Source organism: Janthinobacterium sp. GW822-FHT07H10 (assembly GCF_058798675.1).
This window is the reverse complement of record NZ_JBXAKS010000009.1, coordinates 1-224,369: the sequence shown is the minus strand read 5'-3', so window position 1 is coordinate 224,369 and position 224,369 is coordinate 1. Positions and strand designations below refer to the sequence as shown.

At 63.5% G+C, this 224,369-nt stretch carries 217 protein-coding genes and 1 riboswitch (1 of these 218 running past the window's edge); of the genes, 84 read left to right on the top strand and 133 right to left on the bottom strand.

Annotated elements, in window-relative coordinates; translation table 11 throughout:
• Window positions 1-953: the 3' portion of a thiamine pyrophosphate-binding protein gene (locus AC1RDJ_RS20560; RefSeq protein ID WP_493028527.1), read on the top strand. It extends 751 nt beyond the left edge of the window; only the last 953 of its 1,704 coding nucleotides appear in the window; the start codon falls outside the window, past its left edge; its stop codon occupies window positions 951-953.
• Between the two features lie 67 nt (window positions 954-1,020).
• On the opposite strand, the gene AC1RDJ_RS20555 is transcribed toward AC1RDJ_RS20560, so the two are convergent.
• The 9 genes from AC1RDJ_RS20555 to AC1RDJ_RS20515 all read right to left on the bottom strand — a co-directional run bounded on the left by AC1RDJ_RS20555 (window position 1,021) and on the right by AC1RDJ_RS20515 (window position 10,206).
• A complete protein-coding gene (locus AC1RDJ_RS20555; RefSeq protein ID WP_289889486.1) occupies window positions 1,021-1,575 on the bottom strand; it encodes a hypothetical protein in 555 nt (184 codons plus the stop codon).
• A gap of 151 nt (window positions 1,576-1,726) precedes the next feature.
• On the bottom strand, window positions 1,727-2,791 hold the full coding sequence (locus AC1RDJ_RS20550; RefSeq protein ID WP_071325295.1) for a porin: 1,065 nt from the start codon (window positions 2,789-2,791) through the stop codon (window positions 1,727-1,729).
• A 976-nt stretch (window positions 2,792-3,767) separates the two neighbouring features.
• Window positions 3,768-4,211, bottom strand: a complete 444-nt coding sequence (locus AC1RDJ_RS20545) for a nuclear transport factor 2 family protein (protein WP_071325296.1) — start codon at window positions 4,209-4,211, stop codon at window positions 3,768-3,770.
• Window positions 4,212-4,225: 14 nt separating this feature from the next.
• A complete protein-coding gene (locus AC1RDJ_RS20540; RefSeq protein WP_493028526.1) occupies window positions 4,226-4,993 on the bottom strand; it encodes an SDR family NAD(P)-dependent oxidoreductase in 768 nt (255 codons plus the stop codon).
• 55 nt (window positions 4,994-5,048) lie between these two features.
• Window positions 5,049-6,335: an MFS transporter gene (locus tag AC1RDJ_RS20535; protein WP_493028525.1), complete on the bottom strand. Its 1,287-nt coding sequence runs from the start codon at window positions 6,333-6,335 to the stop codon at window positions 5,049-5,051.
• Window positions 6,332-6,880 carry a chalcone isomerase family protein gene (locus AC1RDJ_RS20530; RefSeq protein ID WP_493028524.1) on the bottom strand — a complete coding sequence of 183 codons (549 nt, stop codon included), beginning with the start codon at window positions 6,878-6,880 and terminating at the stop codon, window positions 6,332-6,334. Before AC1RDJ_RS20530 ends, AC1RDJ_RS20535 begins: the two co-directional genes overlap by 4 nt.
• 2 nt (window positions 6,881-6,882) lie before the next feature.
• Window positions 6,883-8,112 carry a class I SAM-dependent methyltransferase gene (locus AC1RDJ_RS20525; RefSeq protein ID WP_493028523.1) on the bottom strand — a complete coding sequence of 410 codons (1,230 nt, stop codon included), beginning with the start codon at window positions 8,110-8,112 and terminating at the stop codon, window positions 6,883-6,885.
• Window positions 8,109-8,906 (bottom strand): DUF1365 domain-containing protein, encoded by a 798-nt coding sequence (locus AC1RDJ_RS20520; protein WP_232250972.1) that lies wholly within the window; start codon window positions 8,904-8,906, stop codon window positions 8,109-8,111. Before AC1RDJ_RS20520 ends, AC1RDJ_RS20525 begins: the two co-directional genes overlap by 4 nt.
• Window positions 8,896-10,206 carry an NAD(P)/FAD-dependent oxidoreductase gene (locus tag AC1RDJ_RS20515; protein ID WP_493028522.1) on the bottom strand — a complete coding sequence of 437 codons (1,311 nt, stop codon included), beginning with the start codon at window positions 10,204-10,206 and terminating at the stop codon, window positions 8,896-8,898. The genes AC1RDJ_RS20520 and AC1RDJ_RS20515 overlap by 11 nt, the downstream gene beginning before the upstream one ends.
• Before the next feature lie 200 nt (window positions 10,207-10,406).
• Here AC1RDJ_RS20515 and AC1RDJ_RS20510 point away from each other — a divergent pair, with 200 nt between their 5' ends.
• The 5 genes from AC1RDJ_RS20510 to rpoH all read left to right on the top strand — a co-directional run bounded on the left by AC1RDJ_RS20510 (window position 10,407) and on the right by rpoH (window position 15,617).
• Window positions 10,407-11,357, top strand: a complete 951-nt coding sequence (locus AC1RDJ_RS20510) for a MerR family transcriptional regulator (RefSeq protein WP_071325300.1) — start codon at window positions 10,407-10,409, stop codon at window positions 11,355-11,357.
• A gap of 155 nt (window positions 11,358-11,512) precedes the next feature.
• Complete coding sequence (gene ftsY, locus AC1RDJ_RS20505) at window positions 11,513-12,580, top strand: signal recognition particle-docking protein FtsY (protein ID WP_289889479.1); 1,068 nt, start codon at window positions 11,513-11,515, stop codon at window positions 12,578-12,580.
• A gap of 8 nt (window positions 12,581-12,588) precedes the next feature.
• Window positions 12,589-13,344, top strand: coding sequence for a cell division ATP-binding protein FtsE (locus AC1RDJ_RS20500; RefSeq protein WP_493028521.1), 756 nt, complete (start codon window positions 12,589-12,591; stop codon window positions 13,342-13,344).
• Window positions 13,341-14,261: a permease-like cell division protein FtsX gene (gene ftsX / locus AC1RDJ_RS20495; RefSeq protein WP_071325303.1), complete on the top strand. Its 921-nt coding sequence runs from the start codon at window positions 13,341-13,343 to the stop codon at window positions 14,259-14,261. The genes AC1RDJ_RS20500 and ftsX overlap by 4 nt, the downstream gene beginning before the upstream one ends.
• Before the next feature lie 462 nt (window positions 14,262-14,723).
• On the top strand, window positions 14,724-15,617 hold the full coding sequence (gene rpoH, locus AC1RDJ_RS20490) for an RNA polymerase sigma factor RpoH (RefSeq protein WP_071325304.1): 894 nt from the start codon (window positions 14,724-14,726) through the stop codon (window positions 15,615-15,617).
• 90 nt (window positions 15,618-15,707) lie between these two features.
• On the opposite strand, the gene AC1RDJ_RS20485 is transcribed toward rpoH, so the two are convergent.
• On the bottom strand, window positions 15,708-15,974 hold the full coding sequence (locus AC1RDJ_RS20485) for a hypothetical protein (protein WP_071325305.1): 267 nt from the start codon (window positions 15,972-15,974) through the stop codon (window positions 15,708-15,710).
• A gap of 178 nt (window positions 15,975-16,152) precedes the next feature.
• Between AC1RDJ_RS20485 and AC1RDJ_RS20480 the strand changes: the two genes are divergently transcribed.
• Entirely contained in the window at window positions 16,153-16,605 is a 453-nt protein-coding gene (locus tag AC1RDJ_RS20480; RefSeq protein WP_493028520.1) for a hypothetical protein, read from the top strand.
• On the opposite strand, the gene AC1RDJ_RS20475 is transcribed toward AC1RDJ_RS20480, so the two are convergent.
• Window positions 16,602-16,955, bottom strand: coding sequence for an antibiotic biosynthesis monooxygenase family protein (locus AC1RDJ_RS20475; RefSeq protein WP_493028519.1), 354 nt, complete (start codon window positions 16,953-16,955; stop codon window positions 16,602-16,604). The two genes, AC1RDJ_RS20480 and AC1RDJ_RS20475, sit on opposite strands and share 4 nt — an antisense overlap.
• Window positions 16,952-18,115, bottom strand: coding sequence for a cytochrome P450 (locus tag AC1RDJ_RS20470; protein ID WP_493028518.1), 1,164 nt, complete (start codon window positions 18,113-18,115; stop codon window positions 16,952-16,954). The genes AC1RDJ_RS20475 and AC1RDJ_RS20470 overlap by 4 nt, the downstream gene beginning before the upstream one ends.
• Window positions 18,116-18,191: 76 nt before the next feature.
• On the opposite strand from AC1RDJ_RS20470, the gene AC1RDJ_RS20465 reads away from it, so the two are divergent.
• The 7 genes from AC1RDJ_RS20465 (at window position 18,192) to AC1RDJ_RS20435 (ending at window position 26,454) form a co-directional block, all read left to right on the top strand.
• Window positions 18,192-18,890 carry an ArsR/SmtB family transcription factor gene (locus AC1RDJ_RS20465; RefSeq protein ID WP_071325309.1) on the top strand — a complete coding sequence of 233 codons (699 nt, stop codon included), beginning with the start codon at window positions 18,192-18,194 and terminating at the stop codon, window positions 18,888-18,890.
• A 229-nt stretch (window positions 18,891-19,119) separates the two neighbouring features.
• A complete protein-coding gene (locus AC1RDJ_RS20460) occupies window positions 19,120-19,965 on the top strand; it encodes a DUF3667 domain-containing protein (protein WP_493028557.1) in 846 nt (281 codons plus the stop codon).
• A 73-nt stretch (window positions 19,966-20,038) separates the two neighbouring features.
• Window positions 20,039-20,770, top strand: a complete 732-nt coding sequence (locus tag AC1RDJ_RS20455; protein ID WP_493028517.1) for an ABC transporter ATP-binding protein — start codon at window positions 20,039-20,041, stop codon at window positions 20,768-20,770.
• Window positions 20,767-23,091, top strand: a complete 2,325-nt coding sequence (locus AC1RDJ_RS20450; protein WP_493028516.1) for a CPBP family intramembrane glutamic endopeptidase — start codon at window positions 20,767-20,769, stop codon at window positions 23,089-23,091. The genes AC1RDJ_RS20455 and AC1RDJ_RS20450 overlap by 4 nt, the downstream gene beginning before the upstream one ends.
• Before the next feature lie 72 nt (window positions 23,092-23,163).
• Window positions 23,164-24,816 (top strand): patatin-like phospholipase family protein, encoded by a 1,653-nt coding sequence (locus tag AC1RDJ_RS20445; RefSeq protein WP_493028515.1) that lies wholly within the window; start codon window positions 23,164-23,166, stop codon window positions 24,814-24,816.
• Window positions 24,817-25,139: 323 nt separating this feature from the next.
• The gene (locus AC1RDJ_RS20440) at window positions 25,140-25,412 is read left to right on the top strand and encodes a hypothetical protein (protein WP_083412009.1); all 273 of its coding nucleotides are present in this window, start codon (window positions 25,140-25,142) and stop codon (window positions 25,410-25,412) included.
• A gap of 49 nt (window positions 25,413-25,461) precedes the next feature.
• The gene (locus AC1RDJ_RS20435; protein WP_493028514.1) at window positions 25,462-26,454 is read left to right on the top strand and encodes a zinc ribbon domain-containing protein; all 993 of its coding nucleotides are present in this window, start codon (window positions 25,462-25,464) and stop codon (window positions 26,452-26,454) included.
• 91 nt (window positions 26,455-26,545) lie between these two features.
• On the opposite strand, the gene AC1RDJ_RS20430 is transcribed toward AC1RDJ_RS20435, so the two are convergent.
• The 5 genes from AC1RDJ_RS20430 to AC1RDJ_RS20410 all read right to left on the bottom strand — a co-directional run bounded on the left by AC1RDJ_RS20430 (window position 26,546) and on the right by AC1RDJ_RS20410 (window position 30,154).
• On the bottom strand, window positions 26,546-26,764 hold the full coding sequence (locus AC1RDJ_RS20430; RefSeq protein WP_010394888.1) for a hypothetical protein: 219 nt from the start codon (window positions 26,762-26,764) through the stop codon (window positions 26,546-26,548).
• Between the two features lie 80 nt (window positions 26,765-26,844).
• Window positions 26,845-27,426 carry a TerD family protein gene (locus AC1RDJ_RS20425; RefSeq protein WP_034784902.1) on the bottom strand — a complete coding sequence of 194 codons (582 nt, stop codon included), beginning with the start codon at window positions 27,424-27,426 and terminating at the stop codon, window positions 26,845-26,847.
• A 34-nt stretch (window positions 27,427-27,460) separates the two neighbouring features.
• Entirely contained in the window at window positions 27,461-28,156 is a 696-nt protein-coding gene (locus AC1RDJ_RS20420; RefSeq protein ID WP_071325317.1) for a TIGR00266 family protein, read from the bottom strand.
• Between the two features lie 191 nt (window positions 28,157-28,347).
• Window positions 28,348-28,923 carry a TerD family protein gene (locus AC1RDJ_RS20415; protein ID WP_071325318.1) on the bottom strand — a complete coding sequence of 192 codons (576 nt, stop codon included), beginning with the start codon at window positions 28,921-28,923 and terminating at the stop codon, window positions 28,348-28,350.
• 151 nt (window positions 28,924-29,074) lie between these two features.
• Window positions 29,075-30,154 (bottom strand): DUF475 domain-containing protein, encoded by a 1,080-nt coding sequence (locus tag AC1RDJ_RS20410; protein WP_071325319.1) that lies wholly within the window; start codon window positions 30,152-30,154, stop codon window positions 29,075-29,077.
• Window positions 30,155-30,269: 115 nt separating this feature from the next.
• Between AC1RDJ_RS20410 and nhaR the strand changes: the two genes are divergently transcribed.
• The 3 genes from nhaR to AC1RDJ_RS20395 all read left to right on the top strand — a co-directional run bounded on the left by nhaR (window position 30,270) and on the right by AC1RDJ_RS20395 (window position 34,099).
• Window positions 30,270-31,184 (top strand): transcriptional activator NhaR, encoded by a 915-nt coding sequence (nhaR, locus tag AC1RDJ_RS20405; RefSeq protein ID WP_071325320.1) that lies wholly within the window; start codon window positions 30,270-30,272, stop codon window positions 31,182-31,184.
• Window positions 31,185-31,306: 122 nt separating this feature from the next.
• Window positions 31,307-32,641 carry an MFS transporter gene (locus AC1RDJ_RS20400; protein ID WP_493028513.1) on the top strand — a complete coding sequence of 445 codons (1,335 nt, stop codon included), beginning with the start codon at window positions 31,307-31,309 and terminating at the stop codon, window positions 32,639-32,641.
• Between the two features lie 117 nt (window positions 32,642-32,758).
• The gene (locus tag AC1RDJ_RS20395) at window positions 32,759-34,099 is read left to right on the top strand and encodes a hemolysin family protein (RefSeq protein WP_071326699.1); all 1,341 of its coding nucleotides are present in this window, start codon (window positions 32,759-32,761) and stop codon (window positions 34,097-34,099) included.
• Here AC1RDJ_RS20395 and AC1RDJ_RS20390 read toward each other — a convergent pair whose 3' ends face one another.
• Genes AC1RDJ_RS20390 through AC1RDJ_RS20365 form a run of 6 tightly spaced genes read right to left on the bottom strand, consistent with a single transcriptional unit; the run spans window position 34,100 to window position 39,215 of the window.
• Window positions 34,100-35,176: an AI-2E family transporter gene (locus AC1RDJ_RS20390; RefSeq protein ID WP_071325322.1), complete on the bottom strand. Its 1,077-nt coding sequence runs from the start codon at window positions 35,174-35,176 to the stop codon at window positions 34,100-34,102. It lies immediately after the preceding gene.
• A 43-nt stretch (window positions 35,177-35,219) separates the two neighbouring features.
• Window positions 35,220-35,813, bottom strand: a complete 594-nt coding sequence (locus tag AC1RDJ_RS20385) for an SCO family protein (protein WP_071325323.1) — start codon at window positions 35,811-35,813, stop codon at window positions 35,220-35,222.
• A complete protein-coding gene (cyoE, locus tag AC1RDJ_RS20380; RefSeq protein ID WP_071325324.1) occupies window positions 35,810-36,709 on the bottom strand; it encodes a heme o synthase in 900 nt (299 codons plus the stop codon). Before cyoE ends, AC1RDJ_RS20385 begins: the two co-directional genes overlap by 4 nt.
• A complete protein-coding gene (locus AC1RDJ_RS20375; RefSeq protein ID WP_493028556.1) occupies window positions 36,710-37,879 on the bottom strand; it encodes a COX15/CtaA family protein in 1,170 nt (389 codons plus the stop codon).
• 18 nt (window positions 37,880-37,897) lie between these two features.
• Window positions 37,898-38,485 (bottom strand): SCO family protein, encoded by a 588-nt coding sequence (locus AC1RDJ_RS20370; protein ID WP_493028512.1) that lies wholly within the window; start codon window positions 38,483-38,485, stop codon window positions 37,898-37,900.
• Window positions 38,486-38,501: 16 nt separating this feature from the next.
• Window positions 38,502-39,215: an SURF1 family protein gene (locus AC1RDJ_RS20365; protein WP_493028511.1), complete on the bottom strand. Its 714-nt coding sequence runs from the start codon at window positions 39,213-39,215 to the stop codon at window positions 38,502-38,504.
• A 78-nt stretch (window positions 39,216-39,293) separates the two neighbouring features.
• On the opposite strand from AC1RDJ_RS20365, the gene AC1RDJ_RS20360 reads away from it, so the two are divergent.
• Window positions 39,294-39,494, top strand: a complete 201-nt coding sequence (locus tag AC1RDJ_RS20360; protein WP_034748996.1) for a twin transmembrane helix small protein — start codon at window positions 39,294-39,296, stop codon at window positions 39,492-39,494.
• Window positions 39,495-39,616: 122 nt separating this feature from the next.
• On the opposite strand, the gene AC1RDJ_RS20355 is transcribed toward AC1RDJ_RS20360, so the two are convergent.
• From AC1RDJ_RS20355 to AC1RDJ_RS20325, 7 genes are all read right to left on the bottom strand, one after another.
• On the bottom strand, window positions 39,617-40,477 hold the full coding sequence (locus tag AC1RDJ_RS20355) for a cytochrome c oxidase subunit 3 (RefSeq protein ID WP_071325327.1): 861 nt from the start codon (window positions 40,475-40,477) through the stop codon (window positions 39,617-39,619).
• Window positions 40,478-40,533: 56 nt separating this feature from the next.
• Window positions 40,534-40,740, bottom strand: coding sequence for a DUF2970 domain-containing protein (locus tag AC1RDJ_RS20350; protein WP_289889464.1), 207 nt, complete (start codon window positions 40,738-40,740; stop codon window positions 40,534-40,536).
• 9 nt (window positions 40,741-40,749) lie between these two features.
• Complete coding sequence (locus AC1RDJ_RS20345; protein WP_083412010.1) at window positions 40,750-41,322, bottom strand: cytochrome c oxidase assembly protein; 573 nt, start codon at window positions 41,320-41,322, stop codon at window positions 40,750-40,752.
• Window position 41,323: 1 nt separating this feature from the next.
• Window positions 41,324-41,440: a cytochrome oxidase small assembly protein gene (locus AC1RDJ_RS20340; RefSeq protein ID WP_232250973.1), complete on the bottom strand. Its 117-nt coding sequence runs from the start codon at window positions 41,438-41,440 to the stop codon at window positions 41,324-41,326.
• 55 nt (window positions 41,441-41,495) lie between these two features.
• The gene (ctaD, locus tag AC1RDJ_RS20335; RefSeq protein WP_071325329.1) at window positions 41,496-43,100 is read right to left on the bottom strand and encodes a cytochrome c oxidase subunit I; all 1,605 of its coding nucleotides are present in this window, start codon (window positions 43,098-43,100) and stop codon (window positions 41,496-41,498) included.
• Window positions 43,101-43,113: 13 nt separating this feature from the next.
• Complete coding sequence (gene coxB / locus AC1RDJ_RS20330) at window positions 43,114-44,322, bottom strand: cytochrome c oxidase subunit II (RefSeq protein ID WP_071325330.1); 1,209 nt, start codon at window positions 44,320-44,322, stop codon at window positions 43,114-43,116.
• Between the two features lie 465 nt (window positions 44,323-44,787).
• Window positions 44,788-45,711, bottom strand: coding sequence for a methyltransferase domain-containing protein (locus tag AC1RDJ_RS20325; protein ID WP_493028510.1), 924 nt, complete (start codon window positions 45,709-45,711; stop codon window positions 44,788-44,790).
• 57 nt (window positions 45,712-45,768) lie between these two features.
• Between AC1RDJ_RS20325 and AC1RDJ_RS20320 the strand changes: the two genes are divergently transcribed.
• Both AC1RDJ_RS20320 and trmL read left to right on the top strand, forming a co-directional pair.
• Complete coding sequence (locus tag AC1RDJ_RS20320) at window positions 45,769-46,518, top strand: ComF family protein (RefSeq protein WP_493028509.1); 750 nt, start codon at window positions 45,769-45,771, stop codon at window positions 46,516-46,518.
• 59 nt (window positions 46,519-46,577) lie between these two features.
• Entirely contained in the window at window positions 46,578-47,048 is a 471-nt protein-coding gene (gene trmL / locus AC1RDJ_RS20315; protein WP_289889460.1) for a tRNA (uridine(34)/cytosine(34)/5-carboxymethylaminomethyluridine(34)-2'-O)-methyltransferase TrmL, read from the top strand.
• A 113-nt stretch (window positions 47,049-47,161) separates the two neighbouring features.
• Here trmL and AC1RDJ_RS20310 read toward each other — a convergent pair whose 3' ends face one another.
• The 8 genes from AC1RDJ_RS20310 to AC1RDJ_RS20275 all read right to left on the bottom strand — a co-directional run bounded on the left by AC1RDJ_RS20310 (window position 47,162) and on the right by AC1RDJ_RS20275 (window position 57,360).
• A complete protein-coding gene (locus AC1RDJ_RS20310) occupies window positions 47,162-47,920 on the bottom strand; it encodes a hypothetical protein (protein ID WP_289889459.1) in 759 nt (252 codons plus the stop codon).
• A gap of 13 nt (window positions 47,921-47,933) precedes the next feature.
• Window positions 47,934-49,232: a hypothetical protein gene (locus tag AC1RDJ_RS20305; RefSeq protein ID WP_493028508.1), complete on the bottom strand. Its 1,299-nt coding sequence runs from the start codon at window positions 49,230-49,232 to the stop codon at window positions 47,934-47,936.
• Between the two features lie 33 nt (window positions 49,233-49,265).
• A complete protein-coding gene (locus AC1RDJ_RS20300) occupies window positions 49,266-52,985 on the bottom strand; it encodes a tubulin-like doman-containing protein (RefSeq protein WP_493028507.1) in 3,720 nt (1,239 codons plus the stop codon).
• A 36-nt stretch (window positions 52,986-53,021) separates the two neighbouring features.
• Window positions 53,022-53,468 carry a hypothetical protein gene (locus tag AC1RDJ_RS20295; RefSeq protein ID WP_493028506.1) on the bottom strand — a complete coding sequence of 149 codons (447 nt, stop codon included), beginning with the start codon at window positions 53,466-53,468 and terminating at the stop codon, window positions 53,022-53,024.
• Between the two features lie 52 nt (window positions 53,469-53,520).
• Window positions 53,521-54,990 carry a hypothetical protein gene (locus AC1RDJ_RS20290; protein ID WP_071325339.1) on the bottom strand — a complete coding sequence of 490 codons (1,470 nt, stop codon included), beginning with the start codon at window positions 54,988-54,990 and terminating at the stop codon, window positions 53,521-53,523.
• The gene (locus AC1RDJ_RS20285) at window positions 54,987-56,474 is read right to left on the bottom strand and encodes a hypothetical protein (RefSeq protein ID WP_493028505.1); all 1,488 of its coding nucleotides are present in this window, start codon (window positions 56,472-56,474) and stop codon (window positions 54,987-54,989) included. Before AC1RDJ_RS20285 ends, AC1RDJ_RS20290 begins: the two co-directional genes overlap by 4 nt.
• A gap of 133 nt (window positions 56,475-56,607) precedes the next feature.
• Window positions 56,608-57,084, bottom strand: coding sequence for a D-glycero-beta-D-manno-heptose 1-phosphate adenylyltransferase (gene rfaE2, locus AC1RDJ_RS20280; protein ID WP_071325341.1), 477 nt, complete (start codon window positions 57,082-57,084; stop codon window positions 56,608-56,610).
• A gap of 33 nt (window positions 57,085-57,117) precedes the next feature.
• On the bottom strand, window positions 57,118-57,360 hold the full coding sequence (locus tag AC1RDJ_RS20275; RefSeq protein ID WP_071325342.1) for a DUF3717 domain-containing protein: 243 nt from the start codon (window positions 57,358-57,360) through the stop codon (window positions 57,118-57,120).
• A 134-nt stretch (window positions 57,361-57,494) separates the two neighbouring features.
• Between AC1RDJ_RS20275 and AC1RDJ_RS20270 the strand changes: the two genes are divergently transcribed.
• The 8 genes from AC1RDJ_RS20270 to AC1RDJ_RS20235 all read left to right on the top strand — a co-directional run bounded on the left by AC1RDJ_RS20270 (window position 57,495) and on the right by AC1RDJ_RS20235 (window position 62,690).
• A complete protein-coding gene (locus AC1RDJ_RS20270) occupies window positions 57,495-58,427 on the top strand; it encodes a hydrogen peroxide-inducible genes activator (RefSeq protein WP_071325343.1) in 933 nt (310 codons plus the stop codon).
• Between the two features lie 93 nt (window positions 58,428-58,520).
• The gene (gene ubiA, locus AC1RDJ_RS20265) at window positions 58,521-59,375 is read left to right on the top strand and encodes a 4-hydroxybenzoate octaprenyltransferase (protein ID WP_071325344.1); all 855 of its coding nucleotides are present in this window, start codon (window positions 58,521-58,523) and stop codon (window positions 59,373-59,375) included.
• A gap of 117 nt (window positions 59,376-59,492) precedes the next feature.
• Entirely contained in the window at window positions 59,493-59,846 is a 354-nt protein-coding gene (locus AC1RDJ_RS20260) for an ElaB/YgaM/YqjD family protein (protein WP_071325345.1), read from the top strand.
• Between the two features lie 79 nt (window positions 59,847-59,925).
• A complete protein-coding gene (locus AC1RDJ_RS20255; RefSeq protein WP_289889453.1) occupies window positions 59,926-60,312 on the top strand; it encodes a phage holin family protein in 387 nt (128 codons plus the stop codon).
• Window positions 60,309-60,659 (top strand): hypothetical protein, encoded by a 351-nt coding sequence (locus tag AC1RDJ_RS20250; protein WP_071325347.1) that lies wholly within the window; start codon window positions 60,309-60,311, stop codon window positions 60,657-60,659. Before AC1RDJ_RS20255 ends, AC1RDJ_RS20250 begins: the two co-directional genes overlap by 4 nt.
• Before the next feature lie 182 nt (window positions 60,660-60,841).
• On the top strand, window positions 60,842-61,315 hold the full coding sequence (locus AC1RDJ_RS20245; RefSeq protein ID WP_232251323.1) for a DUF3455 domain-containing protein: 474 nt from the start codon (window positions 60,842-60,844) through the stop codon (window positions 61,313-61,315).
• A gap of 92 nt (window positions 61,316-61,407) precedes the next feature.
• On the top strand, window positions 61,408-61,974 hold the full coding sequence (locus AC1RDJ_RS20240; RefSeq protein ID WP_071325349.1) for a sigma-70 family RNA polymerase sigma factor: 567 nt from the start codon (window positions 61,408-61,410) through the stop codon (window positions 61,972-61,974).
• Window positions 61,971-62,690 (top strand): anti-sigma factor, encoded by a 720-nt coding sequence (locus AC1RDJ_RS20235; RefSeq protein ID WP_493028504.1) that lies wholly within the window; start codon window positions 61,971-61,973, stop codon window positions 62,688-62,690. Before AC1RDJ_RS20240 ends, AC1RDJ_RS20235 begins: the two co-directional genes overlap by 4 nt.
• 7 nt (window positions 62,691-62,697) lie before the next feature.
• Here AC1RDJ_RS20235 and proC read toward each other — a convergent pair whose 3' ends face one another.
• On the bottom strand, window positions 62,698-63,528 hold the full coding sequence (proC, locus tag AC1RDJ_RS20230; protein WP_071325351.1) for a pyrroline-5-carboxylate reductase: 831 nt from the start codon (window positions 63,526-63,528) through the stop codon (window positions 62,698-62,700).
• A gap of 18 nt (window positions 63,529-63,546) precedes the next feature.
• Window positions 63,547-64,248, bottom strand: a complete 702-nt coding sequence (locus AC1RDJ_RS20225; protein WP_493028503.1) for a YggS family pyridoxal phosphate-dependent enzyme — start codon at window positions 64,246-64,248, stop codon at window positions 63,547-63,549.
• Between the two features lie 70 nt (window positions 64,249-64,318).
• Here AC1RDJ_RS20225 and AC1RDJ_RS20220 point away from each other — a divergent pair, with 70 nt between their 5' ends.
• From AC1RDJ_RS20220 to AC1RDJ_RS20205, 4 genes are all read left to right on the top strand, one after another.
• Complete coding sequence (locus AC1RDJ_RS20220; RefSeq protein ID WP_071325353.1) at window positions 64,319-65,362, top strand: type IV pilus twitching motility protein PilT; 1,044 nt, start codon at window positions 64,319-64,321, stop codon at window positions 65,360-65,362.
• A gap of 3 nt (window positions 65,363-65,365) precedes the next feature.
• Window positions 65,366-66,505: a PilT/PilU family type 4a pilus ATPase gene (locus AC1RDJ_RS20215; protein WP_289889449.1), complete on the top strand. Its 1,140-nt coding sequence runs from the start codon at window positions 65,366-65,368 to the stop codon at window positions 66,503-66,505.
• 1 nt (window position 66,506) lies between these two features.
• Complete coding sequence (locus tag AC1RDJ_RS20210; RefSeq protein WP_289889448.1) at window positions 66,507-66,992, top strand: glutathione peroxidase; 486 nt, start codon at window positions 66,507-66,509, stop codon at window positions 66,990-66,992.
• A 186-nt stretch (window positions 66,993-67,178) separates the two neighbouring features.
• On the top strand, window positions 67,179-69,290 hold the full coding sequence (locus tag AC1RDJ_RS20205) for a putative bifunctional diguanylate cyclase/phosphodiesterase (protein ID WP_071325355.1): 2,112 nt from the start codon (window positions 67,179-67,181) through the stop codon (window positions 69,288-69,290).
• Here the strand turns inward: AC1RDJ_RS20205 and glcF are convergent.
• From glcF to AC1RDJ_RS20190, 3 genes are read right to left on the bottom strand one after another with little or no spacing between them, the layout of a single operon-like run.
• Window positions 69,283-70,512 (bottom strand): glycolate oxidase subunit GlcF, encoded by a 1,230-nt coding sequence (gene glcF / locus AC1RDJ_RS20200; protein ID WP_071325356.1) that lies wholly within the window; start codon window positions 70,510-70,512, stop codon window positions 69,283-69,285. The two genes, AC1RDJ_RS20205 and glcF, sit on opposite strands and share 8 nt — an antisense overlap.
• 6 nt (window positions 70,513-70,518) lie before the next feature.
• A complete protein-coding gene (glcE, locus tag AC1RDJ_RS20195; protein ID WP_493028502.1) occupies window positions 70,519-71,589 on the bottom strand; it encodes a glycolate oxidase subunit GlcE in 1,071 nt (356 codons plus the stop codon).
• A gap of 16 nt (window positions 71,590-71,605) precedes the next feature.
• Window positions 71,606-73,096 carry an FAD-linked oxidase C-terminal domain-containing protein gene (locus tag AC1RDJ_RS20190; protein WP_289889444.1) on the bottom strand — a complete coding sequence of 497 codons (1,491 nt, stop codon included), beginning with the start codon at window positions 73,094-73,096 and terminating at the stop codon, window positions 71,606-71,608.
• Window positions 73,097-73,258: 162 nt separating this feature from the next.
• On the opposite strand from AC1RDJ_RS20190, the gene AC1RDJ_RS20185 reads away from it, so the two are divergent.
• Window positions 73,259-73,813: a cob(I)yrinic acid a,c-diamide adenosyltransferase gene (locus AC1RDJ_RS20185; RefSeq protein ID WP_493028501.1), complete on the top strand. Its 555-nt coding sequence runs from the start codon at window positions 73,259-73,261 to the stop codon at window positions 73,811-73,813.
• 51 nt (window positions 73,814-73,864) lie between these two features.
• Here the strand turns inward: AC1RDJ_RS20185 and AC1RDJ_RS20180 are convergent, their stop codons facing one another.
• From AC1RDJ_RS20180 to AC1RDJ_RS20170, 3 genes are all read right to left on the bottom strand, one after another.
• Window positions 73,865-74,059 (bottom strand): hypothetical protein, encoded by a 195-nt coding sequence (locus AC1RDJ_RS20180; RefSeq protein WP_071325359.1) that lies wholly within the window; start codon window positions 74,057-74,059, stop codon window positions 73,865-73,867.
• Between the two features lie 91 nt (window positions 74,060-74,150).
• Window positions 74,151-74,342 (bottom strand): hypothetical protein, encoded by a 192-nt coding sequence (locus AC1RDJ_RS20175; protein WP_289889442.1) that lies wholly within the window; start codon window positions 74,340-74,342, stop codon window positions 74,151-74,153.
• A gap of 31 nt (window positions 74,343-74,373) precedes the next feature.
• Entirely contained in the window at window positions 74,374-74,751 is a 378-nt protein-coding gene (locus AC1RDJ_RS20170; RefSeq protein ID WP_071325361.1) for a glutaredoxin family protein, read from the bottom strand.
• An 8-nt stretch (window positions 74,752-74,759) separates the two neighbouring features.
• Between AC1RDJ_RS20170 and AC1RDJ_RS20165 the strand changes: the two genes are divergently transcribed.
• Window positions 74,760-75,338 carry a hypothetical protein gene (locus AC1RDJ_RS20165; RefSeq protein ID WP_493028500.1) on the top strand — a complete coding sequence of 193 codons (579 nt, stop codon included), beginning with the start codon at window positions 74,760-74,762 and terminating at the stop codon, window positions 75,336-75,338.
• On the opposite strand, the gene AC1RDJ_RS20160 is transcribed toward AC1RDJ_RS20165, so the two are convergent.
• The 6 genes from AC1RDJ_RS20160 to AC1RDJ_RS20135 all read right to left on the bottom strand — a co-directional run bounded on the left by AC1RDJ_RS20160 (window position 75,304) and on the right by AC1RDJ_RS20135 (window position 84,534).
• Window positions 75,304-76,452, bottom strand: coding sequence for a cytochrome-c peroxidase (locus AC1RDJ_RS20160; RefSeq protein WP_493028499.1), 1,149 nt, complete (start codon window positions 76,450-76,452; stop codon window positions 75,304-75,306). The two genes, AC1RDJ_RS20165 and AC1RDJ_RS20160, sit on opposite strands and share 35 nt — an antisense overlap.
• A gap of 25 nt (window positions 76,453-76,477) precedes the next feature.
• A complete protein-coding gene (locus AC1RDJ_RS20155; protein WP_493028498.1) occupies window positions 76,478-79,024 on the bottom strand; it encodes a TonB-dependent receptor in 2,547 nt (848 codons plus the stop codon).
• 212 nt (window positions 79,025-79,236) lie between these two features.
• The gene (locus AC1RDJ_RS20150; protein WP_493028497.1) at window positions 79,237-81,336 is read right to left on the bottom strand and encodes an FUSC family protein; all 2,100 of its coding nucleotides are present in this window, start codon (window positions 81,334-81,336) and stop codon (window positions 79,237-79,239) included.
• Window positions 81,337-81,499: 163 nt separating this feature from the next.
• The gene (gene dxs / locus AC1RDJ_RS20145) at window positions 81,500-83,368 is read right to left on the bottom strand and encodes a 1-deoxy-D-xylulose-5-phosphate synthase (protein ID WP_493028496.1); all 1,869 of its coding nucleotides are present in this window, start codon (window positions 83,366-83,368) and stop codon (window positions 81,500-81,502) included.
• Window positions 83,369-84,286, bottom strand: a complete 918-nt coding sequence (locus AC1RDJ_RS20140; protein ID WP_071325365.1) for a polyprenyl synthetase family protein — start codon at window positions 84,284-84,286, stop codon at window positions 83,369-83,371.
• Window positions 84,283-84,534, bottom strand: a complete 252-nt coding sequence (locus AC1RDJ_RS20135) for an exodeoxyribonuclease VII small subunit (RefSeq protein WP_071325366.1) — start codon at window positions 84,532-84,534, stop codon at window positions 84,283-84,285. Before AC1RDJ_RS20135 ends, AC1RDJ_RS20140 begins: the two co-directional genes overlap by 4 nt.
• 406 nt (window positions 84,535-84,940) lie before the next feature.
• Between AC1RDJ_RS20135 and AC1RDJ_RS20130 the strand changes: the two genes are divergently transcribed.
• From AC1RDJ_RS20130 to AC1RDJ_RS20120, 3 genes are all read left to right on the top strand, one after another.
• The gene (locus tag AC1RDJ_RS20130) at window positions 84,941-86,041 is read left to right on the top strand and encodes an aromatic ring-hydroxylating oxygenase subunit alpha (RefSeq protein WP_493028495.1); all 1,101 of its coding nucleotides are present in this window, start codon (window positions 84,941-84,943) and stop codon (window positions 86,039-86,041) included.
• A gap of 183 nt (window positions 86,042-86,224) precedes the next feature.
• Window positions 86,225-87,148 (top strand): DMT family transporter, encoded by a 924-nt coding sequence (locus AC1RDJ_RS20125; RefSeq protein WP_071325368.1) that lies wholly within the window; start codon window positions 86,225-86,227, stop codon window positions 87,146-87,148.
• Window positions 87,149-87,161: 13 nt separating this feature from the next.
• On the top strand, window positions 87,162-88,013 hold the full coding sequence (locus AC1RDJ_RS20120) for a sulfurtransferase (RefSeq protein WP_493028494.1): 852 nt from the start codon (window positions 87,162-87,164) through the stop codon (window positions 88,011-88,013).
• Window positions 88,014-88,059: 46 nt separating this feature from the next.
• Here AC1RDJ_RS20120 and AC1RDJ_RS20115 read toward each other — a convergent pair whose 3' ends face one another.
• On the bottom strand, window positions 88,060-89,802 hold the full coding sequence (locus AC1RDJ_RS20115) for an ABC-F family ATP-binding cassette domain-containing protein (RefSeq protein WP_493028493.1): 1,743 nt from the start codon (window positions 89,800-89,802) through the stop codon (window positions 88,060-88,062).
• Window positions 89,803-90,059: 257 nt separating this feature from the next.
• Window positions 90,060-90,818, bottom strand: coding sequence for a ZIP family metal transporter (locus AC1RDJ_RS20110; RefSeq protein ID WP_071325371.1), 759 nt, complete (start codon window positions 90,816-90,818; stop codon window positions 90,060-90,062).
• On the opposite strand from AC1RDJ_RS20110, the gene AC1RDJ_RS20105 reads away from it, so the two are divergent.
• The gene (locus AC1RDJ_RS20105; protein ID WP_198044011.1) at window positions 90,730-90,960 is read left to right on the top strand and encodes a hypothetical protein; all 231 of its coding nucleotides are present in this window, start codon (window positions 90,730-90,732) and stop codon (window positions 90,958-90,960) included. The genes AC1RDJ_RS20110 and AC1RDJ_RS20105 overlap by 89 nt on opposite strands.
• Window positions 90,961-91,179: 219 nt before the next feature.
• Here AC1RDJ_RS20105 and AC1RDJ_RS20100 read toward each other — a convergent pair whose 3' ends face one another.
• Together AC1RDJ_RS20100 and polA are read right to left on the bottom strand one after the other, a co-directional pair.
• A complete protein-coding gene (locus AC1RDJ_RS20100; protein WP_289889432.1) occupies window positions 91,180-92,064 on the bottom strand; it encodes a dienelactone hydrolase family protein in 885 nt (294 codons plus the stop codon).
• A gap of 30 nt (window positions 92,065-92,094) precedes the next feature.
• The gene (gene polA, locus AC1RDJ_RS20095) at window positions 92,095-94,857 is read right to left on the bottom strand and encodes a DNA polymerase I (protein WP_493028492.1); all 2,763 of its coding nucleotides are present in this window, start codon (window positions 94,855-94,857) and stop codon (window positions 92,095-92,097) included.
• Between the two features lie 242 nt (window positions 94,858-95,099).
• Between polA and AC1RDJ_RS20090 the strand changes: the two genes are divergently transcribed.
• From AC1RDJ_RS20090 to AC1RDJ_RS20080, 3 genes are all read left to right on the top strand, one after another.
• Window positions 95,100-95,543, top strand: coding sequence for a hypothetical protein (locus AC1RDJ_RS20090; protein ID WP_232250975.1), 444 nt, complete (start codon window positions 95,100-95,102; stop codon window positions 95,541-95,543).
• A 92-nt stretch (window positions 95,544-95,635) separates the two neighbouring features.
• The gene (locus tag AC1RDJ_RS20085) at window positions 95,636-96,592 is read left to right on the top strand and encodes a homoserine kinase (protein WP_493028491.1); all 957 of its coding nucleotides are present in this window, start codon (window positions 95,636-95,638) and stop codon (window positions 96,590-96,592) included.
• Window positions 96,593-96,594: 2 nt separating this feature from the next.
• Window positions 96,595-97,386, top strand: coding sequence for a BPSS1780 family membrane protein (locus tag AC1RDJ_RS20080; protein ID WP_289889430.1), 792 nt, complete (start codon window positions 96,595-96,597; stop codon window positions 97,384-97,386).
• Between the two features lie 198 nt (window positions 97,387-97,584).
• Here the strand turns inward: AC1RDJ_RS20080 and AC1RDJ_RS20075 are convergent, their stop codons facing one another.
• Complete coding sequence (locus AC1RDJ_RS20075; protein ID WP_493028490.1) at window positions 97,585-99,894, bottom strand: UvrD-helicase domain-containing protein; 2,310 nt, start codon at window positions 99,892-99,894, stop codon at window positions 97,585-97,587.
• A 113-nt stretch (window positions 99,895-100,007) separates the two neighbouring features.
• On the opposite strand from AC1RDJ_RS20075, the gene AC1RDJ_RS20070 reads away from it, so the two are divergent.
• Both AC1RDJ_RS20070 and AC1RDJ_RS20065 read left to right on the top strand, forming a co-directional pair.
• Window positions 100,008-100,283 carry a hypothetical protein gene (locus AC1RDJ_RS20070; RefSeq protein ID WP_071325377.1) on the top strand — a complete coding sequence of 92 codons (276 nt, stop codon included), beginning with the start codon at window positions 100,008-100,010 and terminating at the stop codon, window positions 100,281-100,283.
• A complete protein-coding gene (locus AC1RDJ_RS20065; RefSeq protein ID WP_493028489.1) occupies window positions 100,280-100,801 on the top strand; it encodes a GNAT family N-acetyltransferase in 522 nt (173 codons plus the stop codon). Before AC1RDJ_RS20070 ends, AC1RDJ_RS20065 begins: the two co-directional genes overlap by 4 nt.
• Before the next feature lie 4 nt (window positions 100,802-100,805).
• On the opposite strand, the gene AC1RDJ_RS20060 is transcribed toward AC1RDJ_RS20065, so the two are convergent.
• The 12 genes from AC1RDJ_RS20060 to AC1RDJ_RS20005 form a co-directional block, all read right to left on the bottom strand.
• Window positions 100,806-101,660: a hypothetical protein gene (locus AC1RDJ_RS20060; RefSeq protein WP_493028488.1), complete on the bottom strand. Its 855-nt coding sequence runs from the start codon at window positions 101,658-101,660 to the stop codon at window positions 100,806-100,808.
• A gap of 344 nt (window positions 101,661-102,004) precedes the next feature.
• Window positions 102,005-103,111, bottom strand: coding sequence for an S-(hydroxymethyl)glutathione dehydrogenase/class III alcohol dehydrogenase (locus AC1RDJ_RS20055; protein WP_493028487.1), 1,107 nt, complete (start codon window positions 103,109-103,111; stop codon window positions 102,005-102,007).
• 101 nt (window positions 103,112-103,212) lie between these two features.
• Window positions 103,213-103,845: an ANTAR domain-containing response regulator gene (locus AC1RDJ_RS20050; RefSeq protein WP_071325380.1), complete on the bottom strand. Its 633-nt coding sequence runs from the start codon at window positions 103,843-103,845 to the stop codon at window positions 103,213-103,215.
• 79 nt (window positions 103,846-103,924) lie between these two features.
• Window positions 103,925-104,548: a thiamine phosphate synthase gene (gene thiE, locus AC1RDJ_RS20045; protein WP_289889425.1), complete on the bottom strand. Its 624-nt coding sequence runs from the start codon at window positions 104,546-104,548 to the stop codon at window positions 103,925-103,927.
• A gap of 10 nt (window positions 104,549-104,558) precedes the next feature.
• Entirely contained in the window at window positions 104,559-105,323 is a 765-nt protein-coding gene (locus AC1RDJ_RS20040; protein WP_493028555.1) for a hydroxymethylpyrimidine/phosphomethylpyrimidine kinase, read from the bottom strand.
• Window positions 105,323-106,117, bottom strand: coding sequence for a thiazole synthase (locus AC1RDJ_RS20035; protein ID WP_071325383.1), 795 nt, complete (start codon window positions 106,115-106,117; stop codon window positions 105,323-105,325). Before AC1RDJ_RS20035 ends, AC1RDJ_RS20040 begins: the two co-directional genes overlap by 1 nt.
• 157 nt (window positions 106,118-106,274) lie before the next feature.
• Window positions 106,275-106,478 carry a sulfur carrier protein ThiS gene (gene thiS, locus AC1RDJ_RS20030; protein WP_071325384.1) on the bottom strand — a complete coding sequence of 68 codons (204 nt, stop codon included), beginning with the start codon at window positions 106,476-106,478 and terminating at the stop codon, window positions 106,275-106,277.
• A gap of 19 nt (window positions 106,479-106,497) precedes the next feature.
• Window positions 106,498-108,411: a phosphomethylpyrimidine synthase ThiC gene (gene thiC, locus AC1RDJ_RS20025; protein ID WP_289889423.1), complete on the bottom strand. Its 1,914-nt coding sequence runs from the start codon at window positions 108,409-108,411 to the stop codon at window positions 106,498-106,500.
• 89 nt (window positions 108,412-108,500) lie between these two features.
• Window positions 108,501-108,616, bottom strand: a riboswitch (TPP riboswitch).
• Between the two features lie 108 nt (window positions 108,617-108,724).
• Window positions 108,725-108,994, bottom strand: coding sequence for a hypothetical protein (locus AC1RDJ_RS20020; protein WP_071325386.1), 270 nt, complete (start codon window positions 108,992-108,994; stop codon window positions 108,725-108,727).
• Between the two features lie 54 nt (window positions 108,995-109,048).
• Window positions 109,049-109,855, bottom strand: a complete 807-nt coding sequence (locus AC1RDJ_RS20015; RefSeq protein ID WP_071325387.1) for a response regulator — start codon at window positions 109,853-109,855, stop codon at window positions 109,049-109,051.
• 28 nt (window positions 109,856-109,883) lie between these two features.
• Window positions 109,884-111,788 (bottom strand): hybrid sensor histidine kinase/response regulator, encoded by a 1,905-nt coding sequence (locus tag AC1RDJ_RS20010; RefSeq protein ID WP_493028486.1) that lies wholly within the window; start codon window positions 111,786-111,788, stop codon window positions 109,884-109,886.
• A 45-nt stretch (window positions 111,789-111,833) separates the two neighbouring features.
• Window positions 111,834-112,574, bottom strand: a complete 741-nt coding sequence (locus AC1RDJ_RS20005; protein WP_071325388.1) for a Crp/Fnr family transcriptional regulator — start codon at window positions 112,572-112,574, stop codon at window positions 111,834-111,836.
• Window positions 112,575-112,815: 241 nt separating this feature from the next.
• On the opposite strand from AC1RDJ_RS20005, the gene AC1RDJ_RS20000 reads away from it, so the two are divergent.
• Window positions 112,816-114,900 carry a putative bifunctional diguanylate cyclase/phosphodiesterase gene (locus tag AC1RDJ_RS20000; RefSeq protein ID WP_493028485.1) on the top strand — a complete coding sequence of 695 codons (2,085 nt, stop codon included), beginning with the start codon at window positions 112,816-112,818 and terminating at the stop codon, window positions 114,898-114,900.
• On the opposite strand, the gene AC1RDJ_RS19995 is transcribed toward AC1RDJ_RS20000, so the two are convergent.
• Entirely contained in the window at window positions 114,897-115,961 is a 1,065-nt protein-coding gene (locus tag AC1RDJ_RS19995) for a porin (RefSeq protein WP_493028484.1), read from the bottom strand. The two genes, AC1RDJ_RS20000 and AC1RDJ_RS19995, sit on opposite strands and share 4 nt — an antisense overlap.
• Window positions 115,962-116,450: 489 nt before the next feature.
• Between AC1RDJ_RS19995 and AC1RDJ_RS19990 the strand changes: the two genes are divergently transcribed.
• Together AC1RDJ_RS19990 and AC1RDJ_RS19985 are read left to right on the top strand one after the other, a co-directional pair.
• The gene (locus tag AC1RDJ_RS19990; RefSeq protein WP_493028483.1) at window positions 116,451-119,258 is read left to right on the top strand and encodes a valine--tRNA ligase; all 2,808 of its coding nucleotides are present in this window, start codon (window positions 116,451-116,453) and stop codon (window positions 119,256-119,258) included.
• Between the two features lie 115 nt (window positions 119,259-119,373).
• Window positions 119,374-119,841 carry a DUF2147 domain-containing protein gene (locus AC1RDJ_RS19985; RefSeq protein ID WP_493028482.1) on the top strand — a complete coding sequence of 156 codons (468 nt, stop codon included), beginning with the start codon at window positions 119,374-119,376 and terminating at the stop codon, window positions 119,839-119,841.
• Between the two features lie 70 nt (window positions 119,842-119,911).
• Here AC1RDJ_RS19985 and AC1RDJ_RS19980 read toward each other — a convergent pair whose 3' ends face one another.
• Window positions 119,912-121,249: a hypothetical protein gene (locus AC1RDJ_RS19980; protein ID WP_493028481.1), complete on the bottom strand. Its 1,338-nt coding sequence runs from the start codon at window positions 121,247-121,249 to the stop codon at window positions 119,912-119,914.
• Between the two features lie 712 nt (window positions 121,250-121,961).
• On the opposite strand from AC1RDJ_RS19980, the gene AC1RDJ_RS19975 reads away from it, so the two are divergent.
• Together AC1RDJ_RS19975 and AC1RDJ_RS19970 are read left to right on the top strand one after the other, a co-directional pair.
• Entirely contained in the window at window positions 121,962-123,479 is a 1,518-nt protein-coding gene (locus AC1RDJ_RS19975) for an ice-binding family protein (protein WP_493028480.1), read from the top strand.
• A gap of 13 nt (window positions 123,480-123,492) precedes the next feature.
• Window positions 123,493-124,632: an OmpA family protein gene (locus tag AC1RDJ_RS19970; RefSeq protein ID WP_493028479.1), complete on the top strand. Its 1,140-nt coding sequence runs from the start codon at window positions 123,493-123,495 to the stop codon at window positions 124,630-124,632.
• A gap of 56 nt (window positions 124,633-124,688) precedes the next feature.
• Here the strand turns inward: AC1RDJ_RS19970 and AC1RDJ_RS19965 are convergent, their stop codons facing one another.
• The 11 genes from AC1RDJ_RS19965 to tyrS form a co-directional block, all read right to left on the bottom strand.
• Window positions 124,689-125,156 carry a YaiI/YqxD family protein gene (locus tag AC1RDJ_RS19965; RefSeq protein ID WP_071326709.1) on the bottom strand — a complete coding sequence of 156 codons (468 nt, stop codon included), beginning with the start codon at window positions 125,154-125,156 and terminating at the stop codon, window positions 124,689-124,691.
• Between the two features lie 32 nt (window positions 125,157-125,188).
• Window positions 125,189-126,244 carry a Holliday junction branch migration DNA helicase RuvB gene (gene ruvB, locus AC1RDJ_RS19960; protein WP_101483827.1) on the bottom strand — a complete coding sequence of 352 codons (1,056 nt, stop codon included), beginning with the start codon at window positions 126,242-126,244 and terminating at the stop codon, window positions 125,189-125,191.
• A gap of 6 nt (window positions 126,245-126,250) precedes the next feature.
• Window positions 126,251-126,829 carry a Holliday junction branch migration protein RuvA gene (ruvA, locus tag AC1RDJ_RS19955; RefSeq protein ID WP_070222695.1) on the bottom strand — a complete coding sequence of 193 codons (579 nt, stop codon included), beginning with the start codon at window positions 126,827-126,829 and terminating at the stop codon, window positions 126,251-126,253.
• Between the two features lie 47 nt (window positions 126,830-126,876).
• Window positions 126,877-127,416 (bottom strand): crossover junction endodeoxyribonuclease RuvC, encoded by a 540-nt coding sequence (gene ruvC / locus AC1RDJ_RS19950; protein WP_034784777.1) that lies wholly within the window; start codon window positions 127,414-127,416, stop codon window positions 126,877-126,879.
• A 184-nt stretch (window positions 127,417-127,600) separates the two neighbouring features.
• Window positions 127,601-129,187: a bifunctional phosphoribosylaminoimidazolecarboxamide formyltransferase/IMP cyclohydrolase gene (purH, locus tag AC1RDJ_RS19945; protein ID WP_289889414.1), complete on the bottom strand. Its 1,587-nt coding sequence runs from the start codon at window positions 129,185-129,187 to the stop codon at window positions 127,601-127,603.
• Window positions 129,188-129,282: 95 nt separating this feature from the next.
• Window positions 129,283-129,516, bottom strand: a complete 234-nt coding sequence (locus tag AC1RDJ_RS19940) for a helix-turn-helix domain-containing protein (protein ID WP_008445162.1) — start codon at window positions 129,514-129,516, stop codon at window positions 129,283-129,285.
• Between the two features lie 178 nt (window positions 129,517-129,694).
• A complete protein-coding gene (gene dusB / locus AC1RDJ_RS19935; RefSeq protein ID WP_493028478.1) occupies window positions 129,695-130,735 on the bottom strand; it encodes a tRNA dihydrouridine synthase DusB in 1,041 nt (346 codons plus the stop codon).
• A 150-nt stretch (window positions 130,736-130,885) separates the two neighbouring features.
• Window positions 130,886-131,530: a histidine phosphatase family protein gene (locus tag AC1RDJ_RS19930; protein ID WP_071325396.1), complete on the bottom strand. Its 645-nt coding sequence runs from the start codon at window positions 131,528-131,530 to the stop codon at window positions 130,886-130,888.
• Window positions 131,527-132,168, bottom strand: coding sequence for a YbhB/YbcL family Raf kinase inhibitor-like protein (locus AC1RDJ_RS19925; protein ID WP_071325397.1), 642 nt, complete (start codon window positions 132,166-132,168; stop codon window positions 131,527-131,529). Before AC1RDJ_RS19925 ends, AC1RDJ_RS19930 begins: the two co-directional genes overlap by 4 nt.
• 130 nt (window positions 132,169-132,298) lie before the next feature.
• Complete coding sequence (gene dtd / locus AC1RDJ_RS19920) at window positions 132,299-132,745, bottom strand: D-aminoacyl-tRNA deacylase (protein ID WP_289889411.1); 447 nt, start codon at window positions 132,743-132,745, stop codon at window positions 132,299-132,301.
• Window positions 132,742-134,007: a tyrosine--tRNA ligase gene (tyrS, locus tag AC1RDJ_RS19915; RefSeq protein WP_071325399.1), complete on the bottom strand. Its 1,266-nt coding sequence runs from the start codon at window positions 134,005-134,007 to the stop codon at window positions 132,742-132,744. The genes dtd and tyrS overlap by 4 nt, the downstream gene beginning before the upstream one ends.
• A gap of 154 nt (window positions 134,008-134,161) precedes the next feature.
• Between tyrS and AC1RDJ_RS19910 the strand changes: the two genes are divergently transcribed.
• Both AC1RDJ_RS19910 and AC1RDJ_RS19905 read left to right on the top strand, forming a co-directional pair.
• Window positions 134,162-135,529 carry a M23 family metallopeptidase gene (locus AC1RDJ_RS19910; protein WP_071325400.1) on the top strand — a complete coding sequence of 456 codons (1,368 nt, stop codon included), beginning with the start codon at window positions 134,162-134,164 and terminating at the stop codon, window positions 135,527-135,529.
• A gap of 150 nt (window positions 135,530-135,679) precedes the next feature.
• On the top strand, window positions 135,680-136,774 hold the full coding sequence (locus tag AC1RDJ_RS19905; RefSeq protein ID WP_493028477.1) for an anhydro-N-acetylmuramic acid kinase: 1,095 nt from the start codon (window positions 135,680-135,682) through the stop codon (window positions 136,772-136,774).
• A 142-nt stretch (window positions 136,775-136,916) separates the two neighbouring features.
• Here AC1RDJ_RS19905 and erpA read toward each other — a convergent pair whose 3' ends face one another.
• From erpA to rplM, 5 genes are all read right to left on the bottom strand, one after another.
• Window positions 136,917-137,279 (bottom strand): iron-sulfur cluster insertion protein ErpA, encoded by a 363-nt coding sequence (gene erpA, locus AC1RDJ_RS19900; protein ID WP_029496047.1) that lies wholly within the window; start codon window positions 137,277-137,279, stop codon window positions 136,917-136,919.
• A gap of 98 nt (window positions 137,280-137,377) precedes the next feature.
• Window positions 137,378-137,767 (bottom strand): bactofilin family protein, encoded by a 390-nt coding sequence (locus AC1RDJ_RS19895; protein ID WP_071326711.1) that lies wholly within the window; start codon window positions 137,765-137,767, stop codon window positions 137,378-137,380.
• A 98-nt stretch (window positions 137,768-137,865) separates the two neighbouring features.
• Window positions 137,866-138,903, bottom strand: a complete 1,038-nt coding sequence (argC, locus tag AC1RDJ_RS19890; RefSeq protein WP_493028476.1) for an N-acetyl-gamma-glutamyl-phosphate reductase — start codon at window positions 138,901-138,903, stop codon at window positions 137,866-137,868.
• Window positions 138,904-139,071: 168 nt separating this feature from the next.
• Window positions 139,072-139,464 (bottom strand): 30S ribosomal protein S9, encoded by a 393-nt coding sequence (gene rpsI, locus AC1RDJ_RS19885; protein ID WP_010393285.1) that lies wholly within the window; start codon window positions 139,462-139,464, stop codon window positions 139,072-139,074.
• 9 nt (window positions 139,465-139,473) lie between these two features.
• Window positions 139,474-139,902, bottom strand: coding sequence for a 50S ribosomal protein L13 (gene rplM, locus AC1RDJ_RS19880; RefSeq protein WP_010393282.1), 429 nt, complete (start codon window positions 139,900-139,902; stop codon window positions 139,474-139,476).
• 225 nt (window positions 139,903-140,127) lie between these two features.
• On the opposite strand from rplM, the gene AC1RDJ_RS19875 reads away from it, so the two are divergent.
• Window positions 140,128-140,556 (top strand): OsmC family protein, encoded by a 429-nt coding sequence (locus AC1RDJ_RS19875; RefSeq protein ID WP_071325403.1) that lies wholly within the window; start codon window positions 140,128-140,130, stop codon window positions 140,554-140,556.
• 160 nt (window positions 140,557-140,716) lie between these two features.
• Here the strand turns inward: AC1RDJ_RS19875 and coq7 are convergent, their stop codons facing one another.
• Window positions 140,717-141,361, bottom strand: coding sequence for a 2-polyprenyl-3-methyl-6-methoxy-1,4-benzoquinone monooxygenase (gene coq7, locus AC1RDJ_RS19870; RefSeq protein ID WP_071325404.1), 645 nt, complete (start codon window positions 141,359-141,361; stop codon window positions 140,717-140,719).
• A gap of 87 nt (window positions 141,362-141,448) precedes the next feature.
• Window positions 141,449-141,880, bottom strand: coding sequence for a hypothetical protein (locus AC1RDJ_RS19865; protein ID WP_071325405.1), 432 nt, complete (start codon window positions 141,878-141,880; stop codon window positions 141,449-141,451).
• A 148-nt stretch (window positions 141,881-142,028) separates the two neighbouring features.
• Between AC1RDJ_RS19865 and AC1RDJ_RS19860 the strand changes: the two genes are divergently transcribed.
• The 4 genes from AC1RDJ_RS19860 to AC1RDJ_RS19845 all read left to right on the top strand — a co-directional run bounded on the left by AC1RDJ_RS19860 (window position 142,029) and on the right by AC1RDJ_RS19845 (window position 148,686).
• Window positions 142,029-142,808: an ATP-binding cassette domain-containing protein gene (locus AC1RDJ_RS19860; RefSeq protein ID WP_493028554.1), complete on the top strand. Its 780-nt coding sequence runs from the start codon at window positions 142,029-142,031 to the stop codon at window positions 142,806-142,808.
• Window positions 142,809-142,812: 4 nt separating this feature from the next.
• A complete protein-coding gene (locus AC1RDJ_RS19855) occupies window positions 142,813-144,009 on the top strand; it encodes an ABC transporter permease (RefSeq protein ID WP_071325406.1) in 1,197 nt (398 codons plus the stop codon).
• Between the two features lie 194 nt (window positions 144,010-144,203).
• Window positions 144,204-145,097 carry an ABC transporter ATP-binding protein gene (locus tag AC1RDJ_RS19850; protein ID WP_071325407.1) on the top strand — a complete coding sequence of 298 codons (894 nt, stop codon included), beginning with the start codon at window positions 144,204-144,206 and terminating at the stop codon, window positions 145,095-145,097.
• A 10-nt stretch (window positions 145,098-145,107) separates the two neighbouring features.
• Window positions 145,108-148,686 (top strand): ABC transporter permease/M1 family aminopeptidase, encoded by a 3,579-nt coding sequence (locus tag AC1RDJ_RS19845; RefSeq protein WP_493028475.1) that lies wholly within the window; start codon window positions 145,108-145,110, stop codon window positions 148,684-148,686.
• 59 nt (window positions 148,687-148,745) lie between these two features.
• Here AC1RDJ_RS19845 and AC1RDJ_RS19840 read toward each other — a convergent pair whose 3' ends face one another.
• The 5 genes from AC1RDJ_RS19840 to AC1RDJ_RS19820 all read right to left on the bottom strand — a co-directional run bounded on the left by AC1RDJ_RS19840 (window position 148,746) and on the right by AC1RDJ_RS19820 (window position 153,421).
• Window positions 148,746-149,123 carry a hypothetical protein gene (locus tag AC1RDJ_RS19840; protein WP_156894961.1) on the bottom strand — a complete coding sequence of 126 codons (378 nt, stop codon included), beginning with the start codon at window positions 149,121-149,123 and terminating at the stop codon, window positions 148,746-148,748.
• A gap of 173 nt (window positions 149,124-149,296) precedes the next feature.
• Window positions 149,297-150,760, bottom strand: a complete 1,464-nt coding sequence (locus tag AC1RDJ_RS19835) for a catalase (protein WP_493028474.1) — start codon at window positions 150,758-150,760, stop codon at window positions 149,297-149,299.
• 106 nt (window positions 150,761-150,866) lie between these two features.
• Complete coding sequence (locus AC1RDJ_RS19830) at window positions 150,867-151,523, bottom strand: DsbA family protein (protein ID WP_493028473.1); 657 nt, start codon at window positions 151,521-151,523, stop codon at window positions 150,867-150,869.
• 20 nt (window positions 151,524-151,543) lie between these two features.
• A complete protein-coding gene (locus AC1RDJ_RS19825; protein ID WP_493028472.1) occupies window positions 151,544-152,413 on the bottom strand; it encodes an MBL fold metallo-hydrolase in 870 nt (289 codons plus the stop codon).
• Window positions 152,414-152,500: 87 nt separating this feature from the next.
• Entirely contained in the window at window positions 152,501-153,421 is a 921-nt protein-coding gene (locus AC1RDJ_RS19820; protein WP_493028471.1) for a LysR family transcriptional regulator, read from the bottom strand.
• 96 nt (window positions 153,422-153,517) lie between these two features.
• On the opposite strand from AC1RDJ_RS19820, the gene AC1RDJ_RS19815 reads away from it, so the two are divergent.
• The 5 genes from AC1RDJ_RS19815 (at window position 153,518) to pcaC (ending at window position 158,508) form a co-directional block, all read left to right on the top strand.
• Window positions 153,518-154,195, top strand: coding sequence for a hypothetical protein (locus AC1RDJ_RS19815; RefSeq protein ID WP_493028470.1), 678 nt, complete (start codon window positions 153,518-153,520; stop codon window positions 154,193-154,195).
• 114 nt (window positions 154,196-154,309) lie between these two features.
• The gene (locus AC1RDJ_RS19810; protein ID WP_071326714.1) at window positions 154,310-155,761 is read left to right on the top strand and encodes an alkaline phosphatase; all 1,452 of its coding nucleotides are present in this window, start codon (window positions 154,310-154,312) and stop codon (window positions 155,759-155,761) included.
• Between the two features lie 68 nt (window positions 155,762-155,829).
• Window positions 155,830-157,215 (top strand): alkaline phosphatase, encoded by a 1,386-nt coding sequence (locus AC1RDJ_RS19805; RefSeq protein ID WP_493028553.1) that lies wholly within the window; start codon window positions 155,830-155,832, stop codon window positions 157,213-157,215.
• Window positions 157,216-157,294: 79 nt separating this feature from the next.
• The gene (locus tag AC1RDJ_RS19800) at window positions 157,295-158,026 is read left to right on the top strand and encodes a hypothetical protein (protein ID WP_493028469.1); all 732 of its coding nucleotides are present in this window, start codon (window positions 157,295-157,297) and stop codon (window positions 158,024-158,026) included.
• A gap of 83 nt (window positions 158,027-158,109) precedes the next feature.
• Window positions 158,110-158,508, top strand: a complete 399-nt coding sequence (gene pcaC / locus AC1RDJ_RS19795; protein WP_493028468.1) for a 4-carboxymuconolactone decarboxylase — start codon at window positions 158,110-158,112, stop codon at window positions 158,506-158,508.
• An 80-nt stretch (window positions 158,509-158,588) separates the two neighbouring features.
• Here pcaC and AC1RDJ_RS19790 read toward each other — a convergent pair whose 3' ends face one another.
• From AC1RDJ_RS19790 to dprA, 3 genes are all read right to left on the bottom strand, one after another.
• Window positions 158,589-161,258 carry a DNA topoisomerase III gene (locus AC1RDJ_RS19790; RefSeq protein WP_493028467.1) on the bottom strand — a complete coding sequence of 890 codons (2,670 nt, stop codon included), beginning with the start codon at window positions 161,256-161,258 and terminating at the stop codon, window positions 158,589-158,591.
• Window positions 161,259-161,625: 367 nt separating this feature from the next.
• Window positions 161,626-162,090: a Smg family protein gene (locus tag AC1RDJ_RS19785; protein ID WP_071325416.1), complete on the bottom strand. Its 465-nt coding sequence runs from the start codon at window positions 162,088-162,090 to the stop codon at window positions 161,626-161,628.
• A 94-nt stretch (window positions 162,091-162,184) separates the two neighbouring features.
• Window positions 162,185-163,291, bottom strand: coding sequence for a DNA-processing protein DprA (gene dprA, locus AC1RDJ_RS19780; RefSeq protein ID WP_493028466.1), 1,107 nt, complete (start codon window positions 163,289-163,291; stop codon window positions 162,185-162,187).
• A gap of 336 nt (window positions 163,292-163,627) precedes the next feature.
• Here dprA and def point away from each other — a divergent pair, with 336 nt between their 5' ends.
• Complete coding sequence (def, locus tag AC1RDJ_RS19775; RefSeq protein ID WP_493028465.1) at window positions 163,628-164,170, top strand: peptide deformylase; 543 nt, start codon at window positions 163,628-163,630, stop codon at window positions 164,168-164,170.
• Between the two features lie 228 nt (window positions 164,171-164,398).
• A complete protein-coding gene (fmt, locus tag AC1RDJ_RS19770; protein WP_071325419.1) occupies window positions 164,399-165,355 on the top strand; it encodes a methionyl-tRNA formyltransferase in 957 nt (318 codons plus the stop codon).
• Between the two features lie 70 nt (window positions 165,356-165,425).
• Here the strand turns inward: fmt and AC1RDJ_RS19765 are convergent, their stop codons facing one another.
• Window positions 165,426-167,909 carry an autotransporter outer membrane beta-barrel domain-containing protein gene (locus AC1RDJ_RS19765; RefSeq protein ID WP_493028464.1) on the bottom strand — a complete coding sequence of 828 codons (2,484 nt, stop codon included), beginning with the start codon at window positions 167,907-167,909 and terminating at the stop codon, window positions 165,426-165,428.
• Between the two features lie 231 nt (window positions 167,910-168,140).
• Window positions 168,141-168,317: a hypothetical protein gene (locus tag AC1RDJ_RS19760; protein WP_156894962.1), complete on the bottom strand. Its 177-nt coding sequence runs from the start codon at window positions 168,315-168,317 to the stop codon at window positions 168,141-168,143.
• A gap of 267 nt (window positions 168,318-168,584) precedes the next feature.
• Here AC1RDJ_RS19760 and metH point away from each other — a divergent pair, with 267 nt between their 5' ends.
• Window positions 168,585-172,355: a methionine synthase gene (gene metH / locus AC1RDJ_RS19755; RefSeq protein WP_493028552.1), complete on the top strand. Its 3,771-nt coding sequence runs from the start codon at window positions 168,585-168,587 to the stop codon at window positions 172,353-172,355.
• A gap of 112 nt (window positions 172,356-172,467) precedes the next feature.
• The gene (locus AC1RDJ_RS19750) at window positions 172,468-172,839 is read left to right on the top strand and encodes an SPW repeat protein (RefSeq protein ID WP_071325421.1); all 372 of its coding nucleotides are present in this window, start codon (window positions 172,468-172,470) and stop codon (window positions 172,837-172,839) included.
• 101 nt (window positions 172,840-172,940) lie between these two features.
• Here the strand turns inward: AC1RDJ_RS19750 and AC1RDJ_RS19745 are convergent, their stop codons facing one another.
• The 8 genes from AC1RDJ_RS19745 to rsmB form a co-directional block, all read right to left on the bottom strand.
• A complete protein-coding gene (locus AC1RDJ_RS19745; RefSeq protein WP_071325422.1) occupies window positions 172,941-174,221 on the bottom strand; it encodes an EAL and HDOD domain-containing protein in 1,281 nt (426 codons plus the stop codon).
• 137 nt (window positions 174,222-174,358) lie between these two features.
• Window positions 174,359-175,138 (bottom strand): class II glutamine amidotransferase, encoded by a 780-nt coding sequence (locus AC1RDJ_RS19740; RefSeq protein ID WP_493028463.1) that lies wholly within the window; start codon window positions 175,136-175,138, stop codon window positions 174,359-174,361.
• Window positions 175,139-175,226: 88 nt separating this feature from the next.
• The gene (locus AC1RDJ_RS19735) at window positions 175,227-175,484 is read right to left on the bottom strand and encodes a BTH_I0359 family protein (protein WP_071325424.1); all 258 of its coding nucleotides are present in this window, start codon (window positions 175,482-175,484) and stop codon (window positions 175,227-175,229) included.
• A 142-nt stretch (window positions 175,485-175,626) separates the two neighbouring features.
• Window positions 175,627-176,028: a GTPase gene (locus AC1RDJ_RS19730; RefSeq protein ID WP_289889392.1), complete on the bottom strand. Its 402-nt coding sequence runs from the start codon at window positions 176,026-176,028 to the stop codon at window positions 175,627-175,629.
• Window positions 176,025-176,744, bottom strand: a complete 720-nt coding sequence (locus AC1RDJ_RS19725) for a response regulator (protein ID WP_071325426.1) — start codon at window positions 176,742-176,744, stop codon at window positions 176,025-176,027. The genes AC1RDJ_RS19730 and AC1RDJ_RS19725 overlap by 4 nt, the downstream gene beginning before the upstream one ends.
• Before the next feature lie 97 nt (window positions 176,745-176,841).
• Window positions 176,842-179,139: a sensor histidine kinase gene (locus tag AC1RDJ_RS19720; RefSeq protein WP_071325427.1), complete on the bottom strand. Its 2,298-nt coding sequence runs from the start codon at window positions 179,137-179,139 to the stop codon at window positions 176,842-176,844.
• Complete coding sequence (locus tag AC1RDJ_RS19715; protein WP_232250981.1) at window positions 179,139-179,699, bottom strand: DUF4390 domain-containing protein; 561 nt, start codon at window positions 179,697-179,699, stop codon at window positions 179,139-179,141. Before AC1RDJ_RS19715 ends, AC1RDJ_RS19720 begins: the two co-directional genes overlap by 1 nt.
• A 43-nt stretch (window positions 179,700-179,742) precedes the next feature.
• Window positions 179,743-181,170 carry a 16S rRNA (cytosine(967)-C(5))-methyltransferase RsmB gene (rsmB, locus tag AC1RDJ_RS19710; protein WP_071325429.1) on the bottom strand — a complete coding sequence of 476 codons (1,428 nt, stop codon included), beginning with the start codon at window positions 181,168-181,170 and terminating at the stop codon, window positions 179,743-179,745.
• Window positions 181,171-181,547: 377 nt separating this feature from the next.
• On the opposite strand from rsmB, the gene argS reads away from it, so the two are divergent.
• Genes argS through AC1RDJ_RS19675 form a run of 7 tightly spaced genes read left to right on the top strand, consistent with a single transcriptional unit; the run spans window position 181,548 to window position 187,799 of the window.
• Window positions 181,548-183,257, top strand: coding sequence for an arginine--tRNA ligase (gene argS / locus AC1RDJ_RS19705; RefSeq protein WP_493028462.1), 1,710 nt, complete (start codon window positions 181,548-181,550; stop codon window positions 183,255-183,257).
• Window positions 183,258-183,277: 20 nt separating this feature from the next.
• The gene (locus tag AC1RDJ_RS19700; protein ID WP_071325431.1) at window positions 183,278-183,988 is read left to right on the top strand and encodes an SPOR domain-containing protein; all 711 of its coding nucleotides are present in this window, start codon (window positions 183,278-183,280) and stop codon (window positions 183,986-183,988) included.
• Window positions 183,989-183,997: 9 nt separating this feature from the next.
• Window positions 183,998-184,669, top strand: a complete 672-nt coding sequence (locus tag AC1RDJ_RS19695; protein WP_289889388.1) for a thiol:disulfide interchange protein DsbA/DsbL — start codon at window positions 183,998-184,000, stop codon at window positions 184,667-184,669.
• A gap of 49 nt (window positions 184,670-184,718) precedes the next feature.
• Window positions 184,719-185,513: an SDR family oxidoreductase gene (locus tag AC1RDJ_RS19690; RefSeq protein ID WP_493028551.1), complete on the top strand. Its 795-nt coding sequence runs from the start codon at window positions 184,719-184,721 to the stop codon at window positions 185,511-185,513.
• A gap of 15 nt (window positions 185,514-185,528) precedes the next feature.
• Window positions 185,529-186,329 (top strand): biotin--[acetyl-CoA-carboxylase] ligase, encoded by an 801-nt coding sequence (locus AC1RDJ_RS19685; protein WP_071325434.1) that lies wholly within the window; start codon window positions 185,529-185,531, stop codon window positions 186,327-186,329.
• A gap of 4 nt (window positions 186,330-186,333) precedes the next feature.
• On the top strand, window positions 186,334-187,107 hold the full coding sequence (locus AC1RDJ_RS19680) for a type III pantothenate kinase (protein ID WP_493028461.1): 774 nt from the start codon (window positions 186,334-186,336) through the stop codon (window positions 187,105-187,107).
• Complete coding sequence (locus tag AC1RDJ_RS19675; RefSeq protein ID WP_493028460.1) at window positions 187,101-187,799, top strand: SPOR domain-containing protein; 699 nt, start codon at window positions 187,101-187,103, stop codon at window positions 187,797-187,799. Before AC1RDJ_RS19680 ends, AC1RDJ_RS19675 begins: the two co-directional genes overlap by 7 nt.
• A gap of 115 nt (window positions 187,800-187,914) precedes the next feature.
• Here the strand turns inward: AC1RDJ_RS19675 and AC1RDJ_RS19670 are convergent, their stop codons facing one another.
• The 6 genes from AC1RDJ_RS19670 to AC1RDJ_RS19645 form a co-directional block, all read right to left on the bottom strand.
• On the bottom strand, window positions 187,915-188,952 hold the full coding sequence (locus AC1RDJ_RS19670) for a septal ring lytic transglycosylase RlpA family protein (protein ID WP_071325437.1): 1,038 nt from the start codon (window positions 188,950-188,952) through the stop codon (window positions 187,915-187,917).
• Window positions 188,952-190,067 (bottom strand): rod shape-determining protein RodA, encoded by a 1,116-nt coding sequence (rodA, locus tag AC1RDJ_RS19665; protein WP_071325438.1) that lies wholly within the window; start codon window positions 190,065-190,067, stop codon window positions 188,952-188,954. Before rodA ends, AC1RDJ_RS19670 begins: the two co-directional genes overlap by 1 nt.
• A gap of 67 nt (window positions 190,068-190,134) precedes the next feature.
• Window positions 190,135-192,105, bottom strand: a complete 1,971-nt coding sequence (gene mrdA / locus AC1RDJ_RS19660; RefSeq protein WP_071325439.1) for a penicillin-binding protein 2 — start codon at window positions 192,103-192,105, stop codon at window positions 190,135-190,137.
• A 12-nt stretch (window positions 192,106-192,117) separates the two neighbouring features.
• Entirely contained in the window at window positions 192,118-192,630 is a 513-nt protein-coding gene (mreD, locus tag AC1RDJ_RS19655) for a rod shape-determining protein MreD (protein WP_289889384.1), read from the bottom strand.
• The gene (gene mreC / locus AC1RDJ_RS19650; RefSeq protein WP_493028459.1) at window positions 192,627-193,682 is read right to left on the bottom strand and encodes a rod shape-determining protein MreC; all 1,056 of its coding nucleotides are present in this window, start codon (window positions 193,680-193,682) and stop codon (window positions 192,627-192,629) included. The genes mreD and mreC overlap by 4 nt, the downstream gene beginning before the upstream one ends.
• Window positions 193,683-193,787: 105 nt before the next feature.
• Window positions 193,788-194,831, bottom strand: a complete 1,044-nt coding sequence (locus AC1RDJ_RS19645) for a rod shape-determining protein (protein ID WP_010393186.1) — start codon at window positions 194,829-194,831, stop codon at window positions 193,788-193,790.
• A gap of 350 nt (window positions 194,832-195,181) precedes the next feature.
• On the opposite strand from AC1RDJ_RS19645, the gene gatC reads away from it, so the two are divergent.
• From gatC to AC1RDJ_RS19615, 6 genes are all read left to right on the top strand, one after another.
• Window positions 195,182-195,484 (top strand): Asp-tRNA(Asn)/Glu-tRNA(Gln) amidotransferase subunit GatC, encoded by a 303-nt coding sequence (gatC, locus tag AC1RDJ_RS19640; protein ID WP_071325442.1) that lies wholly within the window; start codon window positions 195,182-195,184, stop codon window positions 195,482-195,484.
• Between the two features lie 178 nt (window positions 195,485-195,662).
• Window positions 195,663-197,147 carry an Asp-tRNA(Asn)/Glu-tRNA(Gln) amidotransferase subunit GatA gene (gatA, locus tag AC1RDJ_RS19635; protein WP_493028458.1) on the top strand — a complete coding sequence of 495 codons (1,485 nt, stop codon included), beginning with the start codon at window positions 195,663-195,665 and terminating at the stop codon, window positions 197,145-197,147.
• Between the two features lie 47 nt (window positions 197,148-197,194).
• Window positions 197,195-198,670, top strand: a complete 1,476-nt coding sequence (gene gatB / locus AC1RDJ_RS19630; RefSeq protein ID WP_493028550.1) for an Asp-tRNA(Asn)/Glu-tRNA(Gln) amidotransferase subunit GatB — start codon at window positions 197,195-197,197, stop codon at window positions 198,668-198,670.
• A 191-nt stretch (window positions 198,671-198,861) separates the two neighbouring features.
• Window positions 198,862-199,245 (top strand): BlaI/MecI/CopY family transcriptional regulator, encoded by a 384-nt coding sequence (locus AC1RDJ_RS19625; RefSeq protein WP_493028456.1) that lies wholly within the window; start codon window positions 198,862-198,864, stop codon window positions 199,243-199,245.
• The gene (locus tag AC1RDJ_RS19620; RefSeq protein WP_493028455.1) at window positions 199,242-200,489 is read left to right on the top strand and encodes a M56 family metallopeptidase; all 1,248 of its coding nucleotides are present in this window, start codon (window positions 199,242-199,244) and stop codon (window positions 200,487-200,489) included. Before AC1RDJ_RS19625 ends, AC1RDJ_RS19620 begins: the two co-directional genes overlap by 4 nt.
• Before the next feature lie 85 nt (window positions 200,490-200,574).
• A complete protein-coding gene (locus AC1RDJ_RS19615) occupies window positions 200,575-201,612 on the top strand; it encodes an oxidoreductase (RefSeq protein ID WP_493028454.1) in 1,038 nt (345 codons plus the stop codon).
• Window positions 201,613-201,618: 6 nt separating this feature from the next.
• Here the strand turns inward: AC1RDJ_RS19615 and AC1RDJ_RS19610 are convergent, their stop codons facing one another.
• The 5 genes from AC1RDJ_RS19610 to AC1RDJ_RS19590 form a co-directional block, all read right to left on the bottom strand.
• Window positions 201,619-201,948, bottom strand: a complete 330-nt coding sequence (locus AC1RDJ_RS19610) for a hypothetical protein (protein ID WP_493028549.1) — start codon at window positions 201,946-201,948, stop codon at window positions 201,619-201,621.
• Window positions 201,948-202,412: a carboxypeptidase regulatory-like domain-containing protein gene (locus AC1RDJ_RS19605; protein ID WP_493028453.1), complete on the bottom strand. Its 465-nt coding sequence runs from the start codon at window positions 202,410-202,412 to the stop codon at window positions 201,948-201,950. Before AC1RDJ_RS19605 ends, AC1RDJ_RS19610 begins: the two co-directional genes overlap by 1 nt.
• Window positions 202,413-202,482: 70 nt before the next feature.
• Window positions 202,483-202,674 (bottom strand): YqaE/Pmp3 family membrane protein, encoded by a 192-nt coding sequence (locus tag AC1RDJ_RS19600; protein WP_010393172.1) that lies wholly within the window; start codon window positions 202,672-202,674, stop codon window positions 202,483-202,485.
• Between the two features lie 94 nt (window positions 202,675-202,768).
• Complete coding sequence (locus tag AC1RDJ_RS19595) at window positions 202,769-203,644, bottom strand: alpha/beta fold hydrolase (RefSeq protein WP_493028452.1); 876 nt, start codon at window positions 203,642-203,644, stop codon at window positions 202,769-202,771.
• Between the two features lie 21 nt (window positions 203,645-203,665).
• Window positions 203,666-204,559: a LysR family transcriptional regulator gene (locus AC1RDJ_RS19590; protein ID WP_493028451.1), complete on the bottom strand. Its 894-nt coding sequence runs from the start codon at window positions 204,557-204,559 to the stop codon at window positions 203,666-203,668.
• Between the two features lie 127 nt (window positions 204,560-204,686).
• On the opposite strand from AC1RDJ_RS19590, the gene AC1RDJ_RS19585 reads away from it, so the two are divergent.
• Both AC1RDJ_RS19585 and AC1RDJ_RS19580 read left to right on the top strand, forming a co-directional pair.
• Complete coding sequence (locus tag AC1RDJ_RS19585) at window positions 204,687-205,430, top strand: sulfite exporter TauE/SafE family protein (protein ID WP_493028450.1); 744 nt, start codon at window positions 204,687-204,689, stop codon at window positions 205,428-205,430.
• The gene (locus AC1RDJ_RS19580) at window positions 205,418-205,672 is read left to right on the top strand and encodes a GNAT family N-acetyltransferase (RefSeq protein WP_071325452.1); all 255 of its coding nucleotides are present in this window, start codon (window positions 205,418-205,420) and stop codon (window positions 205,670-205,672) included. Before AC1RDJ_RS19585 ends, AC1RDJ_RS19580 begins: the two co-directional genes overlap by 13 nt.
• Here the strand turns inward: AC1RDJ_RS19580 and pyrE are convergent.
• A complete protein-coding gene (gene pyrE, locus AC1RDJ_RS19575; protein WP_493028449.1) occupies window positions 205,669-206,331 on the bottom strand; it encodes an orotate phosphoribosyltransferase in 663 nt (220 codons plus the stop codon). The two genes, AC1RDJ_RS19580 and pyrE, sit on opposite strands and share 4 nt — an antisense overlap.
• Window positions 206,332-206,463: 132 nt before the next feature.
• On the opposite strand from pyrE, the gene AC1RDJ_RS19570 reads away from it, so the two are divergent.
• The gene (locus AC1RDJ_RS19570; RefSeq protein WP_034784687.1) at window positions 206,464-207,240 is read left to right on the top strand and encodes an exodeoxyribonuclease III; all 777 of its coding nucleotides are present in this window, start codon (window positions 206,464-206,466) and stop codon (window positions 207,238-207,240) included.
• Here the strand turns inward: AC1RDJ_RS19570 and AC1RDJ_RS19565 are convergent.
• The 14 genes from AC1RDJ_RS19565 to AC1RDJ_RS19500 all read right to left on the bottom strand — a co-directional run bounded on the left by AC1RDJ_RS19565 (window position 207,230) and on the right by AC1RDJ_RS19500 (window position 220,941).
• Complete coding sequence (locus AC1RDJ_RS19565; RefSeq protein WP_493028448.1) at window positions 207,230-207,973, bottom strand: hypothetical protein; 744 nt, start codon at window positions 207,971-207,973, stop codon at window positions 207,230-207,232. The two genes, AC1RDJ_RS19570 and AC1RDJ_RS19565, sit on opposite strands and share 11 nt — an antisense overlap.
• A complete protein-coding gene (locus tag AC1RDJ_RS19560) occupies window positions 207,960-208,904 on the bottom strand; it encodes a pseudouridine synthase (protein WP_493028447.1) in 945 nt (314 codons plus the stop codon). Before AC1RDJ_RS19560 ends, AC1RDJ_RS19565 begins: the two co-directional genes overlap by 14 nt.
• 1 nt (window position 208,905) lies before the next feature.
• Window positions 208,906-209,808 carry a M48 family metallopeptidase gene (locus tag AC1RDJ_RS19555; RefSeq protein ID WP_289889372.1) on the bottom strand — a complete coding sequence of 301 codons (903 nt, stop codon included), beginning with the start codon at window positions 209,806-209,808 and terminating at the stop codon, window positions 208,906-208,908.
• On the bottom strand, window positions 209,789-211,048 hold the full coding sequence (locus tag AC1RDJ_RS19550; protein ID WP_493028446.1) for an AmpG family muropeptide MFS transporter: 1,260 nt from the start codon (window positions 211,046-211,048) through the stop codon (window positions 209,789-209,791). Before AC1RDJ_RS19550 ends, AC1RDJ_RS19555 begins: the two co-directional genes overlap by 20 nt.
• A complete protein-coding gene (gene metW / locus AC1RDJ_RS19545; RefSeq protein ID WP_071325458.1) occupies window positions 211,048-211,659 on the bottom strand; it encodes a methionine biosynthesis protein MetW in 612 nt (203 codons plus the stop codon). The genes AC1RDJ_RS19550 and metW overlap by 1 nt, the downstream gene beginning before the upstream one ends.
• Window positions 211,656-212,858: a homoserine O-succinyltransferase MetX gene (metX, locus tag AC1RDJ_RS19540; RefSeq protein ID WP_289889370.1), complete on the bottom strand. Its 1,203-nt coding sequence runs from the start codon at window positions 212,856-212,858 to the stop codon at window positions 211,656-211,658. Before metX ends, metW begins: the two co-directional genes overlap by 4 nt.
• A gap of 134 nt (window positions 212,859-212,992) precedes the next feature.
• Window positions 212,993-214,735 carry a phosphoenolpyruvate--protein phosphotransferase gene (gene ptsP, locus AC1RDJ_RS19535; protein ID WP_493028445.1) on the bottom strand — a complete coding sequence of 581 codons (1,743 nt, stop codon included), beginning with the start codon at window positions 214,733-214,735 and terminating at the stop codon, window positions 212,993-212,995.
• A 44-nt stretch (window positions 214,736-214,779) separates the two neighbouring features.
• Window positions 214,780-215,049 carry an HPr family phosphocarrier protein gene (locus AC1RDJ_RS19530; protein ID WP_010393142.1) on the bottom strand — a complete coding sequence of 90 codons (270 nt, stop codon included), beginning with the start codon at window positions 215,047-215,049 and terminating at the stop codon, window positions 214,780-214,782.
• 92 nt (window positions 215,050-215,141) lie between these two features.
• Complete coding sequence (locus AC1RDJ_RS19525; protein ID WP_029496035.1) at window positions 215,142-215,546, bottom strand: PTS sugar transporter subunit IIA; 405 nt, start codon at window positions 215,544-215,546, stop codon at window positions 215,142-215,144.
• 15 nt (window positions 215,547-215,561) lie between these two features.
• A complete protein-coding gene (gshB, locus tag AC1RDJ_RS19520; RefSeq protein ID WP_493028444.1) occupies window positions 215,562-216,518 on the bottom strand; it encodes a glutathione synthase in 957 nt (318 codons plus the stop codon).
• A gap of 109 nt (window positions 216,519-216,627) precedes the next feature.
• Entirely contained in the window at window positions 216,628-217,926 is a 1,299-nt protein-coding gene (gshA, locus tag AC1RDJ_RS19515) for a glutamate--cysteine ligase (protein WP_070222828.1), read from the bottom strand.
• A 347-nt stretch (window positions 217,927-218,273) separates the two neighbouring features.
• A complete protein-coding gene (locus AC1RDJ_RS19510) occupies window positions 218,274-219,815 on the bottom strand; it encodes an ammonium transporter (protein ID WP_289889368.1) in 1,542 nt (513 codons plus the stop codon).
• A gap of 11 nt (window positions 219,816-219,826) precedes the next feature.
• On the bottom strand, window positions 219,827-220,165 hold the full coding sequence (locus tag AC1RDJ_RS19505) for a P-II family nitrogen regulator (protein WP_010393464.1): 339 nt from the start codon (window positions 220,163-220,165) through the stop codon (window positions 219,827-219,829).
• 11 nt (window positions 220,166-220,176) lie between these two features.
• Window positions 220,177-220,941, bottom strand: a complete 765-nt coding sequence (locus AC1RDJ_RS19500; RefSeq protein WP_493028443.1) for a TorF family putative porin — start codon at window positions 220,939-220,941, stop codon at window positions 220,177-220,179.
• Between the two features lie 270 nt (window positions 220,942-221,211).
• On the opposite strand from AC1RDJ_RS19500, the gene AC1RDJ_RS19495 reads away from it, so the two are divergent.
• The 4 genes from AC1RDJ_RS19495 (at window position 221,212) to AC1RDJ_RS19480 (ending at window position 224,240) form a co-directional block, all read left to right on the top strand.
• Entirely contained in the window at window positions 221,212-221,460 is a 249-nt protein-coding gene (locus AC1RDJ_RS19495) for an accessory factor UbiK family protein (protein ID WP_035824443.1), read from the top strand.
• A gap of 111 nt (window positions 221,461-221,571) precedes the next feature.
• Complete coding sequence (locus AC1RDJ_RS19490) at window positions 221,572-223,092, top strand: YifB family Mg chelatase-like AAA ATPase (RefSeq protein ID WP_493028442.1); 1,521 nt, start codon at window positions 221,572-221,574, stop codon at window positions 223,090-223,092.
• A 77-nt stretch (window positions 223,093-223,169) separates the two neighbouring features.
• A complete protein-coding gene (locus AC1RDJ_RS19485) occupies window positions 223,170-223,715 on the top strand; it encodes a hypothetical protein (protein WP_071325464.1) in 546 nt (181 codons plus the stop codon).
• 180 nt (window positions 223,716-223,895) lie between these two features.
• Window positions 223,896-224,240, top strand: coding sequence for a DUF1840 domain-containing protein (locus AC1RDJ_RS19480; RefSeq protein ID WP_071325465.1), 345 nt, complete (start codon window positions 223,896-223,898; stop codon window positions 224,238-224,240).
• Window positions 224,241-224,369: the final 129 nt, after the last annotated feature.

The window sequence follows — 224,369 nt, the reverse complement described above, 5'->3', positions numbered from 1 at the left end:
GCGACGTCGGCATCGGCATCAACCCGAAGCTGGCCGCGCGCGTCAGGGACGCCGACCTGGTGATCGCCATCGGTCCGCGCCTCGGCGAAATGACCACCGGCGGCTACACGCTGTTCGATTCGCCCGTGCCGCGCCAGCGCCTGGTGCACATCCACACGGATGCCGAGGAGCTGGGCAGCGTCTACCAGGCCGAGCTGATGATCAACAGCGGCATGCCGCAAGCGTGCGCCATGCTCGCTGCGATGGACGCCGTCGACGCGGCCGCCTGGCAGCATACGCCGGCCGCCGCCAAGGCCGAGCTGGCCGCCTACCAGCAGCAGCCGCCGATCTTCCAGGATGGCCAGGCGCCGCTCGACCTGTGGCAAGTGACGCAGGACATCATGGCGCAAGTGCCCGCCGATACCATCCTGACGAACGGCGCCGGCAATTACGCCTCGTGGGCGCACCGCTTCTACCGCTACGGCGGCATGCGCACCCAGCTGGCGCCGACGAATGGCGCCATGGGCTACGGCGTGCCGTCCGGCGTGGCGGCGAAGATCGTGGATCCGGAACGCACCGTGATCACCTTTGCCGGCGATGGCGAATACATGATGAATGGCCAGGAACTGGCGACGGCCGTGCAATACCAGGCGGGCGTGGTCATCATCGTCTTCAATAACCAGATGTTCGGCACCATCCGCATGCACCAGGAGCGCGACTACCCGGGCCGCGTGTCGGGCACGACCCTGCACAACCCGGATTTCGCGGCGCTGGCGCAAGCGTATGGCGCGCATGGCGAAGTGGTGAATACGACGGAAGAGTTCGCTCCTGCCCTGCAGCGGGCGCTCGCGCATGCCAAGGCGCACAGCCTGCCGGCCTTGATCGAGCTGCGCTACGACGGCAACCTGATCACGCCGAACGCGACGCTGGCCACCATCCGCGCCACGGCGGAAAAGGCGCAAGCGGCGAAGTAAGCAGTCGATTGCAGCAGAAATCACAAAGGCCCGGTCACCACCGGGCCTTTTTCATGGCCTCACACTATCAGGCTGCCGGCGCCAGCGAACTCTCGGGCACGGCTTCCGCTGCCGGCGCCGGTTCGGCAGGCACCTCCGGCATGGGCGGGCATGGCGTGCAATTTTTCAGCGGACGGCCAAAGTCGCGCACGCGGCTCAGCTTCATCGGCATGCGCACGTTGCCGCCGCAATAATCGCCTTCCAGTGTCAGGGTTTGCCCATCCTTCGAGAACTTGCCGACGATGGTGCGCTCTTCGCTGTCCGCGCCGGCGATGGTGAAGTCGAAGGCGCCCGTGGCGGCATCGAGGTTGACGTCACTGGCCACGATGGGCCAGCTCAGGGCCCCTGCCGTGAATTCATAGATGACGGAATCGGCTTCGGCGAAGCGATGCAGGGTGACGCGCTGGCCGCCGATCTCGCCGCTGTCCTTTTGCAGGCACAGGTCCGAATACACGGTCACGCCATAACGCTCCAGCCCGGCCGGCTTCCTTGCCTTGGCCGCGGCGAAGGCGGCGCCAGTGGCGCCGGCCAGCAGCAGTGCGGCCAGCATGGCGGCCAGGCGTGGCGATTTGAATGGGTACATGGCATTCCTCTACTTTAGTAACGGCAACATTATAACTGGCGCCGCACATGCAAAAACGCGCCGCCAGGACTAGCCTGGAGACGCGTTTCTTTGCTGATAGACACCCCCGAAGGGATGCCTGCAGCGGTACTAAGCTTCGCTTGCGCGAATATTAGAACGAGTGACGAACGCCAACGTTGAAGGCTTTGTCGCCCGTACCAACATTGGCGTTGTTGCCAACGGTGTAGCCAGCGAAGTTTTTGTTCTTGATTTTAGCGTACGAAGCGTAGGTGCTGGTGCGCTTCGACAGAGCGTACGAGTAGCCCAGTGCCCATTGATCAGCGTCAGCATTGGCGTTGGTTTTGTCGTTCGTGCGGATGAACGAAGCCATTACGGTGCCAGCTGGGCCAACAGGTACGGTTGCGCCAACCAGGATGTTGTTGCTGTCGGTGCTAGCACCAGCCGAAACGTAGTTGAAGGCATTGACGGCGCCGTTGTTACGGATGCCGCTGTTGTTGCCTTTGTTCACGCCGTAAGCGACGTAAGCTTTTGCAACTGCGAAATCGTAGTTAACAGCAGCCAGGTAGTTACGGCCGCTGCCTTGTTCGATGGTCGCGGTGTCGTTGCTGGTGTTGTTGTAAGCCAGACGTGCGTTCAGAGGACCGTTCGAGTAGCCAGCCGACGCGCCGATTTTGCGGCCGATTTTGTTCGAATCAGCGTTTTCGCCGAAGGTGTAAGCCACGTCAGCGTCAAAGCCGTTGAAGTTTGGCGAGGTGTACAGCACGGTGTTGCTGGTGCGGGTGTTCGCTGGGAACAAGTTCTTAGCGGAACCAGCGTAGCCAGCTGCGAATGGATCAGCAACTTTCGACAGGGTGTTGTACCAAGGGGTGTATTGACGACCCAGGGTCAGCGTACCAGCCGTTTTGCTGCTCAGACCAACGTAAGCTTGACGGTTGAACAGGCTGCCTGCAACGTCTTGTTGACCGTTGTCAACGCCGAAGCCCGATTCCAGAACGAACAGTGCCGACAGGCCGCTGCCCAGATCTTCGGTGCCTTTGAAGCCGATACGCGATGCCGAAGCAATGCCGCTGTCCAGTTTGTTAACGTTGCCGTTAACGCCGCCGCGCTCGCTGACGAAACCAGCGTCAACGGTACCGTAGATTACGACGCTCGATTGAGCTTGGGCTACGCCGGTGGCTGCTGCCAGAACTGCCAGGGTGATCAGAGTTTTTTTCATTGCAATTTCCTTTAATTTTTGAAGCAAAAAGTAATACAGCCTATGCATCTCGAGCTGCGCTCTAACAGAGCGCTTTTTATGAGTGAGGGCAAGGTCTCCACCTGCCACATTGCTGTTCCGGTCAGAGGAACAATTCATATCGGTATCGGCACGCTATTGCACCGATAAGCTAGAAGGCTGCATAACGACCGTATTTTCGTGCGCCGGTTCGGTGCTCAAAGGGCACCGGAAGCGGCACTATAACGACCGTTTCACATTCCATCAAGTTCCAACATGTTACTTCCGGTACCAGGCCAGGGGCTTTTTCAGGCATCCCAACCATCGCCAACCGTACTACGCGACAGAGCCAGTGCCCCTTGCCAATCAATGCATTGGCCTGATTGACCATTCCATCATAGCGCATGCCTTGTCGACACCCGTTGTATTAGTGCAACAGTATCAGGCGCATGATTAAAACATCAACATGCTTTACCCACCATCGGCCGTCCAAGATTTACGCGACAAAGCGCACAATTTGTAAGGTGATAATGGATAAACGGGACGAAGCATACACCGCATCGCCAATGTTTGCTGCCGGATGCCCAAAAACGGGAATTATTACGTCCCATTTTGGTGCGTTGCCGCATTATTCAGGGGCGTAGGGCAGAATTTCGGCGTCGGCGCGCGCATGGAAAAAATAGGCAGAGTGACAATGAAATTACTGACTTTCCGGTAATTTAAATTGCCTACCTAGAAATGTTTTCCATGCTTTCCGGTTCTTTTGCCTGTTGCCCGCGAGGTGACGATATCGGCGTCTCTTGCTTGCCAATTCCGCATCACCTGAAACAATTTCTTACAATGTTGCCTTCTAAATATTTTGATAGTTTTGTGTCAAAAAAACGACACATTGATCGAGATCAAGCCTTTTCGGCGTCCCTCGCAGCGTATTTGCTTTTTCTTTTGAGTAATGTTTGCTTAAAAGCGCCACGCAGCAGCGCTAGCGTCGCCCTGCGCGTTTCAGCATGCGCATGAACCCGCCAAGCAGCGGCAGCTTTTCATACAATTCCTCGGCCACATCCCAATAGTCGCGGTGCTGCACTACCCTGCCCTGCGTATCGAAACGGATATGGGTGGCACCGCGAATACATTGCTCGCCAGCTAAGCGGCGCTTCATGCGGAAACGGAACTCCCAGGTGAGGAACGCTTGCCTGCCCTGTCCCATGCTGTCGAGCACGATAAAACGCGGGGCATCGACTTGCACGAACATGTGCTCGAAGATGGCCAGGATGGCCGCATGCCCCACGACGTCGTTGAACGGATCCTTGAAACAGGCGTCCGGCGCGTACACGGCGCCCAGTTGGGCCAGATTCTCCAGGCTCAGGTGCTCGTAAAACGCCACCAGCCGCGCCAGCGGCCCCTCCACGCTTGCCGTCTGCGTCATGCTCGCTTCTCCTGTCATAAACCGGTCACCTTGCGGATCAGCCAAAAATAAGCGCGGTACGGCAACAGCCGCGCCAGGCGCATGGCATTGCTAAAACGCTTGGGGAAATGGATATGGAACTGGCCCCGCTCGATGCCGTCGAGCATGGCGGCGGCCGCGTCCCGGGCCGTCATCAGCGCGGGCATGGCGAAGTCATTGCCGGCCGTCAGTGGCGTAGCGACGAAACCGGGGTTGATTTGATACACATCAATGCCACGCCCATGCAGGTCCAGGTACAGCGACTCCGTCAAATTGATCAGCGCCGCCTTGCTGGCGCCATACGCTAGCGCTTGCGGCAAGCCGCCATAGCCGGCCACCGAGGCGACGATGCCGATGCCGCCACGGCCCTGGCGCAACAGCCACGGCAAGGCCACGTCCAGGCAATTGAAGACGCCACCGACATTCAGCGCCAGCAGGCTCTGCGCCGCGGCCAGGTCAAAGGTGTCGGCGCGCATGGCCTGATAGCCGCCGGCCACCACCAGTATCAGGTCAATCTGCGGCCAATGCCGCGCCAGCTCCGCCCCAACGGCCCGCAGCTGCACGGGCTGGGTAATGTCGAGCGGCAAGGCCAACGCCAGCGGCTGGCCCGCGCACAGCAGCTCCAGGCTGGCGCGATGGCGGGCCGACAAGGCCACGCTGGCCCCCTGCTCCAGCAGCAAGGTGGCGCAGGCGGCGCCGATGCCGCTGGACGCGCCGATGACCCACACGCGCTTGCCGGCCCAGTTATCTATCTTGCCATTCATGGCGCCGCCTTTGGACAGGATTTGGCACCGCCGGTGCTGGCGGCGCAGAAACAGCTCACGAAACGCATGCGCGATGCTCCATATGCCCACTATCGCTATATATATGTTGCAAGGGCGCACGCCACAACAGCAGCGCCGCCAGCAGCTTCAGGGCGCAGGGCAGCAAGGCATAGGTGGCCGATAGGGCCGGCAAGCCGCCGTCCCGCCCCGGCACATAGCCGAGCCAGGCCAGCAAGGGCAAGACGATGCCGGCCGCCAGCGCCAGGCTCATTTGCACACCCCAGTTCCACCAGCCGAAATATGCCGCCTCCTGCCTGCCGGCATGGCCCGCCACGCCGATCAGCCCCGCCAGCAGGGCCGGCGGCAAGGCCAGGTCGGCGCCCAGCGCCAGGCCGGACAGCAGGCAAATCGCGGCGAAACCCCAGGCGGCGCCCGCGTCGAGGCCATACGCCCAGACAAACACGCTTGCCGCCAGCAGCATGGCGCCGCGCCAGGCGCGCGCCTCGCCATAGCGGCGGGCCAGGGCCACCCACGCGGGCATCGAGGCGGCCGCCGCACAAAAATAAACGATCAGGAACGGTCCGGCGTAATGGCCGAGACGCAAATAATCGCCGGCAAAGAACAGGAACAGGGTGGCGGGAATGGCCGCCGCGACGCCATTGACGAGCAGGATGGCAAAGAGCCAGCGAAACGCGCGCTGGCGCCATGGCGCGCGCCAGGCGCCAGCGGGCAGCGCCGCCGAGTCGCGACGCAGGGCCGGACGCGGCGCGCGCGCCAGCAGCAAGGCGCCGGCCATCAGCAGGCAGGCGGCAAAGGCCAGCGACAGGCCTTCATAGCCAAGCACGGACGTCAGCCCGGCCGCCAGGATCACGCCGACCAGGCCGCAGCCTTCGCGCACGGCCGTGACGCGCGTGCGCTGCGCGCGCGCCTGGCTCAGCGCCGCGCCCCAGCTCTGGTGGGCGATGCTGGCCAGGCCATAGGCGGCATAGACGAGCAGCAAGGCGGCCAGGAACCAGGCCAGGGTGGCCGCTTCCGGCAAGGCGGGCGGATGAAACAGGGCGCCAAAACCCAGCAGCAGCAAGGGCAGCGACACGCCTATGAGCTCGGCATAGCTGTGCCGGCCATGCGCCATCCACGCGCCCAGGGCCGGGTCGATGAAAGCGGCGCCGATGCGCGCGGCCAGCAGCACGGCGCCGATCTGCGCCAGGTCCAGGCTGCTGCGCTGCGCATAAAACGGCGCCACATATATATAGATGGGCAACGCCAGCATGGCCAGCGGCAAGCCGAACAGGCCATAGCTGAACAAGGCGGGCAAGTCCAGCGCGCTGGCCCCGGTGCTCATGGCAGCGGCGCCGCACTCCGCAGCAAGGCCGCGCGCAGCTGCGGCGCCGTGGTCGATGGCGAGAGCCAGATGGCGAAGAAGGCGCGCGCGAAGTCGCCATCGGTCACATCGGCCAGCACCTGGCCATCGAGATAGAAACGCACGCCGGGCGCGATGCCGGCCCGGTAGGCGCCCGCGATGCGCTGGCCTTCCTTAACGTCAGGAAAGATGCGCTGCATGGTGGCCAGCCAGGCCAGCCGCTGCTGTTCCGTGCCCACGCCCAGCTTTTGCATCTGTTCATGGCTGGCCTCGGCGATCTTCTTGCCGTCGAGCGCACGCGCGTAGCGCAATTCCAGCACGAAGGGCGCCGTTTCGGATGCCGCGCCCTGGTAGCCGCGCGGCCCCACCCACAGTTGCGCCCGATAAATACGCATGCCGAACCACGTGTAGTCGCCCTCGCCCGCCAGGCGCGCTTCGGGCACGTCGACGCCGACAAAGTCCGGCGGCGCGGCCCTGGCGCCCAGCATGGTCAATGAGAGCAAAGCGAGGACAAGAAAACGGCGCATGGTCAGTCCTTGATCAGGGTAAATTGCATCACGTCCGTGTTGCGGGCCTCGAAGGCGGCCTCGCAGTACGCCAGGTAAAACTCCCAGGTCAGCAGGAAGCGGCCATCGAAACCCTGCTTGTCCAGCGCCGCGCGCTGCGCCAGGAAGCTGGCGCGCCACTGGCGCAAGGTTTCCGCATAGTCGAGGCCAAAGCTGAAGGCGTCCACCACGCGCAAGCCCTGCGCCTCGGCGGCGCGGCAAAACTCGGCCGGCGAAGGCAGCATGCCGCCCGGAAAAATATACTGCTGGATGAAATCCGTGCTCTTGCTGTAGCGCTCGAACAAGGCGTCGGCGATGACGATGGTCTGGATGCAGGCCCGCCCGCCCCGCTTCAGGTTGCGCGCCACGCAGTCGAAATAGCCGGGCCAGTAGCTTTGCCCCACGGCTTCGAACATCTCGATCGAGGCGATGGCGTCGTACTGCCCATGGCTGTCGCGGTAGTCGCACAGCTGCAGGTCGGCCTGCGCCGCCAGCCCCGCCGCATGCAGGCGCTGGCGCGCATATGCGAGTTGCTCGGTGGATAAGGTCAGCCCCGTCACATGGACGCCATGGTCGCGCGCCGCCGTTTCCGCAAAACCGCCCCAGCCGCAGCCGATTTCCAGTACGCGCTGGCCCGGCTGCAGCCGCAGTTGGCCGGCGATACGCGCGTATTTCGCCGCCTGCGCCTGTTGCAGGCTGGCGCCCTCGCTGAACAGGGCGCTCGAATACGTCATCGACGGGTCCAGCCACAACTGATAAAAGGCATTGCCGATGTCGTAATGGGCATGGATATTCTTCTTGCTGCCCGCGCGCGAATTGCGGTTGAGCACATGCCGGACCTTATACATCAGATTGCCCCACCAATTGCCGTAGATCAGGGACTCGATCTGCGCACGGTTGCGTACCATCAATTCGATCAGGCCCGGCAAGTTGTCCGTGCGCCAGTCGCCGGCGATGAAGGTTTCGGCAAAGCCGATGTCGCCCGAACGCAGGACGGCCGCGCACAGGCGCCAGTTATGCAAGTCCAGCGTGACGGGGTGGCCGCCGTCGCCATACAGCAAGACGCTGCCATCGGGCGTGCGCAGGCGCAAGGCGCCAAATTGCAATTCTTGCAGCAGGCGCAAGATCATGCGCGCGGCGGTGGGCACGCGAACGTGCTCAAGGGGCAGGCTGCTGCGCGCATCGAGGCTGGTCGGCAGGGAATCGGAGCTCATCGGGACACCTTTTCTTGTGGGGGAAGCGGTTTGCTGAAGAAAGGCACGCGGCGCAGCCACAGGCGCAGCGCCTGCCAATGGATGCGCGCCATCACGCCCAAGGTCATCAGTGGATAGCGCAGCAAGGCCCAGGCGATGGCGGCATCGCGCAGCGGCTGCGCCGTGCCGGACAAGCTCGTCTGTAGCAACGGGCCATCGAGGTCGTCGTAATCGACCTTCGCCAGGTGGCGTTCGCCATCCTTGCCGCTGCTGCGCAGGAAACGGAAGCGATACTGGCCTTCCACCTTGCAAAACGGCGAGACGTGGAAAATCTTACTGGCGCGCAACTCGCTGCCATACGCGATCGCTGCGCCCTGCTCCAGCAGATACAGGTGGCGCTCGCCGAAGGTATTGCGCACGTCGCACAGCACGGCGCGCAGCGCGCCATCGGCACGATGGCAAAACCAGAAACTGACGGGATTGAAGACATAGCCGAACACGCGCGGCATGGCTTGCAGCCAGATTTCCCCATCGGCATCGAGCACGCCATGCTGGCGCAGCAAGCCATCTATCCATTCGAGCAGCGGCGTGCTGCCGTCGCCATGGTCGCTGTCGCGGAAGGACAGCGCATTGGCGCGGTTGCGCGCGATCAGGCGGGCGGGGAAATCGTGGGCGCCCATGCTGCGCAAGGGCAGGCGCAGATAAAACATGCCGTAGCTGAACGCATGCGCGCGCGGCCGCAGCCGCGCATGGCGCACCAGCCCCAGGCACAGCTGCGGCTGCGACATGGCCGGCAAGGCGGGATCACGCGGCACGACCGAGCTCCGCCGCCGCCATGCCGTTCAGCGCCTCGGCCACCGCCAGGCCCGACCTCAAGCCGTCCTCATGGAAGCCGTAGCCCGTCCAGGCGCCCGCGAACCACGTATGCTGCGCGCCCTGGAAAGCAGCCAGGCGCGCCTGCGCGGCGATGGCCGCGCCATCGAACACGGGATGGGCATAGGAAAACGCGTCGATGACGCTGGCCGGATCGGGCTCGTCGAGCGGATTGAGCGAGACGATGACGGGCGTAGTGAACGGCAGCGGCTGCAGCTGGTTCAACAGATAGTGCACGCACACTTGCGGCGCCTCGCCAGCGGCCACCGCCCGGCCCTGGTAATTCCAGGCCGACCAGGCCTTGCGGCGCCGCGGCAGGCAGGATGCGTCCGTGTGCAGCACGGCCCGGTTCGGCTGGTAACGCACGGCGGCAAGCACGCCACGTTCATCGTCGCGCAAGTCGGCCAGCAAGGCCAGCGACTGGTCGCTGTGGCAAGCGAGCACGACATGGTCGACATGGTCGATGCCGGCGGCCGTGTGCAATTCGACCATGCGTGCGCCGCCGTGCGGCTGGCGGCGCACGGCCAGCACGGGACACGCGAGGCGCTGCTGCGGGATACCGGCCAGCAATTTCTCCACATACACGCGCGCGCCGCCGCGCACCGTGCGCCACTGGGGCCGGTCGTTGACTTGCAGCAAACCGTGGTTATGGCAAAAACGGATGAAGGTGGCCAGCGGAAAGGCCAGCATCTGGCGCGCCGGGCACGACCAGATGCAGGCGGCCATCGGCAACAGATACCAGTGGCGAAATTCGCTGCCATAACCGTGCAGGTCGAGAAATTCGCCCAGCGACAGGGCCGGCGCCGGCAGCGCGGCCGTGGCCAGCGCGCTGGCTTGCCGGTTGAAACGCACGATGTCGCGCAGCATGCGCAGGAAGGCGGGACGCAGCAGGTTGCCGCGCTGGGCAAACACGGTATCGAGGCTGGCGCCGGCCCATTCCAGCACGCGCGCGCCGGGCGAGGTTCCCAGCGGCATTTTCACGGAAAACGACATGTCGCTGTCGGCCGCTTCCACGCCAAGCTCGTCGAACAGCCGCACGAGCTGCGGATAGGTGGCGTGGTTAAAGACGAGAAAACCCGTGTCGACGCCATGCGTGGCGCCGTCGAGCGTGACGTCGACCGTATGGCTGTGGCCGCCGAAATAGGCGCCCGCCTCATACAGGGTGACATCCTGGCCAGCCTGCGCCAGCCGATAGGCACACGACAGGCCTGCGATTCCCGCACCGACGACGGCGATTTTCATGGTTGCACCCGTATTAGTTTGTCCTGGACAAAACCACCTGGACCGATAATCAGTTAAATATTGAGCTATGTCAACAATGGCTTGCACGCTTCATGAACTTATACGCAAGCCTTTCCCAATCGGATTCAGCTATTTATACGGGGCAAGGGAAGGCGTAGAATGCACACCACGTTCTTTCGGTATGCGAGCAAGCCCCTGGTATGGACACTGACCTGCAAGCACTGCAACCACCTTCCGCCTTCAGCATCAGCGATGTCGAGCGCGATACCGGGCTGGCCAAGGAAACCTTGCGTGTCTGGGAGCGCCGCTACGCCTTTCCCCAGCCGCAACGGGATGCCTTTGGCGAACGCAGCTACCCGGCCGAGCAGGTGCAAAAACTGCGCATGGTGAAGCGCTTGCTGGACTTGGGCTTTCGCCCCGGCAAGATCATGCAGCACAGCACCTTGCAGCTGCAGCAACTGGCCAGTGCCGGTGCGGCGCCTCCCCAGCAGGCGCAACCGCAACTCGAGCACTACCTGGCGCTGTGCCGCAGCCACCAGATGACGGAGCTGGGCGACGCCTTGCGCCAGGCGCTGGCCAGGCTGGGCTTGAAGGCCTTCACCGTCGACATCATCGCGCCGCTGACGGCCATGGTGGGCGAAGCGTGGGCCTGCGGCGAGCTGGCCGTGTACGAAGAGCATCTGTATAGCGAAACCTTGCAAACGGTGATGCGCCACGCGATTTTTTCCCTGCCACAACAGAGCAATCCCAGCCTGCGCACGCCGCGCATCGTCCTCAGCACCCTGCCGCAGGAACGCCATGGCCTGGGGCTGTTGATGGCCGAGGCCCTGTGCGTGGCCGCTGGCGCGCATTGCATGTCGCTGGGCGTGGAAACGCCGCTGACGGACATCGTCGCCGCCGCCCGCGCGCAGCGGGCCGATATCGTCGCCTTGTCGTTTTCCAGCGCCAGCAAGGAACGCCAGACGCGCGACAGCCTGCGCCAGTTGCAGGCCGGCTTGCCGGCCACGGTGGAAGTGTGGGCCGGCGGACGCAGCCCCGCGCTGCACAAGCGCCCGCCGCCCTTTTTGCACGTGCTGGACTTGCGCCAGGTGGAGGAAAGCATCGCCGACTGGCGCCGCCGCCATCAGGCGGATGCCCTGCAAACCCACTGAACACGGGAGAACTGCGGCGATCTCCGTGGAAACGCGCGCAATGTTGCCAATCGAACAGTAAAGCATGAAGCGCCGGGCGCGCTCTGGTAGAATAGCCCGTATCGACAGTGTCCGGCGCCGCCGGGCCCAAGGTCAGCACCCGCCACCACACATCCATGTTTAGTTTCTTCAAGAAAAAACCCGCCGCCCCTGAAGCCCTGCCTGTCAGTGTCGAGCCTGCTACCCCTCCCGCCGCCACTGTCCCGCCGCCTGCCGCCCCTGCCGCTGCGCCCCTGAGCGGCGCGCCGGCCGAGCTCGTGCCCGTGGTCGTGGCTGCCGAACCCGAGAAAAAATCGTGGATGACGCGCCTGAAGGCGGGCCTGTCGAAGACGTCGAATACCCTGTCCGTGCTGTTCGTCGGCGCGAAGATCGACGACGCCCTGTACGAAGAGCTGGAAGCCGCGCTGCTGATGTCCGACGCCGGCATCGACGCCACGGAATTCCTGCTGACGGAACTGAAGAAAAAGGTCAAGGAAGACAAGCTGCTCGACGCCGCCGCCGTCAAGGCCGCGCTGAAAGTGCTGCTGATCGACCTGTTGACACCGCTGGAAAAGCGTTTCGAGCTGGGCCGCCACAAGCCACTCGTGATGATGATTTCCGGCGTGAATGGCGCCGGCAAGACCACCACCATCGGCAAGCTGGCCAAGCACATGCAGTCGAATAACCAGTCCGTGCTGCTGGCCGCGGGCGACACCTTCCGCGCTGCCGCGCGCGAGCAGCTGATGGTGTGGGGCGAGCGCAACAACGTGACCGTGATTTCGCAGGAATCGGGCGACCCGGCCGCCGTGGCCTACGACTCCGTGCAGTCGGCCAAGGCGCGCGGCATCGACGTGGTGATGGTCGACACGGCGGGACGCCTGCCGACGCAGTTGCACCTGATGGAAGAATTGAAGAAAATCAAGCGCGTGATCGGCAAGGGCATGGAAGGCGCGCCGCATGAAACCCTGCTCGTCATCGACGGCAACACGGGCCAGAACGCCTTGACGCAGGTCAAGGCGTTTGATGACGCCCTGCAGCTGAGCGGCCTGGTGATCACCAAGCTCGATGGCACGGCCAAGGGCGGCGTGCTGGCGGCGATTGCCCGCGTGCGCCCCGTGCCCGTGTATTTCATCGGCATCGGTGAGAAAATTGAAGACTTGCAGCCCTTCGTGGCTGCCGAATTTGTCGAAGCGCTGCTCGGATAAGCCCATACATGATTGAATTTCAGCACGTCTCCAAGCAATACTCCCCCGATGCAGTGGCGCTCAGCGACATTTCGCTGAGCATTGCCAAGGGCGAGCTGGTCTTTCTGGCCGGCCCGTCCGGCGCCGGCAAATCCACCCTGCTGAAAATGATCGCCGCCATGGAACGCCCCACTTCCGGCAAGCTGATCGTCAATGGCCAGGACATGGCGAAGATCAAGCCGGCCGGCGTGCCCTTCCTGCGCCGCAACATGGGCCTGATCTTCCAGCAGCAAAAACTGCTCAACGACCGCTCCATCCTGGCCAATGTCATGCTGCCGCTGCTCGTCGTCGGCGCCCACAAGGCTGCCGCAGAGCAACGCGCGCGCGCCGCGCTCGATAAAGTCGGCCTGCTCGACCGCGCCCTCGCGCGTCCGCTGTCGCTGTCGGGCGGCGAGCAGCAGCGCGTCTCCATCGCGCGCGCCATCGTCAACCGGCCGCAAATCATCCTGGCCGACGAACCGACGGCCAACCTGGACCGCGCCAGCGCCAACAAGGTGCTCGACGCGCTGAAAGCGTTCCATTCCGTGGGCGTGACCTGCCTCATTTCCAGCCATGACGAACAGATGCTCGACGCCGCCGCCCGCGTGATCCACCTGAAAAATGGCCAGCTGGTGGCCATCGACAAGGCCACGCAGGCGCCCGTGTTTGCCCCGCCCGACCCCGACTTTTCGCCCACGCCCACGCCCGCGCCGGGCGCCGATGACGGCGAAGGAGAACGCGCATGAGAGGCTGGTTCCGTCAACACCGTTTCGCGCTCGGTTCGGCGCTGATTCACTTGCGCAAGTCGCCGGGCGGCTTTTTATTGAACGTGCTCGTCGTCGCCATCGCCCTGTCGCTGCCGTTCGCCGGCTTGACCATGCTCGACAATGTGCGCCCCATGTCGGAACAGATGTCGGTCGACCCGGAAATCAGCGTCTTCCTGAAAATCGACACGCCGCGCGAGCAAGCCGTGGCCCTGGCGGGCGAAATGCGCAAGATCGTGCGCAACCAGAAGGCCAAGATCGTCTTCATTGCGCGCGAACAGGCGCTCGATTCGCTGAAAAACAAGAGCGGCCTGGCCGACGTGCTGAGCACCCTGGGCGACAATCCCCTGCCCGACAGCTATGTGCTGAAGCTCGACGCGTTCAGCAGCGCCAGCGAAGCGCAGGATGTCGATGCCGTGGCGGAACAGTTGCGCCATCTGCCAGGCGTGGAATCGGCGCAAGTCGATTCGGCCTGGGTCAAGCGCCTGGCGGCCCTGCTGGGCGTGCTGCGCCTGGTGCTGCTGCTGCTGGCCATCACCCTGGGCGTGGCCGTCATCGCCGTGGTCTTCAATACCATCCGCCTGCAAGTGATGCAGCAACGCGATGAAATCAGCATCTCAAAGCTGATCGGCGCGACGGACACCTTCATCCACCGCCCCTTCTATTACACGGGCGCCCTGCTGGGCCTGTGCGCGGGCGCCCTCGCCCTGGGTGCCGTGGCGCTGGCCCTGCAGCCGCTGAATACGGCGATTGCCGAATTTGCCCGCCTGTACGCGTCCGAATTCCAGCTGGTGCCGCTGGCGCCGCTGCCGATGGCCGGCTTGCTGGCCCTCAGTGCCGGCCTCGGCCTGATCGGCGCCTTCCTCTGCGTGCAGCGCCACCTGGCGCGCCTGAACTGACCTGCCCTTCCATGGCGGCGCCCCTGGCGTCGCCATGCGTCTCCCTCTCTTGTTTTTTTGCTATTCGCCCCATACTGTGGTTATCTTGATATTTAGCAAGTATTCTTAAGGCTCGCTTCAGCTTGCGGCCGTAGACTATGCATGTGTCGTAAAGGAGTGAGCGCGCAGCGCCGCACCTTGCCCCGCCAGGCGTACTGGCGTGGTGTTTTAGATAATTCATCAAGTATTAAATCGTCATAGCTTTTAGGCTATCAGAGCGATTAAATGTGCTGATTGGCACTCTCAGGCAGAGAGTGCTAATATAGGGACATACCCAAGCAAGACCGCCATGAGCACCAGATGTAGATGGTGCCGCGACAGGCGAAGTGCAAGACCGAATACGTAAAAACAAGACAAGCAGGGCCATGTCGCGTGACGTGGCCAACTGGAACAAAGCAAGACTACGAGGGAGAAAACATGACTATGATGTCCGCAACGTCCGCATTGGTTCCGACCAAAAATAATGCGCTGGGCCTCGGGTTCACTGGCAATCTGGGCAATATCGACGCCTATATCTCGGCCGTGAACCGCCTGCCCATGTTGACCCACGACGAAGAAATTTCGCTGGCGAAACGCCTGCGCGAAAAAAATGACCTGGCCGCCGCGCAAGAGCTGGTGCTGTCGCACCTGCGCCTGGTGGTCTCGATTGCCCGCGGCTACCTGGGCTATGGCTTGCCGCATGCCGACCTGATTCAGGAAGGCAATATCGGCTTGATGAAAGCCGTGAAACGTTTCGATCCGGACCAGGGCGTGCGCCTGGTGTCGTACGCCATGCACTGGGTGAAAGCCGAGATGCATGAGTACATCCTGAAAAACTGGCGCCTGGTCAAGGTCGCGACGACGAAGGCACAGCGCAAGCTGTTCTTCAACCTGCGCAGCCACAAGACGGGCCTGGACGCGATGACGCCGAAGCAGATCGATGCGCTGGCCAAGCTGCTCGACGTGAAGCGCGAAGAAGTGATCGAGATGGAAACGCGCTTGAGCGGCCGCGACATTGCGCTGGAATCGCCGACCGACGATGAAGACGACAAGTTTTCGCCGATCGCCTACCTGTCGTCGGAGCAAAGCGAGCCGACCAAGGTGCTGGAAGCGGAACAGGTGACGCGTTTGCAATCGGAAGGCCTGGAAACGGCCCTGGGCAAGCTGGACGCCCGTTCGCGCCGCATCATCGAAGCGCGCTGGCTGGCCAACGACGACGGTTCCGGCGCCACCCTGCACGCGCTGGCGGAAGAGTTCGGCGTATCGGCCGAGCGCATCCGCCAGATCGAAGTGGCGGCGCTGAAAAAAATGAAGGGCGCCCTGGCCGCCTACGTCTAATAGCAGGGGAAGGCCGCAGTAAAAAGGCGCCGCAAGGCGCCTTTTAGTTTTGTAGTTTGATGTTTATCAACAGATAAACATTGTCAGCAGTTAAGCTGCAGCCAAACCCTTGACCAGGGTTTCGGCGACCAATTCATTCAGATCCGCGCCGCGTTCCTTTGCCAGGGTCTGCAATTGCAACACCAGATCGCTGTTCAGCTTGACGGCGAACGGCACCAGGCCCAGGGCCTGGTCGCGCTTGCGCTGCTCGCGGCGGTCAACGACCACCGCTTCCTTACCGAATGCACCGGCGCCGGGAACATTCATCTTTCCCATCAGTTTCTTGGCATCGCTTTTGGCCAGGTCGGTTTTTTTCATGGTTGTTTCCTGATTTTCAAAACAGCCATTCTACGCAGTAATCGGTGCGCCGCGTGGCCGACGCATCAATTCACCCGCAGCACGCCAAACGCGCGCCGGGAAAATATCATTTTGTTATTATCATTTTCATCTCTCGCGTGCACGCCATGCCGGGGACGCACTATCTGAAAGGAAAAATATGTCTTACCTTCATCACTCCTGTCGTCGCCTGTTATTCCCCATCTTCATCGCCTGCCTGGCCGTGCTGGCCGGCTGCGGCGCGGCAGGCAGCGCCGGCGACGCGGAAAACACGCCGCGCAGCGTCACCCACGTGCTGTCGCCGGGCGAACAGGTTGCCATCACGGCCACCGATACGCTGAAACTCGAGCGCGTCAACGACAGCCGCTGCCGCAAGGGCGCCGTATGCGTGTGGAAAGGTTACGTCAGCTACAGTTTCAGCCTGATCAACCAGGCTGGCGCGACGGATGTCGTCCTGTCCGATTCCATGCCGGGCGGCGCCAGTTCCGTCACCGTCAACCACCTGACGTTCACCCTGCTCGACGTCGACCCGGCCACGCCGCCGGCCCTGAATGCGGCCGAGCCCACCTACCGGGTCAAGGTCAAGATCACGCAAGGCGCGTTGCCGCGCTAAACGCTGGCGCCATGGCGCCGCTGGCTGTCGGCTGGCGCCTGTTGCCGCTCAAGCATGCCGTAATCGCGCACCACCGTGGCGATGCGCAAGCGGTAATCGTCAAACACGCCATGCCGCCCGGCCGACTGCGCCGCGCGGTGCGCCTCGAGCTGGCGCCACTGCGCCAGCGCCGCCTCGTCGCGGAAAAACGATAGCGACAGCAATTTTCCCGGTTCGCTCAGGCTGCCGAAGCGTTCGATGGAAATGAAGCCATCGACCTTGTCGAGCAAGGGCCGCAGCGCGGCCGCCAGGTCCAGGTATGCCTGGCGGCCTTCGGCACTGGGCCAGACTTCAAAGATCACGGCGATCATGATGCTGCTCCTGCGCTAAAAACAGGGATGCGGGCATTCAGCGACGGCCGGTACGTCCACGCCAGCGGCATGTCTTCCAGCCCATCGGCCCATGCCTGCATGCAAGCGGCGGCGATGGCGTGCGCGATGGACTGGCCCGGACAGGCGTGGCGTCCATGGCCAAAGCCTGGCGTCAGCGCCACCGCTCGCCGCAGCGCGCCAGGCTCCGCCTGCACGCTCGCATCGTGGCAGGCGCTGGCCAGCACGACGATGATCGTCTGGCCGGCGGCCACCCGCACGCCGCCGATGTCCACGTCTTCCGCCGTGTAGCGGCGCGTGTTGTGGATCGCGGGATCGTGCCGGCTGACCTCGCCCAGCATGGCCGGCCACAGCTGCGGTGTGGCGCGCAGTTGCCCGTACAGCCCGGGCTGCGTGCGCAAGGCCACGATGGCATTGCCAAGCAGGCCGGCCGTCGCTTCGCAGGTTTGCGACAGCAAGCCCGCCAGGTTGGCCTGCAGGCCGCCCGTGGCATGCCAGCCCAGCGCTTGCGCCTGTGCCACGATGCTGCCCAGCAAACTGCCGGGCAAGGCATCGGCCTCGCGCAGCAAGCAGCCAAAAGCGTGCAGCAAGGCGCCGGCCGCTTCCTGCGCGCCGGCAAGTTCTTCTGCATTGCTCAGCGGCGACAGACAGGCAACGAAATCGCGCGTCCAGGCGGCCAGCGCCGGCCATTGCGCTGGCGCAAAGCCCAGCACATCGGCCATGGCAAACAGCGGCAGTTCGAACAATGCCTCGTTCAGCTGCGCGGCGCTGGCGGGCACGCGCTCGCCGGCCATCCACAATGTCCGCGCCGGCAGGCGCGCCAGGTCCACCTGGCCCAGCGCGCGCGCCAGCACCTGCTTCGGCACGGCATGCCGCTCGCCGTCGTTCATGCGCACCAGTTCCGCAAAGAGCGCGCCGCACGGCGTGCCCGCCATGTTCAAGGGCACGGCCAGTCCGGGCGGCCGCACGCGGCAAGCCGGATGCTCGAGCACGGCGCACACGCCGGCCGCGCCCGTCGCCAGCCAGCAATCGAGCGACGCCTCGAAACGCAGCGGCGGACCTGCCGCCAGGCGGCGATAGTAGTCATAGGGCGCCGCGTGGGTGACGGCGGCGAGCGGGTGGGCGGGATCGGCGAGGGGCATGCGGCTTCCATTGCAGTGGTGAAAGGAGGCGAGTATGCTGGCTCCTTCACCACAACACTTCGCCGGAGAACGAATCATGGATGACAGCCATCGAGCTCCCACGGCCGACATGGGCCTGGCGCAACTGGCCGGCGCCATCGCCGAGCCGGCCCGCGCGCGCATGCTGTGCAGCCTGCTCGATGGCCATGCGCGCACGGCCACGGAACTGGCCGCGCTGGCCGACGTGGGCGCCTCGACGGCCAGCGCGCATTTGTCGCGCCTGCGCGAGGACGGCTTGCTGAGCATGGTGGCGCAAGGCAAGCACCGCTATTTCCGCCTGGCCAGCGCTGACGTGGGCCAGGCGCTCGAAGCGCTGCTGGTGGTGGCCGGCGTGCCGCGCCAGCCGTTTTCCCCCACCACGCCGGACCGCCTGCGCCACGCGCGCACCTGCTACGACCACATGGCCGGCACGGTGGCCGTCGCCGTGCACGACCAGCTGCATGCGCAAGGCTGGCTGCTGGCCGATGGCGACGATTACCAGCTGTCGGCAGCGGGTGCGGCCGGCATGGCGGCGCTGGGCATCGACGTGCCGCAATTGCAGCGCCAGCGCCGCCGCTTCGCCTGTGCCTGCCTGGACTGGAGCGAACGGCGCGCCCACCTGGGCGGCGCGCTGGGGGCGGCCATCCTGCAGCTGGCCTTGCGCCAGCGCTGGGCCGAACGCGAACTCGACAGCCGCGCCCTGCGCCTCGCGCCCGAAGGCGAGCGTCGCCTGCTGGCCGCATTCGGCGGCCGCTGAACGGCGCCATCAGGCTGCACGCAACAGGGACGCTCCGGCCGACGCCAGGATTTTGTATCTCTGAAGCAACCAAAGAGAAAAAAGATGGCCTTTTATCATTGTTTTCATCCATCATATGCTGCGTACGCGCGCCACAACGCTGCCGCGCCCTTGCGCGAGCCTGGCTGAGCCAGCCGGCTCCGCCAGCATGATTACCTTTCGGATATAGAAAGAGTCCATCTTGAAAACAGTGTCATCCGGTGCCAGCACCTGCCATAACTGCAATACCGACGCGCCAGGCAATTTCTGCAGCGCCTGCGGCCAGACGACCGCCGTGCACATGCCCAGCGCGCGTGAATTCCTGCATGAATTTGTCGCGCACTATGTAGCGCTCGAAGGCAAGCTCTGGCGCACCCTGGCCCTGCTGCTGCTGCGTCCCGGTGCGCTGAGCAATGAATACATCGCGGGACGCCGCGTGCGCTACGTGGAGCCGCTGCGCGTGTACCTGACCTTTAGCATCCTGTTCTTTGCCATCCTCAAGTTCGGCAGCGGCGACTTGCTCCTCACCGTCCACGACGAACAGGTCCGGGTCAGCGCCCACGGCCCCCACCCGGCCACGGCAAACGGGCCTGCGCAAATGCAGCTCAGCATCCTGGGCCAGACACCCACCCTGCCACACCAGTGGCAAGACTTTGTGCAACTGTCCACGGCCGAGAAACAAAAGCTCGTGGCGGACAGCTTTTTCCATTACGCGCCGTACGCCATGTTTTGCCTGATGCCGCTGTTCGCCCTGTTCCTGAAAATCCTCTACCTGGGCAGCGGGCGGCGCTATGGCGAGCATTTCCTGTTCGCCCTGCATACGAATGCCTTCGCCTTCATCACGATGGCGCTGATGACCCTGATTCCCGTCGACCTGATCCGCCTCGCGCTGGGCGTGTGGCTGCTCGCCTATCTGCCGTGGGCCATGTGGCGCGTGTATGGGGGCGGCAAGCTCGCTACCGTCTGCCGCTGGGCGCTCCTGATGGCCGCCTACAGCCTCGCCATGAGCCTGGCGATCGTGGCCTGCATCGCCACCGGCGTCATGCTGCGCCATTAGGAACGCATCCGGGTAGAAGCGGCGTCAAATATCAGGCTATCATCCTGCACCTATCTATTTTTCGGGATGCAGGATGATCGCCTTCGAAGGTTTGGCCAAATGCTACGGCAGTTTCGAGGCCGTCAAGCCGCTCACCCTGCAAGTCGGCAAGGGAGAGGTCTTCGGCTTCCTGGGACCGAACGGGGCTGGCAAGACCACCACCATCCGCATGCTGATGGGCATCCTCGTGCCCAGCGGCGGCCGCGTGCTGATCGATGGTCTCGATTGCCACCGCGACGGCGCCGCCGTCAAGCGCAAGGTCGGCTACCTGCCCGACCATCCCATCTTTTATGACTATTTGCGGGGCCGCGAAATCCTGCAATTCGTGGCCGAAATGCATGGCTACCCGCGCGCCGAAGCGGCCGCCCGCGCGGCGCGGCTGCTGACGGAGTTCGGCCTGGACGAAGCGGCCGAGGACTTTGCCGTCAATTACTCGCTGGGCATGAAAAAGAAACTGGGCCTGGCGTGCGCGCTGGTCCATGATCCGGCCGTGCTGATCCTCGATGAGCCGATCAACGGCCTCGACCCGCGCGCCGCGCGCGACGTGCAGGAACGGCTGCTGCGCGCCGCCGCGGCCGGCACCACCATCTTTGTTTCCACGCATTTGCTGGACATGGCGCAAAGGCTGTGCAGCCGCGTCGCCATCATCCACCGCGGCGCGCTGGCGGCCACGGGCAGCCTCGACGATATCCGCCAGCAGCTGTCCAGCGCTGGCAGCCTGGAAGACATCTTTTTGCAACTCACCGACGAAGCGGACTCCGCGTGACGCCGCTGCCGCCCCCACGCTGGCGCGCCGTCTGGCTGCTGACCCGCTTGCGCCTGCAGCGCCTGCTCAACGTCAGCGGCAAGGGTTTGGCGTGGAAGAAGAGCAGCAAGAGCCGCCCCGCCACGCCGGGCAAGAAGCGGGCACGCTGGCTGCCGGGCGCGCTGCTGCTCCTGCCCATGCTGTTCGCTTTCGCCAGCATCGCGCACCACAGCATACTGAACATGCATTGCCTGCTGGACCAGGTGGCGGCCTGCCAGGCACGCGGCAGCCTGCACACGAGCAAGCACCTGCTCGATCCCGTCATCGCCCAGCTGATGGGACAACCGTTCAGCGCGGCGCTGGTCGGCGGCCTGACCCTGCAGTTGGCGCTGCTGTGGCTGGTCAGCGTGCTGTTGCCGCTGGGTATGGGGGAGTTGTCGAAACCGGACTGCGACCTGGAATGGCTGATCACCCTGCCCGTCGAAAAAAGCACCGTGCTGTGGGCGCGCGTACTCGAACGCACGGTCGTCAATCCGGCCGGCTTGCTGGCCCTGTGGCCCGGCACCACCATGCTCGCCTGGTATTCGGGCCAGGGCTGGTTCGCCCCTGTGTCCGGCCTGCTCGCCAGCCTGCTCCTGCTGGCCCTGGCAGCCATGCTGCGCACCCTGGTCGACACGGGTTTGCGCCTGTCGCTGACGCCATCCCAGCTGGGCAACCTGCAGGCGCTGCTGTCGCTGGCCGGCCTGTTTCCCATGTACATGGGCATGTCCTTCGGCATGGGCATGGGCGGCTTCGCCTATGGCTGGGCAGCAGCCATGCCCGCCTGGAGCGGCTGGACGCCGCCGGGCCTGCTGGTGCGCGTGCTCAATGCCGATGGCGTAGCGGCCGCCTTGCTGCCGGCCTCCCTGCTGCTGGCGCAAGCGGCGCTGTTGATGCTGCTGGGCATGGCCATGCTGCGCCGCCAGCTGCGCCACGGCGTCGTGGGCGCGGGCCAGCGCGAGGGCGTGCGCAAGCGCGCGCCGGCGGCGCGGCCGGCACGCCGGCGCTTCCCACGCCTGGGCACGGTGATCCAGCGGCGCGAGCTGACCCTGCTCGGGCGCGACCGCAATTTCCTCGTGCAAACCTTGCTGATGCCGCTGCTGATCCTCGGCGGCCAGGCCCTGTTCACGGGCCAGGCGCGCGACGTGCAGGCGCTGCTGGCCAGCCCCGCCCTGCTGGCTTCCACCGGCTTTTTCCTCGGTAGTTATGTCCTGATGATGTCGGCCTTCCAGACCCTGAACAAGGAAGGCGGCGCGCTGTGGCTGCTGTACACGTTTCCTGTGCCCGTCGAGCAGGCGCTGCGGCAAAAGGCCCAGCTGTGGGCCGTGCTGGCCCTGCTGTATCCGCTGGCCCTGTTCGGCGCGGCGCTGGCCTGGCTGCCCGCCTGGGAATGGCAGACGATGGGCCTGATGCTGCTGGCGCTGGCCGGCATTCCCTTGTATGCGGCGATCGCCGTGGCGCTGGGCGTGTTTGCCAGCGACCCGCTGGCTACCGAGGCGGCGGCCAAGGTGCGGCCTGCCCATATGTATTTGTATCTGCTGCTGACCAGCCTGTATATCGCCGCGCTGGCCGCCGGCAGCCTGGCGCAGCAGCTGGCGTTCGTCGTGCTCACGGCGGCGCTGGCCGTGGCCCTGTGGCAAAAGGCGCGCGCTGCCATGCCTTACCTGCTCGACCCGGGCGCCTCGCCGCCGGCCACGGTATCGGCGGCCGACGGCCTGATCGCCGCCATGCTGTTTTTTACTCTGCAGACACTGGCCTTGCTCCTGCTCGAAGGTACGGATGCGATGCCGCTGGCGCAGGCCGCCATCGCCTTCAGCGCGGCCGGCACGCTCACGTATGGACTGGCGCGCCTCGTCTACTGGCGCCGCAGGACGACGGGCGTGCCGCGCATCGGATGGGGCCGCCAGCCGTGGCACCGGGGAGGCACAGGCGCCTTGGCCGCCTCCGCCTTCGGTATCGGCTACGCGGCCCTGTTGCCGCCGGCATCGTCGCCATTGATGCATCTCAACGAAAACGGAATCTGGCTGCTGGCCGTGGGCGTGCTGGCCGCAGCGCTGTGCGAGGAATTCATCTTCCGCGGCCTGCTGCAGGGCGGCTTGCGCCGTTCGCTGCCGGCCTGGCAGGCGATCGTCATCGCTGCGGCGCTGTCTGCCATCGTGCATCCGCCCGCCGCCATGCTGCCCGTCTTCGTTCTGGGCCTGTGCGCAGGCCATGCCTACGAGCGCAGCGGCGCGCTGCTGGCGCCCATGCTCACGCACGCGTTGTGCAACGCCGCCATGCTCGGCTACCAGCTGAATAGGTGATCGTTGCCGGGTTTGCTAGAATCGCACACGTTTCCGTCCGTATCCCCAAACCTGACTACGCACAGATCACGCATGAAGCCACGCCTGCTTGCCCTATTCTGCCTCGTTGCGCCGCTGAGCGGCTGCACGGTGCTTGCCCTGCGCCCCAACAGCGGCGTCGAGAACCGCACGTTTACCGTGCAGGAAACCCCGCGCCTGCGCATCGATGCGCCCAAGGCGCGCATCCAGAATCCCCTGCCCAGCGACCATTTCATCGGCATCGCCCTGTCCGGTGGCGGCAGCCGCGCGGCGAACTTCTCGGCCGCCTCGCTGGAGCAGCTGGAACAGTTCGGCCTCGTCAGCGGCGCCTCGGCCATCTCCGGCGTCTCGGGCGGCGCCATCGCAGGCGGCTACTACGCCCTGCATGGCCGGCAGACGGACTGGCCTTTGCTGCGCAGCAAACTGAAAACGGATTTCTTCGGCCAGACCATCCTGAAACCGGCCAACCTGACGACGATGTTGTTGACCAACAAGACCCGTACCTCCTTCCTGTCCGACGTGCTCGATGATGTGCTGTACGACAAGAAAACCTATGAGGACTTGCCGCACGACGGCCCCATCTTCCTGGCCAACGCGACGGACGCCACCGATGGCGGCAAGCGCGTGGTGTTTTCCTATGAATATTTTTACAACACCCTGCACTCGCCGATCAAGGATATCCGCCTGGCCACGGCCGTGGCCACCTCGGCCGCCTTTCCCGGCGTGTTCGACTCCGTCACGTTCGAGCGTTTCCGGCCGAAAAACAGTTTCGTGCCGGAACTCGGTTCCGAATCGCGCGAGTCGCCGTCGTATGTGCATCTGTTCGATGGCGGCGCGGCCGACAACCTGGGCGTGGAAACCCTGTGGGACGTGGCTCTGACCCAGCTGTACGGCAACGACATGGCCTTCGTGCCGCCACGCCTGAACAGCAAGCCCTTCATCCTCATTTCCATCGACGCCAACGCACCCAATTCCAGCGCCGTATTCGAAAAGATGTCGGACGAGCGCCAGCCGCTGGACCGCATCTTCAACAAGAATATCTACGACGCCGTCGACGCCCTGTTTTCGCGCCAGCGCAAGGAAAACCTCGTCAAGATGGGCTTTGGGCAAGCCCGCTTCGATACCATCACGCACGAGAGCTTCGGCGACCTCAGCCAGAAATTCGTGAAAGGCAAGCGCACCTCGGCCTTTGCCATTCCCGTGCTGTGCCGTCCGCACCTGGGCCAGTTCCGCTGCGAAGTCGATGCGGCCGATCCGCTGCCGGGCCAGTTCCGCACGCGGCTCGAAGGCTTTGCCTGGCATATCTCCATCGACCAGATCGCTTCGCTGGCGCTGCGCCTGTCCAGCGGCGATGCGCAAGTCGATCGTGCGCGCAAGGACGAACGCGCCGCCCTCGTCAAGCTGCAGCGCCTGGCCACGCAGACGAAAACCCATCTGAAGCTGACGGGGCCGGAAAATTGCAGCCCGGACGTCTTGCAATCGGCCCTGTACAGCGCGGCGCGCGTGCTGATCCTCGACGACGAGGAATCGCGCTTCGCCCTGTGCGACTACATGCTGGCGAGTCAGCTGATCAATGACGACACCATCTGCAAGCAGCGCTACGTGCACGCCGTGCCCCGCTTCGCCATCGAAAGCGAAGATTTGCAATACCGCAACCTGAGTTCGGATGGCAACTCCGTCAACGTGCCCATCCGCTGCAAGAAATAAGCGGCAATTGCCCGCACCGCACCCAGTGAACCGGCATGCAGCAGGAACGTCCCCTGTTGCAGAGGCTCCTTTCGCCCCGTTGTGAGTATTCGATATATTTCATACAAGTTTCTTTGTTATCATGTTTCCCCTTGGAAATATTTCCTTGCTCATTCAACTGAGCGCCGCTCGTCCGCGCCATCGGCATGGCGCTGCCAGCGTCTCAGTCCACTTTGGCTTGCACTGCAAGGCCAGGAATTCATGACGGGAAAACAATGATCTTTTGCAGTTGCTGTGGAAAACCACTACACGAATCGGCCCCTACCTGTCCGCACTGTGGCGGGGTGCAGCGCCGGCAGGCGCCGGCGCAAGGCGAAGGCCCGGTCTGGATGGCGATCGTGGCGCTGGTGTCGGGAATAATCTGCGTCCTCGCGCTGTTCAGCGATGAGGCCATGGATGAAGAGACGATGTGGGGATTATTTCTCTTTTCGCTGGCCGGCATGGTCTTCGGCGCCGTCAGCATCAAAAAATACATTGCCGGAAAGAAAATGGCAATTGCCGCCGTGGTGCTTTCATCGATTTCGTTTCTGGCATTGATCGGCATGCTGCAGCCGTAGCCTGCCTCCTCCGGTTGTGAACAGCCATTCCACCATCAAAAGGATCAACATGTTTTGTAGTGCATGCGGTACAAAGAGCAATGACGATAACGCGCAATTCTGCACCGGCTGCGGTGTCGCCTTCCTTGCCGGCGCTGTCCAGCCTGCGGCGGCATCGCCCGCCATCGCGGACACCGTGCCAGATGGCATCAAGGGCTGGAGCTGGGGCGCGTTCCTGCTGAACTGGATCTGGGCCGTGGGCAATCGCACCTGGATCGGCCTGCTGGCGCTGATTCCCTATGTCGGCCTCGGCGTGGCCATCTGGCTGGGTATCAAGGGCCGCGAAATGGCCTGGAAAAACGGGCAATGGCAAAGCGTCGACCATTTCAACCGCGTGCAGAAAAAGTGGTCGCAGTGGGGCGTGGGCATCCTGCTTGCCAGCTGCGTCATCGGTCTGCTGATCGGCGTCGGCGCCGCGATGTACGAGAGCCGCAGCCACAGTGCCGGGGACGACCAGCTGAACGCGGAAATGGCGGCCATTCTTGCCGGCACCAACGATAGCCAGGCAAGCAGCATGACGACGGCGGCGCTGCCTGCGGCCCGCACGGAAAGCGGCTCCCTGGACAGCAATGCGGATGCGCTGCCAATGCCACTGGACACCGTGGCCGGCACGCTGTCTAAGGTGGAACTGCAGAATGGCCAGAACGGCGTCGCCCTCAATGAGCAGCTGCTGTTCAGCGGTGACGATGCGCACTGGCAAAAACCCGTACGCGTGTTCAAGCTGCCCGACCAGCGCGAATACATCCTGATGGCCAGCAGCGGCGGCCGTGGCAACAGCTGCGAAACCCTGTTCTACTTCCTGATCGCCGACCGTTCCGGCGTGCGGGCCACGCCGGAATTCGGCACCTGCTCGCCCCAGGGCACGTACACGCAAGACGGCGGCAAGGTCACGCTGACGCTGCCCATGATGGGCGGACACTCGACAATCGTGTTCGACGGCAACACCGTGAGGGAAGACGGCAAGGTGGTGGACCTAGTGGATAGCAACGATCCCTCCCAGTAAGGGAGCAAGCGGCGCAGTGCGCCGCATAAGAAAAAGCCCGCACGATCGCTCGTGCGGGCTTTAGCGCAAGGATACCCGGCGCCCGGTTGACCTAGATCAACCGACTACGCCTGCGCATGTAGCTGCGGCTTAACGCACCCTCCAGTTCCTGCTCCGTTTTATGCTGGTTGACCGTGTACAGGGCCCACAGGGCCGCCGGCACCCAGCCGATCACAGTGCACTGCAAGATCAAGGCGGCGGCGCCGGCCAGCGGGCGCCCCAGCATGAAAAACGTGAGACACGGCAGTAGCAGGGCTATCAGCAATCGCATCACGACATACTCTCCTTCAATAAAGAGCAGCGGACAAGGGCCGGTATCCGGTCCGTCCCCCGCCCGCTGCGTACTGCTCCTTATAGATGCACGGAAATCTGGGGCATCAGGTCGTCAAACGTGCGACCGTTGCCGTTTTCTCCGATGGCGTGCATCTTCCATTCGCCGTTATGGCGGTACAGCTTGGCCATGATCTGTGCCGTGTGGGAACCTTGCACAGACAGGTTGAAACGCGCGACTTCCTGGTTATTGCTGGCATTCAAGATGCGGCAATAGGCGTTTTCCACCTGCGAGAAGTTCTGGCCCGTAAAGCTGTTGACGGTGAAGACCAGGCTTTTCACGTTCGCCGGCACTTTCGACAGATCGACATTGATCTGTTCGTCGTCGCCATCGCCCGCGCCCGTGCGGTTGTCGCCCGTGTGGACGATGCTGCCGTCCTTGCTTTTCAGCTGGCGGAACCAGACGATGTCGGACGTGCTCTTGTTTTCATCGAACATGACGCACGAGGCGTCCAGGTCGACGGCTTCCGTCTTCGAACCGAAACCGAGGAAACCCTTGGTCTTGGCCGCATCCCAGCCCAGGCCCATGGTGATACGGGTCAGGGTGGTACCAGCTTCTTTGTCCAGAGAAATCTTCTGGCCCTTGCTCAAATTGACAGACATACGCATAGCTCCTGTTGGGTTAGTTACTGCTTGATTACGCCGGCTTGCTTTGGGTCCAGGCGAGGAAGGCCGCGCGGTTGCGCGAGCACACGAGGATTTTTCCCGTGCCTGAAAACTTCAATACCATGCCCTCGCCGCTGGTCTGGCTGTTGATCAGGTTACCCAGAAAGCCGCCGCTGCTGCCGGTCGTCATGGAAATCTCGTATTGCAGGCGGTTGTCCCAGCACACGACGTGCGAGTTATCGATCACCACGTCCTTGCCAGGCGTCACTTCCAGTTCCGACATCGCGCCAAAACCGGAGACCGCCAACTGGCCGCTGCCTGCCGTCTCGGTGATGAAAAAGCCACCGCTCTGGGCAAACAGCGCATTGCCAAGGCTTTGCGTACGCACCTTCAATTCCACGCCAGCACTGGCCGCCACGAAGGCGCCGTCGCTGATCATGTATTGTTGGGCGCCCACCTCGAGCACCCGCATCGCGCCGGGCAAGGTGGGCGACAGCAAACAGTCGCCATCGCCGCGCAAAGCCTCGATATGCTGCTGAAAGAACGATTCGCCGTTGGCAAAGGTGCGCATCAGCGCGGCGCCGATGCCGCCAGTCATCTTGCCTTTCAGCTCAAGATTGGTTTCCATCATCACCATCGCGTCGGATTCGCAATAAATCTTCTCGCCCTTGGCAAGCGACACATGCAGGAAGGGATCGACGTCCCCGGTAATATTGAAAACTGGCATATCTATTCCTTCCTCAACGAGATAATGATGGGGCGGCCCACTGAGCGGGCCGCTTTGACTACAAAATCATGGTGCCGCACAAAACCATGGCAAGCGGATGTGATTTGTGGCTGAGAAGCAGCGCTGTAGTTGAGTACAGCGCGCATCGCCGGCCGCAAGGCGCACCGCGCAGCAGGTTTGGTGTGGCGACCTTACACGCCGACGCCGAACGAGGCTGCCAGGGGGCCCAGGCCGCCCTTGTAGCCCTGGCCGATGGCCTTGAATTTCCAATCGGCGCCGTTGCGGTAGATTTCACCGAAGACCATGGCCGTTTCCGCGGAACCGTCTTCCGACAGGTCGAAGCGGGCGATTTCCGTGTTGCCGTTGGCATTGACGCAACGCACATACGCCTTCGATACCATACCAAAGTTTTGCTTGCGCGCTTCGGCATCGTGAATCGTCACGCAGACGGCGATCTTGTCGATCTCGGCTGGCACCGTGGCCAGGTCGACGACGACGGTTTCATCGTCGCCATCGCCGGCGCCCGTGGTGTTGTCGCCCGAGTGGGTGACGGAACCGTCGCTCGATTTCAGGTTGTTGTAGAAAATCATGTCGACGTCGGCGCGTACCTTGCCGTCGGCCTTCAACAGGAAGACGGAACCGTCGATGTCGAACGCGGCGCCGTCGGTGGCGCGGGCATCCCAGCCCAGGCCGATGATCATCTTCGAAATGCCGGGAGCTTCCTTGCTCAGGTTGACGTTGCCGCCTTTTTGCAGACTGATTGCCATGATGTATTTCTCCTATGTGAAATAAAAGTCCAGCGAATAATTGCTCACTACTTGCTAACACCTGGCGCCCCCTCCGGCCCGACTCCCCGGACCAAAGGCGGCGCTTGCTGCATCACGCTGGCAAACGGGTGTGGCGTTTGCCGCGTATTCCTTACACTGCCTTCGCTTCGAGCGCAGGCTGCTTGTCGTCCTCGCCTTCCAGCAAGGCCATGCGGCGCTTGTAGCGGATCGACGACCACAGCGAGGCGAGAATGAAGGCCACCCCGATCAGACCCGTGAAGATCTCGGGAATGTGGAACTTCATGCTGACCAACATGATCACGGCCAGGATACCGATCGCATAGTGCGCGCCGTGCTCCAGATAAACGAATTCGTCGAGCGTGCCCTTGCGCACCAGGAACACCGTCATCGAGCGCACGAACATCGCGCCGATGGCCAGGCCCAGCATGATGATCACGACATCCTTGGTGATGGCGAACGCGCCGATCACGCCGTCAAAGCTGAACGAGGCATCGAGCACTTCCAGGTACAGGAAGCCGCCAATACCGCCGCGCTTGACGATGTCGCCCACGTTGCCGTCGCCGTTATCGCCTTCCAGCAAGCCGCTGACCACATCGACGCCCACGTAGGTCAAGATACCCCACAGGCCGGCCGTCAAGACCACCAGTTTCTGGCCTTCTTCGATCATGCTCAGGCTGGCCATCAGGGTGCCCAGGGCCACCATCACGGAAATCGACGAGATCTTGCCCAGCGCGCCCAGTTTCTCTTCAATACGGCCCAGCCAGTGCGTTTCCTTCTCCGCGTCCAGCAGGAAGTTCAGGAACACCAGCAGCAGGAAGATGCCGCCGAAGGCCGCCACTTCCGCATGGTGATTCGTCAGGTGCATCGAATACTGTTCAGGATTGCTCAGTGCCAGATTCCATACTTCCATCAGCCCCAGGTCGGCCGCTTGCGCCACGATGACCAGCGGGAACACCAGACGCATGCCGAAGACGGCGATGATGATGCCGACGCCCAGGAACAGTCCTTGCCAGAACTTGTCCCAATTCTTCAGCACCGAGGCGTTGACCACCGCGTTGTCGAACGACAGCGAGACTTCCATCACGCCCAGGATCACCGCGATACCGAGCGCCGCCAGCATGGTCTGCACGCCGCCGTGCGTGTAACCCCACCAGGCGGAAATACCCAGGCAGATAAATGTCACTAGAAATGACACTCTGAAATGTTTCATCGATAGTTCCCCTTTATGCAAATTCAATGGAACGTAGTATAGGGACGTATGAACTATTTAAAAATAGAAGATAATGGAAGTATTACTTCGTAAAAACAGAAGATTGGAGGTCGCGATGAAAACTACCGGTTTCAATTACCGCCATTTGTATTTCTTTTGGGTCGTCGCCAAGGAAGGCGGCGTGACGCGCGCGGCTGAACGCCTGGGCCTGGCCGTGCAAACCATCAGCACCCAGCTGGCCCTGCTGGAAAAGGAACTGGGCCGCTCGCTGCTGCAGCCGCAGGGACGGCGCCTGGTGCCGACGGAGGCGGGCCGCCTGGCGCTCGGCTATGCGGACCAGATCTTCCTGCTGGGCGAGCAGATGCAGGATGCGCTGGCCGATGCCGACGTCGACAAGATGCGTTTGACGGTGGGCATTTCCGACTCGCTGCCGAAACTGATGGCCTACCGCATGCTCGACGCCACGCGCAGCCTGGACCAGCCCGTCAAGCTCGTATGCCTGGAAGATGAATTCGAATCCCTGCTGGCCGACCTGGCCCTGCACAAGCTGGACCTGGTCTTGACGGACCGCGCCGTGCCGGCCGGCGCCAGCCTGCGCGTCTCCAGCCACCTGTGGGGCGAAAGCGCGATGAAGCTGTTCGGCGTGCCGGCGCTGGCCGAGCGCTACCGCGACGGCTTCCCGCAGCGCCTGACGGGCGCGCCCTTCCTGCTGCCGGCGCGCAATAACGCCTTGCGCGGCCGCATCGACGAGTGGATGGTGCAGCAGGGCGTGCGCCCCGACGTGGTGGGCGAATTCGAGGATAACGCCATGCTCAACGCGTTCGGCCGCAAGGGCCTGGGCCTGTTCTTCGCCCCGGCCAGCTTGGCGGCCGATATCGAGGAGCAGTTCGGCGCCGTGCTGGTCGGTGACGCCTCGTCCTTGCGCGAGCAGTTCTATGTGATTTCCAACGAACGCAAGATCATGCACCCGGCGCTCGACGTGATCCTGGCCGCCATCCAGGGTCATCCGAAGATTCACAAGGAAACCTGATAAATCCATTCGAAAATAACGTTTGAATAATCAATCAAAAGCGATTGTAATGAGACCTGAGACAGACATGCGCCCGCCGCCCGGCGGCAAGGCGCGATCACCATAAGAACAGGAGCGGCACCATGTCCACGGCAGGCAAGACGATCGATATTCCCGATCTCATCAATAACAACAAGATCGGCTCCTTTCAGATCGGCATGCTGATCCTGTGCGGGCTGTGCGTCATCATGGATGGCTTCGACGTGCAGGCGATGGGCTACGTGGCGCCCGCCATCATCGCCGACTGGCATGTGAGCAAGGCCAACCTCGGTCCCGTGTTTGGCGCCGGCTTGCTGGGCATGCTGGTGGGCTCGCTCGTCTTCAGCATCACGGCCGACAAGTTCGGTCGCCGCCCCGTGCTGATCGGCTCGACCATCTTCTTCTCGCTGTGCATGCTGGTCACGCCGCTGGCCACCACCATCGAGCAATTGCAGCTGATACGCTTCATTACCGGCCTGGGCCTGGGCGCCGTGATGCCGAACGCCATGGCGCTGGCCGGCGAATACAGCCCGCTGCGCAAGAAAGTCACCCTGATGATGCTGGTCTCGTGCGGCTTTACCCTGGGCGCCGTGCTCGGTGGGCTGCTGTCGGCCGCGCTGATTCCCGCGTTTGGCTGGCAATCCGTGTTTTACGTGGGCGGCGTCGTGCCGCTGCTCATCGGCGTGCTGATGTTCTTCCTGCTGCCGGAATCGATGCAATTCCTGGTGCTGAAAAAACGCAAGCTGGATAAAGTCGCCAAGTGGCTCAAGCGCATCGACCCCACCGTCACCATCACGGCCGAGACGCAATACGTCGTGCACGAGAAAGAACACAAGGGCGCGCCCGTGCTGCAATTGTTTACGGGCGGCCGCGCGAAGATGACGATTTTGTTGTGGGTCATCAACTTCATGAACTTGCTGAACCTGTATTTCCTGTCGAACTGGCTGCCGACGATCGCCAGGGAGGCGGGCCTGTCGACGGCCAACGCCGTGCTGGCCGGCACAGCCCTGCAAGTGGGCGGCACCATCGGCACCCTCGTCATGGGCCAGCTGATCGACCGCTCCAGCTTCCGCCGCATCCTGCTGCCGTGCTTTTTGGTCGCCGCCGTCGCCATCGCCCTGATCGGCCGTCCCGACGTCTCGCTAGCCTTCCTGTTCATCACGATCTTCATCGCCGGCTTTTGCGTGGTGGGCGGCCAGCCGGCCGTCAACGCCCTGGCGGCCAGCTACTACCCGACCACCCTGCGCTCGACAGGCATCGGCTGGAGCCTGGGCGTGGGCCGCATCGGCTCCATCATCGGCCCCGTGCTTGGTGGCGAGCTGATACGCCTGAACTGGCCCAACAGCACGATTTTCCTCGTCGTCGCCATCCCCGCCATCGTTTCTGCCATCATGGTCTTTGCCATGCGCGGCGGGCCGCAAACGGCCGCCCAGGGCTGACCAGGGCTGGCAAAGCGCGCCGCGCGCCCGCTTTCACGGCGCGCGCGCGGCAAAATTAGGCTATGGCGCCCTTCGTCGTTTAAGATGACGTTTTTACAGCCCATCTTCAGCGCCCCCATGCACAATGTCTTGCTAGTCCTGCTCGCCCTCTTCCTGGTCGCGCTGAACGGTTTTTTTGTTGCCGCCGAGTTTGGCATCGTCACATTGCGGCGCACGCGCATCCGCGCCATCGCCAAGACACAGGGACTGCGGGGCCGCATCCTGTCCAAGGTGCATGGCCAGCTCGACGCCTACCTGTCCGCCTGCCAGCTCGGCATCACGCTGGCGTCGCTGGGCCTGGGCTGGGTCGGCGAACCGGCGTTTGCCGGCCTGCTGGAACCGCTGTTCGGCGCCATCGGCGTCACGTCGCAAGAGCTGATCCACGGCGTCTCGTTCGTCGTCGCCTTCAGCGTCATTTCCTTCCTGCACATCGTCGTGGGCGAACTGGCGCCGAAATCGATGGCCATCCGCAATCCGGAAGCCGTCGGCCTGTGGAGCGCCATCCCCCTCTACGGTTTCTACTGGACCATGTACCCGGCCATCTACCTGCTCAACGCCAGCGCCAACTGGGTGCTGCGCATGGCCGGCCTGTCCGGCAAGGGCGGCCACGACGCCCACTACTCGTCCGAGGAACTGAAACTGATCCTGCGCACCAGCCAGCCCGGCGAGAAATTCACGCGCGACGAGCGCAACATCCTGGCGCAGTCGCTCGATTTCGAACAGATGACGGTGTCGGACCTGATGCGCCCGATCAATGAAGTGATCGCCCTGCACGCCTCGAGCACGCTGGAAGAAAACCTCGACACGGTGCTGCGCAACCGCTTCAGCCGCTACCCGTATTTCGACGTCAACGAAGACGACGTGCTGGGCGTGGTGCACCTGAAGGATTTGTTCTTCGCGCAGCAGGCGGGCAAGCCCATCACCTCGCTGACGCCGTTTTTGCGCCCCGTCGACATCATTTCCGCGCGCACGCCGGCACTGGAACTGTTCCGCCGCTTCCGCGACGGCGCGCCGCATTTCGCCCTGATCGGCGAAAAGGGCAAGCGCCCGCTGGGTTTCATCACGCTCGACAACCTGCTGGGCGCCATGGTCGGCGAAATCCGCGACGAATTCCGCCGCAATGAAAACGACTGGCTCAAGCAGAGCGACGGCACCCTGATCGGCAAGGCCAGCCTGCCCATCTTTTCGCTCGAACGCATCCTCGGCATCGATATCGAAAACGAGGAACTCGGGCTGGACGACGTGGAATCGGTGGGCGGCTTGATCATGGTCAAGCTGGGCGACATTCCGAAACAGGGCCAGCGCATCACCTTTGTCGACTTCGACATCGTCGTCAAGAAGATGAACGGCCCCCGCATCGTGCTCATCAAGGTGATCCCGAAGCAGGAACGCGATCTCGACGCTGACCTCAGGGACTGATTATTTTTTCAGCGTAATCTTATCTTTGCCCTGCGGCACGGTGGTTTCGCCCACGGTCCACGTCTGCAGCAGGCTATACAGCACCGCCAGCAGGGTCGGCCCGATGAAGATGCCGACGAAGCCGAAAGCCAGCACGCCGCCCAGCACACCGAGCAGCACCAGCAGGAAGGGCAGGCTGCTGCCGCGGCTGATCAGCATGGGTTTGACGACATTGTCCACGCCGCTGATCAGCACGGCGCCCCACACCAGCATGAAGATGCCCCAGCCCGTCTGGCCGTCGTTGAACAGCCAGATGGCGGCGCCGCCCCAGATCAGGGGCGGGCCGACGGGGATCAGCGAAAAGATGAAGGTGGCCACGCCCAGGAGCGCGACGGCCGGCACGCCGGCGATCAAAAAGCCCACCACGGCCACCAGCGCCTGCGCCAGCGCCGTGCCCAGCAAGCCATACATGACGCCGCGCACGGTGCGGCTGACGGTCAGGCCGACGCCGGGCGCGCTGTCGCCGATGATGCGGCCCGCGCCCGTCATCAGGGCGCGGCTCAGCTGCTGGCCGTCGCGGTAGAGGAAGAAGCTGACGAACACGGCCAGGCTGGTCTGCGCCAGGCCCGTGCCCAGCAGGATGCCGCCCGAGGCGAGGAAATGGCGCGCCGGTTCCAGCATGGTCTTGCCCAAATTTAAGAGTTCCTCGCGGTCGGCGAGCAGGCGTTCCACGTAGCCAGCGATGGTTTCGCCCACCACGGGGATGCTGGCCAGCCAGGCCGGTGGATGCAGGCCGCCCGTTTCCAGCGCCGCGCGCAACTGTTCATAGATGCGCGACACATTGTCGGCCAGGTTGTAGGTGACGAGGGCCAGCGGCAGGACGATGACCAGCACCAGCGACAGGGTCATGATGGCGGCCGCCAGGTTGCGCCGGCCTTTCAGGCGTTCGAGCAGCAGCAGGTACAGGGGCCAGCTGGAGATGCCCACGCAGGCGGCAAACAGCATGGCGGCCAGGAAAGGCCGCAAGACGAAGAAGCAGCCGATCAGGAGGAAGATGAAGGCCGCCAGGCGGGCGTAAGGCTCGAAACGTTTGTCCATGTACCGCTAATCCTGAAGATGGCGCCTGAACGGCGCGACCGGATCAGGATAGCAGAAGTTTAAGATCGTGCGCGATGGCGGCAGGCTTCTCGCCGTGGCGCACGAACAGGCGGATCTTGCCTTCGCGGTCGAACACATAAGTGCCGGCCGTGTGGTCGACCGTATAGCTGTCGTCCGTCTCGCCCTCGACCTTGGCGTAATACACCTTGAATTCCTTGGCGACCTTGGCCGTCGCCGCCGCGTCGCCATACAGGCCCACGAAGCGCTTGTCGAAGGCCGGCACATATTCGGCCAGCAAGGCCTGCTTGTCGCGCTCGGGGTCGACGGTGACGAACAGCACTTGCACCTGGTCCGCCTGCGGGCCCATTTCCTGCATCACCTGGGCCATGTCGGCCATGGTGGTGGGACAGACATCCGGGCATTGCGTGTAGCCGAAGAACATCAGCACCAGCTTGCCCTTGTAGTCGGCCAGGGTGCGCGGGTGGCCCGTATGGTCCGTCAAGGCGAACTCGCGCGCATAGCCGAGGCCCGTCACGTCCGTGTTCTTGAATTCCAGCTTGGTCGCGGCCGGTTTGCCGCAGCCGGCCAGGGCGACGGCCAGCGCGGCCGCCAACAACAGGGTCAGGTATTTTTTCATGTGCCGAAGGGAAGGTAGTGGTCGACCAGCAGCGCCACGAACAGCAGCGCCAGGTAAATGATGGAATACGTAAACGCCTTGCGCGCGATCAAGTCCGTGTAGTGGCGGTACATCTTCCACGCGTAATACAGGAAGCCGGCGTTCAGCACGACGGCCGAGGCCAGGTAGATCAGCCCGCTCATGCGCACGGCATACGGCAGCAAGGTGGTGGCGGCCAGCGCGATCGAATACAGCCAGACGTGGAATTGCGTGAATTTCAAGCCGTGCGTGACGGGCAGCATGGGCAGGCCCGAGCGCGCGTAATCGTCGCGGCGGTACATGGCCAGCGCCCAGAAGTGCGGCGGCGTCCAGACAAAGATGATCAGCACCAGCAGCCACGCCTGCATCGGCACGTCGTTGGCGACGGCGGCCCAGCCCAGCGCGGGCGGCATGGCGCCGGACAGGCCGCCGATGACGATATTTTGCGGCGTGGCCGGTTTCAGCACCATGGTGTAGATCAAGGCATAGCCGACAAACGTGACAAAGGTCAGCCACATGGTCAGCGGATTGACGAGGTGGTACAGGATCGCCATGCCGAGGCCGCCGATCACCAACGCGAACACCACCGTCTGTTTTACCGTGATGTCGCCCATGGCCATCGGGCGGCGCGCCGTGCGGGCCATGCGCGCATCGATTTCGCGCTCGGCCAGGCAGTTGACGGCAAAGGCGGCACCGGCCAGCAGCCAGATGCCGATGGTGCCGAACACCACCGCATGCCAGTCAGGCAATTCCTCGCTGGCCAGGAACATGCCGATGACGGCGCAAAACACGGCCAGCTGCGTCACGCGGGGCTTGGTCAGCGCCCAATACTGGGCGATGCGGGGGGATGGTTTACGGCTGATGGTCTGAGTAGTCATTTATGCGATACGGGAAGTACTGGCTGGTGCCGAGGGCACTGTCGCGGAGGCGGAAGCGGAAGTCCGCGCAACATCGAGTTGGAATTTAGCCTTGTAGTTTAACATGGTCAGCAACAACACGAGCAGCGCCGCCCCGCCGTTATGCAGGACGGCAATCGACAATGGCCAGCTCAGGTAAATCGTCGCCAGGCCCGTGGCCGCCTGCAGGAGCAGCACCACGGCGACCCAGCGCGCCGTGCCGCGCAGCGACGGCAGGCGCCAGGCCCGCCACACCGTATAGCCGATGCCGGCCAGCACGATGAAGGCGAAGTTGCGGTGCACCCAGTGGATGGCCGTCAGCGCGGAAAACGGCAGGTAGTGGCCGGCGGCCGTCTTGCCCAGCTCGCGCCACAAATGGAAACCATGCTCGAAATCCATCTCCGGAATGACTTTCCCGCCGCACAGGGGGAAATCCATGCAGGCCAGGGTGGCGTAGTTGGTGCTCACCCAGCCGCCCAGCGCGATCTGCACGGTCAGGAGCACGAGCGATACGATGGCCAGCGCGCGCACGGGGCGCAGCACGGACGCATCCGCATCGGCGCGCAGCAAGGGTTGCACGGCGTAATCCTGGCGTCCGCCCAGCCACGTCAGCATGGCCAGCAAGCCCATGCCCAGCAGCAAATGGATGGTGACGATCACCGGCTGCAGCTTCAGGGTGACGGTCCAGGCGCCGAACGCGCCCTGCAGGCACACAAACAGGAATAGCGCCGTCGGCAGCGCCGGGGCGAATTCCGCGCGCCTGCTCTTCCTCCACTGGCGCCATGCCTGCACCATCATCGCCACGATCAGCACGCCGATGGCCATGGCCAGGTAGCGGTGCGTCATCTCGATCCACGCTTTCACCACCGTCACGGGGCCCGTCGGCATCAGGGTTTCCGCGGCCACGATGTGCTCGTGCGCGAGGAAGGGATTGGCAGAACCATAACAGCCGGGCCAGTCGGGACAGCCGAGGCCGGAATCGGACAGGCGCGTGAAGCCGCCAAACATGATCAGGTCGACCGTCAAAAAGACGGCGATCCACACGAGCTTGCGGTATTTATTCGCGTCCGCGGATACCCAGACCATGGTCAAGGGCAACAGCGCCACCAGCAGACCCGTCAAGCCCAGCTGGGCCAGCGCGGAAAGATGCATCGTCGGCATGGATACCCCTCAACCGATCGCCGAAGCTTTGAGCAGCTTGGCGATGTCTTTCTTGATCTTGTTCGGGTCCGCGTCCTTCGGGAAGCGCATCATCAGGTTGCCCAGCGGGTCGATCAGATACAGGTGATCGCTGCTCTTGCCGCCCGGTTCCACCGGCAGCCACGCTTTCAGCGCGTCGCCATTCACGCGCAGCATGCTGGTGCCGTCGAATTCGCGCATCACCAGCGTGTCGAGCGGCTGCGCATCCGTCACCAGCCAGACGCGCTCGAGGCGCTCGCGTTCCTTGCCCTGCATGAGGCGCAGTTGTTGCATGTCAAACAATTGCTTCTTGCACGCTTCCTGGCAATCGGACGGTCCCGTTTGCAGCATCACCCACTTGCCCTTGAACTGGGCCAGCGGCGCGTCCTTGCCATCGAGTTCCGTCACGTGCAATTGCGCCTCGGGTATCGGGTACAGGCGCGGGTCGATCAGGGCGCCATAGTTGTTGCGGCCCGACGGCTTGATGATGTAGTAGGTGAAATACGAGGCGATGATAGGAAACGCGCACACGGCCACCACGGCCAGCAGTTTCCACCGTCCTTGTGTCTGTTTGCTCATGCTGTCTTGGTTTGTTTCAGGGCTGTTTGTTTGCACGTCGAAATCCTGTAAAGACAAAAAATAAAAAAGCCATCAGTGCCAGGGCGAGCCACTGGAATGCATAGCCGCGGTGCTTGTCGGCGCCCAGGTCGGGCGCCGGCCAGTCGCGCACGGGAAGCTGGCTGGACGCTGGCGCCGCTGTCGGATCAACTGGGTTAACTGTCTGTTCGAGGATCAATGGCTGCAGGGCCAGGCCGCTGGCCTGCGCCAGCTGGCCGATATCGGCATTTTGCACGATGGCATGCGGCGCCAGCGGAGGCGCCGTGCCCAGTTCCATCACATGGCCCGCGTTCAGGCGCGCGATGCCGGTGATGGTGAGCGTGCCCGCAGGCGTGCTGTAATCGGGGATGCGCGTGCGCTCGGCATTGTTGCGCGGCAACCAGCCCTGCGCCACCAGCACGTGCATGGTCGAACCGTCGAGCTGGAATGGCGTGAGCACGTGGAAGCCGGCCTGGCCCTTGTACGGGCGGTTGTCCAGGTACACCGTCCAGGCTGACACGAAGCGGCCCGTGACGGTGATTCTGCGATATTCGATGGCTTGCGCATCGGCCGGCAGCAGCGGCGCGGCGCTCAAGGCCAGGGGCGCGGCCAGGTTGCCCGCTTCCAGCCGGGCGGCGCGGGCGATTTTCTCGTCGGCGCGGCGCTGCTGCCATTGCGCCAGCGATAGCCCCAGCGCCACCAGTAGCAGCATTACAACAAATGGAATCCATCTAAAATGGAAGCGGATACGCATTACAATGAAACCTCCTCAAGCCTGGCGCTACCATCCATGAAAATCCTCGTTGCCATCGCCTTCATCCTGATCCTGGGCAGCCTGGGCTCGGCCCTGTTCTTCTTGATGCGTGACAAGGGCAAGAGCAACCGCACCGTGCAGGCGCTGGCCCTGCGCGTGGGGCTGTCGATCACCCTGTTCCTGCTGATCCTGCTGGCGCACAAGCTCGGCTATATCCAGCCGACGGGCATCCATTAGGCTAGGCATTGCCTGATTGGCAAAATCTTCAAACTATGAAAAAAGCCGTACCCGGGATCTCCCGGTACGGCTTTTTTCATGGTGACGGCGCGCCCCTCAATAGCGCGCGCCCTGCCCCGCCATTATAACCAATACACGACCACGTACAGGCCCAGCCAGACGACGTCGACAAAGTGCCAGTACCAGGCGGCGCCTTCGAAGCCGAAGTGGTGCTCGGGCGTGAAGTGGCCTTTCAGCACGCGGTACAGGATAACGGACAGCATGATGGCACCCAGGGTCACGTGGAAGCCGTGGAAACCCGTCAGCATGAAGAAGGTGGCGCCGTAGATGCCGGACGTCAGCTTCAAGTTCAGTTCGCTGTAGGCATGGATGTATTCGTAGACCTGGAAGCCCATGAAGATGGCGCCCAGCAAGATCGTGGCGAACAGGAACAGGGCCGTCATGCCGCGGTGGCCGGCGCGCAGCGCGTGGTGCGAGATGGTCAGGGTCACGCCCGACAGCAGCAGCAGGGCCGTGTTAATGGTCGGAATCCAGAACGGCGTCATGGTGGTGAATTCCTGCACCGTGCCGGCCGGGCCCGTATTGCCCCAGTGGGCGGCGAAATCGGGCCAGATGAATTTGTGGTCGAGGTCGGCCAGCCAGGGCATCGAGATGCTGCGCGCATAGAACAGGGCGCCGAAGAAGGCGGCGAAGAACATGACTTCCGAGAAGATGAACCAGCTCATGCTCCAGCGGAAGGAGTGGTCGATGCGTTCGCTGTACAGGCCCTGCTCCGACTCGCTGATGGCGTCGCCGAACCAGAAATACAGCACCAGCAGGATGCCGGCCAGGCCCAGGTAATTCACATACGGGCCCCAGGAGACGTCGTTGACCCAGGCCGAGGCGCCGATCATGGTCAGCAGCAGGCTGGCGCCGCCCAGCATGGGCCAGCGCGAAGGCCCCGGCACAAAGTAATAGGGTACGGCGGCGTGGTTGGAACTCATCATCATCTCCTCAAAAACTTGTAGGGTGGTTTTTATACGTTATAGATGTTGCGAAATCATGAGACAGCGAATTTAACGATGGTAAGCAGGACGCCGATCAGGCAAGCCACCACGAGGAAGCCGGCGATGACGATGTGCACGGGATTGAGCTTGACCGAATCCGTATCGAAATCGCTCTTGCGGCGCAAGCCCGTAAACGACCAGACGACGGCCCGCAGCGAATACAGGAACGACGCTTTTTCAGGTTTCGCTGGCTCAGCCATGGCACTCTCCTATTGCACGGCCGGCGTTTGAGCCTGGCTCAGACCGGCAATCTCGAAAAACGTGTACGACAGGGTGATGGTCTTCACCTCTTTCGGCAGGGCCGGATCGAGGAAGAACACCACCGGCATCTGCCGCGCCTCGTGCGGCTTCAAGGTCTGCTGCTTGAAGCAGAAGCACTCGACTTTCTTGAAATGTGGCGTCGCGCTCTGCGGCGCGTAGCTGGGGATGGCTTGCGCATTGACGATGCGGTTCTGCGTGTTGACCACTTCATACATGACCGTCACCAGTTCGCCCGGATGCACCTGCATGCTCGAAACGACGGGGCGGAAGCGCCACGGCCCCTGCGCATTGCCGTCGAACTCGACGGTGATGCTGCGCGTCGTGTCGACCTGCGTATTGTTGTCGTAGGCCACCGTGCCATCTTTTTGCGTCAGCACATTGATGCCCATCACTTCGCAAATCTGCTTGTAGACGGGAATCAGCGCATAGCCAAAGCCGAACATCAGGATGGCAATGACGATCAGCTTGCCCAGCATCTTGCGGTTCAGGCCGCGCGTTTCCTGTTGCACCGGGGTCGTCACGTCAGAACCACAGGCGCTTGGCGAACACGGACAGGAAGAAGAAGGCCGCCAGGCCCCCCAGTATCAGTCCGGTGCGCAGGTTGTTCGGTTTTTTACGCTCAGTTTTCACTTCGGTCATGGCAGGCACTCTATTCAAGGCGGGCCGGAGGACACCCCGGCCCGTGACACTGGCATTACTTCACTGTGGGCGGCGTCTCGAACGTGTGGAATGGCGCCGGGCTCGGCACGGTCCATTCCAGGCCTTCCGCGCCTTCCCATGGTTTCGCCGGGGCAGCCTTACCGCCGCGAATGGTCGGGATCACGACGAACACGAGGAAGTACACTTGCATCAGGCCAAAACCGAAGCCGCCGATCGAAGCGATCATATTAAAATCCGTGAACTGCGCCGGATAATCGGCGTAGCGACGCGGCATGCCGGCCAGGCCCAGGAAGTGCATCGGGAAGAAGGTGACGTTGAACGTGATCAGCGACAGCCAGAAGTGGATCTTGCCGCGCGTCTCGTTGTACATATGGCCCGTCCATTTCGGCGACCAGTAGTAGAAGCCGGCGAACAGGGCGAACAGGGAACCGGCCACCAGCACGTAGTGGAAGTGCGCCACCACATAATAGGTATCCTGCAGCTGGATGTCGATCGGCGTCACGGCCAGGATCAGGCCCGTGAAGCCGCCCATGGTAAACACGAAGATGAAGCCCACCGAGAACAGCATCGGCGTCTCGAACGTCATCGAACCCTTCCACATGGTGGCGATCCAGTTGAACACTTTCACGCCCGTCGGCACGGCGATCAGCATGGTCGCGTACATGAAGAACAGCTGGCTGGTAACCGGCATGCCGGTGGTAAACATGTGATGCGCCCAGACGATGAACGACAGGATGGCGATCGAGGCCGTGGCGTACACCATCGACGCATAGCCGAACAGCGGCTTGCGGGCAAACGCGGGCAGAATCTGCGAGACGATGCCGAAGGCCGGCAAGATCATGATGTAGACCTCGGGGTGGCCGAAGAACCAGAAGATGTGCTGGTACATGACGGGGTCGCCGCCGCCTGCCGCATTAAAGAAGGACGTGCCGAAATGGCGGTCCGTCAGGGTCATGGTAATGGCGCCAGCCAGCACCGGCATGACGGCGATCAACAGATACGCGGTAATCAGCCAGGTCCAGCAGAACATCGGCATTTTCATCAGGGTCATGCCCGGCGCGCGCATGTTGAGGATGGTGACGATGATGTTGATCGAGCCCATGATGGACGAGGCGCCCATCAGGTGCATGGCGAAAATGGCCATGTCCATGCCAGGGCCCATCTGCGTCGACAGCGGCGCATACAGGGTCCAGCCGGCAGCCGTGGCGCCGCCCGGCACGAGGAAGGACGTGGCCAGCAGGATGGCGGCCGGCGGCAGCAGCCAGAACGAGAAGTTGTTCATGCGCGCAAACGCCATGTCGGAAGCACCCACCTGCAGCGGGATCATCCAGTTGGCGTAGCCGACGAAGGCCGGCATGATGGCGCCAAACACCATCACCAGGCCGTGCATGGTGGTCAGCTGGTTGAAGAATTCAGGGTGAAAGAATTGCAAGCCGGGATGAAACAGTTCCGTACGGATCATCAGGGCCAGCACGCCGCCCGACAGCAGCATGATGAACGAGAACCACAGGTACAGGGTCCCGATATCCTTGTGATTGGTGGCAAACAGCCAGCGGCGCAAGCCGGTGGGGTGATCGTGGGCATGGTCGTGATCGTGACCGGCGTGGTCCAAGGTGCTAGTGCTCGTGCTAGTACTCATATGCGGCTCCTAATTACTTGCGTGCAGCCACGATTTCGGCTGGTTGAACGATGTTCTCTTCGGCCTTGTTCGACCAGGAATTGCGCGTGTAAGTGATCACTGCGGCGATTTCCGTGTCGGACAGCTGTTTCCAGGCGGGCATTTCCGCCGGATACTTGCCGCTCTTTTGCCCGTTCAGCAAGACGTGTATCTGTTCCGCCTTCGGACCGTTCACCACGGCCGAGCCGTCGAGCGGCGCGAACGCACCCGGCACGCCCTTGCCCGTCGCCTGATGGCAGACCACGCAGTTGGCCGCATACACTTTCTCGCCCTTGACCTTCAATTCGTCGATGGTCCACACCTTGCTTGGATCATCGGCCAGTGCGGCCATTTCCTTTTGTTTCACATCAACCCAGGCCTTGTAATCGTCAGCCGAGACGACCTTGACGACGATGGGCATGAACGCATGTTCCTTGCCGCACAGCTCGGCGCAATTGCCGCGGAAGGTGCCGATATGGTCGGACTTGAACCAGGTGTCGCGCACGAAGCCGGGAATCGCATCCTGCTTCACGCCAAAGGCGGGCACGGACCAGGCGTGGATGACGTCGTTGGCCGTCAGCACCATGCGGATCTTCTTGTTGACCGGCACCACGACTTCATTGTCGACTTCGATCAGGTAGTTCTCGCCGCGTTTTTCCGTCGGCGGCACGCCCGGCGCGCCCACTTGCGCGCGCGGCGTGGCCAGGTTGGAGAGGAAGGAAATGCCTTCGCCCTCGCCTTTCAGGTAATCGTAGCCCCATTTCCACTGCATGCCGGTAGCCTTGATCGTGATGTCGGCGTTCGACGTATCCTTCATGCCGACCACGGTGCGCGTGGCGGGCAGGGCCATGCCGATGACGATCAGGAAAGGCACGACGGTCCAGGCGATCTCGACGGTGGTGCTTTCGTGGAAGGTGGCCGGCTTGTGGCCCAGGGACTTGCGATGCTTGAAGATGGAGTAAAACATGACGCCGAACACGGCCACGAAGATCACCAGGCAGATGATCATCATCCAGGTGTGCAAATCGTAGATTTCATGGGCGATCTGTGTCGCCGGCGGTTGCAGATTCATTTCGAACGGCACGGGACCACCGGTGCCTGGATAGGTGCCGGCAGCCGGTGCCGCCGTGGCCCATCGCCCGATGCCAAACGCTGTCAGCGACAGCCCGAGCAGCAACGATTGAAGTCGCTTTGCATGTTTCATGTTTTCCCCAACCACCCAAAAATAATGATATTTTAAACGGCTGCGGACTTCTCCGTACTGGACCGCTGCCGCTCCTCCATGAAAGCAACACGGCCAAAACATGGCCCTGCGCCTCAAGCACCAGCGAATTCCATGCTGACTGTCCTGTCAAAAACGACGGCGGACAAGCATGCTGGAATCCTGTTTTTCTTCCCCGCCATTAAATGGCCCTGCGTGGAAGATGGTTACTATACTAATGCAGTAACTTCAATTAAGTCTTGCTTTGTTTTTTTTATTTTGTATGCAGCCCTTGTTTTTTAAGCTTAGCAAGCTGACAAACAATCAACGATTATAATCAAGTAAACTTGAATCCATCAAGCAATAATCGGCATCGTGCGCACCCCTGGCCCCGTCGCCGCGCGCTTTGCAACGGTTGCCGCAACAGCGGCATGCCGATGGCGACCAAGTGTCGGTTTCTTTCGGCTTTTATTTGGGTTTTCTGGGCAGGTCGAAACGGATGATGGCTTCCCCATTGCGCGTCACGCGCGGCGCCGGACGGAAGGCGTGGCCGTAGATCACCTCGAAGCTCAGGCCCAGCTTGCCGTCGGGACGGCGCATCTTTTCCAGCGCGGCCAGCATGCGCTGCCACGCCGCCTTGCCCATCAGGCCGCGCCGGCGCGTCGTCAGCGGGTTGCCACCAAACGCGCGCACGTCGGCCAGCAGCTTTTCCGCCGTGTCGTAGGTGACGGTGATGATCTCCATGTCCAGCACGGGCGTGGAAAAACCTGTCTCGACGAGCATGTCGCCAAAGTCGTGCATGTCGACGAAGGGCAAGGCATGCGGATACAGGTCAGCCTCGGCAAAGGCGTCGCGCACTTCGCGGAAGGTGTCGGGCCCAAAGCACGAAAACATCAGCAAGCCGTCGAGGCGCAACGCGCGGCGCCATTCGGCAAACACGCGGTCGGGCTGGGCATGCCAGTGCAGCGCCAGGTTCGACCACACGAGGTCGACGCTGCCCTGCGCCAGCGGCAAGTCGCCGAGGTCGCCGCACAGCAAGTCCACGCCCGCCTTGGCCGGCAAGAGCTTGCTGAGGAACTGGTTCAGGCTGGCCAGTTTCGACGCCGGCGCGCGCGCCGCCTGCATCATCGCTTGCGCTGCATCGAGACCGATAATCTGCGCGGCGGGATAATCCTTGTGCAACTGCGCCAGATCCGCGCCGGGGCCGCAGCCGGCGTCGAGCACGCGCAAAGGGGCGATCTTCACCAGCTCCAGGCGCTCGTGCATGCGCGTTGATACTTCGCGGCGCAGGAAGTCCGACGGCGCGACGCGCGCCGGACGGGAAAAGAAATCGCGTACTTGCACCGCATCGACGGGCGCACTCATTTTGGGCGGACTGGTGGGAACTGGCATGTTGAATCGGGTGAGGTGAGATAATGTCGGCAGTGTACATGGAACGACGCCATCGCGATGCGGAACGCCGCCAGGCCCAGCCTTGATGCCGCATGGCAGGCGCTCAAGCTGCGGCTGGGCGCCTGCCTGCTGCCGGCGCAGTGCGCGCTGTGCGGCATGGGCTGCGCGGAAGTGCTGTGCCCGCCCTGCCGCGCGCAGTACCTGGGACAGCTGCGGCCGCGCTGCCGCCTATGCGCCAATCCGCTCGATGACGCGGCAAAGCTGTGCGGACGCTGCCTGCGCCAGCGGCCCGCGTATGACGCCACGATCACGGCGTTTGATTATGCGGCGCCCGTCGACCAGTTGCTGCTGCAGCTGAAATTCGGTGCGCGCCTGGCGCTGGCGCCCCTGCTTGCACAATTGCTATATGTAGCCATACAGCAACAGTCTAACTGGGAACGGCCGCAACTGCTGTGTCCCGTGCCGCTCGGCCCTGCCCGCCTGGCCGAGCGGGGTTTCAACCAGGCGCTGGAAATCGCCCGTCCGCTGGCGCGCCTGCTGCAGCTGCCCTTGCAGCCTCGGCTGGCGCTGCGGCTGCGCGAAACACGGGCGCAAAGCGGCGTGGCGCCGCAGGAACGTCAAGCCAACCTGGCCCATGCGTTTGCCATCACGCCGGACTATGTGGCGCTATTGCAAGGATGCCATGTCGGCATCGTCGACGACGTCATGAGCAGCGGCCATACCGTCAACGCGCTGGCGGCCGCCTGCAAGGGCGCAGGGGCAGGGAAAGTCAGCATCCTGGCCGTGGCGCGCACGCCGCCGCGCTGAAGCCGCTGAAGCCGCTGAAGCACCGATTGGATAGTAGATAGGTTAACAAGGAGAGTATTTTGTTTCACGTCGTTTTGGTAGAACCCGAAATCCCGCCCAATACGGGCAACGTCATCCGTTTGTGCGCGAACACGGGCGCGCAGCTGCACCTGGTCGAGCCGCTGGGCTTTCCCCTCGACGATTCCAAGATGAAGCGCGCCGGCCTCGATTACCACGACTACGCCAGCATGAAGGTGCACAAGAACTGGGCAGCGTTCCTGGCCGACACCCAGCCCGACCCGGCCCGCATGTTCGCCATGACGACGCGCGGCTCGCGTCCGTTCGGCGAAGTGGCCTTCCTGCCCGGCGACGTGTTTGTGTTCGGTTCGGAGACGAAAGGCCTGGATCCGGCCCTGCGCGACGGCTTCCCGGCGGAGCAGCGCATCCGCCTGCCCATGCGCCCCGACAACCGCAGCCTGAACCTGTCGAATACGGTGGCCGTCGTCGTCTATGAAGCGTGGCGCCAGCATGGCTACGCCGGCGGCGCGTAGGTCGGATTAGGCCCAAGAGGCCGTAATCCGACAACATAGTTGGCGTTAGTGGTGTTGTCGGCTTACGCGGGGCCTTACCCCGCTCATCCGACCTACGCGTTTGCATACGGCAATCAGCGCAGCGCCAGCTGCGCGTCAACGCCCGTATCCGCATCCAGCATCACCAGCTGCGTGCGCAAGTCGCGCGTGGCGGCCAGCTTGCCGTTGACGTACAGGTTGGTCTTGACGCCATATACGCCTTGCGACACGCCCGCAGGCAAGGTCAGCTCGAACGAGTTCTCGAAGCGCCCGCCCGATTTATTGTTGCTGGCCAACGCTTTCGAACCGGACTTGAACGGCTGGCCCTGCGGATCGAGCACCACCAGCTCTTCGCGCACGTCGTTGACGCTTTGCGCGCTGCCATTGACCAGCTCCACCACGGACGTGACCTTGAACGGCTGGCCGCGCTTGACGGTGGACGCGCTCAGCTGCGGCGTGTACGACACCACTTGCGGTTCGCGCGGCAAGGCGCCACGCGCGCGGATGTAGTCGCGGTCGGCCTGCGCCGCCGTCTTGGTCTGGCGCGAATTGACATTGATCGCCAGGCAACCGGCCGCCGCCAGGCCGCCGCCGATGGCCGCGCCCTTCAGCGCGCCATTCTTGCCGCTGACCAGCGCTCCCAGCAAGGCTCCCACGGCCGCGCCGGCCGCTGCCGTCGCGCCCACGCTGCACGGATCGTCGTCCGTCGCACCCGCCTGCGGCGCCTGCCCGCCTTGCGGATAGGTATTGTCCTGGCGCACGCCATTCGGATTCATCGGCGCCGTGGCGCAGCCGGCCAGCATGGCCGTGATGGTCAGCGCGGCTGCCGCGCGCAGGGTGGTCTGGTTGAACATGCTCGCTCCAAGTCTATTTGATCGTTGTTTCCGTCTGCAGCACCTGGCGTTCGCGCTCGCGGATGCGGCGCGACAGGCTGTCGATGCGCGCATTGGCGGGATCGATGCGGCGCGCGCTGTCCAGGTAAGTCTTGGCCGCATCGAACTTGCCTTCCGCCAGCGAACGCTCGGCGTCGCGCAGAAACGATAGCGCCATCTCGTTGCGCATGGCGGCGCCATTGTCGGCCGGCGCCGCCTCCGCCACGGCTGCTCGTTCGACCGCGCGCGCAGGCACGGGTTCCCGCGGCGCGACACGAGCGGGGGCCGGGACGGGAGCCGTCTCCAGCACCGCCGGCGTTGACACCGGCGCCTCGGATGGCGTCGCCGCAGCCGCGGCAGCCGCTGTCGCAGCGGACAGGGCTTGCAAGTCCCCCTTCAGCTGGGGCAATTCCGGCGCCTCGCGGTCGATCGCTTCCAGCCTGCCGATGCCGTTTTGCGCGGCCACCGCATCCTTGCCGTCGAGCGCCTGGCGCACGCCTACCTGCACCGACGCGGCCGCCGCCTGCTGGCGCGCCAGCTGCTTGCGCAGCTGGTCCACCGTGGATGCGCCCGCGCAATCGGCATCGAGCGCGGCGACGCCTTTGGCGGCGCTTTGCAATTGATGACCGTCAATATGGCGTTCGATGGCGCGCACGCTGCGCTGGCAGCCGCCCGAGGCGGCGCCAGCCTTGCTGATCGCCGCCTGCAAATCGTCCGCCTTGGCGCTGGACTTGCCCGTGCAAACGTTTTTCGCCGTCGCCAGCTTTTGCCGCGCGCCGTCGAGGCTGCCATTCGCCACCAGTTTCAGGCCGCTGTCGATGGCGTCGTTGCAGGCCGATGCGTTCTTGCCGCCCGGCTTGCCATTCATGTAGGCGATGACGGCCGCCAGCACGGCGAGGCCGGCTATCCACTTGAGCCACGCGCGCGATGGCGGTGGCGGCGGTGGCGACGCAGGCGGTACCGGTGGTGTCGGCGCTGTCGGCGCCTTTGGCTTAGGCGGTGGCGCGGCCGGCGCCGGTGCCGGTGCCGGTGCCGGCTGAGCTTCCTTCAACCGCTCGACTTTCGGCACCGATACCGGCACGGGTGGCGGCTTCGGCGCAGGCGCGGCCACCGCAGGCGGTTTCACCGGCGCCGGCGGCGTCACAGGCGTCACTGGCAGCGGTGGCGGCTTGTGGTCGACGGCGGCCGGCAACGGCGCCGACGGCTGCGCGGCGCCAGCCAGCGCCTGCCCGCAGTACGGACAATGGCTGACAGCGCTGAACAGGCCGCCCTTACATTTGATGCAGATATCCAAAACTAATCCTTCATTGCAACGTCATTCCAGCGTTCAGCCCAATGGCGGCGGCATCAGCGGTGGCGGCGCGCTGTGAAACAGGGGGGCCAGCTCGGCGAACTGGGCCAGGTCGACCCAGGCCGGCAAGCCGGCGCGCCACACCTTGGCCGTGGCCGGCTGCACTTGCCCGCCCTGCACGTATTGCACGATCTGCTGGGCCGTGAACGGTCCCTGCTGCTGGCCATTGATCCCCAGGAAATACTGATGCTCGACCAGGGGCGGCGGCATGCCGCCCAGCGGCGGGGGCGCCATGCCGAAGGCGGGGGCCGCCGCGCCAAACGGCGCCGCTGCGGCTGCCGCGCTGCCGGCCGGACGCAGCAATTGCTCCAGGCGCCCCGCTTCCAGCATTTCCGCCTTGATCGCATACTTCAGGCGCGGCTGGCCATCGTCTTCCGGCTCGCGCACTTCCCAGTCGTAGGCGTCGCTGTCGGAGTCGCCGATGACGTTCGCCCACTCCTTCAGGCGGCCCAGCAGGGTCGTCACGGTACGGTCCAGCTCATCGCTGGCCATGCCCTTGCGGCGCGCCGACTCGCGCAGGCGCGCGCCCACCTCGGCGGAAATAGCGCTGCCAAAGCCGATATACGGCAGCTGCGAGCCATCGGCTTGCGCCACCAGCTTGGGCGCATACACGCCCCGCTCGTAGTATTTTGCCAGCGCCGCCATGGCCGCCGTCTGCACGGCATCAAGCGCAGCGAGTTTTTCTTCGATGCGCAACGCGATATTTTTCTCGTACGAGGCGGGCATGCCGTTCTGGCGGATGGCGCGCTCGTTGCCGATGCGGCGCAAGTCGCCCGGTTCGACGGCAAACTGGTACTGGCCCGGCGGCACGACCCGGCCCGTGTGGCGCGTCAGCACGCCCAGCATGATCGCCTGCAGGAATTCGCCGAAGTCTTCGGCCAGGCGCTTCATCTCGTCCGTATTGGGTGCGATCGGATGCGTGAATTGCGTCGGATCGATATGCGTGTGCGTCGGCGCCTTGTCGTTGTCGCCTTCCTTGCGGTAGCTGGTGCGCCAGCCTTCCAGGCCGCGCAGCACCGTCATCGGCACGCCGGCCAGCTCGCAATAGCAGACGGCGCGTCCGCGCAAGCCCGTCTCGACGATTTCCAGCTGGCTCACCGTGATGCCCACCTGGGTCGGCACGCACGATTCGAGTTCGGCGCCGAATTTCGCCTTGAAGGCGGCCGCGTTGGCCACGCCGATCACGCACTTGAACTGGTCCGACACCACCGTGAAGTCGCCCGCCATGTTGGCGTCGATCCACGGCATGGAGCAGGCCAGCAGCTTGCGGAAGCGGTCCAGGCGTTCGGACACATCCATCTGCTCGAGCGCCTCGAACAGCGGGTCCGGCACGCTGGTGGCGCCTTCGGCCAGGCCCGTGCTGGCAATCATGTTTTCAGCCATGCGCGTGACTTTGGCCAGGATCAAGGCGCGCTGCGCCGGTTCGCCCAGCATGGGGAACAGCGCTTTCGAGCCGCCCATGTCCTTGAACGCTTCATCGGCCCACTGGCGCAAGGTGGACGCCGATGGCAACGCCACGTCTTTTTCCGTGACGGGAATGACGATCAGGGTCGCGTGTTCCTTGTCCAGGTCCTTGCGCAGGATGGTATTGGCCGTCTTCAGTTCGGCCAGCATGGCCAGCACGCCTTCGCGGCCCGCCTGCAGCTCGCCCACCAGGCCATTCCATTGCGCGCGGCCCTGTCCATCGACGCCGATGCGGTTGCCCAGCCAGCGCGACAGTTCGCCCAGCAGGATGACGGCTTCGTCGGCCGCCTTGGCGCGCAGGTGGAATTTCAGCGCATTCGCCATTTCCGTGCGCAGATGGTCCATCACCACGCCCGCCTGCTTCTCGCTGTTGCTGAGGAAGCCGAAGGTGCTGCGCGTCTGCTCGAGGTTGTTCAACAGGCGCTCGTATTCGCGCGAACGCACGGCTTCCTTGATCTCGCGGTAGCGCTCGGCATTCGCGCCGATCTGCGCCGTCAAGCCGCTGCCGGGCGCCTCGATGCGGTCCTTGATCTGTTCCACCAGCGACAGCACGTATTCGAGGCCGCCGAATTCCTTGTTGTCCAGGTAGCCATACAGCTGGTCGCGCACGACTTTCTTGATATCGTCGAGCACTTCGCGGCGGCGCTTGCTGATGCGGTCTTCCGTCGTGTCGGCCGTGGAATCCTGGTCGCGCACGGCGTCGCGCTCCAGGTGTTTCATGGCGTCGCGCACCTGGGCCGGCCATTCGCTGCGCTCAAAACCCGTGCGGATATCGTTGATGCGCGTATTGACCCGGTTTTCCACGCCGGCCAGCAGGTGGCCGTGGCGGTCTTCCAGCAATTCCTCGACGGCGCGGTAATCGATGAAGTCGCCGCTGGAGCGCTTCAGTTCGATGCTCTTGTCGGAAAACTCGGGGAAATCGCTGAACGGCGTACCCTTCAGGAACATATTCGCCGCCAGGAAATTGTCGCGCTGCGCATCCGTGGCGCGGTTGGCGCCGGCATCCGTGCCGCCCACGCCAAAGAAGGCTTGCAGCATGGCGCCGGCCCAGCGGTGGGCCCGCTCGTCGCGCGCCGCTTCCTGGCGCGTATCGAGCACGGCCATGCCGAACGAGGAAAAGCGCTTCGAGAAATACAGGCGCATGTCGCCGAAGCGGTCTTGCGGCACGGGCGCGTTGTACAGGGAATTCTTGTGCTGCGCCTGGTTGACGGCGATCGAGCGCTTGGCGCGCGCGAAGTCGGCCGAGGCGAAATCCTCGAACAGCGAATCGGCTACCATGTGGTAGACGTCGCTGACATCCTTGGTGTGCTGCTGCGCCAGGTTGCCCGAATCGATCAGGTAAACCTCGCTGTACGGCTCGCGCGACAGTTCCGGGCGGTCGTACGCATCCCAGCGGCCCACGTAACCCTTGTTGCCCATCATCGCCGATTCCAGTTCCATCAGCGCCGCATAGCCATTGGCCTCGACGCGGTCCTTGTTGGCCTTGGTGTAGCCGGTCGGCAAGAACAGCATCAGTTCGACGTCGGCCGCGCCCACTTCGCTGCGCGCCAGCCAGCGCGCCAGCAAGCCCATGTCGAGGAAGGAACCGGAGCCCGTGCCGCCCGCTACCGAGCCGACGATGACGATGCGGAAACGGTTCGTTTCCATGCGCAAGCCCAGTTCGGCCAGCTGGCGCTCGTGCGACAGGCCCGCCTTCAGCGCCTTGAGCTTGAGGCGGATCTTGTCGCGGATCTTCGCGTACTTGTCGAAGAAGTACAGGCGCGACACGGCGCGGATCTGGCCGGCGCCGCTGCTCATGTCGAAACGCAGTTCGCGGATGCGCTGCGGCGTCAGCGGCAGCCATTCCTTGATATGCGGATATTTCTCCAAGGAATCTTCATCACGGCTGTACTTGTCCATGTCGAACGATTCGACCACCTTGTCGTCATCAGTGAACTTCACCTGGTCGAACTGCAAGTCTTTCGCCTGCGATTCGCCGCTCTCGATCACGGCGCCATTGTCGAGGTCGAAATGGATGAATTGCGCGATGGGAAAGTCCGCCAGCCCCTCGATGCGCGTGCGGTTGCCCGCGCCGCCCCACAGGGTGTTGAGGATGCGCCGGCGCACGCGCATCAGCACCTGCATGCCCGTGCCGCCGATGCCGATGAACAGGGTCGGGCGCAGTTCAATGATCTTGTCCTGCTTGCGCTCGCTGGCGCCGCCGGTGATGGTTTGGTTCAGGTTCTCTGCCATGGTGATTCCTTGGATAAAGCGTGTTACGGCGTTTTCTTAGCGGCGGCTGGAGGTAAATGTGAGCAACAGGGCAACGAGGCCCACGAGTACCAGCGGTCCCATGAACAATGGCGCGAGGAATTTATGCGCGTTCACGGCAGCCAGCACGACACCGGTCGCCAGGCTGGCCAGGAAGATGAACAGCCACCAGCCCGAGGCGTTGGCCTTGTTCGGCGGCACGCGCTTGGCCACCAGGCCATTCGCATAGGCATTCTTGGCGAAGAAAAAGGCGATGAACAGCAGCAATAGCACCAAGCCGCCCACCAGGGTGTCGCGCGACGAGGTGTCGGTGGTGCCGGCCGCATCGAACGCGGGCGCCGGCTCGGTGGTGCCGGCCGTGGCGCTGGCTGCCGCCGGCGCAGCGGTAGCGTCCGCTGCCGGCGGCGCGGAGGCCGGGGCTGGCAAGGTAAAACCTGCGTTGTCTTTTGGAGTGTCTTGAGCCATGGTATGCCTCTGGTGGATTAAAAATGTTTTTATAAGTAGTGATGGATCTGGCTCAAGCCACGCTCAGCGTATGGCCGTCGGCCACGCGCACGACGGCCGGCTTGCCCAGGCCACGCTTGAGCTCCCCAATGTCGCGGCCGTCATCGTCGCGGATCTGCACGCTTTTGAACGGATGCAGCAGCACTTGCCGCTGCACGCCATCGGCCAGCACCTTGTAGCGCGTGGCGCGCGTGCCCAGCAGTCCCAGCGCCAGCAAGCCCAGCACGAGCGCCAGGATGCCGCCGAGGATCACCAGCACGGGCAGCAGCGGATACTGGATGCGCACCAGCAGCGGTATGGTCGCCTGCGACGCGCGCACGCTGTCGGGCGGCGTAAACATGTCCGAGATCGGGTCGCCGGGGAACAGTTCCTGCAAATCCTTGCCAAAACTGGAGGCCAGCGCCAGCCGCTGTTCCGACAGGCCCACCTGCGCCTGCATCGGCAGCATCACCTGCTTGCCCATGGCGGCGATGGCCTGGCCCGACCAGGGCGAGGGAATCTGCGCCATCGGCAGCGCAAACTGCACCTGCACGGACTGGCTGGCGCCCGGCTGCAGCTGGCGGATCCGGTCCGGCGTCACCTGCAGCGGCGCGTTCTGGCCGGCCAGGTTGGCGTGCACCCTGGCGCTGTCGATCACGTACGGGAAAAACATGTTTTGCAGGGACGCCTGCAGCACCACCTGCGGCACCAGCCTGGCCGCATCGACGTCGAGCACGATGGTGCGACCGTCGCGGCCCAGGCTGGCGTGCACATTGTCGCTGTTCTTGACGGCTTGCGGCACGATGCGCACGGCATCCTGGTCGACCGGTTTCAGGCGCGCGGGCGGACGCGTCAGCACTTGCGACAGCCGCCCTTCGGCCAGGATGCGGTTCAGCGCATCGGAAGCCGGCTGGCCATACGCGAGCGCATACACCATCAAGCCCTTGGCGCTGTACAGCTTGCCCTGCACGGGCATGCGCAGCGGAAATACCACCGTCTTGGTGATCGACGGTTCCAGGTGCAGCAGGCGGTAAAAGTCGCGGTTGCGTTCCGCCGTCTGGCTGTCGTTGTTCGGGCTGTTCTTGTTGTTGGTGAAGATCCACACGATGCCGGAGGCGGACTGGAACGGCCCCGTGATGGTCTTCGTCACGGCTTCCTGGAAATCCGTGTCGGCCAGCGCGCCGCCATTGCCCTTGCGCGCCAGGCCCAGGCTGGCCAGCTGGCCCGCCACGCCGGCGCCGCCCTGGCCCTGGCCCAGCAGCGATGGCGACACATGCGCGCCGCTGCTCTGGCTGAAGGCCAGCGTATACACCTTGTCGGACGGACTCGTGGCCGCCTGCGCCACGGCGCCCACCAGGGCCTTCAGCTGCGAATGCTCGTCCGTATAGAACGGTTCCATCCAGCCGGAATTCTGCACCAGGAACGCCTGCTGGATGCCAGCCGCGTGCGCGGCGCCGGCCGACACGGCCAGGGCCGCAAGCACGGTCAATAAGCGCGCCTTCATGCCTGCAAGTTCCAGCCATCGATGCGCGACAGCAGCGGGTGGTAGGCCCACAGCTTGCCTTCGCTGACAAACAGGCGCACGCGCCACGGCTCGCTGACGGCGAACGTGTGGAACACCGTTTCGCGCAACTCGTCGTCCTGCACCAGCTGCGCCGCCAGGCGGTCCGTCGAGCGCAGCACGCTGGACAGGCCGGCGCTGGTCTCGAACTTGACGCCGAAGACGCCATTGCCGGCGCCCGATTCCAGCAGCGGCATGACGGCCTGGTTCTTGCCGCCATCGTCGCCGTGCTCCGGCTCTTCCCACGGCGCCGTCTTCAGCTTGGTGGCGAAGCGGTAATTGAAACTGCCCGAACACAGGCGCGGCGCCAGCGCGTCGGCCCGCTCGGGCTGGCTGCCCAGCTTGACGTAGACATAGGTATGGCGGCTGCGCTCGAAGCACAGCTGCCACAGGCCGCCGTCGCGCGACAGATAGGGGCTGCCGAACTCGAAATGCGGCACCAGTCCCTCGGGCCACGGCGTAAACGAGGCGGCCACGTTGCCGTCCGGCTGCAATTGCAGCCGCAGCTGGCCGTTGGCGCACGGCCACACGGCCATGCGGTTGTAAGCCACGGGCGCACTGACGGCGCCCAGGTCCGCCACGCCATCGAGCAGCACGTCGCTGCCCGGCTTTTGCGCGGCGTCAAGGTTGACGAAGCGGATGCGGCCATCGTCGTCGCGCAGCGGCGCCCACAGGCGGTTCTGGAACCAGATGGGGCCGGCCACGCACGGCGCGCCGCCCACATGCTCGACCACGTAAGTGAGCGAAGGCACGTCGGGACGGATGCAGGCCAGGCCGTGGCTGGTCGGCAAGACCAGCACGCTGTTGAAATCGGGCACGACTTCGGCGCGCCAAGCGCCGTGGGCGATGTCCGATTCGGCCAGCAGGCTGCCATAGTCGGGGTCCAGCGCCAGCCAGCGTTTCGAGGCGGGCAGCCAGGCATGCAGCACGGCCTTGCGCGGGTCGAGCGCCAGCAGCGCGGCGCCGCAGGTGCCGAACTGGGCGGAGAAGAATTCGTACTCGCCGGGCGGCGGCATGGGCAGCGACGCTTCCGCCGGCGCATGGTCGTCGCGCGCGCGCTGGTCGGCCAGTTTCAACGGCACGCTGGCCTGGCGCAAGCCGGCCGCGCCAGGCGGCGGCACGTCGCTGACGGCAGGCGCGCCGAAAGGCGGCACCCAGGGCGGTGCCGCGGCCGTGTCCGGCGGCGCTTGCAGCGCCGCGCCGGTGGCGGGATCGAAGGCGAATTCGGGCGGAAATTGCCGCAGCGCCTCGCCTGCCGCGCCGGGCAGGCGCCGGGCGTGCATCAGCTTGCCGATATCGGCATTGCTCAACAAGGGCGAGACGCTCTGGCCGTCCGCGCTGCGCTGCAAGGTCCACGCGCCATCGGCGGCATCCACCTGCCACACGCCAGAGGGCAGCGGCCAATCCCCAGAAGTTTTAAGGTCCATGTATTTTCTATGACTAGCAATGCGTATCAGACGGTGTAACGTGCTGGGGCGGTCGAAACGAAGTCGCAGCCCTGGCAGTTCTCATAGTAACGTCTTTTTATCTGTATGGAAACATTGACGACGTTTCCCTCCCCTACTGCGCCCGCACTTTCGTCAGCAATTTGGTGGTCGAGCGGTCGTGTTCGAAATCGATGGCCACCGCCTGGCCGCCATACGCGAGCACGGCCCGGCCTTCCGGAATGGCCGCCATGTCGTAGTCGCCGCCCTTGGCATAGATTTCCGGCTGAACTTCCTGCACCACTTCCAGCGCGCTGTCTTCCGAGAACGGCACGACCAGGCTCACCGCTTCCAGCGCGGCCAGCACGGCCATGCGGTCTTCGCAGCTGTTCAGGGGACGGTCGTCGCCCTTGCCCAGGCGTTTCACGGAGGCATCGGTATTCACGGCCACCACCAGCGAAGCGCCCAGCGCGCGCGCCTGCGCCAGGTACGTCACGTGGCCGCGGTGCAGAATATCGAACACGCCATTCGTCACCACCACCGGTTTCGGCAGCGCTTGCGCGCGGGCGCGCAGTTCGTCACGGCTGCATAGTTTGTTTTCAAAATCAGGCATGGCACTCTCTTGTAGGGGTTAATTCTCTTGTCTTCATTCGGCGTGGCTATCGCCATGGATGCCGCCGGCATCGAGGCGCCAGGCCTCGATCAGGGCCAGGGTGGCCGCTTCCAGGCTGTCCGCGGCGATGGCATCTTGCCGGTAATAAATCATGCGCGCGTACACGCCGGCCAGCCGGCTGACGGGCGCCGACAGCGCATATTCGTTGCCGCGCGCCGGCTGCCTGGCACGCCAGTAATTGATCGCCGCTTCCAGCGCCTGTATGCGCACTTCCATCGCCCTCTCCTTGCATCGCCTCGTCCCGCATTATAGGGGGCGATCCGCTACAATACGCCATCGGCGCCACAGTTTGACGTTAGCGCTACCTTTCATTCATTGCAAGTAAGTACTTCCTGTGTTTCAATCACCTTATGACACTGACTGAACTGAAATATATCGTTGCAGTCGCGCGAGCGAAGCACTTCGGCCACGCCGCCGAAGCCTGTTTCGTTGCCCAGCCCACCCTGTCAGTGGCCATCAAGAAACTTGAAGACGAACTGGGCGTGGTGCTGTTCGAACGGGGCGGCGCGGAGATCTCCGTCACGCCCCTGGGCGCACAGATCATCGCGCAAGCCGAGCGCGTGCTGGAACAGACGGCCGCCATCAAGGAACTCGCCAAGCAGAACAAGGACCCGCTGGCCGGCCCGCTGCGCCTGGGCGTGATCTACACGATCGGCCCCTACCTGCTGCCGCCGCTCGTCAAGGCCATGATAGACCAGGTGCCGCAAATGCCCTTGATCTTGCAGGAAAACTTCACGGTTCGCCTGCTGGAACTGTTGCGCCAGGGCGAACTGGACGTGGCCATCATGGCCTTGCCCCTGCCCGAGCACGGCATGGCCATGCAAGATCTGTATGACGAACCGTTCGTCGTGGCCATGCCGCGCCACCATCCGTGGACGGCGCGCGAGCGCATCGCCGCGCAGGACTTGAAGTCGGAAACCATGCTGCTGCTGGGCAACGGCCACTGCTTCCGCGACCAGGTGCTGGAAGTGTGCCCCGAAATGGCGCGCTTTTCCTCGCCCGGCAACGGCATGCAGCGCACCTTCGAGGGTTCCTCGCTGGAAACCATCCGCCACATGGTGGCCAGCGGCATCGGCCTGACCGTCCTGCCGCGCGCCTCCGTCACGAATATGCACGCCACCGACGGCATGCTCGAATACCGGCAGTTCGCGGATCCCGTGCCATCGCGCAGAGTGGTGATGCTCTGGCGCAAGAGTTTCACGCGCAAGGCCGCCATCGACGCCCTGTGCGCGGCCATCGCCAGTTGCGACTTGCCCGGCATTATTCCTCTCTGCGAAGAATAAACGGGATAGCCAGGCAGGCGGGATGGCCAAAATAGTACATTTGCGTACTATTTGCGATAATCGACCTTTCTCTTCAACAAGATCGAGTCTTCCATGAACAAGCTGGCGCTGTATTTCCGCCTGATCCGGCTGGACAAACCTATCGGTACCGTATTGCTGCTGTGGCCTACCCTGTGCGCGCTGTGGCTGGCGCAGCAGGGCATGCCGGACTGGCGGCTGATAGTCATATTCACCCTCGGCACCTTCCTGATGCGCTCGGCAGGCTGCGCCATCAACGACTACGCCGACCAGGATATCGACAAATTCGTCAAGCGCACGGCGGAACGCCCCATCACCAGCGGACGCATCAGCGGCAAGGAAGCGCTGGCCGTGGCCGGCGTGCTCACCGTGCTGGCCTTCTGCCTGATCCTGCCCCTGAACACCCTCACCAAGCAATTGTCCGTGGCCGCCGTCATCATCGCCGCCACCTACCCGTACTTCAAGCGCTTCTTTGCGATTCCGCAAGCCTACCTGGGCATCGCCTTCGGCTTCGGCATTCCCATGGGCTTTGCCGCCATCACCGGCTCCGTGCCCGTCGTCGCCTGGCTGCTGTTGCTCGGCAACGTCTTCTGGGCCGTGGCCTACGACACGGAATATGCGATGGTCGACCGCGACGACGATTTGAAAATCGGCATCAAGACGTCGGCCATCACGTTTGGCCGCTACGACGTCGCCATCGTCATGCTGTGCTATGCCGTGTTCCTGCTGCTGTGGCTGGCGTGCGGCTGGTATCTGGGCTTGCGCACCTGGTTCGTCGCGGGCCTGTGCGTGGCGGCCGGCTGCGCCGTTTACCACTACACCCTGATCCGCGCACGCGAGCGTATGCCGTGTTTTGCGGCATTCCGGCATAATAACTGGCTAGGAGCAGCGGTGTTTGCGGGAGTGGCGCTCGACTTTGCTTTCCGTTAATTTGCTCGCGACAAAAAGCCTTGCGCCCCGGCAACCGTTGAGGCGGCGCAAGGCAGCCTGGCCGCTGCTGCCTACACTGGTATTTCACTGTGCAGTTTCACTTCCATGAGGTAATACATGAGCTCGACACATACCGGCAAATCCAGCAGCGACAGCATCCTCGCCGACGCCGACAAGGCCCGCGATAAACTGGTCGGCGACTTGAAAAACGTCATCAACGAAGCCGAAGGCTGGCTCGATGGCGCCAAGGACCAGACGGGCGAGAATGTCAAAGCCGTCAAGGAAAAGTTCATCGCCACCGTGGAAACGGCCAAGAAAGACTTGCTGAAGCTGGAAGAAGACTTGCTCGAACGCACCAAGAAGGCGGCCAAGGCCACCGACGAGTACGTGCAAGACAATCCGTGGAAAGCCGTGGGTGCGGGCGCCGTCGTCGGCGTGCTGTTCGGCTTGCTATTGTCGTCGCGCCGCTAAGCAACACCTGACTGCGCCAGCGGCTAGGCCGTTGGGCAGCCTCGACGGCATGGCCGTCCCCTGACGCGAAAGGCAGCATATGGCTATCGTGCATCATGTCGCCCAGGTCGCAGCGACCCTCGCCGCCATCGTCCAGACCCGTCTGGCCCTGGCGGCCGTGGAAATGGAAGAAGAGTCGCTGCGCTTCCTGTCCTATCTGGCGCTGGCCATGCTGGCGCTGCTCTGCCTGTTCGTCGGCCTCGTGCTGCTGGTCTTCCTCGTCATCGTGCTGTTCTGGGACACGCACCGCATCGCCGCCATCGCCATCACGGCCGCCGTCTTCATCGTCGCCGCCATCGCCACCCTGCTGGGCGTGCGCGCGAGTTTCCGCAGCAAGCCGAAACTGCTGTCCTTCACCATGAGCGAATTGAACAAGGATCTGGACGAGCTGCAACTGCTGGCCCGCCGGGGATCGGAGCTGCCATGACCACGCATCCCACCAAACTGTCCCACGTGCACACGTCCGCCAGCCTGGCGCAGCGGCGCGATGCCCTGCTGGCCGAATGCGCGCTGCAGCGCCTGGCCCTGGGCGTGGAAACGCGCCAGTTGCTCGAACCGCTGACGGGCGGCAGGCTACGCCACACCCTGGCCACGCGCTTTAAAATCCCGCTGATGCTGGGCGGCGCCGCGCTGGGCCTGCTGCTGGTGCGCCCGCGCCGTTTCGTGCCGCTGCTGCTGGCCGGCGCCTCGCTGCTGAAGCACGCGAATGCGGCCCTGCCCCTGATCCGCACGGTATTGCAGCGTTTCGGCAGGCAGGACGCGCCGCCGCCTTAAAAAATATTTCTTCCTGGCTGCATCCAAATGGCAGGCCCGTGCGTAGTAATGGTATCAACCACCGGGTTGAGACTACACGCTACCAGGAGCCTGCCATGTACACCGCCATCGCCACCCCGCGCCATACCGCCCCCTCGCTCACCGTCCTGTGCGCCGTCCTGTTCGTGGCCGCCTGCGCGCCGATGGGTGCGCGCTATACGCAAGACGCCTTGCCGGCCGCCGTCCAGGTGCCCGATGGCCACCAGGTGGCCATGCAGACCGTGGGCGTGGGCAAGATCGCCTATGAATGCAAGGCGAAAAAGGACATGACGGGCCACGAATGGACGTTCGTCGGACCGGACGCGGCCTTGAACGACCGCAGCGGCATGAAGGTCGGCACGTATGCGGGCCCGCCGGCCACCTGGGCCAACCTCGACGGCTCGAAAGTGACGGCGACGCAAGTGGCCGTGGCGCCGGCCGGCGCCGGCAACATCCCGTATCAACTGGTGAAAGCCAATCCGGCCACGGGCAGCGGCGCCATGCAGGGCGTCAGCTACATCCAGCGCGTGGCCACCAGCGGCGGCGTGGCACCCAGCAGCCCCTGCGGCGCGGAAACCCTGGGCGCCAAGCAATGGGTGCCCTACCAGGCCGACTACATCTTCTGGAAAGCCGCTTAAATGCATGGAGTTAACGGTTGGCAAGCAGGTTTCTGGCCTATACTCGCCATTGAAAACTTGCTAACCGTTAACCCCTGACGATTGCGCCCACCTTGCCAAGCCACGCCGCCCCATACGATTACGATGCCGCCCTGCGCGCCTGCGCCAGGGGCGAGCAGCAGGCATTGCACGGCCTGTACCAGCAGGAAAGCCGCTATCTGCTGGGCGTGGCCCTGCGCATCGTGCGCCAGCGGGCGCTGGCCGAAGACGTGCTGCACGACGCCTTCCTGAATATCTGGCGCCGCGCCGGCAGCTTCGACGCCACGCGCGGCAGCGGCAAGGGCTGGATCTATGTGGTGGTGCGGCACCAGGCGCTGAACGTGGCGCGGGCGCGCGCGCATGAAGTATCGGCCGACGAGGATAGCGTGGAAACCCTGCTGCATGAACGCCAAGGCAACGATGCCGGCGACGCCTCGGACGCCTACGCCTTGCAGGCGAATATGGGCAAGCTGCGCGATTGCCTCGGCCATCTGGACGACGCCAAGCGCGACAGCATCCTGTACGCCTATGTCGATGGCTGTTCCCACAGCGAAATCGCACAGCGCCTGCAGGCGCCGCTGGGCACGGTGAAAGCCTGGGTCAAGCGGGGCCTGGCCGCCTTGCGGGAGTGCATGGGATGACGCGCCACGACGAAGACGAATTGCAGCGGCTGGCCGGCGAATACGTGCTGGGCACGCTGGAACTGGCCGAGCGCAGCGCAGTGGAACAGCGTTTGCCGCGCGACGCCGCCCTGCGCGACGCCATCGCCGCCTGGGAACAGCGTTTGCTGCCATTGACGAGTCTGGCGCCGCCCGTACAGCCATCCGAGCAACTGTGGCCGCGCATCGGCGCCAGCCTGTTTACGCCGCAAGCAGTCAGGCAGGCGGGCGGCTGGCAAGCGTGGTGGAACAGCCTGGCCTTCTGGAGAATACTGGCCGGCGGCGGCTTGCTGGCCACGGCCGCGCTGGCCGTCATGGTGACGCTGCAGCTGCAGGCGCCTGCCGGCCCCGGCTACCTGGTGGTGCTGGTGGCGCCGCAGGACAAGTCGCCGGGCTGGATCGTGCAGGCGGGCAGCCGTGGCGGCAAGAGCCGCGAGCTGAGCCTGATTCCGCTGGGCCCGACGGCCGTGCCGCAGCAAAAAGCCCTGCAATTCTGGACCAAGGGCAAGGACTGGGGCGCGCCCGTCTCGCTGGGCCTGGTGCAGCCGGGACAAAGCCTCAAGTTGACCTTGGACAAGCTGCCGCCGCTGCAGCCCGATCAGCTGTTTGAAATCACGCTGGAGCCGGAAGCGGGCTCGCCGACGGGCCGGCCGACGGGGCCAATCCTGTATATCGGCCGCGCCGTCAAGGTGATGTAAGCCGAACTTACTTGCCCAGCTCGTCACCCATCTCGCGCCCGCGCTGCGCAGCCGCCTTGATGCCCTTGACGATGGCCGCCTTCACGCCGCTCTCTTCCATGCTGGTCAGCGCCGCATACGTCGTGCCGCCCTTTGAGGTGACGCGCTCGCGCAGCAGCGACACGGCTTCGCTGGAATTGGCCGCCAGCTGCGCCGCGCCCGTAAAGGTGGCGATGGCCAGCTGCGTGCCCTGCTCCGGCGTCAGGCCCAGCTCGGCGGCGGCCTGCTGCATCGCTTCGATAAAGTAAAACACATAGGCGGGACCACTGCCGGACACGGCCGTGACGGGGTCGATCTTCGCTTCGTCAGCTAGCCACACGGTCTGGCCGACGGCGCGCAGGATGGCGTCGGCCGTCTTCTTTTGCTCTTCGCTGACGCCGCTGCTGGCCACCATGCCCGTGATGCCCATGCCGATCAGGGCCGGCGTGTTCGGCATGCAGCGCACGATGGCGGCATAACCGCCGAGCCAGCGCGACAGGTCGGCGGCGCGGATGCCGGCCGCGATCGACAGGACCAGCGGCGCCTTGTCCGCATCGAGGAAGGGCAGCAGCTGGGCCGCCACCTCGCGCATGCTTTGCGGCTTGACGGCCAGCACGATCACGTCCATGCCGCGCAGCGCCTCGCCGGCGGCGGTGGCCGTCGTGACGCCGAATTGCGCCTGCAGTTTTTCCAGCGCCGGCGCATGCGGGTCGATCACGTGGATGTTGCCGCCCAGGGTCAGCTTGCCCGCCAGGCCGGCGATCAGGGCCGCCGCCATGTTGCCGCCGCCCACAAAGGCGATGTTCAGTTCTGTCGTCATGGTTGCTCTTTCATTCAATCAGGAATAGTTACGGGAACCGAAGATGGCGCTGCCCACGCGCACGATGCTGGCCCCTTCCAGCACGGCGGCGCGCAAGTCGGCCGACATGCCCATCGACAGGGTATCGAGCGCCAGCCCGTCGGCCTGTAATTGTTCGTACAGCGCGCGCAATTGCGCAAACGCAAGGCGCTGGCGCTTGACATCCGTTTCCGGCTCGGGGATGGCCATCAGGCCCCGCAAACGCAGGCGCGGCAGCTGCGCCACGGCGCGCGCCAGCGCCGGCAGGTCCGCGGGCGAGACGCCGCTCTTGCTGGCTTCGCCGCTGATATTGACTTGCAGGCAGATATTCAGGTCCGGCAAGCCGGCCGGGCGCTGTTCGGACAGGCGCGCGGCGATCTTTTCCCGCTCGACCGTATGCACCCAGTCGAAATGCTCGGCGATGGGGCGCGTCTTGTTGCTCTGGATGGGGCCGATGAAATGCCAGGCCAGGCCGCCTTGCGGCAGCGCAAGGTTGACGGTGGCAATCTTGTCGAGCGCTTCCTGCAGATAGTTTTCGCCAAACGCCGTCTGGCCCGCGCGCGCTGCGGCCAGCACGGCGTCCGCGCCAAAGGTCTTCGAGACGGCCAGCAGGGTCACGTCGGCAGGCGGGCGCTGCGCGTCAAACGCCGCCTGCGCGATAGCGTCGCGCACGGCTTGCAAGTTCTGTTCGATTGTGGACATAATCATTTTCTAGTGGATACGGGGCGAAGCCGCTTCAGGCCGCCCATCAATGCAGGCACAGGGATTATAAATGGACATCTCCGAACTACTCGCTTTCTCCGTCAGCAACAAGGCTTCCGACCTGCACCTGTCTTCCGGCCTGCCGCCGATGATACGGGTGAATGGCGACGTGCGCCGCCTGAACGTGGCGCCGCTCGAGCACAAGGAAGTGCACCGCATGATCTACGACATCATGAACGACAGCCAGCGCAAGGCGTATGAGGAAGCGCTGGAATGCGACTTCTCGTTCGAGATTCCCGGCCTGGCCCGCTTCCGCGTGAATGCCTACAACCAGGAACGCGGCGCCTCGGCCGTGCTGCGCACGATTCCGTCGAAGGTGCTGACCCTGGAAGAACTGAACGCCCCGCGCATCTTCGGCGAACTGGCCATGCGCCCGCGCGGCCTCGTGCTGGTGACGGGTCCGACCGGTTCGGGCAAGTCGACCACCCTGGCGGCCATGGTCAACCACGTCAACGAGCGCCTGAACCACCACATTCTCACCATCGAAGACCCGATCGAGTTCGTGCATGAACCGAAGAAATGCCTGATCAACCAGCGCGAAGTGGGCTCGCACACGCATTCGTTCAGCAACGCGCTGCGCTCGGCCCTGCGCGAAGACCCGGACGTCATCCTCGTGGGCGAGTTGCGCGACCTGGAAACCATCCGCCTGGCGCTGACGGCGGCCGAGACGGGCCACCTCGTGTTCGGCACCCTGCACACCTCGTCGGCGGCGAAATCGATCGACCGCATCATCGACGTCTTCCCCGCCGAGGAAAAGGAAATGGTGCGCGCCATGCTGTCCGAATCGCTGCAAGCCGTCATCTCGCAAAACTTGCTGAAAACCAAGGATGGCGCGGGCCGCGTGGCCGCGCATGAAATCATGCTGGCCACGCCGGCCGTGCGCAACCTGATCCGCGAAGCGAAAGTGGCGCAAATGTATTCGGCCATCCAGACGGGCGCCAACGTGGGCATGCAAACCCTGGACCAGTGCCTCTCCGACCTGGTGCGGCGCGGCACGATCTCGGCGGAAACGGCCCGCTCGGCCGCCAAGGCCCCCGAAAACTTCCCCGGCTAAGCCATGCAGACGACCCACGAACACTACGACGCCATGCACGCGCTGCTGGCGCAGATGCGCGCACGGGGCGGCTCCGACCTGTTCATCACGGCCGGTTTTCCGCCCGCCATCAAGCTCGACGGCAAGCTGACGCCGTTGCCCGGCGCCCCGCTCGATGCGGCCCAGGCTGCCGGCTACGTGCGCGCCGTCATGCACGCGCGCCAGGCGGCGGAGTTCGCGGCCAGCCGCGAAGCCAATTTCGCCATCAGCCCGGACGGCCTCGGGCGCTTCCGCGTGTCCGCCTTCATGCAGATGGGCCAGGCAGGCATGGTCTTGCGCACGATCAATACCGCCATCCCCACGCTGGATGCGCTGGGCCTGCCCGCCATCCTGCAGGACGTGGTGATGAGCAAGCGCGGCCTCGTCATCATGGTGGGCGCCACCGGCTGCGGCAAGTCGACCACGCTGGCCGCCATGGTCGGCCACCGCAACGCCCACAGCCACGGCCACATCATCACCATCGAAGACCCTGTGGAATTCATCCATCCGCACGGCAACTGCATCGTCACCCAGCGCGAAGTGGGCGTCGACACGGACGACTGGGCCACGGCCCTGAAAAACACCCTGCGCCAGGCGCCCGACGTCATCCAGATCGGCGAAATCCGCGACCGCGACACGATGGACCACGCCATCGCGTTTGCCGAGACGGGCCATTTGTGCCTGGCGACCCTGCACGCGAACAACGCCAACCAGGCGCTCGACCGCATCATCAATTTCTTCCCCGAGGAGCGCCGCCAGCAGTTGCTGATGGACCTGTCGCTGAATCTGAAGGGCATGATTTCGCAGCGCCTGATCCCCAACAAGGAGGGCGGCGGACGCCAGGCGGCGCTGGAAATCCTGCTCAATTCACCGCTGATGAGCGACCTGATCTTCAAGGGCCAGGTGCACGAAATCAAGGAATTGATGAAAAAATCGCGCGAACTGGGCATGCAGACCTTCGACCAGGCCCTGTTCGACCTGCACGAGGCGGGACGGATCGGCTACGAAGACGCGCTGCGCAATGCCGATTCCGTCAACGACCTGCGCCTGACGATCAAACTGAACGGCAAGACGGCGCCGGAACCGGCCGCACCCGCGGGCAACCTCAAACTGGGACTCCTCTGACATGACCAGCATCCACGATTTCCAGGCCACGGCGCTGGACGGTACGCCAATTGATCTGGCGCAATACAAGGGCAAGGTGCTGTTGATCGTCAACACGGCCAGCGCCTGCGGCTTCACGCCGCAATACGCGGGACTCGAAGCGCTGTACCGCGAGTTTCAGGATCAGGGCCTGGTCGTGCTGGGTTTTCCCTGCAATCAATTCCGCCAGCAGGAACCGGGCTCGAATGCGGACATCGGCGCCTTTTGCGAAAAGAACTTCGGCGTCACCTTTCCCCTGTTTGCGAAAGTCGACGTGAATGGCCCCCATGCCCATCCCGTCTTTGCGCAATTGAAGCAGGCGGCGCCCGGCATCCTCGGCACGCAGGCGATCAAGTGGAATTTCACGAAGTTTTTGGTGCGCAAGGATGGCAGCGTGTTTCGCCGCTATGCGACGGCCAGCAAGCCGGCCACCCTGGCCGCCGACATACGACAATTGCTACAGGAATAGCACGTATGCACCTTGATTAATGACAACATCCATGCGAAATCAATCAATCCGTATTTATTTCATGACTGATATCAATATTGTGTTTCAAATAGCAATTTTTCGGTGATAATGTTTGCATAATTATTCGCAGATATCGATCAAAAAACGATGCCAGTCTTTGGGAAAATATTATCTTCATGGATGCGGATGGGCTGTTATTCCCGCCTCTTCATCCCTATTTTCTTCCTGATACTTGCCGTTTCCGCCGTCCGCTACCACGCCCTGCTCGACACGGAAACGGCGCTGGCCAATTCGCGCTACCAGAGCGATGCGCGGCAACTCGATCTCTACCTGGCCAATACCGTGCTGCCGCTGGCCGTGCAGGCGAATATGGAGTCGCTGCGCGACAGCGTGCAGCAGGCGCTGCGCGGCGCCCTGCCGCTGAACCGCAACCTCGCCTCCGTGCGCTGGGACAGCGCCTCCACGCATATCGAAGTGCAAGCCGACAGGCAGCTGGCCGATGAACTGGCGGCCGGCGTGCCGCCCTGGTTTGCGCGCCTGGCCGGCATCACGGCCATCAGCAGCCGCCTGACGGTGGCGCTGCCCGGCGGCGGCGATGGCATCGTCGACCTGCATTACACGCCCAGCCTGCCCCTGATGCAAGTGTGGCACAGCGTGCGCCACCAGGCCGTGCTCAGCACCATCAATATCGTCCTCATCTATGTGTTGCTGGCCCTGATCCTGGCCTCGCACCGCAGGCTGCTGGCGCGGCTGGTGCAGGCGACCGACCGCTTTCGCGGCGGCGACTTCGCCGTGCGCATGGCGGCCGGCGCCACGCCCGAGGCGCAAGCCGTGTCGGGCTCGTTCAACAGCATGGCCGGCGATGTCGAGGAACTGTTTTCCTCGCTGAAGACGAGCCAGCGCCAGCTGGGCGAACAATTGAATGAAACCGTGCACATGCAGCAGGCGCTGCAAAAACTGTCATGGCAAAATTACAATGACGTGCTGACGGGATTGCCCAACCGTGCCGCGCTGGCCGCCCGCTTCGAGCAGGAGCTGTTCCTCGCGCGCGAACGCCAGCGCCTGCTGGCCGTGTGCCTGTTCGATCTCGACCACTTCCAGGCCATCAACGACCGCTACGGCGCCGAGGCCGGCGATGAAATCCTCAAGCAGGTGGCGGCCCGCCTGCACGGCTACACGGGCCAGGTGCACTACGCGGCGCGCCTGGGCGGCGATGAATTCGTCCTGCTGCTGTGCGGCCAGGCCAGCATCGCCAGCATCGAGCAGAACATCACGCAGCTGATGGGAGAGCTGAGCCGCCCCTACCTGTGCGACCAGCAGGCGCTGCACATGACGGCCAGCGTCGGCATCGCCGTCTACGCGGGCAAGGACCTGAACACGGAAAGCCTGCTGCGCCACGCCGACCACGCCGTCTACCAGGCCAAGCTGACGGGACGCAACCAGTACCACTTCTTCGACACCAATCTCGATGAAGAGGTGCGCACGCACCACAACCAGCGCACGGAAGTGCGCCAGGCCCTGATCAACGGCGAACTGCGGCTGTACTACCAGCCCAAGGTGAACATGCGCGCCGGCACGGTGGTGGGCATGGAGGCGCTGCTGCGCTGGCAGCATCCGCGCCGCGGCGTGCTGGCGCCGGCGCAGTTCCTGCCGCTGGTGGAGCAGACAGACCTGATCATCGACATCGGCGAATGGGTGCTGCGCCAGGCCCTGTGGCAGATGCAGCGCTGGAGCGCGGCCGGCAAGCACTGGGTGGTCAGCGTGAACATCGCGGCGCGCCACTTCCAGCAGCCCGATTTCGTCTCGCGCCTGAAAACCATCCTCGGCGAGTTTCCCGGCGTGCGCGCCAGCATGCTGGAACTGGAAATCCTCGAATCATCGGCCCTGCACGACATCGAGCACGTGCGCCGCATCATCCGCGCCTGCCAGGCGCTGGGCATCACCTTCGCCCTCGACGATTTCGGCACCGGCTATTCCTCGATGTCGTACCTGAAACGCCTGCCGGCGAATATCGTCAAGATCGACCAGAGCTTCGTGCGCAACATGCTCAACGACCGCGACGACCTGCATCTGGTGCGCGCCGTCATCGGCCTGGCCCGCTCATTCAGCCTGACGGTGATCGCCGAGGGCGTGGAAAGCATCGAACACGGCGCGCGCCTGATCCAGCTGGGCTGCGACCTGGCGCAAGGCTACGGCATCGCCCGCCCCATGCCGGCCGACGCCGTGCTGGAATGGGCGAGCCATTTTGTGCCGGCGCCGCAGTGGAGGATTGCGCAGTTCAGCGAGGCACCTATCTGACGGCTGTCAATGCTGCATCGATCAGCTCGATCCAGTGCCGCACGGGCGTTTCCGTGCCCGACTGCAGATGCGTGAGGCAGCCGATATTCGCCGAGACGATCATCTCCGGCTCGCACGCCGCCAGGTTCGCCAGCTTGTTGTCGCGCAGCTGCTGCGACAGGGCCGGCTGCAGGATCGAATACGTGCCGGCCGAACCGCAGCACAGGTGGCTGTCGGCGCACAGGCGCACGTCGACGCCGACGGCGCGCAACACCTGCTCCACCTTGCCGCGGATCTGCTGGCCGTGCTGCAGGGTGCACGGCGGGTGATACGCCACCCTCTGTGCGATACGGTCTTTCAACAGCGCCACCAGCTCGTCTTCAAACGCCGGCATGATCTCGGACAAATCGCGCGTCAGGGCGGCGATGCGCCGCGCCTTCTCCGCATAGCTGGCGTCATGCGCCAGCAGGTGGCCGTACTCCTTGACGGTGGCGCCGCAGCCCGACGCCGTCATGACGATGGCTTCCGCGCTCTCCACGTAGGGCCACCAGGCGTCGATATTGCGGCGCATGTCGTCCAGCGCCGCCTCCTGGTCGTTCAAATGATGGCGCAGCGCGCCGCAGCATCCGGCCTTCGGCGCGACTATCAGCTGCACGCCCAGCGCGTCGAGCACGCGCGCCGTGGCCGCGTTGATGTTCGGCGACATGGCCGGCTGCACGCAGCCGTCGAGCAGCAGCATGGTGCGCGCATGCTGGCGCACCGGCCATGCCCCGGCTTTCACGCCCGGGCGCAGCTTGTCCTGCAAGCCTTGCGACAGCAGCGGCCGCAGCGCCTGGCCCGCCTTGTACACGGGTGTAAACAGCCAGCGGCGCGGCAGGGCTTCCTTCAGGGCGAAGCGCAGCGCGCGCTCGCGCAAGGGGCGCTGCACGCGCTGCTCGACGACGTGGCGGCCGATGTCGACCAGGCGCCCGTACTGCACCCCGGACGGACAGGTCGATTCGCAGTTGCGGCAGGTCAGGCAGCGGTCCAGGTGCGTCTGCGTCTTGACCGTGACGGGCGCGCCTTCGAGCACCTGCTTGATCAGGTAGATGCGTCCGCGCGGGCCATCGAGTTCATCGCCCAGCAACTGGTAGGTGGGGCAGGTGGCCGTGCAAAAGCCGCAGTGCACGCAGGCGCGCAGGATGGCTTCGGCTTCGTCGCCTGCCGGCGTATTCTTGATGAAATCGGCGAGATTGGTTTGCATGCGCGCTCAATACATTCTGTGCGGGTTGAAGATGCCGGCCGGATCGAAAGCCTGCCGCAGGCGCTGGTGGATGGCATCGATGGCCGGCGCCAGCGGCTGGAACACGCCCACGGCCTTGTCGCCGCCACGGAACAAGGCGGCGTGGCCGCCGGCGGCCGCCACCGCCTGGCGGATGCGCTGCGCGCCGGCGTCATCGGCGTCGGTGTCAAGTTTCAGCCAGCGCTGCGCCCCGCCCCACTCGATCAGCTGGCGCCCTTTCAGGATCACGGCGCTGGCGTGCGGCGGCAGCGACAGGCGCCACAGGCTGCCCGCGCCCGCAAAGAAGTCATGCGTCTGCTCGCGCAGCGCGCTCCAGAAGGCGGCCGCATCCTGCGGCGCCAGCACCTCGCCGCCCAGCGACTGCAGCGCCGCCGAGACGGCCGCCTCGGCGCCGGACAGGCGCACCGTCAGCACGCCGTCATGCCAGCAGCTGGCCGAAATCGGCAGCGGCTTGCCGGCCCACTCATTGAGCAGGCGCAGGGCGGCGATTTCCGCGCACGCGATGCGGAAAGTGGTCTCGCGCAGCGGCAGCGGCAGCACCTTCAGCGACACTTCCAGGATCAGGCCCAGCGTGCCCAGGGACCCCGCCAGCAGGCGCGAGACGTCGTAGCCGGCCACGTTCTTCATCACCTGCCCGCCAAAGGCCAGCCGCTCGCCGTGGCCGTCCAGCAGCACGGCGCCCAGCACGAAGTCGCGCAGCGCGCCCGCGCTGGCGCGGCGCGGACCGGACAAGGCGCAAGCGACAACGCCGCCCACGGTGGCGCCGGGGCCGAAATGCGGCGGCTCGAAAGCCAGCATCTGGTTGCGCGCGGCCAGCGCCGCCTCGATCTCGGCCAGCGGCGTGCCGCAGCGGGCCGTGATCACCAGTTCCGTCGGTTCATAGTCGATGATGCCCGCATACGCGCGCGTATCGAGTACCTCGCCTTCGAGCCGCTGGCCATACCAGTCCTTGGTGCCGCCGCCGCGCAGGCGCAGGGGGCTGCGCGCCGCGCTGGCCGCCAGGATGGTCTGCCTGAATTGTTCCACTATCGCTTGCAAGGAGGTCTCCGGCAGGTTAAAAACGGGGCAGGTTGGCGAACGGCAGGCGCCCCGCCGTCACGTGCATCTTGCCGAATTCCGCGCAGCGGTTCAAGGTGGGAATCGCCTTGTCCGGGTTCAGCAAGGTATGGGGGTCGAAGGCGCGCTTGACGGCAAAGAAGGCATCGAGTTCGGCGCGCGTAAACTGCACGCACATGGAATTGATCTTTTCCATGCCCACGCCGTGCTCGCCCGTGATGGTGCCGCCCACGGCCACGCACAGTGCCAGGATGTCGGCGCCAAACGCCTCGGCGCGCTCGAATTCGGCCGGCACGTTGGCGTCGAACAGGATCAGGGGATGCAGGTTGCCATCGCCCGCATGGAACACGTTCGCGCAGCGCAGGCCGTGCGTCTTTTCCATCTGCGCGATGCCCGTCAGGACCTCCGCCAGTTTTTTTCTCGGGATGGTGCCGTCCATGCAGTAATAATCGGGCGAGATGCGCCCCGCGGCGGGAAACGCGTTCTTGCGGCCGGACCAGAACTTCATGCGCTCGGCTTCCGACTGCGAGACAGCGATCGCGCTGGCGCCCGCCCCTTCCAGCACGGCCGTCATGCGCGCGATTTCCTCTTCCACCTCTTCGTGCGTGCCGTCCGCCTCGCACAGCAGGATGGCCGCCGCGTCGATGTCGTAGCCGGCCTTGACGAACGGTTCGACCATGCGCGAAGAAGTCTGGTCCATCATTTCCAGGCCGGCCGGGATGATGCCGGCGGCGATCACGTTGGCCACCGCGTTGCCGCCCGTGACGACGTCGCCGAACGAGGCCATGATGACCCTGGCCGTGGCCGGTTTCGGTATCAGTTTCACCGTCACTTCCGTGACGATGCCCAGCATGCCTTCGGAGCCGATGAAGACGGCCAGCAGGTCGAGACCCGGCGAATCGAGGCATTCGCCGCCCAGTTCCAGCACGTCGCCAGCGATGGTAACGACGCGCACGCGCAGCACATTGTGCACGGTCAAGCCGTATTTGAGGCAATGCACGCCGCCCGAGTTTTCCGCCACGTTGCCGCCGATGCTGCAGGCGATCTGCGAGGACGGATCGGGCGCGTAGTACAGCGCGTATGGCGCGGCCGCCTCGGAAATGGCCAGGTTGCGCACGCCCGGCTGCACCACGGCCGTGCGCGCATACGCATCGAGGCGCACAATGCGGTTCAGGCGCGCCGTCGACAGCACCACGCCATCGGCGATGGGCAAGGCGCCGCCCGACAGGCCCGTGCCGGCGCCGCGCGGCACGATCGGCACCTGCAATTCGCGGCAGACGCGCAGGATGGCGACGACCTGCTCTTCCGTGTCGGGCAGGGTGACCACCATCGGCAGCTGGCGGTAGGCGGCCAGGCCGTCGCATTCATACGGGCGCGTGTCTTCGGCGTCGGACAGCACGCAGCGGGCCGGCAGCACGGCCAGCAGGGCGGCGACGACGGCTTGCTGGCGCGCGGCGGTCAATCCGGATTCGGGAGCGGCATTGAGCATAAGTGGGGCAACTTAAGTGAGCAAAAGTGCATGGGCGTGCAACGATTGTAAGCACAAAAGCGGCGCGCACCGCATTTTTTGTCGCCATGGCGGGCAAATCGGGGGCAAGGTGTGGCGCAGTGTCGTATGCTGCCCCCATTCTACTTTGACAGGATCAGCATCATGGGCAACCGACTCTCGAAAATCGCCACGCGCACGGGCGACAATGGCAGCACCGGCCTGGGCGACGGCAGCCGCACCAGCAAGGACAATGTCCGTATCCACGCCATGGGCGACGTCGACGAACTCAATTCCAATCTGGGCTTGCTGCTGTGCGAAGCCATGCCCGACGCCTTGCGCGACGAGCTGGTCGCCATCCAGCACGACCTGTTCGACCTGGGCGGCGAAATCTGCATCCCCGGCTACCAGCTGATCAAGGAAGAGCACGTGCTGCGCCTCGACGATTTGCTGGCCAAATACAATGCGGACTTGCCCGCCCTCTCGGAATTCATCCTGCCGGCCGGCTCGCGCGCCGCCTCGCTCGCGCATGTGTGCCGCACCGTGTGCCGCCGCGCCGAGCGCAGCATCGTCGCGCTGGCGAACGTGGAAACCCTGCACGAGCATCCGCGCCAGTACGTGAACCGCCTGTCGGACCTGCTGTTCGTGCTGTCGCGCGTGCTGAACCGCTTTGCCGGCGGCAGCGACGTGCTGTGGCGGCACGACCGCACGCGGGGTTAACGCCGCCAATGCCGGCCCTGCCGGCGTACTGGCAGGGCCGGCAATCTTTATTTAATCTGGCGCGCAGCTTTCATAACAGATCCGATGAATCTTGCTGCAGGCACCTGGTGAGCCCGGATGCTCGGTCATGCACTGCTCCAGGTCATCGTTACACTGCGAATAGCATGCCGGCTCGCCGCTGCCGGCGATTGCATACGAGGCGCTGACGCCCATGGCAAACAAAAAGAAACCCAGCTTTTTAAACATAAGCACTCCTGTTGAATTGACAGACGATGAATGACATCCATGGCGCGCCGTCGCTTACGCGCCATCCATACGCTGGCATTGCATGCGCGCGTCAACCACGCGGCGGACGCAGGCATTCCTTCTGGCAAGCCTGATAATTTTCCATGCAGGCCGGCTGGCCGAATTCCACGCAATCGAGCAGGTTGCGTTCGCAGACAAAGGTGCAGTCAGGGCCACCTGCCTGCACGCTGAAGGACAACGCGGCGCCGGCGGCAAACAGGAAAGCGGCAATCTTTTTGAACATGGTGAGCCTTTCAAATTAACAAGTGGGAACGTCAGATTTTCTTCAGCGCCGCTTGCAAGGCATCCGTATTGAAACCCTGGATCTTGCGGTTGCCGATCAACACCACGGGCACGCCGCCGCCGCCGAGTTCTTCATGGGCTTTTTTCGCTGCCGGCGATTTCTCGATATCGAGATCGACGAAATCGATCTTGTTTTCCTTGAAATACGCGCGCGTCTTGGCGCAATAACCGCACCAGTCCGTGCCATATAACACCACCTTCGCCTGGGCATTCGGGAAATACGCGGCGTAATTGCCTTCCGTGTAATTCGACTTGAGCAGGCCAGGCAATAAGGACAGGCCATAGCCACTGCCCAGGCCGGCTGCCAGGATCAACGCATACAGGGCGACGGTTTTGATTTTTTTCTGCATAGTGGGGAATGGCGAGAGAGGGGCGTATCAAAGGCAAGCCAGCGCGGAACGCCGTTGGCTTGCCACCTTGCGATAAATCAAGTCTGCAATCAGGTACCTGCTTCGCAGACTTTCAGGCACGCCTTGTAACTGCCGCTGCAAAATGGGGATCGGTCGCCATTCATCATCGTGCACTCGCGCAATTCCTCCTCACAGCTGGAGCAGCTGATCTCCGAAGCGAGAGCATACGAAGCACTCAATCCCAGGGTAAAAATAAATGCCGCAATCTTTTTCATTTACTACTCTCCATGTCAGCCATTGCAGCAGGCAATGGCACTACACCAGTGGTAAAAATCAATGACGATTTTCCTTATTTTCTTGCTACAAAATCGAATATAGAGCGCGATTATTTTAGAGTCAACATTTCCTTCTTATATATTTTCATTTTGGAAAATATATTGGGAAAGCCCGTGGAATGTGGAATTTGGAGAGATTGGGAGGCGCCAAACGTCTATACAATATTGGCGCCGCATGCAGGAAAACGGCCGGCTGCGGGCGCAGCCGGCCGGGCGGCTACAGGGCTTCCAGAAAGCTCTTCAGCGCGATGATTTCCTCGGACGTCAGCTGCAAGCGCTGCAGCAGGGGCGACGTGACGGGAAACTTCGGATCGGCCGCCTGCTGCGCATTTTGCGGCACGGGGCGCGACATGCCCGCGTTGTACATGTTCAGCAAACCCACCATTTGCGGGAACAGGCCGTTGTGCATCCACGGCCCCGATTGCGCCACGCCACGCAGGCCCGGCGTGCGGAACTTGCCCACGTCCTCGTGCTTGCCCGTCACCAGGTAGCGCCCCAGGTCTTCATATTTCTTGCGCCCGTAGTACGTCAAGCCCAGGTTATGGAATTGCTGGTCTGTCAGCAAGGCGCCGCTGTGGCACGTCATGCAGCGCGCCTTGGTGCGGAACAGGTGCAAGCCCAGCAACTCGCGGTCGTTCAGGGCCGTGCGCTGGCCTTCCAGGAAGGTGTCGAAGCGCGTGACGGGCGGCAGCACCGTGCGCTGGTAGTCGGCCAGCGCCGTCAGGATGCGCGGCAGGGTCACGCCGGCGCCCTGGCCGAAGGCGGCGTCGAACTGCGCCGGATAGTCATCGAGCGCGGCCAGCTTGGCCGCCAGGGCCGGTACGTCCATGGCCATCTCGTCCGGATGCTGCAAGGGACCCAGCGCCTGCTCTTCCAGGGTATTCGCGCGGCCATCCCAGAACAGCGGCTTGAGCTGCCCCACGCCCAGCAAGCCCGGCGCGTTGCGCTGGCCCAGCCTTCCTTCATGGCCGACGGAGGTGCGCTTGCTGTCGGCAAAGCTGTGGGCGGGACTGTGGCAGCTGATGCAGGCCACCGCGTTCGAGCGCGACAGGCGGGGGTCATTGAACAGCCGCTGTCCCAGCGCCGCCACCTGTGGCGCCACCTGCGCCGGCGGCAGCGCCGAGACGGGCGCCATTTCCTGCGGCGCGACGCCATCGGCCACCTGCGGCCGGGGCCAGTGGGCGATGGGCTGCGCATACCTCTGGCGCAGACAGGCCATGTCCCAGCCCTTGTCCGCCGCGCAGGCAATACTGGCGGGAACGCCATCGCTGGCGCGGCCATCCATGCTCATCATCAGGCCCGCGCCGCCCGCCAGCAAGGCGGCCACGGCGAAGGTGGTTTTTTTCAGGTGGGATGCGATATTCATGCGCCTGCCGTCATGGTCGTTGTCATTAGAAGCGGTAGCCAAGTTCCAGCGTGAACTGGCGGCCTTTTTCGAACACCACCCCGTTGTTGGCATCGAACAGGGGATTGCTGCGGTTGCTGACGTTCTCGATGCCCAGGTTGACGAAGCCTGCGCCCGGCCCCGTCTTCGGCAGCGCGTACTGCACGCGCATGTCCCAGGTGAAGGACTTGCTGGTCGAAACGTCCTGGTAGACCTTCGCCACGTCGCCGTCGAATGGCAGCGCATCTCCCGTGGCGACCATATTCGTTTCCGGCCCCCGCATGCGGAAGAAATGGTCCACCTTCAGGCGGTACGCAGGCATATCGGTCGACAGCAGCAGGCGCGCCGTCCAGGGCCGGTTGTAATTGTTGGCCGGGCGGTCCGCCCAGCGCACGAACTTGCCCTGGTAATAGATGAATTTATCCAGTTCGTTCGTCAGGTCGCTCAGCGAGTCATCGTAAGTGGCATGCGTGCTGGTGGTGCGCGTGCGGTCATAGCCGAACTGCACTTGCGTGGCGCTGCCGCCCCAGCGCAGCGGGCGCATGGTCTCGGCGGACAGGGTCCACACCTTGCTGTCGCTGCGGCCCACGTTATCCCAATAGAAATTGGCGGCCGACACCACGTGATACACCATCTCGTCGCGGCCTTCGCGCAGCACGCGCTTGGCGCTCCATTTCACGCCGCCCCATTGCTTGCTGATGCCCAGCAGTTTTTCATCCGTGTACGGCACCTTCATGTCACCGAGCTTGAGCCAGCTCCAGTTGCTGGCCATGACGGGCGCGGCCCAGTCCTTCAGCAAGCCGCCCGACAAGGTACGCGTTTGCGGCGAGGTCTGCAGTGCCAGGCGTTTCGACTGGGCATAGAAGTTGAAGAAATTGCGGCCATAGTAGCGGTTGGCGCCCAGTTCGACCTGCGTCGTGCCCTTGCCCGCCACATCCCAGAACGCGGACAGGCGCGGCGCGACGGTGGACTTCGGCGACAGGTCGTCCGTATCGTAGCGCATGCCCAGGCGCACGCGCACATCGCCCGCCTTGACGTCATCCTGCAGGAAGGCGCCGCGCGTCTTGTTGCTCAGTTCATAGCCGCCCGCGTAAAAAATGATGCGCGATGCCAGATACTGGCCGCGCACGTTTGAGGCCGCATTCCATGGCGTCGCCAGCGAGCAGTACTGCGTATCGACGCCGCCGCCCAGCATATTGCAAGTGGTGGTGTTGGCCGATGCCGTGTATTGCTCATACGTGGTGTTGCGCTGGTAACGCGAACGCTGCGTGCCCAGTTCCAGGCCGGCCTGGAAAGTATGCGACATGCCCAGCAAGTCGAGCGGCTCCCACTTCAGCTTGCCCTGGTACTGGGCGCTTTCCTGTTCCTGGTCGATGTCGCCGTAGCCGCCTTCATTGCTGGCCCAGCCCGTCGCGCCCGTGCCCGTCTTGACGCCCCAGTTCTTGTCGCTCGAGTAGCGCCACGCCTTCCACACGGTGGCATCGGCGTCGCGCGAACTGTCCATCTTGCTCCAGCTCAAGCGGTGTTCCGCCGTGGCATTGCCCAGCCACCCCACGGGATGCGTCAGGCCCAGGTTGATGCCATTGCCGCCGCTCTTCAGGTGATAGCTGCTGTTCCTGGTGTTGGCGATGAAATAATCGCCCTCGGATGGCGCATGCATGAGGGAAAAATCGGCCAGCACGCCGGGCGTGATGGTCCAGAAGCCGCGCACGAAGGCGTTGTCGCTGCCACGCTTTTGCACCTTGCGGTTGGCATCGCTTGCGCTCTGCAAGCCATTGCCGTAGCCATTCAGGGGAATCTCCGACGTCTTGCGGATGAAGCTGCCGATCAGGCTGAAATTTTCCGTCACCTTGCCCTGCAGCGCGGCGCGGTAGGTCCATTTCTCGAATGCCGGCTGCAAATCGGCCGTGGCCGAATTGGCGGCGCTTTCCCGCTGGCTGTCGCTGAGCTTGTATTGCATCCACGCCGAGCGCGTGCTTTCGACGGACACTTGCCCGGCCAGCTTGCGCGTGGGCGCGCAGGTATTGGCCTTCACCACGCCGCCCTTGAAGCGGCCATATTCGGCGCCGATGTTCGAATCGAGCACCGTCACGTCGCACAGCAGGCTGGTGTCGACGGCAAAGCCCTGGCTGGCCGACGGCGGCGTGGCATTGCTGGCGGGATTGCTGCTGTTCGGGCCGATATCGTTGTTGAGCGACATGCCGTCCATCTGGTACAGATTGTCGTAGAACTTGGCGCCGTTGATGCTGATATCGGCCGGCGCCAGCTCGCCCTGGGTGGCGGACGCTTGCTGCTTGTTATCGAACTGCACGCTGGGATTGATGCGCAGCAAGCTGGTGATATTGCCGTCGATGCCATTCATGGCCTCGATCTGGCGCTTGTCCAGGCGCTGTTCGCCCACGGACTCCCGCTCGGCCTGCAGGCGCACTTCGGGCAGCACTTGCGGTGCGGGTTCGTCGGTGTCGGCTGCGGCGGCGAAGGGAGTGGCGGCGCTGGCGCCAAAGGCCAGGCCGATGGCCAGTACGGACTGGCGCAGGGTAAGAATGGAAGACATGAAAACCTTGCAACTGCGGATGGGAAAGGGGCAGTCTCATGATGCCGTCCTTCACCCGCGCTGCCAGTGTCGCCTTCTCATGCCGCCAATTGCAAATGATAACGATTAGCATTTACTGTTGCAATGCTCGAAAATCAAGACTTCGCCGTTTTTTTGACGTGCGTAAAAATTTCTTGCCATCTTGTTGCATCTACACCACGGCCTCGCCGCCGTCATGCGGCTGGCGCCACCTCGCCGGACTGCAGCTGCGCATGCAGGTGTTCGCGCAATAATCCCCGCAGCAATTGCACCTGCGCCACGGCATCGGCCTGCAAGGCCGTCAAGCCGTGGCCGCCGCAGGGAGCGGGCGCGGGAACGTCCGCCTCGCCGCGCAGCAAGGCATCGATCTCCGCGCTGACGGCGGTGATCCACTGCTGCAACTCGGGCATGGCCGGCTCGGCCTGGGGACTCAGGCTGATGCGCGCCGTGCTGCCCGCCACGCGGCGCAGCAGCGGCAAGGTGCGCAGGGCCGCCAGGCCCACGCCGCTACTGCGGTCCAGGCGGCGCTCGATGCGCAGGCGCTGCAGCACTTGCTCGGCGTTGTTGCTGGCCAGTCCCGCCTCGCGGCGCAGCCTTGCGATCGCGCTATCCCACCGCCCGCCCGCCGCCAGCACGGCCAGCAGGTATTTCAAATTGGCCGACACGGCTTTCGCCAGGCGCTGGTCCAGGTCGTCCGCTTCGCGGTCGGGCCACAGGAAGAACGTGGCCAGCAGGGCCAGCACGCAGCCAAGCACATTGTTGCCCAGGCGGCTCATGGCATACACCATCTCGCTGGCCGGCGCCGCATAGTCGGCCACCAGCACGAAGGCGGGCGTCATGAACAGCACGTGCAGGCTGTAGCTGACGCGGCGCAAGGCCATGGTGGCGACGATCAGGGGAAACACCACCAGCGAGATGGCCAGCGGCGTGTGCACGGCCAGGCCGATCAGCACGGCCAGCACGGCGCCCAGCACGCTGCCCGCCACCCGCTCGATGCCGCGCGGCCAGGTGGTCGACACGGACGGCTGCAGTATCAGCAAGGTCGCCATGGTGGCCCAGTAGCCGAACGGGATGTGCAAGGCTTCGACCAGCAGGAAGCCGGCCGTCGTCGCCAGCGACACGCGCGCCGCGTGGCGCCAGCTCAGCGACTGCGGCGTGGCGTTGACTTTCAGCGTCTGCCACGCCTGCCCCAAGGCCAGGAAAGCCGCTTCGCGCCACGGCAGCTGCCTCGCGCGCGGCATGCCCAGCTCCATGAATTCCACGTTCAGGCGCAGCGGCAGCAAGGCGCCCAGCGCCGCTTCCAGGCGCCGTCCGCAGGCGGCCAGGCGGCGCTGCAAGTCCAGCGGCGGCGTTTCCGGCCGGCGCTGCACGGCCTGCCCCAGGCGGCGCAGCAGCACGGCCATCACTTCCAGGCTGCGCCGCGCGCGCGGGTCCTGGCGCAGCCGCTGCTGCTCGCGCTCGCAGGTATGCGTGACGGCGATCAGGTAGGCGAAGATGCGCTCGGCGTCGCTGAGGGCCAGCAGCAGGTTGTCGTACAGGGCGCTGCGGCCGGCGCGCGATGGCGGCACGGCGGCCAGCGCCACGCGCGCCGCTTCCAGCGCGGCGCGCGCCTGCGAGCGGTAGCTGGCGCCATGCGCGGCAACGTCCGCCTGGGCGGCGTCAGCTTCGAGGAAGCGCGCATTGTCGCGCGCGATGCTGGCCAGGCGCGAATATGCGGCGCGGATGGCGCGCCTGCTGGGGCCGAACGGGTGGATGCGCCAGACCGTAAAACTGAGCACGGTGGCAAACAGGCAGCCGACCATGTAGAGGCCGAGGAAAGGCGCGCTTTGCGTCATCGATTCGAGCGGATGCGTGACCATCACGACACAGGCCGTGGCCGCCAGGATCGCCACCTGCGCCGTGGCCGCACCCCAGATGCGCGCCAGCGCGCCGGCCCAGGAAAACAGCAGCACGGCGATGGCGGCCGTCGCCAGGCCATGGCCGGCCGCCAGCGCCGTCAGGCCGCCGGCCACCGTGGACAGCAGGCCGAAGCCCAGCATCGAGACGAAGCGCATGCGGCGCGTGCCGGCCGCGTCGGCCAGGCAGGTCCAGAAGGCGCCGATGGCGGCCCAGGAAAAATCGGGATGGTCGAACAACAAGCCCAGCAGCAACATGACGCTCGAGGCGCACGCGGCCCGCAGGCCCTCGGACAGATTGGTTTCGTCGATGGCCAGGGTGACCATCCACAGGGGGCGGCGCTGCGCCAGCTTGTCCGTGTAGGCGTGCAAGCCCGTCAGCCAGCGGCCTGCCAGCATGCGCGTACGGCGGTGGAGTTTCCTGAAATGCAAGATCGGCTTTGAAAGGTATCAAAGCGTCATCGTAGCATTCCCGGACGAAAAATGTTGCAGTGCAGCGTAAAATTCCAGCAGGCGAAGAAAAAGCGGCACCGCAGTGCCGCTTCTCTCTTGCTTGCGCGTCTTAGCTGACCATCGCCAGGCGCGGCCCGGCCGCAGGGAAGCGCTGCTCGATCGACGCGGCGATGCCCGCGGCATCCAGGCCCACGCTTTTCAGCAGCTGCACGGGATCGCCATGGTCGATGAAGGTATCGGGCAAGCCCAGCATGAGGATAGGCTTGACGATGCCTTCGGCGGCCAGCGCCTCGGCCACGGCCGAACCGGCGCCGCCCATGATGCAGCCCTCTTCCACCGTCACCAGGTAATCGTGTTCGGCGGCAAGCTGTTTCACCAGCGCCACGTCGAGCGGCTTGACGAAACGCATGTTGGCCACCGTCGCGTCGAGCTTCTCGCCCGCCGCCACGCTCGGCGCCACCATCGAGCCGAAAGCGAGGATGGCGATGCGCTTGCCCGGGCGCTTGATCTCGCCCTTGCCGATCTCGATGCTGGTCAGTTCCGGCACGATGGCCGCGCCGGCGCCGGCGCCGCGCGGATAGCGGATCGCTGCCGGGCCAGGATAGTGGTAACCGGTCGTCAGCATTTGCCGGCATTCGTTTTCGTCGGACGCGGCCATGATGACCATGTTCGGGATGCAGCGCAAAAACGCCATGTCATAGTTGCCCGCATGCGTGGCGCCGTCGGCGCCCACGAGGCCGGCGCGGTCCAGCGCGAACGTCACGTCCAGGTTTTGCAGGGCGACGTCGTGGATCAGCTGATCGTAGGCGCGCTGCAGGAAGGTCGAATAGATGGCGACGACGGGCTTCAAGCCTTCGCAGGCCAGGCCCGCGCCAAAGGTCACGGAATGCTGCTCGGCGATGCCGACATCGAAGTAGCGGTTCGGATATTGCTGTTCGAACCTGACCATGCCCGAGCCTTCGCGCATGGCCGGCGTGATGCCCACCAGGCGCTTGTCGTGCGCGGCCATGTCGCACAGCCAGTTGCCGAACACTTCCGTGTACGTCATCTTGGCCGGCGCCGTGGCCGGCTTGATGCCTTCGGCCGGGTTGAACTTGCCCGTGCCGTGGTACAAGATCGGCTCCGCCTCGGCCAGCTTGTAGCCCTGGCCCTTCTTGGTCACCACGTGCAGGAATTGCGGGCCCTTCAATTGCTTGATATTTTGCAAGGTCGGGATCAGCGAATCGAGGTCGTGGCCGTCGATGGGGCCGATATAGTTGAAACCGAATTCCTCGAACATGGTGGCGGGCACGACCATGCCCTTGGCATGCTCCTCGAAGCGCTTCGCCAGTTCCAGCACGGGGCCGGGCAACACGGACTTGCCGACATTTTTCGCCGCCGCATAGAACTGGCCCGACATCAGTCGCGCCAGGTGGCGGTTCAGGGCGCCCACGGGCGGCGAGATCGACATGTCGTTGTCGTTCAGGATCACCAGCAGGTTGACGTCTTCCTGCACGCCCGCATTGTTCATCGCCTCGAAGGCCATGCCGGCCGTCATCGAACCGTCGCCGATCACGGCGATCGCGTGCAGCGGGTCGCCCTTGATCTTGGCCGCCTGCGCCATGCCCAGCGCGGCCGAGATCGACGTCGACGAGTGGGCCGTGCCAAAGGTGTCGTATTCGCTCTCGTCGCGTTTCGGGAAGCCGGAAATGCCGTCCTTCTGGCGCAAGGTGTGCATGCGGTCGCGGCGGCCCGTGAGGATCTTGTGCGTATAGGTCTGGTGGCCCACGTCCCACACGATGCGGTCGTGCGGCGTGTTGAACACGTAATGCAGGGCGACGGTCAGCTCGACCGTGCCCAGGTTGGACGACAGATGGCCGCCCGTCTTGGAGACGGAATCGAGCAGGAAGCTGCGCAGTTCCTGCGCCAGCGGCACCAGTTGCGAGCGTGCCAGCTTGCGCACTTGCGCCGGTTCATTGATGGTTTCTAACAGTTTCATTTATGCCTTCCGCTGCACGACCAGGTCCGCCAGCTCGCGCAAACGGCGTGCCTTGTCCCCGAATGGCGCCAGCGCCGCATGGGCGTCGCACCGCAATTGTTCTGCCAGGGCCCTGGAAGGTTCCAGTCCCAGGATCGATACGTAGGTGGGCTTGTTGGCCGCCGCATCCTTGCCTGCCGTCTTGCCCAGGGTGGCCGAATCGGCCGTCGCGTCGAGCACGTCGTCGACCACCTGGAAAGCCAGCCCGACGGCGCGCGCATAGGCGTTCAGCGCCGTCATCTCGTCCGCCGCCAGGTCCTTGCCCGCCAGCGCGCCGAGGATCACGGCCGCGCGCAGCAGGGCGCCCGTCTTCAACTGATGCATCTGTTCCAGCTGCGGCAAGGTCAAGGCCAGGCCAACGCTGTCGAGGTCGATCGCCTGGCCGCCGCACATGCCGGCCGAACCTGACGCGTGCGCCAGCAGCTTGATCATGGCCATTTGCCGCGCCGGCGGAATGGCCGCGCCGTCGGCCAGCAGCATGAACGCTTGCGATTGCAGCGCGTCGCCCACCAGCAGGGCCGTCGCCTCGTCGTAGGCGATGTGCACGGTAGGCTTGCCACGACGCAAGGCGTCGTCATCCATGCACGGCATGTCGTCATGCACGAGCGAATACACGTGAATCATTTCCAGCGCACACGCGGCGCGCGCGAGGGTGTCTTGATCGGCGTCGAACAGTTCGCCTGCAGCCATCACCAGCAGCGGGCGCACGCGCTTGCCGCCGCCCAGCAGCGCATAGCGCATGGCCGCGTGCAGCTTGTGCGGCACCACGTCGGCCGCCGGCAGGAACTGCTCGAGCCGGCGCTCCACGCCGGACTGGGTGGCTTGCATCCAGTCGCCGAAGGTGACGCCGATGTTGCCTTGTTGTACGCTGGCCGTCATTGGGCGGCCTCGCCGGCATCCACGAACGGTTTCAGCATGTCGCCTTCGAGCACTTTCACCTGCGCTTCGACGCCGTCGAGCTGGGCCGCGCAATACTTGACCAGTTCCGAGCCGCGCTGATACGCCGCGACCGATGCTTCCAGCGGCAACTGGCCCGCTTCCATTTGCGTTACCAGCTGCGCCAGTTCCGCCATTGCCTCTTCAAACGAGGCCGGCGCTGCGGCAGCGGCAGTTAATTTCTTCGACATAGACTCAGATCTCTTCGTGGCACGAGGGGCTTGTAGGGAGACGCCGGGGACTCCCGGCCAGCATAGAAGCGTTATTTTAGAACAAACCACACTATTAAGTGAAAACTAAAGCGCAATCGGCGTGTTCAAAGGGGAAGACGTTGCCAGCATGTCAGTGGATTTTAGCGCAATCGCCTCCCTCCACCGGAAATTGCACGGTAAATGACAACGTTTCTCATTAAAGTGCCCAATTTGCCGGGAGGTTTGGCAATGCCGAGGCCGATCCGCGCTATAATCGCCGGTTCTGTCCGAAATACCGTTTCAACAAATTTGAATTCAGGTCTTTGCGGATTCTTTCTCTCTGTAGCGGTTGCCCAGGGAATGGCCTGGGGCACTGCTGACCGTTGTACATTTATGGGGGGTTGGGATGTCCGATCTGGCTACTCACGCCAAGCTGGCGCGTTCAAACGCGCAACTTCCGGTCCACGTCTATTTTGACGAAACGCTGTTGCAGCGTGAAATGCAGCAATTGTTCCAAGCCGGCCCGCGCTATGTCGGGCATGCGCTGATGGTGCCGGAAACCGGCGATTTTGCGACCCTGGCGTCTGAGAACGAAGGGCGCATGCTCGTGCGCAACGCCAATGGCATCGAAGTGCTGTCCAACGTGTGCCGCCACCGGCAGGCGCTGATGTTCAACGGCCGCGGCAATGCCAATCATATCGTTTGCCCGCTGCACCGCTGGACCTACGACCTCAAGGGTGAACTGATCGGCGCGCCGCATTTCCCCGAGACGCCGTGCCTGAACCTGTCGAAAACGCCGCTGCAAAGCTGGAATGGCTTGCTGTTCGAGCAAAACGGCTACAACGTGATGGAAAAATTGAAAGATTTGTCCGTCTCGAAAGATCTCGATTTTTCCGGCTATATGTTCGACCATGTGGAAATCCACGAGTGCGACTACAACTGGAAGACCTTCATCGAAGTCTACCTCGAGGATTACCACGTCGAGCCGTTCCACCCTGGCCTGGGCAGCTTCGTCAGCTGCGACGACCTGCGCTGGGAATTCGGCAAGGATTACAGCGTGCAGACGGTGGGCGTGCACCGCGGCCTGCAGCAGGCCGGTTCGCCGACCTACAAGAAGTGGCAGGAGCAGGTGCTGCAATTCCGCGGCGGCGAACCGCCGCCGTATGGCGCCATCTGGCTGACCCTGTATCCGAACATCATGGTCGAATGGTATCCGCACGTGCTGATCGTCTCGACCCTGTGGCCCGATGGTCCGCAAAAGACGCGCAACGTCGTCGAGTTCTATTACCCCGAAGAAATCGTGCTGTTCGAGCGCGAACTCGTCGAGGCGGAACGGGCCGCCTACATGGAAACCTGCGTCGAGGACGATGAAATCGCCCAGCGCATGGATGCGGGCCGCAAGGCCCTGGTGGCGCGCGGCGTAAGCGAAGTGGGTCCTTACCAGTCGCCGATGGAAGACGGCATGCAGCACTTCCACGAGTGGTACCGCAGCAATATCGAACTGTAATCTTAGTAGAGGGGCCGCATAATGCGGCCCTTCTTTCGTTTCACTCTACACTTACAACACCTGACAGAACCGCAGCGAGCGGCAGCGCGGCGTGGCCAAGAAGCGCAGCTGTACTTTGGTACGGCGCGCATCGCAGGCCGCGCCCCGCGACGCGCAGTAGGTTTGCTCAGGTGAAAGGCCACAATGCAATCTCTTTGGATGCTGTTTGCAAGTTTTATGTTCGCCATCATGGGCGTGTGCGTCAAGCTGGCGTCGGAGATGTATTCGACGTCCGAAATCGTCATGTACCGCGGCATCATCGGCATGACCGTCATGGGCTGCACCATCGTGTACCAGGGCGGCAGCTTCAAGACCACGATGCCGGGCCAGCATCTGTGGCGCGGCGTGGTGGGCGTGGTGGCCCTGTGGCTGTGGTTTTATGCGATCGCCATCCTGCCGCTGGCCACGGCCATGACCCTGAACTACATGGCGCCCATCTGGATCGCCGTGATCCTGCTGGCCGGCGGCTGGTGGAAAGGCATGAAACAGGTCGAGTGGCCGCTGGTGGCGGCCATCGCCATGAGCTTTGTCGGCGTGACCCTGCTGCTGCAGCCCGTGTTCGAAACGGACCAGGTGGGCGGCGCCGTCACGGCCCTGATTTCGGGCATGCTGTCGGCCCTCGCCTACCTGCAGGTGCGCAAGCTGGGCCTGCTGGGCGAACCCGAATACCGGGTCGTGTTTTATTTCTCCATCGTCAATTTCCTCGCCGGCGTGATCGGCCATGTGGCCAGCGCCGGCGGCGGCCCCGTCGTCTGGCACGCGCACACGAGCGGCTACGGCATCGGCTTGCTGGCCGCCATCGGCCTGTGCGCCACCATGGCGCAGATGGCCATGACGCGCGCCTACCGCCTGGGCAAGACCCTCGTTGTTGCCAATTTGCAATACACGGGCATCGTCTTTTCCAGCTTCTGGGGCGTGGTGATCTTTGGCGACCTGTTTGACTGGCACGGCTGGCTCGGCATCGGCGTCATCCTGGCCTCGGGCATCGCGGCAACCTATTACAATACCCGCAACACGGCCCGTGGCGCCGCCATCGCGCGCACGGATCCCATCGCCAGCGAAGTGTAAAGGAGCGTTCCTGATGTACACCACCTTGATCCAGGCCAGCGAACTGGCCAGCCACCTCAACGACAGCAACTGGGTCATCCTCGATTGCCGCCACGACTTGCTCAACCCGACTGCCGGCAGCGATGCGTTTGCCGCCGGCCACATCCAGAACGCGCAGTTTGCCGACATCGACACGGCCCTGTCCGGCCCGAAGACGGCGCGCGGCGTGGACTTTACGGGCCGCCACCCCCTGCCCGACCGCAACGCCTTGCTGGCCAGCCTGCGCGGCTGGGGCATCCATGACGACACGCAAGTGGTGGCCTACGACGGCCAGGGCGGCATGTTCGCCGCCCGCCTGTGGTGGCTGCTGCGCTGGGTCGGCCATCCGGCCGTCGCCGTGCTCGACGGCGGCCTGGCCGCATGGCAGGCGCAAGGCTTGCCGCTGGTTACGCCCGTGGCGCCCCGCCCTGCCGGCAAGCTGACGGAAAAAGCCAGCCTCACGCGCACGGTCACCGTGCAGGACGTCATCGCCAACCTGGACACGCAGGCGCTGACCGTCATCGACGCGCGCGCGCCCGACCGTTATCGCGGCGAAAATGAAACCATCGACCCCGTGGGCGGGCACATCCCCGGCGCGAAAAACCGTTTCTTCAAGGATAACCTGCAGGCCGATGGCCGTTTCAAGGGGGCCGAGGTACTGCAACGCGATTTCAGCGCGCTGTTTGATGCGCCGCAAGCGGCCATCATGCAATGTGGCTCGGGCGTGACGGCTTGCCACAACCTGCTGGCGCTGGAAGTGGCGGGACTGACTGGCGCAGCCCTGTATCCCGGTTCGTGGAGCGAATGGTGCGCCGACCCGGCGCGGCCCGTGGCGACCGGCAGTTAAAAAAATGGCGGACCCGGTGGTCCGCCACTTTTTCACCCGTGGATAACTAGGATGTTATCCCCAGCGCCTGGTTCAGCCGTTCCAGCTCCGCCAGCCACGCCTGCTGGCTGGCCGGCTTCTGATGGCGCGGCTTGCGGGCCAGGTCCTCGGCCAGCAATTGCTCGAGTTCGCACAAGCGTTCCAGCTGCACGTCGACATCCGTTTGCGCTGGCGCCAGCGCAGCCGTTTCCACGCGCGGCGCGGCCGCCGGCGCCTGCCCATCCTCCAGGCTCAGGCGCGCATACGCGCTGGCCGCGTCAAGCCACTCTTCCAGTCCGCCATCGGCCACCACCCAGTAGCGGTTGCACGCCGTCTCGATCAGGTCGCGGTCGTGCGACACCAGCAGGCAGCCGCCTTCGAATCCCTGCAAGGCCAGGCCCAGTTCCGCCTTGCCTTGCATGTCCAGGTGGTTGCTGGGCTCGTCCAGCAGCAGCAGGTGATAACTGGCCAGCGACAGGCCCAGGAACAGCAGCCGCGCCCGCTCGCCGCCGCTCAGGGTGGCCACCGTCTGGCCATGGCGCGCATACGGGAAACCGGCCGAGATTAACGCCTGTTTGCGCGCCACCTGGCTGCGCGCAGCTTCGTTTTGCACGGCGAACGGATACAGGGCGTCGGACAAATCCGCATCGTCGGCCAGCTGCCGGAGCGACTGGTCGTAATAGCCGATGTTTGCCGCCTTGTGGTAGCGCAAATCGCTGCGTTCCCGCTGCGCCTGGATCGCCTGCCAGCACAGGCGCAGCAACGACGACTTGCCGCTGCCATTCGCGCCCAGCAAGGCGACCCGGTCGCCCGGTTTCAGCCACAGCTGGCCGACGTGGAACAACACGGGAGAGGCCGGCACGGCGCGCACGTCCAGCCCGTCGAGGGCCAGCAGCTGGTCGGCCGCCAGCGCCTTGCCGCGCAAACTGAGGCGCCAGGGCGCGCCCTCGCTGACGAACGATTGCACCTCCTTCAGCTTGTCGACGCGCCGCTGCATGGTCTTGGCCTTGCGCGCCAGGTCTTCATTGTCGTAGGTGCGGCCCCACAGGGCCAGGCGGGCGCTGCTGGCCGACAGGCGGTCGATTTCCTTCTGTTCGGCCGCATGGCGGGCGGCGGCGGCAATATCCGCCTCGGCCAGCGCCGCCAGCGCAGGGCCGCACGGCAAGTCGAAATCGTAGAGGCGGCTGTCGCGCAGGATCCAGCTGCGCGTGGCCACGTTGTCGAGCAGGCGCTGGTCGTGCGAGACGAGGATGAAGGCGCCGCGCCACCGCAACAGGAATTGCTCCAGCCACAGCAGCGACGGCAAGTCCAGGTGATTGCTCGGCTCGTCGAGCAGCAGCACGTTCGGTTCCTGCAGCAGGGCGCGCCCCAGCAGCAATCGCGTGTGCTGGCCGCCGGACAGCGAGTGCACGGGCACTTGCGCCGTATCAAGGTCGAAACCCAGTTCGGCCAGCAGGCTGTCGACGCGCCAATGCAGTTCAGGCTGATCGAGCACGGGCGCCAGCAAGGCGTCGTACAGGCTCAGGCTGGCCAATGCCGCCGGCAAGTGCTGTTCCACGTGCTGCAAGCGGCAGGCGCGCGCGTAATGGATGCTGCCGGAGCTCGCTTCGCGCGTGCCGCTGAGCAATCCCAGCAAGGTGGATTTGCCGCAGCCATTGTGGCCGATCAGGCCGATGCGGTCGCCCTGGCGCAAGGTAAAGGCGAGTTCGTGGAACAGGAAACCGTCGTGGGTATCCAGCTGTAAGGCGAGTGTAGAGATAAGGGTAGTCATGGCTCTTGTCTTTGTGCGGGATGCAAGCATCCGCGTTAACAGGAGCGCTAACGACAACGGAGTACCAGGAAAGGACTCGTAGAGGAGGGTAACTTTGCTCTGGCCAGGTTATCGCAGCGCGATAGAACGTGGGCAAGAGCGGCTAAATGTGCTTAAAGAACGCACATCCCATAGGACGAGCACAAAAATTTCCATATTTTCCTCCTTTCGCTTTGAATTAGTCAGAAAGGCCATACTACACGCGACGCGCCGGCGCATCAACCGCCGTGCTTGTGCCGCGTCAGGAACAGCACGATGCACACGCCCAGCGCGATCAGCAGCACTTGGGGGATGGTTTCGCGCAAGGTGGCGCGGCGCTGCATCTGCGGCATCAGGTCGCTCAAGGCGATATAGATGAAGCCGGACGAGGCGAACACGAGCACGTAGGGGATCAAATTGCTGGCGCGGTCCAGGGTGAAATAGCCGAGCAGGCCGCCCGCCACGGCCATCATGCTGCACAGCAAGTTAAAGACATAGGCGCGCAGGCGCGAGAAGCCGGCGTTCAGCAGCACGATGAAATCGCCGATTTCCTGCGGAATTTCATGCGCGATGATGGCCAGGCCCGTCACCAGGCCCAGCTTCGGGTCGGCCAGGAAGGCGGCGGCGATCAGGATGCCGTCCGTAAAGTTGTGCATGCCGTCGCCGACGAGGATCATCCAGCCGGCCTTGCCCGCCTCGTGCTTGTCGTGGCCGTGCGCATGGTGGTGGCCGTCGCCCTCGTGGTGGTGCGAATGGCGCAAAATGGCGAATTTTTCCAGCATGAAAAAGGCCAGCAAGCCCGCCAGCAGGGTGGCGAACAGGCTGCGCGGGTCCGCCTGGGACTCGAACGCTTCCGGCAAGGCGTGCAGCAAGGACGTCGACAACATGATGCCGACGGACAAGCTGACCATGCGCTCGACCACCTTGGACAGGAATGCAAACGAAAAGATCGCCGCCGCGGTAATGCTCAACACGCCCGCGATCGTGGTCGCGAGCAAAATGGATAAAAGGACGGGATCGATGATTTTCTTACCTCAAAATGGCGCCGGGTCACTGGCGCCCGCTGTGCTGGCGTCTGGCCTGATGACTATTGCTTATTATTTAATTCTTGTCGCGCTTGGCGGCGGCGTGGCGCGTTGAAGATGCAATTGTACTGCATTGACGCGAACCGGGCATTTTACAGCCCGGTGCGCCTTTCGCGTCAATTTCCGGAAAAATTAACTCTTGCCATGCTTCCGACGCCGGATAACACCGTCGCGAGCGGCGGTGAATCGTGGCCGAAAAGCGGCCCTGCACGAGTAGCCGCCGAGACGGCAAGCATCGCCGCCCGCAAGCGGCAGCGGGATCAGTCAGACGCCCTCATGCCACGCCATGGCTCTTGAACCAGGCCAGGCAGCGCGCATAGCCATCCTTCGCATCGGCCGCCACATAGCTGGGGCGGTAATCGGCGTTGAAGGCGTGGCCCGCATCCGGATACACGACGAATTCCGACTGGTTGCCGCTCTTGGCCAGCGCTTCCTCCATCTTGCCGATGGATTCCTGCGTGATGCCCGTATCCTTGCCGCCGTACAAGCCCAGCACGGGGACCTTCAGGGTGGCGGCGATATCGATGGGATTCGTCGGCTGCAAGGCAGTGGGCTCGCCCACCAGGCGGCCATACCAGGCCACGCCCGCCTTGACGGCCGGATTGTGCGCCGCGTACAGCCACGTGATGCGCCCGCCCCAGCAAAAACCGGTGATGCCCAGGCGGCCCGTGTCGCCGCCATTCTGTTTCGCCCACGCAACAACTGCATCGAGGTCCGCCATCACCTGCGCATCCGGCGTCTTGGCGATGATGCCCTTCATTAACTCCGGGATGCTGCCGACCTTGGTAGGATCGCCCTGGCGCACGAACAGGTCGGGCGCCAGCGCCAGATAGCCCTGCTTGGCGAAGCGGCGCGCCATGTCGGCGATATGCTCATGCACGCCAAAGATTTCGGATATCACAAGCACCACGGGCAAACCCGTCTGTCCTTCCGGCTGCGCCGCATACACGGGCACGGCCTGGCCATCGACCATCACCGTGACGGTGGTCGTCACCAGCCCGGCGGTATCGGTCTTGATGACGTTTTGCGCCGCCACCGGCAGCACGGCCAGGGCAAAGCCCGTTCCCAGCGCCACCTTCAGGAAACCACGCCGGCCATCGGGCCCGGACAAGCTGCTCTGGCCCAGCAAACTTTCACAATCGGTGATCATGTCGCTCATGCGTTTCTCCTGAAGTGTGTGTTTAAGAAATTAATGCGCTTCGTCCCAGTTTTTACCTATGCCCACTTCGGCCGTCAGCGGCACTTTCAGTTCAGCCACGCCGGCCATCAGTTCCGGCAGCTTGCGCTTGACCAGTTCCAGCTCGGCATCCGGCACTTCCAGCACCAGTTCATCGTGCACCTGCATGATCATCTTCGTCTGCAAGCCATCCGTTTCCAGCCAGCCCTGCACGGCGATCATGGCCAGCTTGATCAGGTCGGCAGCCGTACCCTGCATGGGCGCGTTGATCGCCGCCCGTTCCGCGCCCTGGCGACGCGGGCCGTTCGGCGAATTGATTTCTGGCAACCACAAACGGCGGCCGAACACGGTTTCCACGTAGCCGCGCGCCTTCGCCTGCTGGCGCGTGTCTTCCATATACTGTTTCACGCCGGAAAAACGGGCAAAGTAGCGGTCGATATAGCTTTGCGCGGCCGTGCGGTCCACGCCCAGGTTGCCGGCCAGGCCAAACGCGCTCATGCCGTAGATCAAGCCAAAGTTGATGACCTTGGCGTAGCGGCGCTGTTCGCTCTGCACTTCCGCGGCCGGCACGCCGAAGATCTCAGCCGCCGTGGCGCGGTGGATGTCGATGCCATCGGCAAACGCGCGCAGCATGGCTTCATCGCCCGAGATATGCGCCATGATGCGCAATTCGATCTGCGAATAGTCGGCCGAGACGATGTGGCTGCCGGGCGGCGCGATGAACGCTTCGCGGATGCGGCGGCCTTCCGCGCTGCGGATGGGAATATTCTGCAGGTTCGGGTCGTTCGACGCCAGCCGCCCCGTCACGGCCACGGCTTGCGCATAGTTCGTGTGCACCCTGCCCGTCGTGACGTTGATCATCTTCGGCAATTTATCCGTGTAGGTCGACTTCAGCTTGGCCATGCCGCGGTATTCGAGCAGCACTTTCGGCAGCGGATAATCCTCGGCCAGCTTTTGCAGCACTTCCTCGTCCGTCGATGGCGCGCCCGTCGGGGTTTTCTTGACCACCGGCAGCTTCAATTTCTCGAAGAAGATTTCGCCGATCTGCTTGGGCGAGCCCAGGTTGAACGGCTGCTCGGCCAGTTCATACGCCTTCTTTTCCAGCTCGAGGATTTTCACGGCCAGCTCGGCCGACTGGATGTTGAGCAATGCGTCATCGATCAGCACGCCGTTGCGCTCGATCTTTTGCAAGACCACGGCCGTCGGCATCTCGATCTTTTCATAGATGAAGGTCAGCTTGTCATCATTGGCCACATTGCCCCACATGGCATTGTGCAAACGCAAGGTGACGTCGGCATCCTCGGCCGCGTATCTCGCCGCCTGCTCCACTTCCACCTGGTTGAACGTGATCTGCTTGGCGCCCTTGCCGCACACCTCCTCGAACGGGATGGTCGTGTAGTTCAGGTGGCGCAGGGCCAGGCTGTCCATGTCGTGCTTCTTGTGCGATTCGAACACATACGATTCAAGCAGGGTATCGTGGGCGATGCCGCGCAGGGTCACGCCATGGTTGGCGAAGATATGGCTGTCGTATTTCAGGTTCTGCCCCAGCTTGGGCTTGCTGGCATCTTCCAGCCATGGGCGCAGTTTCGCCAGCACGTGTTCGCGCGTCAGCTGCTCGGGCGCGCCAGCGTAATCGTGCGCCAGCGGGATGTAGCAGGCACGGTGTTCGGCGACGGACAGGGAAATGCCGACCATCTGCGCCGTCATCGGTTCGAGCGACGTGGTTTCCGTGTCGACGGCCGTCAGGGGTGCCGCATTGATCAGGGCGAGCCATTGATCCAGCTGGGCATCCGTCAGCACGGTTTCATACTCGGCCGCAGGCGTTGGCGCGGCGTCGGCAAACATGTCGCCCGTCGTGTTGGCGGCAGAGGCGCCGGCGGCAGGCGGCGCGCCGACCGGCGACATCGGCGGCGCTGCCGCGCCCAATTCGCGCAGCAGGGCCTTGAAGCCGTAGCGCTGGAAGAAGGCCAGCAGCGCTTCCTTGTCTTCGTGTTTCGCCGCCAGCGAATCGGCGATCGTCGTCATGTGCTCCGACAGGTCGCAATCGGTCTTGACGGTGATCAAGGCGCGCGCCTGCGGCAGCCATGGCAGGGCCGTGCGCAGGTTTTCGCCCACGGCGCCGCCCACCTTGGCCGCGTTGTCCATGATGCCTTCCAGGCTGTCGTACTGCGTCAGCCATTTGACGGCCGTCTTCGGGCCGCATTTCGATACGCCCGGCACGTTGTCCACGGTATCGCCGATCAGCGACAGATAATCGATGATGCGGTTCGGCGGCACGCCGAACTTGGCCAGCACGGCCGCTTCATCGAGCTTTTCATTGCTCATGGTATTGATCAGGGTCACCTGGCTGTTGACCAGCTGCGCCAGGTCCTTGTCGCCCGTCGACACCACCACGTCCATGCCGGCGGCGGCCGCCTGCACGGCCAGCGTCCCGATGACGTCATCGGCTTCCACGCCGTCGACCATCAGGATGGGCCAGCCCATGGCGCGCACGGCTTCGTGGATCGGTTCGATCTGCAGGCGCAGGTCGTCCGGCATCGAGGCGCGCGTGGCCTTGTACTCGGGATACATGTCATCGCGGAAAGTTTTACCCTTGGCATCGAACACGCAGGCGATATAGGCGGCCGGGTAGTCGGCGCGCAGGCGGCGCAGCATGTTGACCATGCCGTGCATGGCGCCCGTGGGATAACCGTCCGGGCTGCGCAGGTCGGGCAGCGCATGGAAGGCGCGATAGAGGTAACTGGAACCGTCGACTAACAGCAGGGTGTTTTGCATAATGCCAATAAAATAAGGTGAACCGCGCCGGCCGGCAAGATACCGCGGCGGGCGGTGGAATATCGCACAATTATCGCAGAGTTTAGGGCCGCGCCACCGGGCCGCGCACGCCCTATTCTTGCCGTTTTTGCCACCTCGGCGGGCCCGTGCGGGCGCAGCGGCGGCCGTTGCGGCCTATTTCGGCGCAAGTAAACAGCATTGCTTACCAGTTTGTTACAATGCCCTATAGATAAATTGACGGCATGACCACTGCATTTTCTGCAGTCCACCACATGGAAGCGAACCCCATCATGATGCGTACATCGACACTCTGGACATTCCTCGCCCTGCCCCTGCTGGCATGCTCGGCCATTGCCAGCGCCCAGACACCGGCCAAGCCCAGCGACGCGCCACCACAGCTGGAGCGTATCGAGGAAATGGGCGAAGCGCCCATCACCGTAGCGCCAGCAGCAACAAAACAACAGATTACCGAGAAACGCGAAGCGGGCGTGACGTCCGAAGTCAAGGTCACCACGGGCGGCAGCACGTATTACATGAAACCGGCCGCCGGCGCCGACCAGGCCAATGGTGGCGCCTTGCGCGGCCCGCAATGGAAAGTGCTGGAATTCGACCTGGGCAAGAAAAAACAGAAACAACGCGACGAAGAAGCCGCTGACGCGCCGGCGCCTCCCGCACCGGCAAAATAAGCGGCGCGGCCAGCCGACACCATCTTATTGCCCGGCCCCGGCCACACGCGGGGCCGCCGGCTTTTTTACTTTTTTACCTCAGACCTTTTCCCATGGCAGTTTTTACCGCGCTACACCTGGACGATATCGGCCAGTGGATCACGCAATTTCCACTCGGCAAGCCTCTGGCGCTCAAAGGGATCGCTTCCGGCATCGAAAACAGCAATTTCTTCCTCAGCACCGAGCGCGGCGAATATGTGCTGACGATCTTTGAAAACCTGAGTTTCGAGCAATTGCCGTTTTATTTGCAGCTGATGCGCCACCTGGCCGACCGCGGCGTGCTGGTGCCGGCGCCGATCGCCAATGCCGACGGCGCACTGGTGACGGCCCTGCAAGGCAAGCCGGCCGCCATCGTCAGCAAGCTCGACGGTAGCTCGCAGATGGCACCACAGGCCGCGCATTGCGCGGCCGTCGGCGCCATGCTGGCGAAGATGCACGTGGCGGCGCAGGTTTTCCCCCTGCAGCAGCCGAATCTGCGCGGCCTGGACTGGTGGAACGCCACCACGCCGCTGGTCTTGCCGCACCTCGACGATGCCAGGGCGCATTTGCTGCGCGCGGAAATCCACTTCCAGGACGCGTTTGCCGCCTGCGACACGTATAAAGCCATCCCGCGCGGTCCCGTGCATGCCGACTTGTTCCGCAACAACGTCATGTTTGACGGCGAACAACTGACGGGCTTTTTCGACTTTTACTTTGCCGGCTGCGACACCTGGCTGTTCGACGTGGCCGTCACCGTCAACGACTGGTGCGTCGACCTCGACACGGGCGTGCTCGATACGGCGCGCGTGCGCGCCCTGCTCGACGCCTACCAGGCCGTGCGCCCCTTCACGGCCGAGGAACACACGGCTTGGCAACCGATGCTGCGCGCCGCCGCACTGCGCTTCTGGCTGTCGCGCCTGTACGATTATTACCAGCCGCGCGAAGCGGAAATGCTGACCCCGCACGACCCCACGCATTTCGAACGCATTCTGCGCGAACGTATCACCACACCCGCACCGGAACTGTCTTAAACATGGAAAAATTACCTGCAAGTACAGGCTGGCAATGGGTGAAACAGGGCTTTGGCCTGTTTCGCAAGCAACCCGGCGGCCTGTCGATGCTGTTTCTCGGCTATATGTTCTGCATGCTGGCCGTCAGCATCGTCCCCCTGCTCGGCCAGTTGCTGCCCGTCATCCTCGTGCCCGTCTTCTCCGTCGCGTTCGTGCAAGGCTGCCTGAATATCGACCAGGGCAAGCGCGTCTTGCCCAGCCTGCTGATCTCGGGCTTCCGCAAGCCTGCCTTTCCCGTGCTGCTGGGCCTGGGCGTGCTGTACATCCTGACAGCCATCGTTGCCATCGGCGCCTCGACCCTGGTCGACGGCGGCGTGCTGTGGCAGCTGGCCACGGGCCAGCTGAACCCGCAGACGTCGCCTGACGTCATCCGCGAATCGAACGTCGGCATGGCCATCCTGACGACCATCGTCCTGTACGTGCCGGCCGCCATGGCCTTCTGCTTTGCCGCACCGCTGATCTACTGGAAGCAAACGGGCCTGGGCAAGGCGCTGTTCTTCAGCTTTTTCGCCGTCTGGCGCTCGCTGTCGGCCTTCGTCGTGTTCGCCAGCACCTGGTTCGCCATCAGCGTCGTCACCAGCCAGCTGCTGTTCCTGATCGTCGGCCGCACGCCGATGGCCGTGCAGCTGATGATGCCGCTGTCGATGATCCTGACCGTCATCATGCATTGCTCGTTCTACGCTGCCTACCGCCAGATCTTCGGCGTGCCCGTCGACGAGAGCAAGGCGGTATCGCTGGACAAGCCGAACGATTGATCGCCGGCCAGATGCAACAAGGGCAGCCTGCGCAGGCTGCCCTTTTTTATGACCGTTGGCTACCGTAACATCGCACAAAACCCTAGCGAGCGGCAGCGGGTTGTGGCCGAGACGCGAAGCTGTGCGCAGGCACGGGGCCGCCGAGGCAGTGAGCATCGGCGCCTGCAAATCGCGACGCGCAGCAGGTTTGCTTAGGTGTTAACGTCCCAGTCGTTCCAGCTTGGCGATACCGAGGTCGAGCACCTTCATGCCGTGCTGGCCGAAGTTGATCTGCGCGCGCGCATTGCCGCCGCCGCCTTCGATATTGACGATCACGCCTTCGCCGAACTTGGCGTGCGCCACGGATTCGCCGATGCGCCAGCCGCCGCCCGTGGCTTTTTGCGCGATCTTTTGCGCAATCGCATTGTCCGAGCCCAGGCTGGCCACGCGCGGCGCCTCGTCCCACGCCGACTTGCGGTTGCCGAACCAGTTCGCCTGCACCTTCGGCGACAGCCATTTCAGCGATTCCTCCGGCAATTCGTCGAAGAAGCGCGATTTCATGTTGTAGCGCGTCTGGCCGTGCAGCATGCGCGTCTGCGAAAAACTCATGTACAGGCGCTTGCGCGCGCGCGTGATCGCCACGTACATCAGGCGCCGTTCCTCTTCCACGCCGTTGTCTTCCTTCGAGCTGCTTTCGTGCGGGAACAGGCCCTCTTCCAGGCCGGTAATGAACACATTGTCGAATTCCAGGCCCTTGGCCGAATGCACGGTCATCATCTGCAGCGCATCCTGGCCCGCCTGCGCCTGGTTGTCGCCCGCTTCCAGCGACGCGTGCGAGAGGAAGGCGGAGAGCGGCGACATCACGGCCGGCAACGGCGCGTCGGCGTCGAGGATCTCGATGCCATCCTGGTTGACGACGGGCGCGCCCGACTGCGCCTGGGCGGCAGGCCCCAGGTGCGCGGGCGCGCCCTGGCCGAAACCTTCCTCGGAAATGAACTGGCTGGCCGCGCTGACCATCTGTTCCAGATTCTCGATGCGGTCGGCGCCTTCCTTTTCATTCTGATAGTGCTGGAGCAAGGTACTCGCTTCCAGCACCACGCGCACCATTTCCGGCAGCGACAGCTGCTGCGTTTCGAAGCGCACGCCTTCGACCAGCTTGACGAAGCCGGCCAGCACGCTGCCCGCCTTGCCCGCCACGTACGGCACGGCCGCGTACAGCGAGATGCCGTACTGCTCGGAGGCGGCCTGCAATTGCTCGATCGAGCGCATGCCGATGCCGCGCGTGGGGAAGTTGACCACGCGCAAGAAGGCCGAATCGTTGTGCGGATTGTCCATCAATTGCAGGTAAGCAATCGCATGCTTGACCTCGGCGCGCTGGAAGTAGCGCTGGCCGCCATACACATGGTAGGGCATGCCGGCCGAGAACAGCGCATGTTCGATCACGCGCGACTGCGCATTCGAGCGGTACAAAATGGCGATTTCGCTGCGCGAGGCGCCATCGGCGATCAGGCTCTTCGCCTCTTCGATGATCCACTGCGCTTCCTGCAGGTCGGAGCTGGCTTCGTACACGCGCACTTGCTCGCCATGGCCCGCGTCCGTGCGCAAGTTCTTGCCCAGGCGTTTGCTATTGTTCGCGATCAACAAGTTGGCGCTGTCGAGGATATGGCCGTGCGAGCGGTAATTCTGCTCGAGCTTGATCAAGTTCTGCACCTGGAATTCATGCTCGAAGGCGCTCATATTGCCCACGTTGGCGCCGCGGAACGCGTAGATGCTCTGGTCGTCGTCGCCGACGGCAAACAGGGCGCCGCCATCGCGGCTGCCGTGGCCGGCCAGCAATTTGAGCCAGTTGTATTGCAGGTTATTCGTATCCTGGAACTCGTCCACCAGGATGTGGCGGAAGCGCGCCTGGTAGTGCTCGCGCAAGGGCTGGTTGCGGCTCAGCAACTCGTACGTGCGCAGCAGCAATTCCGCAAAATCGACCACGCCTTCGCGCTGGCACTGGTCGTCATACAGCTGGTACAGCTCGACCATCTTGCGCTCGTGCGCGTCATACGCTTCCACATCCGTGGCGCGCAAGCCCTGGTCCTTGGCGTTGTTGATGAAATACATCACCGTCTTCGGCGGGAACTTCTCATCATCAATATTGTTTGCCTTCAACAAGCGCTTGATCACCGACAACTGATCCTGCGAATCGAGGATCTGGAAGGTCTGCGGCAAGGCCGCGTCGCGGTAGTGCGTGCGCAGCAGGCGGTTGCACAGGCCGTGGAAAGTGCCGATCCACATGCCGCGCGTGTTGATTGGCAGCATGGCCGACAGGCGCGTGAGCATTTCCTTGGCGGCCTTGTTGGTAAAGGTCACGGCCAGGATGCCGGGCGGCGATACCTGCTGGGTCTGGATCAGCCACGCGATACGGGTGGTCAGCACGCGGGTCTTGCCCGAACCGGCGCCCGCCAGGATCAGCGCATGCTGGGCCGGCAAGGTGACGGCAGCGTATTGTTCGGGATTGAGGTTGTGAAGAAGATTTTGCATGCCGTGATTATACCGGCATGGCTAAAAATACTGTGCATTTGTCCAGCGGTCGCGCCAGTTTGGGCGTGCGCGCTACAATCGGCGTCATGACATTCACGCGGAAACCGCCCCCCATGACACCTCCCAGCCACATCGACGGCGCCCGCGTACTGGCCTGGGCCTGGTCCGACTTGCCATTCGGCCACGTTAGCGGCGGCACCGGCGCCGCGCCGCTCGCCATTCACGGCCTGGCCCTGTGCCAGTACGAAGGCGAGGCGCGCGTCTACCGCTTCAGCTGTGATGCCCAATGGCAATGCCAGCAAGACCAGCTGTACGACAGCGTGGAAGACGCCAGGGCGCTGCTGCCGGCACAATACCGCGCCGCAACCGCCGTCTGGCACGCGCCATGAGCTACGCCATCCGCGCGGCCAGCGGCGCCGATCTGCCCCTGCTGGCCCAGGTCGAGCGCAGCGCCGCCGCCCTGTTTGCGCAGGCCGGGCCGGAGCTGGCATGGCTGGCGCAGGGAGAACCCTTGCCCTTGAGCACCTTACAAGCGCTGCAGCGCGAGGGTGGCGTGTGGCTCGCCACCGATGGGCACGCTGCGCCGGCCGGCTTCCTGGCCGCCGAACCGCTCGACGGCCAGCTGTTCATCGTGGAATTGTCCGTCGCCCTGCCGCAGCAGCGCCAGGGACTGGGCGCGCGCCTGCTGGCGGCCGCTGCCGCCCAGGCGCAAGCGCTGGGTTGCGCCTTCCTGACCCTGAGCACGTATCGCCACCTGTCCTGGAATGCGCCCTACTATGCGCGCCACGGCTTCAGCGAAACCGATGCCGTGGCGCTGGGCGAAGGCCATGCGCACAAGCTGGCGCGCGAGGCGCAAGACGGACATGATCCGGCGCTGCGCTGCCTGATGCGCAAGCGGCTGGCCTGAGCACTCAGCGCACCAGCTTGGCCTTGCCTTCGCTCAGCGATTGCGCGATGGCCTGCCGCGTGGCCTTGTCCGCCGCCTTGGCCGCCTTCTCTTGCTGGCGGCCCAGTTCGCTCATCTGCTTGCCCAGCGCTTCCATCGGCTTGCTGCGCTGCTCCATCTGGCGCGAAATCACTTCAGCCTGCTGGGCCTCGCTCTCATGGATGGCGGCGATGCGGTCGTTGGCTTCTTCCATTTCATCCTGGGCATCTTCGATCTGCTGCTGCAAGCGTTCCACATCGCGCTCGGCCGTACGGCGCGCCGCATCCGTCGTCGCCGTTGCCTGGCGCCGCGACGCCTCGCCCAGCTTGCGGCCCAGTTCCTGCTGCTGGCGGCCCAGCGCGCGCAGCTGTTCCGACTCGCGCGTGCCGGCCCTGGCCTGCGCCTGTCCGCGGTCGCCCATCTTGCTGCCCAAGTCGCCCATCGCCTTGCCATGCGCTCCCATCTGCCGGCCCAGAACGCTCATCTGCTGGCCCAGTTGCTGCGATGGTTTCCAGGCCTCGTCGATCCGCGCCAGCAGCGTCGGATCTTGCATCACATAACTCTTGCCCTGGTCGCGAAACCACAGGAATTGTCCCTTGATCGACTGTTTCAACTGCTTGATCTGCTGGTTATCCACATCGCTGCCGCTCATGGTGACCCTGTCCTTCTGGCCATCGACCAGTGCATAGCCATCGCCGCTGTCCATGGAAATACTGATCTGCTTGCTTGGCGCAGCAGGCGGGGCCGGCGGCGCGGGCGGCTGCGGCGGCTGCACGGCCAGGGCGCTGCCGCCGAGTAGGATGCCGGCCAGGCTGAGGATCAAACGGTGGGAAGTGGACATGGCTGCCTCATAGGTATGGTTGGAGCGTCCACTCTAGCCATGCCCGGCCGGCGGCTCCAGCGCCGTGCGACAGGCTGCAAAAAGGCGCGCCTGGACGGCAGGCTTGCGCGATGGATGGTAGTCGGCGGGCAAAAAAAAAGGAGGCCAGTGGCCTCCGCAAAGCCGCCGTGGTACGGCGACAGGGACCACGATAGCCGCGTGCCGGCGGCGCTTCCAGCGTCATGCGATGAAGTGCCCGGATGAGGGACTGGACGACCGATAGGCGCGATGGATGGTAAAGCGCGGCGGCAAAAAAAACGGAGGCCGCAGCCTCCGCAAAAACGCCGTGGTACGGCGTATTTATATTAGTACAAGACGACGGAACGGATCGATTCGCCGCTCTTCATCAAGTCGAAACCTTGATTGATATCATCAAGCTTCAGGCGGTGCGTGATCAAATCATCGATATTGAGCTTGCCTTCCATGTACCAGTCGACGATCTTCGGCACGTCCGTGCGGCCGCGCGCGCCGCCGAAAGCGGAACCCTTCCACACGCGCCCCGTCACCAGCTGGAATGGCCGCGTGGAGATTTCCTGGCCGGCGGCCGCCACGCCGATGATGATGGACTGGCCCCAGCCCTTGTGGCAGCACTCGAGCGACTGGCGCATGGTGGTGGTATTGCCGATGCACTCGAAACTGTAGTCGGCGCCGCCGTCCGTCAGCTGCACGATGGTGTCGACGACGTTTTCCACTTCATTGGCGTTGACGAAATGCGTCATGCCGAACTTGCGCGCGATGGCCTGGCGCGCCGGATTGATGTCGACGCCGATAATCTTGTCGGCGCCGACCATCTTCGCCGCCTGGATCACGTTCAGGCCGATGCCGCCCAGGCCGAACACGACCACGTTGGCACCCGCCTCGACCTTGGCCGTGAACAGCACGGCGCCCACGCCCGTCGTCACGCCACAACCGATGTAGCACACCTTGTCGAACGGCGCGTCTTCGCGGATCTTGGCGAGAGCGATTTCCGGCACGACGATGTAGTTGGAAAACGTCGAGGTGCCCATGTAGTGGAACAGCGGCTGGCCGTCGATGGAGAAGCGCGAGGTGGCGTCCGGCATCAGGCCGCGGCCCTGGGTCGAGCGGATGGCCTGGCACAGGTTCGTCTTTTGCGACAGGCAGAACTTGCACTGGCGGCATTCCGGCGTGTACAGGGGGATGACGTGGTCGTCCTTTTTCAGGGTCGTCACGCCCGGTCCCACGTCGACGACGATGCCGGCGCCTTCATGGCCGAGGATGGACGGGAAGATGCCTTCCGGGTCGGCGCCCGACAAGGTGTAGTAATCGGTATGGCAAATGCCGGTGGCCTTGATCTCGACCAGTACTTCGCCCTCGCGCGGGCCGGCCAGGTCGACTTCTTCTATCGTCAGCGGAGCGCCCGCCTTCCATGCAATCGCGGCTTTGGTTTTCATGTGTGTCCTGTCAGTGGTTGAATCAGGCGCGCCAGCGCGCCGTATCGTCACATCATAACAAGGCACGCACCGGCGTGCCACACCGGCGCAAGGGGAAACACTTACTTGGTTTTTGCGCGATTCAAAAAGGCGCCGTGCAAGCCGTTCAGGGTTTCCTCGGCCAGCAGCAGCTGGCTGGCGATTTCATTGATCTTGCGGCGGCTCGAGCGGGCATGGTCGCGCAGCACCTCGAACGCCGTGTTGCGGTCCGTCTGGAACTTGCCCATCAAGAGACCCACGGCCAGACTCGTTTCGCGGCCGGCGGCCAGCGCCGCATTCAGGTTCAGCTCGGTACGACGCAGCTGACGGATCTCGTCGGCGCGCGCCAGGCCCGCTTCGAATGCGGGCATCAGGCGGCCTTCGTCGACGGGTTTGACCACATAGCCGACGGCGCCGTAGGCGGCCGCCTGCTTGCCCGACTCGCTGTCGCCGCTGCCGGACAGGAACATGAACGGCACGGCCGTCTCGCCGTGCAGGCGCTTGGCCAGCTCCAGGCCGGACATGCCCGGCATGTGGATGTCGAGCAAGGCCAGGTCGGGTTCGCGCTGCGCGATCAGCTGCAGCGCCACTTCGGCTGAATTGGCCAGGGCCGTCTCGTAACCGGCATGGCGCAGGACTTCGCCAAGGAATTCCAACAGGAGTTGGTCATCGTCAACGATCAGGATAAGGCGTTTCGCGGCGGCAGGCTGACTCATGGGCAAAGGAACCTCGGTAATGAATGATGCTCTTATTATATGCCGATTATGCGTGAAACCCGCCGCGCAAGACCTCCGCTTAACGCGCAAACAGCAGATTGAATTGCTGCACTGCAATATCCACCTCGTCCGCCTGGTCTCCGTTGCCAAATACGCTGCTGATCGCCGCCACCATGTCGGCGCCGCGCGCGACCAGCGGCGCCGCATTCGCCGGCGTCATGCCGCCGATCACCACGCACGGCAAGCTGATCTCGCGTTTCGTCTGCAGCACGATGTCCAGCGGCGTCGTCACCGGATACTGTTTCACCAGCGAAGGATAGAAGCCGCCAAAGGCCACGTAACTGGCGCCGCCCGCCTGCGCCGCGTACGCCAGCGCCATGTCGCCATAGCAGGAAGCGCCGACGATCTTGTCCGTCCCCAGCCGCGCGCGCACCTGCGCGACGGACGCATCCGTGCCACCCACGTGCACGCCGTCCGCGTCGAGCTCTTCGCACAGCTCGATGAAGTCGTTGATGATGAAGGGCACGCCATACTTGCGGGCCAGCGCCAGCAAGGCGCCCGCCTGCTCGCGCCGTTGCGCCGCATCGGCGCTCTTGTGGCGGTATTGCAGCAGGGCCACGCCGCCCTGCAAGGCTTGCTCGCTTACGTCGAGCAGGCGGTCGGTGTCATCCCAGTTGGGAGTGACGAGATACAGTCCACGCATGATGTTTTCCTTAATCAGTCAGTCGTTGCGGCATGAATTGACCTGGCGCAATGGCATACGCGCCAGCCAGGGCCGCATGGCAATAAGTTTGCGCGCCATCAAGCGCCTGCGCGAGTGGCTGACCCGACGCCAGCCGCGCCGCGATGGCGGACGCCAGGGTGCAGCCGCTGCCGTGGAAGGCGCCGGGCAGGCGTGGCCAGCACCACTCGCGCTCCACGCCAGCGGCATCGCGCCAGCGGTTGATCACCTCGTCACCGGCGCCATGGCCGCCCGTCACCAGCACATGTTCGCAGCCTTGCGCGCGCAAGTTTTCCGCTCCGCCCAGGGCCACCGCCTCCGGCCCGTTCGGTACGATGACAGTAGTCACTGCCAGCAGGGGTGCCAGCGCCAGCACGGCATCGTCCAGGCTGAGCACGTCGCCATGGCCGCTGGCCAGCACGGGGTCGAGCACGACGGGCAGATTCGGCCGGGCCTGCCGCAGTTGCCCGATCAAGTCGGCGATGACGGCCGCGTTTGCCGCGCTGCCGGGAATGCCGATTTTCACGGCGTGGATGGCGATCTTGTCGATCAACGCCTGCGCCTGCCGGCGCAGCAGCTCCGGCGCCACGGCTTGCACGCCAAACACGCGGTCGTTGTCCTGCACGGTCAGCGCCGTGACGACGGGCAAGGCATGCGCGCCCTGCGCCGCGATGGCGAGAATATCGGCAGCGATGCCCGCGCCGCCGGAAGGATCGACGCCGGCAAACACCAGCACCACCGGCAGCGTAGGCACCATCACGCCAGGCGGCCTGCCATCGGCGACGATGGCGAGGCGGCGAATTTGCGCGGCATGCGTCCCGCCAGGAACGCTTCGCGCCCGGCCCGCACGGCCAGCTTCATGGCGCGCGCCATGCGCACGGGGTCGCGCGCGCCCGCGATCGCCGTGTTCATCAACACGCCATCGCAGCCAAGCTCCATGGCGATCGCCGCATCCGACGCCGTGCCCACGCCCGCGTCCACCAGCACGGGCACTTTCGCCTGGTCGATGATCAGGGACAAGTTCCACGGATTCAAGATGCCCATGCCCGAGCCGATCAGGGACGCCAGCGGCATGACGGCCACGCAGCCGATGTCTTCCAGAATCTTCGCCTGGATCGGGTCGTCGCTGCAGTACACCATCACGTCGAAGCCATCCTTGACCAGCGCCTCGGCCGCGATCAGGGTTTCCGGCATGTGCGGGAACAGGGTCTTTTCGTCGCCCAGCACTTCCAGTTTCACCAGATTGCGCCCGCCCAGCAGTTCGCGCGCCAGCTGCAAGGTGTACACGGCATCCTTGGCGTTGTAGCAGCCGGCCGTGTTCGGGAGTATCGTGTACTGCTCGGGCGGCACGAAGTCGAGCAGGCTGGGCGCATTCGGATCTTGCCCGATATTCACGCGGCGGATCGCCACCGTGATGATCTGCGCCTCGGCCGCGTCCGTCGCTTCGCGCGTCTGCGGCAAGTCCTTGTACTTGCCGCTGCCCACCAGCAGGCGCGATTGATACTGTTTTCCTGCGATCGTCAGCAGGTCGTTGTTTGTTGCGGTATGCATATGCTGTTCCTTAAGTTTTTAAACGTCCGAAGAAAACCGTCGCGAGCGGCGATGATTTGTGGCCGAGACGCGCCACCGTGCCAGGGCACGGGCGCGCCGAGCCGGTGAGCATCGCAGGCCGCAAAGCGCGACGCGCAGCAGGTTTGCTTGGACATTTTTAGCCGCCGCCGATGGCGCGGACGATCTCCACCTGGTCCTGGGTTTCCAGGACCCTGTCCCGCCACGCCTTGCGCGGCACCACGCTGCGGTTGACGGCCAGCGCCAGCGCCTGGTTTTCCAGCGACAGCGCGGCGATCAGTTGATCCAGGGTTTGCCCGGGCGGCACCTGGTGCGGCGCGCCGTTGAGCATGATCGGTATCAATGCACTCATCACGCCTCCCTCAGACCTTGCGGTACAGCTCGGCGCCGTTCTTGATGAACTCGATGGCTTTCACTTCCATGCCCTGCTTCAGCGCCTTGTCTTCCGCAATGCCCATGCCGGCCGCGTATTCGCGCACTTCCTGCGTGATCTTCATCGAACAGAAGTGGGGGCCGCACATGGAGCAGAAATGCGCCACCTTGGCCGAATCCTTGGGCAAGGTTTCATCGTGGAATTCGCGCGCCTTGTCCGGGTCCAGGCCGATGTTGAACTGGTCGTCCCAGCGGAATTCGAAACGCGCCTTCGACAGCGCGTTGTCGCGGATCTGCGCGCCCGGATGGCCTTTCGCCAGGTCGGCCGCATGCGCCGCAATCTTGTAGGTGATGATGCCGTCCTTGACGTCCGCCTTGTTCGGCAAGCCCAGGTGCTCCTTCGGCGTCACGTAGCACAGCATGGCCGTGCCGTACCAGCCGATCATGGCCGCGCCGATGCCCGAGGTGATGTGGTCGTAGCCGGGCGCGATATCGGTCGTCAGCGGCCCCAGGGTGTAGAACGGCGCCTCGCCGCACTGCTCCAGCTGCAAGTCCATGTTTTCCTTGATCAATTGCATGGGCACGTGGCCCGGGCCTTCGATCATCACTTGCACGTCGTGCTTCCAGGCGATCTGCGTCAGCTCGCCCAGGGTCTTCAGCTCGCCCAGCTGCGCCTCGTCGTTGGCGTCGTAGATGGAGCCGGGACGCAGGCCGTCGCCCAGCGAGAACGAGACGTCATACGCCTTCATGATCTCGCAAATCTCTTCGAAATGCGTGTACAGGAACGATTCCTGGTGGTGGGCCAGGCACCATTTCGCCATGATGGAGCCGCCGCGCGAAACGATGCCCGTCAAGCGCTTGGCCGTCATCGGCACATAGCGCAGCAGCACGCCGGCGTGGATGGTGAAGTAGTCGACGCCCTGCTCGGCCTGCTCGATCAGGGTGTCGCGGAAAATTTCCCACGTTAAATCTTCTGCCTTGCCATTGACCTTTTCCAGCGCCTGGTAGATGGGCACGGTACCGATGGGCACGGGGCTGTTGCGCACGATCCATTCGCGCGTCTCGTGGATGTGCTTGCCAGTCGACAAGTCCATCACATTGTCGCCGCCCCAGCGGATGGCCCAGGTCATCTTTTCCACTTCCTCGCCGATGGACGACGTGACGGCCGAGTTGCCGATATTTGCGTTAATTTTCACCAGGAAATTGCGACCGATGATCATCGGCTCGACTTCCGGGTGGTTGATGTTGGCGGGAATGATGGCGCGGCCGCGGGCGATTTCCTCGCGCACGAACTCGGGCGTGATTTCGGCAGGGATGCTGGCGCCAAACGACTGGCCCGGGTGCTGGCGGCCCATCATCTCGGCCATCCGCTCGCCCATGGGGCCGGAAGCCTTGAGCTCGCGCAAATACTCTTGCCGGCGCATGTTTTCGCGGATGGCGACGAATTCCATTTCCGGCGTGATGATGCCCTGGCGCGCATAATGCATCTGCGTCACGTTCTTGCCGGCAATGGCGCGGCGCGGCTTGCGGTGCAGGTTGAAGCGCAGCTCGGCCAGTTTCGGGTCGGCCAGGCGGGCGATGCCGTAATCGGAGGTGGGACCGGGCAATTCTTCCGTGTCGGCACGCTCGAGTATCCACGGCAGGCGCGGCGTATCGAGGCCCGAGCGGATGTCGATCTGCACGTCCGGGTCCGTGTACGGGCCGGACGTGTCATACACGTAGATCGGCGGATTCTTTTCACCGCCGAACGACGCTTCCGTGTCGGACTGGCTGATGGCGCGCATGGGCACGCGGATGTCGGGGCGGCTGCCTTCGACATAGATCTTGCACGAATTGGGCAGCGGCGCGATGGCGGCTTCGTCGACCGTGGCGGTGGCGGAAAGGAATTTCGGATTGGCGTTCATTTTGGCTCCTTGGCTAGACTGCAGCTAGACTATTTATAGCCTGGAGCCAGCTAAGGAGGTTCGGCTGCGCGCACGCGGAAAGGCGGGGTGCGTTCATCCTAAAGCTTCCCTTCGCTGGCATTATCCAGATCAGGTTCGGAGGGTATTTCTCACCCGCGCTTGCACCGTGTTTCCACAGCGAAAGGCAGGACCCCTAGCGTTTGCCGCCTTGCGGCAGCGAGCCAATTATACGCGGTTCGCGCCGCGTGGCCAGATGATTTCTTGCAGCTGTCGTCTTTGCGCATCGCTTGCCTTGCAAACGATGCGCGGACGTTTATTTCTTCTTGCCCCAGCGCCAGCTGGTCGGTTCGCCTTTCAGCCAGCACACGCCGACGAGCGCGGCGGCAATGACGACTTCATAGACGATGTACGGCGCCAGCGATTCCTGCGGCGGGAACAGATAGGCGCCGCAGGCGAACAGCGCCAGCGCGCCGAGGAAGACCAGCCAGCCCTGCCAGGTGATGGGCATGCCCCAGCCCCAGCCATAGGTCTTGGCGGGGAACCAGTATTGCGGCGGTGTCGCCGGAGGCAGTTTGTCAGCCATGATGCTTTCCTTGTCGATGTGAATGGCAACAAGTATAAATCAGCCGCCCGCCAATCAGGCAGTGCGCAGGCGCGCCGTGACATCGAGGCCGATGCCGCGGTAGCCGATGAAGCGGCTGCCATTGTCGAACATCGGTTCGCCGCTGACCTGCAGGTATTGCGTGCTGCCGTCCGGGTTGGCGCGGCTGTAGATGAAGTCGAGGAACGGTTCGCGCGCGGCGATCTTGGCGTCGAGCAAGGCACGCTCGGCGGCGTTCCAGCGCTGCGGCTCGTCTTCGCTGCCGATGCCCAGCATCTCGGCCACGGGGCCGGAAAAGCGCGTCAAATTGCCCTGCGCATCCTGTTCCCAGTACCAATCCGACGACAGTTCCGTGAAGCGCTGGAAGCGCGCTTCGCTTTCGCGCAGTTCGGCCGTGCGCGCTTCCACCATCTGTTCCAGCGACTTGCTGTAGTCGCCCAGCTTCTGGTACAGCAGGCGCACTTCCAGCATGTTGTGGATGCGCGTCTTGACTTCCACCAGGTCGAAGGGCTTGCTGACGAAATCCTTGGCGCCGGCCTGCAGCGCGCGCAGCTTGTGGCCAGGCTGGGCCGTGATCACCAGCACGGGCAGGTAACTGCCTGCCTCGATGTCGCGCAAGCCTTCCATCACCTCGAAGCCATCCATTTCCGGCATCTGCAAGTCGAGCAGGATCAAATCGTAGCGGTGCTGCTGGTGCAGCGCGCGCACGGCTTGCGGGTCCATGGTGGACGTGATGCGCGTATAGCCGGCATTGCGCAGCACCTGTTCCAGCAGCATGACGTTGGCCTCCTGGTCATCGACGATGAGGATGCTGGCGTTCAGAATCTCGGTGGCTTGAAGCATGGCGGTATTCCTAAAAATAAATGCTGAATTAGCGTACTGCGTGAGTGTCGTCGGCCAGGCCGTGCGCGGCCGCATGGTGCAGGGCCACGTCGAGCGCATCCATGAATTCGACGACCTTGATCGGCTTGGTCAGGTAGCGGAAGAAGCCCGCTTCCAGGCCTTTTTCGATGTCGCGCGGCACGGCGTTGGCCGACAGCGCCATCACGGGAATGTGGCTGGTCAGCGGATCGTCGTGCAGGATATGCAGCGCGCCATAGCCGCTGATGCCGGGCAGGTTGATATCCATCAAGATCACATCGGGCTGGTAGGTGCGCGCCAGGTCGATGCCCAGGTGCGCATCGATGGCCGTCAGCAGCTTCAGGTCGCTGCGGCGGGCGATCAATTGCTCCACCAGCGCCAGGTTGGCGGGATTGTCTTCCACGTACAGCAAGGTGCGCTGGCTTTCCTGCGGCTCTTGCACCTGCGCCAACGCATCGCCGTCGCCCAGCACCAGTGACGGTGCAGTGCTGGCGGCCAGCTCGAACCAGAAGGTGGTGCCCACGCCGACGGTGCTGTCGACGCCGATGGCGCCGCCCATCAGTTCGACCAGCTGCTTGGTGACGACGAGGCCGATACCCGTGCCCTCTTCCGTGCTGTTTTCCTGCCCCAGGCGGTTGAACGGCTGGAACAGCTGCGCCACCTGGCCCGCATCGAGGCCGGCGCCGCTGTCACGCACGCTGACCCTCACCTTGTCGCCATTCCGGCTGCATTCGACGGTGACGGTGCCGCCGGAATGGTTGTACTTGATGGCGTTCGACAGCAGGTTGACCATCACCTGTTTCACGCGCGTGCGGTCCGCATGCACGTAGAAGGCCTGGCCACAGCGGGGAAACTGCATGCGGATGCCGCGCTTTTCCGCCTGCGGCGCGATCATCGCCTGGCAATCCTGCAGCACGTCGAGCAAGGACATCGCTTCCTGCGACAGGGTGACCTTGCCCGATTCGATCATGGCCAGGTCGAGGATTTCATTGATCAAGCGCAAGAGATACCAGCCGCCCTTGAGGATCTGTTCGATCGAGCGCTGCTGCGGCACCGTGGGCGGCGGCACGTCGGACGCCATCAGCTGCGCAAAGCCCAGCACGGCGTTCAGCGGCGTGCGCAATTCATGGCTCATGCTCGACAGGAATTCCGACTTGGCGCGGTTGGCCTTTTCCGCCACCTGGCGCGCCTTTTTCAGCTCGGCATTGTTGCTCTCGACCAGCGAGCGCGTGTACGCCTGCTGCTCCTGCAGGCGCTGGTCCAGCAGCGCCTGTTCCGCCTCGACCTGCTTGCGCGCCGTGTTGTCCGTGCCGATCAGCAGATAGCCGATGACCTTGCTTTGCGCGTCGCGCAGGGCCGTCACGGAGACGATGGCGGGAAAGCGGCTGCCATCCTTGCGGATATACGTGAGCTCGTAGATATCCTCGATGCCGCGCGTGGCCTTGAACACCAGCGCTTCCACGCCGGGCGTGATGCGCGTATCGAGTTCGGCGCTGAGGGCGGCAGCGCGCGCGACGATTTCTTGTGCATCGGAAATACCGGCCGGCGTCAGCTTGTCGACCACCTCGCCGGCTGCGTAGCCGAGCATGCGTTCGGCGCCCACATTGAAAATCTGGATCACGCCCTGCGCATCGGTGGCGATGCACGAGAAGTTGGCGCTGTTGAAAATCGCATCCTGCAAGGCGCCCGCCTTGAGCAGCTGGCGCGGCAGGCTGGCCGCCACCGTGCGCCGGTACAGCGCCGCCAGCAGCATCAGCAGCAGGAACACCAGCGCGTCGATCACGCACGCCGTCTCGAACGGGGCGCGCCAGGCCAGCACGCCAACGGCCAGCAGCACGATGGCGCTGAACGAAAACGCCAGCGCCATGGGCCAGCGCGATGGGGCGCGGGAGGGGAGTTTATCAACTGTGTGCATGGAATGGCCTGGCTGTAACGACAATGAAAGAGGGGACGGGGGAACTCAATGGCCCTGGCGCTGGCGCACGTCCGACAACAGGCGCGCGAATTCCTTCTTCACCACGCCATAGCATTCGCACACATGGCCTTCGAGGCCGGCGCGGTCCTGCACCGTGATATGCCCGCGCCGATAGCTGATGAAGCCGCGCGCCTGCAGGCGGCCCGCCGCTTCCGTCACGCCTTCGCGGCGCACGCCCAGCATGTTGGCAATCAATTCCTGCGTCATCGTCAGCTCGCGGCCCGGCAGGCGGTCCATGGTCAGCAGCAGCCAGCGGCACAGCTGCTGTTCCACCGTATGGTGGCGGTTGCACACGGCCGTCTGCGACATTTGCGTGATCAGCGCCTGCGTATAGCGCAGCAGCAAACGCATGACGGGGCCGGCGCGGTCGAATTCCTCCATCAGCAGATGCGCCTTCAGGCGATAGCCGACGCCGCCCGTCTGCACGACGGCGCGGCTCGGCGTGGAATTGCCGCCCATGAACAGCGACACGCCCACCATGCCCTCATTGCCGACGCCGGCGATCTCGGATGAGCCGCCGTTTTCCAGCAGGTAATGCAGGGATACGATGGCCGTGGTGGGAAAGTGCACATGCTGCAGCTTGTCGCCCGAATCGTAGATCACGTCGCCCAGCAGCATCGGCACTTGCTCGAGGTGCGGCGCCAGGCGCGCGAAATCGGCGTCGAGCATGGCGGCGAGCAAATGGTTTTGATTCGGGTTGTGCAACTGGGCATGCGGACTCGACATGGGCAGGGTTCCTGGTTTCCAGTCGTCAGCTAGGGGATATGTGAAAGGCGTCCGAACGAGAGCCGCCATGCTGTGCAGCGTAACACAGCGCTTGCACAGTGGCCCGACTATATTTCTTGTTGGCATGGTCGTCCGTTCGCTAGCGTACGGACGCTGAATCGGCCACGGCCCTACAGTCCAGTCCTAACCGGGCGACCTGATCATGGACACGCACCGGCGCGCACAGCCACCGGACACCACCATGCAATCATTCTTCAAGCGCATCTCCATTTCCGTCTCCACCTCGGCCCTGCTCACGCTGGCGGCCGGGCTGTGCCTGACGGCCCTGTGCTATGTCTCGGCGCGCCAGATCGAAGCGGAAAGCGCCAGGCTGCTGTGGCAGCACCACGCCAGCGGTCATGCGCTGAGCGCCGCCCTGCTGCCCGCGCACGGGCTGACGTTCGACGCCAACCGCCGCGGTTCGCTGTATGTGCTGCTGGGCGGACTGCTGTCGAGTTTGCTGGCGGCCGCCTATGTCTACCAGCTGGTGTCGCGCAACAGCGTCATTGCGCGCATCACGGGCGAACGCACGGCGACGCTGCAGTTTGCCAATCTGCGCCTGTCCGAGGACATCGCCGCGCGCATGCACAATGAAAAATCGCTGCGCTTGCGCGAACGCATCATCGAAGTGTCGGCCAATGCCATCATCCTGTGCAGCGCCGACGCGCCCGGCTACCTGATCGAATACGTGAATCCCGCGTTCGAGCGCATCACCGGCTATGCGGCCAGCGAAGTCATCGGGCAGCGCCTGGAAGACTTGCAGGGTCCCGAACACGCGCGGCAGGACATGCATGCAATTACCGCGGCCCTGCGCGAGCGGCGCGAGGGCAAGGCCATCGTGCGCAATTACCGCAGGGATGGCAGCTGCTACTGGAGCGAACTGTTCGTGGCGCCCGTGCGCGACGATGGCGATGGCCCCGTCAACCACTTTGTCGTCGCGCAATACGACATCAGCACCGTCATGCGCTTCGAGCAGCAGCTGGAATTCCAGTCGCGGCACGACGTCCTGACGGGCCTGGCCAACCGCCTGCTGCTGCGCGAGCGGCTGGAGCAGGCGATGGCCGTGGCGCGGCGCAGCAAGCTGCCCCTGTGGGTGGTCTTCATCGACCTCGACCGCTTCAAGTTCGTCAACGACACCCTGGGCCACGACGCGGGCGACAGCGTGCTGAAAAGCGTGGCCGAGCGCCTGCGCGACGCCACGCGCGAAGTCGACACGGTGGCGCGCCTGGGCGGCGACGAATTCGTGCTGCTGCTGCCCCAGCATGGCGATGGCGAACCGGGCGCGGCCATCCTGCAGCGCATCCTCGACGCCGTGGCGCGGCCGCTGCAGCTGGGCGAATATGAATTCTTTCTCAGCTGCTGCATGGGCGTGGCCGTGTATCCCGACGATGGCAACGATGGCGATACCCTGATCAAGCATGCCGACATCGCCATGTACCGCGCCAAGGAACAGGGACGGGGCCACTGGCAATTCTATGCATCGAGCATGAATGCGGGCACGCTGGAGCGGCTGGAACTGGAAAGCGAATTGCGCCACGCCCTGGAGCGCGGGCAGTTCCACCTCGAATACCAGCCGCAGCTGGACCTGGCCAGCGGCGCCGTGACGGGCATGGAAGCGCTGCTGCGCTGGAACCATCCGCAACTGGGACGCATCGCGCCGGCCAGCTTCATCGGCCTGGCCGAGGAAATGGGCTTGATCACGCCCATCGGCGACTGGGTGCTGCGCACGGCGTGCGCGCAGGCGCGTGCCTGGCAGCTGGCCGGCCATGGGCCGCTGCGCCTGGCCGTCAACCTGTCGGCGCGGCAATTCAAGCAAAAGAACCTGCTGCATGCGGTGGCGCAGGCGCTGGCCGAGACGGGACTCGATGCGGCCTACCTGGAACTGGAATTGACGGAAAGCATGGTCATGCATGACGTGGAACAAGCCACGGCCATCATGGGCAACCTGAAGGCGCTGGGCGTGCAACTGTCGATCGACGACTTCGGCACCGGCTATTCCAGCCTCGCCTATCTGCGCCACTTCCCCATCGACGTGCTGAAAATCGACAAATCCTTCGTCAGCGACATCACGCACAGCGACGACGACGCGGCCATCGTGCGCGCCATCATTTCGCTGGCGCACAGCCTGCGCCTGAGCGTGATCGCCGAAGGCGTGGAAACGGCGCAGCAGCTGGCCTTCCTGCGCCAGCACGGCTGCGAGCAGATGCAGGGCTACCTGTTCAGCCGTCCGCTGGCCGCGCCCGCCTTCGAGGCGTTATTGCAACAAGGAAAGAAACTGCCGGCTTAAAACGCGTGGCGCAAGCCGATGTTCAGCGCGCGGTTGCCCGTGCCCACTTCCGTGGCATTGCCCACCATGTAGGCGGCGTCGTTGCGGTTGCGGATATGTGCGTAGGCAACATACAGCTTGCTGCGCTTGGACAAGGCATACGTGGCGCCGATGGCCAGCTGCTGCGCATCGCGGTTGGCGGCATCGCGGTCATCCTTGTGGATGAACGAGGCCAGCAGGGTCGTCGCGCCGAGCGGCACGGCAACGCCGACGATGGCGTCGCGGCTGTCCGTCGACTGGGCCGGTGCCTGCGCCGCGCCATACGGATTCTCGGCAAAGAACATCGTGCTGCCGTCGCCCGTGTTGCGGCCATAGCCGGCAAACGCCGTCGCCCCGCCAAAGTTGTAGTTGCCGGCCAGGATGGTGTTGTTGACGTCGGCCTTGCCGAAGTCGCCGCCACGGCTCTGGCGCGCCAGGCGCAGGGTCAGGGGACCGTTGACATAGCCCAGGGCCAGGCCCAGCGAGCGTTGATCTGCCGCAACACCCGTATGCTCGCCAAAGCCGTACATGACGGTGGCCGTGACGCCGCGCAACTCGGGCGAGGTGTAGCGCACGGTATTGTCGATGCGCGTAGCCGAATAGCCGGCCAGGTTGGTCGAGGCGCCGGCCATGCCGCCCTCGAACGGGTCGGCCACGTCCGTCAACGCCTGGCTTTGCAGGTTGTACTGGCGGCCCACGGTCAGCATGCCCAGGGGGCTGTTCAAGCCGACAAAGGCCTGGCGGCCGAACAACTGTCCCGCCTGGTCAGAGCGGCCCGTGTCGCCCTGCACGCCCGCTTCCAGGGTAAACACGGCTTGCCAGCCGTCGCCCAGCGACTCCGTGCCGCGCAGGCCCAGGCGCGAACCGGCCGAAACGCCACTGGTCAGCTTGCTGATGCCGCGCTCCTGTACCAGGGCCGCATCCATCAAGCCATACATGGTGACCGAAGACGGCTCGACGGACGACTGGGCATGGACGGCGGGCATGGCGCCCAGGGTGGCAATGGTCGAAACGAGGCCGACGCTGATCGAGAGTTTTTTCATGCTGGTTTCCTTATGCAGGCATAACCGGGAAAGCGCGCGGCCATGGCACGGCCACAGCGGCCAGGCGCTGCGGAACATGCCGTATCGAAAGACGACGGGCCAGATAACAACATTCCTGGCTAAGCTGTGGCGGCGCGGCCGGGAAACGATGGCGCGCGGTAGTCCGCCGTGAATGATGCACCGCTGGCGGTGCGCGTGGCTCAGGCGCCCGGCCCGCAGGGGACGCGCTGAAAGTGGCTGGCATCGCTGATGCGCTGGCCGTATGGCGCGGACGAGAGTTGGGTAAAACTGCGTCCGCTGGCGCCGTCCGCGAAGATGAGGCAGGAGGCGCCGAGGCCGACATTATAACATCGTCAGCTGTTTTACCCCCGTTCCCTTGGCCGCCAACGGTCCGCAAAGCCGCCAAAACACTGAAAAATGCCCGCTACCCCGCTGCAGGCGATGCCGCGTCATCTATAATGGTTCCTTTTGCCAATCACACGCCAAATCATGGAATTAGCCAAGTCTTTCGAGCCCGCCGACATTGAACAATTCTGGCGCACCGAGTGGGAACAGCGCGGTTACTTTACCGCCACCCTCGATGCGGGAAAACCTTCCTTCAGCATCCAGTTGCCGCCGCCGAACGTCACCGGCACCCTGCACATGGGCCATGCGTTCAACCAGACCATCATGGATGGCCTGACGCGCTACCACCGCATGCTGGGCCACAACACGGCCTGGATTCCCGGCACCGACCACGCGGGCATCGCCACGCAAATCGTCGTGCAACGCCAGCTGGATGCGCAAAAGATTTCGCGCCATGACCTGGGCCGCGAGAAATTCGTGGAAAAAGTGTGGGAATGGAAAGAAAAATCCGGTTCCATCATCACCGGCCAGATGCGCCGCCTGGGCGCCTCGGCCGACTGGCAGCGCGAATACTTCACGATGGACGAGCCGCGCTCGAAAGTCGTCACCGACGTCTTCGTGCGCCTGTTCGAGCAAGGCCTGATCTACCGCGGCAAGCGCCTCGTCAACTGGGATCCCGTGCTGGGCACGGCGGTTTCCGACCTGGAAGTGGTATCCGAGGAAGAAGACGGCTCCATGTGGTACATCAAGTACCCGCTGGCCGACGGCAGCGGCTTCCTGACGGTGGCGACGACCCGTCCTGAAACCATGCTGGGCGACGTGGCCGTGGCCGTCGATCCGACGGACGAGCGCTACCTGCCGCTGGTGGGCAAGATGCTGAAACTGCCGCTGACCGACCGCGAAATCCCCATCATCGCCGACGAATACGTCGACAAGGAATTCGGCACGGGCTGCGTCAAGATTACCCCCGCGCATGACATGAACGATTACGCCGTCGGCCAGCGCCACAAACTGGCGCAGATCGTCATCCTGACCCTGGACGCAAAGATCACCGACGATGCGCCGGAAGCGTACCGCGGCATGGACCGTTTCGCCGCGCGCAAGCAGATCGTCGCCGACCTCGATGCGCAAGGCTTGCTCGAGCAAGTCAAGCCGCACAAGCTGATGGTGCCGCGCGGCGACCGCACGGGCGTCGTCATCGAGCCGATGCTGACGGACCAGTGGTTCGTCGCCATGAGCAAGCCGGCCCCGGAAGGCACTTTCTTCCCCGGCAAGTCGATCGCCGAGACGGCGCTGGACAAGGTCGCCAGCGGCGAAATCAAGTTCGTGCCGGAAAACTGGAGCACCACCTACAACCAGTGGCTCAACAACATCCAGGACTGGTGCATCTCGCGCCAGCTGTGGTGGGGCCATCAAATCCCCGCCTGGTACGACGACAAGGGCAATATCTTTGTTGCCAAGACGGAAGCTGAGGCGCAAGCCAAGGCCCTGGCCGCCGGCAGCACGGGCCCGCTGAAGCGCGACGACGACGTGCTCGACACGTGGTTCTCGTCGGCGCTGGTGCCGTTCTCGACCATGGGTTGGCCTGAAGAAACACCGGACATGAAGGCGTTCCTGCCGTCGTCCGTGCTGGTCACCGGTTTCGACATCATTTTCTTCTGGGTCGCGCGCATGGTCATGATGACGGCGCACTTCACGGGCAAGGTGCCGTTTGAAACCGTCTACGTGCACGGCCTCGTGCGCGATTCGACGGGCCAGAAGATGTCCAAGTCGAAGGGCAACACCCTGGACCCGATCGACCTGATCGACGGCATCGACCTGGAAGGCTTGATCGTCAAGCGCACCACGGGCCTGATGAACCCGCGCGACGCGGAAAAGATCACCAAGGCGACGCGCAAGGAATTCCCGGAGGGCATTTCCGCCTACGGCACGGACGCCGTGCGCTTCACCATGGCCAGCTATGCTTCGCTGGGCCGCAACATCAATTTCGACCTGGGCCGCTGCGAAGGCTACCGCAACTTCTGCAACAAGATGTGGAATGCCACCCGTTTCGTCATGATGAATACGGAGAACAAGGATTGCACGCCGAATGACGCCGACCTGTCGCAGGCGGACAAGTGGATTATTTCCCTGCTGCAAAAGGCGGAACTGGACGTGGCCAAGGGCTTCGAAGATTTCCGTTTCGACAATATCGCCGCCACCATCTACAAATTCGTCTGGGACGAATATTGCGACTGGTACCTGGAAGTCGCAAAAGTCCAGGTGCAGCAGGGCACGGAAGGCCAGCAGCGCGCCACCCGCCACACCCTGCTGCGCGTGCTGGAAGTGGTGCTGCGCCTGGCCCATCCAATCATCCCCTTCGTCACGGAAGCCCTGTGGCAGACAGTGGCGCCACTGGCCGGCAAGACGCTCAAGCCAGAGGGCGATTCGATCATGATGCAGCCGTATCCGATCGCCAACACCGACAAGATCGACGAATCGGCGGAAGCGTGGATGCAGCAGCTGAAAGCATTGACGGACGCCACGCGCAACCTGCGCGGCGAAATGCAGATCTCGCCTTCCGTGCGCGTGCCGCTGATCGTCGAAGCGGGCAATGCCAGCGAGAAAGAAGCGCTGGCGTCGTACGCGCCGTACATCCAGTCGCTGGGCAAGCTGGCCGAGGTGCAGATCGTCGATGCATTGCCGGACTCGCCAGCGGCCGTCGCCATCGTCGGCACCACCAAGCTGATGCTGAAAGTGGAAATCGACGTGGCTGCCGAACGCGAGCGTCTGGGCAAGGAAATCGCCCGCATCGAAGCGGAAATTGCCAAGGTCAACAGCAAATTGGGCAATGAAAGCTTCGTCGCCCGCGCGCCGGCCGCCATTGTTGCGCAAGAAAACGAGCGCTTGCTCAGTTTTTCGGCCACAATTGAAAAATTGCGCGAACAGTTTGCTAAACTAGCTAGCGCATAAGGCAAGTTTGGCAGGATTGCGCGGCGTCATCCGTGACGCCGCGCAGCACTGATAGTCTTGCCTTGGTATAAAAACTGTTCGTGACCCGATCAAAAAAAACCATTGGAGACTAGCGATGCATAAAATACTCACAGCAAGCGTCAAAGCAAGCGTACTGGTGGCCGCCCTGGCCATCGCCGGCAGCGCCACCGCGCGCGACGGCAACTACACTCCCGTCGGTACGTGGAAAACCATCGACGACGCCAGCGGCAAGCCGAAATCCCTCATCGTCATCACGGAAAGCAACGGCGTCTTGCAAGGCAAGATCGAGAAGCTGTTCCGCGGCCCTGACGAAGATCAAAACCCCAAGTGCGACAAGTGCACGGGCGCCAAGAAAGACCAGCCCATCATCGGCATGGTGATCCTGTCCGGCCTGAAATATGACGGCAAGGAATGGACGGGCGGCGAAATCATGGATCCGGCCAATGGCAAGACCTACAAGAGCAAGGCCGAGCTGACGGAAGGCGGCACCAAGCTGCAAGTGCGCGGCTATGTCGGCGTGCCGATGTTTGGCCGCTCGCAAACGTGGGTGCGCGAAGAATAAGCAGCACACGCCCTGCCCTGATGAAGCCGGCCCTGCGCCGGCTTTTTTATGTCAAGCGCCCGAACACACGTCAGAATCGCAGCACGAAAGCATGCCAGCGCGGCTGTATCAGCGCTGTCGTGACGGGCTTGCCATATGGCGTCCGCGTGGAGGGATATGCCAGATAAGCAACAACAGCCTGGCCAGTGGCATTAATGGCGACACGCGGGTTCAATACCTCCGCCTTATGTGCCACCTTGGTCCAGCCCGCCCAGCCTGTTCCCATGGCAAATTTATTGACCATGATCGATATGGAATAATCATCATTCTTCACCAGTTTCGCGGCGACAGCTTGTCCAGCAGCATTCATCGCCACGGCAATATTCTGGTCAATCAAATACTCAAACGACGCCGCCGGGCTATTGGACATCAAGATTTGCGGGGTGGACCAGTTTTCGCCATACGATGACCGGGACCACATGGTACGCACGGGCGTTACCGGAGTGCCTGGCTCCATCCTGGTCTGCTCCACCCACACTGCCAGTGCGTTTCCTTGGGCATCGTTAAATATCTTGGGTGGAAAGAGAATGGATGCGTTCTTTTCACTCACGCGCGTGATTTTGGCATTCAAGCCGAATCGCCGGTTCACCCGTATCAAGTCCAGATTTTCCGTCGTACAGTCGGCGCTGTCTTGACTGACGACAGACAGCACGCCTTCGGCATAATCGGTGGTCGTGGCCACGATCGGCCGGCTATCGCAAAAACCGCCATAACTGGCAATCGTCCAGGGCGCAAAGGCGATGTTATTCACATCCGCCCAGCGTACGTTCAAGTCCGTCATCCCTTTTTCAGTGCGCGAAAAACTGCTGGTGTAATACAAGCCATAGCCATCTGCATGGGGGGCAAAGAATGTATATGAGCCAGCGAACTGGGGCGTGTCCGGTCCGGGATATGAGCGGTTCACTGGCAACAGGCGTTGCTGGTGCCCGTCAAGCGTCGTCCTGACCACTTCGTAATCACTGGCCAAGCCGCTATAGGTGAACGAGCTGTCTGCCAGCAAACTGATATCCGTACCGGAACCTACGTGGGAATAATTGCCGATATCGCCGGCGCTGGGTTCATACACGACCGGATCCCAGCCCTTTCCTTCGATATACCGCGCGACATTCACGATAAATGCCTTCGGATTGATGGCGTACAGAGGATTTTGATCCGTCCAGCTCAGGATCGCATTGCCGGCAGCATTCATCTGCAATTCGATGCTGCCCGTGCGTCCCGTCAATCCGGCCGCGGCAACAGGCTGGAAACTCCCCCACTGGCCCTGCGGCGAAGATTGCGCCCAGTACGTCAGGTTGTTCTGTACGTCGTATGAATTAGAGTACTGCAACGCCAGCAATGCCTTGCCCTCATCCGAGAGCGTCACTGCCATATTCGCATACGAGATGGGCAAACCTGTCTTATTCAACGGTACCAGGGTGGCGGAACCCAGATCCAGCGTCCCGGGCAAGTGTCCGGCAAGGCCCAGCCCATCCGCAGGTTCGGCGGGAGGGAGCACGACGGGCGGGACGACGGGCGGCGGGCGGCGGGACGACGACCGGGGGATTGACCTGGGTCGGCGGTGGCACCGGCGTAGCGGGACCTCCGCCGCCACCGCCGCCACCGCCGCATGCGGCCAGAGAGACTGGCAGCAACGCTGCACATAAATATAACCCTACCTTGCTTCTCGCCGTCATAGTTGGTCCATTGCAGCCTTGCCAGCTTACTGGCCAGCCTGTTATTCAATTATCAAGAGAAATATAATATATCAAAAAGCAATATTTCACCTATACAAAGAACATGTATTGTTAATAAAAATAAAAAACTGTTCCATGACTCAAATACAGCTGGGGACCGAAGCATTTGTGCATCTCGATGAGCATGCGCGGAAGCAAAGCGTTGTTTTCAAACACAAGTAACCATTTCCAGAAGATATTTCAAATTGCCAGCAAGCTAAGCGCGCCACCGAACATACCTGAAGTTTCCTAAATGAAATAGTGCATGCCTGTGACGCCATCGCCCTGTAGCGAAGGGCGGCATGGCTCCGCAGGATGACCTCATCCGTGGATGCCTGGCAATGACTTGCCCAAGCACAAAGGAAACACATGAACCTCTTCCAACGATATCTGAACCCGCTGCTCATTTCGGCAGGTTTGCTGGCCATGGCCGCCCTGGCCGGTTGCGGCGGCGGCGACCAGGGACGCGCCCCCATCCTCGGCTTGCCGGCCACCACCCTTGCCAGCCTGACCGTCACGCCGGCGACGGCGACGGTGGCCATCGGCGCCGCCCAGCAATTCACGGCCATCGCCACGTACGGCGACGGCTCTTCGCAAGACGTCAGCGCCAAGGCGGCCTGGACGTCCGCCACGCCCACCAGCGCCACCGTCAATGCAGCCACAGGCCTGGGCACCGGCATTGCTGCCGGCAGCAGCAGCATCGGCGCCGCGTTCGGCGGCAAGAGCGCCAGCGCCGTACTGACCGTCACGCCGGCCGCGGTCGTGTCGATCGCCGTCAGGCCGCAAGACCCCATCGTTGCCGTTGCCGCCACGCGCCAGCTGGCCGTCCTTGCCACGTATTCGGATGGCAGCACCGTTGACGTGACCGCCAGCAGCAGCTTCGTTGCCGCCACGCCCGCTGTCGCCAGCGTCGCCAGCGGCGGCCTCGTCACGGGCCTGGCCTTCGGTAGCAGCGTCATGAACGCGAGCTTCAACGGCAAGACGGCCAGCACCAGCGTCACCGTGCCTGCCCACGCCCTGGTCAGCATCGCCGTCACGCCGGCCACCGCCAGCATCGCCGTCGGCGGCGTACAGCAATTTGTTGCCACGGCAACATATTCGGACGGTTCGAACGCCGTCGTCACCGCCGGCGCCACCTGGACATCGGGCACCGTTGCCAACGCAACCGTACTGAACACGGGCGTCGCCACCGGCATCGCCGTCGGCACCAGCAGCATCACCGCCACGGCCGGCGGCCAGTCGGGCAGCGCGCTGTTGACCGTCACGGCCGTCGCCATCCCGCCCGTCCTCAACCCGATCAACCTGGGCCGCGCGGCGCCGTTCGGCGTGCTGGCCGGCACCTCGATCACGAACAATTCGGGCGGCACCACCCTGATCACGGGCGACATCGGCGCGCCGTCGCAAACGGTCGATCCGACCCAGGCGGCAGGTTTCAGCAACTACAAGTCGGGCGCCATCCTGGCCGGCGCCATGACGGACCTGCAGGCGGCGATCACGGACGGCAACAGCCGCAGCTGCGATGTCAGCTTTGCCGGCGGCATCGACCTGGGCGGCCAGACCTTCGGCCCCGGCGTGTATTGCTATGCGGGCGCCATCAGCATCACGGGCACCTTGACCCTGAACGGTCCCGGCGTGTACATCTTCCGCACGGCGCTGACCCTGAACTCGACCGTCAACTCGGTGGTCGCCCTGAACAATGGCGCCACGGCCGACAACGTCAGCTGGCTGCCCGTCGGCCCCACCACCCTGGCCGCCAACAGCGTCTTCAAGGGCAACATCCTGGGCCAGTCGGCCGCCATCACGGTGGGCGACAATACGACACTGCTCAACGGCCGCGTGCTGACGGCAGCCGCCGTTACCCTGCGCAACAACCAGATCACCAAATAAACAGGACAGGACCATGACGATCGCACACACACTGGGCGCCCTGAGCGTGATGGCCGGCTCCCTGCTGGCAGCCCACTCGGCGCAAGCGCAGGACAGCACCTTCATCAACCCGGACTGGGCCAACAGCGCCTGGTACCTCGGCGCTGGCGTGGGCCAGTCGCGCGCCACCATCGACGAGCCGCGCCTGCGCGCCAGCCTCGCCGCCAACGGCGAAAGCGTCATCGCTTTCAACAAGGACGAGCGCGACACCGGCTATAAACTGTTTGTCGGGCGGCAATTGAACCCCTACCTGGCCGTGGAAGCCGGCTACTTTGACCTGGGCAAATTCAATTTCCAGTCCGCCAGCAGCGGCAATGGCGTGCTCAATGGAGAAGCGGCCTTTCGCGGCGTGAACCTGGACTTGCTGGGCCAGTTGCCGCTGTCGCAGCGCCTGTCGCTGCTGGGCCGTGTCGGCATGCACTACACCAGGACGAGTACGGAATTCAGCGGCAACCGCCTGCTGGGATCGACGAACACGCATGCCAGCGAGCGCAAGCTCAATGCCAAGCTGGGCCTGGGCCTCGAATACAAGTTCAGCGAAGCGCTGGCCTTGCGCGGCGAAGTCGAGCGTTATCGCCTGAACGATGCCGTCGGCAACCGCGGCGACGCCGACCTGTACTCCGTCAGCCTCGTGTACAAACTGGGCCGCCCGGCCAGCGCCACGCCCGCCTACCAGCCGGCGCCGGCAGTGGCGCCCGTCGTCACGATGGCGCCGCCGCTGATCGAGGCCAAGCCCGCACCGGCCCCCGTGGCGGAAAAAGTGTCGTTTGCTTCCGAGGCGCTGTTTGATTTCGATCAATCCACGCTCAAGCCGCAAGGCAAGACGGCGCTGGAGCAGTTGCTCGGCCAGTTGACGGGCATGGACCTGGAAGTCATCGTCACGGTCGGCCATACGGATGCCGTCGGTGCCGACGCCTACAACCAGAAACTGTCGCAGCGCCGCGCCGAAGCCGTCAAGGCTTACCTCGTGGCGCACGGTATCGAGACGAACCGCGTCTACACGGAAGGCAAGGGAGAGACGCAGCCCGTGGCCGACAACACGAGCGCCGCCGGACGCGCCAAGAACCGCCGCGTGACGGTGGAAGTGGTGGGCACGCGAAAAGTGCCGCGTTAAGCTAGCCGCACACATAAAAAAACCGGCCTGGCAGCCGGTTTTTTTTCGTCCCCAGATTATTGCGCCGGGGCCGGTTTGCGGTGGTGCTTGCTCAAATGCCGGTCGAGGCTGTTGGCGAATTGCTGCCGGTCCGACTGGCTGAAGGCGGCCGGGCCGCCCGTGTCGACACCGCCGCTGCGCAATTCCTCCATGAAGGCGCGCATCGTCAGTTGCTGGGCGATATTATCTTTCGTATAAAACTCGCCGCGCGGGTTCAGCGCGTAACCGCCCTTGGTGAGCACGTCGGCGGCCAGCGGGATGTCGCCCGTGACGACCAGGTCGCCCGCATTGAGCAGGCGCACGATTTCCTGGTCGGCCACGTCGGCGCCGGATGGCACTTGCACGGTGCGGATGAAACGCGACGGCGGCACGCGCAAGCCCTGGTTCGCCACCAGGGTCACGGGCAATTCCAGGCGGTCGGCCACGCGGTACAGGATTTCCTTGATGACCACGGGACAGGCATCGGCGTCGATCCAGATCTGCATGCCCGTGCTGGAAGATACGCCCTCTTCCACCATCACAGTTCCCACGCTTCGCCGCCAGGCCCCATGCGCGGCGCGCTGACGCCGAAATGCAGGTAGGCGGCCGGCGTGGCGACCCTGCCGCGCGGCGTGCGCTGCAAAAAGCCCTGCTGGATCAGATACGGCTCCAGCACATCTTCGATGGTGTCGGCCGCTTCGCCGATGGCGGCCGCCAGGTTCCCTATGCCGACGGGACCGCCGCCGAACTTGAACAGCACGGCTTCAAGCAGCTTGCGGTCCATCACGTCGAAGCCGACGGAATCGACGTCGAGCATGGCCAGCGCGCGGTCGGCCACCACCTTGGTGATCTCGCCATTGCTTTTGACTTCCGCGAAATCGCGCACGCGGCGCAGCAGGCGGTTGGCGATGCGCGGCGTGCCGCGCGCGCGCTGGGCGATCTCGTGCGCGCCTTCCGGGTCGATCGGGGCTTTCAACAGCGCCGCGCTGCGCGTGACGATCTTCGTCAGCTCGCCCGTGTTGTAGAACTCCAGCCGCGCCACGATGCCGAAGCGGTCGCGCAGCGGATTGGTCAGCATGCCGGCGCGCGTGGTGGCGCCGACCAGGGTAAACGGTTGCAAATCGAGCTTCACGGAACGGGCGGCCGGCCCTTCGCCGATCATGATATCGATTTGATAATCCTCGAGCGCCGGATACAGAATTTCCTCGACGACAGGCGACAGGCGGTGGATTTCATCGATGAACAGGACGTCGTTCGCTTCCAGGTTCGTCAGGATCGCCGCCAGGTCGCCCGGGCGCTCGAGCACGGGGCCCGAGGTCTGGCGCAGGTTGACGCCCATTTCGCGCGCAATGATGTGCGCCAGGGTCGTCTTGCCCAGGCCCGGCGGGCCGAACAGCAAGGTGTGGTCGAGCGCTTCCTTGCGCTGACGCGCGGCCGTGATGAAAATCTCGAGCTGGTCGCGGATCTTTTCCTGTCCCACATACTCATCGAGCTGCTTCGGGCGCAAGGCCCGTTCGATGGCCTCCTCGTTGTGCGAGATGGGCGCCGCGTCGATGATGCGCTGTTCCGTGAAGCTGTCGGTCTGGATGCTCATGCCTGATCAGCCTTTCGACAGCGCTTTCAGCGCCAGTTTGATGCCGTCGGAGACGCCGCTGCCGGCCGGCACGTTTTTCACGGCCGCCAGCGCTTCCTTGTCCGAATAGCCGAGCGCCACCAGGGCGTTGAGGATGTCCGATTGCGCGTCCGGCGCCGCGTGCGCGCCGCCGGCGCCGATATCGGCACCCAGCTTGCCCTTCAGTTCCAGCAATAGCCGTTCGGCCGTTTTCTTGCCAATGCCAGGCACTTTCACGAGACGGCCGGAATCCTGCAAGGTAATGGCTTGGGCCAGGTCGGCAATCGTCATGCCCGAGAGAATCGACAGCGCCATGCGCGCGCCCACGCCCGTGATCTTGATCAACTGGCGGAATACGGCCCGCTCGGCCGCATTGCCGAAGCCAAACAGCAGATGCGCATCTTCGCGGATGGCCTGGTGCGTGAACAGCACGACTTTCTCGCCCACGTGCGGCAGGTTGTAAAACGTGCTCATCGGCACGTCGACTTCATAGCCGACGCCCTGGCAATCGACCAGCAATTGTGGTGGATTCTTTTCAAGCAAAATACCGGAGAGACGGCCTATCATCGCGTGTTCCTAATGTTGTGTATATATATGAGGGCCAAGTTGACAACCTAGCCCACCAGGCGGCCGCGCTTCATGCGCAAGCCCTGCAACTGGGGCGCCAGCGCGCCTATCATGGCCAGCGCATCGATGCTGTTGGCATGGCAAATGGCCACGCCCAGCGCATCGGCCGCATCGGTGCCGGGCAAGCCTGGCAAGGACAGCAGGCGCGACACCATCTCCTGCACCTGCTCCTTGGCCGCCTTGCCATGGCCCGTGACGGCCTGCTTCACCTGCAGCGCCGTATATTCGGCCACCGAGAGGTCGGCATGCACGAGCGCGCAAATGGCCGCGCCGCGCGCCTGGCCCAGCAGCAGGGTCGATTGGGGGTTGACGTTGACAAACACTTTTTCGATGGCCGCGCAGTCGGGCTGGTAAGTGCCGACGATCTCGCTCACGCCCTGCAAGATGACCTTCAGGCGCGGCGGCAATTCCCCTTCGGACCCCGTCTTGACGGTACCCGAAGCGATATAGCGCAACTTGTTGCCGTGTTTTTCAATGACCCCAAAGCCGGTCGTGCGCAGGCCAGGATCGATGCCAAGAATAATCATCGCCAGATTCTATAATGAATACGGCAGGCACCGGTGAATAACCGGTGCCTGCCGCTGAGTACTTTATCGAGTAGGGGTAGGTCGGATTAGCGGGACGCGTCATCCGACATGCGTCGCCAACTGCCCTTGTCGGATGACGCGCAGCCTTCGGCCCCGCCAATCCGACCTACTTTCTCTATCTATATTAGTGACGGAAGTGACGCGTACCCGTGTAGAGCATGACGACGCCGCGCTCGTCGGCCGCATCGATCACTTCCTGGTCGCGCATGGAGCCGCCCGGATGGATGACGCAGGTCGCGCCCGCATCGACGACAACGTCGAGGCCGTCGCGGAACGGGAAGAAGGCGTCCGACGCCACCACGGAACCGGCCAGCGACAGGCCCGCGTTCTGCGCCTTGATCGAGGCGATGCGGGCCGAATCGATACGGCTCATCTGGCCAGCGCCCACGCCCAGGGTCATGTTGCCGCCGCAGAAGACGATGGCGTTCGACTTGACGAATTTCGCCACTTTCCAGGCGAACATCAGGTCGGACAATTGCTGCGGCGTTGGCTGCAGCTTGCTGACCACGCGCAGGTCGCCCATGGCGACGTTCTTCGCATCCGGCGATTGCACCAGCAAGCCGCCGCCCACGCGCTTGAAGTCCATGGCGTTGACGCCATTGCCCAGCGGGATTTCCAGCATGCGCACGTTTTGCTTGCTCGACAGAATCTGTTTCGCTTCGGCCGAGAACGACGGCGCGATCAGCACTTCGACGAACAGCTTGGCGATCTCGCCGGCGGTAGCGCCGTCCAGTTCGGTATTAAACGCGATGATGCCGCCGAATGCCGAGGTCGGGTCCGTCTGCAGGGCGCGCGCGTACGCTTCGGCCGCATTCTTGCCCAGCGCGACGCCGCAGGGGTTCGCGTGCTTGACGATGACGCAGGCGGCGCTTTGCTCGAAACCGCCGAGGCTCTTCACGCATTCCCAGGCCGCATCGGCATCGGCGATGTTGTTGTACGACAATTCCTTGCCTTGCAGCTGGCGGTAGTTGGCCAGCGCGCCGTCGGTGACGGCCAGGTCGCGGTAGAAGGCGGCGCTCTGGTGCGGATTCTCGCCGTAGCGCATGTCTTGCACTTTCTCAAATGCGACATTCAGGATTTGCGGATAGGCGCCGCGCTCGGCGTGCACTTTCGTCGGGCCCAGGCTGGTCAGGTAATTGGTGATGGCGCCATCGTATTGCGCCGTATGCGCAAAGACTTTTTTCGCCAGCATGAATTTGGTGTCGTAACTCACGTCGCCGGCCTTGCCGTCGGCCGCACGCATTTCCGCCAGCACCACGTCGTAGTCGGTGGGGTCGCAGATGACGACCACGTCCTTGTGATTCTTGGCCGCCGAACGCAGCATGGTCGGGCCGCCGATATCGATGTTCTCGATGGCGTCTTCCAGGGTGCAATCGGCCTTGGCCACCGTGCCCTGGAACGGGTACAGGTTGACCACCACCATGTCGATGGTCGGCATGTCGTGCTCGACCAGTTTCGACATGTGCTCAGGGAAATCGCGGCGCGCCAGGATACCGCCATGCACTTTCGGGTGCAGCGTCTTCACACGGCCATCGAGCATCTCCGGGAAACCCGTGTAATCGGCGACTTCCGTCACGGGAACACCGTTGTCCGCCAGCAATTTGGCGGTGCCGCCGGTGGACAGGAGGTTGACGCCGAGCGCGGACAGGGCGCGGGCGAATTCGAGTACGCCGGTCTTGTCGGAAACGGAGAGGAGAGCTTGTTTGATCATGGCTGTGGCTAGGTGGTTAAGTGTTCTTGGCGAATGGCGCAGGCCCGGGCCGGGCTGCGGCGGATTCAAATCTTGGCGTCACTTGCATGCCGGCATTACAGCAAACCGTGCTCCTGCAATTTCTTGCGCAGGGTATTGCGGTTGATGCCCAGCATCTGCGCGGCGTGCGACTGGTTGCCATCGGCGCGTGTCATCACGACTTCCAGGATGGGCTTTTCCACGGTCAGCACGACCATGTCGTAGATATTCGATGCTTGCTGTTCGCCCAGGTCATTGAAGTAATCTTCTAGACTTTTCTGTACGACTTCCTGAATGCTTTCTTTGCTCATTTTTATGCTTCAACCGGCTGAACACCTGACAATCCGCTGCCGCGTCGCTCATGCGGTCCGCGTGCTGCCGTCTTGTCTCGGTGTGTAATTAATATTGCATGACGCTCTGTATAGGCGCTCGCCCTTGTATTGCTTTTAACTTGCTGCTTAACTTATACGTAACTTTCTTGCTATCTGCTCATGCTGCCGTGGCCGCTTCTATCAGGCCACTTTCACTGGATTCGGCGAGGCGGTATTGTAACCGTTCGCCAAATTTCCATTGCGACTCAAAAAATTGATCGACGGCCAGCAACTGCGCTTCCGTCGACTCGAGCAAGTTCATTTGCTGTCGGAACGCTTCGCCGCCTTCCAGGTCTTTCACATACCAGCCGATGTGCTTGCGCGCCGTGCGCACGCCGAGAAATTCGCCATAAAACGCGTAGTGGGCGCGCAAATGCTCATCCATCAGTGCGCGCACTTCATCCACGTACGGCGCCGGCAGCAAGGTGCCGGTGCGCAGGAAATGATCGATTTCACGGCAAATCCACGGCCGGCCCTGCGCCGCGCGGCCGATCATGACGGCATCGGCGCCTGTTTGATCCAGCACAAAACGGGCTTTTTCCGGGCTGGTAATGTCGCCATTGGCCACCACGGGAATGCCCACCGATGCTTTCACGGCAGCAATGGTTTCATATTCAGCATCGCCTTTGTAGCCATCGGCGCGCGTGCGGCCGTGCAAGGTCAGCATCTGGATGCCGGCCTGCTCGGCGATGCGGGCGATGGTCAGGGCGTTCTTGTTGGAACGGTTCCAGCCCGTGCGAAATTTCAGGGTGACGGGCACGTCGACGGCGTTGACGACGGCATGCAAAATCTTCTCGACCAGGCTTTCATCTTGCAGCAGGGCCGAACCGCACCAGCTGTTGCACACCTTCTTCACGGGGCAACCCATGTTGATGTCGATGATCTGCGCGCCCCGGTCCACATTGAACTTGGCGCAGTCGGCCAGGTCTTGCGGATCGGCGCCGGCGATCTGCACGGCTTTCGGCTCCATTTCGCCCTCATGGTCCGTGCGGCGCGAACTTTTTTCCGTCGCCCACAGGCGCGGATTCGACGCCGCCATCTCCGACACGGCATAGCCTGCCCCCAGCTGCTTGCACAACTGGCGGAAAGGCCGATCCGTCACGCCGGCCATGGGAGCGACGAAAACGTTGTTGCGCAGAATGTGAGGGCCGATTTGCACTGAAGAACCTGGAATGGACGGAGGAACCTGCTATTTTAACCGATTCCCTGCCTAATTAATAAGCACTATTTTTTCGCTTCAGTGCGCCAGGGCGTGCATCGCGCTTGTGCAGCACAGCAAAATGGGGCCGTGGCGGCACTGGCCCCGCTCTTAGCCCAGCTCGTCCATTGCGGGCGCGCTCAGGTGTTCGATATTTCCCCAGTGCACTAAATGCAGCTTGCCGTCCGCGTACGAAAAGCGGTTCACACTGGCATTTTTCACCTGGAAGTCACGTGGACTGTCGAGCGTCATGCCAACCGCCTCGCGGTAAGCGCACTCGAGCACGCCGCCGTGCGCCACGATGGCGATCGTCTGGCCGTCATGCTGCTGGGCCCAGCGGGCGATGGCGCCATTCGCGCGCGCATAGAACTGGCGAAAGCTTTCGGCCTGGCGCTCGCCGGACGGCATCACGGCGTCGATCTGGCGCGATTGCCATTGCGCATACTCGTGCGGATAGCGCGCGGCGATGTCCGCATACAGCAAGCCTTCGAAGGCGCCATAGCAGCGCTCGCGCAGCAAGGGGTCTGCCTGCACCGGCAACTGCTGCACGTCGGCCACGGCTTGCGCCGTCTGCTGCGCGCGTTGCAGATCGCTGGCGATGATGGCGGCCAGCGGCTCGTCAGCCAGCGCCTGCCCCAGCGCGGCCGCCTGCGCCAGGCCCGCCTCGTTCAGGGCGATGTCGATATGGCCCTGCAGGCGGCGGTCCGCATTCCAGGCCGTTTCGCCATGGCGTATCAATAAAATGGTTGTGCTCATGTTTTCAAGGTAAGTGCCAGCTCGGGGTTGAGCGAGTAGGCGACGACGAGTTGCGCTTCGTCAAGAATGTGGCCGTAAATGGCAGCGTAGGCTTGCTGCCCCGTAAAACGCTCGGGCAAGTCCAGACGCGGCACGTCGAGCGCATACAGGCGGAAGATATAGTGGTGGATGCGTTCGTCATTCCACGGCGGACACGGGCCATCGTAGCCATAATAGTCGCCTGCCATGGCGGCATCGCCGGCAAACCAGCCCGTGTAGTCGTTGAGACCCTGGCGCAATTGCAGCGGTCCGCCTGCGGCCGTCTTGCCATGGGGCGTGATGCCGCTGGAAAACTCGCCAGCGGCAATGGCCCGCATGGCCAGGGGAATATCGAGCAAGCTCCAGTGGTAAAAGTCGCCGCGCGGCGCGGCCAGCGGCAAGGTCCGGTCGTCGCGGTTGACGAGGCTGGCGTCCTGCGGCGCATCGGGGTCGATGCAGAACAACACCAGCGACTCGGTGCCATTCGGCACCTCGTCCCAGGCCAGGTGGGGATTGCGGTTGCCGGCAAGGCGCACGCGGCTGGCCGGATCGATCTCGGCAAAAGCATATTCGGCCGGCATCAGGCCGCCATCACGAAAGGTCTCGCTCCACAACTTCATCGCTTGCTCCTCTTTATAATTATAATTTCAGCAACAAACCATGGCGAGCGGCAGCCAGTCGGGGCCGAGAAGCGCAACTGTGCCGAAGCACAGGAGCATCGCAGGCCGCACATGGCGACGCGCAGCAGGTTTATTTGGCATTCACTTGCAGCCAGAACGTGACGGGCCCGTCATTCGTCAGCGACACCTGCATGTCGGCGCCGAACTGCCCCGTTTGCACGGTCGCATGGCGGCTGCGCGCCTGTTCCACGAAATGCGTGAACAGGCGCAAGCCGTCCTGCGGCGCGGCGGCCGGCGTGAACGACGGGCGCGTGCCGGACTTGGTGTCGGCCGCCAGCGTGAACTGCGGCACCAGCAGCAAGCCGCCGGCCACGTCCGTCACGCTGCGGTTCATCTTGCCCGCCGCGTCGGCAAAGACGCGGTAACCGAGCAACTTGGCCAGCAAGGCATCCGCTTCCTTCTCCGTATCGCCGCGCTCGGCGCACACGAGCACCATCAGGCCCCCGTCGATGGCGCCGATGGTGGCGCCGGCAACATCGACCTTCGCCTGCGTGACGCGCTGCAGCAGCGCGATCATGCCGTCAAGGTGACGCGCGCAAACTTGCGCTTGCCAACTTGCAACACCAGCACGCCCGCCGCCACTTGCAAGCCCTTGTCGCTGATGACGGTGCCGTCGATGCGCACGCCGCCCTGCTCGATCATGCGCATGGCTTCCGACGTCGACGGGCACAGGCCTGCCTGTTTCAGCAATTGCGGGATGCCCAGCGGCGCGCCGGCCAGCGTCACTTCCGGGATATCGTCGGGAATGCCGCCCTTCGAGCGGTTGACGAAGTCGGCCAGCGCATCTTCCGCCGCCTGCTGCGAGTGGAAGCGGGCGACGATTTCTTGCGCCAGCGCAACCTTGGCGTCGCGCGGATTGCGGCCGCCTTCCACTTCGCTCTTCAGCTGCGCCAGTTCGGCGATCGAGCGCCACGACAGCAGCTCGTAGTAGCGCCACATCATGACGTCGGAAATGCTCATCAGCTTGGCGAACATGGTGTTGCCCGGTTCCGTGATGCCGATGTAATTGTTCTTCGACTTGGACATTTTTTCCACGCCGTCCAAACCTTCCAGCAGCGGCATGGTCAAAATACACTGCTGTTCCTGTCCGTACTGCTTTTGCAGTTCGCGGCCCACGAGCAGGTTGAACTTCTGGTCCGTGCCGCCCAGTTCCAGGTCCGACTTCAGGGCCACCGAATCGTAGCCCTGCATCAGCGGGTACAGGAATTCATGCACGGAAATAGGAATGCCGCCCTGGAAGCGCTTGGTGAAGTCGTCGCGTTCGATCATGCGCGCCACCGTGTAGTGGGAAGCGAGCTGGATGATGCCGCGCGCGCCCAGCGGATCGCACCATTCCGAGTTATAGCGGATTTCGGTCTTGCTGGCGTCCAACACTAAAGATGCTTGCGCGAAATACGTCATCGCGTTAATCTCGATCTGTTCCTTGGTCAGCGGCGGGCGCGTGACGTTGCGGCCCGAAGGGTCGCCGATCATGGAAGTAAAATCGCCGATCAGGAAAATGACTTGATGGCCGAGGTTTTGCAGCTGGCGCATCTTGTTCAGTACCACGGTATGGCCCAGATGCAAGTCGGGTGCAGTCGGGTCCAGGCCCAGTTTGATGCGCAGCGGAACGCCCGTTTTCTCGGAGCGTGCTAATTTTTGCGCAAATTCGCTTTCGATCAAGAGTTCGTCGACGCCACGCTTGGTAATCGCGAGGGCTTCTTGTACTCTGTCCGACAGCGGAAGCGCGGTCTGAGCTGCGTTAGCCTTTGTAGGCGATGCGGTGGTGTTGATTTCCATAAAATTTGACTGTAGATCTCAAAATGGTAGTAGGTTTGCGGAGTTTGCTATAATGCTCGATCCCATCAATCTTGCCGTATGAAAACGAATCAAAATAACAATAACAAAGAGCGCTAGTTCAGGTATCGTTCAAGGGCAAATTTTAACTGATTGCATGAACCCTATACATAAAATCACAGGCTCACGCTTGTACACACAGCTGGCGACGACACGCAAGGCACGCATTATTGGCGTGTCGGCAGTGCTGCTCGCCGTGGTCGCCTTCGGCGCGGCCGGTGTGGCCCCGCTGGCGCCCGACGCGTCCGACCTGCCGGTCAAGTCGATCGCCCAGAACCTGGAAATGCCTGACCTCGCCTCGCAAATTTCCGCGATGGAACAGGTAGACCAGAATTTCACCCACGAAGAAAAAGTCCGCGCCGGCGATACCCTCGCCACCCTGCTGACCCGTCTCGGCGTGGATGATGCGGCGGCCGCCAATTTCATCAAGACCGACAAGATCGCGCGCGGCGTGATGTTGCTGAAATCGGGCAAGCGCGTGCAAGCGCAAACGTCCGAAAACGGCGACCTCAACTGGATGCGCGCCACGCTTGTCGACGGCACCGACAAATCGGTCAAGAACATCCTGATCACCCGCAAGGGCGACAAGTTCGTGGCCACGGAAGTGGCAGCCCAGCTGGAACGCCGCGTTGAAATGCACGCGCGCAAGATTACCTCCACCCTGTTCGCCGCCACCGACTCCAGCCTGGACGGCACCCGCCTGCCAGACTCGATTTCCGCGCAAATCGTGGAAATGTTCTCCACCAATATCGACTTCCGCTCCGACCTGAAACGCGGCGACTCGTTTAATGTTGTCTACGAAACGTTCTGGCAAGATGGCGAATTCGTCCGAGCGGGCCGCATCCTGGCCGGTGAATTCACCAACCGCGGCACGACTTACCAGTCCGTTTGGTTCGAAGACCCAGCCAGCAAGCAAGGCGGCGGTTACTACAGTTTCGACGGCAAGTCCCTCAAAAAAGCCTTCCTGAAATCCCCCCTCGAATTTTCCCGCATCTCGTCCGGCTTCTCCATGCGCGTGCACCCGATTTCCGGCAACTGGAAAGCGCATAAAGGCATCGATTTCGCTGCAGCAACGGGCACGCCTATCCGCGCTTCGGGCGACGGCGTGGTCGATTCCGTCGGCATGCAAAACGGCTACGGCAATGTTGTTGTCCTGAAACACTGGGCCAACTACACGACGGCCTACGCCCACATGAGCCGCTTCGCTTCCGGCCTGAAAAAAGGCCAGAAAGTGAGCCAGGGCGATGTGATCGGCTACGTCGGCACCACCGGCTGGTCGACGGGCGCCCACTTGCACTATGAATTCCGCGTCGGCGGCGTGGCACAAGACCCAAGCAAGCTGAACGTACAAGCACAGGCGCCGCTGACGGCCGCCGAGCTGAGCCGCTTCCGCATGGTGTCGGCCGACATGATGCACCGCTTCACCCTGCTGCGTCCGAACGATACGGCACTGGCGTCGCGCTAAGCGACACTGCCTTCGGGCAATAGACTAAGGCACCGCCCATGCAGATGGCCGGTGCCTTTGTTTTATGTGCGCGTGCTTCCCGTGCGCTTTTGCGTACGGCACAAATGCGGCACAATCCATACCATCACTTACGCACGCGAGGAAACACCCATGCTGTATATCGGTTTAATGTCTGGCACCAGCCTGGATGGCGTCGATGGCGCGCTGGTCGACTTTTCTGACGATGGCGGCGTGCGCAGCCTGGGCGACGCGTATATTGCCTTTCCCGCCAGCCTGCGCGCCGACCTGATGGCGCTGCAAGGCGCGGGGCACGATGAAATCGAACGCGAGGCGCTGGCCGCCAACGCGCTGGTGCGCCATTACGCCGACTGCGTCGCCGTGCTGCTCGATAATGCGGGCATCGGCCCGGACGCCATCGCCGCCATCGGCGCGCATGGCCAGACCATCCGCCACCGCCCCGAACTGGGATTTACGCGCCAGTTGAACAATCCGGCCCTGCTGGCCGAACTGACGGGCATCGACGTCATCGCCGACTTGCGCAGCCGCGACGTGGCGGCCGGCGGCCAAGGCGCGCCGCTGGTGCCCGCCTTTCACCAGGCCGTCTTCAATGCGCCCGGCCACACGCGCGTGGTGGCCAATATCGGCGGCATCGGCAATATCAGCGTGCTGCATGCGGATGGCACGGTGACGGGCTACGATACGGGCCCCGGCAACGCGCTGATGGATGGCTGGGTCTTGCAGCACCTGGGACAGCCCTACGACGCCAACGGCGCCTGGGCCGCCACGGGCAAAGTCTTGCCTGCCCTGCTGGCCGAGCTGCTCAATGAAGCGTATTTTGCCTTGCCGGCGCCGAAAAGCACGGGCCGCGACCTGTTCCACGCCGAGTGGCTCAACAGAAAACTGGCCAGCCACCCCGGCGCCAGCCCCGCCGACGTGCAAGCCACGCTGACCCAGCTGACGGCCGCCAGCCTGGCGCACGCCATCGCGCGCGATGGGGCGCAGGCGGAAACCGTGTATGTGTGCGGCGGCGGCGCGCAGAACGCCAGCCTGATGGCGGCCCTGGCCCGCGCATTGCCGGGCATGGCGGTGGCATCGACGGCAGCGCTGGGCGTGGCGCCCAGCCAGGTCGAGGCGCTGGCATTCGCCTGGCTGGCCTGGCGCTTTACACAGCGCAAGCCGGGCAACTTGCCGGCCGTGACGGGAGCGAAGGGACTGCGGGTGCTCGGCGCGCTGTATCCGCGTTAACAAGGAACAAGCGTTCCAGAAACACAAATAGCGGATCATCGATCCGCTATTTTCTTACTTGCCCAACATTCTTACAAGCGTGCCTGAACAATGTTCAGGGCAAGCCCATGCAATGCCGCCATGGGCACTTTCTCAGGTGTGCTTATACCGAGAACGAGGAACCGCAACCGCAGGTCGACGTCGCAGTCGGATTCTTGATCACGAATTGCGCGCCTTCCAGGTCATCCTTGTAGTCGATTTCCGCGCCGACCAGGTACTGGTAGCTCATGGAATCGATCAACAGCTGGACGCCGTTCTTGACCATGGTGGTGTCATCTTCATTGACGATTTCATCGAAGGTGAAGCCGTACTGGAAGCCGGAACAGCCGCCACCCTGCACGAACACGCGCAATTTCAGGTCGGGATTGCCTTCTTCTTCGATCAGCTGCGCGACTTTTTCGGCGGCGCTATCGGTAAAGATAATAGGCGAAGGGATCACATCTTGCATTTCAGCGACGGCATTCATATCAGGCACTCCTACTAGAAAACATTAAGTCATTATAGACTGTTGGCGCAACTCGCGCTGCCGCTGCCGCTGATGCGGCTGGACGGTGTTGTTCCTGCTCACATTTCCGACACGGCCAGGTGCAGCACGGGGTCGGCGCTGTCGTGGCGACTCAGCTTGCCCTGCACCAATGCGCCGCTGTGCATTTCCAGCACCTTGTAATAGACCTCACCTACAATGCGGGCTTTCGGCTGGATTTCAAGCATTTCGGACACGTACACGGGCCCGTTGATCTCGCCGCTGACGACCAGGCACGAACAGCGCACTTCGCCGTCGATGCGGCCCGCTTCGCCCAGCACCACATACGTGGGTTCGCCCGACTCGCCCGTGACGTTGCCGCGCACATGGCCATCGATGCGCAAGCCGCCGCAAAACAGCAAGTCGCCCTCGATCCGCGTCGAGGCGCCGATCAGGGTGTCGATGGGGTTTTTCGCATTGCGCTCGAACATGAACGTCATCCTATCGGGGTACGCGGCAGTCCAATTTATCACAGGTCCGGCAAAAAGGCGCCGGACCTGCGCAAGCACTGGTGCCTATATGCCCATATTTAAGGCATCACGGCGATATGTTGCAAACCAGCCGTTTCCTTCAAGCCAAACATCAAGTTCATGCATTGCACGGCCTGGCCCGACGCGCCCTTGACCAGGTTATCCTGCACGACGAGCACGATGACGGTGTTGCCGCCTTCGGGACGGTGCAAGGCCAGGCGCAGCATGTTCGAGCCGCGCGTGGAGCGGGTTTCCGGATGCGAGCCGAATGGCATGACGTCGACGAAAGGCTCGTCCTTGTATTGCTCTTCGAACAAGGCTTGCAATTCGTCATTACTGACGTCCTTGCTCAACTGCGCGTACAGGGTCGAATGCATGCCGCGTATCATCGGCACCAGGTGCGGCGTGAAGGTCAGCGCCACTTTCTCGTCCGTGAAGCGCTGCAATTGCGCCGTCGTTTCCGGCAGGTGGCGGTGGCCGGCCACGCCATAGGCCTTGAAACTGTCGCTGCTTTCCGAGAACAGGATGCCGATTTCCGCCTTGCGGCCGGCGCCGGACACGCCCGACTTGCAGTCGGCGATCAAGCCGCCCGCATTGACGAGGCCCGCCTTCAGCAGCGGGTAAAAGCCCAGCTGCATGGTGGTCGGGTAGCAGCCGGGGTTGGCGACCAGCCTGGCCTGCTTGATATCGTCGCGGTTCAGTTCCGGCAAGCCATACACGGCCTGGGCTATCAGCTCGGGCGCCGTGTGGGGAATCTTGTACCACTGCTCGAACTTGGCCTGGTCCTTCAGGCGGAAGTCGGCGGCCAGGTCGATCACTTTCACGCCCGCGGCCAGCAGGGCCGGCGCTTGCGCCATGGCAACACCATGCGGGGTGGCAAAGAAGACCACGTCGCACTGCTCCAGATTGGCTTTATCGGGCGAGGAAAACGCCAGTTTCACGTGGCCGCGCAGGGAAGGATACATGTCGGCAACGGGCAAGCCATCTTCCTTGCGCGAGGTAATCGCCGTCAACTCGACATCTGGATGGGTAGCGAGCAGGCGCAGCAACTCCACGCCCGTGTATCCAGTGCCGCCGACGATGCCAACTTTGATCATGTTCTTTCCTTGTGTATATATTGCATAGAGATGGAGGGGAAACGGTCCCCGCGGGTTTTCCGCGTATTTTACAGCGCAACGCAGAGTCACGCTGAAATGCAAAAAAGCCGCGGGACCGAAGTCCAGCGGCTTTTCGACCAGCACCGGGAAGGTGCTGCAGCGTAAAAATTAACGCTTCGAGAATTGTTTTGCGCGACGTGCTTTGCGCAGACCAACTTTTTTACGCTCGACTTCACGTGCATCGCGGGTCACGAAGCCGGCTTTCGCCAGTTCCGGTTTCAACGCTGCATCGTAGTCGATCAGAGCGCGGGTGATGCCGTGACGAACTGCACCAGCCTGGCCCGACTCACCGCCGCCATGGACGTTGACTTTAATGTCGAAACGCTCGACATTGCCGGTCAGTTCCAGTGGTTGACGGATGACCATCAGACCCGTTTCGCGCGAAAAGTATTCGTTTGCTGGTTTGCCGTTAACAACGATCAAGCCTGTGCCAACTTTGATAAAAACCCGAGCCACTGCACTTTTGCGACGGCCGGTTCCATAATTGTAATTACCGATCATGTCAGTTCCTTAGAGAACAAGTGCTTTAGGTTGCTGAGCAGCGTGCGGATGGGAACCTTCCGCGTACACTTTCAGCTTCTTGATCATTGCGTAGCCGAGTGGGCCTTTAGGCAGCATGCCTTTGACCGCTTTCTCAAGCGCGCGACCTGGAAAACGCTGTTGCATTTTCTGGAAGTTGGTTTCGTAGATGCCGCCTGGATAGCCAGAGTGACGGTAGTAAATTTTCTCAGTAGCTTTGGTACCGGTCACACGCAGTTTGCCTGCGTTGATGACGACGATGAAGTCGCCGGTATCGACGTGAGGAGTAAATTCTGGTTTGTGTTTGCCGCGCAGTCGGAGTGCCACTTCGCTGGCAACACGTCCGAGGACTTTGTCCGTCGCGTCAACCACGAACCAATCGCGCTGGACTTCATGTCCTTTAGCGGAAAATGTTTTCATGTTGACTTCCTAATAGATTACACGCTCAAATGGTGGTTCCGCCGATGTTGCTGTGCGGACTCTGCCTTATTTACTTTTCCTGAGCGAACGGAAAGCCGACAAGTATAAGCGGCTTTGCCTTGCCGCGTCAAGCCGCAATCGAGGCCGGCTGCGGCCCGGCGGGCGGCACATGGACAGGCGTTCCTCTATTACAATACAAAACGCTTACAATTTTCGGAGAGTACGATGGAATGCAAAGTCAGCTGGAATGGCCCGTCGGGCATGAGTTTTCGGGCAGAAACGGGTTCCGGCCACCTGGTGACCATGGATGGCGCGCCCGATGGCGGCGGCCACAACCTGGCGCCGCGCCCCATGGAAATGGTCTTGCTGGGCACGGGCGGCTGCACCGCCTATGACGTGGTGCTGATCCTGAAACGGGGACGCGAGGCCGTCAGCGGCTGCGAAGTGACCCTGAAGGCCGACCGCGCCGAGACCGACCCGAAAGTGTTTACCAAGATCCACTTCCACTTCACCGTGCGTGGCAAGGCCCTGAAACCGACGGCCGTGGAACGGGCCGTGGCCTTGTCGCATGACAAATATTGCTCAGCGTCTATCATGCTGGCGAAAACCGCCGAGATTACGCATTCCTTCGAAATCATCGAAGAAAGCGCCTGACCAAACCTACTGCGCATCGGCATAGGCGGCCTGCGATGCTCACCGTGCCCTGGCACGGTTGCGCTTCTCGACCACCTCTCCCTTCCGCTCGCTACGGTTTTGTCAGGCGTTTCACGGCTCAGGCATGCATAAAAAAGGCGCTCTTCAGAGCGCCTTTGTTTTAAATGTAATACGCGGTTTTTGTCATGACTTTCCCCATGATGCCCATCAGCGCCTTCACGGGCGCCGGGGTGTCGATGGCGCCCAGTCGCTGGGCGGCGGCACCGTGCTCGACCTCGTCGATGGCCATCTGTTTCACGATGGCGCGCGATTTGGCGTCCTGCGGCGGCAATTCTTCCAGGTGGCTGGCCAGGTGCGCCTCCACCTGGCGCTCCGTTTCCACCACGAATCCCAGGCTGCGGCCGTCGCCCATGCGCGCGGCGATGGTACCCAGCGCAAACGATCCCGCATACCACAGGGGATTGAGCAGGCTCAGACGCGAGCCCAGCTCCGTCAGGCGCTGCGCCGTCCAGGCCAGGTGGTCTTCCTCTTCGCGGCCCGCCTCGTCGAACTGGGCGCGGATGGCCGGGCTGTGCGCATAGCGCGCCTGCGAGTTGTACAAGGCTTGCGCGCAGACTTCACCGACATGGTTGACGCGCATCAAACCGGCGCTGTGGCGCTGCTCGGCCGCGCTCAGTTCCGCGTCCGGCGCATGCGCGGCCGGCGAAGGGCGCGAGGCGGACGCCACGCCCGCCATGACGCGCAAGGCCTTGTCGGCGCCGACAATCAAACGATCCAGGGGGTGAAAGTAGCGGTTCGCGGTCATCGTGGCTATGCTCATGAGTAGGAAAACATGAATTATAGGACGATCGCGGCCCGGCATGCCCACGTCGCGCGCAGGGCGAACGGGGCTTTATTGACTTGTGCGCGCTTTTTCCCGCTCGATCCAGTCCACCACGGGACCGACGGCGTCGAGGCCGGACAGGCTTTTCGCCACGCCCAGGTTCAGCGAAATGAGGAAGGAAATGCTGTCGACGGGAATATCGGGGCAATGCTGGCCGAAGGCGGCCAGGAAGCGCTCCGATTGCAGCACGCGCAAGACTTTTTCGCCGCTCATGAATTGCAGCACGCTGGCAATACTGTGCCCGCCACCAATCGAGTGGTAAATGAACCGGTTGTAACGGGCGTCGATCTGCTTGAAATCGAGCGTTTCCTCCGTCATCAGGCCGGCCAGGTAATACAGGCCCAGGCTGACGCGAAAGAAACCGATGGCTTCGGCACTGGTCATGCCGGCGCGCGCCACGGCCAGCACCCTGTCCTGCATCGCCTGATCGATCGTTTGCATTGCACTCTCCCGCGCCGTCTGCCGGCGCCTACCGGGCCAGCTTGCATGAAGATGCTGTTTTTTTCAATAGACCAAACGATATTTCCATCTTGCAAGTTACATTTTTTGCATGCTACTCTCGTTCTTCCCCGTCGAATGGATGAATTACATGATTGAGGTCAAGCACCTGGCAAAACGTTTCCGCCTGCCGCCCCACAAGGGCAAGGCCGTGCACGTCAGCGACCCGCGCGAGCATGACGGCTGGTTCCACGCCGTGCGCGACGTCAGTTTCAGCTGCGGTCCCGGTGAAGTGCTGGGCTTGCTGGGACCGAATGGGGCCGGCAAGACAACCACCCTGCGCCTGTTGTCGACGGCCTTGCAGGCGGACGCGGGCAGCGCCCTCGTCAACGGTGTCGACGTGCTGCAGCAGCCGCTGGTGGCGCGCCAGAGCATCGGCTTCCTGTCCGGCTCGACGGGCCTGTACGGCCGCCTGACGGCGCGCGAGAACGTGGAATACTTCGGCCGCCTGCACGGCATGCCGGCCGACAAGCTGAAACGCCGCTGCGACGAGCTGTTCGCCCTGCTGCAGATGGAGGAGTACGGCAGCAAGCGGGCCGACCAGCTGTCGACGGGCATGAAACAGAAGTGCGCGATCGCCCGCACCGTCGTGCATGAGCCGCAAGTGGTGATCCTCGACGAACCGACGACGGGCCTGGACGTGATGTCGGCGAAGATATTGCTCGACTTCATCGCCAGCTACAAGGCGCTGCGCGTGCCGCTGATCTTTTCCACCCACCACCTGCACGAGGTGGAAAAGCTGTGCGACCGGGTCTGCATCATCAACCGCGGCACCACGGCCTTCAACGGCACGGTCGACGCGCTGCGCCATCTGGGCGGCAGCGCCGACCTGTACGACGCCTTTGTCAGCGTCATCAACCAGGGAGCCTGACGCCATGTGGACCATCTATCTGAAAGAATTGCTGGAACTGACGCGCGACCGCAAGACGCTGATCTTCACGATCCTCATACCCATCTTCGCCATGCCGCTGATCTTTGGCGGCTTTGCCTATGTCTCGAGCAATATGTTCAAGAATGCCAAGACGGCGGAAATGCGCTACGCCCTGTTCGGCAAGGACCATTCGCCGGGCCTGAGCGCGCGTTTCGCCCAGCAGCACAACCTGCGCGAAGTGCCGCTGGCCAGCGAGGCCGAGATACGCCGCGCCATCGGCGACGACAGCATCAAGTTCGCGCTGGTCATTCCGCCGCGCTTTGAAGATACCTTGCTGCAACAGGAGCAGGCGAAGGTCACCTTGCATTACAACAGCGCCAGCACGGTCGATGTGACCCAGCAGCGGGTGCGCGAGATCGTCGACGCCTACAACGCCAGCCTGCGCGCCGACGCCCTGTCGGCGCTCAAGCTCAGTCCGGCCCAGCTGGCCTTCGCCCTCAACCCCATCGTGCTCGAGCGGCAATCGACGGCCGACGAGCGCGAGCAGATGGGCGCCATCATCGGCGGCATGGTGCCCTACCTGCTGCTGATGGTGTGCCTGACGGCGGCCATGTATCCGGCCATCGACCTGGGCGCCGGCGAAAAGGAACGGGGCACGCTGGAAACCCTGCTGCTGGCGCCCGTGCCGCGCAGCGCCATCGTGCTGGCCAAGTTCCTCGTGCTGTTTACCGTCGGCATGACCTCGGCCGTGCTGATGGTGGGCAGCATGGGTGCCCTGCTGGCCATCTTCGGCAGTTCGCTGGAAGGCCACATGGCCATCCTCGTGCATAGCATCGGCTTGCCCGACCTGGCCATGGTGACCCTGATGCTGGTGCCGACGGCTGCCATCTTCGCCTCGCTGCTGCTGTCGATCTCGATCTATGCGAAAAGCTACAAGGAAGCGGCCGGCCTGATCACGCCGCTGATGCTGTTTGTCATCCTGCCCACGGTGGCGGCCATGCTGCCCGGCGTCGAGCTGAACTGGATCTGGGCCATGGTGCCGCTGACGAATGTCTCGCTGGCCATGAAGGAGCTGGTGAAAGGCACCATGGATTACCGCATGTTCGGCGTGATCCTCGCCTCGACCACGGTCATCGCGGGCGCGCTGCTGATGCTGTGCCGTTGGTGGTTTAACCGGGAATCGGTTTTGTTCCGCAACTGACACTCACGCGGCGCGCCCGGAAAGGCCGGATCCGGCACGCCGTCCACCCCTGCCAATTGCACTCTGGGCACGCGAAAATGCCGTGTATCGCATGCAACTGCCCAGTACGTCTTAAATTCAATACAATGCCAGCATAGAGAAGCCCTGGACCGCCTGCCTGGCGCAGGGCCGCAACAGCATGAGTTAGGAGTTGTATGGAATTGCAGATCCGCAAATTGTCGAAAACCTACGCGAATGGCGTGGTGGCGCTGGACAACGTCTCGCTGACGATACCACCGGGCATGTTTGGCTTGCTGGGCCCGAACGGCGCCGGCAAGTCGACCCTGATGCGCACCCTGGCCACCTTGCAGGAATGCGATTCCGGCTCCGTCTTCTTCGGCGACTACGACGTGCTCGACGACAAGGACGAGGTGCGCCGCATGCTGGGCTACCTGCCGCAGGACTTCGGCCTGTACCCGAAAGTGACGGCCTACGAGCTGCTCGACCACTTTGCCACCCTGAAAGGCCTGTCGCAGCGGGCGCGCCGGCGCGAAGTGGTCGACGGCCTGCTGCAGCAAACCAATCTGTTCGACGTGCGCCACCAGCGCCTCGGCAGTTTTTCCGGCGGCATGCGCCAGCGCTTCGGCATCGCGCAAGCCCTGCTGGGCGACCCAAGACTGATCATCGTCGACGAACCGACGGCCGGCCTCGACCCGCAGGAGCGCGTGCGCTTCCACAACCTGCTGTCCGACATCGGCGAAGACAAGACGGTGATCCTGTCGACGCACATCGTGTCCGACGTGGCCGACCTGTGCGCCAACATGGCCATCATCAACAAGGGCCACTTGCTGCTGTGCGGCAAGACGCAGGAATTGATCGACGAGGTCAGCTACAAGATCTGGGCCCGCTTTGTCGACAAGAAGGAGCTGGCCAGCTTCCAGCAGCGCCACGCCGTCATTTCCACGCGCCTGCTGTCGGGCCGCACCCTGATCCACGTCTACAGCGACGAGGACCCGGGCGACGGCTTCGAGGAAGCCATCGGCGACCTGGAAGACCTGTATTTCGCCACCATTGCCGGGCGTCACCGCGTCGCCCCGCAGTGCGACTGAGGGGGCGGCCATGTTTGCCATCGCCCGCTTTGAAGCGCGACAGCGGCTCAAGCTGCTGTCCACCTGGGTGTATTTCGCCATGTTCCTGGCCCTGTCCATGCTGTGGATGGCGGCCGCCGGCGGCGTCTTCAAGGAAGCGAGCGTCAGTTTCGGCGGCAAGTTCCTGATCAACGCGCCGCGCTCGCTGGCATTTACGTGCAGCCTGCTGGGCTGCTTCGGCGCCGTGGTGGTGGCCGCCATGATGGGCCGCTCGGTGCAGCAGGATTTCGAGTACGGCATGCAGCATTTCTTCTTCAGTGCGCCGATCAGGAAATACCAGTATGTTTTCGGCCGCTTTCTCGGCGCCTACCTGGTGCTGGCCGTGGTGTTTTCCAGCATCGTGCTGGGGGCCTGGCTGGGCGCCTGGCTGCCCGGCATCGATCCGGAACGGCTGGGGCCGCAGCGGGCGCTGGCCTACCTGATGCCGTATGCGTTCACCCTGCTGCCCAACCTGTTCATCTTTGGCGCCATCTTCTTCGTCATCGCCGCGCTGACGCGGCGCATGCTGCCCGTGTATATCAGCTCGGTGGTCATGCTGATCGGCTACCTGGTGGCGCCGTCGCTGGCGCGCGACCTCGACTACAAGACCCTGGCCGCCCTGATCGACCCCTTCGGCACGACGGCGCTGATACGCCTGACGGAATACTGGCCGAATGCGGAGCGCAATACGCGCCTGGTGACGCTGGAAGGCGTGTACCTGCTGAACCGCGCCATCTGGTCCGGCTTTGCCCTCGTGGCCTTGCTGCTCGGCTACTGGCGCTTCCACTTCCATGCCTCACCCGACGCGGGCGCCTCGAAGCGCCACGGCGAGGGTGACGCCCCGCTGCGCCTGTCGAGCGCCTCGCTGGCGACGCAGGAAACGCCGGACTTCGCGCAACGCAACCTGGCTGCCCTGCTCGTCAAGCTGAGCTGGCTGAACCTGCGCGAAACCATCAAGAACATTTATTTTGTCGTCATCGTGCTCGCCGGCGTGCTGACCATGTATGCGGGCGCGCTCGACATGGGCTCCATGTATGGCACGAACACCTATCCGGTGACGGAAAAGGTGCTGGAAATGGTCAGCGCCTCGTTCGCCCTGTTCATGCTGGTGATCACCACCTTCTATGCGGGCGAGCTGGTGTGGCGCGAACGCGAAGCGCGCATCCACCTGATGCTCGACGCCCTGCCCGTGCCGAACTGGCTGCCGCTGCTGTCGAAACTGTTTGCGCTGATCGGCCTGCAAGCCTTGCTGAGCCTGGTCATCATGCTGTGCGGCATGTCGATCCAGATCGTCAAGGGCTATTACCGCCTCGATCCCGGCCTGTACGTGGAGTCGCTGTTCCTGTCGCACCTGCCCTACTACGTGCTGATCGCCGTGCTGGCCCTGTTCTTGCAGGTATTGATCAATCACAAGTACCTGGCGTATTTCGCCATGATTTTGTACTACATCGCCAGCGTCAGCGTGGGCTCGCTGGGCCTGGGCGACCCGCTCTTGCTGTACGGCAGCACACCGGACTTCGTGTACTCGGCCATGAACGGCGCCGGCCACTATGTGCTGCGCGAGCGCTGGTACCTGCTGTACTGGAGCGGCGCGGCCGTGATGCTGATGGTGCTGTCGCTGCTGTTCTGGCCCCGCGGCGCGCAGGACAGCTGGCGCATCCGCCTGCGCCTGGCCCGCCATGCGCTGACGCGGCCCGTGCTGGCCAGCTTTGCCGCCGGCCTGCTGCTCTTCGTCGGCGCCGGCGGCGTGCTGTTCTACGTCTTCCACGTGGCCAACGACTACAAGTCCGACTACGCGCGCGATGCGGACCGCGCCAGCTTCGAGCGCCAGTACCGCAAGTTTGCCGCCGCGCCGCAGCCGAAGGTGACCGACGTCAAGCTCGACGTGGCCATCTACCCGGCGCGCCGCACCCTGGTCGTCAAGGGCCGCTACGTGCTGCAAAACAAGACCAGCTTGCCGATCAGCCAGATCCTCGTGCAGCAAGACCCGAGCGCCAGCATGCGCCTGCGCTTCGATGCGCGCGTGCATCCCGGCCTCGATGACGGCCAGCTGGGCTTTTACAGCTACCGCCTGGCCGCGCCGCTGGCGCCGGGCGCCACCCTGGGCCTCGATTTCGACATCAGCTACGCGCCGCGCGGCATCTTCGGCCTGGGCCAGGACACGCCCGTGGTGGCCAACGGCACCTTCTTCACGAATGCCGTGCTGCCGCATATCGGTTACCAGGCGCAGCTGGAGCTGACGGACCCGCGCGACCGCAAGAAACACGGCTTGCCGGCGCGTGAACGGGCCCTGCCGCGCGACGATGCGAAGGGACTGGCCGAGAATTACGTCAGCAACGATGCCGACCGCATCAACTTCGACGCCACCGTCAGCACCGTCGACGGCCAGACGGCCATCGCGCCGGGCATGCTGGACAACGACTGGATCGCCAATGGCCGCCATTACTTCCATTACACGATGGAGCGGCCCATCCTGAATTTCTATTCGATCCAGTCGGCCCGCTATGCCGTCAGGCACGAACGCTGGCAGGATGTGGCCATCGACGTGTTTTACCATCCCGGACATGAGTACAACCTCGACCGCTTCGTGCGCGGCAGCAAGGAAGCGCTCGAGTATTACACGAAGCAGTTCGGCCCCTACCAGCACAAGGTGCTGCGCATCGTCGAGTTCCCCCGCTATGCCACCTTCGCGCAGTCGTTCCCGAACACCATCCCGTATTCGGAAGGACTGGGTTTTATCGCCAAGGTCGACGACAAGAATCCCAAGGACCTCGACTACCCGTTCTACGTCACGGCGCATGAAGTGGCGCACCAGTGGTGGGCGCATCAATTGGTAGGTGGCAACACGCGGGGCGCCACCGTGCTCAGCGAGACGCTGGCCGAGTATTCGGCGCTGATGGTGATGAAGAAAACCGCGGGCCCGGCCAAGATGCGCCGCTTCCTGCGCTATGACCTGAATCAATACCTGTCGGGCCGCAGCAGCGAACGCAAGAAGGAATTGCCGCTGGCCGAGAATGAAAACCAGGCCTACATCCACTACCACAAGGGCAGCCTGGCCATGTATTTGCTGCAGGACATCATCGGCGAAGACAAGGTCAACGGCGTGCTGCGCGACTTGCTCGCCAGCTACGGCCAGAAAGGCCCGCCGTACGCGAGCGTGACGGCCCTGATCGACGGCTTGCGCAAGGTCACGCCGCCCGAGCAGGCTTACCTGATCGACGATCTGTTCGAGAAAATCGTGCTGTTCGACAACCGCGCCCTGTCCGCCACGGCCACCAAACGCAGCGACGGCAAGTATGCCGTCACCGTGAAGGTACAGGCGGGCAAGCTGATTGCCGGTGAGCAGGGAGAAGAACAGGATGCGCCGCTGCACGACCTGATCGAGATCGGCGTCGATGACGCGAATGGCCATCCGCTGCTGCGCGAACGCCAGCGCATGACGGCGCGCGAGGCCAGCTATACGGTGATCGTGAATGGACGGCCGGCCAAGGCCGGCATCGATCCCGACAATAAATTGATCGACCGCAAGCCGGACGACAATATGGTGACGGTCGACCTGGCCGAGCCCTGACGAAAAATGGCCGCCCTGGACCGGCGGCCATTGTCATGTCTCGATACCTCAGGCCACTGTCAGGCCGCGACGGCCCGCGTGGCGATGCTCACGCTGATGCCCATCTCCGTCAGGTGCTGCATGTCGGCCAGGGTCAGGTCGAGCGGCGCATCGAGCGTATCGTCGCCGCGCAGCTCCAGCTGCAGTTCGGCCACGATGCGCGGCATGGTGAACGTGACGCCGCGCGAACGGCATTCGGCCAGGTAGCTGCGTATGCGCGAGGGCAAGACTTGCGACTTGGCCGCCTGCGCGATGATCACTTCGAAACCGGAATCGAGGTAGACGCGGCCGCCCGCCTTGGCCTCGCCCTTGCGCCATTCGCGTTCGGGATCGGAAGGCAAGACTTCGAGGATGGATTTGAGCGTGGGGTCATCCCCATGCACCGACAACTTGGCCATATTCATATTGCAAGACTTTCTAGTCAGGGCGCCGCCGACAGGGGCGCGATCATCAGACCGACAAGTCTACGCATGGACGACAAATATGTCCACATGGCAATATTTAATATCAACTGTTAATTTGTGCTATATCAACAACAGGCGGAACAAACCTGCTCCGCCTGTGTCGTGGATTACAGCGCTACGCCGCGCGCCGCCAGCGCCGCCCGCACGCCGGCGCCATACGCGGCATCGGCCCGGTCGAAATGCCCGAGTTGACGCTGCAGGGTTTCCGCGCGCACCTGGCTCAACGGTCCTGCCAGGTTATCGAACAGGTTCTGTCTGGCCTGGGCCGACATCAGGCGGAACAGATTGCCTGCCTGCGTGTAATCATCTTCCGCGCCGCGGCCATCGTAGCGCGCCGCGCCGCCATCCAGCGCCAGCGCCGGCTCGCCATGGCCCAGGCCTTGCGGCTGCGTGCCTGCCGCCGCCACGTTCGCATAGTTTTGCGCCGCGCCGCCATTGCTGATCGCCATGCTGCCGTCGCGCTGCTGGTTATGGAAGGGGCAGCGGGCCGCATTCACGGGCAAGTGCTGGTGGTTGGTACCGACCCGGTACAGCTGGGCGTCGTGGTAGGCAAACAGCCGGCCTTGCAGCATCTTGTCCGGCGAATACCCCATGCCTGGCACGGCGTTGGCCGGCGAAAACGCCGCTTGCTCGACTTCCGCATGGTAATTGTCGGGATTGCGGTTCAGCTCGAAAATCCCCACGGGCAGCAGCGGGAAGTCCGCATGCGGCCACACCTTCGTCAAGTCGAACGGGTTCCAGCCCGTGCGTTGCTCCCATGCATAAAGTTGCTCCTGCGTCGCCACCTGCAGCTTGACTTCCCACTGCGGGAAATCGCCGCGCGCGATGGCGCCGAACAGGTCGCGCTGGGCATAGTCGGGGTCGTCTCCCGCCAGACGGCCCGCTTCCGCCGCGGACAGGTTACGGATGCCCTGGCGCGTCTTGAAGTGCCATTTCACATACACGCGCTGGCCGTCGGCATTGACCAGGCTATACGTGTGGCTGCCGAAGCCATCCATGTGACGGTAGCCGTCCGGCGTGCCGCGGTCCGAGAACAGCATGGTGACCTGGTGCAAGCTTTCCGGCGCATGGCTCCAGAAGTCGAACATCATCTCGGCCGATTTCAAATTGCTGCGCGGATCGCGCTTTTGCGTGTGGACGAAATCGGGGAACTTGATCGGGTCCTTGATGAAGAACATCGGCGTGTTATTGCCGACCAAATCCCAGTTGCCCTCTTCCGTATAGAAGCGCACGGCGAAACCGCGCGGGTCGCGTTCCGTGTCGGCACTGCCGCGCTCGCCGCCGACCGTGGAAAAGCGGGCGAAGGTGGCCGTCTGCTTGCCCACTTCGGCAAATAATTTCGCCTTGGTGTAGCGCGAGATATCGTGCGTGACGGTAAAGGTGCCGTAGGCGCCCGAGCCTTTCGCGTGCACGACGCGCTCGGGAATGCGCTCGCGGTTGAAATGCTGGAGTTTTTCGATCAGGTGGAAGTCTTGCAGCAGCAAGGGGCCGCGGGGGCCGGCGCTGATGGAATTCTGATTGTCGGCGACGGGAATGCCCGAAGCGGTGCTGAATGGCGACTGTTGGCTCATGACTGCTTTTCCTTCGTTGTTGGCTGATGAAATCAGTGTAACGAGTGCAACAACAAAGGAAAAGCTAATTGATTTTATCGAGTCGATAGGTATTTGCAATGTCAACCTACACAGCGCAGCCGGCGGCGCCGCACGCGCCACCGAGCTGCGCCTGCCACTTCGCCGGCTGGCCCAAAAAGCCCCCGATATCGATCACGGACAGCTTGCCTGCGCCATCGTCGAGCACGAACGTGGGGAAGCCCTGGCCGCCCACCTGCGCCAGCAGGGCGCGGCTGGCGGCGATGTGCCGCTCGGTGGCGGCGCCAGCCTGCCGCGCATACGCGGCGTCGAAGGCGGCGCCATCCAGGCCCAGCTGCTGCGCCAGCACCACCAGCGCGGGCAGGTCGGCGATGCGCAAGCCTTCCACGTAATGGGCGCGCTGCAGGCGGTGCAGCATGTCCAGGCCCTTGCCGGCCAGGTCTTGCGCGGCCAGGATGGCCGTGATCGGCGGCTCGGAATCCATCGTGGCCGTGGTGTCGTTCAACAAGCCGTTCAGGTAGGCGTCGCCAAACGGCTGGCCCGACAGTTGCTCGATGCGCCGGTCATGCGGCAGCACATAGCCGCGCCATTCGGGCGTGATCTGGCGGCGATTGCTGCCCGTCATCATGCCGCCGCCGTGCAACGCCACCGTCAGGCCGGGCACGGCGCGCGCCGCCTCGACCAGCGGCGCGGCGCCATAGCACCAGCCGCACAGGGGATCGAAAATGTAATGCAAGACAGGCATGACGGCCTCCTTGTTGCCGCTTACCATTTCATCTCACCCTTGGCGACCTTGGCGCTGGTTTCCAGCGCGCCATCGAGGCCCAGCGCCGGATAGTGCTGCTTCATCGCTGCGATCAGGGCGTTGGAATTGGCGGCCTTCGCCGTTTCCGCCTCGAACGTCACCAGGTAGTCGCGCGTAAAGCCGATGCTGTCCGGCGTCAGCGGAGAGCCGACCTTGAAGTGGCCGGGCACGACGGTCACTGGCTTCAGTGCGGCGATGCCATCGAGGGTCTTGAGCCAGTCCTGGCGCGATTGCAGGCTTTGCGTATCGGCCGTCCACACGTGCAGCTTACCAAACAGCACCACGCCGCCGACGACGGCCTTGATCGACGGAATCCACACATAGGTGCGCGATGGCGTCGGGCCGGCGATGTCCAGCGACTGGCCTTCCAGCGTGATGCGCTGGCCCTTCAGCGCTTCCGGGATGACGATGGCGTGGGGCGCATTGTCTTTCAGGATCGGGCCCCAGTAGGCGACCTTGGCATCGGCCTTGCGGCGGATTTCCGCCACGGTTTCCGGCGTGGCAACGATTTTTGCCTGCGGGAAGGCAGCCTTGATCACGTCGAGGCCAAAGTAAAAATCAGGGTCGCTGTGGCTGATGTAGACCGTCGTCAGTTTCTTGCCGCTGGCGCGGATCTTTTCCACCAGCTTTTGCGCTTCGGCGCGCGAGAATTGCGCGTCGATCAGCACGGCGTCATGCTTGCCGGCCACCAGCACGGAAGCGACGGGGAAGATGGCCGCTTCGCCCGGGTTGAACACGTCCAGGGTCAATGGGGCGCTGGCGGCGGCCGAGGCGGCGCCGGCGGCAAACACGGTGGCAACAAGAATGCTGGTAATGGATTTGGAGAACATGATGCGCCTTCACAAGAAGTTGGGATGACTGCATCTTACGTTGCTCAATCCGGTAGAAAAACCCGGTATTTCGCAATAGTTTGTTGCCTAAATCGGTGCAATCAACAACTGTTCAGCCACCGCGCGCAGCCACTGCCCCGCCAGCGCGCCATCCCACACGAGCAGCACCTGCTCGCTGCAGTCGACGGCATCGGCCACCTCGACGCCCAGCAAATCGTGTGCGCGCACGGCGAAGTCCGGCAGATAGGCCAGCGCCCGGCCGGACTGCACATAATCGAGCAGCAGCTGCACGTCGTCGCTCCAGTAGCGGATGGTCCGCCCGGCCGTGCCGTGCCAGCCATCGGCGTGGCGGCCCCGCTCCTCGCCGCACAGCAGGGAATGCGTGGGACTGGCGAATACATGGCGCAAGACCTCGTCCAGGCTGCAGGGCACGCAGGCGGCCGCCGCCGGCACGCCGTGCGCCAGCGCATGCGAGCGCCCGGCCGCCAGCCGCATGCGCATGCTGCCCAGCGCCGTGCATTGCCAGCTGGCGGGCCAGTCGCCGCCACGCTGGGCGATGGCTTCCTGCGTCACCAGCGCCGCATGGCAATCGCCGCGCGCCAGGGCCGCCAGCGCCGCATCCTCGAAGGCGGGCTGCAGGCGCAGGCTGGCCTGCGGATAGGCATCCAGCGCCGAGGCCAGCGCCGCCGCATGGCGCCACAGCAGCAGGGCCGGGCCGGCGATGCGGGCATCGATGGCGCCCCGTGCGCCCATCACATCGTGGCGCGCCTGCTCGGCCAGCGCCAGCAAGGGGCGCGCCCGCGCCAGCAGCAGGCGGCCGCTGTCGTTGAGCAGCAATTGCTTGCCGGCCCGGTCGAACAGCGGCGCGCCCACGGCACCCTCCAGGCGGCGCAAGGCTTTCGACACGGCCGATGGCGTCACATGCAGTTCCAGCGCCGCCGCGCCCAGGGTCGGCTGGCGCGCGGCGCTGCAAAACACGCGCAGGTCGGCAAGGCTCATGCTCATCATGATTTCCAGACAGGATACAAAAAGTGAAAAATGGTTGCTGTACCGTTCATGATACCGCCCCTATCATCGTGGCATTCCAACTCATCGATCAAAACCATGCTGCGCGCCCTCTTCCTGTCCCTGTTCCTGTTCGCTGCCAGCCTCGCCCACGCCACGCCCCCGACCTGGGGCGTGCACGGCATGGTGCTGTTTGGCGGCCAGCAAGGGCTGTATGCCTCGCATTTGCCGATGTTCCATGCGCCCCACGACTACCAGGTGGTGCTGCAAGTGCGCCTGGCCGACCCCGCCCTCGATGCCCGGCTGCGCGCGCAGCTCGATGGCCGCACGGCGCTGTGGACGCTGGAACCCGAGCGCTTCGAGCTGGCGCGCCTGCTGCCGGACGCGCCGCAGCCGCTGCGCCAGTTCCGGGCCACGGTGGTGCGCGGACATTTCGAAAAGGATGGACAAGCCGAACCGGGCTACGCCGATGCCGCCATCGTCGTCGAGCGCGTCCTGCTGATGCGCCAGCTCTCACCGGCACCCGCCGTCAGCGCCAGCGCGCGCTACCTGCAGGTGGGCGACGGCACGCAGCGCTTCCTCGTCAAGCGCATCGACAGCCGGCCCGATTTCGAGCATATCGTCGCCTGGACCAGCGCTGCGCAGGCGCCGCATGGCGATATCGTGGCGAGCAAGTCGGGCGTGCAGGAAACCCCGGCGTCCGTCTTGCGCACGCGGCTGGGAAAAACGGCCACCTTGCGCGGCACGCTGTATTTTTCCACCGAGGATGTGCGCTAAAACCACATCACCGGCCGCGGCGTAGCGCCGTGGCGCAAGCTGCTACAGCGTCATGAGGGTGTCACATTGGATTGCTATCTTGCTAGCTCTTTCAAACCTAGCCGGATGAACCACATGACACGCAGAAAAATTTCCGTCGCTGGCTGCAGCGTCGCCATCACCCTGATGCTGGCCGCCTGCGGCAGCGACAGCAAAAAAGAAGACGTTGCGCCAGAAGCGCCGCCGAAAAATGTCATCTTCTTCCTCGGCGATGGCATGGGCCTGACCACGATGACGGCCGCGCGCATCTATTCGGTAGGCGAAGACGGTTCGCTGACCATGGACACCCTGCCGGAAACGGCCTTCGTCAAGACCTTCTCGAACGACGCGCAAGTGACGGACAGCGCGCCGTCGATGGCCGCCTACATGACCGGCGTCAAGATGAACAATGAAGTCATCTCGATGTCGGCCAACACGGTCGCCATCGATCCTGGCACGGACGCCAACGGCAACAAGCTGGTCAACAAATGCGGCAGCGGCAACGGCACGCCCGCCACCACCCTGCTGGAACTGGCCAAGGCCAAGGGCTTCGCCGCCGGCGTCGTCAGCACGGCGCGCGTGACGCACGCCACGCCGGCGGCCACCTATGCGCACATCTGCCACCGCGACCTGGAAAACGATATCGCCGCGGCCCTCGTGCCGGGCGGCACCGGCTACAACGGCGCGCTGGGCACCACCGGCCTGGAAGTGGTCCTGGGCGGCGGCGCACAATTCTTCAAGCCGTTCAAGGACGGCGGCAAGCGCGCCGACGGCCGCGACCTGGTGGCGGAATTGAAAGCGAAGAGCTACACCATCGCCAACACGGGCGCCGACTTCAAGGCTGTCGATGCGACCAAGACGGAGCGCCTGTTCGGCGTGTTCACCTCCAGCCACATGAGCTACGACCTGGACCGCGACGCGGCGAAAGAACCTAGCCTGGCGGAAATGACCACCAAGGCCATGGATGTGCTGGCAAAAAACAAGAAGGGCTACTTCCTGATGGTCGAAGGGGGCCGCATCGACCATGCGCTGCACGAAACGACGGCCAAGAAGGCCCTGCAGGACACGGTCGCCTTTGACAGCGCCATCAAGGCCGCCATCGAAAAAGCCAAGGTCAGCGACCCGACCCTGGCCAATACCCTGATCGTCGTCACGGCCGACCATGACCATACGCTGGTGCTGAACGGCTACGCCAAGCGCACGGGCAAGACGGCCGCCGGCAACCCTGGCGTGCTGGGCGTGGTGAAGAACTACGTGACCGGCGCGGTCGAGAAGGACCTCGATGGCGCACCGTACTCGATCATCGGCTTCGGCAATGGCGAAAACCGCACGCAATCGAGCCGCGCCGCCATGGCCAGCCTCGACGAAACCGTCACCAGCGCCAATGCCTACCACCAGGAAGCGGTCATCCGCACCACGGCCGGCAATGAAACGCACGGCGGCACCGACGTCTTCCTGGGCGCCATCGGCAAGGGTTCGGAAACCTTCCTGGGCACCATCGACAACACCAAAGTATTCGGCCTGGTCAAGACCGCCGGCGGTCTGTAATCCCCAAGAGACAAGAATTGGACAAGCATATGAAACCCGCATTGAAACCCGCCGCACTGAAATCTGCCCTGAAACTCTCCTTGCTGACCACGCTCGTGGCGGCCAGCGTTGCCAGCGCCTACGCCGCCGACGCCAAGAACGTCATCTTCTTCCTCGGCGACGGCATGGGCCCGTCCGTCGTGACGGCCTCGCGCATCTACAAATACGGCGAAGACGGCAGCCTGACGATGGACACGCTGGAGCGCACGGCGCGTATCAAGACGTTCTCGAACGATGCACAAACGACGGACAGCGCGCCGTCAATGGCCGCCTACATGACCGGCGTCAAGATGAACAATGAAGTCATCTCGATGGCGCAGGACACGATCGCCAAAGAGCCCAGCCGCGACGCCAACGGCAACCTGGGCGTGGACAATTGCCCGGCCGGCGGCAAGACCGTGCCGACCATCCTGGAACTGGCGAAAGCCAAGGGCAAGGCCGTGGGCGCCATCACCACCACGGAATTGACGCACGCCACGCCGGCGACGACCTTCTCGCACATCTGCAACCGCAATGCGCAATACGCGATTGCCGCGCAAACGGCGCCGGGCGGCGCCGGCTACAACGCGGCCCTGGGCGACGGCGTCGATGTGCTGATGGGCGGCGGCCGCAACCACTTCACCCCATGGTCGGCCAGCAACAAGTATGGCCGCGCCGATGGCCGCAACCTGTTGACGGAATTTGCCGCCAAGGGCTACACCGTGGCCGCGACGAAAGCGGAAATGGCGGCGGCGCCGAGCGGCAAGAAGTTCATCGGCCTGTACAGCACCCGCAGCCACCTCGAATATGAGCTGGACCGCACCGCCACGCCGCCGCTGGGCGAAGGCGCGACCCAGCCTAGCCTGTCGGAAATGACGCTGAAAGCCATCGACTTGCTGTCGAAAAACACGAACGGCTACTTCCTGATGGTCGAAGGCGGCCGCATCGACCACGCCTTGCACGGCATCAATGCCAAGCGCGCGCTGACCGATACCATCGCTTTCGACGACGCCATCAAGGCCGCCATCGCCAAGATCAAGGAAACCGATCCGACCCTGGCCAACACCTTGATCGTCGTCACGGCCGACCACGACCACACCCTGGCCTTCAACGGCTACGGCAAGCGCGGCAATCCTATCCTCGACATCAACCGCGGCTACAAGGATAACCAGCCAAGCAAGGATGCCGATGGCAATACCTACACCACCCTGGTATTCGGTAACGGCCCGAACCGCCCTGACCTGCGCAGCAACATCGACAGCGCCACGGCCCTGAAAGACAATTACCTGCAAGAAACAGGCGTACGCCTGGCCAGCGAAACCCACGGCGGCGGCGACGTCAAGCTGCTGGCCACGGGCGCCGGCGCGAAGACCTTCAAGGGCACGCTGGACAATACCAAGGTGTTCGACCTGCTGAAGGCGGCACTGGGCTTCTGATGTAGCACCAGCAGCGTAACCCCACCGGGGCGGATGGCAGGATTGCCCTCCGCCCCCTTTGCACAATAAAGGCAACACCATGAAACCGACCCTGATCGCCATCCTCCTCGCCGCCGGCTTCGCCGGCCCGGCCCAGGCCGCCGCCCCCGCCGCGCCTGTCGACCTGGACCTGGGCATCACGTATTACAGCCGCGTGCTGACGCCGGAAGGCGTGACGCGCGAAAGCCGCTACGAAGAGAAGATGCTGCGCCGCCCCGGCCACGTGTGGGTCGAGCGCGTACTGGCGCCGGCCACCGATGCGCATGCGGGACATTCGCATGGCGAAAACAAGAAAGTGGCGCTGAAAACGACGACGGCGGCCACGCAGCATGAACACAAGCACTTCAATCCCGTGCTGATTCCCCGCCACGTGGTGCTGGAAAAGAACACGGTGCGCGTGGAATACATCGACGCGCACGACAAGATCGTCGTCGCCATCCCCAAGGCCGAGTACGAAAACGTCAATTTCGACGGTTCCTGGGAAAACAGCTTTTATCTGCTCGATCCGAAACTGGTCACCGCCATGCCGCTGTCGAAGCAGGCGTCCAACGTGCCGGGCGCGCGCTGGCGCGAAGTGGAAAAGAACGGCGTGTTCCAGCGCATCCTGTGGGACGAGCAAAAGCAGATCCCGCTCGTCATCGAAAGCGGCGACCGCGCGAACACTTTCTATCGCCGCGTCGACGTCAAGCTGCAGCCGACCGTGAGCAAGGCGCAGCCGTGGGCGAACCTGCAGAACTACGCGCAGCGCGAATACTCCGACTATCTCGATTAATCGCGCCACACGGCGCCATGCCGCGCTTGACCACCGTTTGCCCGCTCGCTAGTATCTGAAGCGTACAGCAACGGGAGCGCGGCATGGATGAACAATTCGAGAATGGTTTGCGCATGCGCAAACAGGTGATGGGCGACGCCTTTGTCGAGCGCGCGTTTGCCCAGGTCGACGCCTTCACGGCCCCCTTGCAGGAATTCGTCACGCGCAACGCCTGGGGCACGACCTGGTGCCGCGACGGCCTGGACCTGAAAACGCGCAGCCTGGCCACCATCGCCATGCTGACGGCCCTGGGACGGGTCCAGGAGCTGCGCGGCCACGTGCGCGGCGCCGTCAACAATGGCGCCTCCATGCAGGAGATCCAGGAAGTGCTGCTGCACGCGGCCGTGTATTGCGGCATGCCGCTGGCCATCGACGCCTTCCGCTCGGCGCATGAAGTGCTCCGGGAAATGGGCCTGGTGGAGCCGGCCGCGCCGCCAGCCTGATCGGGGGACACCAGGTCGTGACATAAAAAAAGCCAGGGATCGCTCCCTGGCTTTTTTGCGCTGGCCCATGCCGCCGCGAATTACTCCGCCGCTGCCGCCGCCTTCTTCGCCGGCGCCTTCTTGGCGGCCGGTTTTTTCACGGCCGTCGCCTTCTTCGCTGGGGCTTTCTTCACGGCCGCCGCTTTCTTGACCGCCGTTTTCTTCGCTGGCGCCGCGCCTTCTTCGCCCTCGACCTCGGCGGCTGCCGCCTTGGTCTTCGCGCCCGGCTTGGCCTTGCGCTCTTCAAACTCGAAGCTCACCTTGCCATCCTTGCCGCGCACGAGGAAAGCCTTGAACGGACGGCGCGTGCGCTGCGATACAAAGCCCGGCAACAGGTCGGTCTTGCCATCGTTGAGCAGCTTCGCCATTTGTTCCGGCAAGATTTCCTGCTGCAAGATGATGCGGCCGCTGCGGAAATCACACGTCTTCGGTTTCGCCACGCTGTGCTCGCACACATAGGCCAGGCCCATTTCATACACGCCGGCGTTGCACTTGGGGCACGGTCCCACGGGCGTCTGGCCCGTGAAATCGACGCCTTCGCCATCTTCGCTCTCGTCGTTCTGGCCGAAATCGAATTCCAGCTTGAAGTTCTTGATCTCTTCATCGCGCACGATGCGCAGGATGGCGGCAAACGGACGGCCCATCTTCGAGCGGAAGCCTTGCAGCGGGCCGATGGTGCGGTCCTTCAGCAATTGCTCCACTTCCGCGATTTCGAACTGGCGCGAACCCGGTGTCTTGCTCATCGAGAATTCGCACTTGGTGCAGGCGAAACGGCGGTAGTTTTCCTTCACCACGCCGCTGCAGTTCGGGCATGGCGTTTCCAGGGTGGCGTAGTCGCCAGGAATCGTGTCATTGTCGTATTCCTTGGCGCGCTTGACGATGATCTGCGTCATCTGCGCAATTTCACGCATGAATTCTTCGCGCGAAATCTTGCCTTTTTCCATCTGCGACAGCTTGTATTCCCACTCGCCCGTCAGCTCCGGCGCCGTCAATTCATTGACGCCCAGGCCTTTGAGCAAGGTCATCAGCTGCGATGCCTTCGCCGTCGGAATCAGTTCGCGGCCTTCGCGGATCAGGTAACGCTCCGTCAGCAAGCCCTCGATGGTGGCGGCGCGCGTCGCTGGCGTGCCCAGGCCCTTGCCGGCCATCGCATCGCGCAGCTCGTCGTCGTCGATCAGTTTGCCAGCGCCTTCCATGGCCGACAGCAAGGTCGCCTCCGTGAAGCGCGCGGGCGGTTTCGTCACCAGGCCATTCGCGCTGACGCTTTCCGTCTGCACTTTTTCGCCCTTGGCCACAGGCACCAGGTTGCCGTTGCCATTGCTTTCCTTGTCGGCGTCCGTCGATGCTTCCTTGCCGTAGATGGCCAGCCAGCCCGGATTGGTCATGACCTTGCCTTCAGTCTTGAACTGGTGGCCGGACACTTCCGTGTAGCGCGTGGTGACCTGGAATTCCGCAGGCGGGAAGAACACGGCCATGAAGCGGCGCGTGACCAGGTCGTACAGCTTCTGTTCCGGCTCGGACAAGTTTTTCGGTGCGATCGTCGTCGGGATGATCGCGAAGTGATCCGAGATCTTCGTGTTGTCGAAGATGCGCTTGTTCGGCTTGACCCAGCCCTTGTCGATGATCTGCTTGGCGAACTGGTGATAATTGCTGTTGTCCTTGACCGTTTCCAGCGCCTGCAGCACGGTCGGCATGTAGTCTTCCGGCAGGTGGCGCGAATCGGTACGCGGATATGTCAATACCTTGTGCTTTTCATACAGCGCCTGGGCCAGGCCCAGGGTGTTCTTGGCCGAGAAGCCGAAACGCGAGTTCGCTTCGCGCTGCAGGCTGGTCAGGTCGAACAGGCCAGGCGCCATCGAGGTGGTCGGCTTCGACTCTTCCGTGACGATGCCTTGGCGGCCGCGGCAGGCGGTGGCGATCGAGTCGGCAGCCGTCTTGCTCCACAGGCGCTCGGCGCGCTTCTCGGGATCGTTCTCGTCCTTCTTGAATTTCGTGTCGAGCCAGCGGCCTTCATAGATGCCGGCCGCGCAGACGAATTCGGCGCGCACTTCCCAGAAGTCGCGCGGCACGAATTTTTTAATTTTATCTTCGCGCTCGACGACGATGGACAACGTCGGCGTCTGCACGCGGCCCACGGTGGTCAGGTAAAAGCCGCCTTCTTTCGAATTAAACGCCGTCATGGCGCGCGTGCCATTGATGCCGATCAACCAATCGGCTTCCGAACGGCAGCGGGCCGCATCGGCCAGCGGCAGCATTTCCTCGTCGCTGCGCAGGTGGGCGAAACCGTCGCGGATGGCGCCCGGCGTCATCGACTGCAGCCACAGGCGCTTGACCGGCTGCTTGGCCTTGGCGTTTTGCGCGATCAGGCGGAAAATCAGCTCGCCTTCTCGCCCCGCATCGCATGCGTTGATGAGGGTGGTAACGTCTTTGCGTTTGATCAGCTTGTTTAATACTTTGAGGCGCGCTTCCGTCTTGGCGATCGGGTTCAGCGCGAAATACGGTGGAATCATCGGCAAGTGCGCGAAACTCCATTTGCCGCGCTTCACGTCGAATTCTTCCGGCACGGCGATCTCCAGCAAGTGGCCGACCGCCGACGACAGGACGTATTCATCCGATTCAAAGTACTCATCGTGCTTGGTAAAGCCGCCAAGCGTCTTCGCGATATCGTTCGCGACAGAAGGCTTCTCGGCGATGATGAGGGTTTTTGTCATATTTTTTAGTCTCGAAAAATGCTCTAGGATAGTTTCAGCATGCGCATCATACAGTGCATTGCCAGGCGCCGACGCTTTTGTCTGCGCAAGGCCTTGTGACTTGTGGTCTTGTCAAGCGGCCAATGATAAGCGCCTATTGAAGAATTCGGCAAGTTATCTGCGAGCAAGAATGCGCCAGCGCAAACACATAGGGTCAGCGTGCACGCCGGTGCAGCACATCGTAAAGGAGATGGCGCGGCGGCGGCGCCAGGGTCAGGCAAACAGCTGCAGGAGACGCCGCAAGCCGGCATAGAGTCAGGGCCAGGCGCAGCGGCGCAGGCAGTAGCTGGTTCGGCAAGGCGCTGCAACGCCGCCATGGGCATGGTGATTAGTGCAGCAAGCGCGGGGGGAGGTCTTCATCGTCGACGAACAGGTCGTCGAACATCAGCGCATCCGGTTCCTTGCCCTGGCTCCACAGCAGCATCAGCACGATGACTTTCAGCTTGCCCAGCGAGACGGGCGCCTCGTCGAGCGCCAGTGCCCGTTCGATGACGATTTCGCGCTGCAGCGGCGAGAGCACCTTGGCGCTTTCGAGGAACTGGATGAAGCCGACGGCGGCCGTGCCCAGCACGTCGCTTTCCTGCTGCACGTAAAAGCGCGTGCCTGTCGCGCTGGCCGTCAGGGTTTGCTCGACGCCGGCCATGGCGTTCAAGTCCGTCAGCCAGACGAGCGCCTCGGAAATCTCCACGTCGTCAAAACCGACGGCCGACAGTTTGCGCGCCAGGACTGCCGGCTCGGGGCAGGCATCGGGGCGATAGTAAGTCTCGTAGAGGTACACCAGGATATCGAACATGGCTCTACTCTAGCAGCTAAGTTCGCTGCGACACAAGGGCGCGCACCGACAAAGCGCCCCCGTGCGGCGTGGCCGCCACACAAGTGACAAGCTGTCATTTGCAGCGTTGAAACAGTCCTCCCGGCAAGCGTTCGGCCATGCCCGCCAGCTCCAGCGCCAGCAATTGCCCCATCAGTTCCCCCATGGACAGGCCGCTGCGCGCGGCCAGGCTGTCCGCATCGACGGGATCGTGGCCCAGCGCGGCCAGCAGCGGCGTTGCCGCCGCGTCGGCCTGCGCCGGCACTCCGGGAGAGCCGCCCTGCCACTGCCATTCCTGCAGCACGTCGTCGGCCGACTCGACCAGCTTGGCGCCCTGCTTGATAAGCGCATGGCAACCCTTGGCCAGGGTGGAATGTATGGAGCCGGGCAAGGCAAACACGTCGCGCCCCTGCTCGCCGGCCAGGCGCGCCGTGATCAATGAGCCCGATTGCGCCGCCGCCTCGATCACCAGCACGCCGCGCGCCAGGCCGCTGATCAGCCGGTTGCGGCGCGGAAAATTGCCCGGCATGGCGGGCAAGCCCAGCGCATACTCGCTGACAATGCAGCCGTGTTCGGCAATTCTTTGCGCCAGATCAAGGTTACGTCGCGGATACACGAGATCGGCGCCCGTGCCGATCACGGCCACCGTGGCGCCCGCGCCGCGCAAGCCGCCCTCGTGCGCGTGCGTGTCGATGCCCAGCGCCAGCCCGGAAATGATGGTCAGTCCCGCCGCGCTCAGCGCTTGCGCGAATGCGGCCGCGTTCTGCATGCCTTGCGCGCTGGCATTGCGGCTGCCGACGATGGCCACGCCCGGGCGCGACAGCAGCTCAACGCGGCCGCGCACATATAACAACAGGGGCGGATCGGCAATTTCCAGCAGCAGCGGCGGATACGCGCCATCGGCCAGGGTCAGCACGGCATTGCCTGGCTGTTGCAGCCATTGCAGGGTGAGTGCCAGCTGGCTGTTGGCGAGCGGCTTGGGCGGCTGCACGATGGCGCGCGCCACGCCGGCCGGCACCACCTCGCGCAAGGCCTCGAACGGCGCGGCAAAGATCTCCGGCGGCAAGCCGAAGCGGGCCAGCAAGGCGCGCGCCGCCACCGGCCCCACGCCGGGCAAGTGCTGCAGGCGCAGCCAGCCCGCCAGTTCGCTGGCCTCGTCCGCCGCCGTTGCAATTGTCTGCATGATAACCTCGCTCCATGCTCGCCCGGTGCCCGCTCAGTGCTGTGCCATTCCATGCTAGCGCCATGGCGCGCACGCGATGCCGACGCGCGCAAGGATGCGTGCAATGGCCGTGCAAAACGGCCCGCCATCCACAGCGCCATGGGCGTCTGTGATAAAATTTCCCTTTGCAGCAGACAAATCGACGCACTGGCAAACGCATCTGCCGCGCCGTTGCGCCACACGCACCCAACCGTAGCGTACTCAGACACTCAATAACAATCCGCCATGCCATCGCGCGCATGGCCCAGGCATGAATTATCCGGCGCACCGGCGCCCACCTTAACCAGTCGAATCCGTATGTCCATATTAAATATCCTGCGTTACCCCGATCCTCGCCTGCACACGGTCGCCAAGCCCGTCACCGCCTTTGACGAGCGCCTGCAAACCCTGATCGACGACATGACCGAAACCATGTACGACGCCCCGGGCGTGGGCCTGGCCGCCTCGCAAGTGGACGAGCATATCCAGATGATGGTGATCGACATCACCGAAGAAAAAAACCAGCTGCAAGTGTTCATCAACCCGGAAATCACCTGGGCCAGCGATGAAAAGCAGGTGTACGACGAAGGCTGCCTGTCCGTGCCTGGCGTCTACGATGGCGTCGAGCGCCCGGCCCGCATCAAGGTGCGCGCCCTGGACCGCCACGGCAAGCAGTTTGAACTGGAAGCCGATGGCTTGCTGGCCGTCTGCATCCAGCATGAGATGGATCATCTGCTGGGCAAGGTATTCGTCGAATACCTGTCGCCGCTCAAACGCAACCGCATCAAGACCAAGATGATCAAGGAAATCCGTGGTCTCGAGCGCGAAGCAAGCTTGCGCGCACAGAACCGTCGCTTCTAAGAACACCCGACCAGACCTGCTGCGCGTCGCGACTTGCGGCCTGCGATGCTGCCTCGGCGGCCCCGTGCAAAGCACCGTTCCGCATCTCCGCCACAATTCGCTTCCGCTCGCTACGGTTTTGTAAGGTGTGAAAGGTGCTTTTGCAAGACTGCTGATAAACTGACCGTCTTACCACGCCAGCCTGGCGCCCTCGGGCGCGGGCCTGCGCACCTCACGTCAAGGAACCATATGAAAGTGATCTTCGCAGGCACGCCTGAATTCGCCGCCACGGCACTGAAGGACTTGCACGAAGCGGGCTTTGAAATTCCGCTGGTGCTGACCCAGCCGGACCGCCCTGCCGGACGCGGCATGCAGATGCACGCCTCGGCCGTCAAGCAGTACGCGCAGCAGCATGGCATCGAAGTGCTGCAGCCGCTGTCCCTGCGCATGGACAGCAAGGACCCGCAGCGCGCCGCCGAGGCGAAAGCGGCCCACGAGCGCCTGCTGGCCCTTGACTACGACGTGATGGTGGTGGCCGCCTACGGCCTGATCTTGCCGCGCAGCACGCTCGACATCAAACCCTGCATCAATATCCACGGTTCATTGCTGCCGCGCTGGCGCGGCGCCGCGCCGATCCACCGCGCCATCGAGGCCGGCGACGACGAGACGGGCGTGACCATCATGCAGATGGAAGAAGGCCTCGACACGGGTCCCATGCTGGCCATCGAGCGCACGCCCATCGAGGCGGGCGACTCGACCGCCACCCTGCACGACAAGCTGGCCACCCTGGGCGGCAAGATGATCGTCGACACCCTGCGCAAGATGCAGCAGCAGCCGCTGGAAGCCGTGCCGCAGCCGGAAGCGGGCGTCACCTATGCGGCAAAGATCGCCAAGGACGAGGCGGCGCTGGACTTCAGCCTGCCGGCGCTGGAACTGGGCCTGAAAATCCGCGCCTTCAATCCGTTTCCCGGCGCCTGCGGCCAGGTCGATGGCGTGACCATCAAGATCTGGGCCGCCGACGTGCTGGAAGCGGACAGCAAGGAAGCGCCGGGCCAGGTGCTGGCGGCCGATGCCCAGCATGGCATCATCGTGGCCTGCGGCAATGGTTCTCTGCGCCTGACGCAATTGCAGAAACCGGGCGGCAAGCGCCTGCCGGCCGCCGAATTCATCAAGGGCTTCCCCCTCGAAGGCAAGCGCTTCGTTTAACACGGCGGTGCTACGCACATAAAAAAAGGGCTTGCCGCGGCAAGCCCTTTTTGTTATCCGGCCATGGCGCTTAGCGGCGCATGACCTTCATCAGGCGGCCGCCGACGGACGACGACAGGCTGACCTCGAAGCGGCCACCGGCCGGCAAGGCGCTGACGTCAACGCTGGCGTTGCCACCAGTCAACTCACTGGCGATCACCGTCTTGCGGCCATCGGCGGCCACGTGCAGCACGGCCGCATACGGCTCGGCCTGCGCATTCCAGGCCAGCACCAGCTTGCCGCCACTTTGTGTGACATCAAAGCTCGCATCGTTGGCAGCGGCCTTGCTGCGGCGGGCCGGACGCTCCAGCTTGGCCAAGGCCTTGCCTTTTGACAACACTTCCACATCGCTGATCTCGCCCGGGTTGGCGAAGCTGACGCGGAAATGGCTGATGGCGCTGCCGCCATGATCGGCCAGCGCGACGGCATCGAAGGGCAAGTCGATAGTCTGTCCTGACGCCGTCAGCAGGCGCAGCGTGTACGCCTGGCCGCTGCTGCCGGCAGCGGCGCCGACGCGCGCGGACGAGGCAACGGCCGGGCGCAGCGCCACGCCGGCCGGCGTGATGCGGCCGGAAATGGTCAGGTAGCCATTCTCGGCCACGGACATGCTGGCGGCCAGCACATTGCTGCCCGTGATCTGCCGGCTGCTCTTTTCCAGGAACTGCTGCACGCGTGCATAGCTGTAGTCGGAGAACCAGGCGCCGCTGCAATAGCTCATCACGTCCTTCATCGGCGTGCCCGCGCCATAGGCGGCCTGGCTCAGCTGGCCGAGGCTGCCCGCATAGCTGCTGTTATACAGCGGCTGCGGTCCCAGGTTGCCATTGGCATACGGATAATCGGTCACGGCGTTGGCGGGGCCGCCGCAGGGAACGTGGGAAAGCGAATGGTTGTGGCCCAGTTCATGCACGAGCGTGGTCAGCCATTCAGGCCAGCTATTGCCGAACGGGTCGAGCGCCGCGATGCTGTTGAACTTGGCATCCAGGCCGATGGCCGACGTGAAATCGCTGCCGCCGGTGCGCAAGTTGATGTACGCGAGGCCGGCGGAACGGTTGACGGACATTTTCGGCACGAAACCATAATAGTAGGCGCCGTTGTCTTCCTGGACACGGTTACGTTCCAGTTCTTGCAGGGCATTGCTCCACCAGCTGTCGGCCGTGCTGCTGCCAGGCATGCTCAGCGGCGCGCGCGTGCTGATGCTGATGTTTTCCGCCGCATACGGATACACGCGGGTCAGCGCGGTACGGATGGCCTCGGCGTCAGGCAGCTGCGCCACGCCATCGTCAGTGCTCAGCGGCACCAGCACCAGGCGAATGCGCGCCGCGCTGGCCACGGCCGGTGCCGCCTCCTGGCTCACTTGCGTGCCGTCGTTGCCCACGGCCGTCACGCGCACGCGCACGCCGGGCAGAATCCAGCCCGCCGGCAAGACGCCGCTGAAGTTGCCGTTGAAACTGTAATCGCTTTTTCCTGTCGGCAAGATGGCGGGACCGGTCATGTTGACGCTGCCCAGGTTGCTGCCATTGGCCGCCGTGGCGGTCAGGGTAACGGCAGGGCTGGCGCGGCCAGCCTGGGTGCCCAGCACGGACACGCGCACGGCGGCCGACTTGCCGCGCGTCAGGCGCAAGGCCGTATCGCTGGCGTTCAGGTTGAGTACCTGTGCGAAATCAATGCTGCCCAGGGTAAAGGCCGCCACCGTGCCCGCATTGACGGCAACGCGCGAGGCGGCCGACAACAGCACATTGCCCGTCGCCGTGGCTGGCGCCGACAAGACCAGCTGGCCGGCGCTGGCGCTGACGATGCTCGCCGGCGTGCTGCCCACCGAGGCCGAACTCACCTGGTCGAGGTTGCTACCCTGCACCGTCACCGACATCGTCGAACCGCTGATCACCGTCGAGATCGACGTCACCGTCACACTCGCCAACACCGTGTAGGTATCGTTGCTGATCACGTCGTTGTAAGGGCCGCGCACCGTCAGCAGTCCCGTTACGGCGCCCGCAGGCACGACCACGGTGACGCTGGTGGCGCTCTGGCTTTGCGGGGTCGCCGCCGCGCCGTTGCCAAACTGCACGCCCGTCACGGCGCCCATGCCGCTGCCCGCGATGGTGACGCTGGACCCCACGCCGCCCGTCGCCGGGGCGACGCTGCTGACGGTCAAGGGCACGTACACATTCACGTTATAGCTGGTGGCGGCCGTGCCGCTGGCACTGACCAGGCTCAGCGCACCGGCGACGGGCACGCCCGGCATGACCAGGGTGACGCTGCCATCGCTGGCTGCGCTGGTGGCGACCGTCACGCCGGCCACCTGGAAAGCCGTCACACGGCTGAGATTTGCGCCAGTGACGACGAGGCTGCCGCCAACGGCCACATTCGTTGCCGAAACGGCCGTCACGGCGGGAATGACGGCAGGGTTGCCCGAGCTGGTCGCCACCACCGTGTCGCCGCCGCCACCGCCTCCTCCGCCGCCGCAGGCGGACAGGCCCAACGCGAGAAACAATGCAATCAGCAAATGGTTTTTCATGGCTGGCAACCTAGGGCACGCAGTGCGCCGGCAAGGGAAAGACGGGAGAAATGTGACATATCGGTGACTTTTGGTGAGAATTTAATTTCCGGGAACCAATATTATCGGTCAATTTGATTCTGAAGGACAACTATTAATGCTTTTGATTCAATTGGTTTTGATAATAATTAATGTATCTGCTTGGCAATTTTTATTAGAGGCATTATTGGCGTCATTCTGTGTTGTTCTAAATCAAGATTGTTTCCCCATATACCTATTGCCATTCCATTCATGAAAAATATTTTGATGAGGCGCAAATAATGTGGAAATTTTTCCACAGCATAGAGATGCTGCCTTCTCGCCAACTTTGGCGGAAGAATTAACATTTTCAGTAAGATTTTCAGGAATGTAATTTTTGAGGGCGGACATGCCATGGCCGCCACAGGACAGGCGCAGGGGCACGATGTGTTGCGTAGACGGCCGCAGACTGGGGCTGGGCCGCTTTTGCTCAAAACCAAAGCAGCCTGATGCCGTATAATTTTAGACCCGGTGAAATCCGGCGATTGCCACCTTCTGCCCGCCCTACCCGGCCGGCACTCTCCGCCAGCCGACCCTGCTGGCCGCAACGCCCCGTCACCGCGCCGCCGCCCGTTTGCCTATTGAAAGCATGAAATGAACGATACCGTGATCCCCGCCATGTCCCCGACCGAAGCCACGCTGCGTGCCATCCTGGCGCGCCGGATCATGATCCTCGACGGCGCGATGGGCACGATCATCCAGCAGTACAAGCTCGATGAAACCGCCTACCGCGGCGGTCCCGCAGGCCGTTTCATCGATTTCGCCGCGCCCGCCGACAGCGGTGCGCGCGAACTGTTCGTCAAGGGTAATAACGAGCTGCTGACCCTGACGCAGCCGCAGATCATCCAGGAAATCCATGAGCGCTACCTGGCGGCCGGCGCCGACCTGATCGAAACGAATACCTTTGGCGCCACGACCATCGCCCAGGACGATTACCACATGGCCCACCTGGCCTATGAAATGAACGTGCAGGCCGCCAAACTGGCGCGCGCCGCCTGCGACAAGTACTCCACCCCGGACAAGCCGCGCTTCGTCGCCGGCGCCCTGGGCCCCACGCCGAAGACGGCGTCGATCTCGCCGGATGTCAACGACCCGGCCGCGCGCAACGTCACCTTCGACCAGCTGGTGGCCGCCTACCTGCAGCAGACGCAGGGCCTGGTGGAAGGCGGCGCCGACGTGCTGCTGGTGGAAACCATCTTCGACACCCTGAACTGCAAGGCGGCCCTGTTCGCCATTGACCTGTTCTACGAGCAAAACCCCACTGTCGTGCGCCTGCCCCTGATGATTTCGGGCACCGTCACGGATGCCTCGGGACGCATTTTGTCGGGCCAGACCGTGCCCGCCTTCTGGAATTCCGTGCGCCACGCGAAACCGCTGACCATCGGCCTGAACTGTGCGCTGGGCGCCGCCCTGATGCGTCCGTACGCGGAAGAGCTGGCCAAGATCGCCGACACCTTTGTCTGCATCTACCCGAACGCGGGCTTGCCCAATCCCATGAGCGACACGGGCTTCGACGAGTTGCCGGCCGACACGTCCGCGCTGCTGCGCGAATTCGCCGACGCGGGCTTCCTGAACATGGCGGGCGGCTGCTGCGGCACCACGCCCGAGCACATCGCCGCCATCGGCGAGCTGCTGTCGAAAAACACCCCGCGCACCGTGCCGGCACCGTCGCACGACCTGCGCCTGGCCGGCCTGGAACCGTTCGTCGTCAACGACGAGTCGCTGTTCGTCAACGTGGGCGAGCGCACCAACGTCACGGGCTCGAAGGCGTTCGCGCGCATGATTCTCAACGAGCAATACGACGAAGCCTTGTCCGTGGCCCGCCAGCAGGTGGAAAACGGCGCGCAAGTAATCGACATCAACATGGACGAGGCGATGCTCGATTCGCTGGCGGCCATGACGCGCTTTTTGAACCTGATCGCGTCCGAACCCGATATTTCGCGCGTGCCCATCATGGTCGATTCGTCGAAATGGTCGGTCATCGAAGCGGGCCTGAAATGCGTGCAGGGCAAGGCCATCGTCAATTCCATCTCGATGAAGGAAGGCGAGGAAGAATTCCTGCGCCAGGCCAGACTGTGCCGCCGCTACGGCGCCGCCGTGATCGTCATGGCCTTCGACGAGAAGGGCCAGGCCGACACCTTCGAGCGCAAGATCGAAATTTGCGCGCGCGCCTATCATTTATTGATCGATGCGCTGGACTTCCCGCCGGAAGACATCATCTTCGATCCGAACATCTTTGCCGTCGCCACCGGCATCGAAGAGCACAACAACTACGCCGTCGACTTCATCAACGCCACGCGCTGGATCAAGGAAAACTTGCCGTACGCGAAGATCTCGGGCGGCGTGTCGAACGTGTCATTCAGTTTCCGCGGCAACGATCCGGCCCGCGAAGCCATCCATACCGTCTTCCTGTACCACGCCATCAAGGCCGGCATGACCATGGGCATCGTCAACGCCGGCATGGTGGGCGTGTACGACAACCTGGACCCGGAATTGCGCGAGCGCGTGGAAGACGTGGTGCTGAACCGCCGCGAAGACTCGACCGAGCGCATGATCGAATTTGCCGGCACCCTGAAGGCGGGCGGCAAGGCCGAGGCGCAGACCCTGGCCTGGCGCGAAGGCACGGTACAGCAGCGCCTGTCGCACGCGCTGGTACATGGCATCACGCAATTCATCGTGGAAGACACGGAAGAGGCGCGCCAGGAACTGCTGCACAATGGCGGGCGCCCCATCCACGTGATCGAAGGGCCCCTGATGGCCGGCATGGACGTGGTCGGCGACCTGTTTGGGCAAGGTAAAATGTTCCTGCCGCAAGTGGTGAAATCGGCGCGCGTGATGAAACAGGCCGTGGCCCACCTGATTCCATTTATCGAGGAAGAAAAGCTGCTGGAAGAGCAGCGCACGGGCATCGTCGCCAAGCCGAAGGGCAAGATCATCATGGCAACCGTGAAAGGCGACGTGCATGACATCGGCAAGAACATCGTCACGGTGGTTCTGCAGTGCAACAACTTCGAAGTGGTGAACATGGGCGTGATGGTGCCGTGCTCGGAAATCCTCGCCCGCGCCAAGGTGGAAAACGCGGACATCATTGGCTTGTCCGGCCTGATCACGCCGTCGCTGGAAGAAATGGCGTATGTCGCCAAAGAAATGCAGCGCGACGAACATTTCCGCATGCTCAAGATTCCCCTGCTGATCGGCGGCGCCACGACCAGCCGCGCCCATACGGCCGTGAAAATCGCGCACAACTACGAAGGCCCCGTCATCTATGTGCCGGATGCCTCGCGTTCCGTGTCCGTGGCACAATCGTTGCTGACGCCGGAACAGCGCGACAAGTACGTGGAAGACATCGAGCTCGATTACGCGCGCATCCGCGAGCAGCACGCCAACAAGAAGGCCCTGCCCATATTGCCGCTGGCGCAGGCACGCGCCAACAAGATGCGCGTGCCCTTCGACGGTCCCTGCACGCCGGTGAAACCGAAGTTCATCGGCCGCCGCGTCTTCAAGAACGTCGACCTGGCCGCCCTGGCCAACTATATCGACTGGGGCCCGTTCTTCCAGACCTGGGACCTGGCAGGTCCCTTCCCCGCCATCCTCACCGATGAAGTGGTGGGCGACGCGGCCACCAAGGTGTATGCGGAAGGCCAGGCCTTGCTGAAAAAACTCATCGACGGGCGCTGGCTGACGGCCAATGGCGTCGTATCCTTGCTGCCAGCCAACAGCGTCAATGACGACGATATCGAGGTGTACACGGACGATACGCGCAGTAGCGTGGCGTTCACGTATTACGGCATGCGCCAGCAGAGTGTCAAGCCCGTCGTCGGCGGCGTGCAGCGCCCCAACCAGTGCCTGGCCGATTTTATTGCACCCAAGGAATCGGGCGTGAAGGATTACATCGGCATGTTCGCCGTGACGTCCGGCCTCGGCATCGAGAAATACGAAAAGCGCTTCGAGGATGCGCACGACGATTACTCGTCCATCATGTTGAAATCGCTGGCCGACCGCCTGGCCGAGGCGTTTGCCGAATATCTGCACGAGCGCGTGCGCAAGGATTTGTGGGGCTACGTGCCGGACGAGCAGCTGAGCAACGACGACATGATCGCGGAGAAATACGTGGGCATCCGTCCCGCGCCAGGCTACCCGGCCTGCCCCGAACATACGGTCAAGAAAAAGATGTTCGAGGTCATGCAGGCCGAGGAAGTCGGCATGCAGCTGACGGAATCGTATGCCATGTTCCCCGGCGCGGCTGTCTCCGGCTTCTATTTTGCCCACCCGGAGTCGAAATACTTCGTTGTCGGCAAGATCGGCATGGACCAGGTGGAAGACATGGCCAAGCGCCGTGGCGCCAGCATCGAGGACGTGGAACGCTGGCTGGCACCCAATCTGTCATAATATATGCACAAGGCGCGCGGAACTTATCGCGCGCCGAAGCGCACTAACGCAGTATGCCGGCCGGCATGCTGCATGCCCGCTCCGGCCCGTTCCCAACTGGCAAGGAGGATATATGGCAACCAATTTCAAACTCAAACGCTGGCAGGATCAGGTGATCCTGTTGCTGGGCCTGTGGCTGGTCGTCTCGCCATGGGCGTTTTCCTATCCCGAAGGCTCGCCGCAGATGATCAACGCCTTTGTCTCGGGCCTCGTCATCGCCGTGCTGGCCGCCTTCGACCTGTACAAGACCTATTTCTGGGCCGTCGTCGTCAACCTGCTGGTGGGCGTCTGGGTCGCCGCCTCGCCGTGGATACTACGGCTGGCCGAACAGCGCGTCGTCCTGTGGAACGAGCTGATCGTCGGCATCGCCGTCGTCATCCTCGCCCTGTGGGAACTGCGCACCGATCCGGAGCTGCACAAGCACTGGCCCGGCGCCGCCGCCTAGCGCCGCTACAGGCGCAAAAAAGCCCTGCCACGGCAACGCCGTGCAGGGCTCTCAAAAAATGGCAATCCGGGACGGCAAATTCGGGCAGGCCGTAATCCGACCTACAGCGCGTAGCGGACGACGTTGTCGCTCCATTCGTAAGCGGCCATTTCCAGCTCCACCAGGTCGTCCGGCGACATGGCCAGGTCGCGCAGGGTCGGCACGATCTCGCCTTCCATGTCTTCGATGCGTTCGATGCATTCGGCCAGGCGCAGCAAGTCGCCATAGAAACCTTCGCGCGACAGCAGCGCTTCGGCCACTTCGTCGATCACTTCGATCTGACTCAGGATTTCCGACATCGGCACGCCGAACAGGGTATCCATCAGGGACATGATGCCGACCGTAAAGGCGATATCGGCGGAATGGGCGTGGTTCGGACGCAGTTTATGCGCGAGCAATTCCAGCAGACGGCCACGCGTGGTGGCCAGCATCAGCAGCGGCGTCATGCTATGGCCGCGCTTGCTTGGTTCCGCGTACAGCATGATTTGCAGCCAGCGCTGCAGCTGACGGCGGCCCAGCACGGTGACGGCCTGGCTCAGCGAATCGATGCGCTGGCGCGCGCCCACGGCTGGCGTATTGACTAAACGCAGCAAATTCAGGGCCAGCGACACGTCACGCTTGATGGCGCGTTCGATATCCATGTTGTCGGCGTCCGACGTCACCAGGGTCATCAGTTCCATGACGGCCAGTTGCGACGGCGACAGCTTCTTGCCCGTCATGATGGCCGGCTTGGCAAAGTAATAACCCTGGAAGTAATCGAAGCCCAGGTCCAGGCCCGACTTGAATTCTTCGCGCGTCTCGACCTTTTCCGCCACCAGTTTCTTCTGTTCCTGCTTGAAGCGGGGCGCCAGCGTCGCCAGCACTGCCGGGTCGACAGTGCTCATGTCCATCTTCACATATTGCACCAGTGGCAACAATTCCTGCACTTGCGCCGTGTCGGCCACGACGTTTTCCAGCGCGAAGGTAAAGCCGTGGCCCACCAGCTCGCTGATGCGCGCACGCAGCGCCGGCGTCACCTGCATCGATTCGACGATTTCCAGCACGACTTTTTCGCGCGGCAAGAAAACGAAGATGTCGCTCATGATCACATCGGCATCGACGTTGACGAAACCGAGCGCATCGCCGATGACCTTTTCCATGCCCAGCTGCGAAGCATGGGCGATGACGGTAGCCGTGGCGGACAGATCGCTGGTAATGTTGGCGGGCCCGACCGGAGCGTTGCGGAATAGCAACTCATAGCCAAACAAGGCTTGATTGCGGTCAAGGATAGGTTGTCGCCCCAGATAAAACTCGCGCACGCGCAAGGGTTTCGGGGTGATATCGTTGCTGGAAATATCGATCATTAAATCTTCATCAATCACGTCGAGTGACACTGGCCGCGCCGCGCCCGCATCAAGGTTCACTATTGACAATACTTTAGCTGAATTTCGCCCGCGCTGTGGGTATTTTGGCAGTAATAAAGATTATTGTCGTCAACAAATTAGGCCGTTGCAGGTTCTTGCACCATACCGTCGACAAATAACTTCAACTCACCGGGCGCAAACGCCGTCCATTGCTCGTTGGTTGTCAGCGGCTGGGTGACGATCACGGCCACCCGGTCCTGCGGCGTGGTCACCTGGGAAAAGTCCACGCTCAAGTCTTCATCGGAGAGTTTAGCAGTTGGAAACGGATGTTGTCGCACCAGATAATGCAAACTGGTCGAGCAATGGGCAAACAGGGCTTCGCCGCTGGACAGCATCATGTTGAACGTACCGTGCGCGGCGATGCTCGGCAACAGCTCGGCCAGCGCCGCATGCAGCTGAGGCAGCGCCGGCGGGGCGTCGCCAAAGCGCGCGTGCAGTTCCTGCAGCAGGTAGCAAAAGGCCAGTTCGCTGTCCGTGCAGCCGACAGGACTGTAACTGCCCGTCAGCACGGGATGGAACGCCTTCAAGTCGCCATTGTGGGCAAATACCCAGTAGCGGCCCCACAGCTCGCGCACGAACGGGTGGCAGTTTTCCAGCGCTACCTGACCTTGCGTTGCTTTACGAATATGCGCGATGACATTGCGCGACTTGATGGGATAACGCTTGATCAGTTCGGCCACGGGCGAGGCGATGGCCGCCTGGTGGTCGACGAAATGGCGCACGCCGGCACCCTCGAAAAAGGCGATGCCCCAGCCGTCGTGGTGGGTATCGGTATGGCCGCCGCGCATGGCGAAGCCGGTAAAACTAAAGACAATGTCCGTGGGGACATTGCAATTCATTCCGAGAAGTTGGCACATGGTCTGTTTGCAGCTGGATAACACAGCCACCATACCATGCCGGCTTGCGGATTGGTATGGTGGCGATCGCCATCAAACGACCCCGGCTTTAATGCAGCAGCACGGGCTGGCTCATGAGGGAATCATAGCTGCCCAAAAATTCATCGATCTCTTCCATGCTCGGTTCGCTGGCGATCAATTCCGTGACGTCGCGGCGGAAATTCTGGGCCAGGACGCCGGCGATAAACGTCTCGCGCTTGCCGCCCTTGTCGACGATTTCATAGCCGCCAAAGCGCAGGGCTTCCAGGTCGCGGTCGGCGCCGAATTCCACGACGCTATATTGTTCGCTGTTATAGATGAGGTTCATTTTGCATCCTTCGCTCAAGCAGGAGAAGCTCCTGCGGTGTCAGAACAGAGGTGGGGTTCACATGGCGCCATTTCAAGCGGCCATGCCACCCTGCGGGCTACAGAGTTGTAACGAGATGCAAACTGCGGCTGCGGTACGTCGGTCAGGAAACCAGCAGGTCCGGCTCGAGGGCCAGCAGGACATCGTAGGGACTGGCCGTCAACCAGGTGCGCAATTGCTCGATGTGCGAGGCGTCGGCCAGGCTGATGAACAAGCGCGCGGGCGGATGGCGCAGCAGACGATTCAATGTTACACGCAATACGAGATTGCCGCTGCAGCACAGGCAACCGGGTGCGATACGCAACAGTTGCAAAGGAAATGATGGGGAAGGAGAAACTTGCTCGGCCAGGTCGGCCAGGATGGAGTTGCCGTCGGCCAGCCCTTCCAGGATCACGGCGGCCGGCTGGTCCGGCAGCAGGGCTTGCGCAATGGCAGCTTCGCGCTCACCGGCACGCCCGCCACTGACCAGGGTCAGCGGCGTCGCGTGCCGCGCGGCTGCCGTCACAGGCTTTTCTTGGCCAGCTTGCCCGGTTCGACACCCAGCTGTTTCAGCTTGCGATACAAATGGGTACGCTCGAGGCCCGTTTTCTCGGCCACGCGGGTCATGCTGCCCCCTTCGCGGCCCAGATGGTGTTCGAAATACATGCGCTCGAACGCATCGCGCGCCTCGCGCAGCGGCAAGTCGAACGACAGGTTGTAGCCATGGCCTTCGGCCACCGCCGGCATGGCGATGCCTGGACGCACCATCAACTGCTGCGGCGCGCTGCCGCCAAAGCTGGGCACGGGATGGCTGCTTTCCTCGGCCACGACGGGCGCCACCGGACGCGGCGCCACGCTCGGCGCGCGCACGGTTTCCTGTGCCCGCGTCAAGCCTTGCTGGACGGCCTTGAGCAGCTTTTGCAGGGCAATCGGCTTTTCCAGGAAGTTCAGTGCGCCGATGCGTGTCGCCTCGACGGCCGTATCGATGGTGGCATGGCCCGACATCATGATCACCGGCATGGTCAGCAAGCCATCGCGCTGCCATTCCTTGAGCAAGGTCACGCCATCGGTATCGGGCATCCAGATATCGAGCAATACCAGATCCGGCGCACCGGCCGCCCTTGCCTCGCGTGCCTGCTGCGCATTCTCGGCCAGCTGGATAGCATGTCCTTCGTCGCCCAATATTTCCGAGAGCAACTCACGGATACCCATTTCATCATCCACTACGAGTATGTTTGCCATTCGTGTCTTGCCTTCCTCATTTCGCCGACCGTCGCGCACAAGATGCACGCGCGGACAACTATGATTTTATTAGTGTTTTAAATACTAAACCAGACGCTCACGCCAGGAATTCCTGGGCAGGAGTGTCGGGAGCTAACTTTAACAGCAAAATGACCACCGAAGCGCCATTGCCGTCGACCCGGTTCTCGATATCGATGCGTCCGCCATGTTCATCGATAATTTTCTTCACCATCGCCAGGCCCAGGCCCGTGCCGCGCGCCTTCGACGTGACGTAGGGCTCGAAAGCCCGCGCCAGGATCTTCGGCGCGAAACCAGGACCATTGTCGGTGATTGCCAGCCGCACGGCGATATTCACGCCACCGTCCGCACTGCGATAATGAATTGCTTCCGTCCTTACGTCAATCCGCGGATGCGGCGAGTCCGGCGGCAAGTCCGCCATGGCGTCCTGCGCGTTCTGCAGCAAGTTATGGATAACCTGGCGCAGCTGGGTCGGATCGCCCATCACCATCGGCAGATTCGGCGCCAGCAGCGGGTGGATGATATCGCCGTCATCGCCGCGCAGGTACAGGTTCAGGATCTCTTCGATCAGCTCGTTCAAGCGCAGCGGCACCAGCACGGCAGGCGGCGTGCGCGCATAGTCGCGGAAGTCGTCGACCATGCGCTTCATCGCGTCGACCTGCTTGACGATGGTGGTGGTGGCGCGGCTGAGCAAATCGGCGTCCGGCTGCTCCAGCTTGCCTTCGAGCTTCATCTGCAGGCGTTCGGCCGACAGCTGGATGGGCGTGAGCGGATTCTTGATTTCATGTGCCAGGCGGCGCGCCACCTCGCCCCAGGCGATCGAACGCTGCGCGGAAATGACGTCGGAAATATCATCGAAAACGACGATATAGCCGCTGCCCGATTCCAGCGGCAGGCGCGAACCGCGCGCCAGCAGGGCGATGTCATGCTCATCGGCACTGCTGCCGACGCGGCGCGGAATCTCGATTTGCCGCTGCCAGTGCAGGCGCTGCTGGTTGCGGCCCGATGCCGATTGCGCGCTCTGCGCCGTGAAGGCGCTGATGATGGCCGCGCCGAATTCTTCCATTCCAGCAACATTTGCCAGCGGCTGGCCCACCATGCTGGCGCCCGAATGCTGGAGGATGCGCTCGACCGATTCATTGCAAGTCACCAGTTTGAAATCGCCGTCGAGCACCATCACGCCGGCCGACATGTTCGCCAGCACGGATTCCAGGTGGGCCTTGGCGTTCTGCAGCGCGGCGCGGTTGCTTTCGACGGCCGTGCGCGCATCGAGCAACTGGCGCGTCATGATGTTGAACGACTGCGTCAACGTGCCCAGCTCGTCCTTGGAAGCGACGATGGGGCGCGGCGACAGGTCGCCCTCGGCCACGGCGCGCGTGCCTTCGGCCAGCAGCAGCAAGGGCTGCGCCAGGTTGCCGGCGATCAGGAAGGCGCTGCCGATGGCGCCAAAGATGGCCAGCAGCAAGGTCAAGGTGAGGATTTCCATGTACATCTTGCGCAGGCCCACGCGCGCGACGAAACGCTCCTTGTATTCGCTGTAGGCGGCGCGCAGCATCTCGCCGTTGGTGGCCAGCTTGGGCGGCACCGATTGCAGCAATTGCAGGTAGCGGGGCGACACGGACGGTCCCGGCACGACCACCAGCACGCGCAAGCGCAGGCCGGCGGCCGCGTCGACGCCCGCGGGCGGCCCGGCGCGGATGCCGCCGCCGCCCGATTCCATGCTGTCGTCATGCAATTCCAGCCCGCCTTCGGCGGAGGCATAGCCGGCCGGCAAGGCCGCCTGCGCCAGCATGGCCGGCGTCGGCAAGTCGGCCGCGCTGTGCGGGCCGGCACTGGCCAGCAGGACGCCGTCGCCGCTGACGATCATGACATTTTGCATGCCCTCTTCGCGCAGCAGGCTCGTCAGTACCGCCGGACCGGCCACCGGGTCGCTGCCCAGCTCCTCGACGGCCTTGTGGCCACGGTGGTCGAGTTCGACCAGGGCCGCATCGAGGCCGGCGCGGCCCAGTTCCAGGCCCGACTCGAGCGCCGCTTCAATCTTGACGTTGAACCACGATTCGATCGAATGGGAAACGAATTGCACGGAGACGAGGAAAATCACGAGGCCGGGCAGGATGCCGACGGCGGCGAACAGCATCACCAGGCGCATCATCAGCTTGGAGCCGAACTTGCCGCTCTTGTAGCGGGCATACAGGCGGCCCAGCGAAATGCCGACCAGCGCCAGCAGGGACACGGCCACGGCGGCGTTCAGGCCCAGCAGCCAGGTGTAGTAGCGGTCGAAGAAGCCGGAATTATCGGAAGCCGAGGCCAGCAGGAACAGCAGGATACTGACAATGCCGCCGCCCACCACCAGCAGATAGCGCAATGCTTGACTCACTACTCCGCCGTATACAAGAAGGTTTTTTTATTCGAAGCCAGGCGCCAGTCGCTGTTATTGAAGGCATTGACCTGTATCGGCTTGGGCAGGTAGTCGCGGTCCATGCCCATGCGCAGGGTCACGTTATACGTCTGCCCCACTTTCAGCGCGCCGCGCGGCGCCACCAGCCAGCGGCTGGGCCGGCGGATCAGGAACAGCGCATCGTCCAGGGTGGCAAAGCTTTGCTGCAAGCCCCCGCCCGACACATGGTACTGCCGCGTCAGCACGTTGTACGACAGCCGGCTGGTCTGGCGCGCAACGATGGCCTTTTCATCGAACCAGTACCAGCGGGGCCGCGTCAGTTCGATTTCCGTCGTGAAAAACAGCGGCACACCGTGCTGCACGGCGTCATCGAGGTCGTGATTGAGTTCAAAGGAATAGGTGGCGGCCAGCTTGTAGCCTTCTTCGCTCGACTCGATGTAGGCACGCGTGATCTCGACCATATCGGCGGCCTGCGCGCGCGGCATGGTACACGCCAGCATCAGCAGCAGGGCCAGGAGTCGGAAGAGTCGTGTTGTCACAAGTGTGCCGGTGTAGTCCGTAGGAAAAGATTCGACGTATCGCTCAAGCCGCATTTTTTTGGAACAGCGCATAGAACAAACCGTCATGGTCCTGCTCCGCGCTGCCAGTCGGCAACAGCTGACCAGGAGCTGTCAACCGGGTCGCATTATTGCGCACCGCAAATGCCGCCGCCTGTGCCTCGGACTCTTGCGGCCACAGTGAACAAGTCACGAACAGCAATTTACCATCGGGGCGCAGCATCTGCCACAGGTTGTCCAGAATTTTGGACGAAAGTGTTGCAAGTTGGAACGCATCGCCCTTGCGGCGCAACCAGCGGATGTCCGGATGGCGGCGCACGATGCCCGAGGCCGTGCACGGCACGTCGGCCAGGATGCGGTCGTACTGCTGGCCATCCCACCACGCGCTCGATTGCGCATCCTGCGCCTTCAAGGTCGCGTCCAGGCCCAGGCGCTCGAGGTTTTCCGCGATGCGCGGCAGGCGTTTGGCATCGGCATCGATGGCCGTGACGTGCACATCGGCCAACTCGAGAATGTGGCAAGTCTTGCCGCCAGGCGCCGCGCAGGCGTCCAGCACGCGCATGCCGTCCTGCAAGTCCAGCAGCGGCGCGGCCAATTGCGCGCCGGCATCCTGTACGGAAACGACACCCTGTTCGAAGCCGGGAATCAGGGCCACGCCGATCGGCTTGTCCAGGCGCACGGCAAACGGCCCCACCTGGCGCGCGGCGATGCCAGCGTCCGCCAGCACGGCCAGGTACGCTTCCACCGTGCTCTTGCGGCGATTCACGCGCAAGGTCAGTGGCGGTACGGCATTGCCCGCCGTCAAAATGGCTTGCCAGTCGCGGGGATAGGCCAGGCGCAGCGAATCGATCCACCACTGCGGATAATTCCATTGCGCCAAGGGTTGCTGCAGGGCCGCTTCCAGCAAGGACTTGCGCTCGCGCAAGAAACGGCGCAAGACGGCGTTCACCATGCCCTTGGCATGCGCCAGGTCAGGGTGCGACGTGGCCACCGTGACAGCCTGGTCCACAACGGTAAACTCTTCGTACGGCTGCTCGCCCGGCTCGGCGGACATCAGGGACAGCGCGCAGCACAGCAGCGCGGCTAGCATCGGCGGCTCGGGCGCCTTCGACGTCATCAGGCCGACCAGGGTTTCGCTACGGCCCAGCTGGCGCATGGTACGGTAGGAAATATCCTGGATGGCGCCGCGCGCTTGCGGGCTGGCGTTCGATTGCGCAAACACCTTGGCCAGCGCCTGCGGCAGGGCCGTGCCCGTGCGCACTTGCGCCACGGCATTGGCAGCGCCCAGCAGGCAAAACGCCAGCGAGTCGGCGCGCAAATCGGGTTGGAAGCCAGGCTGCAAGACCGGTTTCAAGTCGGGATGGTAGCTGGGACGCAATTTCGGCGCGGCAGGTGCGGCAAACTGGCCTGGCGCCGGCTTGGTTTTCAATTTCAGCGTGGGGCGCTTGTTCATAAATTATCCGGTGTGGCTGCGCGCGGCTGGCGGCATGGGGCAGATTCGCGGCCGCGCGTCATCAATAAAGGGTCGATTGTAGCGTTTGTGGCGGCCTCTGGACCAAGCGATTGCAGTGATACGGGTAAATTGCGGCAAAAAACTGCATATATACAAGCAGAATGCGCCATGCTGATGTTTTCGTGCACCAGCACGGGCGTGCCTTCCTGATAATATCGTGAAATGCCCCCGCATGGGTGCGCCGCTGGCAAGCGTATTGTTCCCGGCGGCAAACCAGTATAATTAACGCAGTCTGGGCGGCTGTCACCACTTGCCGTCCGTTTTGCTTTTTGATTCATTCTATTCATTCTTAACGCGGTTCCACCGCCATCCTGCTCATGCTCGCCCAACAGAAACAAGAAATCATCGCCCTGTTCCAGGCCGCCCTCGCTCCCGTCCTGGCCGGCACTTCGCTGACGCCATCCGTGGTGCTCGAGCGACCACGCGATGCATCGCATGGCGACGTCGCCTGCAATATCGCCATGCAACTGGCCAAGCAGCTGAAACAGAATCCGCGCGAACTGGCGCAAACCATCGTCACCGCCGTGCTGGCCAATCCGGCCGGCAAAGGCCTGGTCGAAGCGGTGGAAATCGCCGGCCCCGGCTTCATCAACGTGCGTGTGTCCGCCGCCGCGAAACAGGCCGTGGTGAAGACCATCCTCGGCGAAGGCGCCGATTACGGGCGCAGCACGGCAGGCGCCGGCAAGCAGGTCATCCTGGAATTCGTCTCGGCCAATCCGACCGGCCCGCTGCACGTGGGCCATGGCCGCCAGGCGGCCCTGGGCGACGCCCTGTCCTCGCTGTTCGACGCGCAAGGTTTCAAGGTCACGCGCGAGTTCTACTATAACGACGCGGGCGTGCAGATCCAGACCCTGGCCAATTCCGTGCAGGCGCGCGCGCGCGGCTTCAAGCCCGGCGATGCCGAATGGCCCGAGTCGGCCTATAACGGCGACTACATCGCCGATATCGCCGACGATTTCAAGGCCGGCAAGACTGTCTCGGCCAGCGATGGCCAGCCTGCCACGGCCAACGGCAACGTGGACGACATCGATTCGATCCGCCCGTTTGCCGTCACCTACCTGCGCAACGAGCAGGACATCGACTTGCAGGCGTTTGGCGTGAAGTTCGACAATTACTACCTCGAGTCGTCGCTGTACGCCGACGGCAAGGTCAACAGCGCCGTGGAAACGCTGATCAAGGCGGGCCACACCTATGAGCAGGATGGCGCGCTGTGGCTGCGCACCACCGACTTCGGCGACGACAAGGACCGCGTCATGCGCAAGACGGACGGCACCTACACGTATTTCGTGCCGGACGTGGCGTATCACCTGGTGAAATGGCAGCGCGGCTTCGTACAGGCGATCAACATCCAGGGCAGCGACCACCACGGCACCATCGCGCGCGTGCGCGCCGGCCTGCAGGCGGTCGACATGGGCATCCCGCAAGGCTACCCCGACTACGTGCTGCACAAGATGGTCACCGTCATGAAGGACGGCGAGGAAGTGAAGATCTCGAAGCGCGCTGGCTCCTACGTCACCGTGCGCGACCTGATCGAATGGTCGGGCGGCGGCGACATCGCCAAGGGCCGCGACGCCGTGCGCTTCTTCCTGATCTCGCGCAAGGCCGACACGGAATTCGTCTTCGACGTCGACGTGGCACTGAAAACGACCGATGAAAACCCGGTCTATTACGTGCAGTACGCGCACGCGCGCATCTGCCGCATCCTGGAAAACTGGGGCGGCGATGAAAGCACGATCGCCGGTGTTGACTTGTCGCCACTGACGGCGCCGACCGAGGCGACCCTGCTGGCGACCCTGGCCGCCTATCCGGAAACGCTGGCGCGCGCGCAAGCCGAACTGGGCCCGCACCAGGTGGCCTTCTACCTGCGCGACCTGGCGGCCAACCTGCACAGCTTCTACTTTGCCGAAAAAGTGCTGGTCGAGGACGACGCCGTCAAGCTGGCCCGTCTGGCGCTGGTCATCGCCGCGCGCCAGGTGCTGCGCAATGGCCTGGCACTGATTGGCGTATCCGCGCCAAATAAAATGTAATCGCGAAGGTCAAACCGCAAATGAGTCACGCTTCCCGCTTTTCTTCCGCCCGGCGCCAGCAGGGCAATACCCTGGTCGGCATCATCATCGGCCTGGTCATCGGCCTGGGCATCGCCGTGGTGGTCGCCCTGGTGATCACCAAGGGGACCTCGCCATTCACCGACAAGTCGGGCAAGGCCGGCAAATCGGCCGAGCCGACGGCCGGCCAGATCGCCGACCCGAACAAGCCGATGTACGGCAACAAGGAAGCGGCCAAGGAAGCGGCGCGCGATTTTTCCAAGGAACCGCGCGAAATCAGCACGCCAACGCAGCCGGCCGCGCCGGCTCCCGCACCGGCGCCAGCGCAGCAGCCAAAGGCGCCGCCGCCTGACGCGCTGCAAGAACTGATCGGCACCCTGAAGGACAAGCCGGCGCCGAAAGCGCCAGCTGCCGCTCCTGCGCCGCAAGCCAAGGCCGACGTGAAAGCCGAGGCCAAGGCCGATGCGGCAGGCGACAAATGGATTTATTATCTGCAGGCCGGCGCCTTCCATGACATGGCGGACGCCGAAAGCACGCGCGGCAAACTGGCGCTGCTCGGTTTCGAGGCGGCCATCAGCGACCGCAGCACCGACGCCGGCGTGCTGCACCGCGTGCGCATCGGGCCATTCAACCAGCTTGAAGCCATGAACCGCGCACGCACCAAACTGTCCGAAAACGGCATCGATGTCGCCGTCGTCCGCAACCAAAAATAAGGAACCAGCATGCGTTTTCTGAAAAAATTCCTGTTCGCCGCCGCCCTGTGCACCGCCGCCGTGGGCGCATCCGCCTCGCCGGCCGATCCGAAGAATGGCGTCGAGTATGAAACCCTGCCGACGCCGCAGACGACGGACGCGGGCAAGAAGATCGAAGTGACGGAGTTTTTCGCGTATTACTGCCCGCATTGCAATGTGCTCGAACCGCAACTGGCCGCCTGGGTCAAGAAACAGGGCGACAACATCGTCTTCAAGCGCGTGCACGTCTCGCGCGATGACAGCGTGGCGCCGCAACAGCGCCTGTTCTTCACCCTGCAAGCCATGGGCCTGCTCGACAAGCTGCATGTCAAGGTGTTCCAGGCCATGCACGTGGAGCGCAACCGCCTCAACACCGACGACGCCGTGTTCGACTTCGTCGCCAAGCAGGGCGTGGATCGCCAGAAGTTCATCGACACCTATCGCTCGATGGGTATCTCGGCCCGCGTGCGCCATGCGGACGCCATGATGCAGGCGTATAACGTGACGTTCTGGCCCATGATCGCCATCGATGGCCGCTACATCACCTCGCCGTCGCAAGCGGATCAAGGCAGCAAGTCGGCCAGGACCGAAGAGCAGCTGAACGCCCAGGCGTTGACCGTGATGGACGTGCTGGTCGCGAAAGCCAAAGCGGAAAAGAAATAAGCATGGACACCTGCCTGGCGCGCCCGGACACCGCCGCGTGCATCGCCTGATGCACGGCGCGCCTTACAGCGTGTTCATCACGGGCGCGTCGAGCGGGCTGGGCGCCGCCCTGGCGCTGCAGTACGCGCGCCAGGGCGCCACGCTGGGCCTGCTGGCCCGCCGCGGCGACACCCTGCAGCAACTGATCGCCTCCCTGCCCCACCCTGAACGCCACCGCGCGTATGCCGTCGACGTGTGCGACCACGCCGCCCTGAAAAGCGCGGCCGCCGACTTCATCGGCTACGCCGGGCGCATCGACGCCGTCATCGCCAGTGCCGGCGTGTCGTTTGGCACCCTGACCGAACACGCGGAAGACCTCGACGCCTTCGCGCGCCTCATCGCCATCAACGTCACGGCCACCGTCGCCACCTTCGCGCCCTTCATCGCCGCCATGAAAAGCCAGGGCAGCGGGCGCCTGGTCGGCATCGGCAGCGTGGCCGGCATCCGCGGCCTGCCTGGCGCGGAAGCGTACAGCGCCTCGAAGGCGGCCGTCATCAGCTACTGCGAATCGCTGCGCCTGGAATTGAAACCTGCGGGCATCAAGGTCGTCACCATCACGCCCGGCTACATCGACACGCCGATGACGCGCCACAACGCCTACCGCATGCCCTTCCTGATGCCGGCCGAGCGATTCGCCGCACGCGCCGCGCGCGCCATCGCCGACGGCGACAGCTACCGCGTGATCCCGTGGCAGATGGGCGTGGTGGCCAAGCTGCTGCGCGCGCTGCCCAATGCCGTGTATGACCTGGCCTTCGCGAATGCGCCGCACAAGGCGCGCAGCAAGCCATCCGGCGACAGCCTGTAACACCCAGATACCCCCATGACGAAGCATACAGACCTGAACAGCGCGGCCATTGCCGCCCATTGCGCCACCGGCGCCGCCCACGTGGCCATCGAAGTGGTCGATGAAACCGGCTCCACCAACGCCGACCTGCTGGCGCGCTGCGCCACCCTGGCCGGCCCCACGCTGCGCATCGCCGGCCAGCAGACGGCGGGCCGCGGCCGCGCCGGACGGCCGTGGGTGTCGCAGCCGGACGCCAGCCTGATGTTCTCGCTGGCCTGGCGCTTCAAGGGCCCGCTGCACCAGCTGGTGGGCTTGCCGCTGGCCGTCGGCGTGGCGCTGGCCGAGACCATGTCGTCGCTGGGCGTGCCGGTGCAATTGAAGTGGCCGAACGACCTGCTCAAGGATGGCCATAAACTGGCCGGCATCCTCGTCGAGACGCAGCAGGCGCAAGGCAACGATGGCGGCGTGTGGGCCGTGATCGGCTGCGGCATCAACCTGCTGATGCCCGATGCGCTGGAACAGCAGATCGGGCGCAGCGTCTCGGCCGTGCCCTGGCTGGCGCAAATGGAACGCAACACCCTGGTGGCGGCCCTGCTCAGCCGCCTGGCCGGCGTGCTGGCCGAATTCGACGATACCGGTTTTGCGCCGTTTACGGAACGCTGGAACGCGCTGCACGCCTGGCAAGGCCAGCACGTGAAAATCCTCGACAATGGCCAGCTGCTGCAGCAAGGCGTGGCGGCCGGCGTGGACCACCTGGGCCGCCTGCTGCTGCGCACCGATGGCGGCCTGCAGGAAGTCATGTCCGGCGACGTCTCGCTGCGCCTGACCCAGGAGTAAGCACATGCTACTGCTCATCGACGCCGGCAATACGCGCATCAAATGGGCGTTGTCCGCCCCCGCCAGCACGGCGGGAGCCTGGCTGGCCAGCGGCGCCGTGGCGCACGCGCAGCTCGACACCCTGGCCGCCGCCTGGGCCAGCCTGGACATTTCTGGCGTGCTGCTGTCGAACGTGGCGGGGACGGCCATCGGCGCGCGCCTGCGGGCGCAGCTGCCGGCCTTGCCGCCGCCGGCGATCGCCACCTTTGCCTCGCTGCCACGACTGGCCGGACTGAGGAACGACTACCGCGACCCGGCGCAGCTCGGCTGCGACCGCTTTGCCGCCGCCATCGGCGCGCATGCGCTGGCGCCGGGCCAGGCCGTCATCGTCGCCAATTGCGGCACCGCCACCACCATCGACGCCATCACGGCCGACGGTGTCTTCCTGGGCGGGATGATCCTGCCCGGGCTGGGACTGATGGCCAGCTCGCTGGCGCGCAACACGGCGCAACTGCCGCAGATCGCCGGCGACAGCCCCCTGCCGGCCGGTTTCGCCGACAATACGGATGACGCCATCCTCTCCGGCTGCCTGGCGGCGCAGGCGGGCGCCATCGAACGGGCCGTGCGCATGCATGGCGCCAGCGCCTGCCTGCTGTCGGGCGGCGCCGCATCGCGCATCGCGCCGGCCCTGACGCTACCGGTGCCGCTGCAACTGGTGGACAATATCGTCATGATCGGCCTGCAGGCGGCCGTGCGCAGCGGCGAAGAAGCAGGACAACAAGGAACACACGCATGCTGAAATTCGTCTTCTGGCTGCTGGCCGGCGTCAACCTGCTGGTGTTTGCCATCGGCCAGGGTTACCTGGGCAGCTTTCGCAGCGAGACGCGCGAACCGGCGCGCCTGAAGAACCAGCTGCAGGCCGGCAAGCTCACCTTGCTGACGCCGGAACAGGCAACCGCTCCCGCCGCGCCGCCGGCCGCCGAACCGGCCGCCGCGGCGACGCCCGCCGTGCCGGCGCCACCGCTATCGTACGCATGCACGGAAGTGGGCAATTTCCTGCTGGCCGATGGCCGCCGTTTCGAAGCGCAAGTGGCCGCGCTGGACCTGGGCGACCGCCAGTCGCGCCGCAACGTGGCCGGCCAGGATATCTCGAGTTATATGGTGTACATCCCGCCGCAGGGCAGCAAGGAAGGCGCCGAGCGCAAGGCCGGTGAATTGAAGCAGCTGGGCGTGACGAATTATTTCATCATGGGTGACGGCAGCCCGATGCGCTGGGGTATTTCGCTGGGCGTATTCAAGTCGGAAGGCAGCGCGCAGAACCAGCTGGCATCGCTCAACAAACAGGGCGTGCACAGCGCCCGCGTCGCGCCCCGCTACAGCGCCAGCAAGCAGCTGGCCTATCAGTTCCGCGACCTCGACGCGGCCACGCGCGCGCGCCTGGAAAAAATCAAGGCGCAGTTCCCGGACCAGGATCTGCGCAGCTGCAAGTAAGCCGCAACCTGGCGCGCCTGACACAATGCTCAGGCCCAGGCGCTGCGCCGCAGGCGGTACGCATGGATAGCCAGGCGCGGCAACAACACACGAACTTTTTTCACACGCTTTACGTCTAGCGTTGAATCACGATCGGCTTGATGCCGGTCGACTCGGGCAAGCTGGCCGCCGCCCGCGCCGCATCGGCGCGGCTCGAGAATGGACCGCCGTACAGGCGGAACAGATTCCCCGCCTGCACCACGCCCAGGGTGCCCAGGGCCGTGTAGGGCTCCAGGCGCGCGCGGCCCGTTTCCGCATTGTCGGCGCGCGAATACGCGCCCAGCTGCAGATAGAAGCCGCTGGCCAGCGCCGCCGGTGCAGGCGCGGCGACCGTCGCGTCGACGGGCAGCATCTGCGTCGACACTTCCGGCTGCACCACGGCCTGCGTCTCCACCGGCGTGTCGATGGAAATGGCGACCACGGAAGGCACGGGTTTCGGCGCCGCGCGTGCCGCCAGGATGGCGTCGATATCGGCCGGCAGCAGGCGCTCGACCACCACCTGGTGGCTGCCCTTGCCCAGGAAGCCCAGTTTCAGCGCCGCCGTGTACGACACGTCGATCACGCGCGTGGCGTGGAACGGGCCGCGGTCGTTGATGCGCACGATCACCTGTTCGCCGCTCTCGATGCTCGTCACGCGCGCATACGATGGAATCGGCAAGGTCGGGTGGGCCGCCGTCATCTTGTACATATCGTAGATCTCGCCCGACGAGGTGCGCTGGCCATGGAATTTCTTGCCATACCAGGTGCCCGTGCCGCGCTGCGTAAACGGTTCGTTATTCGTGATCGGCGTGTAGGTCTTGCCGAAGACGACGTAAGGACGGTTCGAGCGCGTGGAATACGGCTCGTTGCGCACTTCCGCATCGGGCACGTCGCGCAGGTTCGGCGGTGGGCTGTCGCCCGGACCGTCATCCTTGTAATAGCCGCCGCGCCCGGAACCGGCCGCCGGCAATGCCGGCAAGGTGGGATCCTGGCGCACGGGGGACTTGACCTTGCCGCCGGACGGCATCGGGACGTTGGCCGGCGGCTTTTGCGGCGTCGTGCCGCAGGCGGCCAGGGTCAGCAGGACCGCGAGGCCCAGGCCACGCGCGGCGCAGGTATCGTAAGGCGCGCGCATCAGGTCTGCACCAGCTTGCGATGGCGCTGTATGCTCATCAGGATACCGGTCGCCACGCCCAGGGTCAGCAGCGCGGTGCCGCCATAGCTAAGGAATGGCAAGGGCACGCCAACCACCGGCAGGATGCCGCTGACCATGCCCATGTTTACAAAGGCGTAAGTAAAGAAAATCATCGTTATCGCTCCTGCCAGCAGGCGAGTGAAAAAACTGGGGGCGTTGGCGGCGATCATCATCCCCCGTCCCACCAGCAGCAAATACATCAGCATCAGGATCAGATTGCCGACCAGGCCGAATTCCTCGGAATAGACGGCAAAAATGAAGTCGGTCGTGCGCTCCGGGACAAACTCCAGGTGCGCCTGCGTGCCATGCGTCCAGCCCTTGCCCGTCACGCCGCCGGAGCCGATGGCGATGATGGACTGGATGATGTGGAAACCCTTGCCCAGCGGGTCCTTGGTCGGGTCGATCAGCATCATCACGCGGTCGCGCTGGTAATCATGCAGGTGCGACCAGGCGATCGGCAGGCAGGAGACAAAGGTGATCAGCAGGCCGGCCAGCACCTTCCACGACAGGCCGGCCAGGAAAATCACGGTGAAGCCGGCGGCCACCACCAGCAGCGCCGTGCCCAGGTCGGGCTGGCGCGCGATCAGGTAGACGGGCACCAGCAGCAGCACGGCCGCCACCAGGAACGATTTCCAGCGCAGGGCGCCGGCATTGTGCTGGAAAAACCAGGCCAGCATCAGCGGCGTGGCGATCTTCAGGAATTCGGACGGCTGGATATCGATCACGCCGATATGCAGCCAGCGCCGCGCACCGAGCTTGATGGTGCCGAACAGCGCCACGGCCACCAGCAGCAGCACCGAGATCGTGTAGGCGGGCACGGCGATGCGCATCATCATCTGCGGCGTCACATTGGCCGCCATCCACATGACGAAAAAGCACAGCAGGATGTTGCGCAGGTGGTCTTCGATCTTGCCGGGGATGCCGATGCTGGCAGAATACAGGGTCAGCAGGCTGGTGCTGAGCAGCATCAGGATGATGATCATCAGCGGCGGATCGAACACCGCCAGATAGGGTTTGGCGCGCCGCCACAGCGAGCGCCTCTCGTTAATGGGCATGTGCTTCCTTATTGCCTTGAGGTCTGGCGCGCCGCCATGGCGAGCGCCTCTCGTAATGAGAAACGTTTCATTGTTGTCTGGCAGGCGCCGGGGCGGCCTGCTCGTCAGTGATTTCTTCCAGGGTGCGCACTTCGTCGACGTCTTCCTTCGGCACCTTGGTCCGGTCTTTTTCCTTGTCGCTCGGGCGCTTGCCCAACAGGTAATAGTCGAGCGCCTTGCGCGCGATCGGCGCGGCCACGCCGGCGCCAAAGCCGGCATTTTCCACCACGATGGCAATCGCGATGCGCGGCTTGTCGGCCGGCGCGAAGGCGGTAAACAGGGCGTTGTCGCGCAGGCGCTCGGCCAGCAGCTTGGCATTGTACTTCTCGTTTTTCTTGATGCCCACCACCTGCGCCGTACCCGTCTTGCCGCCCACCGTGTACTGCACGCCGGTGAAGATGCGCGCGGCAGTGCCGCCCTGCTCGCTGGTCACGCCCACCATGGCGCGCTTGATGATGTCGATGTTTTCCTGCTTGAGCGCGATGCGGTAGCTTTCCTTCGGCACCGTCAAGGTGCGCGCCCGCGTATTCGCGTCCTCGATGATTTTCACCAGATGCGGCTTCATCACCACGCCGTTATTGGCCAGGTTGGCCGTCGCGTGGGCGATCTGCAGCGGCGTATAGGAATTGTAGCCGGAGCCGTTACTCACCGAAATCGTGTCGCCGCCCACCCATTTTTTCTGCTGCGGCGTCTTGAAACGGTTGCGCTTCCATTCCGTCGACGGCAGCACGCCCGTCTTCTCATTATTCAGGTCGATGCCCGTCAGCTGGCCGAAGCCGAACGGCTTCATGAAATCGTGGATGGCGTCGATGCCCATGTCGCGCCCCAACTGGTAATAATAGGTGTTGCACGAGACGACGATGGACTTGTGCATGTCGACCGTGCCATGGCCGCCTACCTTGTCGTCGCGGAAGGTGTGGCCGCCCAGGATGAAGAAGCCGGGGTCGGAAATCGACTGGCTCGGCGTGCGCTTGCCCAGCTCCAGCGCGGCCAGCGCCATGAACGGCTTGAAGGTCGAGCCGGGCGCGTAGGTGCCGGACAGGGGACGGTTGACCATCGGCCGGTCCAGCGAGGTATTGAGTTCGTTCCAGCTTTGCTGGTCGATGCCGTCGACGAACAGGTTCGGGTCGTAGCCGGGCTTGGAGACGTAGGCCAGGATGTCGCCCGTGGCCGGGTCGATCGCCACGGCCGCGCCGCGCCATTCGCCGAACGCTTCCTCGACCACTTTCTGCAGCTCGATGTCGATCGACAGGATCAGATTGTTGCCCGGCGTGGCCGCCGTGCGCGACAAGGTGCGCATGGCGCGCCCGCCGGCCGACACTTCCACTTCTTCGTAGCCGGTGGTGCCATGCAACTGCTTCTCGTAGCTTTTTTCCAGGCCCTCCTTGCCGATATGGTCGGTGCCGTTGTAGTTGGCGGCATCCTCGCCCTCTTCCAGGGCCTTGGCTTCATTGCGGTTGATGCGGCCGATGAAGCCCACCACGTGCGACGCCACCTCGCCCATCGGATACTGGCGGAACAATCGCGCCTGCACTTCCACGCCGGGGAAGCGGAAACGCTGCGCCGTGAAACGCGCCACTTCCTCGTCCGTCAGGCGCGTGCGCAGCGGCACGCTGACAAAATTCTTCGACTCTTCCAGCAGCTTCTTGAAGCGGCGGCGGTCCTTGATGTCGATCTGCACCAGGGTCGACAGCTCGTCGATCACCGAATCGAGGCTGGCGCTCAGCTTCGACGGCGTGATTTCCAGCGTGTAGGCCGAGTAATTGCGCGCCAGGACCACGCCATTGCGGTCGAGGATCAGGCCACGCGTGGGCACGATGGGCACCACGGCGATGCGGTTGTCCTCGGCCTTGGTCGCATAGTCCTCGTGCTTGATCACCTGCAGCCAGATGAAGCGCGCCAGCAGCAGCGAAAAGCAGACGAAGACGAGCGCGCCCAGGACGGTCAGGCGCATGCGGAAAAAATGCAGTTCGCGCTCGGTATTCTTAAGTTCAGTCATTGCAGGCGCCCGTCAGATCGGCCGGTTGTGGTCGCGGTCCACGGCGCGGCGCTGCGGCGCCAGCAGGATCCACGTGACCATGGGCCACAGGGCGACGGCGACGAAGCTCTCGATGAAATTGAGCCAGCCGGGGAAGCGCCCGGAGACGATCAGGCGCGTCAGCAGTTGCAGCGCCTGCGTCAGCAGCAGCAGCGGCAGCACGTGCAGCGCCTGCGTCATGACGGGGAACCACAGCACGCGGCGGTGCATCATGATGGCGAAGTAGGACAGCAGAGTGTAGGCCAGCGCATTCTCGCCCAGCAGGGTCGAGTCGTGCACGTCCATCATCAGGCCCATGAAAAAGGCCACGCCGATGCCGACCTTGCGCGGCTGGTGGATGCCCCAGAAGACCAGCACCAGCGCGACGAAATCGGGCACGCCGACGAAATGTCCCCATGGCAGCAGGTTCAGCAAGAAAGCGCACAGCAGCGAAAAGCCGATGAACAGGGGGCTGACCGGCAGCAGGATGTAATGCGGGCGGTTCATCGTGTCGCTTCCTTCGGTGGCACGGCGGCGGGTGCGGGCACCGCTGCCGGTTTCGGTGCGGGCGCGGGCGTCTGCGCCGCTGGCGCTTTCGCCGCCGGCGTGGCCGCGGCATTCGCGGTAGCCGGCGCTGTCGCGGCGGCAGGATCCTTGATCGGCGCCATCTTGCCGGCGATCTTGCGGCCCGTCTTGACGTCTTCGGCCGGTGGCCGCGGCGCGATCTCCGGCGACGTCATCAGGATGAGCAGTTGCGTGTTGCGCTCGATGCCGGCCAGCGGCTGGCACACGACACGGCCGAACGGGCCATGCGCATTGCGCTCGACCAGGGTGACGCGCGCCACGGCCAGGCCGGCCGGATACAGGCCGTCGAGGCCCGAGGTGATGACGATATCGCCGATCTGGATGTCGGCGCTGGGCGCCGTGAAGCGCAATTCCATGGTGCCGGACTTGCCGCGCCCGATGGCCACGCTGCGCACGCCATTGCGCAGCAGCTGCACGGGAATGGCTTGCTCTTCATCGGTCAGGAGGGTTACTTCGGACGTAAACGGGAACACGCGCGTGACTTGCCCGACCACGCCCAGGTTGTCGATCACGGGGCGGCCCAGTTCCACGCCGTTCTGGATGCCCCGGTCCAGCACGATCTTGCGCGTGGCCGAATCGCGCGTGTCATACAGGACTTCGGCCATCATGGTCTTGACGGGCACGCGTTCGCGCGCCTCCATCAATTTGCGCAAATGGTTGTTTTCAACGATGTTGAGCTGCGCCTGCTGCAGGATCTGCGCCGAGGCGATCTGTTCGTGTTTCAGGTCGCGCACCTGTTTTTCCAGGGCCGACAGCGAAGAAAAGTAATTGCCGACGCCGAGCGCCACGTCGCGCGGCACCAGCGCCGCCATCTGCACCGGATACAGCACGGTGCCGACTGCCTGGCGCACGGCCGTCAGCGCGTGCATGCGCGAATCGACCAGCAACAGGGCGATAGAAATGCCGGCGAACACCATCATCTTGACGCGGGCAGAGGCGCCTTGTTTGAAAAGTGGCGGAGGACTGTATTCCATGACATCCAATAATCAGGCGCAGTGCGCCAACGTGCAAGCCCCGGGCAAACGCCGGTGCCAAAACCAAAAAAAGGCCGGAAAATGGTTTCCGGCCCTTCTGTCAGATTATTCGTAGGAGAAGATCGAGCCGAGCTTGTCCATACGTTCCAGTGCCATCCCGGAACCGCGCACCACGCAGGTGAGCGGGTCCTCGGCCACCAGCACCGGCAGGCCGGTTTCCTCCATCAGCAGACGGTCCAGGTCGCGCAGCAGTGCGCCGCCGCCCGTCAGCATCATGCCTTTTTCGGCGATGTCGGCGCCCAGTTCCGGCGGCGTTTGCTCCAGCGCGTTTTTCACGGCCGAGACGATGTTGTTCAGCGGGTCGGTCAGCGCCTCGAGGATCTCGTTGCTCGAGATGGTGAACGAACGCGGGATGCCTTCGGACAGGTTGCGGCCCTTGACTTCCATTTCCTTCACTTCCGAACCAGGGAAAGCCGAACCGATGGCCTTCTTGATGGCTTCGGCCGTCTGTTCGCCGATCAGCATGCCGTAGTTGCGGCGGATGTAGTTGACGATGGCTTCATCGAACTTGTCGCCGCCGACGCGCACGGAGCCCTTGTAGACCATGCCGCCCAGCGAGATGATGCCCACTTCCGTGGTGCCGCCGCCGATGTCGACCACCATCGAACCCGTCGCTTCGGACACGGGCAGGCCCGCGCCGATGGCCGCCGCCATCGGTTCTTCGATCAGGTACACCTGCGAAGCGCCGGCGCCCAGTGCCGATTCGCGGATCGCGCGGCGTTCGACCTGGGTCGAGCCGCACGGCACGCAAATGATGATGCGCGGCGATGGACGGAAGAATTTCGAATCGTGCACCATGCGGATGAATTGCTTGAGCATTTGCTCGGTCACGGTGAAGTCGGCGATCACGCCATCTTTCATCGGACGAATCGCTTCGATATTGCCCGGCACTTTGCCCAGCATCTGCTTGGCTTCCTTGCCGACTGCCTGAATGGTCTTCTTGCCATTCGGACCGCCTTCCTGGCGGATGGCGACGACGGATGGCTCGTCCAGGACGATACCGAGGCCGCGCACATAAATAAGGGTGTTGGCCGTGCCCAAGTCAATGGCCAGATCGGTGGAGATATACCTGCGTAAAAAACCAAACATGAGTGTCCTGTAGCGCATCGAGCTGCGCAAAAGCTGTTTATGGGGAGTTTCAAAGCGGGCGCTTTCAGGCACCCTGAAAATCCAAAAGGCGATTTTTCCGGGTTTCGCTTGGCGCTTGCGCAATCTTTTCTATGCTGCGGCAGCAGTCCATCAGCGCCGGCAACGCATTAACCCGCCATTCTACCTTATAATTTGAATGCGATTTGCTCAAAAACCATGGAAAAGTGCGACTCTTGCAGCCGCGAGTTACGCGGCATTCCAGAGTTTTTGTGAGCAAAAGAGCAGTAAATACCCGCGTTTTATCAAAACGCCAACTTAATACTAATGCGCGGCACTCCGCGCCATTCGCCATGTCCCTGACACTATCCGACGTAAAACGCATCGCCCACCTGGCGCAACTTGAAATGGCCGACGAGCAGGCCGTCACGTCGCTTGAGCAATTGAACAAGATTTTCGCGCTGGCCGAACAAATGCAAGCCGTCAATACCGATGGCGTGGCCCCCCTGAGCCACCCGCTGGCCGCCCACATGGACAATATCGCCCTGCGCCTGCGCGACGATATCGCCACCGAGCAGAACCGCCGCGACGACTACCAGGCCGTGGCGCCGAAGGTACAAGATGGACTCTATCTCGTGCCAAAAGTGATCGAATAACTGGCACCTGACATAAGCTGCTGCGCGTCGCGATTTGCGGCCTCCGATGCTCACTGTGCTCAAGCACAGCTGCGCGTCCCGGCCGCAACTCACTTCCGCTCGCTATGCTTCTGTCAGGCGCTAGAACGGCGCAGTGCACGAAAAACAACCTTGCCGAATAGATAAATATAGAAACGCCATGCATACAAAATCCATCAAACAGCTGTCCACGCTTTTGCAGAACAAGGAAATTTCCGCCGTTGCACTGGCGACGCATTTCCTCGACCGCATCGCGGCGGACACCTCGAACGCCTTCCTGCACGTCGACCGTGCCCTGACCCTGGCGCAAGCTGCCGAAGCCGATGCCCGCATCGCGGCCGGCACGGCCACGCCATTGACGGGCGTGCCGATCGCGCACAAGGACCTGTTCGTGACAAAAGGCTGGCGCACGACGGCCGGCTCGAACATGCTGGCCAACTACGCCAGCCCGTTTGACGCCACCGTGGTGGAAAAATTCCAGGCGGCCGGCATGGTCACCCTGGGCAAGGTCAATTGCGACGAATTCGCCATGGGTTCCGGCAACGAAAACTCGGCCTTTGGCGCCGTGCAGAACCCGTGGGACAAGACGGCCGTGCCGGGCGGCTCCTCGGGCGGCTCGGCCGCCGCCGTGGCCGCGGGCCTGACGCCGGCGGCCACCGGCACCGACACGGGCGGCTCGATCCGCCAGCCAGCCGCCTTCTGCGGCATCACCGGCATCAAGCCGACCTATGGCCGCGTCTCGCGCTTCGGCATGATCGCGTTTGCCTCCTCGCTGGACCAGGGCGGCCCGATGGCCCGCTCGGCCGAAGACTGCGCCCTGCTGCTGACCGCCATGGCCGGCTTCGACGAGCGCGATTCGACCAGCCTGTCGCCGGAACAGGGCGGCGTGGCGGAAGATTTTTCGCGCGAACTGGGCCAGCCCTTGACGGGCCTGCGCATCGGCGTGCCGCGCGAGTATTTTGGCGAAGGCCTGGCCAAGGACGTGGAAGCGGCCGTGCGCGGCGCGCTGGCGCAGTATGAAAAGCTGGGCGCCACCCTGGTCGACATCTCGCTGCCGAACACGGCCCTGTCGATTCCCGCCTATTACATGATCGCCCCGGCCGAAGCGTCGTCGAACCTGTCGCGCTACGACGGCGTGCGCTACGGCCACCGCGCGGCCGAATACAAGGACTTGCAGGACATGTATAAAAAATCGCGCGCCGAAGGCTTCGGCCCCGAAGTACAGCGCCGCATCATGGTCGGCACCTACGTGCTGTGCCATGGCTACTACGACGCCTACTACCTGAAGGCGCAAAAGATCCGCCGCCTGATCGCGCAGGATTTCGACGCCGTGCTGAATGGCCCGAACGCCGTCTGCGACGTCATCATGGGACCGGTCGCGCCGACCGTGGCCTGGGACCTGGGCGACAAGACCGACGACCCGGTGGCGAACTACCTGGCCGACATCTACACCCTGTCGACCAGCCTGGCCGGCCTGCCCGGCATGTCGATTCCTTGCGGCTTCGGCGCAGGCGAGAAGAACGGCAAGCGCCCCGTCGGCCTGCAAATCATCGGCAATTACTTCGGCGAAGCGAAATTGCTGAACGTGGCGCACCAGTTCCAGCAAGTGACAGACTGGCACACGCGCAGCCCTGCCGGCGGTTAAGAGCAGACCAAGAACAGATTTGCGCCGCCCAGGCGGCGCCACCAAAAATAAGCGAGAACACTATGCAATGGGAAGTCGTCATCGGTCTTGAGAACCACGTGCAGCTCACGACCGAATCCAAAATTTTCAGCGGTTCGCCGATCAAGTACGGCGCCGAAGCCAACACGCAAGCCAGTCCCGTCGACCTGGCCCTGCCAGGCGTGCTGCCGGTGATGAACAAGCAGGCCGTCGACCGCGCGATCCGCTTCGGCCTGGCCGTGGGCGCCACCGTCGCGCCGCACTCGGTCTTCGCGCGCAAGAACTACTTTTATCCGGATTCGCCGAAAGGCTACCAGATCAGCCAGTTCGAGGACCCCGTCGTCATCGGCGGCGCCCTGACCTTCGGCTATGAAAAGGATGGCGAATTCGTCACCAAGACGGTGAACCTGACGCGCGCCCACCTGGAAGAAGACGCCGGCAAATCCCTGCACGAAGATTATGCGGGCATGAGCGGCATCGACTTGAACCGCGCCGGCACGCCGCTGCTGGAAATCGTCTCGGAGCCGGAAATCCGCAGCGCCGCCGAAGCCGTGGCCTACGCCAAGGCCCTGCACTCGCTGGTCATGTGGCTGGGCGTTTGCGACGGCAACATGCAGGAAGGCTCGTTCCGCTGCGACGTCAACGTCTCCGTGCGCCCCGTCGGCCAGAAGGAATTCGGCACCCGCTGCGAGATCAAGAACCTGAACTCCTTCCGCTTCATCGAGGAAGCCGTGCACGTCGAAGTGCGCCGCCAGATCGAGCTGATCGAAGACGGCGGCAAGGTCGTGCAGGCGACCCGCCTGTACGATCCGGACCGCAAGGAAACGCGCGAAATGCGCAGCAAGGAAGACGCCCAGGATTACCGCTACTTCCCGGACCCGGACCTGCCGCCGCTGGCCATCTCGCAGGCGTGGATCGACGAGGTCAAGGCCGCGATGCCGGAACTGCCGGCCGCCATGCGCGCCCGCTTCATCAGCGAATACGCGCTGCCGGAATACGATGCGCTGGTGCTGACGCAATCGAAGGCCATGGCGACCTATTTCGTCGCCGTGGTCGACAAGGCCGGCAAGGAAAACGCCAAGGCCGCCGCCAACTGGCTGATGGGCGACGTATCGTCGACCCTGAACCGCGAAGGCGTGGACCTCGATGAGGCGCCCGTCTCCGCCGCGCAGCTGGCCGCCATGCTGAAACGCATCGCCGACGGCACGATCTCGAACAAGGCGGCGAAAGAAGTCTTCGCCGGCATGTGGGAAGCGAAGTCCAGCGACGAGCATCTGGTCGACACCATCATCGACGCCAAGGGCCTGAAGCAGATTTCGGATTCGGGCGCGCTGGAAGCCATCGTCGACGAAGTGCTGGCGGCCAACGCCAAGTCGGTGGAGCAGTACCGCGCCGGCAAGGAAGCGGCCATCAACGCGCTGATCGGCCAGGCCATGAAGGCATCGAAAGGCAAGGCCAACCCGGCCCAGCTGACGGAACTGCTGAAAGCCAAGCTGGCGGGATAAGCATCCCGCCTGGAACAGAAAAAGACGCTGCGGCGTCTTTTTTTTCGCCCGAAAACCGCTGTTCAAACATCCTTGTCTAGATTCTTTTCCTTATTTTAAAGGCGCTGACGGCAATCTGAAAATTAAAGTATACATTTTTGTCTACAACGATTATTCTAGCCTTATTGAATTTCAGGCAAGAGGAAAACAGCATGCCCAAGACCCCCGACATCCCGAAACCGACGGCAGCCGAACTCGATCTGCTGCAGGCGCTGTGGCCGCTGGGCGCCGCCACGGCCAAGCAGGTGCACGAGGCGATGGCGCTGGCCAAGCCGGCCATCACGTATGGCACCGTGCTGCGCCTGATGCAGATCATGCACGCCAAGGGCTTGCTGATCCGCGATGCAAGCCAGCGGTCGCACGTGTATGCGCCGGCCCAGGCGCAGGACAGCCTGCAGACGAACCTGCTGAAGGAATTGATGCAGAAAGCCTTTGCCGGCTCGGCCAAGGCGCTGGTGCTGGCGGCCCTGCGCACGGGCGTGTCGCGCGCCGAACGCGAGGAGATTGAAAAAATGCTCAAGGATGAACAATCATGAGCGGCTTCGTGCCGGCCCTGGGCTGGACCCTGCTGCACTTCCTGTGGCAAGGCCTGCTGATCGGCTGCGCCACGGCGCTGGCGCGGGCCGTCCTGCGCAATGCGCGCCCCGAGGCGCGTTACGCCGTCGGCTGCGGCGCCCTGCTGGCCTGCCTGGCATGGCCGGCGGCGGGCTTGTATCTGCGCCTGGACGGCGGCGAGGCCACGGCGGCCCTTTTCTCCGGCACCTTGCTGCCGGCCGCCCTGCTGGTGCCCGACAGCTTGCCCGACCTGGACCTGGCCTTGCGCGCCATCGTCGGCATCTGGGCCCTGTGCGCCGCCATGCTGGCCCTGCGCATGGCGCTGGGCATGCTGTGGATAGGGCGCAGCGCTAGCAAGAACGGGGCCACGCACGCCCTCTGGCAAACGCGCCTGTCCAGCATGGCGCAAGACGCCGGCGTGACGCGGCCCGTGCGCCTGCGCGTGCTCGACGGCATTGCCAGCCCGCTGACGGCCGGCATCTGGCGCCCCATGGTGCTGGTGCCCGCCGCGCTGATCACCGGCATGCCGCCGCACCTGCTCGAGGCGCTGCTGGCGCACGAACTGGCGCATATCCGGCGCCACGATTATCTGCTCAACCTGCTGCAAAACGCCATCGAGGCGCTGCTGTTCTTCCACCCTGCCGTCTGGTGGATTTCACGCGGCGTGCGCCTCGAACGCGAACACATTGCAGATGATTTCGCAGCAAGACAACTGGGCGAACCGCGGCGTCTGGCTCTTGCACTCTCGGAACTGGAACGTCTCCAGTTCTCAACCCACCACCTGGCCCAGGCGGCCAACGGAGGAGATCTTATGTCACGTATCAAACGATTGCTGCGCCCCGCACCACAAACCCTGAACTGGAAAGCGGCCATACCGCTGCTGGCGCTGGCTGGCGCCTGCCTCGGCATCTATGGCCAGGCCGTCGCCGCCGATAGCGCCCCGGCAGCGGATCGCCAGGCCGTCGCCGATTTTGCCACCTGCAGCAAACCGGTCTACCCAGCCGCCTCACGGCAGGCAAAAGAGGCCGGCACCGTCAACCTGTCACTCGATATCGATGCCAACGGCAAGGTACAGGCATCGAAACTGGTGCGCAGCAGCGGCCATCCGGCCCTCGATGAGGCGGCGCGCAGCGGCATCGCCAAGTGCATCTTCAAACCGGCGCTGGCCGGCGGCAAGCCGGTCAGTTCGACCGTGCCCTTCCAGTACGTCTGGAGTCTGAAGTAATGCCAGGGCGGCGCACCGCGCATGCGGTGGCGCCGCCCGCTTGCAGGTATGATCATGGCTTCTTTCACGTTCCCTTGAACACGCCATGAACAAGATCAAAACCGGCCTCGTCGGCTACGGCTTTGCCGGCGCCACCTTCCACGCTCCCGTACTGTCCACCATCGATGCCCTGGAACTGGCCGCCGTCGCCTCCAGCAAACCCGACCTCGTGCACAAGGATTGGCCGCAAGCGACCGTGTATGCGGAAGCGGCGCAGCTGTTTGCCGACCCCGCGATCGAACTGGTGGTCATTGCCGCCCCCAACGAAGCCCATTTCAGCCTGGCGCTGGCGGCCCTGCAAGCGGGCAAGCACGTGGTGGTGGACAAGCCATTCACGATTTCCAGCGCCGAGGCGCAGACCCTGATCGCCGTGGCCAGCGAGCGCAAGCTGGTGCTCAGCGTGTACCACAACCGGCGCTGGGATGGCGATTTCCTGACCCTGAAAACGCTGCTGGCGCAAGGGACGCTGGGCCGTATCGCCAGCGTCGAATCGCACTTCGACCGTTTCCGTCCCGAGATCCGCCAGCGCTGGCGCGAGTCCGATGCGCCGGGCGGCGGGCTGCTGTACGACCTGGGCCCGCACATGCTGGACCAGGCCATGCAATTGTTCGGCCAGCCGGAGAAACTGTACGCGGACATCGCCCTGCAGCGCGACGGCGCGCAGGCCGTCGACTACATGCATATCGTGCTGTACTACGACAGGCTGCGCGTGGTGCTGCAAGCCGGCTGCCTGGTGAAGGCGCCGACGGCGCGCTTCGCCGTGCACGGCGATCAGGGCAGTTTCGTGAAGTTCGGCCTCGACCCGCAGGAAGACGCCTTGAAGGCGGGCGGCAGGCCGGGCCAGCCCGGCTGGGGCGTGGATCCCGTGCGCGGCGCGCTGCACCTGGGCGCGCAGCCGGACGGCCAGTGCCAGCACCTGGAGATGCAGCCTGGCCGCTACCAGGATTTTTACCAGGGCATGGCCGACGCCATCCGCCACGGCACGCCGGCCCCGGTGGCGGCAGAGGATGCGGCGGCGACGATACGCCTGATCGAACTGGCCCTGCAAAGCGCCGCCGAAGGCCGCGTGCTCACGGTCGCCTGATCAACCTCAGTTGATGACGAAGGCCAGCACCACGGCGCCCAGCGCCAGCAGTGCCAGGCCGCAGATGAACACCAGCTCGCCCCACCATTCGTAGCGCAGGCGCGCATGGCCGGGGCGCAGCGACATGAAAGACATGACGGCGCTGACGAGAAACACGATGGCGTCGACGGCCAGCAGCTTGTCGATGACCACGCGCACGTCGCCGCGCGGCGCCAGGTGGCCGATCGACAGCACCGTCATGCACACGCCGATCATCGTTGCCGAGGTGGGCAGGATATGGGCAGACAAACCGCGCGCCGGCACGCCCTGTTCGGGCGCCTTGCCGTCGCCTGGCATCACGACTGGCCCTGGTTCGTCCCCGCCGGCCAGACCAGCTCCACTCGCGCGGACGATCCGGCCTTGACCTGCACCTTGCGATCCAGCGTCTTGCCGGCCAGGCTGGCGCGCAGGCTGTAGCTGCCCGGCGCCAGCTTCGCCAGCAGGAAGGGGCCGCTGGCCGTCGTCTCGAGCACCACGACGCCCTTGGCGTCGCGTATTTCCAGCTTCACGTCGGAGGCAAATTCCGCCTTGCCCGCCGCCTGCACGGAAAACACGAGGCTCAAAGGCCAATGCCGGCTGGCGCTCTTGATGGCCGTCGATTCATCGAGGCCGATGCCGCCGCTCAGGTACTCGACGGCCCCGCTCTTTTGCACGGTCGGCAATGCGCTCTCGCTCTGCGCCTGCGCCGCACTTCCCAGCAACAGGCCGGCGGCCAGCATCGCCCCCGCCAGGCCCCGGATACCGCGTCTGTTTGGTGCCATCTCATTCTCCTCGCGTCGTGTCGTTTGAATCAAGATAGGAAGCGCAGCTTAGGCCAGCCTTAGAACGCGGTCAGCGGCGCCGCATGGCCTCGGCGATCTTCTGGTCCGTCTTGTACTGGCTCAGCGCGTACACGGCCCAGATCGTGGCGGGCAGCCAGCCGATCACGGTAATTTGCAGTATCAGGCAGATGATGCCGGCGATCGGGCGGCCGATCGTGAAAAAGGTCAGCCATGGGAGTATCAAAGCAATCAGCAAGCGCATATTGTTTCCTTGTGCATCCCCTGTGCCGCGGGGACCGGGCCGGCTTGCGCCAGCGTTGAAAATAGTGAAACCCATTATAGCGATACGGGCGGGATCAAGCCCCGGCCGGCGCGAGCAATTTTTCCATCCAGGCCAGGATGGCGGCAAAGATTTCGTCGCGGTTCAGCTCATTGAAATTCTCGTGGTAGTTGGCCGGATAGAAATGGTAATCGAGCAAGCCGTCCGGCACGCTGCGCAGCATGGTTTCCGTGGCGCGGCTGTTGGCCAGCTTGTCGTCGCCCGCCACCACGGCGAACAGGGGAAAACGCCAGCCGGCCAGGCCCGCCGACAGCGACTTTTGCGCCGTCGTCAGCGCATGCGCGAAGCGCACCGATGCTTCGCTGGCGCGGATGCCGTCGCGCTCGTCCTGGAAATGGCGCTCGGTGATGGCCTGGTCATGCGTGAGCAGCATGGTCAAGTTGCCCAATGGCACTTTCATCGTGGGGAAACGCTGCGCCAGCCAGCCCGACAGCATCTGCAGCACCTTCGGCACGGGAATCGCATTCACGTAGTACGGCGACGAAATGATGAAGCCCTGGATGGCCGGGTCGTCCGCGCAACGCCGCAGCCCCAGGTGCGTGGCGATCAGGCCGCCCATGGAATGGCCCATGACGAATACGGGCAAGCCCGGATACGCCTGCTTGACCCAGGCGAGGAACAGCTCCGCATCATCGAGGAAGGCCTCGAACGACGGGATATCGACCTTGCGCTTGCCATCGTGCCCCACCATGTCGAAACTCACCGTGGCGATGCCGTGCTGGCGGAAGTACCGCGCCGGCGTGACATAGTCGCCCGCATGCGCCATGCCGCCGTGGATCGCCAGGATCACGGCGCGCGGCCGTTGCGGCTCTGGCGGCTGCCAGATATGGATAGGCCGCTCAACCTGATCGCTGCACAGCAGGCTGGCCATCTTGTCTTCTGAAAAACGCATCGCTACTCCTGTCATGCCCCGTCACGCTTGCAGATGTTCGACCAGCTGGCGCGCGTACAGGGGTAATTCACTGAACTGGCGCACGCAGATCATCAGATTGCGTACCGACCAGGGATCGGATAATTCCATGCAGCGCAGCGCCATCGTCTGCTGGCAGCGGCGCGCCGCCGCCAGCGGCACCACGCTGACGCCCACGCCGCTGGCCACCATGCGGCACACGGCATCGAAGCTGCGCAGGCGCACGCGCACTTTCAACGGGCGGCCCAGGCGCGCCGCATGCAGGCCCAGGTACTGCTGCATCGCGCTGTCGTCGGCCAGGCCGATGAAATCGTGATCGAGCACCGTGGAGAAATCGACGACGCCATCCTGGCCCAGGGCGCGGTAATGCACGCCGTCCGCCGCCGCGATCACCACCAGGCGGTCGGGGCGAAACAAGAACGTCTGCAGGCCGCGCATGTCGACCGAGTCGGAAACGATGCCCATGTCGGCCAGCCCTTCCGAGACGGCCTTGACGATATCGTAACTGAGGCGCTCCTCCAGGTCGACGGAGAGATTCGGGTGGCGGTCGAGAAAAGCGCCAAGCGCCTCGGGCAGGAACTCGCTGAGCGCGGCCGTGTTGCACAACAGGCGCAGCTGGCCTTTCAAGCCGCGCGCAAATTCGCCAAGCTCGCCGCGCATTTTCTCCATTTGCAGCAACACCAGGCGCGCGTGATGCAGCAGGGTCTGGCCCACCGGCGTCGGCTCCACGCCGCGCCGGCCGCGCAGCAGCAACGGCATGCCCAGCATCTCTTCCATGCCGCGCACGCGCGCGCTGCTCGATGCCAGCGCCAGATGGCTGCGCGCGGCGCCCGCCGTCAGGCTGCCCGCTTCCACCACGTTGACAAACAGCCGCAAGTCGACCAGATCAAAGCGCATGACAGCCCTCCCTTGCCAACATCTTATCAGTCTTCGTATTTTACAGAGGCTGACTCAAAATAATCCGCCTTGGCGAAATCCGCGAACACGCGCAGAATCCACGCAAATTCACTATGGAATAAAAAAGATGGAGACGTCATTCCTGCTGGCCGTCGGCGCCAGCTTCCTCGTCGCTGGCTTCGTCAAGGGCGTAGTCGGACTGGGACTGCCGACGGTGGCGATGGGCATGCTCAGCCTCGTCATGGCGCCCGTGCAGGCGGCGGCCCTGCTGATCGTGCCGTCGATGGTGACGAACGCATGGCAGCTGGCGACCGGCCCCGGCTTGCGCGTCCTGCTGCGCCGTTTGTGGCCGATGCTGGCCGCCGTCATGGCCGGCACCCTGGCGGGTGGCGCCTGGCTGCCGCGCGACAGCGGCGTATGGGCCGTCGTCGCGCTGGGCGTGGCGCTGATGCTGTATGCGCTGGCGGGATTGCTCTCGCTGCACGTGCGGGTGCCGGCGCGCCACGAAGCGTGGCTGGGGCCTCTGGCCGGCGCCGCGACGGGGCTGGTGACGGCGGCGACTGGCGTGTTCGTGATCCCGGCCGTGCCGTATCTGCAGGGACTGGGGCTGGCGCGCGATGCGCTGGTGCAGGCGCTGGGATTGGCGTTTACCGCCTCGACCGTGGCGCTGGCCGCCAGCCTGGCCCTGCATGGCGACTTCAGCCTGGGTGCGGCCGGCGCATCGGCCTATGCGCTGCTGCCGGCGCTGGCGGGCATGCTGGCCGGGCAATGGCTGCGCGGGCGCATCGCGCAAGACGTGTTCAAGCGCTGCTTTTTTATCGGGCTGTTTTTTCTGGGCCTGCATTCGGCGCTGAAGCCATGGCTGGCGTGATGACCATCGACTGGCAGGGCGAACACGCCCTGTGCGCGTGGATCGACGGCCAGCAGGTGGCCATGCTCGACATCAGCAAGCACGCGAACGCCGTGACGGTGAACATGCTGTTCGTGAAACCGCCGTTCCGGCGGCGCGGCATCGGCGGCGCGCTGCTGCGGCGGCTGTTGCAATGCCATCCGCAAGCCGGCGCCGCCTGCAGCGACCCGCGGCTGCGGGTGCTGCTGGAGAAGACTACTTAAATGCCATAACGGGTGCGGTAGGCGGAAACGGCCTCTTTGTGCTTCAGCAGTTCCGGATCGGCGCCGGCGCCGTTCAGGTAGCCGAACAGGTCGTCCAGGTTGCCGATCGAGATGACGGGAATGCCGTATTGTTTCGACACTTCCTGCACCGCCGAACTTGGCGACAGCTGGCCGTCCGGGCCCGAGCGCTCCATGCGGTCCAGGGCGATCAGCACGGCGCATGGCTCGGCGCCGGCGGCGCGGATCATGTCCACCGATTCGCGCACCGAGGTGCCGGCCGAGATCACATCGTCAATGATGACAACCTTGCCATGCAGTTTGGCGCCGACGATGGTGCCGCCTTCGCCATGGTCCTTGGCTTCCTTGCGGTTGAAGGCGAACGACGTGTTGCGGCCCTTGCCGGCCAGCGCCACGGCGGTGGCCGATGCCAGGGTGATGCCCTTGTAGGCGGGGCCGAACAGCATGTCGAATTCGACGCCCGAGTCGAGCAGGGTCTGCGCGTAGAACTGCGCCAGCTCGGCCAGGGTGGCGCCGTCATGGAACAGGCCCGCATTGAAGAAGTACGGCGATGATCGCCCGGCCTTGGTGGTGAACTCGCCGAACCGCAAGACTCCCTTGGATACTGAAAACGCGATAAACTGCTGGTGTAAATTATTCACATTAGCCTCATTTTTTAAAAGTGCCTGTATTTTAATCCGCGCGCACCGGCGAGACAATCGCCATGCCATGCCCGCCGGCCCCGTCCAGCGCCGGTTTTGCTCAACATTCGCTCTGAAGACTGCCTTTCGACCATGCCAAAAATTATCTCCGCCAACCTGAACGGTATCCGTTCCGCCGCCAAAAAAGGCTTTTTCAACTGGATGGGCACGCAAACCGCCGATTTCATCTGCGTGCAGGAATTGAAGGCGCAGCTGCCCGACATGACGCCGGAATTCCTCAACCCGCATGGCTACCATGGCCATTTCCACTACGCCGAGAAAAAGGGCTATTCCGGCACGGGCGTGTACAGCAAGGTCGAACCGGACGCCGTGCATATCGGCTTCGGCAGCCCGGAATTCGATGCCGAAGGCCGCTACGTACGCTGTGATTTTGGCAACCTGTCCGTCATTTCCGTGTACTGCCCGTCCGGCTCGTCCGGCCCGGAGCGCCAGGAAGCCAAGTTCCGCTTCATGGAACTGTTCCTGCCGCACCTGCTGGCATTGAAGGCGCTGGGCCGCGAAGTGGTCATCTGCGGCGACTGGAATATCGCCCACCATGAAATCGACCTGAAAAACTGGAAGGGCAACAAGAAAAACTCCGGCTTCCTGCCCGAGGAGCGCGCGTGGCTCACGCGCGTCTTCGACGAAGTGGGCTTTGTCGACGTGCACCGCGGCCTGGACAAGCGCGAAGACCAGTACACGTGGTGGAGCAACCGCGGACAAGCCTACGCGAAGAACGTGGGCTGGCGCATCGACTACCACGTCGCCACGCCTGGCATCGCGGCCCAGGCGCACACGGTCAGCGTCTACAAGGACGAACGCTTTTCCGACCATGCGCCGCTGATCATCGACTACACGCTCAAGAGCTGAACAGCGCTTCCAGGTCGGCCGTCGCCAGCGGCTGGCTGCGCGCATTGTCCAATTGCGCGCGGAACGATTTGCGCGGGTGAACCGTCAGGATCTTGCCCGTGACGGCCAGCCGGTCGACCAGGCTGGGCGCCATCGATGGAAACTGCGCCTCGCCCAGCTTCTGCACGCGCTCCGCGCCCGTCGCCAGATGCACGGCACGCACGAATACCTCGGTTGGCTGCGGATGCGCGGGAATGGTTTGCTCGATGGCGAGCGCATAGTGCTTCGTGGTCTTGCTCTTGAGCGTGAGGCGGAAGGCCTCGCCCGCCGTCGCGATCTCCGCCTGCACCTCGTCCAGCACCTTCGCCATGGCCGGTGCCAGCGCGCCCAGCACGGCAAACGTGGCGCGGCCCAGCACCGCCATTTTCTCGGGCTGGGGCAGCGCATTGAAGGTGGCGGGGTCCAGCCCATGCAGCACCACCTGGTGCCATGCCTCGGCCGCGCGGTCGGACAGGGCGATGGCGCCGTCAGGCAGCGACGCCGTCAGGCACAGGTACAGCTGGCTGGCGTGGCCGATCGACACGTCCAGCTGGCCGCAGCGGCGCGCGATGCGTTCGCCCAGCGCCGTGGCGCCTGCGGGAACGTCGAACAGGCTGCCCGCATACGCGGGAAAACGCTGGCCCCGCTGGGGCGGCTCGGCGCTTTCAAAGTAGCGCACATCTTCCAGCAAGCGGGCTGGCTTATCCTGCGCCATGGCACTCCTCTCCCTCCAGCGCCAGCACCCTGCGGCTGGCATACTGGCGCTCCTGCCCCGTCAACGGATCGGTGAACGCGATGGCGCGCGCCAGCAGCTGCAGCGGCTGCGACATGTCGTCCTCCTTGCACGGCAGGGCCAGCGGATAAAACGCATCGTTGACGATGGGGATGCCCAGCGACGCCAGGTGCACGCGCAGCTGGTGCTTGCGGCCCGTGTGCGGCTGCAGCCGATACAGGTTCAGCTCGCCGCGCTGTTCGATAATGTCGATAATGGTTTCCGAATTCGGCTCGCCCGCTTCCTCGCGCATGAGGAAAAACTTGTCGCCATCGACCATGCGGCTGCGGTAGGTGAATGGAAAATCACGGCCATCGAGGCGCGGCGCCAGCGCTTCATAGGTCTTGCGCACTTCGCGGCGCTGGAACAGCGACTGGTAGGCGCCACGGCTGGACGGCTGGCGCGAAAAGATCACCACGCCGGCCGTCTCGCGGTCGAGGCGGTGGATCGGCGTCAGCTCGGCGCAATCGAGGCTTTTCTTCAGGCGCGTCAGCAAGGTCTCCTGCACGAAGCGCCCGCCCGGCGTCATGGGCAGGAAATGCGGCTTGTCGACCACCACCAGGTGCTCGTCCTGGTACAGGATCGCTTCCTGGAACGGGATCGGCGTTTCGCGTTCCAGCTCGCGGTAGTAAAAGATGCGCATGCCGCGCCGGTACGCGCTGCCCGGCGCCAGCGCGGCGCCGTCGCCATCGACCACGTCGCCGCGCGCCATGCGGTCCAGCCATTGCGCGGCGCTGATCTGCGGATAGCGCTCGACCAGAAAGGACAGCATGTCGGGCCACTGTCCTTCCGGCAGCCACAGGTAGCTGGGCGCGACGCCGTCGCGCATGGGCAGCGGCACGGCGGCCGCCGGCTTGTTGCCGCGAACGGACATCCTAGCGCGCGGCAATCGCGTTGCTGCGGTATGGCGGCAAGGCGTCGACGCTGACGCCCTTGCTGCGCGCGTACAGCGGCAGCACCTGCGCCATGTGGCTGTTCATCTGCGAGATGCGGTCCTTGCCCGACGGGTGCGTCGAGAGGAATTCCGGCGGCGCGCCCTTGCTCACGGCGGCCATTTTCTGCCACAGCACGACGCCGGCGCGCGGGTCGAAACCGGCGCGCGCAGCCAGGTCCATGCCGATCAGGTCCGCTTCGCGTTCATCGTCGCGCGAGAACTTCAGCATCACGCCCTGGGCCGCCATATTCGTGGCGGTGCTGGTCAGGTTCGGATCGACGCCGAGCCAGGCCGACAGGCCCGCGCCGGCCAGCTTGGCGCCGACGGCCGCCAGGTTGCCCTTGCCCGCCTGCGCCTGCGAGTGCTCGCGCAGCGCATGCGAAATTTCATGGCCCATGACGACGGCGACTTCATCGTCGGTCAGGTTCAGCTTGGTGATAATCCCGCTGTAAAAGGCGATCTGCCCGCCCGGCATGCAAAAGGCGTTGACCTGGTCGGAATTGAGCAGGTTGATCTGCCAGTTCCAGTTGGCCGCCGCTTCGTTCCAGCGCGTGGCGAACGGGATGATGCGCTGCGCGATGGCGCGCAGGCGCCTGACCTGCGGATCGCTGTCGGGCACCAGCGCATTTTTTTCCTTCGCTTCGTTGACCAGCTGCGCATATTGCTGCTTCGATTGTGCATTGAAATCGGCGCCGCCGGCAAAGATGCGCGAAGTCGACAAGGGACGCACCTTGATGCCATCCTGGACCGTTGCCTGCTGGGCGAAGGCGGACAGGGGCGCCAGCGCGGTAACCGCGCACAGGCTGGCCAGGACGGCGCAGCGTTTAAGGGATATTGGTGCCATTGGCAGACCTCCATGGAGCAATTTTAGGCAACATCATCATGGCCGGGAAGGCCAGGAAGAAGCAGACGATGAAAAACGAGAACCAGCCCAGCTCGGCGACGAGGAAACCGACCGAGGCGTTGATCAGGGTGCGCGGCACGGCGCTCAGGCTGGAAAATAGCGCATATTGCGTGGCCGTGTAGCGCGGATCCGTGGTGCGCGACAGGAACGCAACAAAGGCGGCGGCGCCCAGCCCCAGGCTGGCAAACGCCTCGAAGCCGATCACGGCGCTGAGCAGCACGGTATTCGGCCCCACTTGCGCCAGCCAGGCAAAACCGAGGATGGCGATCGCCTGCAGCGCGCCAAACACCCACAGGCCGCGGTTGATGCCCAGCTTGAGCATCCACACGCCGCCCACCACGCCACCGGCCAGGCTGGCCCAGAAACCCGTGGTATTGGCGGCCAGGCCGATCTGCGTCATGCTAAAGCCAAGGTCCAGGTAAAACTTCGTCGCCAGCGCCGTCGCCATGCTGTCGCCGATTTTATACAGTAATACGAAGGAGAGGATCCACATTGCGTTGCGCCAGCCATCGCGCGCGATGAATTCCTGGAATGGCAGGATGATCGCTTCGCGCATGGTCTTCGGCGGCGAGCCGTACACGCTCGGCTCCTTCACCAGCAAGGTGCAGACAAAACCGGGCAGCATGAAGGCGGCCGTGATCCAGAACACGGGCTGCCACGGCATGCGGTCGGCCAGGATCAGCGACAGCGCGCCCGGCACCATGCCGGCCACCTTATACGCGTTGACGATGACGGCCGCGCCCAGGCCCTGCTCGTTATCGCTGAGGATTTCACGGCGGTAGGCATCGATGACGATGTCCTGGCTGGCCGACAAAAAGGCCACGCCGCCGGCGGCGGCCGCGATCAGGCCGATCTGCGTGAGCGGATCGAGCATGCCCATGGCGCCGATGGAAAAGAACAGCGCCACCTGCGTGAGCGCCATCCAGCCGCGCCGGCGCCCCAGGCCGAGGATGCTGTAACGGTCCATCAGGGGGGCCCACAGGAATTTCCAGATATACGGGAACTGCACCAGGGCGAACAGCCCCAGCGCCTTCACGTTCAGCCCCGACTTGGCCAGCCACGCCTGCAGCAGGTACAGCAGGATGAACAGGGGCAGGCCGGAACTGAAGCCCAGCACCAGCACGGCCAGCATGCGGCCGTTGGCATAGGAGCGCCAGCCTGGCGCCGGGCTCTTGCTCATCAATGCACCGCTTTTTTACGCAGGCGGAAGACGGCCAGGTCGCCGCGCAGGTTCGGCAGCACGGACACCATCTTGCCTTCGGCCAGGGCCACGCACTCGATCACTTCCAGGCCGCACTCCTCGGCCAGTTCGCGGAAGTCGTTGATCGTAGCGCAGCGCACGTTGGGCGTGTCGTACCACTGGTAAGGCAGCGATTTCGACACGGGCATGCGGCCCTTCAGCAGCGCCACGCGGTGCGGCCAGTAGGCGAAGTTGGGAAACGAGACGATGGCCTCGGCGCCCACGCGCACGATGTCGCGCAACAGCGGCTCGACCTGTTTCATCATCTGCAGCGACGACAGGCACAGCACCGTGTCGAAGCTGTTGTCGCCAAAGATGGACAAGCCCTTTTCCATGTCCTGCTGGATCACATTCACGCCGCGCAAGGTACTGGCCAGTACCTTGTCGTCGGCGATCTCGATGCCGTAGCCGCTGCACTCCTTGTCGCTTTGCAGGTACTCGAGCATCACGCCCTCGCCGCACCCCACGTCCAGCACATGCGCGTTGTTCGGCACCCAGTGGGCGATGAAGGCCAGGTCGGGGCGCAGCGCGCTCAATTCGTCAAAAGTCATGCGATCTCCTTCGCGCCCTGGCGGACGTCTGTGTGCTGTGCTGCCGCGGCGGGCACGCCCGCCGCGATGTCGTTCCATACCTGGCCGTAGTAGGCGCGCACCATGTTCATGTAGCGCGGGTCTTCCAGCAGGAAGGCGTCGTGGCCGTGCGGCGCATCGATCTCGGCATACGTGACCTGGCGCCGGTTGCAGACCAGCGCTTCGACGATCTCGCGGCTGCGCTCGGGCGAGAAGCGCCAGTCGGTGGAAAACGAGGCGAGGAAGAACTTGGCCTTGGTGCCCGACAGGGCCTTGGCCAGGTCGCCGCCATGCGCGCGCGCCGGATCGAAATAATCGAGCGCCTTGGTGATCAGTAAATACGTGTTGGCGTCGAAGTATTCGGAGAACTTGTCGCCCTGGTAGCGCAGGTACGATTCGATCTCGAAATCGATGCCGAAGCCGAATTTGTAGTCGCCCGTCTGCGCCGCATCGCGCAGCTTGCGGCCGAACTTTTCCGCCATGTCGTCGTTCGACAGGTAGGTGATGTGGCCCACCATGCGCGCCACGCGCAGGCCGTTCTTCGGCACCACGCCGTGCGCATAGAAGTCGCCGCCATGGTAATCGGGGTCAGACAGGATGGCCTGGCGCGCCACGTCGTTGAAGGCGATGTTCTGCGCCGACAGCTTGGCCGTCGAAGCGATCACCACGCAGTGGCGCAGCCGCTCGGGGAACATGATGCTCCACGCCAGCGCCTGCATGCCGCCCAGTGAGCCGCCCATCACGGCGGCGAACTGGCTGATGCCCAGTTCATCGGCCAGGCGCGCCTGCGCGCTGACCCAGTCTTCCACCGTGACGACGGGGAAGGCGGCGCCATACGGCTTGCCGGTGGCGGGATTGGTGTGCATCGGGCCCGTCGAGCCGAAGCAGGAGCCCAGGTTGTTGACGCCGATGACGAAGAATTTGTTGGTGTCGAGCGGCTTGCCGGGACCCACCATATTGTCCCACCAGCCCGTGCTTTTCGGTTCATCCGCGTAGACGCCGGCCACGTGGTGCGAGGCGTTCAGGGCGTGGCAAACCAGCACCGCGTTCGATTTGTCGGCGTTCAGGGTGCCGTAGGTTTCATACATCAACATATAGTCCAGCAGCGATGCTCCGCTTTGCAGCTGCAGGGGTTCCGCAAAATACATGGTTTGCGGCGAAACGATTCCAATGGATGACATGTGTGTCGGTTTATAAAGGGGGGCGGCCCCACGGGCCATGGTCGATGCAAAACCGCGATGGTAGGTTTTGCAACTTTAACATCAGGACACATCATGCCGCGCGCGATGTGTCCTGATGCTGATGAAGTGACAGTTTACATGAGCTGAAGTTGCTGGACAGCTTCCGCGATCACATTTGGCTCCATCGAGCGCATAATTTTGCGCATTTGTGGTGCGATCAGCCCCAGGTCGCTGTTGAGGATCTCTTGCTTGACCGCCAACAGTTGCGCTGGATGCATGGAAAACTCGCGCAGCCCCATGCCCAGCAGCAGGCGCGTGAGCTTGACGTCGCCCGCCATCTCGCCGCAGACGGCCACGTCTATGCCCGCCTTGTGGCCGGCGGCGATCGTCATCGAGATCAGTTGCAGCACGGCCGGATGCAGCGGATTGTACAAATGCGCCACCTCGTAATCGACGCGGTCGATGGCCAAAGTGTACTGGATCAAATCGTTCGTGCCGATCGACAGGAAATCCATGCGCTTGATGAACATGGGCAGCGCCAGCGCGGCGGCGGGAATTTCGATCATGGCGCCCACTTCGACCTCGTCGTCGAACTTGACGCCTTCCTCGCGCAGGCTGGCCTTGGCTTGCGCGATCATGGCCAGCGACTGGTCGATCTCGAACGCATGCGCGAGCATGGGTATCAGGATGCGCACCTTGCCGAAGGCCGAGGCGCGCAGAATCGCCCGCAGCTGCGTCAGGAACAGCTGCGGCTCGGCCAGGCAATAGCGGATGGCGCGCAAGCCCAGGGCCGGATTCAAGGCCGTATGGTCGGCCTGGTCGAGCGGCTTGTCGGCGCCGATGTCGAGCGTGCGGATGGTCACCACGCGCCCCTTCATCGATTGCACCGTGTTGCGGTAGGCCTCGAACTGTTCGTCCTCGGTGGGGATCTTGTGGGCCCGGCCCATGAACAGGAATTCGGAGCGGAACAGGCCCACGCCGCTGGCGCCCGACTCGAGGGCAAACGGGCAATCCTCGGGCAGCTCGATATTCGCCAGCAGGGTGATGGGGGTGCCGCACCTGGTGACGGCCGGCGTCTTTTTCAGCTTGCCCAGCTTCTTGCGCGCGCGCTGCATCGCCACCTGGCGCTCGCGGTACTGTTCCAGCACCAGCGCGCTCGGATTGGCAATGACCACGCCGGCGTCGCCGTCGATGATCAGCCAGTCGTCCTGCTCGATCAGGGTCGATGCCTGCGACATGCCGACGGCGGCCGGGATATCCAGGCTGCGCGCGACGATGGCCGTGTGCGAGTTCTGCCCGCCGACGTCGGTGATGAAGCCGATGAAGGAGCGGTCGCGGAACTGCAGCATGTCCGCCGGCGAGATATCGTGCGCGACGACGACCATCTGCGCCATCAATTCGTCTTCGGCGGCCGCTTTCGGCAGCAGCTGTTCGGTGCCCAGCAAGACCTTCAGCACGCGCTCGGCCACTTGCTGGATGTCGGCCTTGCGTTCGCGCAGATACGGATCTTCGATTTCGTCGAACTGGGCCGATAATTCATCAATTTGCGTCAGCAGCGCCCATTCGGCGTTGTAGTGGCGCGAGCGGATGATGTCGAGCGGCGCTTCGGCGATCATCGGGTCCGACAGGATCAGCGCGTGCACGTCGATGAAGGCGCCCAGTTCGGTCGGCGCATCCTTGGGCAAATCGTTCCACAGGGTTTGCAGCTCCTTGTGGACGGTGGCGATGGCGTTCTGCAAACGCTGTACTTCGGCTTCGATCTGTTCCTGGGCGACCAGGTAGTGTTTGACGTCAAGGGCGGCCGGCGCCAGCAAATGCGCGCGGCCAATGGCGATACCGCGGGAAACCGGGATGCCGTGGAGCGTGAAGGATGCCATGGGGTGACCTGTCGGAATGCGGCTGCGGCTGCGTTCGGCGGGCATTACTCGCCTTCGCCAAACCTGTCGTTGATCAGGGCGGTGAGGGCATCGACGCATGCCTGCTCATCATCGCCCTCTGCTTCCAGGGTCACTTTCGCGCCCTTGCCGGCGGCCAGCATCATCACGCCCATGATGGACTTGGCGTTGATGCGGCGCGCGTTGCGGGTCAGCCAGACGTCGCTCTTGAACTTGGCGGCCAGTTGGGTAAATTTGGCGGAAGCGCGTGCATGCAGTCCCAGCTTGTTGATGATTTCGAGTTCTTTTTGAATCATTTTTGTATAGTCTCTATCCCTGAATGCACTGCATTGATGACAGCCCTTGCCTATAAAACCCGCCGCCTTCAGGGCGGCGGCCATGTCATTCCCTACTCGCCGACGCGAATGCGGTTATCCACGCGCACGGCGCCGCTTTGCGCGCCGGCCAGCGCCATCTCCACCACCACGTCGAGCGTATCGCGGCGATACGTGATGGCGCGCAGCAACATCGGCAGGCTGATGCCGGCGATCACTTCCACCCTGCCCGCATCGGCCAGCTTGTTGCAGCAGTTCGACGGCGTGCCGCCCTTCACGTCGGTAATCACCAACACGCCGGAGCCGTCGTCGAGACGGCAGATGGCTTCCGACGCCAGCTTCTGTACTTCGGCCAGGTCCTGGTCCGCGACCACGTCGATGGCTTCAAAACGTTCCGTTGGCCCCCGAAACACATGCGCGCAAGCGGCGATGAACGCCTGTCCCAGCGGTGCATGTGTCATGAGCAAGATCCCTACCATAGTCATTTAGCCTTATTAACGTTGCTGCGTTTGCGCAACGCCTTGCTCGACCGCATCGACAAACATGGCGGCCACGTCAAAACCAGTCTGCTGCATGATTTCCTGGAAGCAGGTCGGACTGGTGACATTGACTTCCGTCAGATAGTCGCCGATCACGTCCAATCCTACCAGCATCAGGCCACGCGCGGCCAGGATGGGGCCAAGCTTTTCAGCGATTTCCAGGTCGCGCGCCGTCAATGGCTGCGCCACGCCCGTGCCGCCGGCCGCCAGGTTGCCGCGCACTTCGCCGGCCTGCGGAATGCGCGCCAGCGAAAACGGCACCGGCTTGCCGCCGATGACGAGGATGCGCTTGTCGCCCTTGACGATGTCGGCGATGAAGCGCTGCGCCATGATGGTTTGCGCGCCGTTGTCCGTCAGCGTCTCGATGATGGCGCCCAGGTTCAGGCCATCGGCCTTGACGCGGAAGATGCCCGTGCCGCCCATGCCGTCGAGCGGCTTGAAGATGACGTCCTGGTGCTTGGCGTGGAAGGCGCGCAGGCGCGCTTCGCTGGACGTGACCAGCGTCGGCGAGGTGAATTCGGAAAACTGCGCGATGGCCAGCTTTTCATTGTTGTCGCGGATGGCCGATGGCTTGTTGAAGACGCAGACGCCCTGCTTTTCCGCCAGTTCCAGCAGATACGTGCCATACACGTATTCCATGTCGAACGGCGGATCCTTGCGCTCGATGATGGCGTCCAGGGTCGACAGGCGCACTTCTTCGGTGGAGACGGCCTTGTACCAGTCGTGCTCGTCGCCCGTCAGTTCGATCTGCGTGACCCGCGCCGTGACGATGCCCTCTTCCAGCGCCATGTCCTTCTGCTCGAACGCGTAGACGGCATGGCCGCGCCTGGCCGCCTCGCGCATCATGGCGAAGGTGGAGTCTTTGTAAGTCTTGAAGCCAGCCAGCGGGTCGGCGAGGAATGCGATTTTCATGGTACGGTCCAATCGGGGTGCTTGGGTAAGGAATGCTTGATTCTAGCCGAGATCGCCAGGCGGGGTTCCCCGAGGGGAGCCGCCGCGCCCGGCAAGCGCCCGCGCCAGCTCAATACACCTCGGGATTCGGATCCGTGCGCTCCATTTCCAGCGACGCGGCCAGCAAGGCCAGGCGCGCCACCACGCCATACACATAGAAACGGTTCGGCGCGGCCGTGCCCGGCTTGGCCTTCAAGTCCGGCACGGCATGCTGCTGGGCAAATGCCAGCGGCACGTACTGCGAGCCGGGCGCGTTCAGGTTCTGGTCCACGCCCTTTTCCGCGTGCACGCGGTAGAAACCGCCCACCACGTAGCGGTCGATCATGTAGACGACGGGCTCGGCCACGGCATCCTTGATGCTTTCAAAGGTCGGCACGCCTTCCTGGATGATGACGTCGGTGACGACTTTGCCATCCTTGACGATGGACATCTTGTCGCGCTGCTTGCGCGACAGGTCGCGCACTTCGCTGGCGTCGCGCACCGTCATGATGCCCGTGCCATACGTGCCCGCATCGGGCTTGACGATGACGAAGGGCTTTTCCTTGATGCCGTATTCCTTGTATTTCTTGCGGATCTTCGCCAGCAGCACGTCGACGCTGGCGGCCAGCGCGTCTTCGCCCTCGCCTTCCTGGAAGTTGACGTCGCTGCACTTGGCGTGGAACGGGTTGAGCATCCACGGGTCGACATCGATCATCTTGCCGAATTTTTTCACCACTTCATCGTAGGCCGTGTAGTGGTTGCTCTTGCGGCGCAAGGCCCAGCCCGCGTGCAAAGGCGGCAGCAGGCTTTGCTCATGAATATTTTGCAAGATATCGGGAATGCCGTCCGACAAGTCGTTATTCAGCAAAATCGTGCACGGATCGAAATCCTTCAAGCCCAGGCGGCGGCCATTGTTCAGGCGCACGAGGGGCTCGATGACCAGCATATTTCCGTCAGGCAAGGCCAATGGCGTCGGCTGCGTGATTTCGGGCGACCAGGAGCCGAAGCGCACGTGCAGCCCCGTCTGGCGGAAGATCTGCATCAGGCGCGCCACGTTCTGCAGATACTGCGGCGTGGTGTTGTGCAACTCCGGCACGATCAGCAGGTTGCGGGCATCCGGGCAATACTTGTCGATGGCGGCCATGGCCGCTTGCACGGACAGGGGCAGCATTTCCGTGGCCAGGTTATGGAAACCGCCAGGGAAGAGATTGGTATCGACGGGGGCCAGCTTGTAGCCGGCGTTGCGCAAGTCAACCGAGCAATAGAAAGGCGGCGTGTGCTCTTGCCACTCCATGCGGAACCAGCGCTCAATGGCCGGCGTCGCGGCCAGAATCTTTTTTTCGAGGTCGAGCAGCGGTCCGGTCAGGGCCGTGACGAGGTGGGGAACCATAGTTACATCCTTAAATTATGTGCAGTAATCGAAAAGCACACAGAACTGCCGACTATATTACCGTGTAAGTACCCCAAATCGGGGCAAAAGCCTTGTTTTAAAGACCTTTTCCATTCCCATAACGAAAAAAAGGCGCCTCGATGAGGCACCTTTTCAAGCAAAACAACGCTGGCATGCTGCGCCGGGGCGCCGCAGTACCAGAAAATCAACAATCACACCGTCTGACAAAACCGTAGCGAGCGGCGGCGAGTTGCGGCTGAGAAGCGGAGCTGTGCGCATGCACAGTGAGCATGCACAGTGAGCATCGCAGGCCGCAAATCGCGACGCGCAGCAGGTTTGGCCTGGCGTTACCCGTGGTAGGCCTGTTCGCCGTGGCTGGTGATATCGAGGCCTTCGCGCTCTTCCTCTTCCGGTACGCGCAGGCCGATGACGATGTCGACCAGTTTATAGGCGATGACGGACACGACAGCCGACCAGATGATGGTCGTGCCGACAGCCTGCGCCTGTACCCACACCTGGTGGCCGATCGAATACGGGTCGGCCGACATCTTGTTGGTGACATAGTCGAAGATGCCCTGGCCGCCCAGTTGCGGCGCCGCAAACACGCCCGTCAGCAAGGCACCGAGGATGCCGCCCACGCCATGGACGCCGAACACGTCGAGCGAATCGTCGGCGCCGATCAGGCGTTTCAAGCCATTCACGCCCCACAGGCAGACGATACCGGCGAGCAAGCCGATGACCAGGCCGCCCATCGGGCCGACGAAGCCGGCCGCCGGGGTGATGGCCACCAGGCCGGCAACGGCGCCGGACGCGCCGCCGAGCATGGAAGGCTTGCCCTTGGTAATCCACTCGCCAAACACCCACGACAGGGTGGCGGCAGCCGTGGCCAGCATGGTATTGACGAAGGCCAGAGCCGCCACGTCGCCCGCTTCCATCGAGGAACCGGCATTGAAACCGAACCAGCCCACCCACAGCAGGGACGCGCCGATCATGGTCATCGTCAGCGAATGCGGCGCCATCGATTCACGGCCGTAGCCGACGCGCTTGCCGATCATGATGGCGCCCACCAGGCCGGCGATAGCGGCATTGATGTGCACCACGGTGCCGCCGGCGAAGTCCAGCGCGCCTTTTTGCCAGATCCAGCCAGCCTTGGCCGCTTCGGTGGCTGCCGTCGCCGCATCGGTGATCAGGTCAGGGCCGGTCCAGAACCAGACCATGTGCGCCGCTGGCAGGTAGGCAAACGTGAACCACAGTACGACGAAGGCCAGCACGGCGGAAAACTTGGCGCGTTCGGCAAAGGCACCGACGATCAGCGAGCAGGTAATCGCGGCAAACGTGCCCTGGAAGGCGACAAACACGAACTCGGGAATGACGACGCCCTTGCTGAAGGTGGCGGCGGCGGCAAACGTGCCCTTGGCCGGATCCCAGATGCCATTCAGGAAGAGACGGTCGAAGCCGCCGAAGAAGGCGGTTTTCTCCGTGAAGGCGACCGAGTAGCCATAAATGCACCACAGCACCACCACCAGGGAAAACACCATGAACACTTGCATCAGCACCGACAGCATGTTCTTCGAGCGCACCAGGCCGCCGTAGAACAGGGCCAGACCTGGGATCGTCATCAGGATCACCAGCACGGTGCAGATCATCATGAAACTGGTGTCGCCCTTGTTGGCGACGGGCGCCGGCGCGGCAGCCGCTGGGGCAGGAGCGGCGGCGGCTGGCGCGGCAGCCGGCACGGCGGCATCGGGCGCAGGCGTCACGGCAGGCGTGGCGACAGCGGCCGTCACGGCTTCCGGCTTGGCCGGGGCATCGGCAAAGCTGGGCGCGGCAACCCCAAACGCACACAGACAGGCTAACCCAGCTAACAATGTTGTTATATTTTTACGCATCAATATTCCCCTTAGAGCGCTTCGTTGCCGGTTTCACCGGTACGGATGCGGATGACCTGTTCCAGGTTGTACACAAAAATCTTGCCATCACCGATTTTACCGGTGCGCGCGGCGCCCTCGATGGCTTCGATGGCCTGGTCGACAATGGCGTCGTCGACCGCCGCTTCGATTTTGGTTTTTGGCAGGAAATCAACCACATACTCGGCGCCACGGTACAGTTCCGTATGGCCTTTCTGACGGCCGAACCCCTTCACTTCGGTGACGGTAATCCCTTGCACATTGATAGCCGACAAGGCTTCGCGCACTTCGTCCAGTTTGAACGGTTTAATGATTGCAGTAATCATTTTCATGGCAGTCTCGCTTAAAAGGTTTTGGAAACAGTCAATACGAGGCCCGTTTTCGCCAGATTCTTGCCATTGGGCGCCAGCGAAGCGATGTTGGCCTTCACGGCAGCCAGCGACACGGTCGCCATGCCGAAATCCTTGGTCACGCCGATCTTGTAATCGCTATAGCTGAGGGAATTGTTATGCTCGACCTTTTGCCGGCCCACGTGCAGGTTCAGCATGTAGCCATCATGCACTTCCACGTTGGCGCCCAGGTCCAGGTAACCGCTATTCTTGCTGTCGGCCACGCCGAACAGATTCGTCGTCGAATGCGAGTACTTGATATATAGCGGGCCATAACCGAGCTGGCCGTACAGTTCGAAGGTATTCGCATTCGTGCTCAGGCCATTCGACGGATAGAAGTAATACAGGCCGCCCACGTCATACGTGAAATCCTTGCTGATTTCGCCGCGCTTGCCGCCGTAGATATCCCATTCCAGATCCGTATCGCCGCCGCCATCCTTGATCCATTTGATGCTCGACAACCAGGTGCCCACGTACAGGCCAGTCGGATTGTGCGTATAGTCGGCGCCGCCGCTGACGGCAGGTTTCAGGCGGCTTTGCGACAGGCCACGGTAACGGTAATCGCTGGTCAGCGCCACGTTGTAGCTGACCACGTTGTCGGGCACGGCTTCGGCGGCGGGCGCCGCTGCCGCTTCCTGCGCCATCGCGTTGCCGCACAAGGCGGTCATGGCCAGTGTCAACGCTGCTGCTAAAGTCATGTTCTTGGACAGATTCTTCATGGCGATTCCCTTTTATTGAACTTTTAAAGCGGTTGAGGTTTAAAATCTTGGCTGGAGATCACAAAGCGTTCATCTATGCTTTAGCAGAATACGTGCCAGCTCCATTGCCACCTTGACAGGTGCGTTTCCGTCCATACATACCCTGCAAGCCCCTGGGCATGCCGGAACGGGCGGCTAAAGCATTGTGAATTTGCCCAGTTTCGCACCAGATTAACGCCGCTGTGCACCGCAATGGTGCGATGCACAGGCCGCACCATAAAAGGACTGACCATGGACATGAATACCTTCTTTAACGACTTGCAAGGCAAGATCCATCAAGCCATCGAAAACTCGCCGGCCAAGGATATCGAGAAGAACGTGAAATCGATGATGACCCAGGGCTTCGCCCGCCTGGATCTCGTCACGCGCGAGGAATTCGATATCCAGGCCCAGGTCCTGGCCAAGACCCGCGCCAAGCTCGATGCACTGGAATTGCGCCTGATCGAACTGGAAACGCGCCTGAACGATCCAAAAGCGTAAATCGCCGCACGCAGGGCGCCGTAATCGGCGTTCTTGCTGGCATAGCGCAAGCCGCACGCCGTTTCAAGGACTAGACTGATCCTGCCCGCGCCCGCGCTACAGGGGGATCTGATGAGTCTGGCAGTCCTGAAAAGCCGTGCCCTGGCCGGCATGGAAGCGCCCGAGGTAAGTGTCGAAGTCCATCTTGCCAATGGCTTGCCGTCCTTTACGATCGTCGGCTTGCCGGATACGGAAGTGAAGGAATCGCGCGACCGCGTACGTGCCGCGCTGCAAAACTGTGGTTTTGACATGCCGGCGCGGCGCATCACGGCCAACCTGGCCCCGGCGGATCTGCCCAAGGAATCGGGCCGTTTCGACCTGCCCATCGCGCTAGGCATTCTGGCCGCCTCCGGCCAATTGCCGGGCGACCAATTACACCACTATGAATTCGCTGGCGAACTGTCGCTGTCAGGACAGCTACGTCCCATCCGGGGCGCGCTGGCCATGACGTTTGCCATGCAACGCGACAAGACCGGCGTGCCGCGCGCCTTCATCTTGCCGCACGCGAATGCGGACGAGGCGGCGCTCGTCCGCGATGCCGGCATCTACCCAGCCCACACCCTGCTCGAGGTATGCGCGCATTTTGCCGCGCGCGCCAGCCATACGCCCCTGCAGCGCCACCAGCCCATGCCGGCTGCACCCGCTTTCCTGTATCCGGACTTTGCCGATGTGCAGGGACAACAGCAAGCGCGCCGCGCGCTGGAAGTGGCTGCCGCTGGCGGCCACAACGTCCTGATGGTGGGTCCGCCTGGTGCAGGCAAGACCATGCTGGCCAGCCGTTTTCCCGGCGTGCTGCCACCGATGAGCGACGAAGAGGCGTTGGAATCGGCCGCCGTGCATTCGCTGGGCGGCAATTTTAAAGTGGAACACTGGAAACGGCGCCCCTACCGTGCGCCTCATCAGACGGCTTCCGGCGTGGCCTTGGTGGGCGGAGGCAATGTTCCGCAGCCCGGCGAAATTTCGCTGGCGCACTGCGGCGTGCTCTTCCTCGATGAAATTGCCGAATTCGACCGCAAAGTGCTCGACGTGCTGCGCCAGCCCATGGAATCGGGCGTCATCACCATTTCGCGCGCGGCCCGCCAAGCCGATTTTCCCGCCCGCTTCCAGCTGATCGCCGCCATGAACCCGTGTCCCTGCGGTTATCTGGGTCACGCATCCGGCCGCTGCCGGTGCACGCCGGACGCCGTGCTGCGCTACCACAGCCGCTTGTCCGGACCGCTGCTCGACCGTATCGACTTGCAGATTGAAGTGGCGGCCATGCCGCCGGAGTCGCTGGGCAGGCTAGCCGGTGCTGGCGAAGGCACGCAACAAATCGCCACGCGCGTGGCGGCGGCGTCTGCCCTGCAATTGGCGCGCCAGGGCAAATCGAACCAGCGGCTGAACAACGTGGAAATCGAACAGCATTGCCAACTCGAACAACATGGCGAACGGCTGTTGCACAGCGCCATGTTGCACCTGCACTGGTCGGCACGCACTTATCACCGGGTGCTGCGCGTGGCCCGCAGCATCGCCGACCTGGCAGGCAGTCCAGCCATCGGACAAGCACATGTGGCCGAAGCGATCCAGTACCGGCGCGTGCTGCGTGAAATATAAGGTGGGCAGATAAGGTGGCCCAATCCGCCCGTACGCGCGCGATTGCACATGATGGGCGGCGCTGCTACCATCTGCTGATGAAAAAAACATCACTTGCCCTATTTCTGGCGACGCTTGCCGCTGCCAGCGTCCTGGCCGCCTGCAGTCCGAAATTCGACTGGCGCGATTATCGCAGCCCCGACGCCCAGTTCACGGCCTTGTTTCCTGGCAAGCCGGCCGTACTGACGCGCGAAGTGGATCTCGACGGCAAGAAAGTCAGCCTGACCATGACCGCCAGCGAAGTCGATGGCAGCACCTTCGCCATCGGCAGCGCCGTGCTCGACACTGCGGAGCAGGCGCAGGCGGCCTTGCCCGCCATGCGGACAGCATTATTGAAAAATATCAATGGCACCGTGCGCAGCGAAAAATCGGCATCGGCGGCCAGCAGCTCGCCGGCCGGCACACGCCAGCGCAGTTCGCTGAGCATCGAGGCGGCCGGTACGCAGCAAGGCAAGCCGGTCTTGCTGGTCGGACGTTTCGTGGCGCAGGACAAACGCATCTTCCAGGTCATCATCCTCGGCGAAGAAAGCAAGCTATCGCGTGACACCATCGATACCTTCATGGACGCCGTGAAGCTCGATTGAGACTTAACGCTTGCTTAAATGGCGGTCCGCACGAGAGATGGGCCCTTGTAAATAGGTGCGCTGTCCAACAGATGGGAGTATCCGGTTTGCAATCGTGCCAACCGGGCAAACGGACGGCCTGTGTGAAGTTTCAAGTCGTGATATTGTTTCGACACTAACAACAAGTTCCAGAAAGCGCTTATGTTGATCTCATTCAAATCCAAATCCTCCCCTGAAGTGCTGATGTACCAGGAACATGCGCAGCGTATCCTCGACATCCTGCACAAGAACCCCACGCGCGGCGTCATCACGCCTGCCGAAGCGGGAGATGCCCTGGCCCTGCTGGAAAAAGAAGTCGCGGAAAGCAAACTGCATCCCGAAAACGACATCGAGCACGATGCGCATACGCCAGAAACGCTGGAAGATGGCGAAACGGGCGCCCATGCGCGTGCGCAAAAAGTCCATTTTTCGCAGCGCGCCTATCCGTTGATGGAAATGCTGCGCTCGGCCAAGGCGGAAGGTGAAAGCATCACCTGGGGCATCTAGTCCGATAACCGCTGCAGACGAAAAAAAACCCCGCATCTGCGGGGTTTTTTTATATAACAAGCCTGACGATAACCTACTTTCACACTGGTTGCAGCACTATCATCGGCGCAAAGTTGTTTCACGGTCCTG

Bases quoted from the DNA above. Each gene is read 5' to 3' on its own strand.
- AC1RDJ_RS20555 (WP_289889486.1), bottom strand. From the start codon at position 1,575: ATGTACCCATTCAAATCGCCACGCCTGGCCGCCATGCTGGCCGCACTG.
- AC1RDJ_RS20550 (WP_071325295.1), bottom strand. From the start codon at position 2,791: ATGAAAAAAACTCTGATCACCCTGGCAGTTCTGGCAGCAGCCACCGGC.
- AC1RDJ_RS20545 (WP_071325296.1), bottom strand. From the start codon at position 4,211: ATGACGCAGACGGCAAGCGTGGAGGGGCCGCTGGCGCGGCTGGTGGCG.
- AC1RDJ_RS20540 (WP_493028526.1), bottom strand. From the start codon at position 4,993: ATGAATGGCAAGATAGATAACTGGGCCGGCAAGCGCGTGTGGGTCATC.
- AC1RDJ_RS20535 (WP_493028525.1), bottom strand. From the start codon at position 6,335: ATGAGCACCGGGGCCAGCGCGCTGGACTTGCCCGCCTTGTTCAGCTAT.
- AC1RDJ_RS20530 (WP_493028524.1), bottom strand. From the start codon at position 6,880: ATGCGCCGTTTTCTTGTCCTCGCTTTGCTCTCATTGACCATGCTGGGC.
- AC1RDJ_RS20525 (WP_493028523.1), bottom strand. From the start codon at position 8,112: ATGAGCTCCGATTCCCTGCCGACCAGCCTCGATGCGCGCAGCAGCCTG.
- AC1RDJ_RS20515 (WP_493028522.1), bottom strand. From the start codon at position 10,206: ATGAAAATCGCCGTCGTCGGTGCGGGAATCGCAGGCCTGTCGTGTGCC.
- AC1RDJ_RS20510 (WP_071325300.1), top strand. From the start codon at position 10,407: ATGGACACTGACCTGCAAGCACTGCAACCACCTTCCGCCTTCAGCATC.
- ftsY (WP_289889479.1), top strand. From the start codon at position 11,513: ATGTTTAGTTTCTTCAAGAAAAAACCCGCCGCCCCTGAAGCCCTGCCT.
- AC1RDJ_RS20500 (WP_493028521.1), top strand. From the start codon at position 12,589: ATGATTGAATTTCAGCACGTCTCCAAGCAATACTCCCCCGATGCAGTG.
- ftsX (WP_071325303.1), top strand. From the start codon at position 13,341: ATGAGAGGCTGGTTCCGTCAACACCGTTTCGCGCTCGGTTCGGCGCTG.
- rpoH (WP_071325304.1), top strand. From the start codon at position 14,724: ATGATGTCCGCAACGTCCGCATTGGTTCCGACCAAAAATAATGCGCTG.
- AC1RDJ_RS20485 (WP_071325305.1), bottom strand. From the start codon at position 15,974: ATGAAAAAAACCGACCTGGCCAAAAGCGATGCCAAGAAACTGATGGGA.
- AC1RDJ_RS20480 (WP_493028520.1), top strand. From the start codon at position 16,153: ATGTCTTACCTTCATCACTCCTGTCGTCGCCTGTTATTCCCCATCTTC.
- AC1RDJ_RS20475 (WP_493028519.1), bottom strand. From the start codon at position 16,955: ATGATCGCCGTGATCTTTGAAGTCTGGCCCAGTGCCGAAGGCCGCCAG.
- AC1RDJ_RS20470 (WP_493028518.1), bottom strand. From the start codon at position 18,115: ATGCCCCTCGCCGATCCCGCCCACCCGCTCGCCGCCGTCACCCACGCG.
- AC1RDJ_RS20465 (WP_071325309.1), top strand. From the start codon at position 18,192: ATGGATGACAGCCATCGAGCTCCCACGGCCGACATGGGCCTGGCGCAA.
- AC1RDJ_RS20455 (WP_493028517.1), top strand. From the start codon at position 20,039: ATGATCGCCTTCGAAGGTTTGGCCAAATGCTACGGCAGTTTCGAGGCC.
- AC1RDJ_RS20445 (WP_493028515.1), top strand. From the start codon at position 23,164: ATGAAGCCACGCCTGCTTGCCCTATTCTGCCTCGTTGCGCCGCTGAGC.
- AC1RDJ_RS20435 (WP_493028514.1), top strand. From the start codon at position 25,462: ATGTTTTGTAGTGCATGCGGTACAAAGAGCAATGACGATAACGCGCAA.
- AC1RDJ_RS20430 (WP_010394888.1), bottom strand. From the start codon at position 26,764: ATGCGATTGCTGATAGCCCTGCTACTGCCGTGTCTCACGTTTTTCATG.
- AC1RDJ_RS20425 (WP_034784902.1), bottom strand. From the start codon at position 27,426: ATGTCTGTCAATTTGAGCAAGGGCCAGAAGATTTCTCTGGACAAAGAA.
- AC1RDJ_RS20420 (WP_071325317.1), bottom strand. From the start codon at position 28,156: ATGCCAGTTTTCAATATTACCGGGGACGTCGATCCCTTCCTGCATGTG.
- AC1RDJ_RS20415 (WP_071325318.1), bottom strand. From the start codon at position 28,923: ATGGCAATCAGTCTGCAAAAAGGCGGCAACGTCAACCTGAGCAAGGAA.
- AC1RDJ_RS20410 (WP_071325319.1), bottom strand. From the start codon at position 30,154: ATGAAACATTTCAGAGTGTCATTTCTAGTGACATTTATCTGCCTGGGT.
- nhaR (WP_071325320.1), top strand. From the start codon at position 30,270: ATGAAAACTACCGGTTTCAATTACCGCCATTTGTATTTCTTTTGGGTC.
- AC1RDJ_RS20400 (WP_493028513.1), top strand. From the start codon at position 31,307: ATGTCCACGGCAGGCAAGACGATCGATATTCCCGATCTCATCAATAAC.
- AC1RDJ_RS20395 (WP_071326699.1), top strand. From the start codon at position 32,759: ATGCACAATGTCTTGCTAGTCCTGCTCGCCCTCTTCCTGGTCGCGCTG.
- AC1RDJ_RS20390 (WP_071325322.1), bottom strand. From the start codon at position 35,176: ATGGACAAACGTTTCGAGCCTTACGCCCGCCTGGCGGCCTTCATCTTC.
- AC1RDJ_RS20385 (WP_071325323.1), bottom strand. From the start codon at position 35,813: ATGAAAAAATACCTGACCCTGTTGTTGGCGGCCGCGCTGGCCGTCGCC.
- cyoE (WP_071325324.1), bottom strand. From the start codon at position 36,709: ATGACTACTCAGACCATCAGCCGTAAACCATCCCCCCGCATCGCCCAG.
- AC1RDJ_RS20375 (WP_493028556.1), bottom strand. From the start codon at position 37,879: ATGCATCTTTCCGCGCTGGCCCAGCTGGGCTTGACGGGTCTGCTGGTG.
- AC1RDJ_RS20370 (WP_493028512.1), bottom strand. From the start codon at position 38,485: ATGAGCAAACAGACACAAGGACGGTGGAAACTGCTGGCCGTGGTGGCC.
- AC1RDJ_RS20365 (WP_493028511.1), bottom strand. From the start codon at position 39,215: ATGCTGCTACTGGTGGCGCTGGGGCTATCGCTGGCGCAATGGCAGCAG.
- AC1RDJ_RS20360 (WP_034748996.1), top strand. From the start codon at position 39,294: ATGAAAATCCTCGTTGCCATCGCCTTCATCCTGATCCTGGGCAGCCTG.
- AC1RDJ_RS20355 (WP_071325327.1), bottom strand. From the start codon at position 40,477: ATGAGTTCCAACCACGCCGCCGTACCCTATTACTTTGTGCCGGGGCCT.
- AC1RDJ_RS20350 (WP_289889464.1), bottom strand. From the start codon at position 40,740: ATGGCTGAGCCAGCGAAACCTGAAAAAGCGTCGTTCCTGTATTCGCTG.
- AC1RDJ_RS20340 (WP_232250973.1), bottom strand. From the start codon at position 41,440: ATGACCGAAGTGAAAACTGAGCGTAAAAAACCGAACAACCTGCGCACC.
- ctaD (WP_071325329.1), bottom strand. From the start codon at position 43,100: ATGAGTACTAGCACGAGCACTAGCACCTTGGACCACGCCGGTCACGAT.
- coxB (WP_071325330.1), bottom strand. From the start codon at position 44,322: ATGAAACATGCAAAGCGACTTCAATCGTTGCTGCTCGGGCTGTCGCTG.
- AC1RDJ_RS20325 (WP_493028510.1), bottom strand. From the start codon at position 45,711: ATGCCAGTTCCCACCAGTCCGCCCAAAATGAGTGCGCCCGTCGATGCG.
- AC1RDJ_RS20320 (WP_493028509.1), top strand. From the start codon at position 45,769: ATGCGGAACGCCGCCAGGCCCAGCCTTGATGCCGCATGGCAGGCGCTC.
- AC1RDJ_RS20310 (WP_289889459.1), bottom strand. From the start codon at position 47,920: ATGTTCAACCAGACCACCCTGCGCGCGGCAGCCGCGCTGACCATCACG.
- AC1RDJ_RS20300 (WP_493028507.1), bottom strand. From the start codon at position 52,985: ATGGCAGAGAACCTGAACCAAACCATCACCGGCGGCGCCAGCGAGCGC.
- AC1RDJ_RS20295 (WP_493028506.1), bottom strand. From the start codon at position 53,468: ATGGCTCAAGACACTCCAAAAGACAACGCAGGTTTTACCTTGCCAGCC.
- AC1RDJ_RS20290 (WP_071325339.1), bottom strand. From the start codon at position 54,990: ATGAAGGCGCGCTTATTGACCGTGCTTGCGGCCCTGGCCGTGTCGGCC.
- AC1RDJ_RS20285 (WP_493028505.1), bottom strand. From the start codon at position 56,474: ATGGACCTTAAAACTTCTGGGGATTGGCCGCTGCCCTCTGGCGTGTGG.
- rfaE2 (WP_071325341.1), bottom strand. From the start codon at position 57,084: ATGCCTGATTTTGAAAACAAACTATGCAGCCGTGACGAACTGCGCGCC.
- AC1RDJ_RS20275 (WP_071325342.1), bottom strand. From the start codon at position 57,360: ATGGAAGTGCGCATACAGGCGCTGGAAGCGGCGATCAATTACTGGCGT.
- AC1RDJ_RS20270 (WP_071325343.1), top strand. From the start codon at position 57,495: ATGACACTGACTGAACTGAAATATATCGTTGCAGTCGCGCGAGCGAAG.
- ubiA (WP_071325344.1), top strand. From the start codon at position 58,521: ATGAACAAGCTGGCGCTGTATTTCCGCCTGATCCGGCTGGACAAACCT.
- AC1RDJ_RS20260 (WP_071325345.1), top strand. From the start codon at position 59,493: ATGAGCTCGACACATACCGGCAAATCCAGCAGCGACAGCATCCTCGCC.
- AC1RDJ_RS20255 (WP_289889453.1), top strand. From the start codon at position 59,926: ATGGCTATCGTGCATCATGTCGCCCAGGTCGCAGCGACCCTCGCCGCC.
- AC1RDJ_RS20250 (WP_071325347.1), top strand. From the start codon at position 60,309: ATGACCACGCATCCCACCAAACTGTCCCACGTGCACACGTCCGCCAGC.
- AC1RDJ_RS20245 (WP_232251323.1), top strand. From the start codon at position 60,842: ATGGGTGCGCGCTATACGCAAGACGCCTTGCCGGCCGCCGTCCAGGTG.
- AC1RDJ_RS20235 (WP_493028504.1), top strand. From the start codon at position 61,971: ATGACGCGCCACGACGAAGACGAATTGCAGCGGCTGGCCGGCGAATAC.
- proC (WP_071325351.1), bottom strand. From the start codon at position 63,528: ATGACGACAGAACTGAACATCGCCTTTGTGGGCGGCGGCAACATGGCG.
- AC1RDJ_RS20225 (WP_493028503.1), bottom strand. From the start codon at position 64,248: ATGTCCACAATCGAACAGAACTTGCAAGCCGTGCGCGACGCTATCGCG.
- AC1RDJ_RS20220 (WP_071325353.1), top strand. From the start codon at position 64,319: ATGGACATCTCCGAACTACTCGCTTTCTCCGTCAGCAACAAGGCTTCC.
- AC1RDJ_RS20215 (WP_289889449.1), top strand. From the start codon at position 65,366: ATGCAGACGACCCACGAACACTACGACGCCATGCACGCGCTGCTGGCG.
- AC1RDJ_RS20210 (WP_289889448.1), top strand. From the start codon at position 66,507: ATGACCAGCATCCACGATTTCCAGGCCACGGCGCTGGACGGTACGCCA.
- AC1RDJ_RS20205 (WP_071325355.1), top strand. From the start codon at position 67,179: ATGGGCTGTTATTCCCGCCTCTTCATCCCTATTTTCTTCCTGATACTT.
- glcF (WP_071325356.1), bottom strand. From the start codon at position 70,512: ATGCAAACCAATCTCGCCGATTTCATCAAGAATACGCCGGCAGGCGAC.
- AC1RDJ_RS20190 (WP_289889444.1), bottom strand. From the start codon at position 73,096: ATGCTCAATGCCGCTCCCGAATCCGGATTGACCGCCGCGCGCCAGCAA.
- AC1RDJ_RS20185 (WP_493028501.1), top strand. From the start codon at position 73,259: ATGGGCAACCGACTCTCGAAAATCGCCACGCGCACGGGCGACAATGGC.
- AC1RDJ_RS20180 (WP_071325359.1), bottom strand. From the start codon at position 74,059: ATGTTTAAAAAGCTGGGTTTCTTTTTGTTTGCCATGGGCGTCAGCGCC.
- AC1RDJ_RS20175 (WP_289889442.1), bottom strand. From the start codon at position 74,342: ATGTTCAAAAAGATTGCCGCTTTCCTGTTTGCCGCCGGCGCCGCGTTG.
- AC1RDJ_RS20170 (WP_071325361.1), bottom strand. From the start codon at position 74,751: ATGCAGAAAAAAATCAAAACCGTCGCCCTGTATGCGTTGATCCTGGCA.
- AC1RDJ_RS20165 (WP_493028500.1), top strand. From the start codon at position 74,760: ATGGCGAGAGAGGGGCGTATCAAAGGCAAGCCAGCGCGGAACGCCGTT.
- AC1RDJ_RS20160 (WP_493028499.1), bottom strand. From the start codon at position 76,452: ATGAATATCGCATCCCACCTGAAAAAAACCACCTTCGCCGTGGCCGCC.
- AC1RDJ_RS20155 (WP_493028498.1), bottom strand. From the start codon at position 79,024: ATGTCTTCCATTCTTACCCTGCGCCAGTCCGTACTGGCCATCGGCCTG.
- AC1RDJ_RS20150 (WP_493028497.1), bottom strand. From the start codon at position 81,336: ATGCTGGCAGGCCGCTGGCTGACGGGCTTGCACGCCTACACGGACAAG.
- dxs (WP_493028496.1), bottom strand. From the start codon at position 83,368: ATGAAACTGTTAGAAACCATCAATGAACCGGCGCAAGTGCGCAAGCTG.
- AC1RDJ_RS20140 (WP_071325365.1), bottom strand. From the start codon at position 84,286: ATGACGGCCAGCGTACAACAAGGCAACATCGGCGTCACCTTCGGCGAC.
- AC1RDJ_RS20135 (WP_071325366.1), bottom strand. From the start codon at position 84,534: ATGTCGAAGAAATTAACTGCCGCTGCCGCAGCGCCGGCCTCGTTTGAA.
- AC1RDJ_RS20130 (WP_493028495.1), top strand. From the start codon at position 84,941: ATGTCCGATCTGGCTACTCACGCCAAGCTGGCGCGTTCAAACGCGCAA.
- AC1RDJ_RS20125 (WP_071325368.1), top strand. From the start codon at position 86,225: ATGCAATCTCTTTGGATGCTGTTTGCAAGTTTTATGTTCGCCATCATG.
- AC1RDJ_RS20120 (WP_493028494.1), top strand. From the start codon at position 87,162: ATGTACACCACCTTGATCCAGGCCAGCGAACTGGCCAGCCACCTCAAC.
- AC1RDJ_RS20115 (WP_493028493.1), bottom strand. From the start codon at position 89,802: ATGACTACCCTTATCTCTACACTCGCCTTACAGCTGGATACCCACGAC.
- AC1RDJ_RS20105 (WP_198044011.1), top strand. From the start codon at position 90,730: ATGCGCTCGACCACCTTGGACAGGAATGCAAACGAAAAGATCGCCGCC.
- AC1RDJ_RS20100 (WP_289889432.1), bottom strand. From the start codon at position 92,064: ATGAGCGACATGATCACCGATTGTGAAAGTTTGCTGGGCCAGAGCAGC.
- polA (WP_493028492.1), bottom strand. From the start codon at position 94,857: ATGCAAAACACCCTGCTGTTAGTCGACGGTTCCAGTTACCTCTATCGC.
- AC1RDJ_RS20090 (WP_232250975.1), top strand. From the start codon at position 95,100: ATGACCACTGCATTTTCTGCAGTCCACCACATGGAAGCGAACCCCATC.
- AC1RDJ_RS20085 (WP_493028491.1), top strand. From the start codon at position 95,636: ATGGCAGTTTTTACCGCGCTACACCTGGACGATATCGGCCAGTGGATC.
- AC1RDJ_RS20080 (WP_289889430.1), top strand. From the start codon at position 96,595: ATGGAAAAATTACCTGCAAGTACAGGCTGGCAATGGGTGAAACAGGGC.
- AC1RDJ_RS20075 (WP_493028490.1), bottom strand. From the start codon at position 99,894: ATGCAAAATCTTCTTCACAACCTCAATCCCGAACAATACGCTGCCGTC.
- AC1RDJ_RS20070 (WP_071325377.1), top strand. From the start codon at position 100,008: ATGACACCTCCCAGCCACATCGACGGCGCCCGCGTACTGGCCTGGGCC.
- AC1RDJ_RS20065 (WP_493028489.1), top strand. From the start codon at position 100,280: ATGAGCTACGCCATCCGCGCGGCCAGCGGCGCCGATCTGCCCCTGCTG.
- AC1RDJ_RS20060 (WP_493028488.1), bottom strand. From the start codon at position 101,660: ATGTCCACTTCCCACCGTTTGATCCTCAGCCTGGCCGGCATCCTACTC.
- AC1RDJ_RS20055 (WP_493028487.1), bottom strand. From the start codon at position 103,111: ATGAAAACCAAAGCCGCGATTGCATGGAAGGCGGGCGCTCCGCTGACG.
- AC1RDJ_RS20050 (WP_071325380.1), bottom strand. From the start codon at position 103,845: ATGAGTCAGCCTGCCGCCGCGAAACGCCTTATCCTGATCGTTGACGAT.
- thiE (WP_289889425.1), bottom strand. From the start codon at position 104,548: ATGCGTGGACTGTATCTCGTCACTCCCAACTGGGATGACACCGACCGC.
- AC1RDJ_RS20040 (WP_493028555.1), bottom strand. From the start codon at position 105,323: ATGGTGCCTACGCTGCCGGTGGTGCTGGTGTTTGCCGGCGTCGATCCT.
- AC1RDJ_RS20035 (WP_071325383.1), bottom strand. From the start codon at position 106,117: ATGCATACCGCAACAAACAACGACCTGCTGACGATCGCAGGAAAACAG.
- thiC (WP_289889423.1), bottom strand. From the start codon at position 108,411: ATGAACGCCAATCCGAAATTCCTTTCCGCCACCGCCACGGTCGACGAA.
- AC1RDJ_RS20020 (WP_071325386.1), bottom strand. From the start codon at position 108,994: ATGGCTGACAAACTGCCTCCGGCGACACCGCCGCAATACTGGTTCCCC.
- AC1RDJ_RS20015 (WP_071325387.1), bottom strand. From the start codon at position 109,855: ATGCTTCAAGCCACCGAGATTCTGAACGCCAGCATCCTCATCGTCGAT.
- AC1RDJ_RS20010 (WP_493028486.1), bottom strand. From the start codon at position 111,788: ATGCACACAGTTGATAAACTCCCCTCCCGCGCCCCATCGCGCTGGCCC.
- AC1RDJ_RS20005 (WP_071325388.1), bottom strand. From the start codon at position 112,574: ATGTCGAGTCCGCATGCCCAGTTGCACAACCCGAATCAAAACCATTTG.
- AC1RDJ_RS20000 (WP_493028485.1), top strand. From the start codon at position 112,816: ATGCAATCATTCTTCAAGCGCATCTCCATTTCCGTCTCCACCTCGGCC.
- AC1RDJ_RS19995 (WP_493028484.1), bottom strand. From the start codon at position 115,961: ATGAAAAAACTCTCGATCAGCGTCGGCCTCGTTTCGACCATTGCCACC.
- AC1RDJ_RS19990 (WP_493028483.1), top strand. From the start codon at position 116,451: ATGGAATTAGCCAAGTCTTTCGAGCCCGCCGACATTGAACAATTCTGG.
- AC1RDJ_RS19985 (WP_493028482.1), top strand. From the start codon at position 119,374: ATGCATAAAATACTCACAGCAAGCGTCAAAGCAAGCGTACTGGTGGCC.
- AC1RDJ_RS19980 (WP_493028481.1), bottom strand. From the start codon at position 121,249: ATGGCAGTGACGCTCTCGGATGAGGGCAAGGCATTGCTGGCGTTGCAG.
- AC1RDJ_RS19975 (WP_493028480.1), top strand. From the start codon at position 121,962: ATGAACCTCTTCCAACGATATCTGAACCCGCTGCTCATTTCGGCAGGT.
- AC1RDJ_RS19970 (WP_493028479.1), top strand. From the start codon at position 123,493: ATGACGATCGCACACACACTGGGCGCCCTGAGCGTGATGGCCGGCTCC.
- AC1RDJ_RS19965 (WP_071326709.1), bottom strand. From the start codon at position 125,156: ATGCAGATCTGGATCGACGCCGATGCCTGTCCCGTGGTCATCAAGGAA.
- ruvB (WP_101483827.1), bottom strand. From the start codon at position 126,244: ATGAGCATCCAGACCGACAGCTTCACGGAACAGCGCATCATCGACGCG.
- ruvA (WP_070222695.1), bottom strand. From the start codon at position 126,829: ATGATAGGCCGTCTCTCCGGTATTTTGCTTGAAAAGAATCCACCACAA.
- ruvC (WP_034784777.1), bottom strand. From the start codon at position 127,416: ATGATTATTCTTGGCATCGATCCTGGCCTGCGCACGACCGGCTTTGGG.
- purH (WP_289889414.1), bottom strand. From the start codon at position 129,187: ATGATCAAACAAGCTCTCCTCTCCGTTTCCGACAAGACCGGCGTACTC.
- AC1RDJ_RS19940 (WP_008445162.1), bottom strand. From the start codon at position 129,516: ATGAGCAAAGAAAGCATTCAGGAAGTCGTACAGAAAAGTCTAGAAGAT.
- AC1RDJ_RS19930 (WP_071325396.1), bottom strand. From the start codon at position 131,530: ATGAGCACAACCATTTTATTGATACGCCATGGCGAAACGGCCTGGAAT.
- AC1RDJ_RS19925 (WP_071325397.1), bottom strand. From the start codon at position 132,168: ATGAAGTTGTGGAGCGAGACCTTTCGTGATGGCGGCCTGATGCCGGCC.
- dtd (WP_289889411.1), bottom strand. From the start codon at position 132,745: ATGATCGCGCTGCTGCAGCGCGTCACGCAGGCGAAGGTCGATGTTGCC.
- tyrS (WP_071325399.1), bottom strand. From the start codon at position 134,007: ATGGAAATCAACACCACCGCATCGCCTACAAAGGCTAACGCAGCTCAG.
- AC1RDJ_RS19910 (WP_071325400.1), top strand. From the start codon at position 134,162: ATGAACCCTATACATAAAATCACAGGCTCACGCTTGTACACACAGCTG.
- AC1RDJ_RS19905 (WP_493028477.1), top strand. From the start codon at position 135,680: ATGCTGTATATCGGTTTAATGTCTGGCACCAGCCTGGATGGCGTCGAT.
- erpA (WP_029496047.1), bottom strand. From the start codon at position 137,279: ATGAATGCCGTCGCTGAAATGCAAGATGTGATCCCTTCGCCTATTATC.
- AC1RDJ_RS19895 (WP_071326711.1), bottom strand. From the start codon at position 137,767: ATGTTCGAGCGCAATGCGAAAAACCCCATCGACACCCTGATCGGCGCC.
- argC (WP_493028476.1), bottom strand. From the start codon at position 138,903: ATGATCAAAGTTGGCATCGTCGGCGGCACTGGATACACGGGCGTGGAG.
- rpsI (WP_010393285.1), bottom strand. From the start codon at position 139,464: ATGATCGGTAATTACAATTATGGAACCGGCCGTCGCAAAAGTGCAGTG.
- rplM (WP_010393282.1), bottom strand. From the start codon at position 139,902: ATGAAAACATTTTCCGCTAAAGGACATGAAGTCCAGCGCGATTGGTTC.
- AC1RDJ_RS19875 (WP_071325403.1), top strand. From the start codon at position 140,128: ATGGAATGCAAAGTCAGCTGGAATGGCCCGTCGGGCATGAGTTTTCGG.
- coq7 (WP_071325404.1), bottom strand. From the start codon at position 141,361: ATGACCGCGAACCGCTACTTTCACCCCCTGGATCGTTTGATTGTCGGC.
- AC1RDJ_RS19865 (WP_071325405.1), bottom strand. From the start codon at position 141,880: ATGCAAACGATCGATCAGGCGATGCAGGACAGGGTGCTGGCCGTGGCG.
- AC1RDJ_RS19860 (WP_493028554.1), top strand. From the start codon at position 142,029: ATGATTGAGGTCAAGCACCTGGCAAAACGTTTCCGCCTGCCGCCCCAC.
- AC1RDJ_RS19855 (WP_071325406.1), top strand. From the start codon at position 142,813: ATGTGGACCATCTATCTGAAAGAATTGCTGGAACTGACGCGCGACCGC.
- AC1RDJ_RS19850 (WP_071325407.1), top strand. From the start codon at position 144,204: ATGGAATTGCAGATCCGCAAATTGTCGAAAACCTACGCGAATGGCGTG.
- AC1RDJ_RS19845 (WP_493028475.1), top strand. From the start codon at position 145,108: ATGTTTGCCATCGCCCGCTTTGAAGCGCGACAGCGGCTCAAGCTGCTG.
- AC1RDJ_RS19840 (WP_156894961.1), bottom strand. From the start codon at position 149,123: ATGGCCAAGTTGTCGGTGCATGGGGATGACCCCACGCTCAAATCCATC.
- AC1RDJ_RS19835 (WP_493028474.1), bottom strand. From the start codon at position 150,760: ATGAGCCAACAGTCGCCATTCAGCACCGCTTCGGGCATTCCCGTCGCC.
- AC1RDJ_RS19830 (WP_493028473.1), bottom strand. From the start codon at position 151,523: ATGCCTGTCTTGCATTACATTTTCGATCCCCTGTGCGGCTGGTGCTAT.
- AC1RDJ_RS19825 (WP_493028472.1), bottom strand. From the start codon at position 152,413: ATGTTCTCCAAATCCATTACCAGCATTCTTGTTGCCACCGTGTTTGCC.
- AC1RDJ_RS19820 (WP_493028471.1), bottom strand. From the start codon at position 153,421: ATGATGAGCATGAGCCTTGCCGACCTGCGCGTGTTTTGCAGCGCCGCG.
- AC1RDJ_RS19815 (WP_493028470.1), top strand. From the start codon at position 153,518: ATGCTGCGCGCCCTCTTCCTGTCCCTGTTCCTGTTCGCTGCCAGCCTC.
- AC1RDJ_RS19810 (WP_071326714.1), top strand. From the start codon at position 154,310: ATGACACGCAGAAAAATTTCCGTCGCTGGCTGCAGCGTCGCCATCACC.
- AC1RDJ_RS19800 (WP_493028469.1), top strand. From the start codon at position 157,295: ATGAAACCGACCCTGATCGCCATCCTCCTCGCCGCCGGCTTCGCCGGC.
- pcaC (WP_493028468.1), top strand. From the start codon at position 158,110: ATGGATGAACAATTCGAGAATGGTTTGCGCATGCGCAAACAGGTGATG.
- AC1RDJ_RS19790 (WP_493028467.1), bottom strand. From the start codon at position 161,258: ATGACAAAAACCCTCATCATCGCCGAGAAGCCTTCTGTCGCGAACGAT.
- AC1RDJ_RS19785 (WP_071325416.1), bottom strand. From the start codon at position 162,090: ATGTTCGATATCCTGGTGTACCTCTACGAGACTTACTATCGCCCCGAT.
- dprA (WP_493028466.1), bottom strand. From the start codon at position 163,291: ATGCAGACAATTGCAACGGCGGCGGACGAGGCCAGCGAACTGGCGGGC.
- def (WP_493028465.1), top strand. From the start codon at position 163,628: ATGTCCATATTAAATATCCTGCGTTACCCCGATCCTCGCCTGCACACG.
- fmt (WP_071325419.1), top strand. From the start codon at position 164,399: ATGAAAGTGATCTTCGCAGGCACGCCTGAATTCGCCGCCACGGCACTG.
- AC1RDJ_RS19765 (WP_493028464.1), bottom strand. From the start codon at position 167,909: ATGAAAAACCATTTGCTGATTGCATTGTTTCTCGCGTTGGGCCTGTCC.
- AC1RDJ_RS19760 (WP_156894962.1), bottom strand. From the start codon at position 168,317: ATGTCCGCCCTCAAAAATTACATTCCTGAAAATCTTACTGAAAATGTT.
- metH (WP_493028552.1), top strand. From the start codon at position 168,585: ATGTCCCCGACCGAAGCCACGCTGCGTGCCATCCTGGCGCGCCGGATC.
- AC1RDJ_RS19750 (WP_071325421.1), top strand. From the start codon at position 172,468: ATGGCAACCAATTTCAAACTCAAACGCTGGCAGGATCAGGTGATCCTG.
- AC1RDJ_RS19745 (WP_071325422.1), bottom strand. From the start codon at position 174,221: ATGATCGATATTTCCAGCAACGATATCACCCCGAAACCCTTGCGCGTG.
- AC1RDJ_RS19740 (WP_493028463.1), bottom strand. From the start codon at position 175,138: ATGTGCCAACTTCTCGGAATGAATTGCAATGTCCCCACGGACATTGTC.
- AC1RDJ_RS19735 (WP_071325424.1), bottom strand. From the start codon at position 175,484: ATGAACCTCATCTATAACAGCGAACAATATAGCGTCGTGGAATTCGGC.
- AC1RDJ_RS19725 (WP_071325426.1), bottom strand. From the start codon at position 176,744: ATGGCAAACATACTCGTAGTGGATGATGAAATGGGTATCCGTGAGTTG.
- rsmB (WP_071325429.1), bottom strand. From the start codon at position 181,170: ATGAACAAGCGCCCCACGCTGAAATTGAAAACCAAGCCGGCGCCAGGC.
- argS (WP_493028462.1), top strand. From the start codon at position 181,548: ATGCTCGCCCAACAGAAACAAGAAATCATCGCCCTGTTCCAGGCCGCC.
- AC1RDJ_RS19700 (WP_071325431.1), top strand. From the start codon at position 183,278: ATGAGTCACGCTTCCCGCTTTTCTTCCGCCCGGCGCCAGCAGGGCAAT.
- AC1RDJ_RS19695 (WP_289889388.1), top strand. From the start codon at position 183,998: ATGCGTTTTCTGAAAAAATTCCTGTTCGCCGCCGCCCTGTGCACCGCC.
- AC1RDJ_RS19690 (WP_493028551.1), top strand. From the start codon at position 184,719: ATGCACGGCGCGCCTTACAGCGTGTTCATCACGGGCGCGTCGAGCGGG.
- AC1RDJ_RS19685 (WP_071325434.1), top strand. From the start codon at position 185,529: ATGACGAAGCATACAGACCTGAACAGCGCGGCCATTGCCGCCCATTGC.
- AC1RDJ_RS19680 (WP_493028461.1), top strand. From the start codon at position 186,334: ATGCTACTGCTCATCGACGCCGGCAATACGCGCATCAAATGGGCGTTG.
- AC1RDJ_RS19675 (WP_493028460.1), top strand. From the start codon at position 187,101: ATGCTGAAATTCGTCTTCTGGCTGCTGGCCGGCGTCAACCTGCTGGTG.
- AC1RDJ_RS19670 (WP_071325437.1), bottom strand. From the start codon at position 188,952: ATGCGCGCGCCTTACGATACCTGCGCCGCGCGTGGCCTGGGCCTCGCG.
- rodA (WP_071325438.1), bottom strand. From the start codon at position 190,067: ATGCCCATTAACGAGAGGCGCTCGCTGTGGCGGCGCGCCAAACCCTAT.
- mrdA (WP_071325439.1), bottom strand. From the start codon at position 192,105: ATGACTGAACTTAAGAATACCGAGCGCGAACTGCATTTTTTCCGCATG.
- mreD (WP_289889384.1), bottom strand. From the start codon at position 192,630: ATGAACCGCCCGCATTACATCCTGCTGCCGGTCAGCCCCCTGTTCATC.
- mreC (WP_493028459.1), bottom strand. From the start codon at position 193,682: ATGGAATACAGTCCTCCGCCACTTTTCAAACAAGGCGCCTCTGCCCGC.
- AC1RDJ_RS19645 (WP_010393186.1), bottom strand. From the start codon at position 194,831: ATGTTTGGTTTTTTACGCAGGTATATCTCCACCGATCTGGCCATTGAC.
- gatC (WP_071325442.1), top strand. From the start codon at position 195,182: ATGTCCCTGACACTATCCGACGTAAAACGCATCGCCCACCTGGCGCAA.
- gatA (WP_493028458.1), top strand. From the start codon at position 195,663: ATGCATACAAAATCCATCAAACAGCTGTCCACGCTTTTGCAGAACAAG.
- AC1RDJ_RS19625 (WP_493028456.1), top strand. From the start codon at position 198,862: ATGCCCAAGACCCCCGACATCCCGAAACCGACGGCAGCCGAACTCGAT.
- AC1RDJ_RS19620 (WP_493028455.1), top strand. From the start codon at position 199,242: ATGAGCGGCTTCGTGCCGGCCCTGGGCTGGACCCTGCTGCACTTCCTG.
- AC1RDJ_RS19615 (WP_493028454.1), top strand. From the start codon at position 200,575: ATGAACAAGATCAAAACCGGCCTCGTCGGCTACGGCTTTGCCGGCGCC.
- AC1RDJ_RS19610 (WP_493028549.1), bottom strand. From the start codon at position 201,948: ATGCCAGGCGACGGCAAGGCGCCCGAACAGGGCGTGCCGGCGCGCGGT.
- AC1RDJ_RS19605 (WP_493028453.1), bottom strand. From the start codon at position 202,412: ATGGCACCAAACAGACGCGGTATCCGGGGCCTGGCGGGGGCGATGCTG.
- AC1RDJ_RS19600 (WP_010393172.1), bottom strand. From the start codon at position 202,674: ATGCGCTTGCTGATTGCTTTGATACTCCCATGGCTGACCTTTTTCACG.
- AC1RDJ_RS19595 (WP_493028452.1), bottom strand. From the start codon at position 203,644: ATGCGTTTTTCAGAAGACAAGATGGCCAGCCTGCTGTGCAGCGATCAG.
- AC1RDJ_RS19590 (WP_493028451.1), bottom strand. From the start codon at position 204,559: ATGCGCTTTGATCTGGTCGACTTGCGGCTGTTTGTCAACGTGGTGGAA.
- AC1RDJ_RS19585 (WP_493028450.1), top strand. From the start codon at position 204,687: ATGGAGACGTCATTCCTGCTGGCCGTCGGCGCCAGCTTCCTCGTCGCT.
- AC1RDJ_RS19580 (WP_071325452.1), top strand. From the start codon at position 205,418: ATGGCTGGCGTGATGACCATCGACTGGCAGGGCGAACACGCCCTGTGC.
- AC1RDJ_RS19570 (WP_034784687.1), top strand. From the start codon at position 206,464: ATGCCAAAAATTATCTCCGCCAACCTGAACGGTATCCGTTCCGCCGCC.
- AC1RDJ_RS19565 (WP_493028448.1), bottom strand. From the start codon at position 207,973: ATGGCGCAGGATAAGCCAGCCCGCTTGCTGGAAGATGTGCGCTACTTT.
- AC1RDJ_RS19560 (WP_493028447.1), bottom strand. From the start codon at position 208,904: ATGTCCGTTCGCGGCAACAAGCCGGCGGCCGCCGTGCCGCTGCCCATG.
- AC1RDJ_RS19555 (WP_289889372.1), bottom strand. From the start codon at position 209,808: ATGGCACCAATATCCCTTAAACGCTGCGCCGTCCTGGCCAGCCTGTGC.
- AC1RDJ_RS19550 (WP_493028446.1), bottom strand. From the start codon at position 211,048: ATGAGCAAGAGCCCGGCGCCAGGCTGGCGCTCCTATGCCAACGGCCGC.
- metW (WP_071325458.1), bottom strand. From the start codon at position 211,659: ATGACTTTTGACGAATTGAGCGCGCTGCGCCCCGACCTGGCCTTCATC.
- metX (WP_289889370.1), bottom strand. From the start codon at position 212,858: ATGTCATCCATTGGAATCGTTTCGCCGCAAACCATGTATTTTGCGGAA.
- ptsP (WP_493028445.1), bottom strand. From the start codon at position 214,735: ATGGCATCCTTCACGCTCCACGGCATCCCGGTTTCCCGCGGTATCGCC.
- AC1RDJ_RS19530 (WP_010393142.1), bottom strand. From the start codon at position 215,049: ATGATTCAAAAAGAACTCGAAATCATCAACAAGCTGGGACTGCATGCA.
- AC1RDJ_RS19525 (WP_029496035.1), bottom strand. From the start codon at position 215,546: ATGGTAGGGATCTTGCTCATGACACATGCACCGCTGGGACAGGCGTTC.
- gshB (WP_493028444.1), bottom strand. From the start codon at position 216,518: ATGAAAATCGCATTCCTCGCCGACCCGCTGGCTGGCTTCAAGACTTAC.
- gshA (WP_070222828.1), bottom strand. From the start codon at position 217,926: ATGGTTCCCCACCTCGTCACGGCCCTGACCGGACCGCTGCTCGACCTC.
- AC1RDJ_RS19510 (WP_289889368.1), bottom strand. From the start codon at position 219,815: ATGCGTAAAAATATAACAACATTGTTAGCTGGGTTAGCCTGTCTGTGT.
- AC1RDJ_RS19505 (WP_010393464.1), bottom strand. From the start codon at position 220,165: ATGAAAATGATTACTGCAATCATTAAACCGTTCAAACTGGACGAAGTG.
- AC1RDJ_RS19500 (WP_493028443.1), bottom strand. From the start codon at position 220,941: ATGAAGAATCTGTCCAAGAACATGACTTTAGCAGCAGCGTTGACACTG.
- AC1RDJ_RS19495 (WP_035824443.1), top strand. From the start codon at position 221,212: ATGGACATGAATACCTTCTTTAACGACTTGCAAGGCAAGATCCATCAA.
- AC1RDJ_RS19490 (WP_493028442.1), top strand. From the start codon at position 221,572: ATGAGTCTGGCAGTCCTGAAAAGCCGTGCCCTGGCCGGCATGGAAGCG.
- AC1RDJ_RS19485 (WP_071325464.1), top strand. From the start codon at position 223,170: ATGAAAAAAACATCACTTGCCCTATTTCTGGCGACGCTTGCCGCTGCC.
- AC1RDJ_RS19480 (WP_071325465.1), top strand. From the start codon at position 223,896: ATGTTGATCTCATTCAAATCCAAATCCTCCCCTGAAGTGCTGATGTAC.